The sequence below is a fragment of the Streptomyces sp. AK02-01A genome (genome assembly GCF_033795305.1).
GTDB lineage: Bacteria > Actinomycetota > Actinomycetes > Streptomycetales > Streptomycetaceae > Streptomyces.
Map to the genome: position 1 here is coordinate 229,967 of NZ_JARBAE010000001.1, position 230,686 is coordinate 460,652.

The 230,686-nt window shown below is 69.7% G+C and carries 177 protein-coding genes, 5 tRNA genes and 4 pseudogenes (2 of these 186 cut by a window edge); 121 read left to right on the top strand and 65 right to left on the bottom strand.

All coding sequences use genetic code 11. The annotated features are described in order from the left end of the window. Positions 1-1,222: the 5' portion of a biotin carboxylase N-terminal domain-containing protein gene (locus tag PV679_RS01015; protein WP_319678237.1), read on the bottom strand. Its footprint begins 806 nt before the window's first position; only the first 1,222 of its 2,028 coding nucleotides appear in the window; its start codon is at positions 1,220-1,222; its stop codon lies beyond the left edge, outside the window. A gap of 8 nt (positions 1,223-1,230) precedes the next feature. After that, positions 1,231-2,847 (bottom strand): carboxyl transferase domain-containing protein, encoded by a 1,617-nt coding sequence (locus PV679_RS01020; protein WP_319678238.1) that lies wholly within the window; start codon positions 2,845-2,847, stop codon positions 1,231-1,233. Positions 2,848-2,946: 99 nt separating this feature from the next. On the opposite strand from PV679_RS01020, the gene PV679_RS01025 reads away from it, so the two are divergent. Further along, positions 2,947-3,618, top strand: coding sequence for a TetR/AcrR family transcriptional regulator (locus PV679_RS01025; protein ID WP_319678239.1), 672 nt, complete (start codon positions 2,947-2,949; stop codon positions 3,616-3,618). 137 nt (positions 3,619-3,755) lie between these two features. Beyond that, entirely contained in the window at positions 3,756-4,535 is a 780-nt protein-coding gene (locus PV679_RS01030) for a phosphatase (protein ID WP_319678240.1), read from the top strand. Positions 4,536-4,605: 70 nt separating this feature from the next. Here the strand turns inward: PV679_RS01030 and PV679_RS01035 are convergent, their stop codons facing one another. After that, a complete protein-coding gene (locus tag PV679_RS01035) occupies positions 4,606-5,763 on the bottom strand; it encodes an acyl-CoA dehydrogenase family protein (RefSeq protein WP_319678241.1) in 1,158 nt (385 codons plus the stop codon). Between the two features lie 175 nt (positions 5,764-5,938). Further along, the gene (locus PV679_RS01040; protein WP_319678242.1) at positions 5,939-7,462 is read right to left on the bottom strand and encodes a PucR family transcriptional regulator; all 1,524 of its coding nucleotides are present in this window, start codon (positions 7,460-7,462) and stop codon (positions 5,939-5,941) included. A gap of 178 nt (positions 7,463-7,640) precedes the next feature. Here PV679_RS01040 and PV679_RS01045 point away from each other — a divergent pair, with 178 nt between their 5' ends. The 6 genes from PV679_RS01045 (at position 7,641) to PV679_RS01070 (ending at position 18,037) form a co-directional block, all read left to right on the top strand. Then, complete coding sequence (locus tag PV679_RS01045) at positions 7,641-9,101, top strand: sodium:solute symporter (protein ID WP_319678243.1); 1,461 nt, start codon at positions 7,641-7,643, stop codon at positions 9,099-9,101. Between the two features lie 177 nt (positions 9,102-9,278). Then, positions 9,279-10,328, top strand: a complete 1,050-nt coding sequence (gene speB / locus PV679_RS01050; protein ID WP_319678244.1) for an agmatinase — start codon at positions 9,279-9,281, stop codon at positions 10,326-10,328. Then, the gene (locus PV679_RS01055) at positions 10,325-11,998 is read left to right on the top strand and encodes a thiamine pyrophosphate-binding protein (protein WP_319678245.1); all 1,674 of its coding nucleotides are present in this window, start codon (positions 10,325-10,327) and stop codon (positions 11,996-11,998) included. Before speB ends, PV679_RS01055 begins: the two co-directional genes overlap by 4 nt. Positions 11,999-12,112: 114 nt before the next feature. Beyond that, positions 12,113-15,919, top strand: coding sequence for an ABC transporter ATP-binding protein (locus PV679_RS01060; RefSeq protein WP_319678246.1), 3,807 nt, complete (start codon positions 12,113-12,115; stop codon positions 15,917-15,919). A gap of 155 nt (positions 15,920-16,074) precedes the next feature. Continuing rightward, a complete protein-coding gene (locus PV679_RS01065; protein WP_319678505.1) occupies positions 16,075-16,482 on the top strand; it encodes a hypothetical protein in 408 nt (135 codons plus the stop codon). 124 nt (positions 16,483-16,606) lie between these two features. Next, a complete protein-coding gene (locus PV679_RS01070) occupies positions 16,607-18,037 on the top strand; it encodes a S28 family serine protease (RefSeq protein WP_319678247.1) in 1,431 nt (476 codons plus the stop codon). Between the two features lie 277 nt (positions 18,038-18,314). Here PV679_RS01070 and PV679_RS01075 read toward each other — a convergent pair whose 3' ends face one another. Together PV679_RS01075 and PV679_RS01080 are read right to left on the bottom strand one after the other, a co-directional pair. Further along, positions 18,315-20,132, bottom strand: a complete 1,818-nt coding sequence (locus PV679_RS01075) for a glycoside hydrolase family 3 protein (protein WP_319678248.1) — start codon at positions 20,130-20,132, stop codon at positions 18,315-18,317. A 107-nt stretch (positions 20,133-20,239) separates the two neighbouring features. Next, a pseudogene (locus PV679_RS01080) lies at positions 20,240-21,255 on the bottom strand (GlxA family transcriptional regulator). Between the two features lie 380 nt (positions 21,256-21,635). Here PV679_RS01080 and PV679_RS01085 point away from each other — a divergent pair. Beyond that, positions 21,636-22,103 carry a DUF2269 family protein gene (locus PV679_RS01085; protein WP_319678249.1) on the top strand — a complete coding sequence of 156 codons (468 nt, stop codon included), beginning with the start codon at positions 21,636-21,638 and terminating at the stop codon, positions 22,101-22,103. A gap of 57 nt (positions 22,104-22,160) precedes the next feature. Here PV679_RS01085 and PV679_RS01090 read toward each other — a convergent pair whose 3' ends face one another. Both PV679_RS01090 and PV679_RS01095 read right to left on the bottom strand, forming a co-directional pair. Then, positions 22,161-22,952 (bottom strand): sugar phosphate isomerase/epimerase family protein, encoded by a 792-nt coding sequence (locus tag PV679_RS01090; protein ID WP_319678250.1) that lies wholly within the window; start codon positions 22,950-22,952, stop codon positions 22,161-22,163. 162 nt (positions 22,953-23,114) lie between these two features. Next, positions 23,115-24,179, bottom strand: a complete 1,065-nt coding sequence (locus PV679_RS01095; protein ID WP_319678251.1) for a LacI family DNA-binding transcriptional regulator — start codon at positions 24,177-24,179, stop codon at positions 23,115-23,117. A gap of 141 nt (positions 24,180-24,320) precedes the next feature. Between PV679_RS01095 and PV679_RS01100 the strand changes: the two genes are divergently transcribed. The 5 genes from PV679_RS01100 (at position 24,321) to PV679_RS01120 (ending at position 31,456) form a co-directional block, all read left to right on the top strand. Beyond that, entirely contained in the window at positions 24,321-25,472 is a 1,152-nt protein-coding gene (locus PV679_RS01100; protein WP_319678252.1) for a Gfo/Idh/MocA family oxidoreductase, read from the top strand. Continuing rightward, a complete protein-coding gene (locus PV679_RS01105) occupies positions 25,469-26,629 on the top strand; it encodes a dihydrodipicolinate synthase family protein (protein ID WP_319678253.1) in 1,161 nt (386 codons plus the stop codon). The genes PV679_RS01100 and PV679_RS01105 overlap by 4 nt, the downstream gene beginning before the upstream one ends. Further along, positions 26,626-27,450: a sugar phosphate isomerase/epimerase family protein gene (locus PV679_RS01110; RefSeq protein ID WP_319678254.1), complete on the top strand. Its 825-nt coding sequence runs from the start codon at positions 26,626-26,628 to the stop codon at positions 27,448-27,450. Before PV679_RS01105 ends, PV679_RS01110 begins: the two co-directional genes overlap by 4 nt. 314 nt (positions 27,451-27,764) lie before the next feature. Further along, positions 27,765-29,972, top strand: coding sequence for an ATP-dependent RecD-like DNA helicase (locus tag PV679_RS01115; protein WP_319678255.1), 2,208 nt, complete (start codon positions 27,765-27,767; stop codon positions 29,970-29,972). A gap of 185 nt (positions 29,973-30,157) precedes the next feature. Continuing rightward, positions 30,158-31,456, top strand: coding sequence for a citrate synthase (locus tag PV679_RS01120; RefSeq protein ID WP_319678256.1), 1,299 nt, complete (start codon positions 30,158-30,160; stop codon positions 31,454-31,456). A gap of 481 nt (positions 31,457-31,937) precedes the next feature. Here the strand turns inward: PV679_RS01120 and PV679_RS01125 are convergent, their stop codons facing one another. Beyond that, a complete protein-coding gene (locus tag PV679_RS01125; RefSeq protein ID WP_319678257.1) occupies positions 31,938-32,189 on the bottom strand; it encodes a heavy metal-associated domain-containing protein in 252 nt (83 codons plus the stop codon). Between the two features lie 150 nt (positions 32,190-32,339). Continuing rightward, the gene (locus PV679_RS01130; RefSeq protein ID WP_319678258.1) at positions 32,340-33,191 is read right to left on the bottom strand and encodes a TetR/AcrR family transcriptional regulator; all 852 of its coding nucleotides are present in this window, start codon (positions 33,189-33,191) and stop codon (positions 32,340-32,342) included. Positions 33,192-33,333: 142 nt separating this feature from the next. Between PV679_RS01130 and PV679_RS01135 the strand changes: the two genes are divergently transcribed. Beyond that, a complete protein-coding gene (locus PV679_RS01135) occupies positions 33,334-35,709 on the top strand; it encodes an MMPL family transporter (RefSeq protein ID WP_319678259.1) in 2,376 nt (791 codons plus the stop codon). 161 nt (positions 35,710-35,870) lie between these two features. Here PV679_RS01135 and PV679_RS01140 read toward each other — a convergent pair whose 3' ends face one another. Then, positions 35,871-36,068: a helix-turn-helix transcriptional regulator gene (locus PV679_RS01140; RefSeq protein WP_319678260.1), complete on the bottom strand. Its 198-nt coding sequence runs from the start codon at positions 36,066-36,068 to the stop codon at positions 35,871-35,873. A gap of 405 nt (positions 36,069-36,473) precedes the next feature. Then, positions 36,474-37,385 carry a sugar phosphate isomerase/epimerase gene (locus PV679_RS01145; RefSeq protein ID WP_319678261.1) on the bottom strand — a complete coding sequence of 304 codons (912 nt, stop codon included), beginning with the start codon at positions 37,383-37,385 and terminating at the stop codon, positions 36,474-36,476. Between the two features lie 125 nt (positions 37,386-37,510). Between PV679_RS01145 and iolC the strand changes: the two genes are divergently transcribed. The 8 genes from iolC to PV679_RS01185 all read left to right on the top strand — a co-directional run bounded on the left by iolC (position 37,511) and on the right by PV679_RS01185 (position 49,676). Beyond that, positions 37,511-38,590: a 5-dehydro-2-deoxygluconokinase gene (gene iolC / locus PV679_RS01150; protein WP_319678262.1), complete on the top strand. Its 1,080-nt coding sequence runs from the start codon at positions 37,511-37,513 to the stop codon at positions 38,588-38,590. Continuing rightward, a complete protein-coding gene (locus PV679_RS01155) occupies positions 38,587-39,468 on the top strand; it encodes a deoxyribose-phosphate aldolase (RefSeq protein WP_319678263.1) in 882 nt (293 codons plus the stop codon). The genes iolC and PV679_RS01155 overlap by 4 nt, the downstream gene beginning before the upstream one ends. A 16-nt stretch (positions 39,469-39,484) precedes the next feature. After that, positions 39,485-40,390: a 5-deoxy-glucuronate isomerase gene (gene iolB, locus PV679_RS01160; RefSeq protein ID WP_319678264.1), complete on the top strand. Its 906-nt coding sequence runs from the start codon at positions 39,485-39,487 to the stop codon at positions 40,388-40,390. Beyond that, positions 40,387-42,273: a 3D-(3,5/4)-trihydroxycyclohexane-1,2-dione acylhydrolase (decyclizing) gene (iolD, locus tag PV679_RS01165; RefSeq protein WP_319678265.1), complete on the top strand. Its 1,887-nt coding sequence runs from the start codon at positions 40,387-40,389 to the stop codon at positions 42,271-42,273. The genes iolB and iolD overlap by 4 nt, the downstream gene beginning before the upstream one ends. A gap of 11 nt (positions 42,274-42,284) precedes the next feature. Further along, on the top strand, positions 42,285-43,784 hold the full coding sequence (gene mmsA / locus PV679_RS01170; protein WP_319678266.1) for a CoA-acylating methylmalonate-semialdehyde dehydrogenase: 1,500 nt from the start codon (positions 42,285-42,287) through the stop codon (positions 43,782-43,784). Positions 43,785-44,153: 369 nt separating this feature from the next. Next, on the top strand, positions 44,154-45,995 hold the full coding sequence (gene asnB / locus PV679_RS01175) for an asparagine synthase (glutamine-hydrolyzing) (RefSeq protein ID WP_319678267.1): 1,842 nt from the start codon (positions 44,154-44,156) through the stop codon (positions 45,993-45,995). A gap of 196 nt (positions 45,996-46,191) precedes the next feature. Then, positions 46,192-48,822, top strand: a complete 2,631-nt coding sequence (locus tag PV679_RS01180; RefSeq protein ID WP_319678268.1) for an alpha/beta fold hydrolase — start codon at positions 46,192-46,194, stop codon at positions 48,820-48,822. Beyond that, on the top strand, positions 48,819-49,676 hold the full coding sequence (locus tag PV679_RS01185; RefSeq protein ID WP_319678269.1) for an ABC transporter permease: 858 nt from the start codon (positions 48,819-48,821) through the stop codon (positions 49,674-49,676). Before PV679_RS01180 ends, PV679_RS01185 begins: the two co-directional genes overlap by 4 nt. A gap of 42 nt (positions 49,677-49,718) precedes the next feature. Here PV679_RS01185 and PV679_RS01190 read toward each other — a convergent pair whose 3' ends face one another. After that, positions 49,719-50,507: a DNA-binding response regulator gene (locus PV679_RS01190; RefSeq protein WP_319678270.1), complete on the bottom strand. Its 789-nt coding sequence runs from the start codon at positions 50,505-50,507 to the stop codon at positions 49,719-49,721. A 197-nt stretch (positions 50,508-50,704) separates the two neighbouring features. Here PV679_RS01190 and PV679_RS01195 point away from each other — a divergent pair, with 197 nt between their 5' ends. Both PV679_RS01195 and PV679_RS01200 read left to right on the top strand, forming a co-directional pair. Further along, a complete protein-coding gene (locus PV679_RS01195) occupies positions 50,705-51,037 on the top strand; it encodes a hypothetical protein (protein WP_319678271.1) in 333 nt (110 codons plus the stop codon). Between the two features lie 147 nt (positions 51,038-51,184). Beyond that, on the top strand, positions 51,185-51,646 hold the full coding sequence (locus tag PV679_RS01200; protein ID WP_319678272.1) for a DUF1772 domain-containing protein: 462 nt from the start codon (positions 51,185-51,187) through the stop codon (positions 51,644-51,646). 153 nt (positions 51,647-51,799) lie between these two features. Here PV679_RS01200 and PV679_RS01205 read toward each other — a convergent pair whose 3' ends face one another. The 3 genes from PV679_RS01205 to PV679_RS01215 form a co-directional block, all read right to left on the bottom strand. Continuing rightward, entirely contained in the window at positions 51,800-52,624 is an 825-nt protein-coding gene (locus PV679_RS01205; RefSeq protein WP_319678273.1) for a nucleotide triphosphate diphosphatase NUDT15, read from the bottom strand. Next, on the bottom strand, positions 52,621-53,505 hold the full coding sequence (locus PV679_RS01210; RefSeq protein ID WP_319678274.1) for an aminoglycoside phosphotransferase family protein: 885 nt from the start codon (positions 53,503-53,505) through the stop codon (positions 52,621-52,623). The genes PV679_RS01205 and PV679_RS01210 overlap by 4 nt, the downstream gene beginning before the upstream one ends. Positions 53,506-54,149: 644 nt before the next feature. Next, a complete protein-coding gene (locus PV679_RS01215) occupies positions 54,150-54,320 on the bottom strand; it encodes a hydrophobic protein (protein ID WP_319678275.1) in 171 nt (56 codons plus the stop codon). Positions 54,321-54,674: 354 nt separating this feature from the next. Here PV679_RS01215 and PV679_RS01220 point away from each other — a divergent pair, with 354 nt between their 5' ends. Further along, a complete protein-coding gene (locus tag PV679_RS01220) occupies positions 54,675-55,325 on the top strand; it encodes a TIGR00730 family Rossman fold protein (protein ID WP_319678276.1) in 651 nt (216 codons plus the stop codon). Between the two features lie 414 nt (positions 55,326-55,739). Here the strand turns inward: PV679_RS01220 and PV679_RS01225 are convergent, their stop codons facing one another. Then, positions 55,740-56,519: a hypothetical protein gene (locus PV679_RS01225; RefSeq protein WP_319678277.1), complete on the bottom strand. Its 780-nt coding sequence runs from the start codon at positions 56,517-56,519 to the stop codon at positions 55,740-55,742. Between the two features lie 346 nt (positions 56,520-56,865). On the opposite strand from PV679_RS01225, the gene PV679_RS01230 reads away from it, so the two are divergent. Next, a complete protein-coding gene (locus PV679_RS01230; protein WP_319678278.1) occupies positions 56,866-58,818 on the top strand; it encodes a tetratricopeptide repeat protein in 1,953 nt (650 codons plus the stop codon). Between the two features lies 1 nt (position 58,819). On the opposite strand, the gene PV679_RS01235 is transcribed toward PV679_RS01230, so the two are convergent. Beyond that, complete coding sequence (locus PV679_RS01235) at positions 58,820-59,047, bottom strand: hypothetical protein (protein WP_319678279.1); 228 nt, start codon at positions 59,045-59,047, stop codon at positions 58,820-58,822. Between the two features lie 389 nt (positions 59,048-59,436). On the opposite strand from PV679_RS01235, the gene PV679_RS01240 reads away from it, so the two are divergent. Both PV679_RS01240 and PV679_RS01245 read left to right on the top strand, forming a co-directional pair. Further along, positions 59,437-61,038: a penicillin-binding transpeptidase domain-containing protein gene (locus PV679_RS01240; protein ID WP_319678280.1), complete on the top strand. Its 1,602-nt coding sequence runs from the start codon at positions 59,437-59,439 to the stop codon at positions 61,036-61,038. Positions 61,039-61,459: 421 nt separating this feature from the next. Further along, positions 61,460-62,293, top strand: coding sequence for a methyltransferase domain-containing protein (locus PV679_RS01245; protein ID WP_319678281.1), 834 nt, complete (start codon positions 61,460-61,462; stop codon positions 62,291-62,293). A gap of 141 nt (positions 62,294-62,434) precedes the next feature. Here PV679_RS01245 and PV679_RS01250 read toward each other — a convergent pair whose 3' ends face one another. Then, on the bottom strand, positions 62,435-62,968 hold the full coding sequence (locus PV679_RS01250) for an EF-hand domain-containing protein (RefSeq protein WP_319678282.1): 534 nt from the start codon (positions 62,966-62,968) through the stop codon (positions 62,435-62,437). Between the two features lie 1,076 nt (positions 62,969-64,044). Beyond that, positions 64,045-64,117 (bottom strand) — tRNA-Arg (locus tag PV679_RS01255). Between the two features lie 315 nt (positions 64,118-64,432). Between PV679_RS01255 and PV679_RS01260 the strand changes: the two genes are divergently transcribed. From PV679_RS01260 to PV679_RS01290, 7 genes and pseudogenes are all read left to right on the top strand, one after another. After that, positions 64,433-66,040 carry a dynamin family protein gene (locus tag PV679_RS01260; RefSeq protein WP_319678283.1) on the top strand — a complete coding sequence of 536 codons (1,608 nt, stop codon included), beginning with the start codon at positions 64,433-64,435 and terminating at the stop codon, positions 66,038-66,040. 131 nt (positions 66,041-66,171) lie between these two features. After that, on the top strand, positions 66,172-67,950 hold the full coding sequence (locus PV679_RS01265) for a YfjP family GTPase (protein WP_319678506.1): 1,779 nt from the start codon (positions 66,172-66,174) through the stop codon (positions 67,948-67,950). A 140-nt stretch (positions 67,951-68,090) separates the two neighbouring features. Continuing rightward, positions 68,091-68,522: pseudogene (locus PV679_RS01270) on the top strand (single-stranded DNA-binding protein); the annotation flags it as partial. Between the two features lie 436 nt (positions 68,523-68,958). Continuing rightward, complete coding sequence (locus PV679_RS01275; RefSeq protein WP_319678285.1) at positions 68,959-70,371, top strand: LAETG motif-containing sortase-dependent surface protein; 1,413 nt, start codon at positions 68,959-68,961, stop codon at positions 70,369-70,371. Positions 70,372-70,580: 209 nt separating this feature from the next. Next, positions 70,581-72,245: an energy-dependent translational throttle protein EttA gene (gene ettA, locus PV679_RS01280; RefSeq protein WP_319678286.1), complete on the top strand. Its 1,665-nt coding sequence runs from the start codon at positions 70,581-70,583 to the stop codon at positions 72,243-72,245. A gap of 1 nt (position 72,246) precedes the next feature. Beyond that, positions 72,247-72,675, top strand: coding sequence for a thioesterase family protein (locus tag PV679_RS01285; RefSeq protein ID WP_319678287.1), 429 nt, complete (start codon positions 72,247-72,249; stop codon positions 72,673-72,675). Then, on the top strand, positions 72,672-73,367 hold the full coding sequence (locus PV679_RS01290; protein WP_319678288.1) for a hypothetical protein: 696 nt from the start codon (positions 72,672-72,674) through the stop codon (positions 73,365-73,367). Before PV679_RS01285 ends, PV679_RS01290 begins: the two co-directional genes overlap by 4 nt. A gap of 37 nt (positions 73,368-73,404) precedes the next feature. Here the strand turns inward: PV679_RS01290 and PV679_RS01295 are convergent, their stop codons facing one another. Beyond that, complete coding sequence (locus PV679_RS01295; protein WP_319678289.1) at positions 73,405-73,809, bottom strand: globin; 405 nt, start codon at positions 73,807-73,809, stop codon at positions 73,405-73,407. A 256-nt stretch (positions 73,810-74,065) separates the two neighbouring features. Here PV679_RS01295 and PV679_RS01300 point away from each other — a divergent pair, with 256 nt between their 5' ends. After that, complete coding sequence (locus tag PV679_RS01300; protein WP_319678290.1) at positions 74,066-75,073, top strand: methyltransferase domain-containing protein; 1,008 nt, start codon at positions 74,066-74,068, stop codon at positions 75,071-75,073. Here PV679_RS01300 and PV679_RS01305 read toward each other — a convergent pair. The 15 genes from PV679_RS01305 to PV679_RS01375 form a co-directional block, all read right to left on the bottom strand. Next, complete coding sequence (locus PV679_RS01305) at positions 75,054-76,223, bottom strand: FHA domain-containing protein (protein ID WP_319678291.1); 1,170 nt, start codon at positions 76,221-76,223, stop codon at positions 75,054-75,056. The two genes, PV679_RS01300 and PV679_RS01305, sit on opposite strands and share 20 nt — an antisense overlap. Before the next feature lie 58 nt (positions 76,224-76,281). Next, positions 76,282-77,640, bottom strand: a complete 1,359-nt coding sequence (locus tag PV679_RS01310) for a VWA domain-containing protein (protein ID WP_319678292.1) — start codon at positions 77,638-77,640, stop codon at positions 76,282-76,284. 92 nt (positions 77,641-77,732) lie between these two features. After that, complete coding sequence (locus PV679_RS01315; protein ID WP_319678293.1) at positions 77,733-79,127, bottom strand: PP2C family serine/threonine-protein phosphatase; 1,395 nt, start codon at positions 79,125-79,127, stop codon at positions 77,733-77,735. A gap of 3 nt (positions 79,128-79,130) precedes the next feature. Continuing rightward, complete coding sequence (locus PV679_RS01320) at positions 79,131-81,845, bottom strand: tetratricopeptide repeat protein (RefSeq protein WP_319678294.1); 2,715 nt, start codon at positions 81,843-81,845, stop codon at positions 79,131-79,133. Positions 81,846-81,912: 67 nt separating this feature from the next. Beyond that, entirely contained in the window at positions 81,913-83,244 is a 1,332-nt protein-coding gene (locus PV679_RS01325) for a hypothetical protein (protein WP_319678295.1), read from the bottom strand. 228 nt (positions 83,245-83,472) lie between these two features. Continuing rightward, positions 83,473-84,510, bottom strand: a complete 1,038-nt coding sequence (locus tag PV679_RS01330) for a glutamate ABC transporter substrate-binding protein (protein WP_319678296.1) — start codon at positions 84,508-84,510, stop codon at positions 83,473-83,475. Between the two features lie 20 nt (positions 84,511-84,530). Next, a complete protein-coding gene (locus tag PV679_RS01335; protein WP_319678297.1) occupies positions 84,531-85,931 on the bottom strand; it encodes a hypothetical protein in 1,401 nt (466 codons plus the stop codon). A 220-nt stretch (positions 85,932-86,151) separates the two neighbouring features. Next, positions 86,152-86,964, bottom strand: coding sequence for a phytanoyl-CoA dioxygenase family protein (locus tag PV679_RS01340; RefSeq protein WP_319678298.1), 813 nt, complete (start codon positions 86,962-86,964; stop codon positions 86,152-86,154). A 65-nt stretch (positions 86,965-87,029) separates the two neighbouring features. After that, complete coding sequence (locus PV679_RS01345) at positions 87,030-88,052, bottom strand: N-acetylglucosamine kinase (protein ID WP_319678299.1); 1,023 nt, start codon at positions 88,050-88,052, stop codon at positions 87,030-87,032. Then, on the bottom strand, positions 88,043-89,308 hold the full coding sequence (locus PV679_RS01350; protein WP_319678300.1) for a 6-phospho-beta-glucosidase: 1,266 nt from the start codon (positions 89,306-89,308) through the stop codon (positions 88,043-88,045). The genes PV679_RS01345 and PV679_RS01350 overlap by 10 nt, the downstream gene beginning before the upstream one ends. A gap of 5 nt (positions 89,309-89,313) precedes the next feature. Then, positions 89,314-90,219 carry a carbohydrate ABC transporter permease gene (locus PV679_RS01355; RefSeq protein WP_319678301.1) on the bottom strand — a complete coding sequence of 302 codons (906 nt, stop codon included), beginning with the start codon at positions 90,217-90,219 and terminating at the stop codon, positions 89,314-89,316. 1 nt (position 90,220) lies between these two features. Continuing rightward, positions 90,221-91,174: a sugar ABC transporter permease gene (locus PV679_RS01360; RefSeq protein ID WP_319678302.1), complete on the bottom strand. Its 954-nt coding sequence runs from the start codon at positions 91,172-91,174 to the stop codon at positions 90,221-90,223. 19 nt (positions 91,175-91,193) lie between these two features. Then, positions 91,194-92,528, bottom strand: a complete 1,335-nt coding sequence (locus tag PV679_RS01365; RefSeq protein WP_319678303.1) for an ABC transporter substrate-binding protein — start codon at positions 92,526-92,528, stop codon at positions 91,194-91,196. Between the two features lie 170 nt (positions 92,529-92,698). Beyond that, positions 92,699-93,922, bottom strand: a complete 1,224-nt coding sequence (locus PV679_RS01370) for an ROK family transcriptional regulator (protein WP_319678304.1) — start codon at positions 93,920-93,922, stop codon at positions 92,699-92,701. An 803-nt stretch (positions 93,923-94,725) separates the two neighbouring features. Beyond that, a complete protein-coding gene (locus tag PV679_RS01375) occupies positions 94,726-95,787 on the bottom strand; it encodes a mechanosensitive ion channel family protein (RefSeq protein WP_319678305.1) in 1,062 nt (353 codons plus the stop codon). Between the two features lie 277 nt (positions 95,788-96,064). On the opposite strand from PV679_RS01375, the gene PV679_RS01380 reads away from it, so the two are divergent. Then, positions 96,065-96,601: an HNH endonuclease gene (locus tag PV679_RS01380; RefSeq protein WP_319678306.1), complete on the top strand. Its 537-nt coding sequence runs from the start codon at positions 96,065-96,067 to the stop codon at positions 96,599-96,601. 91 nt (positions 96,602-96,692) lie between these two features. On the opposite strand, the gene PV679_RS01385 is transcribed toward PV679_RS01380, so the two are convergent. Next, complete coding sequence (locus PV679_RS01385; RefSeq protein ID WP_319678507.1) at positions 96,693-99,698, bottom strand: beta-N-acetylglucosaminidase domain-containing protein; 3,006 nt, start codon at positions 99,696-99,698, stop codon at positions 96,693-96,695. A gap of 274 nt (positions 99,699-99,972) precedes the next feature. Between PV679_RS01385 and PV679_RS01390 the strand changes: the two genes are divergently transcribed. The 3 genes from PV679_RS01390 to PV679_RS01400 are packed head-to-tail and all read left to right on the top strand — an operon-like array spanning position 99,973 to position 102,605. After that, positions 99,973-100,206, top strand: coding sequence for a hypothetical protein (locus PV679_RS01390; RefSeq protein WP_319678307.1), 234 nt, complete (start codon positions 99,973-99,975; stop codon positions 100,204-100,206). Further along, positions 100,207-102,354 (top strand): 4-alpha-glucanotransferase, encoded by a 2,148-nt coding sequence (gene malQ / locus PV679_RS01395; RefSeq protein WP_319678308.1) that lies wholly within the window; start codon positions 100,207-100,209, stop codon positions 102,352-102,354. A gap of 20 nt (positions 102,355-102,374) precedes the next feature. Beyond that, positions 102,375-102,605, top strand: a complete 231-nt coding sequence (locus PV679_RS01400; RefSeq protein ID WP_319678309.1) for a hypothetical protein — start codon at positions 102,375-102,377, stop codon at positions 102,603-102,605. A 136-nt stretch (positions 102,606-102,741) separates the two neighbouring features. Here PV679_RS01400 and pepN (PV679_RS01405) read toward each other — a convergent pair whose 3' ends face one another. Beyond that, positions 102,742-105,318 carry an aminopeptidase N gene (gene pepN, locus PV679_RS01405; RefSeq protein WP_319678310.1) on the bottom strand — a complete coding sequence of 859 codons (2,577 nt, stop codon included), beginning with the start codon at positions 105,316-105,318 and terminating at the stop codon, positions 102,742-102,744. Positions 105,319-105,436: 118 nt separating this feature from the next. Here pepN (PV679_RS01405) and PV679_RS01410 point away from each other — a divergent pair, with 118 nt between their 5' ends. Next, complete coding sequence (locus PV679_RS01410; RefSeq protein WP_319678311.1) at positions 105,437-105,664, top strand: ribbon-helix-helix domain-containing protein; 228 nt, start codon at positions 105,437-105,439, stop codon at positions 105,662-105,664. Then, positions 105,651-105,998, top strand: coding sequence for a type II toxin-antitoxin system PemK/MazF family toxin (locus PV679_RS01415; RefSeq protein ID WP_319678313.1), 348 nt, complete (start codon positions 105,651-105,653; stop codon positions 105,996-105,998). The genes PV679_RS01410 and PV679_RS01415 overlap by 14 nt, the downstream gene beginning before the upstream one ends. A gap of 81 nt (positions 105,999-106,079) precedes the next feature. Here the strand turns inward: PV679_RS01415 and PV679_RS01420 are convergent, their stop codons facing one another. From PV679_RS01420 to pepN (PV679_RS01435), 4 genes are all read right to left on the bottom strand, one after another. Continuing rightward, complete coding sequence (locus PV679_RS01420; RefSeq protein ID WP_319678315.1) at positions 106,080-107,108, bottom strand: aspartate-semialdehyde dehydrogenase; 1,029 nt, start codon at positions 107,106-107,108, stop codon at positions 106,080-106,082. Between the two features lie 286 nt (positions 107,109-107,394). Then, a complete protein-coding gene (locus PV679_RS01425; RefSeq protein ID WP_319678316.1) occupies positions 107,395-110,703 on the bottom strand; it encodes a S8 family serine peptidase in 3,309 nt (1,102 codons plus the stop codon). 308 nt (positions 110,704-111,011) lie between these two features. Beyond that, on the bottom strand, positions 111,012-112,070 hold the full coding sequence (locus tag PV679_RS01430; protein WP_319678317.1) for a hypothetical protein: 1,059 nt from the start codon (positions 112,068-112,070) through the stop codon (positions 111,012-111,014). A 131-nt stretch (positions 112,071-112,201) separates the two neighbouring features. Further along, the gene (gene pepN / locus PV679_RS01435) at positions 112,202-114,781 is read right to left on the bottom strand and encodes an aminopeptidase N (protein ID WP_319678318.1); all 2,580 of its coding nucleotides are present in this window, start codon (positions 114,779-114,781) and stop codon (positions 112,202-112,204) included. Between the two features lie 135 nt (positions 114,782-114,916). Between pepN (PV679_RS01435) and PV679_RS01440 the strand changes: the two genes are divergently transcribed. Beyond that, a complete protein-coding gene (locus PV679_RS01440) occupies positions 114,917-115,549 on the top strand; it encodes a DsbA family protein (RefSeq protein WP_319678319.1) in 633 nt (210 codons plus the stop codon). A gap of 135 nt (positions 115,550-115,684) precedes the next feature. Here the strand turns inward: PV679_RS01440 and PV679_RS01445 are convergent, their stop codons facing one another. Then, the gene (locus tag PV679_RS01445; protein ID WP_319678320.1) at positions 115,685-116,326 is read right to left on the bottom strand and encodes a superoxide dismutase; all 642 of its coding nucleotides are present in this window, start codon (positions 116,324-116,326) and stop codon (positions 115,685-115,687) included. A gap of 195 nt (positions 116,327-116,521) precedes the next feature. On the opposite strand from PV679_RS01445, the gene PV679_RS01450 reads away from it, so the two are divergent. Next, the gene (locus PV679_RS01450; RefSeq protein WP_319678321.1) at positions 116,522-117,106 is read left to right on the top strand and encodes a biotin transporter BioY; all 585 of its coding nucleotides are present in this window, start codon (positions 116,522-116,524) and stop codon (positions 117,104-117,106) included. A gap of 17 nt (positions 117,107-117,123) precedes the next feature. On the opposite strand, the gene PV679_RS01455 is transcribed toward PV679_RS01450, so the two are convergent. Further along, positions 117,124-117,777 (bottom strand): isochorismatase family cysteine hydrolase, encoded by a 654-nt coding sequence (locus PV679_RS01455; protein WP_319678322.1) that lies wholly within the window; start codon positions 117,775-117,777, stop codon positions 117,124-117,126. A gap of 97 nt (positions 117,778-117,874) precedes the next feature. Between PV679_RS01455 and PV679_RS01460 the strand changes: the two genes are divergently transcribed. Then, positions 117,875-118,330: a hypothetical protein gene (locus PV679_RS01460; RefSeq protein WP_319678323.1), complete on the top strand. Its 456-nt coding sequence runs from the start codon at positions 117,875-117,877 to the stop codon at positions 118,328-118,330. A 6-nt stretch (positions 118,331-118,336) separates the two neighbouring features. Further along, the gene (locus PV679_RS01465; protein ID WP_319678324.1) at positions 118,337-119,296 is read left to right on the top strand and encodes a hypothetical protein; all 960 of its coding nucleotides are present in this window, start codon (positions 118,337-118,339) and stop codon (positions 119,294-119,296) included. A gap of 3 nt (positions 119,297-119,299) precedes the next feature. On the opposite strand, the gene PV679_RS01470 is transcribed toward PV679_RS01465, so the two are convergent. Both PV679_RS01470 and PV679_RS01475 read right to left on the bottom strand, forming a co-directional pair. Beyond that, a complete protein-coding gene (locus tag PV679_RS01470; protein WP_319678325.1) occupies positions 119,300-120,307 on the bottom strand; it encodes a tetratricopeptide repeat protein in 1,008 nt (335 codons plus the stop codon). A 154-nt stretch (positions 120,308-120,461) separates the two neighbouring features. Beyond that, complete coding sequence (locus tag PV679_RS01475; protein ID WP_319678326.1) at positions 120,462-121,889, bottom strand: amino acid permease; 1,428 nt, start codon at positions 121,887-121,889, stop codon at positions 120,462-120,464. A 104-nt stretch (positions 121,890-121,993) separates the two neighbouring features. Between PV679_RS01475 and PV679_RS01480 the strand changes: the two genes are divergently transcribed. After that, positions 121,994-122,482 carry a ribose-5-phosphate isomerase gene (locus PV679_RS01480; RefSeq protein ID WP_319678327.1) on the top strand — a complete coding sequence of 163 codons (489 nt, stop codon included), beginning with the start codon at positions 121,994-121,996 and terminating at the stop codon, positions 122,480-122,482. A gap of 116 nt (positions 122,483-122,598) precedes the next feature. Next, on the top strand, positions 122,599-123,444 hold the full coding sequence (locus PV679_RS01485) for an Fpg/Nei family DNA glycosylase (protein ID WP_319678328.1): 846 nt from the start codon (positions 122,599-122,601) through the stop codon (positions 123,442-123,444). Here the strand turns inward: PV679_RS01485 and PV679_RS01490 are convergent. Continuing rightward, a complete protein-coding gene (locus tag PV679_RS01490) occupies positions 123,432-124,667 on the bottom strand; it encodes a GNAT family N-acetyltransferase (protein WP_319678329.1) in 1,236 nt (411 codons plus the stop codon). The genes PV679_RS01485 and PV679_RS01490 overlap by 13 nt on opposite strands. A gap of 106 nt (positions 124,668-124,773) precedes the next feature. On the opposite strand from PV679_RS01490, the gene PV679_RS01495 reads away from it, so the two are divergent. Next, positions 124,774-125,919 (top strand): PP2C family protein-serine/threonine phosphatase, encoded by a 1,146-nt coding sequence (locus PV679_RS01495; protein WP_319678330.1) that lies wholly within the window; start codon positions 124,774-124,776, stop codon positions 125,917-125,919. Between the two features lie 294 nt (positions 125,920-126,213). Here PV679_RS01495 and PV679_RS01500 read toward each other — a convergent pair whose 3' ends face one another. The 3 genes from PV679_RS01500 to PV679_RS01510 form a co-directional block, all read right to left on the bottom strand. Beyond that, positions 126,214-127,839: an IPT/TIG domain-containing protein gene (locus PV679_RS01500; RefSeq protein WP_319678331.1), complete on the bottom strand. Its 1,626-nt coding sequence runs from the start codon at positions 127,837-127,839 to the stop codon at positions 126,214-126,216. A 1,085-nt stretch (positions 127,840-128,924) separates the two neighbouring features. Continuing rightward, positions 128,925-129,215 (bottom strand): DUF397 domain-containing protein, encoded by a 291-nt coding sequence (locus tag PV679_RS01505; RefSeq protein ID WP_319678332.1) that lies wholly within the window; start codon positions 129,213-129,215, stop codon positions 128,925-128,927. Further along, the gene (locus PV679_RS01510; RefSeq protein WP_319678333.1) at positions 129,175-130,023 is read right to left on the bottom strand and encodes a helix-turn-helix transcriptional regulator; all 849 of its coding nucleotides are present in this window, start codon (positions 130,021-130,023) and stop codon (positions 129,175-129,177) included. Before PV679_RS01510 ends, PV679_RS01505 begins: the two co-directional genes overlap by 41 nt. Before the next feature lie 152 nt (positions 130,024-130,175). Here PV679_RS01510 and PV679_RS01515 point away from each other — a divergent pair, with 152 nt between their 5' ends. After that, positions 130,176-130,583 carry an ATP-binding protein gene (locus PV679_RS01515; RefSeq protein ID WP_319678508.1) on the top strand — a complete coding sequence of 136 codons (408 nt, stop codon included), beginning with the start codon at positions 130,176-130,178 and terminating at the stop codon, positions 130,581-130,583. Between the two features lie 22 nt (positions 130,584-130,605). On the opposite strand, the gene PV679_RS01520 is transcribed toward PV679_RS01515, so the two are convergent. Beyond that, a complete protein-coding gene (locus PV679_RS01520; RefSeq protein WP_319678334.1) occupies positions 130,606-131,811 on the bottom strand; it encodes a cation:proton antiporter in 1,206 nt (401 codons plus the stop codon). 225 nt (positions 131,812-132,036) lie between these two features. Here PV679_RS01520 and PV679_RS01525 point away from each other — a divergent pair, with 225 nt between their 5' ends. Together PV679_RS01525 and PV679_RS01530 are read left to right on the top strand one after the other, a co-directional pair. Next, entirely contained in the window at positions 132,037-132,486 is a 450-nt protein-coding gene (locus PV679_RS01525) for an HD domain-containing protein (protein ID WP_319678335.1), read from the top strand. A gap of 793 nt (positions 132,487-133,279) precedes the next feature. After that, complete coding sequence (locus PV679_RS01530) at positions 133,280-133,474, top strand: hypothetical protein (protein WP_319678336.1); 195 nt, start codon at positions 133,280-133,282, stop codon at positions 133,472-133,474. A gap of 131 nt (positions 133,475-133,605) precedes the next feature. Here PV679_RS01530 and PV679_RS01535 read toward each other — a convergent pair. Next, positions 133,606-133,679 (bottom strand) — tRNA-Gly (locus PV679_RS01535). A gap of 244 nt (positions 133,680-133,923) precedes the next feature. Here PV679_RS01535 and PV679_RS01540 point away from each other — a divergent pair. The 5 genes from PV679_RS01540 to clpX all read left to right on the top strand — a co-directional run bounded on the left by PV679_RS01540 (position 133,924) and on the right by clpX (position 138,731). Further along, a tRNA-Pro gene (locus PV679_RS01540) sits at positions 133,924-134,000 on the top strand. Between the two features lie 163 nt (positions 134,001-134,163). Next, complete coding sequence (gene tig / locus PV679_RS01545; RefSeq protein ID WP_319678337.1) at positions 134,164-135,642, top strand: trigger factor; 1,479 nt, start codon at positions 134,164-134,166, stop codon at positions 135,640-135,642. 318 nt (positions 135,643-135,960) lie between these two features. Beyond that, entirely contained in the window at positions 135,961-136,566 is a 606-nt protein-coding gene (locus tag PV679_RS01550) for an ATP-dependent Clp protease proteolytic subunit (RefSeq protein ID WP_319678509.1), read from the top strand. Between the two features lie 53 nt (positions 136,567-136,619). Further along, complete coding sequence (locus PV679_RS01555; protein ID WP_319678338.1) at positions 136,620-137,294, top strand: ATP-dependent Clp protease proteolytic subunit; 675 nt, start codon at positions 136,620-136,622, stop codon at positions 137,292-137,294. Between the two features lie 144 nt (positions 137,295-137,438). Continuing rightward, a complete protein-coding gene (clpX, locus tag PV679_RS01560; protein ID WP_319678339.1) occupies positions 137,439-138,731 on the top strand; it encodes an ATP-dependent Clp protease ATP-binding subunit ClpX in 1,293 nt (430 codons plus the stop codon). 88 nt (positions 138,732-138,819) lie between these two features. On the opposite strand, the gene PV679_RS01565 is transcribed toward clpX, so the two are convergent. Beyond that, entirely contained in the window at positions 138,820-139,911 is a 1,092-nt protein-coding gene (locus PV679_RS01565) for a hypothetical protein (protein WP_319678340.1), read from the bottom strand. 136 nt (positions 139,912-140,047) lie between these two features. Here PV679_RS01565 and PV679_RS01570 point away from each other — a divergent pair, with 136 nt between their 5' ends. The 12 genes and pseudogenes from PV679_RS01570 to PV679_RS36105 all read left to right on the top strand — a co-directional run. Next, a complete protein-coding gene (locus PV679_RS01570) occupies positions 140,048-142,669 on the top strand; it encodes a valine--tRNA ligase (RefSeq protein ID WP_319678341.1) in 2,622 nt (873 codons plus the stop codon). 225 nt (positions 142,670-142,894) lie between these two features. After that, positions 142,895-144,409, top strand: coding sequence for a bifunctional tetrahydrofolate synthase/dihydrofolate synthase (gene folC, locus PV679_RS01575; RefSeq protein ID WP_319678342.1), 1,515 nt, complete (start codon positions 142,895-142,897; stop codon positions 144,407-144,409). Between the two features lie 4 nt (positions 144,410-144,413). Then, positions 144,414-144,785, top strand: coding sequence for a DUF4233 domain-containing protein (locus PV679_RS01580; protein ID WP_319678343.1), 372 nt, complete (start codon positions 144,414-144,416; stop codon positions 144,783-144,785). A gap of 150 nt (positions 144,786-144,935) precedes the next feature. Next, positions 144,936-145,349 carry a nucleoside-diphosphate kinase gene (gene ndk, locus PV679_RS01585; protein ID WP_319678344.1) on the top strand — a complete coding sequence of 138 codons (414 nt, stop codon included), beginning with the start codon at positions 144,936-144,938 and terminating at the stop codon, positions 145,347-145,349. A 253-nt stretch (positions 145,350-145,602) separates the two neighbouring features. Continuing rightward, positions 145,603-146,622 carry a rod shape-determining protein gene (locus PV679_RS01590; RefSeq protein ID WP_319678510.1) on the top strand — a complete coding sequence of 340 codons (1,020 nt, stop codon included), beginning with the start codon at positions 145,603-145,605 and terminating at the stop codon, positions 146,620-146,622. 184 nt (positions 146,623-146,806) lie between these two features. Then, complete coding sequence (gene mreC / locus PV679_RS01595; protein WP_319678345.1) at positions 146,807-147,820, top strand: rod shape-determining protein MreC; 1,014 nt, start codon at positions 146,807-146,809, stop codon at positions 147,818-147,820. 11 nt (positions 147,821-147,831) lie between these two features. Continuing rightward, positions 147,832-148,500 carry a rod shape-determining protein MreD gene (gene mreD / locus PV679_RS01600; RefSeq protein ID WP_319678346.1) on the top strand — a complete coding sequence of 223 codons (669 nt, stop codon included), beginning with the start codon at positions 147,832-147,834 and terminating at the stop codon, positions 148,498-148,500. Positions 148,501-148,585: 85 nt separating this feature from the next. Continuing rightward, positions 148,586-150,745 (top strand): penicillin-binding protein 2, encoded by a 2,160-nt coding sequence (gene mrdA, locus PV679_RS01605; protein ID WP_319678347.1) that lies wholly within the window; start codon positions 148,586-148,588, stop codon positions 150,743-150,745. A gap of 3 nt (positions 150,746-150,748) precedes the next feature. Continuing rightward, positions 150,749-151,948: a rod shape-determining protein RodA gene (gene rodA / locus PV679_RS01610; RefSeq protein ID WP_319678348.1), complete on the top strand. Its 1,200-nt coding sequence runs from the start codon at positions 150,749-150,751 to the stop codon at positions 151,946-151,948. An 87-nt stretch (positions 151,949-152,035) separates the two neighbouring features. Next, on the top strand, positions 152,036-153,592 hold the full coding sequence (locus PV679_RS01615; protein WP_319678349.1) for a CYTH and CHAD domain-containing protein: 1,557 nt from the start codon (positions 152,036-152,038) through the stop codon (positions 153,590-153,592). A gap of 52 nt (positions 153,593-153,644) precedes the next feature. Further along, the gene (locus PV679_RS01620; RefSeq protein WP_319678350.1) at positions 153,645-155,573 is read left to right on the top strand and encodes a TIGR03960 family B12-binding radical SAM protein; all 1,929 of its coding nucleotides are present in this window, start codon (positions 153,645-153,647) and stop codon (positions 155,571-155,573) included. A gap of 407 nt (positions 155,574-155,980) precedes the next feature. Beyond that, positions 155,981-156,352: pseudogene (locus PV679_RS36105) on the top strand (helix-turn-helix domain-containing protein); the annotation flags it as partial. A gap of 11 nt (positions 156,353-156,363) precedes the next feature. Here PV679_RS36105 and PV679_RS01630 read toward each other — a convergent pair. After that, positions 156,364-157,938 (bottom strand): recombinase family protein, encoded by a 1,575-nt coding sequence (locus tag PV679_RS01630; protein WP_319678351.1) that lies wholly within the window; start codon positions 157,936-157,938, stop codon positions 156,364-156,366. 181 nt (positions 157,939-158,119) lie between these two features. On the opposite strand from PV679_RS01630, the gene PV679_RS01635 reads away from it, so the two are divergent. From PV679_RS01635 to PV679_RS01695, 13 genes are all read left to right on the top strand, one after another. After that, entirely contained in the window at positions 158,120-158,653 is a 534-nt protein-coding gene (locus PV679_RS01635; RefSeq protein ID WP_319678352.1) for a GNAT family N-acetyltransferase, read from the top strand. Between the two features lie 412 nt (positions 158,654-159,065). Continuing rightward, positions 159,066-159,890: a TIGR03936 family radical SAM-associated protein gene (locus PV679_RS01640; RefSeq protein WP_319678353.1), complete on the top strand. Its 825-nt coding sequence runs from the start codon at positions 159,066-159,068 to the stop codon at positions 159,888-159,890. A gap of 231 nt (positions 159,891-160,121) precedes the next feature. Further along, the gene (locus PV679_RS01645; RefSeq protein WP_319678354.1) at positions 160,122-164,084 is read left to right on the top strand and encodes an Rne/Rng family ribonuclease; all 3,963 of its coding nucleotides are present in this window, start codon (positions 160,122-160,124) and stop codon (positions 164,082-164,084) included. A gap of 269 nt (positions 164,085-164,353) precedes the next feature. Next, positions 164,354-164,674 (top strand): 50S ribosomal protein L21, encoded by a 321-nt coding sequence (rplU, locus tag PV679_RS01650; protein WP_030352366.1) that lies wholly within the window; start codon positions 164,354-164,356, stop codon positions 164,672-164,674. Positions 164,675-164,688: 14 nt separating this feature from the next. Next, entirely contained in the window at positions 164,689-164,943 is a 255-nt protein-coding gene (rpmA, locus tag PV679_RS01655; RefSeq protein ID WP_030352365.1) for a 50S ribosomal protein L27, read from the top strand. Between the two features lie 120 nt (positions 164,944-165,063). Further along, on the top strand, positions 165,064-166,500 hold the full coding sequence (gene obgE, locus PV679_RS01660) for a GTPase ObgE (RefSeq protein ID WP_319678355.1): 1,437 nt from the start codon (positions 165,064-165,066) through the stop codon (positions 166,498-166,500). Between the two features lie 397 nt (positions 166,501-166,897). After that, on the top strand, positions 166,898-168,403 hold the full coding sequence (locus PV679_RS01665) for a bifunctional cytidylyltransferase/SDR family oxidoreductase (RefSeq protein WP_319678357.1): 1,506 nt from the start codon (positions 166,898-166,900) through the stop codon (positions 168,401-168,403). A gap of 224 nt (positions 168,404-168,627) precedes the next feature. Next, positions 168,628-170,697, top strand: coding sequence for a hypothetical protein (locus PV679_RS01670; RefSeq protein ID WP_319678511.1), 2,070 nt, complete (start codon positions 168,628-168,630; stop codon positions 170,695-170,697). A gap of 193 nt (positions 170,698-170,890) precedes the next feature. Next, positions 170,891-172,105, top strand: coding sequence for a glycosyltransferase family 2 protein (locus PV679_RS01675; protein WP_319678358.1), 1,215 nt, complete (start codon positions 170,891-170,893; stop codon positions 172,103-172,105). Positions 172,106-172,448: 343 nt separating this feature from the next. Continuing rightward, positions 172,449-173,516: a glucose-1-phosphate thymidylyltransferase gene (locus tag PV679_RS01680; RefSeq protein WP_319678359.1), complete on the top strand. Its 1,068-nt coding sequence runs from the start codon at positions 172,449-172,451 to the stop codon at positions 173,514-173,516. Further along, entirely contained in the window at positions 173,513-174,523 is a 1,011-nt protein-coding gene (gene rfbB, locus PV679_RS01685; RefSeq protein WP_319678360.1) for a dTDP-glucose 4,6-dehydratase, read from the top strand. The genes PV679_RS01680 and rfbB overlap by 4 nt, the downstream gene beginning before the upstream one ends. Continuing rightward, a complete protein-coding gene (gene rfbD / locus PV679_RS01690; RefSeq protein ID WP_319678361.1) occupies positions 174,520-175,419 on the top strand; it encodes a dTDP-4-dehydrorhamnose reductase in 900 nt (299 codons plus the stop codon). The genes rfbB and rfbD overlap by 4 nt, the downstream gene beginning before the upstream one ends. 83 nt (positions 175,420-175,502) lie before the next feature. Continuing rightward, a complete protein-coding gene (locus PV679_RS01695; protein WP_319678362.1) occupies positions 175,503-176,297 on the top strand; it encodes a class I SAM-dependent methyltransferase in 795 nt (264 codons plus the stop codon). 74 nt (positions 176,298-176,371) lie between these two features. Here the strand turns inward: PV679_RS01695 and rfbC are convergent, their stop codons facing one another. Together rfbC and PV679_RS01705 are read right to left on the bottom strand one after the other, a co-directional pair. Then, entirely contained in the window at positions 176,372-176,971 is a 600-nt protein-coding gene (gene rfbC, locus PV679_RS01700) for a dTDP-4-dehydrorhamnose 3,5-epimerase (RefSeq protein ID WP_319678363.1), read from the bottom strand. Positions 176,972-177,083: 112 nt separating this feature from the next. Further along, on the bottom strand, positions 177,084-179,111 hold the full coding sequence (locus PV679_RS01705) for a glycosyltransferase family 2 protein (RefSeq protein ID WP_319678364.1): 2,028 nt from the start codon (positions 179,109-179,111) through the stop codon (positions 177,084-177,086). Between the two features lie 370 nt (positions 179,112-179,481). Between PV679_RS01705 and proB the strand changes: the two genes are divergently transcribed. The 5 genes from proB to PV679_RS01730 all read left to right on the top strand — a co-directional run bounded on the left by proB (position 179,482) and on the right by PV679_RS01730 (position 184,621). Further along, positions 179,482-180,594: a glutamate 5-kinase gene (gene proB / locus PV679_RS01710; protein ID WP_319678512.1), complete on the top strand. Its 1,113-nt coding sequence runs from the start codon at positions 179,482-179,484 to the stop codon at positions 180,592-180,594. A gap of 144 nt (positions 180,595-180,738) precedes the next feature. Next, positions 180,739-181,251, top strand: a complete 513-nt coding sequence (locus PV679_RS01715) for a hypothetical protein (protein WP_319678365.1) — start codon at positions 180,739-180,741, stop codon at positions 181,249-181,251. A gap of 171 nt (positions 181,252-181,422) precedes the next feature. Next, the gene (locus tag PV679_RS01720; protein ID WP_319678366.1) at positions 181,423-182,706 is read left to right on the top strand and encodes a glutamate-5-semialdehyde dehydrogenase; all 1,284 of its coding nucleotides are present in this window, start codon (positions 181,423-181,425) and stop codon (positions 182,704-182,706) included. A 111-nt stretch (positions 182,707-182,817) separates the two neighbouring features. Then, on the top strand, positions 182,818-183,405 hold the full coding sequence (locus PV679_RS01725) for a hypothetical protein (protein WP_319678367.1): 588 nt from the start codon (positions 182,818-182,820) through the stop codon (positions 183,403-183,405). Positions 183,406-183,514: 109 nt separating this feature from the next. Continuing rightward, on the top strand, positions 183,515-184,621 hold the full coding sequence (locus PV679_RS01730; RefSeq protein ID WP_319678368.1) for a hypothetical protein: 1,107 nt from the start codon (positions 183,515-183,517) through the stop codon (positions 184,619-184,621). A gap of 36 nt (positions 184,622-184,657) precedes the next feature. Here PV679_RS01730 and PV679_RS01735 read toward each other — a convergent pair whose 3' ends face one another. Beyond that, the gene (locus PV679_RS01735) at positions 184,658-185,749 is read right to left on the bottom strand and encodes a M48 family metallopeptidase (RefSeq protein WP_319678369.1); all 1,092 of its coding nucleotides are present in this window, start codon (positions 185,747-185,749) and stop codon (positions 184,658-184,660) included. Between the two features lie 150 nt (positions 185,750-185,899). On the opposite strand from PV679_RS01735, the gene PV679_RS01740 reads away from it, so the two are divergent. The 7 genes from PV679_RS01740 (at position 185,900) to PV679_RS01770 (ending at position 190,180) form a co-directional block, all read left to right on the top strand. Then, positions 185,900-186,052 carry a hypothetical protein gene (locus tag PV679_RS01740; protein ID WP_319678370.1) on the top strand — a complete coding sequence of 51 codons (153 nt, stop codon included), beginning with the start codon at positions 185,900-185,902 and terminating at the stop codon, positions 186,050-186,052. An 84-nt stretch (positions 186,053-186,136) separates the two neighbouring features. Continuing rightward, positions 186,137-186,295 (top strand): hypothetical protein, encoded by a 159-nt coding sequence (locus tag PV679_RS01745; RefSeq protein ID WP_319678371.1) that lies wholly within the window; start codon positions 186,137-186,139, stop codon positions 186,293-186,295. A gap of 36 nt (positions 186,296-186,331) precedes the next feature. Further along, on the top strand, positions 186,332-186,967 hold the full coding sequence (gene nadD, locus PV679_RS01750; RefSeq protein ID WP_319678372.1) for a nicotinate-nucleotide adenylyltransferase: 636 nt from the start codon (positions 186,332-186,334) through the stop codon (positions 186,965-186,967). Between the two features lie 19 nt (positions 186,968-186,986). Continuing rightward, a complete protein-coding gene (locus PV679_RS01755; RefSeq protein WP_319678373.1) occupies positions 186,987-188,807 on the top strand; it encodes an LCP family protein in 1,821 nt (606 codons plus the stop codon). A gap of 124 nt (positions 188,808-188,931) precedes the next feature. After that, positions 188,932-189,363, top strand: coding sequence for a ribosome silencing factor (gene rsfS / locus PV679_RS01760; RefSeq protein WP_319678374.1), 432 nt, complete (start codon positions 188,932-188,934; stop codon positions 189,361-189,363). After that, positions 189,360-190,013, top strand: coding sequence for a histidine phosphatase family protein (locus PV679_RS01765; RefSeq protein ID WP_319678513.1), 654 nt, complete (start codon positions 189,360-189,362; stop codon positions 190,011-190,013). The genes rsfS and PV679_RS01765 overlap by 4 nt, the downstream gene beginning before the upstream one ends. A 94-nt stretch (positions 190,014-190,107) precedes the next feature. Continuing rightward, positions 190,108-190,180 (top strand) — tRNA-Ala (locus PV679_RS01770). 176 nt (positions 190,181-190,356) lie between these two features. Here PV679_RS01770 and PV679_RS01775 read toward each other — a convergent pair. Next, the gene (locus PV679_RS01775; RefSeq protein WP_319678375.1) at positions 190,357-191,229 is read right to left on the bottom strand and encodes a helix-turn-helix transcriptional regulator; all 873 of its coding nucleotides are present in this window, start codon (positions 191,227-191,229) and stop codon (positions 190,357-190,359) included. A 94-nt stretch (positions 191,230-191,323) separates the two neighbouring features. Here PV679_RS01775 and PV679_RS01780 point away from each other — a divergent pair, with 94 nt between their 5' ends. Then, positions 191,324-192,787 carry an MFS transporter gene (locus PV679_RS01780; RefSeq protein WP_319678376.1) on the top strand — a complete coding sequence of 488 codons (1,464 nt, stop codon included), beginning with the start codon at positions 191,324-191,326 and terminating at the stop codon, positions 192,785-192,787. A gap of 277 nt (positions 192,788-193,064) precedes the next feature. After that, positions 193,065-193,298: a hypothetical protein gene (locus PV679_RS01785; RefSeq protein WP_319678377.1), complete on the top strand. Its 234-nt coding sequence runs from the start codon at positions 193,065-193,067 to the stop codon at positions 193,296-193,298. On the opposite strand, the gene PV679_RS01790 is transcribed toward PV679_RS01785, so the two are convergent. Next, the gene (locus tag PV679_RS01790; RefSeq protein WP_319678378.1) at positions 193,277-194,539 is read right to left on the bottom strand and encodes a glycosyltransferase 87 family protein; all 1,263 of its coding nucleotides are present in this window, start codon (positions 194,537-194,539) and stop codon (positions 193,277-193,279) included. The genes PV679_RS01785 and PV679_RS01790 overlap by 22 nt on opposite strands. 120 nt (positions 194,540-194,659) lie before the next feature. Here PV679_RS01790 and PV679_RS01795 point away from each other — a divergent pair. After that, positions 194,660-194,732 (top strand) — tRNA-Ala (locus tag PV679_RS01795). 120 nt (positions 194,733-194,852) lie between these two features. On the opposite strand, the gene PV679_RS01800 is transcribed toward PV679_RS01795, so the two are convergent. Further along, positions 194,853-196,439, bottom strand: a complete 1,587-nt coding sequence (locus PV679_RS01800) for a ferredoxin (RefSeq protein WP_319678379.1) — start codon at positions 196,437-196,439, stop codon at positions 194,853-194,855. Further along, positions 196,436-197,917: a hypothetical protein gene (locus tag PV679_RS01805; RefSeq protein WP_319678380.1), complete on the bottom strand. Its 1,482-nt coding sequence runs from the start codon at positions 197,915-197,917 to the stop codon at positions 196,436-196,438. Before PV679_RS01805 ends, PV679_RS01800 begins: the two co-directional genes overlap by 4 nt. Positions 197,918-198,383: 466 nt before the next feature. Here PV679_RS01805 and leuS point away from each other — a divergent pair, with 466 nt between their 5' ends. From leuS to holA, 9 genes and pseudogenes are all read left to right on the top strand, one after another. Further along, positions 198,384-201,254 carry a leucine--tRNA ligase gene (gene leuS, locus PV679_RS01810; protein WP_319678381.1) on the top strand — a complete coding sequence of 957 codons (2,871 nt, stop codon included), beginning with the start codon at positions 198,384-198,386 and terminating at the stop codon, positions 201,252-201,254. Positions 201,255-201,399: 145 nt separating this feature from the next. Next, positions 201,400-202,152 (top strand): hypothetical protein, encoded by a 753-nt coding sequence (locus tag PV679_RS01815; RefSeq protein ID WP_319678382.1) that lies wholly within the window; start codon positions 201,400-201,402, stop codon positions 202,150-202,152. Between the two features lie 226 nt (positions 202,153-202,378). Continuing rightward, a complete protein-coding gene (locus tag PV679_RS01820) occupies positions 202,379-203,224 on the top strand; it encodes a DegV family protein (protein WP_319678383.1) in 846 nt (281 codons plus the stop codon). A gap of 656 nt (positions 203,225-203,880) precedes the next feature. Next, entirely contained in the window at positions 203,881-204,558 is a 678-nt protein-coding gene (locus PV679_RS01825; RefSeq protein ID WP_319678384.1) for a ComEA family DNA-binding protein, read from the top strand. Next, positions 204,555-207,071: pseudogene (locus PV679_RS01830) on the top strand (ComEC/Rec2 family competence protein); the annotation flags it as partial. The gene PV679_RS01825 and the pseudogene PV679_RS01830, both read left to right, overlap by 4 nt. A gap of 143 nt (positions 207,072-207,214) precedes the next feature. Further along, positions 207,215-207,532, top strand: a complete 318-nt coding sequence (locus tag PV679_RS01835) for an arylamine N-acetyltransferase (RefSeq protein WP_319678514.1) — start codon at positions 207,215-207,217, stop codon at positions 207,530-207,532. A 145-nt stretch (positions 207,533-207,677) separates the two neighbouring features. Then, a complete protein-coding gene (locus PV679_RS01840) occupies positions 207,678-208,562 on the top strand; it encodes a YceI family protein (RefSeq protein ID WP_319678385.1) in 885 nt (294 codons plus the stop codon). Between the two features lie 133 nt (positions 208,563-208,695). Continuing rightward, positions 208,696-208,941 (top strand): hypothetical protein, encoded by a 246-nt coding sequence (locus PV679_RS01845; protein WP_319678386.1) that lies wholly within the window; start codon positions 208,696-208,698, stop codon positions 208,939-208,941. Between the two features lie 193 nt (positions 208,942-209,134). Next, the gene (holA, locus tag PV679_RS01850; RefSeq protein ID WP_319678387.1) at positions 209,135-210,121 is read left to right on the top strand and encodes a DNA polymerase III subunit delta; all 987 of its coding nucleotides are present in this window, start codon (positions 209,135-209,137) and stop codon (positions 210,119-210,121) included. Between the two features lie 348 nt (positions 210,122-210,469). Here the strand turns inward: holA and rpsT are convergent, their stop codons facing one another. After that, on the bottom strand, positions 210,470-210,736 hold the full coding sequence (gene rpsT / locus PV679_RS01855) for a 30S ribosomal protein S20 (RefSeq protein ID WP_319678388.1): 267 nt from the start codon (positions 210,734-210,736) through the stop codon (positions 210,470-210,472). A gap of 203 nt (positions 210,737-210,939) precedes the next feature. Here rpsT and lepA point away from each other — a divergent pair, with 203 nt between their 5' ends. Together lepA and PV679_RS01865 are read left to right on the top strand one after the other, a co-directional pair. Next, the gene (gene lepA, locus PV679_RS01860; protein WP_319678389.1) at positions 210,940-212,811 is read left to right on the top strand and encodes a translation elongation factor 4; all 1,872 of its coding nucleotides are present in this window, start codon (positions 210,940-210,942) and stop codon (positions 212,809-212,811) included. Between the two features lie 280 nt (positions 212,812-213,091). Next, a complete protein-coding gene (locus PV679_RS01865; protein WP_319678390.1) occupies positions 213,092-214,981 on the top strand; it encodes a long-chain fatty acid--CoA ligase in 1,890 nt (629 codons plus the stop codon). Positions 214,982-215,040: 59 nt separating this feature from the next. Here PV679_RS01865 and PV679_RS01870 read toward each other — a convergent pair whose 3' ends face one another. Continuing rightward, the gene (locus PV679_RS01870; RefSeq protein ID WP_319678391.1) at positions 215,041-215,625 is read right to left on the bottom strand and encodes a two-component system response regulator; all 585 of its coding nucleotides are present in this window, start codon (positions 215,623-215,625) and stop codon (positions 215,041-215,043) included. A gap of 340 nt (positions 215,626-215,965) precedes the next feature. Here PV679_RS01870 and PV679_RS01875 point away from each other — a divergent pair, with 340 nt between their 5' ends. After that, positions 215,966-217,912 (top strand): ATP-binding SpoIIE family protein phosphatase, encoded by a 1,947-nt coding sequence (locus tag PV679_RS01875; protein WP_319678392.1) that lies wholly within the window; start codon positions 215,966-215,968, stop codon positions 217,910-217,912. A 39-nt stretch (positions 217,913-217,951) separates the two neighbouring features. Then, the gene (hemW, locus tag PV679_RS01880; RefSeq protein ID WP_319678393.1) at positions 217,952-219,184 is read left to right on the top strand and encodes a radical SAM family heme chaperone HemW; all 1,233 of its coding nucleotides are present in this window, start codon (positions 217,952-217,954) and stop codon (positions 219,182-219,184) included. A gap of 43 nt (positions 219,185-219,227) precedes the next feature. Here the strand turns inward: hemW and PV679_RS01885 are convergent, their stop codons facing one another. Beyond that, complete coding sequence (locus PV679_RS01885; RefSeq protein WP_319678394.1) at positions 219,228-220,049, bottom strand: DUF3097 domain-containing protein; 822 nt, start codon at positions 220,047-220,049, stop codon at positions 219,228-219,230. A 71-nt stretch (positions 220,050-220,120) separates the two neighbouring features. Then, positions 220,121-220,849, bottom strand: coding sequence for an MBL fold metallo-hydrolase (locus tag PV679_RS01890; protein ID WP_319678395.1), 729 nt, complete (start codon positions 220,847-220,849; stop codon positions 220,121-220,123). A gap of 157 nt (positions 220,850-221,006) precedes the next feature. Here PV679_RS01890 and hrcA point away from each other — a divergent pair, with 157 nt between their 5' ends. The 10 genes from hrcA to PV679_RS01940 form a co-directional block, all read left to right on the top strand. Next, complete coding sequence (gene hrcA, locus PV679_RS01895; RefSeq protein WP_319678396.1) at positions 221,007-222,023, top strand: heat-inducible transcriptional repressor HrcA; 1,017 nt, start codon at positions 221,007-221,009, stop codon at positions 222,021-222,023. After that, positions 222,024-223,160 (top strand): molecular chaperone DnaJ, encoded by a 1,137-nt coding sequence (dnaJ, locus tag PV679_RS01900; protein WP_319678397.1) that lies wholly within the window; start codon positions 222,024-222,026, stop codon positions 223,158-223,160. 144 nt (positions 223,161-223,304) lie between these two features. Then, the gene (locus PV679_RS01905; RefSeq protein ID WP_319678398.1) at positions 223,305-224,378 is read left to right on the top strand and encodes a nitronate monooxygenase; all 1,074 of its coding nucleotides are present in this window, start codon (positions 223,305-223,307) and stop codon (positions 224,376-224,378) included. Further along, entirely contained in the window at positions 224,375-225,112 is a 738-nt protein-coding gene (locus tag PV679_RS01910; protein WP_319678399.1) for a 16S rRNA (uracil(1498)-N(3))-methyltransferase, read from the top strand. The genes PV679_RS01905 and PV679_RS01910 overlap by 4 nt, the downstream gene beginning before the upstream one ends. A gap of 162 nt (positions 225,113-225,274) precedes the next feature. After that, positions 225,275-225,634 carry a histidine triad nucleotide-binding protein gene (locus PV679_RS01915; protein ID WP_319678400.1) on the top strand — a complete coding sequence of 120 codons (360 nt, stop codon included), beginning with the start codon at positions 225,275-225,277 and terminating at the stop codon, positions 225,632-225,634. Positions 225,635-225,639: 5 nt separating this feature from the next. After that, positions 225,640-226,560: a ribonuclease Z gene (locus PV679_RS01920; protein WP_319678401.1), complete on the top strand. Its 921-nt coding sequence runs from the start codon at positions 225,640-225,642 to the stop codon at positions 226,558-226,560. Positions 226,561-226,866: 306 nt separating this feature from the next. Continuing rightward, positions 226,867-227,979 (top strand): carbohydrate kinase family protein, encoded by a 1,113-nt coding sequence (locus PV679_RS01925; RefSeq protein WP_319678402.1) that lies wholly within the window; start codon positions 226,867-226,869, stop codon positions 227,977-227,979. Between the two features lie 172 nt (positions 227,980-228,151). Continuing rightward, on the top strand, positions 228,152-229,177 hold the full coding sequence (locus PV679_RS01930; protein WP_319678403.1) for a PhoH family protein: 1,026 nt from the start codon (positions 228,152-228,154) through the stop codon (positions 229,175-229,177). 21 nt (positions 229,178-229,198) lie between these two features. Continuing rightward, entirely contained in the window at positions 229,199-229,696 is a 498-nt protein-coding gene (ybeY, locus tag PV679_RS01935) for an rRNA maturation RNase YbeY (RefSeq protein ID WP_319678404.1), read from the top strand. Further along, positions 229,693-230,686, top strand: the 5' portion of a protein-coding gene (locus PV679_RS01940) for a hemolysin family protein (protein WP_319678405.1). 296 nt of this gene lie beyond the right edge of the window; the window shows 994 of its 1,290 coding nt (coding positions 1-994); it begins with the start codon at positions 229,693-229,695; its stop codon lies off the right edge, out of view. The genes ybeY and PV679_RS01940 overlap by 4 nt, the downstream gene beginning before the upstream one ends.

Below are 230,686 nucleotides of genomic sequence, written 5' to 3' on the forward strand. Positions count from 1 at the left end.
CGGCGCGGAGCTTGCGCAGGGCCGTGGCGCGGTCCGGAGCGTAGGCGATGACCTTGGAGAGCATCGGGTCGTACGCGCTGCCGACCTCGGTGCCCTCACTGAGCCCCGAGTCCGTCCGTACGCCGTCGCCCTCCGGCTCGCGCAGCGCGAGGACCGTACCGCCCGAGGGAAGGAAGCCGCGCGCCGGGTCCTCGGCGCAGACCCGGGCCTCGACCGCGTGTCCGGTGAGCGTGATGTCGGCCTGGGCGAAGGGCAGCCGCTCGCCGGAGGCCACGCGGAGCTGCCACTCCACCAGATCCAGGCCGGTGATCAGCTCCGTCACCGGATGCTCGACCTGGAGGCGGGTGTTCATCTCCATGAAGAAGTACGACGAGGGGTCGCGGCCCGGGACGATGAACTCGACCGTCCCCGCGCCCGTGTAGCCGCAGGAGCGCGCCGCCCGCACCGCCGCCTCGCCCATCGCCGACCGGGTCGCCTCGTCCAGCAGGACGGAGGGAGCCTCCTCGATGATCTTCTGATGGCGGCGCTGGAGCGAGCACTCGCGCTCGCCGAGATGCACCACATCGCCGTGGCCGTCCGCGAGGACCTGGATCTCGATATGGCGCGGACGGTCCACCCAGCGCTCGACGAGCAGCGTGTCGTCGCCGAAGGAGGACCGCGCCTCCCGGCGGGCCGCCGCGATCTCCTCGGCGAGAAGGGCCTCGGCACGCACCAGCCGCATGCCCTTGCCACCGCCGCCCGCCGAGGGCTTCAGCAGCACCGGCATACCGATCTCCACCGCCGCGGCGGCCAGTTGGGCATCGCTCAGCCCGCTGCCGGAGGACCCGGGGACGACCGGGACTCCGGCCGTCCGCACCGTCTCCTTGGCGCGGATCTTGTCGCCCATCAGATCGATGGCGTCGGCGGGCGGCCCGATGAAGACCAGGCCCGCGTCCGCACAGGCCCGCGCGAAGGCGGCGTTCTCCGCGAGGAAGCCATAGCCCGGGTGCACCGCCTGCGCGCCGGTCCGGGCGGCCGCGGCCAGCAGCCGGTCGACGGAGAGATAGCTCTCCGCGGCCGCCGCCGGCCCGATCCGTACCGCTGTGTCGGCCTCCCGTACATGCCGGGCGTCCGCGTCCGCGTCGCTGAAGACCGCGACCGAGCGCACGCCCAGCGCCCGCAGGGTGCGGATGACGCGGACCGCGATCTCGCCGCGGTTGGCGATCAGAACCGTGTCGAACATTCCCACCCTCACATCCGGAAGACGCCGTAGCCGGGCTCACCCAGCGGGGCGTTGGCACACGCGGTCAGGGCCAGGCCCACCACCTGACGGGTCTCCAGCGGATCGATCACGCCGTCGTCCCACAGCCGCGCGGTCGCGTAGTAGGCGTTGCCCTGGGTCTCGTACTGGGCGCGGATCGGATCCTTGAAGGACTCCTCGTCCGCCGGCGCCCACTCGTCGCCGCGGCCCTCGATCTGGTCGCGCTTGACGGTCGCCAGCACGGAGGCGGCCTGTTCGCCGCCCATCACCGAGATCTTGGCGTTGGGCCACATCCAGAGGAAGCGCGGGGAGTAGGCGCGCCCGCACATGGAGTAGTTGCCCGCGCCGTACGAACCGCCGACCACCACGGTCAGCTTCGGCACACGCGCGCAGGCCACGGCCGTCACCATCTTCGCGCCGTGCTTGGCGATGCCGCCCGCCTCGTAGGCCCGTCCGACCATGAAGCCGGAGATGTTCTGGAGGAAGAGGAGCGGGATGCCGCGCTGGTCGCACAGCTCGATGAAGTGCGCGCCCTTCTGGGCGGATTCGGAGAACAGGATGCCGTTGTTGGCGACGATGCCGACCGGATGGCCGTGCACCCGGGCGAATCCGGTGACCAGCGTCGTACCGAACTCGGCCTTGAACTCCGCGAACCGCGAGCCGTCGACCAGCCGTGCGATGACCTCACGGACGTCGTAGGGAGTACGGGAGTCGACCGGCACCGCGCCGTACAGCCCGGCGGGATCGACCTTGGGCTCCTCGACCGGCTCCACGGACCAGGGCAGCGCGCCTCGCGCGGGCAGAGTGGAGACGATGGTCCTGACGATCCGCAGGGCGTGCGCGTCGTCCTCCGCGAGATGGTCGGTGACTCCGGACGTCCGGGAGTGGACCTCGCCGCCGCCCAGCTCCTCGGCCGTGACGACCTCGCCGGTCGCCGCCTTCACCAGCGGCGGGCCGCCGAGGAAGATCGTGCCCTGGCCGCGCACGATCACCGCCTCGTCGCTCATCGCCGGGACATAGGCCCCGCCCGCCGTGCAGGAACCGAGCACGGCGGCGATCTGCGGGATGCCGGCGCCGGACATCCGGGCCTGGTTGTAGAAGATCCGCCCGAAGTGGTCCCGGTCGGGGAAGACCTCGTCCTGCATCGGCAGGAAGGCGCCGCCCGAGTCCACGAGATACAGGCACGGGAGGCGGTTCTCCAGGGCCACCTCCTGGGCGCGGAGATGTTTCTTCACCGTCATCGGGTAGTACGTGCCGCCCTTGACCGTGGCGTCATTGGCGACGATCACCACCTCGCGGCCGCTGACCCGGCCGATCCCGGCGATCACTCCGGCGGCCGGCGCCGAGCCTCCGTACATCCCTTCGGCCGCCAGCGGTGCCAGCTCAAGGAAGGGCGAGCCGGGATCGAGGAGCGTGTCCACGCGGTCGCGCGGCAGCAGCTTCCCGCGCGCCGTGTGCCGGGCGCGGGCCTTCTCGCCGCCGCCGAGGCGCGCCGCGGCCAGCCGGGCCCGCAGACCGCCGGCCAGCTCCTCGTGCGCCGCCTCGTTGGCCCGCCAGGCCTCGGACGCCGGATCGGCGGCGCTCGCCAGCACTGGTGCCTGCCGCATAGCTCGTAGCTCCCTCGCCGGGCTCGCTGAGTTAGTGAGCGTTAACGTCATCGCTTCCAGGTTAACGACCGCTAACGGCCCTGTCTAGAATGATTTCTCATGAGCACCAGGACCGCGGCCCCGACCCGCCGCGAGCAGATCCTCAGCGAGGCCGCCCGCCTCTTCGCGGAGCGCGGGTTCCACGGGGTCGGCGTCGATGAGATAGGGGCGGCCGTCGGTATCAGCGGGCCGGGTCTCTACCGCCATTTCGCGGGCAAGGACGCGATGCTCGCGGAGCTGCTGGTCGGCATCAGCGGCCGGCTGCTGGACGGCGGAAGACTGCGGGTGCGCGGCGCGGGAGCGGCCGGCGATCCGGCCGCCGTGCTGGCCTCACTGATCGACGGACACATCGACTTCGCTCTGGACGACCGGCCGCTGATCACGCTGCACGACCGGGAGCTGGACCGGCTCAGGGACAGCGACCGCAAGCTGGTGCGGCAGCTCCAGCGGCAGTATGTGGAGCTCTGGGTCGCGGTGGTGCGGGAGCTGTATCCGGAGGTGCCGGAGTCGCAGGCGCGCGGCGCCGTGCACGCCGTCTTCGGCCTCCTGAACTCGACGCCGCACCTCGGCTCGTACGGCAGCGGTCTGCCGGGCCGCGCGGCGATGGAGTCCTTGCTGCGCCGGCTCGCGCACGGCGCCTTCGCGGCGCTCGGAGACGGAAGCGGCGGCCGTTCCACCCACGGGAGCGAAGGAAGCGACATGACCGGGAGCGACGCGGCCGGGCCCGTGTGACGCCGGATACACCGGTGACGGCGGGGACGGCTGCCCGGCGGGCTCGCCACGCGCCGGGAGGCCCGGGATCGCTCCGGGACCCGTCCGGCGACCGGGACGAGCGGCACGGCGCGTACACCTGACGGCACAATGGGCTCATGCCGATACCGACCAGAGCCGCGCTCGTCGACCATCTCGTCCGTAGCCGCATCGCCGGAGATGTCGCCACGCCCCGTGACAACAACCTCTCCCACTACCGCAAGCTCGCCAACGGCGACCGCCACTACTGGCTGGGCCTGGAGCTGGGAGACCGCTGGACCGACGAGCAGGATGTGCTCGCCGTGATGGCCGAGCGGTGCGGGGTCAGCGACGACCCGGACCACCGCGCCGGCCAGGACACCATTGATCCCGAGCTGACCGTCGCCGCACTGGAGCGGATGGCGGCCAGGCTGCGCAAGGCCGCGTCGGGCCGGCAGCGCGTGCTGTTCGCGACCGGTCACCCGGGTGGGCTGCTGGACGTCCACCGGCAGACCGCGGACGCCCTGCGGGCCGCGGGCTGCGAGATCGTACGGATCCCCGGCGGGCTCACGGCGGACGAGGGCATGGTCTTCCAGTTCGCCGATGTGGCGATGCTGGAGCGCGGTGCCACTCTCTGGCACACCCACTCGCCGGAGCCCATGCGGGCGATCCTGGACGGTCTGGAGCGCGAGGGCCGACCACAGCCGGATCTGGTGGTCGCGGACCACGGCTGGGCGGGCTGCGCCGGACAGCGCGGGCTGGACGCCGTGGGCTACGCGGACAGCAACGACCCCGCGCTCTTCCTCGCCGAGGCGGAAGGCACCCTGGAGGTCACGGTCCCGTTGGACGACCATGTCACGGACCCGCGCTTCTACGACCCGATGACGGCGTATCTGCTGGACCAGGCGGGCCTGAGCTGACGCGCGGCCGGCAGGCCCGGTCCGTGCCCGGCGCGGCCCGTCCCGGGACGTCCGGCCGGGCCGCCCGGTCCTACAGGCCCATCGACTTGGCGATGATCATCTTCATGACCTCGCTGGTGCCGCCGTAGATCCGGTTGACGCGGTTGTCCGCGTACAGCCGGGCGATCGGGTACTCGTTCATATAGCCGTAGCCGCCGTGGAGCTGAAGGCACTTGTCGATGACGCGGTGCGCGACCTCGGTGGTGAAGAGCTTCGCGGAGGCGGCCTCGGCGGCGGTCAGCTCGCCCAGGTCATGGGCCTCCAGCGCGCGGTCGACGACGGCCTCGGCCGCGTCCACCTCGGCCTTGCAGGCGGCCAGCTCGAACTTGGTGTTCTGGAAGGACGCGACGGTCTTGCCGAAGACGGTCCGCTCCCGCACGTAGTTCTGCGCGAACCGGACCGCGGCGGCGGCCTGCGCGTAGGCGCCGACGGCGATGCCCAGACGCTCCTGCGGCAGATTCTGGCCGAGGTAGGAGAAGCCCTTGTTCTCCTCGCCGAGCAGGTCCCCGACCGGGACCTTGACATCGGTGAAGGACAGCTCGGCGGTGTCGGAGGTCTTCAGGCCCAGCTTGTCGAGCTTGCGGCCGACCGCGTATCCCTCGGACGTGGTGTCCACGACCAGCAGGGAGATGCCGAAGCGGCGGTCCTCCGGCGTCGGAGCGGCGGTGCGGGCGCAGACGATGACACGGTCCGCGTGGACACCGCCGGTGATGAAGGTCTTGGCGCCGTTCAGGACGTAGTGCGTGCCGTCCTCGGAGAGCCTGGCGGTGGTCTTCATCCCGGCCAGATCGGAACCGGTGCCCGGCTCGGTCATGGCTATCGCGTACATGCTGCGGCCGCTGACGAAGTCGGGCAGCCAGCGCTTCTTCTGCTCGTCGGTGGCGTACGCCTTCAGATACGGCAGGCAGAGCGCGACATGGACGCCGGAGCCGCCGAAGGAGACACCGGCGCGGGCCGACTCCTCGGAGATGACCGCCTGGAACTTGAACGACTCCTCGCCCGCGCCGCCGTACTCCTCCGGCACCTCGATCCCGAAGATGCCCAGCTCGCCGAGCTTGTAGTAGAAGTCGCGCGGTGCCTGGCCCGCCGCGTACCACTCGTCGTAGACAGGGACGACCTCGGCCTCGATGAAGGCGCGGATGGTCTCCCGGAACGCCTCGTGGTCCTCGTTGTAAACGGTACGGCGCACGACGCGGGCTCCTTTGCGGCTGGACCGCCGCCGCTCCCACGGAGGTGGTCGCTCGCCATCGGGGTTGCTCGGATGATGGCTACGGCAGTGAATCTAAGCGCTTGCTCAGGAGTAAGTTACCCGGCGGTTCGCAAGAGTGTCCAGGGGCCCGGAGAGCGCGGAGCGGTCGCGCGCGTCACACCCGGCGCAGCGCGAACCACAGCTCCATCCGTACGTCGGCGTCGTCCAGATCGGCGTCCAGCAGGGCCGCGCAGCGGGCGATCCGCTGGCGGACGGTATTGCGGTGGACGGCCAGCGCCACCGCCGTACGGTCCCAGCCACCGTGCAGCGAGAGCCAGGCGCGGAGCGTCTCGACCAGCGCGGGTGAGCCGGCGAGTGGCGCCAGCCTGGCGCGGGCGTGGGACGCCGCCTCATCGGCGTCGAACAGGCCGTCGAGTCCGGTCCCGGCCGCCGTCTCGCGATGCCGTACGAGATCCGCGCGAGTGGCCTCGGCGCGGCGCAGCGCGCGTGCCGCGCGGGTGTCGGCGGCGGCCAGTTCCGCCGGCGCGGCCGGCCCGCTGACGCCGAGTGTCCAGCCGGGCTGCGGCGTGACCCCGCGGTCGGTGAGAACGCGGACCGAGCCGCCGTCCGTCTCGAAGAGCGAGCTGCCCAGGGCCGCCGCCAGCGCTCCCGCGGCGAAAGGTGTGCCGCCGCCACGCGCGTGGACCACCGTCCAGGGTCCCGGCCCGAGCAGTGGCGCGGTCTCCTCGGGCGAGGCTCCGAGGAGCAGCCGGACCAGCGCGGCCGAGCGGCCGGCCTCGGGCGCGCCCTGGTGCGGCGTGGTCAGCAGCGACAGCAGGACGACGGCGATGCCGGTGATGGTGTGGTCGCCGGCCTCCCGGCCTTCGGTGGCGACGCCGAGGACCAGTCCCTGGCCGCCGCCGAGCGCGAAGGCGGCGAGCCGGCCGCCGTCGGCCGTGTCGGTGGCGGAGGCGGGAGCGGTCGAGCCTCCGCCACCGACACGGCCGACGCCGGTGGCCCCGGACGGCGCGGCGCGCGGTGCCGGGGTCACCACTCCGGCCAGGCGTGCGAGCGCGGTACGGGCCGCCGGGGCCGGCGCGCGGCCCGTCGCGTGCAGTTCCGTGCCGTCCGGTGCGAACAGGACCACGTGTCCGCCGAGCCGCACCGCGAGCTGGCGCAGCACCGAGGGCACCGGATCCTGGCGTGCCGCGGCGGCGGCCAGGCCCTGCTGTGCCTGAGTCACCCGGCGCAGCTCGCGGTGGCGTGCCTCCGCCATCAGCCGCCACACACCGCGCGCGACCGCCGTGAACGGTGTGCGCGGCGGGACCTCCAGCAGCGGCAGGCCATGCCGGTCGCACGCCTCGACCAGGGCGGCCGGCACGGTGTCGTACACCGGGGTCACTCCGAAACCGAGCGCCGCCGCGCCCGCCTCGACCACCCGCGCCGCGTAGGTGTCCGCGTGCGCGTCGGTGAGCTGCACACCGGCGGTCAGCAGCAGCTCGCCGCCGAGCAGATACGGATACGGGTCCGCCATCTCCGAGGTGTGCACCCAGTGCACCGCCGTCGACCCGGCCGCCTCGGCTCCGTCGTCCGACGGCCCCGCGATCCGGCGCAGCCCGAGACGCGTGTCCGCGAGCAGCGCGGCCAGCGGGATCGGCGGAGTGGGCGGGGTCGGCTGGGAAGCCGTGGGGTCCGGCATGGACGGTCCATCCATCGTCGGTGCGGAGAATGGATGAAACGTACACTTCATGGTTGCTTTCCGGCCACCTACCGTCGACTCCCAACAAGAGCCCGTCGACGCGGCGCGGTTCATGGGACGGCGCGGACGGCGCGGTTCATGGGACGGCGCGGCACATCGGACGAAGCGGAGGAAGCCCATGGCTGTGGACTACGCGGTGATCGTCGTCTACCTGGCGGGGATGCTCGCCGTGGGCTGGTGGGGCATGCGCCGCGCCAGGTCCAAGAGCGAGTTCCTGGTCGCGGGACGCAGGCTCGGGCCCTGGATGTATTCCGGCACGATGGCCGCGATCGTCCTCGGCGGCGCCTCGACGATCGGCGGTGTCGGTCTCGGCTACACACACGGTCTGTCCGGCGCCTGGATGGTCTTCACCATCGGCCTCGGGCTGCTGGCGCTCTCGGTCTTCTTCTCCGCGCGGATCGCCCGGCTGAAGGTCTACACGGTCTCCGAGATGCTCGATCTGCGGTACGGCGGCCGGGCCGGTGTCATCTCGGGCATCGTGATGTGGGCGTACACGCTGATGCTCGCGGTCACGTCGACCATCGCGTACGCCACCATCTTCGACGTCCTCTTCGATCTGCACCGGACCGTCGCGATCGTCCTGGGCGGCGCGATCGTCGTCGCGTACTCGGCGCTCGGCGGCATGTGGTCCATCACGCTCACCGACATGGTGCAGTTCGTCGTCAAGACGATCGGTGTGCTGCTGCTTCTGCTGCCCATCGCGGTCGTGAAGGCGGGCGGCTTCGGCGAGATGAGGGCCCGGCTGCCCGACGACTATTTCGCGCCGCTCGGCATCGGCGGCGAGACGATCTTCACCTATGTGCTGATCTACACCTTCGGCATGCTGATCGGACAGGACATCTGGCAGCGGGTGTTCACCGCGCGCGGTGACAAGGTCGCGCGCTGGGGCGGCACCGTCGCCGGTACGTACTGTCTGGCCTACGCGCTCGCCGGCGCCGTCATCGGGACGGCGGCCAAGGTGCTGTATCCGGATCTCGCGAGCGCGGACGACGCTTTCGCGACGATCGTCAAGCAGGAACTGCCCATGGGCGTACGAGGACTGGTGCTGGCCGCCGCACTCGCGGCCGTGATGTCGACCTCGTCGGGTGCGCTGATCGCCTGCGCGACCGTCGCCAACAACGACATCTGGTCGCGGCTGTGCGGCGCCGGCCGCCGCGACGGCGAGGGCGACGAGGTCAGAGGCAACCGGCTCTTCATCCTGATCATGGGAGTGGGAGTGGTCGCTATAGCCATCGCGCTGAACAACGTCGTCGAGGCGCTGACCGTCGCCTACAACCTGCTGGTGGGCGGCCTGCTGGTGCCGATCATCGGCGGGCTGCTGTGGAAGCGCGGCACGGTGTACGGCGCGCTGGCCGCCGTGATCGTCGGAGGCGGGACCGTCATCGGACTGATGGCGGCGTACGGCATCCTCGCCAACGAGCCCATCTACTACGGACTGCTCGCCTCGCTGGCTGCGTATCTGGTCGTCAGCCTGGCCACCAGGCCCACGGACGAGGAGGTGCTGGCCGCCTGGCGCCGGCGCCTCGCCGGAGAGCCGGCGGAGGCGGCCACCGCCGAGGCCGGCGTTCCCGTGGCATAGATCCCCGGACCGGCCCGCTGTCAGTGGGCCGGTCCATTCTTGACAGAGCGACACAGAGCTTGGCAGAGCGGCACAGTGCTTCGCAGAGTGACACGGAGCGGCACAGAGCTTCGCAGAGCGACACAGAGCCGCATGAATAACACAGAGCCGCATGAGTAACACCGGAGAGGCCCGACGATGAGCAGCAACGGACACGAGACCCCGCCGACCGGCCCGGACGGCGGGCCGCGCGGACCCGTCGACTCGTCCCGTATCCCTCGGTACGCGGGACCGGCCACCTTCGCGCGGCTGCCCCGGCTCGACGAGGTCGGCACCACCGATGTCGCCGTGGTCGGAGTGCCCTTCGACGCGGGCGTCTCGTACCGGCCGGGAGCGCGCTTCGGCGGCAACGCGATCCGTGAGGCCTCGCGCCTGCTGCGGCCCTACAACCCGGCGCAGGACGCCTCGCCGTTCGCGCTCGCGCAGGTCGCGGACGCGGGAGACATCGCCGCCAATCCGTTCGACATCATCGAGGCCGTCGAGACGATCGAGGCCGCGGCCGACGGTCTGCTCGGGACCGGTGCCCGTCTGATGACTCTCGGCGGCGACCATACGATCGCGCTGCCGCTGCTGCGCTCCGTGGCGAAGAAGCACGGTCCGGTCGCACTGCTCCACTTCGACGCCCATCTGGACACCTGGGACACCTACTTCGGCGCGGCGTACACCCATGGCACGCCGTTCCGCCGCGCCGTCGAGGAAGGCATCCTGGACACGGAGGCGCTCTCGCATGTCGGCACACGCGGTCCGCTGTACGGCAAGAAGGACCTCGACGACGACGCGAAGATGGGCTTCGGCATCGTCACCTCCGCCGATGTCATGCGCCGCGGTGTGGACGAGGTGACCGACCAGCTACGGCAGCGCGTCGGAGACCGTCCGCTGTACATCTCCGTCGACATCGATGTGCTCGACCCGGCGCACGCGCCCGGCACGGGCACTCCGGAGGCCGGCGGGCTGACCTCGCGCGAACTCCTCGAAATCGTGCGCGGACTGGCTTCCTGCCGGCTGGTCTCGGCGGATGTCGTCGAGGTCGCTCCGGCGTACGACCACGCCGAGATCACCTCGGTCGCCGCGTCCCACACGGCGTACGAGCTGACGACGATCATGTCCCGCCAGATCGCGGAGGCGAGATCGGCGGCGGTGGAGGCGCGGGGTTCGCGGGCGCGCGGTTCGGAGGCCGGAGCCAAGTGACTCACGACCACGACCACGAGACTCCGCGGCTCACGCCGGAGCAGACGGCGGGTGCCCTCGCGCCGCCGGCGGGCCGGAGCGGCGGTGATCTTGTCGTCGAGACGCTGCGCGGCCTCGGCGCCACCACGGTCTTCGGGCTGCCCGGCCAGCACGCTCTCGGTATGTTCGACGCCCTGCGCCGGTCCGATCTGGCCTATGTCGGGCTGCGCGTCGAGAACAACGCGGGCTTCGCCGCCGACGCGTACGGCCGGGTCACCGGCGAGGTCGCCACACTGCTGCTCTCCACCGGCCCCGGCGCGCTCACCTCGCTGGCCGCGCTCCAGGAGGCCGCCGCCGCGTCCGCGCCGGTGCTGGCCATCTCCAGCCAGGTGCCGGCCGCGGGCCTCGGCGGCGGCCGGCACGGCTATCTGCACGAACTGCGCGACCAGCAGGCGTCCTTCCGCGACATCGTGAAGTCCGTCCACACCGTCCGTGCCGCCTCACAGATCCCGTCCGCCATCGCCGCCGCCTGGGAGTCCGCGCTCACCGCGCCGCACGGCCCGGTCTGGGTGGAGATTCCGCAGGACGTCCTGCTGGCGGAGACCACGCTGCCGGTCGTCATGGCGATGGACGCGAGTCCGCGCGAGCTGCCGCCGCGTCCCGAACTGATCGCCGTCGCGGCGCACGCGCTGTCGCATGCCACCCGACCGGTGATCATCGCGGGCGGCGGTGTCGTCCGCGCGGACGCCTCCGGCAAGCTGCGCGCGCTCGCCGAGAAGCTGGACGCGCCGGTCGTCACCACCTTCGGCGGCAAGGGCGCGTTCCCGTGGGAGCATCCGCTGGCCCTCCAGTCCTGGCTGGAGGACCGCCACACCACCGACTTCCTGGAGGACGCGGACGTCCTGCTGGTCGTCGGCTCGGGGCTCGGCGAGCTGTCGTCGAATTACCACACGTTCACACCGCGCGGCCGGGTGATCCAGATCGAGGCGGATCTCGGCAAGCTGGAATCCAACCATCCCGCCCTGGGCATCCACGCCGACGCCAGGATCGCGCTGTCCGCGCTGCTGGAGTCGGTGGCCGAGCGCCGCGATCCGGCGGTGGCCGAGACGGTCCGGACGCTGCTGGCGAAGGTACGGGAGCGTATCGACGCCCAGGGTCTCACTCTGGAGCGGCAGGTGCTGGCCGCCGTCCGCGAGGCGCTGCCCGCCGCGTCTCCGAGCTTCTGGGACATGACGATCCTCGCCTACTGGGCCTGGTCGGCCTGGCCGGGCCCGATGCATTCGGCGCAGGGCGCGGGCGGCCTCGGCTACGGCTTCCCGGCCGCGCTCGGAGCGGCCGCGGCCGATCGGACGAAGCCCGTCCTCGCCGTCTCGGGCGACGGCGGCGCGATGTACTCGATCGCGGAGCTGGCCACCGCCCGCCAGTACGACCTGCCGGTCACGTGGCTGATCGTCGACGACGGCGGCTACGGCATCCTGCGCGAGTACATGAACGACGCCTTCGGCGAGGCCACCGGCACGGAGCTGGCCCGGCCCGACTTCGTGGCCCTCGCCGAGTCCTTCGGCGTCCCCGCGGTCCGTACGACTCCGGAATCCCTGCGCGAGGACCTCGCCCGGTCCCTCGCCGGCCCGGGACCTTCGGTGGTGGTGCTGCCGGCGCTGCTCCGGATGTTCGCGCCGACCCATCTGTGACGGCCCGGGACGGCGGCCGGGCCCGCACCGGAGCCGGATTTGTTGCGGAGGGATGAAATCCGCGGTCGCCCGCGTTGGTGCCTTCCGGCAGATCAGGACGATCGGGAGGCATCAGTGGCGGCAGCGGAACACGGCTGGGCACGACGTCTGTCCGGGTACGCGTGGCGGTACCGGCGCAATGTGGTGCTCGCGCTCGGGTCCTCGCTCGCCGGTATGGCGGTGATGGCGCTCGTCCCACTGATCACCAAGGTGGTCATCGACGATGTCATCGACGGCGGTGACCGCTCCCTCTTCCTCTGGACCGGCCTGCTCGTACTCGCCGCGCTGGCGGTGTACGTCACGACGTTCGTCCGCCGCTACTACGGCGGGCGGCTCGCCCTCGACGTCCAGCACGACCTCCGTACCGAGATGTACGGCACGATCTCCCGCCTCGACGGACGGCGGCAGGACAAGCTGTCCACCGGACAGGTCATCGGGCGCGCCACCAGTGACCTCCAGCTCATCCAGGGCCTGCTCTTCATGCTGCCGATGACCATCGGCAACGTCCTGCTGTTCCTGATCTCGCTCGGGATCATGGCCTGGCTGTCGCCGCCGCTCACCCTGATAGCCCTGGCCGTCGCTCCCGCCGTCTGGTTCATCGCCCGCCGCAGCCGCACCAAGTTGCATCCGGCCACCTGGTACGCGCAGTCGCAGGCCGCCACGGTCGCCGGTGTCGTCGACGGCGCCGTCTCCGGCGTACGTGTCGTCAAGGGCTTCGGGCAGGAGGACCAGGAGACCGGAAAGCTCCGTGAGGCCGGCCGCAAGCTGTTCGCGGGGCGGCTGCGCACCATACGTCTCAATGCCCGCTATACGCCCGCGCTCCAGGCCGTACCGGCGCTCGGACAGGTCGCGATGCTCGCGCTCGGCGGCTGGCTGGCCACGCGAGGACAGATCACCCTCGGCACGTTCGTCGCCTTCTCCACCTATCTCGCCCAGCTCGTGGGACCGGTCAGGATGCTCGCGATGGTGCTGACCATCGGCCAGCAGGCGCGGGCCGGTGTGGAGCGCGTGCTGGAGCTGATCGACACCGAGCCGACCCTGCGCGACGGGACGAAGGAGCTGCCGGCGGACGCCGAGGCATCGGTCGAGTTCGACGACGTCTCCTTCTCCTACGACGACGGGCGGTCCGTCCTCGACGGCTTCTCCCTGGAGATACGGCCCGGCGAGACCGTCGCCGTCGTCGGATCGTCCGGCAGCGGCAAATCCACCGTCTCGCTGCTGCTGCCGCGCTTCTACGACGTGTCGCACGGCGCGGTCCTCGTCGGCGGCCACGACGTACGCGAGCTGACCCTCGGCTCGCTGCGGGCGGCCATCGGCCTCGTGCCGGAGGACAGCTTCCTCTTCTCCGACACCGTCCGCGCCAATGTCGCCTACGGAAAGCCGGACGCCACCGAGGAGGAGATCCTCCGGGCCACCCGCGCCGCGCAGGCCCACGGCTTCATCAGCGAGCTGCCGCTCGGCTACGACACCAAGGTGGGAGAGCAGGGCCTGACGCTCTCCGGCGGCCAGCGCCAGCGCATCGCGCTGGCCAGGGCGATTCTCACCGATCCCCGGCTGCTCCTTCTCGACGACGCCACCTCGGCCGTCGACGCGCGCGTGGAGCACGAGATCCATGAGGCGCTGCGCGGCGTGATGGCCGGTCGTACGACCCTGCTCATCGCGCACCGCCGCTCCACCCTCGGGCTGGCCGACCGGATCGCCGTACTGGACGGCGGACGGCTCGCCGACATCGGTACTCACGAGGAGCTCCAGCAGCGGTCGGCCCTCTACCGGCGGCTGCTGACCGATCCGGACGCGCTGGGCGCCGGCGTCTCGCCCGGCGCGGGCCCGGCCGCCGGAGCACCGGCCGAGGCCCTGGCCGAGACCCGGGGCACACCTCTGACCGAGTCCCTGGCGGAGTCGCTGGCCGAATCCCTGGAGGACGACCGCACTCTCCAGGAGGAGATCGACGCCGAGTTCGACGCCGAGCGCGGCATCACTCCCGCCCTGTGGGAACGCGACGAGGCGGCCACGGCCGAATCCGCCGCTCCCGGCGCGACACCCGAACTGCTCGCGCAGGTGGAGGCGCTCCCGCCGGCCACCGATGTCCCCGGGATCGACGAGGCGCGCGCCGTCGCCGCCGAGAAGTCGTACGGGCTGCGCCGGCTGCTGCGCGGCTTCGGCCTGCCGCTGCTCGTCAGCCTGCTGTTCGTCGCCGTCGACGCGGGCATGGGACTGCTGCTGCCGGTCCTCATCCGGCACGGTATCGACGAGGGTGTCGAACAGCTCGCGCTCGGCGCGGTGTGGGTGGCCGCCTCGCTGGGGCTGCTGGTGGTGCTCGTCCAGTGGCTGGCGCAGATCGGCGAGACCCGGAAGACGGGCCGCACCGGCGAACGTGTCCTCTACGCGCTGCGCCTGAAGATCTTCGCGCAGCTTCAGCGGCTCGGACTCGACTACTACGAGCGTGAGCTGACCGGCCGCATCATGACCCGGATGACCACGGACGTGGACGCGCTGTCCACCTTCCTCCAGACCGGTCTCGTCACCGCGTTCGTCTCCGTGGTCACGTTCTTCGGCATTCTGGCCGTGCTGCTGGTCATCGACATACAGCTCGCGCTGGTGGTCTTCGCGACCCTGCCGGTCCTCGTCGTCGGCACCTACTTCTTCCGCCGCAGGAGCGTGCGGGCGTACGAACTGGCCCGCGAGCGCATCAGCGTGGTCAACGCCGACCTTCAGGAGTCCGTGTCCGGGCTGCGGATCGTGCAGGCGTTCCGGCGCGAGAGGGACGGCGCCGAGCGCTTCGCCGCACGCAGCGACCACTACCGCTCGGCCCGGGTGCGCGGCCAGTGGCTGATCTCGGTCTACTTCCCCTTTGTCCAGCTTCTCTCGTCGGTCGCGGCGGCGGCCGTGCTGATCGTCGGCGCGGGACGGGTGGAGGCCGGGACGCTGACCACCGGCGCGCTGGTGGCGTATCTCCTCTACATCGATCTGTTCTTCGCTCCCGTGCAGCAGCTCTCGCAGGTCTTCGACGGCTATCAGCAGGCGACCGTCTCGCTCGGCCGGATCCAGGAGCTGCTGCGGGAGCCGACCTCGACGGCCGCTCCGGAGGAGCCGCTGGACGTGCTGTCCCTGCGCGGCGAGATCGCCTTCGAGGATGTGCGCTTCGCGTACGACGGAGAGGGCGAGGGCGCCGGAGAGGCCGCACTCACCGGCGTCGACCTGCGGATACCGGCGGGCCAGACCGTCGCCTTCGTCGGCGAGACCGGAGCCGGCAAGTCCACGCTGGTGAAGCTGGTCGCGCGGTTCTACGATCCGACCGGCGGCCGGGTCACCGCGGACGGCACCGATCTGCGCGAGCTGGACCTGACGGCCTATCGGCACCGGCTCGGAGTCGTGCCGCAGGAGGCGTATCTCTTCGCCGGTACCGTCCGGGACGCCATCGCGTACGGGCGGCCCGAGGCGAGCGACGCGGAGGTGGAGGCCGCGGCCCGCGCGGTCGGCGCGCACGAGATGATCGCCACGCTGGACGGCGGTTATCTGCACGAGGTCGCCGAGCGCGGCCGCAATCTCTCCGCGGGCCAGCGGCAGTTGATCGCGCTGGCGCGCGCCGAGCTGGTCGATCCGGACATCCTGCTGCTCGACGAGGCGACCGCCGCACTGGACCTGGCCAGCGAGGCCCTGGTCAACCAGGCCACCGACCGGCTGGCGGGACGCCGTACGACCCTGGTGGTCGCGCACCGGCTGACCACGGCGGCCCGCGCGGACCGGGTGGTCGTGATGGACCACGGCCGGGTCGTGGAGGACGGCACGCACGACGAACTGCTGGCGCTGGACGGCCGGTACACCCGGCTGTGGCGGAGTTTTATCGGCGAGGACAAGGAGGAGCGCGCCGCGGTGCTGTGACAGGTGTGGCGTGCGGGACGCGAGAGCGTGTCCGTACCGCAACCGTCCTGCCGTCCCACGCGTCGTACGCATGTACACCCGGGTGGACGTAGGGGGCGCGTGTGTTCGGAGAGGTTCGGGCCGGGGCTCAAGTCCGTACCGGCAGCGGCACGGGCATGAGCGCCGGGAGCGGCGCGAGCGGCGGAACCGGAAGACTGCTGTCGCACTGTCTGGCCGTGCTGATCGCCGCGGTCGCGCTGGTCCTGACCGGCCCCGGCGCTCCGGCGGCCGAGGCCGCGTCCGTCTGCTCCGGACGGCCTCGCGAGACGCTCAGCTTCGCCGCCGGTGAGCTGCGGATCTACAAGGCCCGCCACTATGTGTGCGCGCTGACCGTCGCCAAGGACCCCGGAGCGAGGCGTGCCATGTCCGTCCGTCTCCAGCCGCGCGGTGGCCATCCGGTCGGCGGCGGTGGAAGCTTCGCTCACCGGGCGGGTCCGGTCACGGTGCACGCCTTGAACCGTTGTGTACGGGCCACCGGTGCGATCTTGGGCGAACAGAGGTCGACCGGCTGGATCCTGTGCTGACGGTCCTGTGCCGGTGTGCCGGTGTTCCTGTGCTCACGGTCTGGTGCTGACAGGAGCCGGGGCTGGCGGTACGGGTGTTGCCCCGCTAGGTTCACGGCGTCTGTCATGAACACAGGGAGTGTGAATGCGCAAGGCGCTGAGATGGCTGTTGTCGCTCGTGCTGGTCATAGGCACGGTGGCCACGGCCGGTGCGGCCACCGCCGCCGACCGGAGTGCGGATCACCAGACCGCCACCGACATCAAGGACCGAATCCTCGCGATCCCGGGGATGAGCCTGATCCAGGAGAAGCCGTACGAGGGTTACCGCTACTTCGTCCTCAACTACACGCAGCCGGTCGACCACCGTCACCCCGCCAGGGGCACCTTCCAGCAGCGCGTCACGCTGCTGCACAAGGACACCAGCCGGCCGACGGTGTTCTTCACCGGCGGCTACAACGTCTCCACCAATCCGAGCCGCAGTGAGCCGACCCGGATCGTGGACGGCAACCAGGTCTCGATGGAATACCGCTTCTTCAATCCGTCCCGGCCGCAGCCCGCGGACTGGTCGAAGCTGGACATCTGGCAGGCGGCCAGCGACCAGCACCGGATCTTCGGCGCGCTGAAGAAGATCTACTCCAAGAAGTGGCTCTCGACGGGTGGTTCGAAGGGCGGCATGACCGCCACCTACTTCGAGCGTTTCTATCCGCGCGACATGGACGGTGTCGTCGCGTACGTGGCGCCCAACGACGTGGTGAACAAAGAGGACTCGGCGTACGACCGGTTCTTCGAGCGCGTCGGCACCAAGGAGTGCCGCGACAAGCTCAACGCGGTGCAGCGCGAGGCGCTGATCCGGCGCGAGCCGCTGGAGAAGACCTACCGGGAGTGGGCCGACGCCAATGGCGCGACCTTCGACACGGTCGGCACGCTGGACAAGGCGTACGAGGCCGTGGTCCTCGACTTCGTCTGGGCCTTCTGGCAGTACAGCCTGCTCGCGGACTGCGACAGCATCCCGGCGGCCACCGTCTCCGACCAGGAGATCTACGACACCATCGACGCGATCTCCGGCTTCTCCGCCTACACGGACCAGGGCCTGGAGACCTACACGCCGTACTACTACCAGGCGGGCACGGAGCTGGGCTCGCCCGACATCAAGCAGCCGCACCTGGGCAAGCTGAGCCGCTACGGCTACCAGCCGCCGCGCAACTTCGTACCGCGTGACATCCCCATGACGTTCGATCCGCGGGAGATGCCGGACGTCGACAACTGGGTCCAGCACCACGCGGAGCGGATGCTGTTCGTCTACGGGCAGAACGACCCGTGGGGTGCGGAGCCCTTCCGCCTCGGCCACGGCGCGCGCGACAGCTATGTGTATGTCGTACCGGGCGGCAACCACGGCTCCAATGTCGCGGGCCTCTCTCCGGAGCAGTCGGCGAAGGCCACGGCCCGGATCCTGGACTGGGCGGGCGTCGCTCCGGCGGCCGTACAGAAGGACGAGGCGAAGGCCAAGCCGCTGGCGGCGTTCGACGCCAGGCTCGACCAGCGGAAGCTGGAGCGGGAGCCGTCGCTGCGGCCGTAGCCTCCCGGCCACGGCCCGCCGGACAAGCTGTCCGGTAAGCCCTCGGGCCGGGTCCGCCTTCACTCATGGCGGACCCGGCCCGGGGGCTTTCGCGACGCGCCTGGGACGTGTCTGACACATAGCGCCGTCCGCCCGGAGGGCGGGGCCCGCGACGTCGGGTGCGTGCGATCCCAAGGCGGAGGATCATCCGTGTACTGGAGGTACTCGGATGACTCCGACAACGCGGTGAGCGTGCGTGCCAGGCGTCGCAGGCCAGGCGGGATGTGTCAGACAGGGCCTAATAGGTGAGGCCGTGGCCGATCGGGTACAGCACCTGAGCCGGATCGTCCGCGCGCTGCACCGGCACCGGCAGCCGGCCCCGCGGCCGGACCCGGCCCGCGATCACTCGTGCCGCCGCGCGCAGTTCGACATCCGTCCAGGAGTACGCGGCGAGGGACGCCCTGACACCGGGCAGCCGCGCGATGTCGTACGGATTGCGGATGGCGACCGTGACGACCGGCACTCCGCTCGCCAGCAGCGCGCCGACCAGCGTGAGCTGTGAGCTGGTGGCCGAGACGTTGTACGTGGCGACGACGACGGCGTCCTTGCCGCGCGCCGCCGCCACCGCCGCGTCGATCCCCGCCGCCGTCGGGGCCGTACCGGTGGACAGGGCCGTGGCGCTGAAGCCCAGCTCCGTCAGCGCGGTGGCGAGGACGCCGGTCGGCGGCCCGGTGGTCCCGGAGGGTGAGGCCGGATCGGCGCCGACGACCAGCAGATTCCGCTCCCGGCGATGGTTCAGTGGCAGCAGTCCGTCCTTGTTGACGAGCAGGGTCGTGGTCCGGTCGGCGATCCGGTCGGCGGCGGCGAGATGCGCCCGGGTGCCGACCGTACGGTCCACGTCCCGCCGGGTGACGTACGGATCGCGGAACAGGCCGAGGCGCTCCTTGAGCGCGAGGACGCGCAGGACGGACTGTTCGACGCGCCGCTCGCTGATCTCGCCGCTCCGCACCGCCGCCAGGACGGCGTTCCAGGCGACGCGGAGGTCCGGCGGATCGAGGAGCTGGTCCACGCCCGCCTTGAGCGCCAGCACGGGGACGCGGTCGTCGCCGTACTTCTGCCGTACACCCTCCATGGTGAGCGCGTCGGTGATCACGACGCCGTCGTAGCCGAGCCGCTCGCGCAGTACGCCGGTGACGATGGGATACGAGAGGGTCGCCGGGTCCTCACTCGGATCAAGGGCCGGGACGACGATATGGGCGGTCATGATCGAGGTGATACCGGCTTCGATCGCCGCCTTGAACGGAGGCGCGTCCAGCTCGGTCCACTGCTCGGTGGTGTGGTGGATGGTCGGCAGGGCGTAGTGGCTGTCGTCCTTGGTGTCGCCGTGGCCCGGGAAGTGTTTGGCGGCGGTGGCGATTCCGGCGCTCTGGTAGCCGCCGACCTGCGCGGCGACCAGGCCGGCGACGGCCACCGGATCGGCTCCGAAGGAGCGGACGCCGATGACGGGATTGGCGGGATTGACATTGACGTCGGCGTCGGGCGCGTAGTTCTGGTTGATGCCCATGGCGGCCAGTTCGGCGCCGGCGATCCGCGCGGCTTCGCGGACATCGGCGGGCGAGCGGGACGCGCCGAGCGCCATCGCGCCGGGCAGCAGCGTGGCGGGCTTGCCGACCCGGGCGACGATGCCGTGCTCCTGGTCGGTGGAGATCAGCAGCGGGACGGGAGTGTCCTGGGCCAGGCCCGCTCGCTGGATGCCGTTGGAAAGAGCGGCGATCTGGTGCGGGTCGCGGGTGTTGTGCGCCCAGGCGAAGTAGATGATGCCGCCGACATGGTAGGTGGCGATCAGCTCGGCGGCCGTGCGCACACCGATCTCGGCGAGGTTGGCGTCGATGTCGGCCTGGTCCGGCTCGGTGGCGGAGTGGCCGTACACCCGCATGACGAAGAGCTGGCCGACCTTCTCCTCCAGGCTCATACGGGAGATGAGCCGGCGGAGCCGGTCGCGGGGCGAGGAGGCGGCGGACGCGGGGACGGTGGCTGACGGGACGGCGGTGACAGCCGCCGCCGCTACGGCGGTTGCGGTGAGGAGAGCGCGCCTGGAGATGATCCGGTCGTGCACTGGTGCTCCTTCCGGCCGTGCGCTGTGGGGAGGTCGAAGGAAACGCGAGAGGTCAGAGAGACAGGTGGGCGAGGGGAGCGGAGCGGGTGAAGGAAACTTCCAAAGGCTCACGGATATCTGGAAAGTAACTGCCAGTCAAGAGGGTCTGCCGTGATGTCGGACCGCCGGAGCCCGGCCGCCGGCGTCCCGCGGAACGCGTGCCGGTAGGCGTGCGGGCTTGTCCCGACGAGGCGTTTGAAGCGGTCGCGGAAGGCGGTGGTGGAGCCGAATCCGACCCGCGCGGCGATCCGGTCGACCGGGTGCGCCGTCGTCTCCAGCAGATACTGCGCCTGGCGGATCCTGACCCGGTGCAGCCACTGGAGAGGCGTGGTGCCGGTCTGTTCGCGGAACCGGCGGTTGAGAGTACGGGTGCTCATGCCCGCCCGGTCGGCGATGTCATCGAGCGTCAGATCCCGCTCCGCGTTCTCCTCCAGCCAGCGCAGCAGCGGCTCCAGCAGCGAACCGCGTGGCGCGGGCGGCTGCTGGTGGACGATGACTGGGCCTGGCCGCCGTCCCGTTCGAGAGGCATCACGGACAGCCGGGCCGCGTCGGCGGCCACCGCCGAGCCATGGTCGCGCCGGATCATATGCAGACAGAGATCGAGTCCGGCGGCGGCGCCCGCGGACGTCAGAAACTGTCCGTTGTCCACATAGAGCACATCGGGATCCACCTCGACGGCCGGATACAGCTCGGCCAGTTGAGGAGCGGCGACCCAGTGTGTGGTGGCCCGCAGCCCGTCCAGCAGTCCCGTGGCGGCGAAGACGAAGGCACCGGCGCAGATCGAGGCGATACGGGCGCCGTCGGCGGCGGCCCGGCGCAGCGCGTCGAGGACCTCGTCCGGGACCGGAGCGGTGGGGTCCGCCAGGCCGGGCAGCACGATCGTGTCGGCCTCGGCGAGGGCCTCCAGGCCCCACGGCGCCCGCAGGACAAACGCTCCGGCGTCGACCTCCCCGTTCGCCGCGCAGATCCGGACCCGATAGGGCGTGCGGCCGTCGGGGAGCCGGGTGCGGGAGAAGACCTCGATCGGGGTGGCGAGATCGAAGGCGATGACTCCGTCGAGCGCGAGGACGGCGAGGGTGTGCATGGCGCCAAGCTAATGCCTCTTCCGGCACCGGCGAGCGGCGGTGTGCGTGGCGACAAGCCGGACGACCTCGGACCGCTGCCAAGGCGCCGGAGTGCGTGTCCGGCCGGCCGAAGACAGGTTGTCGCAGCTCAGAGGTGATGCACGACGGTTGGCGAGAATCCGTTGAGAGCTGGCAATCCAGCCACTACTGAGGACCCGGCGCGCTCGCTAGCGTCAGCCTCGGCGCTCCTTCCGGGCGTCCTCGACCCGTATGCAGGAGAAGGACTGGTGCCGCGTGCCCGCGCAGATCGTGTTGTCCGACGGCTTCGGCCCGACCGGAACCGGCCGGCCGCCGACGGCTCCGCTTCCGACGGCTCCGCTTCCGACGGGCGGCCGCTGAGATGACGAAGTTCCTCCTCGCCGTCCATGTCCTCGCGGCGGTCATCGCGATCGGTCCGGTGACGGTGGCGGCCAGCATGTTCCCGGCGGCGGTCCGCCGCGCCGGATCAGGCGCCGACGCCGCCGAGGCCCGGGCGAGCATCGGGACGCTGCACCGTATCTGCCAGGTCTACGCCGTGGTCGGCGTGGCCGTTCCCGTCTTCGGCCTCGCCACGGCGAACGAGATGGGGGTCCTGGGCGACACCTGGCTGATCGTCTCGATGGTGCTGACGGCAGGTGCCGCGGTGATCCTGGCGGCGCTGATCCTGCCGCGCCAGAGCGCGTTGCTGGAGGTCGCGGGTGCGGCGGCGGAGCCGGTGCCGGCCAAGGCGACGGCCCGGCTCGCCATGTACACGGGCCTCTTCAACATCCTGTGGGCCACGGTCACCGTCCTGATGATCGTAAGACCCGGTTCGACCACCGGCGCGTGACGACGGGCTCGCGACAGCGGCGCGACCGGTGAGGCAGGCGCCTGACGCGCGCGCTCCTCACCGGTTCCGCGCGGTCAGTCCCTCCAGATAGCCACGCCCGGCCTCCAGCAGTCCCGGCAGTTCGTCGGCCGCCGGATACCAGCGCTTCTCGTACTCCCAGCACACCCAGATGTCGTCGTCGAGCAGCGCCAGACACTCGCCCAGCGGCAGTACTCCCGCTCCCAGGGCCAGCGGCGTCGTGTCGTCCGCCGAGGCGATGTCCTTCACCTGGACATAGCCGAGGTGCGGAGCGAGTACCGCATGACTCGTGACCGGGTCCTCGCCGCCCAGCCAGGTGTGCATCACGTCCCACACCGCGCCCACCCGCGGATGGCCCACCGGCCCCAGCACCCGGGCCGCGTCCGTGCCCGTGCGGTGCGAGTCATGGGTCTCCAGCAGGATCCGCACGCCGAAGTCCGACGCGAGCTCCGCCGCGGCGCCCAGCCGCCGCGCCGCCGTCGCGTCGGCGTCCGCCCGCTCCTGGTCGCCGCCGCCGGGAAAGACGCGGATGTACGGCGCGCCCAGATCCCTGGCCAGCCAGAGGAGTCCGTCCAGTTCCTGGCGCAGCTCCTCCTCGTCGGCGTCCGCGTCCGCCACTCGCGCGTATCCGGCGACCGCCAGGATCTCGATACCGGCGCGCTTGAAGTCGTCGACCACCGAGGCCCGTTCGGCCACGCCGATACCGGGATGGACGGGTTCCTCCGGATGAGCGCGCAGCTCCACTCCCTGGAAGCCGGTCGCGGAGGCGAGCGTGACGACCTCGGAGACGGGCATGCCCGGCACTCCGAGGGTGGAGAAGGCGAACTTCACGTTGCTGTTCCTTCCTGAGGGAGAGCAGCCGGTCCTGGCCGGCCGGGCGCTCCGCCGAGAGTCCATGACACCAGTTCCCGCTACCCCGCCGCACACACGAAATCCGCGTCCGCGCCGAGCGGGCGCTCCGGCCGCGCGATCAGCCGGGATCTGCCGACCGGCTCAGGCGGCCCGCGGCGGCGCCGTCGAGGCCCGCGCCATCAGCTCCGCCGCGATCGTGGCGATGCCGCCCGGTGGCGGCGTCTCGGTGCCCATCGCCAGCCGGCCGGCCCGCGCGCCCGCCTCGTACAGCGGCAGCCGTACGGTCGTCAGCGCGGGCACCGCGTCCACCGAGAACGGCAGATCGTCGAAGCCGGCCACCGAGATGTCCTGCGGTATGCGCAGGCCATGGTCGCGCACCGCCGCGCACGCGCCGAGCGCCACCGTGTCATTGGCGGCGACGACGGCCGTCAGATCCGGAGCGCGGCGCAGCAGCTCCAGCGTCGCCTCGTAACCGGAGCGCCGGGTGTACGGACCGTGCACGGTCAGCCGTTCCTGTCCCTCGGCCGCCTCCGCCGCCTCCAGCGCGGCCCGGTGTCCCTCAAGCCGGTGCCGGGTCGTCGTCCGCTCCAGCGGACCCGCGACATAGCCGATCCTGCGGTGGCCGAGCGCGAGCAGATGCTCCGTCAGCCGCCGTCCGCCGCCGCGGTTGTCGAAGGCCAGCGCCGCCACGATCGCCTCGCTGCCCGGCAGCGGAGGACGTCCGCACAGCACCACGCGCGTCCCCGCGTCCGCGAGCTTCGCCAGCTTGCCGGCCATCGCGGCGATATGGTCCGGGTCTTCGAGCGCTCCGCCGGTCAGGACGACCGCCGCCGCCCGCTGGCGCTGGAGCAGAGTGAGATAGGTCAGTTCGCGCTCGGGCGAGCCGCCCGTGTTGCAGACGACGGCGAGCTTCTCGCCGCCCGCCCGGCCGGTGCCTTCCTGTCCGCCGATCTCGGTCTGCGCCGCTCCGGCCATGATCCCGAAGAACGGGTCCGCGATGTCGTTGACCAGGATGCCGACCAGGTCGGAGGTGGCGGCGGCGAGCGAGCTGGCCGTCCCGTTCAGTACGTAGTCCAGCTCGTCCACCGCCCGCAGCACCCGCTCCCTGGTGGCCGCGGCGACCGGATAGTTGCCGTTCAGCACACGGGAGACGGTGGCGGGCGACACCCGGGCGCGGGCCGCCACATCCGCCAGGGTGACTGTCATCGGTTTCCTCCGAGGAGTACGAGGTTTCTGCGCGGGCGGTCCGCGACGGAGGCCGGGGACCGGCTCTTGTCCGGGCCGCCGTCGCAGGCTAGCTTCATACCCCATAGAAAGCGCTTGCTAGGTCCGTATGGAGGGAACTTCGTGACACGCAGGACAGTGCGGATCGCCATGAACGGCGTCACGGGGCGGATGGGATACCGGCAGCATCTGCTGCGCTCCGTCCTCGCGATCCGCGAGCAGGGCGGGCTGGATCTCGGCGGCGGTGAGGTGCTCTGGCCCGAGCCCGTCCTCGTCGGCCGCCGCGAGCCCGCGCTCCGGGGGATCGCCGAGCGGCACGGCCTCACCGAGTGGTCCACCGACCTGGACGCCGTCCTGGCGGACGGCACCGTCGACATCTATTTCGACGCCCAGGTCACCTCCGCCCGCGTCGAAGCCGTCCGGAAGGCCATCGCCGCCGGGAAACACGTCTACACGGAGAAGCCGACCTCGACCGACCTCGCCGGCGCCCTCGATCTCGCGCGCCTCGCCGACAGCGCCGGGATCAGACACGGCGTCGTCCAGGACAAGATCTTCCTGCCGGGTCTGCTCAAGCTGAAGCGCCTCGTCGAAGGCGGCTTCTTCGGCGAGATCCTCTCCGTCCGGGGAGAGTTCGGATACTGGGTCTTCGAGGGCGACTGGCAGGAGCCGCAGCGCCCGTCCTGGAACTACCGCGCCGAGGACGGCGGCGGCATCACGGTCGACATGTTCCCGCACTGGGAGTACGTCCTGCACGAGCTGTTCGGGCGGGTCACCAGCGTCCAGGCGCACATCACCACGCATGTCCCGCGGCGCTGGGACGAGCACGGCAAGCCGTACGCGGCCACCGCGGACGACGCCGCGTACGGCATCTTCGAACTGGACGGCGGGGCCGTCGCCCAGATCAACTCCTCCTGGACGGTGCGGGTCAACCGCGACGAACTCGTCGAATTCCAGGTCGACGGCACCCATGGATCGGCCGTCGCCGGACTGCGCCGCTGCCGGGTCCAGCATCGCGGCGCCACTCCCAGGCCGGTCTGGAATCCGGACCTGCCGGTGACCGAGCCGTTCCGCGAGCAGTGGCAGGAGGTACCGGACAACGCCGAGTTCGACAATGGCTTCAAGGCGCAGTGGGAGCTGTTCCTGCGCCATGTCGCGCTCGGCGAGCCGTACCACTGGGATCTGCTCGCGGGCGCGCGCGGTGTGCAGCTCGCCGAACTGGGCCTGCGGGCCTCGGCGGAGGGCCGCCGCCTCGACGTACCGGAGCTGACGCTGTGACGCTCCGGCTTCCTTCCTCCGGCGGCGGAACACACCCGTACACGCCGCGCCCGGCGCCCGCCCGCCGCGACCCGGGCGGGCCGCCTCCGGCCTCCCGTACGGTGTTCGCCGCGGCCCATGTGGTGGCCGATCCGGCCGCCGACACCGGGCCGGACGGGCCCGCCGCCGTCGACTGGGACGCCACTCTCGCCTTCCGGCGCCACCTCTGGTCGCACGGCCTCGGTGTCGCCGAGGCCATGGACACCGCGCAGCGCGGCATGGGCCTGGACTGGACGGCCGCGGCCGAGCTGATCCGCCGCTCGGCCGCCGAGGCCAGGGCGGTCGGCGGCCGGATCGTCTGCGGCGCCGGCACCGACCAGCTTCCGCCGGGCGCACACTCCCTGGCCGAGGTCCGCGCGGCGTACGAGGAGCAGCTCGCGTTTGTCGAGGAGACCGGCTCGGGAGCGGTCCTGATGGCCTCCCGCGCTCTCGCCGCCGCCGCGACGACTCCTGACGACTATCTCGGCGTCTACTCCGAGCTGCTGCGACAGGCCGCCGAACCGGTCGTACTGCACTGGCTCGGCCCGATGTTCGATCCCGCGCTGGACGGCTACTGGGGCAGCACGGACCTCGACGCGGCCACCGAGACCTTTCTCCAGGTCCTCTCCGCGTATCCGGACAAGATCGACGGGATCAAGGTCTCGCTGCTGGACGCCCGGCGCGAGGTCGAGCTGCGCCGCCGGCTGCCGGACGGTGTGCGCTGCTACACGGGTGACGACTTCAACTATCCGGAGCTGATCGCCGGCGACGAACAGGGCTTCAGCCACGCGCTCCTCGGCGTCTTCGATCCGCTGGGGCCGCTGGCGGCGCGCGCCGTACGCGTCCTGGACACCGGTGATGTGAAGGGCTTCCGCGAGCTGCTCGACCCGACCGTCGAGCTGTCCCGCCATCTCTTCCGCGCGCCCACCCGCTTCTACAAGACGGGCGTGGTGTTCCTCGCCTGGCTGTCCGGCCACCAGGACCACTTCACGATGGTCGGCGGCCTTCAGTCGGCGCGCTCGCTGCCGCATCTCGCGCGGGCGTACGAACTGGCCGACGGACTCGGCCTGTTTCCCGACCCGGCGCTGGCCGAGGCCCGGATGGCGTCCCTGCTCACGGTCCACGGAGTCGGCCGATGACGGATCTGAGCCGCTTCAGCGTCAATCAGATGACGGTCCGTCAACTCACGCTGCCGGAACTGACCGAGGCGTGCGTACGGCTCGGAGTGCCCGGTGTGGGCCTGTGGCGCGAACCCGTCCAGGAGTACGGAGTCGAGGCGGCGGCCCGGCTCGTACGCGACGCCGGACTCGCGGTCACCACGCTCTGCCGCGGCGGCTTTCTCACCGCCACCGACCCGCACCGGCGGGCCGCCGCGCTGGCCGACAACCGTCTCGCGATCGACGAGGCGGTGGCACTGGGCACGGACACCCTGGTCCTGGTGTCCGGCGGACTGCCGACCGGCAGCCGGGATCTGGCCGCCGCTCGCGAACGCGTCGCGGACGCGCTGGCCGAACTCGCGCCGTACGCGGGCGAGCGCGGCGTCCGGCTGGCGATCGAGCCGCTGCATCCGATGTACGCGGCCGACCGCTGCGTCGTCTCCACTCTCGACCAGGCACTCGACCTGGCGGAGCGCTTTCCCGCCGAGCGGGTCGGCGTGGTCGTCGACACCTATCACGTCTGGTGGGACGACCGCGCGCCCGCCGCCGTCGCGCGAGCGGCCGGCCGGATCTTCGCCTTCCAGCTCGCCGACTGGACGACGCCGCTCCCGGCCGGTGTGCTCAACGGCCGCGGCCTGCCCGGCGACGGCGCGATCGACCTGCGTGCCTGGCGGGAGCGCGTGGACGCGGCGGGCTACGCGGGGCCGGTCGAGGTGGAGTTGTTCAATGACGAGCTGTGGACGAGGGACGGCGTTGAACTGCTCGCGGAGGTGGCGGAACGGTACGCGAGGCACGCGCTGTAGACACCGGCGAGCGGCCCGAGCGCGACCGGCCGGGACGCCGGAAACAACTCGGCGAAGCCGTGCAACCCTTCCGTGGTGACGCGAGTCGTATAGGTCATCAGGGCTTTCGGGTGGGGATCCGGGGGGATGGGAAGGTCCTGCCAGAGGGGGGAGCGCGTGGGGCCCGGTCCGAGGACCGGGCCCCTGGGCCGCTCTCGGCACGCGATGTCCGGCCCGTCCAGAAGCCCGCCGCACGGAGAGGTCCTCGACGGACCCGTGGCCGCATGCCGTCCACCGGCGGCGGCGATGTCGGAGCCCGGCGGTAGCGTCGGATCATGTCCAATCCCGCAGTGCTCGAAGGTGTCCTTGAGCGGATCACGTACGCCAATGAGGAGAACGGCTACACGGTCGCCCGGGTCGACACCGGCGGCGGCGGCGATCTCCTCACCGTGGTGGGCTCGCTGCTCGGCGCGCAGCCGGGCGAGTCGCTGCGCATGGAGGGACGCTGGGCCTCGCACCCGCAGTACGGCAAGCAGTTCACGGTGGAGAACTACACCACGGTCCTGCCGGCCACGATCCAGGGCATCCGCCGCTATCTCGGCTCCGGTCTGATCAAGGGCATCGGTCCCAGAATCGCGGACCGCATCGTCGAACACTTCGGCCTCGACACTCTCGACATCATCGAGCGGGAGCCCGCCAGACTCGTCGAGGTCCCGGGTCTCGGTCCCAAGCGCACCAAGCTGATCGCCGCCGCCTGGGAGGAGCAGAAGGCGATCAAGGAGGTCATGATCTTCCTCCAGGGCGTCGGTGTCTCCACCTCCATCGCCGTCCGTATCTACAAGAAGTACGGAGACGCCTCGATCTCGGTCGTCAAGAACGAGCCGTACCGGCTGGCCGCCGATGTCTGGGGCATCGGCTTTCTCACCGCCGACCGGATCGCCCAGGCCGTCGGCATCCCGCACGACAGTCCGGAGCGGGTCAAGGCCGGCCTCCAGTACGCCTTGTCGCAATCCACCGACCAGGGACATTGCTTCCTGCCGGAGGAGCAGCTCATCGCGGACGCCGTGAAGCTGCTCCAGGTCGACACGGGGCTGGTCATCGAGTGCCTCTCCGAACTGGCCACGGAGGACGAAGGAGTCGTACGGGAAAAGGTGCCGGGTCCGGACGGCGGCGAACTGGTCACCGCTGTCTATCTGGTTCCTTTCCATCGCGCCGAGCTGTCGCTCTCCGCCCAGGTGCTGCGGCTGCTGCGCACCGGCGAGGACCGGATGCCCGCCTTCCGGGACGTGGCCTGGGACAAGGCGCTGAGCTGGCTGGCCGGCCGTACGGGCGCCGAGCTGGCGCCGGAGCAGCAGCAGGCGGTACGGCTCGCGCTCACCGAGAAGGTGGCCGTGCTGACCGGCGGCCCCGGCTGTGGAAAGTCCTTCACGGTCCGCTCGATCGTCGAGCTGGCCCGGGCCAAGAAGGCCAAGGTGGTGCTGGCCGCTCCGACCGGCCGGGCGGCCAAGCGGCTCGCCGAGCTGACCGGCGCCGAGGCGTCCACCGTGCACCGGCTGCTGGAGCTCAGGCCGGGCGGTGACGCGGCATACGACCGGGACCGGCCGCTGGACGCGGATCTGGTGGTGGTCGACGAGGCGTCGATGCTGGATCTGCTGCTGGCGAACAAGCTGGTCAAGGCGGTCGCGCCGGGCGCCCATCTGCTGCTGGTCGGAGATGTGGACCAGCTTCCCTCGGTCGGCGCGGGAGAGGTGCTGCGTGATCTTCTCGCCGAGGGCGGTCCGGTGCCGCGCGTGCGGCTCACGCGTATTTTCCGGCAGGCCCAGCAGTCGGGCGTGGTCACCAACGCGCACCGCATCAACTCCGGAGTGCAGCCCATCACCCAGGGCCTCAGCGACTTCTTCCTCTTCGTCGAGGAGGAGACGGAGGACGCCGGACGGCTCACGGTCGATGTCGCGGCCCGTCGGATTCCCGCCAGATTCGGTCTCGATCCTCGCCGGGACGTACAGGTCCTCGCGCCCATGCATCGCGGCCCGGCCGGCGCGGGCGCGCTGAACAGCCTGCTCCAGCAGGCCATCACACCGGCCAGGCCGGAGCTTCCGGAGAAACGCCTCGGCGGCAGGGTCTTCCGCGTCGGGGACAAGGTCACCCAGATCCGCAACAACTACGAGAAGGGAGAGAACGGCGTCTTCAACGGCACGGTCGGAGTGGTGACCTCGCTCAACCTGGAGGACCAGCGGCTGACGGTGCTGACGGACGAGGACGAGGAGGTGCCGTACGACTTCGACGAACTGGACGAGCTGGCGCACGCGTACGCCGTGACGATCCACCGCTCCCAGGGCAGCGAGTATCCGGCCGTGGTCATTCCGGTCACCACCGGCGCCTGGATGATGCTCCAGCGGAATCTGCTGTACACGGCGGTCACGCGCGCCAAGAAACTGGTGGTGCTGGTCGGCTCCCGAAGGGCCATAGGACAGGCGGTGCGCACTGTTTCCGCGGGCCGGAGATTCACCGCGGTGGACCACCGGCTGGCGGGTGGAGGCTGAGTGTGAATCGTCACCGGGGACTTTCGGAACCGGGGCGAAGGGGGCAGGATGAGCAGGTTGGCGGCACTGAGTGCCGCCGATAGGTCTAATGGCCGACCCCGAGTGCACTCTCCTGAGCCAAATGGGGGATGGTAGAGACAGTCAGGGCACCTCGAAGAAGAGGCACTACGTCGGTGAGGGATGACGTGAGCGAGAAACGCGACAACGCGGTAGTACTGCGGTACGGCGACGGCGAGTACACCTACCCGGTGATCGACAGCACCGTCGGCGATATGGGCTTCGACATCGGGAAGCTCCGTTCCCAGACCGGTCTGGTAACCCTGGACAGCGGCTACGGCAATACCGCCGCGTACAAGTCCGCGATCACCTACCTCGACGGCGAGCAGGGCATCCTGCGCTACCGCGGCTATCCGATCGAGCAGCTTGCCGAGCGGTCCAGCTTTGTCGAGGTGGCGTACCTGCTGATCAACGGCGAGCTGCCGACGGTCGACGAGCTCGCCTCGTTCAAGAACGAGATCACTCAGCACACGCTGCTGCACGAGGACGTCAAGCGGTTCTACGACGGCTTCCCGCGCGACGCCCACCCGATGGCGATGCTGTCCTCCGTGGTCAGCGCGCTGTCGACGTTCTACCAGGACAGCCACAACCCGTTCGACGAGCAGCAGCGTCACCTCTCCACGATCCGGCTGCTCGCCAAGCTGCCGACGATCGCGGCGTACGCCTACAAGAAGTCGATCGGCCACCCCTTCGTCTACCCGCGCAACGACCTCGGGTACGTCGAGAACTTCCTGCGGATGACCTTCTCGGTCCCGGCGCAGGAGTACGAGCCGGACCCGGTCGTGGTCTCCGCGCTCGACAAGCTGCTGATCCTGCACGCGGACCACGAGCAGAACTGCTCGACCTCCACCGTGCGGCTGGTCGGTTCCTCGCAGGCCAACATGTTCGCCTCGATCTCCGCCGGCATCAGCGCGCTGTGGGGCCCGCTGCACGGCGGCGCCAACCAGTCGGTGCTGGAGATGCTGGAAGGCATCCAGGCCTCCGGCGGCGATGTCGACACCTTCATCCGCAAGGTGAAGAACAAGGAAGACGGCGTGAAGCTCATGGGCTTCGGGCACCGCGTCTACAAGAACTTCGACCCGCGGGCGAAGATCATCAAGGCGGCGGCGCACGACGTCCTCTCGGCGCTCGGCAAGTCCGACGAGCTGCTCGACATCGCGCTGAAGCTCGAAGAGCACGCGCTGGCCGACGACTACTTCGTCGAGCGCAAGCTCTACCCGAACGTGGACTTCTACACCGGTCTGATCTACCGGGCCATGGGCTTCCCGACGGAGATGTTCACCGTGCTGTTCGCGCTCGGCCGGCTTCCCGGCTGGATCGCCCAGTGGCACGAGATGATCAAGGAGCCCGGCTCCCGCATCGGCCGTCCGCGCCAGATCTACACCGGCGAGGTCCTGCGCGACTTCGTCCCGGTCGAGTCCCGCTGACTCTCGCGCACTCCGCCGTACAGAGCGAAAAGCGCCCCGCCGCCGATCCCCCCACGGGTCGACGAACGGGGCGCTTTCCGTATCCCCGGAGCGGATTCCCCCCACGGGATCCGGCCGGGCGCCTGGGCGGGCATCTGCCGTAACCAGCAGAAGCTTCTCGCGTGCGGTCTGACCGGGGTACGTACGGGAGGGCCGCTCAAAGCTCCCCGGTGCACGCGCCCCGGCCAATCGCTTGCCTGGGATGTCCCCCAAGACATCCCATGAACGTCCCCCAAGACGTTCTCTGGCATCGTCCTCTTAGACACGCGAGCTGCCCGGATGGTTACCCCTAAATCTATGTGATCTAGATCTCTTTGTGAAGGTCCTGTGGCTCATGTGAAGGAGCACTGACGCAAAGAATTGGTAACCATGGCGACGGGCCGGTTCTCCGGTCCCGAAGGGCCAGGTCGCAGGGGCTCTTTCGAGCCTCTGTCCGACTCTTTCAGGCCTGTCCGGTCAGCTCGTAACCGGCCTCGTCGACGGCGGCGCGTACGGCCTCCTCGTCCAGCGGCGCCTGGGACATGACGGTCACCTGTCCTGTGGCGGCGACGGCCTGTACGGAGGTGACGCCCGCGATCCCGGAGATCTCACCGGCCACGGCGCCCTCGCAGTGTCCGCATGTCATGCCGGTGACCTGGTAGACGGCGGTGACCTCGGTGGACTCGGTCGACTGGGCCTGGGTCTGGGTGGTCATGGCGTTCTCCTCTTCGAGTGCTTCGGCGTGGGAATCCACGGTGTGCCAGGGGGTCGCGGAGATGGCGCGGCTCCCACCACCTGGAAACTGTACCCCTAGGGGGTATGGCGTGATGCCATGGGTCTCGCCTCAGTGGCCATGGGTCTCGCCTCAGTGCGGCGGGCTCCCGGTGGCGGCGGTCCCGGCGTCGCACACGGCGTCTCCGGCGAACGGGGCGAGATACCGGAAGAGGACGGCCTTCAGCTCGGCGATGTACGCGGCCTGCTCGGCGCCCTCCCGGGCGAGGATCAGCGTCAGGCCCGCCTTGTACACGGCGAAGGCCGTGCTCGCGATCCTGGTGAGATCGGCCTCCGAGGCGGCGGGGAGGTAGCTGCCGAGGATTCCCTCGACCCGGGTGAGCATGGAGGAGTGCAGCGCCTCGTGCTCCTGGGCGACCTGGCCGGGGACCTCGGGGCCGTGCATCAGGACGGCGAAGGCCGGATTCTCGCAGTTGAACCGGATCAGCGGATCGAGGACGGCGTCCAGCAGCCGGTCCAGCGGCAGATCGAGATGGGCGGGCAGGAACGCCTGGCCGTAGGTCTCGCGCCAGCGCCGCAGGAGCTGGTCGCCCAGCTCGACGGCGATGGCCTCCTTGTTCGGGAAGAACTGATACAGCGTGCCGGGGGAGACGCCGGCCTCCCGGGCGATGGAGTTGGTGCTCGCCGCGGTGTAGCCGGTGGTGCAGAAGACGCGGGCCGCGGCGTCGAGAAGCTGACTGATGCGGCGCTCGCCGCGGGCCTGACGGCGGCGCGGCTTTCCTTTTCCGGCGGCCGTCTCCGGAGCGGCGTCGTCCGGGGGCGCGGGCGGAGCTGTGGCCGTCTGGGCTGTGACTGTCCGGGTCGTGGCCGTCTGGGCTGTGACTGTCCGGGCTGTGACTGTCCGGGCCGTGACCGTCTCAGGGGCCGCGTCGTCCGGGACGCCGCCCGTCGCGACCTCATCGCTGTCGCTCTTCGCCTCCGGCATGTCAATCCCCGGCTTTCTGGCTCGGTTGACAAACGCGAGTGGTCGCTCGCATTCTTGGCTAATGCGAGTGATGACTCGTGTTTGCCAGTCTATGGCAATGGCTGACCCGTGCCACGGGTCACGGTGAAGGGGACACCGCACCATGTCCGAAGTCAACACTGACCGGCGCCAGGGAGGCTGGACGCGGTTCGTCACCGCGCGTCCGAGGCTCTCGCTGCTGGTGGCGCTGGTGATCACGGCGCTGGCGGTGGTCGCCGGGAGCGGGGTCGGGGACCGTATGGGCAGCGGCGGCTGGCAGGACCCGGACGCCGAGTCGACGTATGCGACCAAGGCGCTGGAGCGGGAGTTCCCGGCCTCCCAGCCGAATCTGCTGCTGCTCGTCGACAGCGGGCGGCGGAGCGTGGACGATCCCGCCGTGGCCGCCGAGGCCAAGCGCCTCACCGGCCGGCTCGCGGCCGAGCGGGGGATCACCGGGGTCGGGTCCTACTGGCAGACGGGATCGGCCGCGCTGCGCGCCGAGGACGGCCATCAGGCGCTGATCGCCGCGAGGATCGAGGGAGACGAGAAGACCGCCGCGGCGGTCCTGGACCGGATAGCGCCCGAATTCCGGGGAGCGCGCGGGCCGTTGCGGGTCTCGGTCGGCGGACCTGTCGCCGTGCAGCACGAGATGCAGAGCATCATCCAGGAGGATCTGGTGCGAGCCGAGCTGATCGCGCTGCCGGTGACGCTGGTGCTGCTGGTGATGGTGTTCGGAAGCGCGGTCGCCGCGCTGTTGCCGCTGGGTCTCGGGATCGTGGCGATCCTCGGGACCGACGCGGTGCTGCGCGGGATCACCGAGCTCACCGATGTCTCGGTCTTCGCACAGAACCTCACCACGGCGCTCGGGCTCGGACTCGCCGTGGACTACGCCCTGTTCATCGTGCGCAGATTCCGCGAGGAGCTGGCTGGAGGGGCCGAGGTGCGGGAGGCGGTCGGGATCACGCTGCGGACCGCCGGCCGGACGGTGCTGTTCTCCGCGCTGACCGTGGCGGTGTCGCTGGCCGCCATGCTTGTCTTCCCGCAGTATTTCCTGCGCTCCTTCGCCTACGCGGGCATCGCGGTGGTGCTGCTGGCCGCGGCTGCCGCGCTGATCCTGCTGCCGGCCGCGCTGATGCTGCTGGGCCACCGGGTCAATGCCCTGGATCTCAGGCGGCTGTGGCGGTCCTCGCGGCGGGCCCGGCGGAAGGCCGGAGCGACCGAGGGAGCGGTGGCCGGCGCCGCCGGAGAGTCCTCGGCGGAGGGCGCCGGCTGGGGCCGGGCGGCGGCGCTGGTGATGCGCCGGGCCCCGGTCTTCGCGTTCGCCACGACGGCGGGGCTGGTGCTGCTCGGACTTCCGTTCCTGGGAGTCAAGTTCGGCACGGCGGACTATCACCAGCTCCCGTCGAGCGCCGAATCCCGGGTGGTGCAGCAGGAGATACGGGACGGCTTCCCAGGAGGCCCCAGCGGCGGTCTTCAGGTGTTCACGGAAGGCACCGTCTCAGCGGCGGAGTACGCCGACTACCGCGGCCGGATCGCCGATCTCCCGGGGGTGATGAGGGTCGACGGTCCTGTCAGCTCCGGCACCTCCGGCGAGGACGCGTACTTCACCGTGCTGCCTCGGGGCGAGGCGGTGGGGGAGGACGCGCAGCGGCTGGTCCGGGAGATTCGCGAAGTCCGCGCGGAATCCGCCGAGTTCAGTGCCTCGGTGACCGGGCCCGCCGCCGTGCTGGTCGACTCCAAGGACGCGATAGCCGACCGGCTGCCCTGGGCGGCGGGCATCATCGTGGTGGTGACACTGCTGCTGGTGTTTCTGCTCACCGGCAGCGTGCTGATACCGATCCAGGCGGTCGTGCTCAACGCCCTGAGTCTCACCGCGATGTTCGGAGCGGTGGTCTGGGTCTTCCAGGACGGCAATCTCTCCGGACTGCTCGGCTTCACTTCCACGGGCGACATCGAGACGACCCTGCCGGTCCTGATGTTCTGCGTGGCCTTCGGGCTCTCCATGGACTACGGCGTCTTTCTGCTCTCCCGGATCAAGGAGGAGTACGACCGCGGTGGTGACCATGAGCGGGCGGTGGCCTTCGGGTTGCGGCGTACCGGAGGTCTGATCACCGCGGCCGCGGTGATCCTCGCCGTGGTCATGGTGGGCATCGGCACCTCGCGGGTGACCAACACCAAGATGCTGGGCCTCGGTATCGCGCTCGCCGTTCTGATGGACGCGATGGTGGTGCGCGGTCTGCTGGTTCCCGCGGTGATGAAGCTGACGGGAAGGGCGACATGGTGGGCGCCGGGTCCGCTGCGACGCTTCCATGACCGGTTCGGTCTGAGCGAAGGCGAGCCGGAGCCGGTCACCGATGCCACCGGTGCCACCGGGAACGGCGCGGCACCGGCCGCGCGGGAGCGGTCCGGCGTCTCCGGCTTCTCCGGCGTCAAGGAGACCGAGACGACCGAGACGGCCGAGGCCGGAGAGGTCGCGGGAGGGGACAGGGCGGGCGTCTGAGCGCGCCCGGAGCGGATGGTCCGGCATGCCGTGCCGGCCGCCGGCCGCCACGCGGAGGAGCCGGGCAGAGGAGCAGGGTGGAGGCCCCGTACATGATCGGCTCGATCGGTACGGGGCCTCGCGCCCGGTCCCACGGTCAACTCCCGGTCATCGCCGGGGGGTCAGCCTCGGCTGCCTCTGTTGCCGGGGCGCTTGGCGACCCAGGCGCGGACGGTGTCCGCGTACCAGTAGGGCTTGCCGTTCTCCACATGGTCGGGCGGTGGGAGCAGCCCGTGCTTGCGATACGAGCGGACGGTGTCCGGCTGCACGCGGATGTGCGCTGCGATCTCCTTGTAGGACCAGAGCTTTTTGTCCGTCATGAATTGCACCTCCCCGCACCCGCCGCAGGGGCGGCCTGTGGGCCGTCGAGGGAGCTGTGGCGAAGCGCTGGTGATCACCAGCCTGTGCCCCTTGGGCGACGGAGAGTGATGGGGAGATCAACCTTGTCGCCTCCCCGTGACGGAAGACCCGCGTAATGGAGATATGCGTGACGGTAGAGGGACTCTTGTGACACATGCGAGACACTTCACCTATTGACCAATGGGTACGCCGATAGCCCGGATGTTCGACGTTGAGCGGGCCAGGATCATCCTGATCCAGGAAAACCGCCGGCCCGCTCGACGCACGAGCCGACGCGCGAGCCGACATCAGAGCCGACGTCCGGCCCGATGTCCTCCGGCCCGATGTCCTCCGGCCCGATGTCCTCCGGCCCCATGTCCTCCGGGTCAGGCGCCACAGCTCCGCAGAAAGCGGCGGGTGCGGGCGGCGATCGGGTACGGCTTGTCGGGCGGACAGGGATACATGTCCTGCTCGACGATGGCGAAGAGATCGACGTCCAGCCGCTGCGCCGCCGCGAGCACCGGCTCCAGCGCGGGGATGCCCGCCGGCGGCTCGCACATCACTCCGCGACCGACGGCCGGCCCGAACGGCACCTCGTCCGCGACGACCTCGGCGAGGATCTCCGGATCCACCTGCTTGAGATGGAGATAGCCGATCCGTTCGCCATAGGTCTCGATCAGCTTGACGCTGTCGCCGCCGCAGTACGCGTAATGCCCGGTGTCCAGACAGAGCGAGACCAGCGAGGGATCGGTGGCGTCGAGGAAGCGGCTGACGTTCTCCTCGCTGTCGATATGGGTGTCGGCATGCGGATGGACGACGATCCGCAGCCCGTAGCGGTCCCGGACCTCCCGCGCCAGCCGCTCGGTCTGGACGGTCAGATCGCGCCACTGCTCCGGGGTGAGGCTCCGGTCCTCCAGGACCTCGCCGGTCTTGTCGTCGCGCCAGAAGGAGGGGATGACCACCAGATGGTCGGCGCCCGTCGCCCGGGTGAGCGCGGCGATGTCCGCGACATGCGCCCAGGTCTTCTCCCAGACGGCGGGCCCGTGATGGAGCCCGGTGAAGACGGTGCCGGCCGAGACCTTGAGCCCGCGCCGCGCGGTCTCCTCGCCCAGCCGGCCGGGATCGGTCGGGAGATAGCCGTAAGGACCGAGCTCGATCCACTCGTAGCCGGCCTCGGCGACCTCGTCGAGGAAGCGCTGCCACGGGACCTGCAGAGGGTCGTCGGGAAACCACACGCCCCAGGAATCAGGGGCCGATCCGACCCGGATGCGGTGGAGTGCGGGCACAGAGGAGGTCATGTTCGTCAGCTTTCCGGCCGCTCGGAAAGAGTGTCAAGACTTGGTCCGAATGTCAGGACAAAACGTTGACAGGGTTACTGCGGCGGGGCTAGACCTGGGATGGCCACCGAACCGAAGGGACACGTATGCCCGAGCCGTACGACGTGATCACCATGGGCCGGATCGGGGTGGATCTCTATCCGCTGAAGAGCGGGGTTCCGCTGGCGCAGGTGGACACCTTCGGGAAGTTCCTCGGCGGCTCCGCGACGAATGTCGCGGTCGCGACGGCCCGGCTGGGCCGCCGCGCCGCGGTCATCACCCGCACCGGCCGGGACGCCTTCGGCGACTATCTCCATCAGGCGCTGCGGGAGTTCGAGGTCGACGACCGCTGGGTGACGGCGGTCGACGACTGTCCGACACCGGTCACCTTCTGCGAGATCTTTCCTCCGGACGACTTCCCGCTCTACTTCTACCGGCAGCCCAAGGCCCCGGATCTGGAGATCCACACGGACGAGCTCGATCTGGACGCGATCCGGTCGGCGCGGATCTTCTGGATGACCGGTACGGGCCTGTGCGCGGAGCCCAGCCGCTCGGCGACACTGGCGGCGCTGGAGGCGCGCGGCCGCTCCGGAATCACCGTCTTCGATCTCGACTGGCGTCCGATGTTCTGGCCGGCCTCCGCCTCCGCTCCCGTGGACGGGGCCCGCGTACCTCCGGCCGGCGGCGCCGGTCCGCAAGAGTGGTACGCGCGGGCACTGCGCCAGGCCACCGTCGCCGTCGGCAATCTCGACGAGTGCGAGGTGGCCGTCGGGGAGCGTGAGCCGCACGCGGCCGCGCGGGCGCTGCTCGCCGCGGGAGTCGAGCTGGCCGTCGTCAAACAGGGTCCCAAGGGCGTGCTCGCCGTCCATCGCGACGGCAGCCGGGCCGAAGTGCCACCCGTGCCGGTCGACGTCGTCAACGGCCTCGGCGCGGGAGACGCGTTCGGCGGCTCCCTCTGCCACGGGCTGCTCGCCGGCTGGGAGCTGGGACGGATCATGCGGTACGCCAACGCCGCCGGCGCCATCGTGGCCGGCCGGCTGGCCTGTTCCTCCGCGATGCCGTACGACAGCGAGGTCGTCCAGGTCCTGACCGGCGGCCCGGTTCCGGCGCGGGATCCCAGCGTTCCGTCCGGTCCGGCTCAGGGACCGCCGCGGGCTTCCCTGACCGCTCCCGGGGCCGCCTCATGACCCGCGTCGATGTGTCCGAGCTGGTCCGGCTGCGTACGCGCCATCCCGAGGCCATCGCCGAGGCCGCCGCGCGCCGGGCCCGCAGGCCCTTGTTGCGCTCCGGCGGACGGCTGATGATCATAGCCGCCGATCATCCGGCCCGCGGCTCCCTCGCCGTGGGCGACCGCCGGCTCGCCATGGCCAACCGTCTCGATCTGCTGGAGCGGCTCTGTCTGGCCCTGTCGCGCCCGGGTGTGGACGGGGTGCTGGCCACCGCCGACATCATCGACGACCTGCTGCTTCTCGGCGCTCTGGAGGACCGTGTCGTCGTCGGCTCGATGAACCGCGGTGGTCTCGCCGGCGCCGCCTTCGAGCTCGACGACCGCTTCACCGGCCACCGCCCGGAGGATCTGACCCGGCTCGGCTTCGACGCGGGCAAGCTGCTGCTCCGTATCGACTACGACGACCCGGGCTCCGTGGACACGCTGCACTCCGCCGCCCGCGCCATCGACGCCATGGCCGAGCGCCGCCTCCCGGTCTTCGTGGAACCGTTCATCTGCCATCGCGACGAGGGCCGGCTCCGTACCGACCTCGGTGCGGAAGCCGTGACGCGCTCGATCGCCATCGCCTCGGGACTCGCCGGTACCTCCGCGTACACCTGGCTGAAGCTTCCCGTTACCCAGAACCCCGACGATATGGCCCGGGTGCTGGAGACCTCGACGCTCCCGGCCGTCCTGCTGGGCGGCGAGATCGGAGGCGATCAGGAGGGCGCGTACGAGAAGTGGCGCACGGCGCTGCGACTGCCCACCGTCCAGGGGCTGGTGGTGGGCCGCTCGCTGCTCTATCCGGTCGGCGGGGACGTGGCGGAAGCCGTCGATACCGCCGTGGGTCTGCTGTAGGGGGTACGGACACATCATGACGACTGACGACGAGCAGCGTGAGCGGACCGAGCCGTACGAGGGCCATGTGCCCGCGGGCAGCGCCGCGGCGGGACCGTACGCCCTCGACATCGATCCCCGGCGGGCCGGCTGGTCCCACAGCCGTCTGCGCGTCCTGGACCTCCCGCCCGGCGGCACGCACTCGCTGGCCACCGGCGACAGCGAGTGGATCGTGCTTCCGCTCACCGGCGGTTGTACGGTGCACACGCACGGCGATTTCTTCGAACTGCTGGGCAGGGAAAGCGTGTTCAGCGGAGTCACGGACTTCGCGTATCTACCGCGCGACGCCCATGCGCAGATCGCCTCCGGTGCGGGAGGCCGCTTCGCCCTGGCAGGAGCGAAGTGCGAGCGACGACTCCCCGCTCGCTACGGCCCCGCGCCGGAGGTTCCGGTCGAGCTGCGCGGCGCGGGCGGCTGCTCGCGCCAGGTCAACAACTTCGCCGCCGCCGGTGTCTTCGACTGCGACCGGCTCATCGCGGTCGAAGTGCTCACGCCCGGCGGGAACTGGTCGTCCTATCCTCCGCACAAACACGACGAGCACCGTCCCGGCGTCGAGTCCGAGCTGGAGGAGATCTACTACTTCGAGATCGCCGGCGGCGGCCTCGGCTACCACCGGGTCTCGCCGTCGCGCCCCGGCGGTACGGATGTCCTCGCCGAGGTCCGTACCGGCGACACCGTCCTCATCCCGGACGGCTGGCACGGCCCGTCCATCGCCGCGCCCGGCCGGGACATGTACTACCTCAATGTGATGGCGGGACCCGGCGAGTCCCGGGAGTGGCTGATCCGCGACCACCCCGACCACGGCTGGATCCGCGACACTTGGCCAGGACAGGCCGTCGACCCGCGACTGCCGCTGTACGGAGCCGAGGAGGGCCCCCGATGAGCACGCGCCGCCTCACCGTCGCCCAGGCGCTGATCAGTTTCCTGTCCCGGCAGTACACCGAGCGGGACGGCCGCAGACAGCGGCTGATCAACGCCACCTGGGGCATCTTCGGCCATGGCAATGTGGCGGGCATCGGCCAGGCCCTTGTCGAATCCCGCGCGGACATGGCGTACTTGCAGGGACGGAACGAACAAGCGATGGTGCACGCCGCCGTCGGCTACGCCCGCCAGAGCAACCGCCTCTCCGCTCATGCCGTGACCACCTCCATCGGCCCCGGCGCCACCAATCTCGTCACCGGCGCCGCCCTCGCCACCATCAACCGCCTCCCGGTGCTGCTCCTCCCCGGCGACACCTTCGCGACCCGTCCCGCCGAGCCGGTCCTCCAGCAGCTCGAAGTTCCCTCCGCGGGCGATGTCTCCGTCAATGACGCACTGCGGCCCGTCTCGAAGTACTTCGACCGTGTCACCCGTCCCGAGGCGCTGATCCCGGCCGCTCTCGCCGCGATGCGGGTGCTGACCGACCCGGCCGAGACCGGGGCCGTGACGCTCGCGCTGCCTCAGGATGTGCAGACCGAGGCATACGACTGGCCGGAGGAGTTCTTCGCCGAGCGGATCTGGCGCGTCCGCCGTCAGCCGCCCGATCCGTACGAGCTCGCCGAGGCCGTCCGGCTGGTGCGCACCGCGCGCCGACCTCTGCTTGTCGCGGGCGGCGGTGTCCACCACAGCGCGGCCGAGGAGACGCTGGCCGCGCTGGCCGGGGCGACCGGTATCCCTGTCGCCTCCACCCAGGCGGGAAAGGGATCGCTGCCGTACGACCATCCCTGTGATGTCGGCGGTATCGGACACACCGGCACCGCCACCGCCGACGAACTGGCCAGGACGGCGGATCTGGTGATCGGCGTCGGCACCCGCTGGTCGGATTTCTCGACCGCGTCCGCCACGCTCTTCTCCCATCCCGCCGTCCGCTTCCTCAATCTCAACGTCACCGGCTTCGACGCCCACAAGCTCGCGGCCCGGCCGCTGGTGGCGGACGCCCGTACGGCCTTGGAAGGACTGGCCGCCGGTCTCGCCGGACACCAGGTCGCACCGGAGTACGTGGCCGAGTACACCGGAGACAAGGAGCGCTGGGAGTACCGCGTCGAAGCCGCGTTCACGGCCGACGAGGTCGACGACGAGGATCTCGTACGTCCCACGCAGGCGCAGTTCCTCGGAGCGCTCGACGCGCTCGTCACCGACGAGGACATCGTCATCAACGCCGCCGGATCGCTTCCCGGCGATCTCCACAAGCTGTGGCGGACCCGCGCCCGGGACCAGTACCACGTCGAGTACGGCTACTCCTGCATGGGCTACGAGATCCCCGCCGCCATCGGAGTCCAGCTCGCGGCCCCCGGACGGCCCGTCTGGGCGCTCGTCGGAGACGGTACGTATCTGATGAATCCCACCGAGATCGTCACGGCCGTCCAGGAGCGGCTGCCTCTCAAGGTCGTGATTCTCCAGAATCACGGCTACGCGTCCATCGGCGGGCTCTCCGAGTCGGTCGGCGCGGAACGCTTCGGCACCGCCTACCGCTTCCGGGCCGCCGACGGTTCGTACACCGGGGCCCCGCTGCCCATCGACCTGGCCGCCAACGCGGCTTCTCTCGGCATGCGGGTGATCCGCGCCAAGACCATTCGTGACCTGCGTGAAGCCCTTGCCGAAGCGCGCGCGGCGGACGCTCCCACATGTGTCTACGTGGAGACCGAAACAGCAGACACTGTGTCCGGCGTTCCTCCGGCCCAGGCGTGGTGGGATGTTCCCGTGGCCGAGGCCGCCGGCCGCGCGTCCGCGGTCAAGGCCCGCGAGGAGTACGACCGGCACGTAACTGCCCGGCGTCGCCATCTGTGAAGGAGCACGCAATGAAGACCGTCAACCACTGGATCGGTGGCAAGACCGTCGAGGGCGCGTCGGGCAACTGGGGACCGGTCACCGACCCTGCGACGGGCGCCGTCACCACGCGGGTCGCGCTGGCCTCCGCGGAGGAGGTCGACGCGGCCGTCGGCGCCGCGAAGGCCGCCTACGCCACCTGGGGCACCTCGTCCCTCGCCCAGCGCACCGGCATCCTCTTCCGCTATCGCGCGCTGCTCGACGCGCACCGCGACGAGATCGCCGCGCTGATCACCGCCGAGCACGGCAAGGTGCACTCGGACGCGCTCGGTGAGGTCGCGCGCGGTCTGGAGATCGTCGAGCTGGCCTGCGGGATCACCACACAGCTCAAGGGAGAGCTGTCCACGCAGGTCTCCAACCGTGTGGACGTGTCCGCGATCCGGCAGTCGCTCGGAGTCGTCGCCGGTATCACGCCGTTCAATTTCCCGGCGATGGTCCCGATGTGGATGTTCCCGCTGGCGATCGCCTGCGGAAACACCTTTGTGCTCAAGCCCAGCGAGAAGGATCCTTCGGCCGCGAACCTGCTGGCGGAGCTGGCCGCCGAGGCGGGCCTGCCCGACGGCGTACTGAATGTCGTGCACGGCGACAAGATCGCGGTGGACTCGCTGCTCGCGCATCCCGATGTGGCGGCGGTCTCCTTCGTCGGCTCCACACCGATCGCCCGCCACATCCACACGACGGCGTCCGCCAACGGCAAGAGGGTCCAGGCACTCGGCGGCGCCAAGAACCACATGCTGGTGCTGCCGGACGCCGACCTGGACGCCGCCGCGGACGCGGCCGTCTCGGCGGCGTACGGCTCCGCCGGTGAGCGCTGCATGGCGATCTCGGCGGTCGTGGCCGTCGGCGCGATCGGCGACGAATTGGTCGCCAGGATCCGCGAGCGCGCCGAGAAGATCAAGATCGGTCCCGGCAACGACCCGGCCTCGGAGATGGGCCCGCTGATCACCAAGGCCCACCGCGACAAGGTCGCCACCTATGTCACGGGCGCGGCGGCCCAGGGCGCCGAGGTCGTCCTGGACGGTACGGGCCACACGGTCGACGGCTTCGAGGACGGTCACTGGATCGGCCTGTCGCTCCTCGACAAGGTCTCCACCGACTCCGACGCGTACCGTGACGAGATCTTCGGCCCCGTGCTGTGCGTGCTGCGCGCGGAGACCTACGAAGAGGGCGTCGCGCTGATCAACGCCTCGCCGTTCGGCAACGGCACGGCCATCTTCACCCGCGACGGCGGCGCCGCCCGCCGCTTCCAGTTGGAGATCCAGGCCGGCATGGTCGGAGTGAATGTGCCGATTCCGGTTCCTGTCGGCTACCACTCCTTCGGCGGCTGGAAGGACTCGCTCTTCGGCGATCACCACATCTACGGCAACGACGGCGTGCACTTCTACACCCGCGGCAAGGTGATCACCACCCGCTGGCCGGACCCGTCGGAGGCCCCGACCGGCGTGGACCTGGGCTTCCCGCGCAACCACTGAACCTCCCGCTCCCTCGCGGGGCATGTCGCGGCCCGTACGGCTTTTCGCATCCGTACGGGCCGTAGTCGTACGGTGGTATGCGGCCATTCGTCCGGATTCGAGGCAAGCGCGGACCGGCGGCCGAGCTCGGCGGTGGCGCGGACGGTCCACGGGTGGCGCGGCTGATGGAGTCCCATCACCTGGACGCTCGGTCGGCGGCGTTACGGCGGTGTTGGCCGAGATGAGTCATGTGACTCACGCTCGTAATATAGACATATAGATGCTAGATACAACTGATCCGCCCCGGTGTGACGTCCTGGCTTGGACGCACTGCCCGTCCATGGCCTCTGACCTGCACCTCGGCCTCCGATCGGAAGCAGGAGGACACATATGTGTGGCATTACTGGCTGGATCTCCTTCGACCGTGATTTGCGCGCCGCGTCCGAAACACTGAATGCGATGACGGAGACGATGGCCTGCCGAGGACCCGACGCCCGCGGCACCTGGATCGACGGTTCCGCGGCCCTCGGACACCGGCGACTGGCGATCATCGACCTGCCGGGCGGCCGGCAGCCGATGACCGTCGAGACGCCACGGGGCACCATCGCGCTGGTCTACTCGGGCGAGGCGTACAACTTCACCGAGCTGCGCCGTGAGCTGACCGGCCGCGGCCACCGGTTTCTCACCGACTCCGACACGGAGGTCGTCCTGCACGGCTATCTGGAGTGGGGCGAGGCCGTGGCCGAACATCTCAACGGGATGTTCGCCTTCGCCGTCTGGGACGGCAGGGATCAGAAGCTGGTGATGATCCGCGACCGGATGGGCATCAAGCCCCTCTACTACTACCCGACCTCCGACGGAGTGCTCTTCGGCTCCGAGCCCAAGGCGATCCTCGCCAATCCGCTCGCTCGCGCCCGCGTCGGCCTGGACGGGCTGCGCGAGGTGTTCGCCTTCGTCAAGACGCCCGGCAACGCGGTGTGGGACGGCATGTACGAGGTGGAGCCCGGCACGGTGGTGACCGTGGACCGCGGCGGTCCCCGCCGGCACGTCTACTGGTCTCTGGAGACCCGGCCGCACCCGGACGACCAGGCGGCCTCGGTGGCGCACGTGCGCACGCTCCTGGAAGACATCGTGCACCGCCAGCTCGTCTCCGACGTGCCGCGCTGCATGCTTCTCTCCGGTGGCCTCGACTCCTCCGCCATGACGGCACTGGCGGCTCGGCAACTGGCCGGGGCCGGAGAAACCGTCCGCAGTTTCGCCGTCGACTTCGTCGGCCAGACGGAGCACTTCGTCGCCGACGATCTGCGCGCCACTCCGGACACTCCCTTCGTCCATGATGTGGCGCGCGCCTCTGGCACCGAGCACCGGGACATCGTGCTCGACTCCAACGCGCTGGCCGACCCGGAGATCCGGGCCCGGATGATCAGGGCCCGGGACCTTCCCACGGGTCTCGGCGACATGGACGCCTCGCTCTATCTGCTCTTCAGGGCCATCCGGGAGCACTCGACGGTCGCGCTCTCCGGCGAGTCGGCCGACGAAGTCTTCGGCGGATATCTCCAGTTCTTCGACGAGGAGGCCAGACGGGCCGACATGTTCCCGTGGCTGGTGCACTCCGGCCAGTACTTCGGAGACGAGTCCGATGTGCTGCGGCCAGAGGTGAATATGGCCATGGACCTGCCGGGATTCATCAACGACAGCTACAAGACGGCCGTCGCGGACATCGAACGCCTCAGTGGCGAGAGCGACTTCGAGTACCGGATGCGCAGGATCTGCTATCTGCACCTGACTCGTTTCGTCCGGGTGCTGCTCGATCGCAAGGACCGCGCGAGCATGGCGGTCGGCCTTGAGGTCCGGGTGCCCTACTGCGACCACCGGCTCGTCGAGTACGCGTACAACGCGCCGTGGTCCCTGAAGTCCTTCGACGGCAGGGAGAAGAGCCTGCTGCGGGAGGCGACCGCCGACCTCCTGCCGAAGTCGGTCTACGACCGGGTGAAGAGCCCTTATCCCTCCACTCAGGACCCGAAGTATGCGGTCGCACTTCAGGAACACGCCAAGGACCTGCTGGCCGATCCCTCTCATCCGGTCTTCGGACTGGTCGACCAGGGCCGGCTCCGGCGGGTGGCGGAACGACACATTCCGCAGATCACCACGGCATCGCGGCACGGCCTGGAACGCACCTTGGACCTCGCGGTCTGGCTGGACCTCTACCGTCCGGAGATCTCGCTCTCCTGACCGGCTCGGCGATGGCCCTCCTCCGGCGGATCTCCGTGCTCCGGCTTCTCGCCGGGCCGGTGTACCGCGTCTGGTGTACGGCGGCCGGTGTACCGCGTCTGGTGTACGGCGACGCCAACCTGTACTACCCGAGGAGGCCCCTGAGTTCCGACTGGTGTCAGCGTTGCCGGGCCCGCCACCCGTTTAGGGTTCAAGCATGGAGATCCGAACCCCACGGCGGTCCCGGCTGAGAACACGATGGCTCGCGGGCGCCGCCGCCGTCCTGGTGCTCGCCGGAGCCGGCACCTGGACCGCCGTCGCCTCGGACGGCGCACCCGCGGTCCACCGGAAGGACCAGGTGCTGGAGATGCCGGGCGCCCGGATCGACACCTCGTACTTCACCGCGGGCAGCGGGCGCAGGCCCGCCGTGCTGATCGGGCACGGCTTCGGCGGCAGCAAGGCCGATGTACGGGCCCAGGCCGAGAAGCTCGCGCGCGACGGATACGCGGTGCTGACCTGGTCCGCGCGGGGCTTCGGGAAGTCCACCGGTGAGATCGGGCTCAACGACCCCGACCACGAGGTCAAGGACGTCTCCCGGATGATCGACTGGCTGGCCGGCCGCCCCGAGGTGCGGCTCGACGGCAAGGGCGATCCCCGGGTGGGCGTGACGGGCGCCTCGTACGGCGGCGCCATTTCCCTGCTCGCCGCCGGATACGACAAACGGGTCGACGCGATCGCCCCGCAGATCACCTACTGGAACCTCGCCGACGCGCTCTTCCCCAACGGCGTCTTCAAGAAGCTCTGGGCCGGGATCTTCTTCTCCACCGGTGGCGGCTGCACGACATTCGAGAAGCGGCTGTGCGCCATGTACCAGCGGGTCGCCGTCTCCGGGAAACCGGACGTGGCCGCCCGTGAGCTGCTGGAACAGCGCAGCCCGGCCGCCGTCGGCAACCGTATCGATGTGCCCGCGCTGATCGTCCAGGGCCAGTCCGACTCACTGTTCCCGCTCGGCCAGGCCGACGCCATGGCGAAGACGATCAGCGGCAACGGCGCGCCTGTCGGCGTCGACTGGGCGGCCGGTGGCCACGACGGCGGAGACCAGGAGGCGGACCGTGTCCAGAGCCGGATCTCGTCGTGGTTCGACCGCTACCTCAAGGACGACAAGGCCGCGGACACCGGGCCCGCGTTCCGCGTGAGCAGGACTGGAGGAGTTGACTCCACCGACGGCCGCACCCAGCTCCGCGGCGCGAGCAGCGACCGCTATCCCGGCCTGGCGAGCGGCACCACCAGCATCCCGCTCAGCGGCGGCACAGCGACCTTCGCCAACCCGGCCGGTGCGGCTCCGCCCGCCATCTCCGCCGTACCGGGTGTCGGCGGCGGACTCTCCCAGCTCTCGTCGCTCGGCGTCGGACTCTCCGTCGATTTCCCGGGCCAGAACGCACACTTCGACTCCCGTCCGCTCGGCGAACCGCTGCGGATCACCGGCTCGCCGACCGTCCGGGTGACCGTCACCTCCAGCAGCGGCGACGCGGTGCTCTTCGGCAAGGTGTACGACGTCGGTCCCGACGGCCGCCGACAGGTGCTGCCCTCGCAGCTCGTCACACCCGTAAGGGTCGAGGACGCGCGACAGGGCAAGGCCGTGGACCTGACGATGCCCGCCGTGGACCATCTGGTGGAGGCCGGACACCGGCTTCGGGTCGTCCTCGCCGCCACCGACCTCGGCTATGCCTCTCCGGTCGCTCCGGCCACCTATCACGTCGCCGTGGACGGCGCCCTGACCGTACCGACGGTGCCCGCTCTCACCACCGGGTCCACCGCGCTGCCCTGGTGGACCTGGGGGCTTCCGGCCGTGGGCGTACTGGTCGCGGCCGCGCTGCTGCTCACCACCCGGCGCCGCACCGTCGCACCCGCGCCCGATCCCGCACTCGCCGATGTACCGCTCCAGATCACGGATCTGACCAAGCGCTACTCCAGGTCCGCCGACCGCTACGCGGTCCGTGATCTCTCCTTCCGGGTCGAGAAGGGACAGGTGCTCGGTCTGCTCGGTCCGAACGGCGCCGGCAAGACCACCACTCTGCGCATGCTGATGGGGCTGATCAGCCCCGACGCGGGTGAGATCCGGGTCTTCGGACACGCCATCCGGCCGGGTGCTCCGGTGCTTTCCCGGGTCGGTTCGTTCGTCGAGGGAGCGGGCTTCCTGCCGCATCTGTCGGGTCGGGCCAATCTGGAGCTGTACTGGCAGGCGACCGGCCGGCCCGCCGAGGACTCCCATATCGAGGAGGCCCTGGAGATCGCCGGACTTGGTGACGCGCTCGCACGGGCCGTACGCACCTACTCCCAGGGCATGCGGCAGCGGCTGGCCATCGCACAGGCCATGCTCGGTATGCCGGATCTGCTGATTCTCGATGAACCGACCAATGGTCTCGACCCGCCGCAGATCCGCGAGATGCGGGACGTGATGATCCGGTACGCGGCCGGCGGCAGGACCGTCATCGTCTCCAGCCACCTCCTTTCCGAGGTCGAACAGTCCTGTACACATCTCGTCGTCATGCACCGGGGCCAACTCGTCCAGGCCGGTCCGGTCGCCCAGATCACCGGCTCCGGCGACACCTTGCTCATCACCACCGCCGAGCCGGTGCCGGAGCCTGTCGTCGAGAAGATCGGCGCGCTGGCGGGTATCGGCTCCGCCGTCCGCACGGACGACGGCCTGCTGGTCCAGCTCGACGGGGTCAGCACTAGCGCGCTGATCACCGAACTGGTCCGGCTGGACGTGCCGCTGACGGGTGTCGGACCGCACCGCCGCCTGGAGGACGCGTTCCTCACCCTGATCTCAGGAGGCTCCGCATGAGCACGCTGATCGAATCGGCCCCGGGCTACCGGGCGCGGCACACTCTGCCGCTGCGGGTCGAGGCGCTGCGGCAGCTGAGGCGCAGGCGGACGCTGGCCATGGGCGCGGTGCTGGCTGTCCTGCCTTTTGTGCTGATCGTGGCCTTCGCGATCGGCGGTACTCCTGGAGGCGAGGGAGACGACCGGCTGAGCCTGATGGACACCGCGACCGCCTCGGGCGCCAACTTCGCCGCCACCTGTCTCTTTGTCTCGGCGGGCTTTCTGCTGGTGGTGCCCGTGGCGCTGTTCTGCGGAGACACGGTCGCCTCCGAGGCGAGCTGGTCCTCACTGCGCTATCTCCTCGCGGCGCCCGTGCCGCGGACCCGGCTGCTCTGGAGCAAACTGGCGGTGGCGCTCGCGATGAGCGCGGCGGCGATGGTGCTGCTGCCGCTGGTCGCGCTGGCGGCGGGCACGGCGGCCTACGGCTGGGGGCCGCTCGAACTGCCGACTGGTGGCTCTCTGGCCACCGCCGACACCGTGCCGCGGCTCGCGCTGATCGTCGCGTTCATCTTTGTCTCCCAACTGGTCACCGCTGCTCTCGCTTTCTGGCTGTCGACCAAGACCGACGCGCCGCTGGGCGCGGTCGGCGGCGCGGTCGGTCTGACGATCATCGGCAATGTGCTGGACGCCGTGACGGCGCTCGGCTCCTGGCGGGAGTTCCTTCCCGCGCACTGGCAGTTCGCGTGGGCGGACGCGCTCCAGCCGCAGATGGAGTGGGGCGGCATGGTGAAGGGCACAGCCGTCTCGGTGACCTGTGCCGTGGTGCTCTTCGCGCTGGCCTTCCGGGGTTTCTCTCGTAAGGACATCGTGTCGTAACGGCGACGCATGGCAACGGCCCCTGTCCACCCCGCGCATACCCTAGATCCAGCCCCGACGAGCCGCTTCCGCGCCTGCCCGGAAGCGGCTCGTCGTGCCGAGAGCGGTGAGCAGGTCGCCGACCCGGCGGCTGTAGGTCCGGCTGGACATGCCCAGCCTTGTCGCGGCCGCCTCGTCGGTGAGACCGGCCAGCAGAGCCTCCAGCACGGGCCGTAGCTGTCCCGGCATGACTCCGGGCGAAGGGACCATAGCCGTGGGAAGCTCCTCACCCGTCTCCCACCATGTCTGGTGGGTGCGGACCAAGGCCTGGACGACTGCCTGATCGCGGATCAGCAGCACGCCGTGATAGTGGAGTTGGAGATCGAGCGGCACCGCGGCGACCGAGCGGTCCACCAGGATCATCTTGAACGGAATGGAGTCCGTCTGTCTGACCCGGCCGGGGAACTGCCGAGGCAGCGGATACGGAAGCCCAGCCAACCCGTGCCGGGGCACGATCCTGCGGACGCTGATCGCGGAAGGACGCCCCCGCGCTCTGCTGCCGGTGCCACCACCGCCCTGGCTCTGGCCGGACCGCTCGCCCGCCGCGCGCACACAGGCACCCGCGAATTCAAGGAACTGCTCCGGGATGCCCTGACCCAGACAACTGCCCGGGTCGTCGAAGACGAGTATTTCCCGGCGGGTGGAGCGGATCAGGGCCGTGAGCGTCGCCATCACCTGCCGCACTCCCCGGATCGGCCGGCCCGGCGGATGGAGCGTGTCCACCACGTCCTCCCGCACCACGCCCACCGACAGCGTCGACCTGTTGAGCACAGAACCTGAGACTTCTGCCACGGCTGACCACCCCCGCCATCCCCTCGGAGCCGTACGCCACTCCATGTACGCACACGACTGCACACCGTGACAAGTGCCAGTTCAGAGTGTGGCGACTCCATGCCAGACGCTCAGCAAATAGGTCTTTTCTCCCGCACTCTGGTGTTCGCCCCGCACGAGACGGGAGCAAAACGACGCGAGACGATGGGGAGATCACGATGAGCAAGCGACTGACCGGCAAGTTTCTGGCCGCCGCGGCGGCGCTTTCCCTGGTGGTGCTGTCGCCGGCCGCGGGAAGCGTCCAGGCGGCGGACCGGGTCGGCCCGGCCGGACTCCTCAACTGTTCGACCACCACGGACGGCTGGACCGGCAGGGCGGACTGCACCAACTACAGCGGGCAGGTGGTCGCCTTCCGGGCGGTTGTGGTCTGCGGATGGTGGCCGGACGCGTACGGCGCCTGGCAGACCCTGCGTCCCGGCTGGTCCGGCTGGTCGTCGGCGACCTGCGGCGGCGGCTCCGGCGTCGGCAGCGTGAGCTGGCAGGAGGGCTGACCGGGGACTCCCGGCGGGGCCTGAGGAGTCCGGGCGCCGCGGTGAACCAGACCCGTCCCGGGCCCTGTGCCAGTGATCGTCCGACCTGATCGAAAACCGCTCAAGAACTGCTCCACGATGGGCAATTGGTGCGCCATGATGTTCGCCATGGCCACTTTGCTGCTCGCTCTCGCCGCGATCTCCACGGGTCTGTACGCGGGGTACTTCCTTATCTTCCAGGTCGGCATAATGCCCGCCCTGGGCCGGCTGACGGACGCGCAGTTCGTACCGGCCATGCGCAGGGTCAATGAGTATGTGCCCCGCCCGGTCTTCCTTCTGACCTTCTTCGCCATCGTGGCGTTCCCGGTCGCGGCCCTCGCCGTGCCCGTCGACGGACGCTCGGAGAATCAGCGCTGGCTCCTTGTGGCGGGACTGGTCTGCGTGGTCATCAACCACCTGGTCACCATCGGCGGCAATGTCCCGCTCAACAACGCCTTGGCCGCGTCCACTTCTTCACCGGACAGCGTCGCGCGCGCGGCCTTCGAGTCCCGCTGGAACGCCTGCCACCGGGTCCGCACGCTGTTTTCGGTGGCCGCTTTCGTCCTGGTCGTCAGCGCCACGCTGTCCTGACCCGTACGTCCTCGCGAGAGAGCACCGGGACCGTCAAAGGCGCGCCGCGTTCTTCGACGGTCCGGACCTCGGCGGACCCGGCCTCGCCGTGCCGCCACGAGTGGCGCCCGGACGGCGAACCGATCGAGGGCGCCACCGACGCGGCTGTCTTCGCTACGCGGATGCCGCTCCCAGGCCAGGAGCGTCGGCGATGCCCAGGCGATGGGCCGGCGGGCGGTCGATGTCGAGATCGGGCCGCCAGGCGGTCAGGATCTGCGCGGAGGGCACAAAGAGCGGGCTCGGCAGCTCGTCGGTGCCGGTCCAACGCCATTCGCCGACCAGTTCCGGCTCGGCCGCCACGGGCACGCCTTCGTACACCGTGAGCACAGCGGCCATGGTCACGCGGGTAAGGCCGGCGACCGTGTCGTGCAGCATCGCGAACACGGTCACGTCCTGCTCACGGGCCCGCAGGCCGGTTTCCTCAAGCAGTTCGCGTACGGCCGCGGCGCCGACGGACTCGCCCGGTTCCAGCTTGCCACCGGGCAGCTCCCAGGTTCCGCCGTGGTGCAGGCCGAGCAGGATGCGGCCGGCGCCGTCCCGCACGATCACTCCGACGCCGATCGTGGCATGAGCGGCGGGCGGCCGGGTGCCGCGCGGCCGGCTGGTCACGCGAGGGCGCGGTGATGACTCGCGCCGTCGAGCCCGGATGAGCCGGCCGTCAAGGGGCCTTCCCGGTGCCTCGCCGTCGAGGGGAAGGATCTCGTCGACGGTGAAGCCGGCCTCGACGAGCAGGTCCTCCCACAGCTCCGGCGTGAGATCACCGGTCCGCACGGCGAGTTCGAGCCGTCCGCCCGGCCGGACCTGGTCCGTGAGAGTGGCCGGCAGCCGGTGCGGATCGGCGTGGGCGGCGCAGCGCCCGGCCCCGCCTCTGAGATCAAGCACAAGGCGTCCGTCGGCGTCGCCGCGCTCTTCGACGACGCAGGTGCAGTGGTCGCTCATCCGAAGGTCCCTCGCTCCAGTCGGGCCAGCGTGCGCAGGCCGCGTTCGGTGACCTCGTCGTCGCCGTGGGCCGGTCCGTACGCCAGACAGCTCACGGCGTCGAGCGCCGCCAGGGAGGGCAGCACCTGACGCTCCGCGTCGGTCAGCGAGCGGCCGTAGCCCTGGAAGAACGCGGCGCGCAGATCGGCGCGGTCCTGCCACGGCCCGCAGGCCAGCCGTACGAAGTCCTGTACGGCCGGTGCGTACTGGGACCGCTCGAAGTCGATGACCGCCGCCTGCCCGGACCACAGGAGGTTGCGTTCCTGGGCGTCGCCGTGGATATGGCCGGGTGTGAGCCGGTCGGTGAGTGCGCGTACATGGCCGGCCGCGCGGCGCGCGAGCGCGCGACGCTCGCCGGTCAGGAGGTCTCCGGCGCGCGCGAGGTGTTTCTCCACATCGGCGGCCGTGCGCTCGGCCGCCGCCGAGGCTTTCCGGGCACCGTCGGCGGGCATCCTGTCCGTCCCGTGCAGTCGGCGGAGCAACGCTCCGAACTGCCGGTGCGCCGTCCGGCGTTGCGCAGCGCTGAGGGCGAGCCGGGAGACGGGCGTGCCGGGGAGCGCGGTCAGGAGCAGCGCCAGATGCCGGGCATCGGTGTCCACGAGCCGTGGGGCGCGGCCGAATCCCAGGGCGGGCACGGCGGACTGGTATCCGAAGGTCTCGCGTTCGTAGAACTTCGCGGTCGGCGCCTGCTTGATGAAGAAGCGCCGGTCATGGGCTCCGGTGATGCCCCATACCCGAGAGTTCGCCCGCGCGTGCGACGCGTCGTGCACGGCGTGGAGCGGTCCGACCAGACGCTCCGCCCACGCCCGGAGCGGTGCCGGAAGGGTTTTGGCGTGACTCATGCACTCCACCTCGGTGACGGTCGTGATGACATGCCGACGCGGCGGCCGAGGGCGTCAACCAGGCGTGCGCCCGTCGGGACGGTCACGCCGTCGCTCTCGAACACGGGATGTCCGGCAACGACGCCAGTGGGAGCGGGGACAGGACGCATGATTCCTCCGAAGTGCTAGGTGGTCTGGTGGGGCGCCCGGACAACGGACCTGATCAAGGGCCTGTAACGGGGCACGCGGAGGGAATCATAGAACAAACGTTCGAGCTTGGACCGAGGGCCGTGCGGGGCGGGGCCCGAGGGTCGTGATAAAGCGTTCGAACCACCCGTGGGGTGGGTGGTCACTCGATCGGGGGATTGCACGAGAGCGGTGAGGCGAGGGTACGGGACCATGCGGGCGGCGCGGGCCAGGTCGGCGAAACAGGCACGGCGAAAGGCGGCCGGTAGGCCTGTCCGGCCGATGGAGCGAGCCGGCCGGATGGCATCCGTCGCAACCGCGAACTCCTCGGTCCATCATCCGGAGAATCCCGGGAAAACCGCACCTGGAAGCATTTCCGCATGGAAATGGACGAGCATCGGGCCGACAGTCGAAGTGGGCGGGGCCCGGACGGCATCGTCCGGGCCCCGCCCACTTCGCCGCTGGTCAGCGCGGTCGGTCTACCAGCGGTACCACCGGCCGCGCTTGCCGCCTCCCGATGTGGGACGCACCAGGAAACCGACCAGCCAGACAACCAGCACGATGATCGCGATCCACCACAGTGCCTTCAGTGCGAAACCGGCACCGAAGAGAATCAGGGCGAGCAGAAGAACCAGTATCAGGGGAACCATAGTTATCAACCTCCGAGCAGCCGTGTGCCCTCGGTAATTCCGGCCATGCGCGGAAAGCGAACGTATTTTATTTGTTTTCCCTGTCAATTCCGGGGCATGGCCCGCGCTGCTCCGCGCCGGTCCCTCGGTCGTGGCTTCCCCGCTGCTCCGAGACGGGCTTGCCGTCCTCCAGCCTTGCCGCCTTCCGCCGCCAGGCCTCGTCGGCCGGGCTCTTCGAACAGCGGGATGCGTCGAACAGCGGGATGCGTCGAACGGCCTGGACGGAAGAGCTGTTCTTCACGTGGAGTAGTCAGTCGGATACTTTGTGTGGTGATCAAGTGAGATGTCGGCGAGAGGGGACCCACGGTGGGTCATATGACGGACGTTCCGACCGGTGAAGAGACAGCGACGTATCGGCCCATGCCGGCGGCGCGGGTGGAGCACGTCGGTGTGTTCTGCGGCGCCCGCCCCGGCGCCCGGCCTCAGCACCTGCGCCTGGCGGCCGAGTTCGGCGGCGCGCTCGCACAGCGCGGGACAGGACTGGTCTACGGCGCCGGAGGAGTCGGCATCATGGGCGCGGTCGCGGATGCCGCTCTGGACGCGGGAGCCCCTGTCACCGGGGTCATTCCACGACATCTGTACGAACGCGAGCAGCCGGACGAGTCGCGCAGCGAGGTGATCGTCGTGGAGACGATGCACGAACGCAAGGCGCTGATGTACCGGCTCGCGACGGGATTCGCGGTGCTCCCGGGCGGCTTCGGCACTCTGGACGAGCTGCTGGAGGTGGCGACCTGGAATCAGTTGGGCATCCATCACAAGCCGCTGGTGCTGGTCAACCAGGGAGGGTTCTTCGACCCGCTGCTGACGCTTCTGGACAATATGGTCTCCGACGGCTTCATCAGTCCGGAGGAGCGCGTTGTCATCCAGGTCGCGTCCGGCGTGGACGAGGCCCTGGACCGTCTGGTCAGCCCGGCGCTCGCGCAGGCCGCGTCCCTGATGCCGGCGGCCTCCACCGCCGCGATGTAGGCCCGGTCCGGCACAGGGCGCCGTCCGCCCGCAGGCGTGTGGCATGGCCCTCCACCGGTGGAGGGCCATGCCACAGGACGGAAGGGCTCAGCCGCCGAAGGCCCTCTTCGGCGCGGTCAGGCCATCGGTGTAGACGCCCGTGTTCGGCACAGCGGAATGCCAAGGACTCCGCTCGTCCGGATGAGCCGACCGCCGGACAGGTGCGCCATCGCGAGGGCCGTGTCGCCGTGCCGGACCCGGTATCCCGCCCGGCGGCGGAGACAGCGGCCGTCCTGGTCCGCCTCGCGGTCCGTTCGGTTCCCGGGCGCCGCACTCGCCACAGGGTCATCACATCGGCCACGAGTGCCTGAGTCCTGTGTGGCATCGGCCGACGGCGCGCGAAGGTTGTTTGCCTCAACAGGCAGAGAGCGTTCCTCAAAGGGAATGAAAATGCCTGTGCGAACGGATCGTTCCTGCCGTCTGGTTGACTGTATGGGACTTTCTGAAATCGGGCATGAGTTGTTCGGCCGCGCCAAGTGTATGGCCGCACGTTTGTAAAGGTTCCCAGTGTCCAGACCTATTCTGTGCTTTATCACTGCTGTCGCCCTGGCCGGGGTCATCCTTGGGATTGTTGTCGGTGCCGGCGGCGCCGAGGATGAGCCCGTACATTCCGCCCGGTTCCAAGCCCTGCGTGTGGGGCAGGTGTGCACGGTGAATTTTGATTTCGGTACAGAGATCTCCTGTGACAATGCGGGTCTTGGAGACGTCCGTTTCAACTGCTCTGCTGTCACACGCGGACGATGCCCCGAGGTCGAAGCCGTGACTCTGCTGAATGTGGGCACCGAAACTGTCACCATCGAGTCCGTCAGCGGCACGGGACCGGGCGAACAAAATGTCACCTTGAGTCCTGGACTGCGGCCGGGCTCTCGCACCGTGGTGTCGCCGGCCAGTGGTGACCGCTATTTGCTCGACATCGTCATGCACTCGATCGGGGGCGGTACCGCGGCGGTACGCGTGGTGGACATCTCGTAGGAGGCATTCGAAGTGCCGAGGGATGTCCTGCGGGCTTCGGTCACCGTATTTCTCGACGAGGTCCACCAGCGAGTCGCGGTTCCGGGCGGTCGCGATCACCTGGTCTCCACGCTCAAGAGCGGCAATGGCCCACTGGCGACCGAAGCCGCGGGAGGTGCCTGTGATGAACCATACTTTGGACACGGAATGTCTTTCTTGTGTGCCACCGCCCAGGAAAATGGGCCGGTGCTGTCTGGCCTTGCTTCGGTGACGGGTGTCGACCCCGCATGACTCGTGGATGTTGATTGCGGGATTACGGCCACTCCGACGACGGTAATTACAACAGTCGAACGCCGGAGATCGGTGAACTCCTGAGGCGAATTGCCTGTTCATGCTCGGATGTTGCCCACGCAGGCATCGCGACGGGACGGGCGGATCGGCGCGATCAATGGCGCCGGAATTCCTCACGCTGAGTGCTGGTTCATTCGCCTCGTAGTGGACGGACAGCGAATGTGCGGCAGAGCGCTCAGTGGTCCTGGAAATATCGAACGTGACCGATGGGTCCCGTGGAGGGAAGAGGAGACATCCCACCTCGGCCGGGATCGGTAAGACGACTCTGGCAGTGCATCTGGCGCACCTGATGGCCGACCGCTTTCCGGACGGACAGTTGTACATCGACCTCCGAGGCTACGATCCGTCCCGACCGCCGCTCAGTCCTCAGGAGGTCCTGCACTTCTTTCTGCATGCGATAGGAGTCGCTCCCCAGCGCATACCGAACGATACGGAGAGTCAGTCCGCGCTCTATCGCACCATGCTCGCCGGGCGAAGATTTCTGGTGGTGCTGGACAATGCCGCCGACGCCCATCAGGTGCGGCCACTGCTTCCCGGTACGCCCGATTGTCTGGTGTTGGTCACCAGCCGTAATCAACTGCTCGGCCTGGTGGCTCAGGAAGGTGCCTGTCCGCTGGCGCTGGATGTGCTCACTCCGGAGGACGCCCAGGACTTTATGATGCGCCGCCTCGGTGCCGGACGTGTGGCCGCGGAGCCCGAGGCGGTGCTGGAAATCATCGCTCTCTGCGCGAAGTTGCCGCTGGCCCTGGCGATCGTGGCGGCGCGTGCGGCGGCCCATCCTGGCTTCACCTTGGCCTCTGTCGCCGAGCATTTGCGGCAGACCGACGGTACGCTCGACGGATTCGCGGGACCGGACGGCGCTGTCGATGTGCGCAAGGTGTTCTCCTGGTCCTACAGCGAACTCTCATCACGGGCCGCCAGGCTGTTCCGATTTCTCGCGCTTCGCCCGGGAGCGGACTTCACACTCGCGGCAGCGGCCGCACTCGCGGACCTGCCGGTCTCCGGCGCGCGAATCGCTCTGCGCGAACTGACCGGTTCCCGACTGGTCACCGAACATCTGCCTGGCCGGTACACCTACCACGATCTTCTGCACGCCTACGCCTCCGAGTTGTCGCGCGTCCATGAGACCGAGGCCGAGCGGCGAGCGGCGATCCGGCGGGTACTGAACTACTACGTTCCGCACGCGAAGGCCGCTGCCGCGCTCATCGACCCGGAAAGTGCCTTCAGCCAGGATCCGCCGCCGGCCGCCTTCCCGGCCGAAGCGGCCGCGATGAGCTGGCTCGTCGCCGAGCGAAACGTCCTGCCGGGAGCCGTACACCTGGCGTCCGAGGCGGAGTTGCCGGGCCACGCATGGCAACTGGCCCACTCTCTGGACCGCTTCCAGGAATTGCGCGGTGACTGGCACGAATGGGCAGCCATGCAGAATGAAGCCCTGGAAGCGGCAAGCACGTCGGAAGACCTCAATGGCCGCGCCTACTCACATCGTGGGCTGGGCCGCGCGTATTCACTGCTGCGCCGATACGACCTGGCACTGCACCATCTTGAGCAGGCGCTCCGCCTGTTCACTCAGTTGGACTCCGCGCACGGACAGGCGCACACGCATCGGGCACTGAGCTGGGTGATGACCCGCAAGGACGGACAGGAAGCCGCGCTTCGGCACGCGGAGGCCGCGCTGGACCTGTACCGGTCCGTCGGACATCTCGGCGGACAGGCCGACTCGATGAATTCCATGAGCTGGTTTCTCACCTTGTCGGGGCAGGGCGAGTGCGCCGTCACCCGCGCCCACCAGGCGCTTGTTCTGCATCGCAAGCTGGACGACGGTCTCGGCCAGGCCCGTGTCCTGGACACCTTGGGATTCGCCCATGGCCATCTGGGCAACCATGAGATGGCCATCAGGTATTACCAGCAGGCCGTCGTCCTCTTCGAAGAGCACGAGGACAATTACAACCGGGCCGGAAGTCATAGCCGTCTCGGTGACACCTATGAGCGTGCCGGTGACGACGAGACCGCCCGGCGGCACTGGGAGGTCGCGCTGTCCATCCTTGGCGAACTCGACCCTTCCTGGGCAGCGGAAATCAGTGTCAAGATGCCTGGGCCGGGAGGCTGTTCGGCGGCGCGAAGGTCATATCTTCCCGCACACAACGGCGCCTGACTCACGCGCGGTGCCGCGCCGACGCCTCGGCGCCGGAGCCGGCGAAAGTGTCCGCCGGCGTATGACGCTCCGCGCCTGGCCGGCCGGACTTCACGCCTACGGTGATCTCAGCGCCGCCGGACAGGGCGTCGGGCCTGTCCTCACCGCTCGCGCCGCCTATCTGGCACCCTGCCGCCGCCATGGAGAGCAGTAGCGCCGTCGCCGTTACGCGTACCTTGTCGAATCTCATGGATAAAACTTTCCTTTCCGGTCTTTCGGTCCGACGGACTCTACCGGCGTCATCGGGCCCGTCGGACTTCACGGCGGGATTCTGCCCGGCACTCGCTCGGAAATGCCGTTGTGGAGTGCCCTTAAGGGCAGTGTCCAGGGAAACAATCGGGCAGACAATGACCTGCGCGCTCCTGGCCGGTCGTCCCACGTGTGAGGATGACTTCCCTGGATGCTGGAGCGGGCGATACGCCGGACCATGGGCCGGCGTCGGGCCGGGCGTATGTCCTGGTACGCCGACACCTTCCCGTGGACGCTGTGCCGTCCTGCGGTCATCACCGCATCGCGCGGCGCGAATCGCCCTATCTCCTGGAAATGTTCAGCAGAAACCCCGGGAAGGGAAATTCTTGCATGCGTAGTGGAGCACGATCCGTCATTGTCGGTGGTGTGCTGGTTGTCGTCACCGGCGGAATTGGGTACGGCGGGTACAGCGTATGGGAAAGGGTCACCCACACCATCCCGAGTGGACCGCTGAGTGGTCCGGAGATCGAAAAGGCATCGACGGAATTTCTGAACCGGTGGGCGGCGGGAGACAAGCCCGCCGATATCGCCGAGCTGACCGACAACGCGGCCGAGGCGGCGCCCGTCATCGCCGCGTTCCGCGAACAGGCTCATGCCAGTCATGTGGTGATCGCTCAGGGCAGGGCGACCGGCGCCACGGTGCCGTTCACCGTCAAGGCCACCGTGTCGTTTGACGGAAAGAGCGAGCCCTGGTCGTATCGCTCCGAACTGACGGTCGTACGGGGACCGCTCACCGGCCGGCCGGTGGTCGACTGGCAGCCGTCCGTGATCCATCCCAAGCTGACACAGGACACGCACCTCGTCACGGGCCGGGCCAAGATCCCGTCGATCCGGGCCGTCGACCGCGACGGCACGGAACTCACCCGTGCGAAGTACCCGTCCCTCGCGCCGATCCTGGATCAACTGCGACAGCGGTACGGCGTCAAGGCGGGCGGCACTCCAGGCATCGAGATGTCATTGCGGCACGACAGTCCCGATGTGCCCGACCGGCCATTGCTGACACTCTCCCAGGGCACACCGGGCACGGTGCCCACGACGCTGGACGCCGGAGTACAGGCGGCCGCCGAGCAGGCGGTGCACAGATTCGAGGAGTCCTCGGTCGTCGCCGTCAAGCCCAGCACGGGCGAGATCCTGGCGGTCGCCAACAACCGTAAGGACGGTTTCAACGCCGCGATGCTCGGCAAGCAGGCACCCGGGTCCACGATGAAGATCGTGACCGCGGCGATGCTGATGGAGAAGGGACTGGCGGCTCCCGAGCTGCCGGCCGAGTGTCCCGAGACCGTGGTCTACCAGGGCCGGAAGTTCCACAATGACGGCGGGTTCGCCATTCCCAGCGGCAGTCTCGCGGAGGCTTTCGCCCGCTCCTGCAACACCGCTTTCATCAAACTCATCGACGACACCAAGGACGACGGAGCGCTGAAGACCGAGGCGGAGCAGGTCTTCGGCGTGGGCCGGGACAACTGGAAGACCGGCGTCGTGTCGGCCGACGGCAGTGTGCCGGCCGCGGTGGGCGGTGAGGCGGCGGCGCAGTACATCGGACAGGGGACGGTGCAGATGAACGCGCTCAATATGGCGTCCATCTCCGCCACCGTCAAAAGTGGCGTGTTCCGCCAGCCGGTGATCGTCCCTCAGTCGTTGGACAACCGTCCGCTGGCAGAGGCCGGGCGTCCGCTGGCGCGTTCCGTGGCCGAGTCGCTGCGCTATCTGATGCGACTCACCGCGACCGGTGGCACGGCGGCGAAGGCGATGGCCGAACTCGGCGGCGACAAGGGCGCGAAGACCGGCTCGGCGGAGGTCGACGGCCAGACCATCTCCAACAGTTGGTTCACGGGTTACGAGGACGATCTCGCGGCGGCCGCGGTGGTCCAGGCGGGCGGCCACGGGGCCGATGAGGCGGGGCCGGTGGTCGCGGCCGTTCTGGAAGCGGGCTGACGCGGCCGGCTCCTGTCGCTGGATCAGCACACGCGGTCCGGCCGGCCCGGCGGCGGAGGTCCGGTTTCGCAAGACGGCGTCCAGGGCCATGGAATCGCCATATTCAGCCAATTGATGATGAAACGCGCGTGTTCCTCGCCCGAGACTGCCACCGTGACACCGCTCTCACCTCCGGTTGTCGTGGTCGGTCCAGCGTGGCCGCGGCATACCGGTGTTCCCATCTGGACAGACCACCTAAGGCTGTCCCGCAATCCCCGGCGGGCGCGTGACGACAGCTACGGCGCCTCGCCGCGTTGTCGGAACGCCCGAATGCATCCCGTATGCGAGCGCCTCTCCGCCGTGCGACGCACCGCGTCCGACGCCGCGCGCCGATCCACCAGGGATGACGGGACAGCCCTTGGCCGGACGCTGAGGAGACCGCATGGACGCACACGTAACTCCGGTGGAGCGGACGCCGGGAGAGCGATGGGAGTGGACACAGGAGCGCTACCGGGACGGGATGTTCAGCCACGCGATCAGCAGCGAGCGGCAGCGTCTCGGCCTGCTGCAGTCCGTCCTGGACGGGCATACCCGCTCGCGTTTCACGTCGCTCGGGCTGAAGCCGGAGGACGAGGTCCTGGAGGTCGGCGGCGGCGGAGGGTCGGTGGCCCGGTGGCTGGCCGAGCAGAATGCCAGGGTGACCGTGACCGACCTGGACACCACATTCCTTGAGGAACTGGCCGGACACGGTGTACGAGTGCTGCGACACGACATGTACACCGAGGACTTCCCGCCCGGATCGTTCGACTTCATCCATGCCCGGTATGTGGTGATCCATCTGCCCGACCCGGACAAGGCGGTCGCCCGGCTCGTCGAATGGCTCAAGCCGGGCGGAGTGCTGCTGCTGGAGGAGCCCGCGTCCTTCCCGCTCCTGGACTCTCCGCACCCGGCCTATCGCACCATCATGCGGGCCTTCCGTACGCACCTTGAGCAGTCGGTCGGTACGGACACGCGCTGGGCCCGCACGCTCCCGGTGCCGCTGGAGAAGGCCGGGCTCGTCGACATCGGGCACGACGCCCGCATTCAGCTCGTCAACGGTGGCGACGACGAGGCGGAGTGGTGGCGGCTGAATCTGGAGCAGTCACGGCCGGCCGTCGTGGCCGCCGGACTCGCGAACGACAACGACTTCGAGGCCGCGTACCAGGAGCTGGCCTCGCCTCATTTTCACGATCTCTCCCTCGCCGTACTCACGGCATGGGGTCGCAGGGCGGGGTGACGGCGGCCGCCGGGCGGTCGGGATCCGGCGGCGGCGCGGCGCGGTGACGGAGTGTCCGCCGGTGTCGCTGTCATCGGCTCGTCGACGACAGCGACACCGGCGGGACCACGGGTTTCCGTCAGAGGCGCTCCCGGTCGGTGTTCAGACCGCCAGGTCTCCGACCAGATGGTCACCCGGTACGCCCGCCTTGTCGGGGCGGTAGTACTCCTTGATGCCGAAGGCCCAGGTCTCCACCGTGATCCGATCCGAATCCGTGGGTTCGAAAGCGTCGAAGAGCGCGTGGATGTTGGCGAGTTCGAAGCCGATGGCCGTCATGAGCGCGACGAAGAGGGGCCGCTCGATGAGTCCGTCGCCATCCGGATCACCCAGGGCGGCGAGTGACTCGGCGAAGTCGCCGACCGTCTCGTCGAAGCGCTCCGGAGTGAGGACGCAGGCCGTGTACTCCTCGAAGCTGATCCGGCCGTCGTGATTGGCGTCCAGCTCGGCGGCCAAGGTCGTCCAGTACTTCCGGAAGGCGGCCAGCATCGCGTTTTTCTCCGCCTCGTCGGCATCGGGTGCCGCCTGGATGACACGCTTCGCCATGAGCTCGAAATCCTCGGGCTCAAGGTATTGGTTGCCGTCGGCGTCGAGCAGAGAGAACACCAGCTTGACTCGGTTGAGGGCTTCCGTCCGCATTGGTGTATCACCTTTCGTCAGACCCTGGCCGGCGCGGTTAAACGCCTTCTGTTGGCATGCTTATTCTGTTGTCGTACCGGAGAATTGACGCCAACGCGACGCCAGGAGAAAACGGTGGAGGGATACAAAAGGAATCGCGGTCGCGATCTCCTTGATTCCACCGGAAACCGGTAGACGTTTTCACTATGCGAGACGGCGGTCAGCATGTCCGCAAAATGATTAGCATTCATCAGAAAGGGTGAAGACACCGGTCGGGAGTGCGAGTGGGCCTTGCCCAGCCGGTCGCTTGGCTGGTCAGAGTGGTGCGCCCGGGTGCCTCTGTCCTGCTTGTACGGCCGAGGTGGCGGGCGGCGGCTCCGGCGCGCGCTTTACCGGCTTCCGGATCCCTTTCGCGGTATCGGGACCGTAATCACCATGTCGTCCATCGTCGATGACCGGTCGTAATAATGAGCCGAAAAGGTGCCTTGCATGTGTTTGTTCGTTGGTCGCAGAGGGCATCGGGTCCACGGAAAAGAGGCAAATGATCGCACCATACGGTTTTCTCTGGGCACGGTTTCCTCTGGGCGTTCACAGAAATTCCGCGATGTGGAAGGCGCCGGTGGTGCGCCGTCGCGGATGGACCGGAGCCCAGGGCTGTCCCGTAATCCCCGGCGGGCGCGCGACGACAGCTACGGCACCTCGCCGCGTTGTCGGAATGCCCGGATACATCCAGTATGTGAGCGCCTCTCCGCCTTGCGATGCACCGCATCCGATGCCGCGCGCTGATCCACCAGGGATCTACGGGACGGTCCTTGGGGCGCCCGGCGGAAATTCCTCACATGTGCCGGACGGCGTGGCGCGACTGCGGCGTCTCGCCGTTTCCGGGCGCCGCGTGGGCCGGAGGCGGTCTGTCCGCACTCCGCGTCCTCGCGAGGCCCGTCCGCCGGAGGTCGTACAAAGCCGGCCGCGACCGGACCGGTCCCGTCGACGGTGGTCGGGCCCGGGTGTCCGCGCCTCTGCCCCGTGGCGCCGCCGAACCGCTCTGACCTGCGACGAAGCCCTCCGAGAAGGAGAGCTTCGCATCGCGCGTAGAAGTGTGCCCCCGGCAGGACTCGAACCTGCGGCCAAGTGCTTAGAAGGCACCTGCTCTATCCACTGAGCTACGGGGGCCGGATGGTGGCCTCGGTGACCTGGAGCCCCGGGTGGGTGGTTCCACGACCTTGCCGGGACAAGGATAGGGCTCCGATCGCCTTGACCCGGTTGCTTCACGTGCGTGGCACGATGTGGAGGTTCGGTGAAGCGAACCGATAATCGCAGGCAGGTGCGATTCCTGCATCGCTTTTAGCCTCCAGCGCCCCGGGTGTTGTGCACTCGTTATGCCTGTGCCCCACTCGTCCCGTCTGTCCTGTGACTTAATCGGCGCGCAGAGATGTCCATACGCTTCAAAAAGACTCCAAAATTGGGCATTCTTCGCATGTGGTGACCATGGACGTACGGCCCCAGCTGATCGACGCACTTTCCGCACTGCGCGACTGTGTCGCTGCCGTGCGGCTTCCACTGCCTCTTCCGGGGGCACCGCGTGCTCGGCAGACGAGGGCTGAGCTGCTCGCGCAGCTCGACGACTATCTGCTGCCCCGGCTCCGGGATCCCGAAGCGCCGCTGCTCGCGGTCATCGGCGGATCCACCGGGGCCGGGAAGTCCACGCTGGTCAATTCGCTTGTCGGGCGGCGGGTCAGCGAGGCGGGGGTGCTGCGGCCGACCACGCGCACTCCCGTGCTGGTGTGCCATCCCGAGGACCACCACTGGTTCGCCGGAGTACGGGTGCTGCCGCATCTCACCCGGGTGTGGCTGCCACAGCAGGAGGAGGAGCGGGGCGCCGGTGTCCATGGCGCGCAGGCCGTCGAGGAGAACGCGCTGCGCATCGACACCGCCGCGACGCTGCCTCGCGGGCTCGCGCTGATCGACGCTCCCGACATCGACTCGCTCGTGGTGGTGAACCGTCTGCTGGCCGCCCAGTTGATCTGCGCCGCCGATGTGTGGGTCATGGTGACCACCGCCTCCCGGTACGCGGACGCGGTGCCGTGGCGTCTGCTGCGTACGGCCAAGGAGTACGACGTCTCGCTGGTGACCGTGCTCGACCGGGTGCCGCATCAGATGATCGACGAGGTGTCGCGGCGGTACGGGGCACTGATGACCAGAGCGGGCCTGGGACATGTGCCGCGGTTCACCATCCCCGAACTGCCCGAGTCGGCCGGCCGCGGCAGCGGGCTGCTGCCCGCCACCGCCGTCGCGCCGCTGCTGGCCTGGCTGACCCACCGGGTGGAGGACCCGGCGGCCCGTCAACAGGCCGTGGTGCGCACCGCGGCCGGAGTCATCGACTCGCTGAATGTACGGATGCCGGAGCTGGCCGGGGCGGTGGCGGCGCAGTACTCCGCCTCGGTGCGGCTGACGAGCGCCGTGGAGGAGTGCTACGCGGCCGAGGCGGAACGGCTGCGCCGGCAGCTTCAGCGTGGCGCGGTGCTCGCCGGGGACGCGCGGGCCCGGTGGCGCGGTTATCCGCGCGACAGTTCGGCGCGGGAACTGCTCGATTCGCTGGTGGAGAGCCTGGGCGCGCTGCTCCAGTGCGCGGTGGCCGCCGCCGACGAACGGGTGGACGAGACATGGCGGCGCGAACCGGCGGCCGGGGCCCTCAACAGGTCGGCTTCGGACAGGGAAGTGACCGAGCGGGTCGGGATGGCCGTACGCAGGCTGCGCCGGGTCCTTGAGGAGATGGCCGAGGAAGAGGTGCGGCAACTGGAGCGGAGCACCGCGCCGGACGCCGAGGCGGTGGCGGCCCTGCTCGCGGCGGCCCTGCTCGGCGGGCGGCGGGCGCGAGCCGCGGGAGAGCGGCTCGCCGAGCGGATCGGAGCGCAGGGCGCGCTCCGGCTGCGTGAGCGGGGCGGCAAGCTGATGACCACGTACATCGATCGCGTACTGCATGCGGAGCGCGACCGGCGGCTGGCGCCCCTTGACGCCCTTGATGTGAACCCGGCACCGCAGGCCGAATTGATCGCCGCGCTGTCCGTACTGCAGAGGGAGAGGCGACCGAGGTGACCGCTGTGACGGATGAAACCGGTGCGACCGACGATGCCGGAAAGGCTGGAGGGCGCAGAGGTGCGAAGAAGGCCATAGGGGCTTCCGCGTCGAAGGGGACAGCGGCGCCCGACGGAGGCCGGCAGGCGGGCATGTCCGGCGCGGCCGAGGGATCCGCCGGAGGCTGGGACGACGGACTGATCGCCCGGCGGGCCGGTGAGAAGGACGCCATGGAGGACTTGGAGGGGCTGGACGGTCTGGACGGCCTCCAGGGCGTGAAGGGCCTGACCGGCGCGCTGGACGGCGGCGGGAGCGTCCTGGCGGGAGCGGAGCCGCGCACGGCCGACGGCGGCGCCTACAGCGGCCCGCTGCGGGCACGTCTCGACGCGCTGCGCGAGCTGATCGGACTGTCGCGGGCTCGTCTGGAAGGGTCGATCCTCGACGAGGCGGGACGAGTGCTGGAGGAGGCGTCCGCCCGTCAGCGGCTGTCCTCGCGGCACACCGTCGTCGCCATCGCGGGCGCGTCGGGCAGCGGCAAGTCGACGCTGTTCAACGCCCTCGCCGGAGTGCCGATCTCGGAGACCGGACTGCGCAGGCCCACCACCTCCGCGCCGATCGCCTGCACCTGGTCGGACGGCGCGGCGGGCCTGCTCGACCGGCTCGCCGTCCCGGGGCGGCTGCGGCGCAAGCCGCTGGCGGGCGGGGACGGGGACGAGGAGTTGCACGGTCTTGTCCTGGTCGATCTTCCCGACCACGATTCGGCCCTCGTCCACCACCGTGAAGAGGTCGACCGCGTACTCGCGCTGGTGGACGCCGTCATCTGGGTCGTGGATCCGGAGAAGTACGCGGACGCCGCGCTGCACGAGCGCTATCTGCGCCCTCTGGCAGGGCACGCCGAGATCACCTTCGTGGTGCTCAACCAGATCGACCGGCTGCCGGGTGAGGCCGCCGACCAGGTGCTCGACGATCTGCGCCGGCTGCTCGACGAGGACGGCATGGCCCTCGGTGAACACGGCGAGCCCGGGGCCACGGTGCTCGCGCTCTCCGCGCTCGGCGGGCAGGGCGTGGGAGAGCTGCGTGAGCTGCTCGGACGGTTCGTACAGGAGCGGAACGCCCCGGCGCGGCGGATCTCGGCCGATGTGGACGCGGCGGCCGGGCGGCTGCGGCCGGCCTATGTCGCGATGGGGCATCCAGGGCTCGGCGAGCGCTCCCGCGAGCAGTTCGCGGACCGGCTGGCCTGGGCGGTCGGCGCGGTGGCGGCGGGTGAGACGGCGGAGCGCGCGTGGCTCAGAAACGCGGGACGTGCGTGCGGGACACCGTGGCTGCGGCTGTGGCGCTGGTACGAGAGCACGCGGATGCCGGGCATCGGGAAGCCGCGTGCTCCGGTGGCCCCGGAGGAGGAGCTGACGGCCCGGCAGCGGGTCGAGCAGGCTGTACGTACGGTGGTGGAGGAGGCGACCGCCGGACTGCCGGCTCCCTGGGCGCACGCCGTACGCGAGGCGGCGCTACGGGGCGCCGAGGGACTGCCCGAGGCGCTGGACGAGCTGGCGGTGGCGGCGGGCACGCCGGGCCGGCCGCCGCGGCCGGCCTGGTGGCCCGCGGCCGTGGTGGCCCAGGCGTGCATGACGCTGCTTCAGATCTTCGGCGCGCTCTGGCTGGTGGGCCAGATCGTCGGCGTACTGGAACCAGGACTCCTCCCGCCCGTGCTGGTGATGCTCGCCGGGATCATCGGCGGGCCGCTCGTGGAGTGGGCCTGTGCGGCGGCGGCCCGGGGACCGGCGCGGCGGTACGGACAGGACGCCGAGCGGCGGCTGCGAGAGGCCGCCGCGGGCTGTGGACGGGCGCGAGTGCTGGATCCCGTCTCGGCCGAGCTCATGCGGTACCGGGAGGTGCGGGAGCAGTACGTGACCGTCTCCAGGCTGCGGATGTGACGGCGCTTTGGCGCGGTCGCGCCACGGTGTGAGGGTGACGGGCTTTTCCACAACTCGCGGGTATTCCACAGGCGGCTGCGCATTCTTTCCGTCCGGTCCAGCATGAGTTCAGTCAATGCAGCCGGACGGGAGAGGCCGTTATGAACGACACCGTGGTGACCGTGGTGGGGAATGTCGCAACAGGTGTGGAATTCAGGGAGTCGGCGTCAGGTGGGGTGGCGCGGTTCAGATTCGCGGTGACCGCGCGCCGCTGGGACCGTGAGAAGGGAGAGTGGGCGGACGGCCCGACGAGCTTCTACACGGTGTGGGCATGGCGGACGCTGGGAGCGAATCTGGCCGCCTCGGTCTCCGTCGGAGAGCCACTCGTGGTGCACGGGAGGCTGCGGGTGCGCGAGGAGGAGCGGGGCGGTCAGCGCAGGACGTCGGTGGACATCGACGCGGTGGCGATCGGACACGATCTGACCCGTGGGACCTCCGCGTTCAGACGTGTGGCCAGGGCGACTCCGCATCTGACGGAGCGTCATCACCGCACGACACAGGGCCAGGGACCGGTCGGCGGGCCGGTGCGGGAGGTGGCCCGGGTGCCGACGCGGGCGACGACTTCGGGGCGGGAGCGTCCTGTCCAGGGGCGGCTTCCCGTCCCGGCCGGCGCTCCCGGCGGCGGATCGGACGGTGCCGAGGCCGCGGTTTCGCCCGCTGTTCCGGACTCGATGCCACGCGCACGTCAGGACCTGGAGCCCGCCGGCGCGCCGGCGCGGGTGGCGTCGACCGCGCTTCCCTGACCCGCGGTTGTGGAGATTTGTCGATATTGCCAGTCGTATTCCGGATGTGCGGCCGGGTGTCGATAACGATTCCGATTCGGAACGGTTATCTGATCGTATGAGAGGGCACTGGGGCTTCCCGCCGTCCATAGGATTCCCGAGTACTCACGGGGCACTTGAGTCTGCCGGCGAGGCATACCCCCCACGCGTCCGCACGCGAAAGAACCCTCGCCCGAAGGGGAATTCTGTGTTTTCTTCGATATCTGCGTCATCCGTACGGAGACGAGGCATCTCCCGTCTCGCCGCCGCGGTCCTCGTCCCGGGCCTGGTCGCGATGGGTTCGCTGGGCGTCACCGGTGCGGCCGCGGCCGACGAGGCTCCCCAGCACCAGGGCGGCGCGGCCGCCACCCTCGACGGGCTGAAGACCTATGACGGCGCCGTCCTCCACGCGAACGGCAAGGACCAGCAACTGGCCGCCGGGCTCTTCGAGATGACCGTCGACGGCGGCGGCAAGCTGAAGACGTACTGCATCGACATCCACAACCCGACGCAGGAGCAGGCGAAGTACCTGGAGACCCCCTGGGACCAGACCTCGCTCGGCGCCAACAAGAACGCCGGCAGGATCCGCTGGATCCTTGAGCACTCCTACCCGCAGATCGACGACCTCTCGGCGCTGGCCAGTGCTGCCGGTACCGGTCCGCTCACCGAGAAGACGGCGGCCGCGGGTACGCAGGTCGCGATCTGGCGCTACTCGGACAACGCCGACGTCGACGCGAGCGACGCCCAGGCCGAGAAGCTCGCCGCGTGGCTGGAGAAGAGCGCGAAGGACACCTCGGAGCCCAAGGCCTCGCTCACGCTGGAGCCCGGCGCGGTCTCCGGCAAGGCCGGCGAGAAGCTCGGTCCGGTCACGGTCCGCACCGACGCCGACAGCGTCACGGTGACACCGCCGGCCGACAGTGCCGCCAGCGGTGTCAAGATCACCGACAAGGACGGCAAGCCGGTCACCGCCGCCGTCAACGGCACGGAGCTGTACTTCGACGTTCCGAGCGGTGCCTCCGACGGTGTGGCCTCGCTCGGTGTGCAGGCCACCACCTCCGTCCCGGTCGGCCGCGCCTTCGCCGGTGTGACCAAGAGCCAGACGCAGATCCTGGCCGGCTCCAGCGACTCCACGGTCTCCGCGACGGCGACCGCCAACTGGGCCAAGCGAGGACCGATCCCGGCGCTCACCGCGGAGAAGAACTGCGCCAAGGGCGGCGTCGACATCACCGCCAGCAACAAGGGCGACGAGGAGTTCACCTTCGAGCTCGCGGGCACCGAGCACTCGATCGCGCCAGGCGGCTCCGAGACCATCACGGTCCCGGTCGGCGAGGACGCGGCGTACGACTTCACGATCACCGGGCCCGGCGGGTTCTCGCAGAACTTCAAGGGTGTCCTGGACTGCAAGACCGCAGGCAGCACGACTCCGGCGACCGAGCAGCCCTCCTCGGCGCCCAGCCCGGCCTCGGCCGGCGGCTCCTCCGCGGGCAGCACGGGTGACCTGGCCGAGACCGGTTCCTCCAGCGCCACGCCGATCATCGCGGGCATCGCGATCGCGCTCGTGGTCCTCGGCGGCGCCGCGGTCTTCTTCCTCCGCAGGAAGAACACCGCGTCCGGAGAGTGAGTGATCCACGGCGCTGAGTGACATGGCGCCGCCATGGCCCCCGGGACGCGGAAGCGTGCCGGGGGCCATCGCTGTCGGCGGTGGCCGGGAGTGGTCCGGTGAGCGGTACTGGTTTCCATCGAGGGGTGGACGTCAGGCAAGATGGGGTGTATCTGCCCTCACGCGGCGGAGCCGCACATTGGCCCTTCTCGATTGCCGGACGGTTTCTCTTGGCTGAGTACATCTACACGATGCGCAAGACGCGTAAGGCGCACGGCGACAAGGTCATCCTCGATGATGTGACGCTGAGCTTCCTGCCGGGCGCGAAGATCGGTGTGGTGGGTCCGAACGGCGCCGGTAAGTCCACCGTGCTGAAGATCATGGCGGGCCTCGAACAGCCGTCCAACGGCGACGCGTTCCTCTCGCCGGGCTACACCGTCGGCATGCTTCTCCAGGAGCCGCCGCTGGACGAGTCCAAGACCGTCCTGCAGAACGTGCAGGACGGCGCGGCCGAGATCATGGGCAAGCTCAACCGCTTCAACGAAGTGGCCGAGCTGATGGCGACGGACTACTCCGACGCGCTGATGGACGAGATGGGCAAGCTCCAGGAGGACCTCGACCACGCCAACGCGTGGGACCTGGACACCCAGCTCGAACAGGCCATGGACGCCCTGGGCTGCCCGCCCGGCGACTGGCCCGTCACCAACCTCTCCGGTGGCGAGCGCCGCCGCGTCGCGCTCTGCAAGCTGCTGCTCGAAGCTCCCGACCTGCTGCTGCTCGACGAGCCCACCAACCACCTGGACGCCGAGTCCGTGCAGTGGCTGGAGCAGCACCTCGCCAAGTATCCCGGCACCGTCGTCGCCGTCACCCACGACCGGTACTTCCTGGACAACGTCGCCGGCTGGATCCTGGAGCTCGACCGCGGCCGCGCCATCGGCTACGAGGGCAACTACTCCACGTACCTGGAGGCCAAGCAGTCCCGGCTGAAGGTCGAGGGCCAGAAGGACGCCAAGCGCGCCAAGCGGCTCAAGGAAGAGCTCGAATGGGTCCGCTCCAACGCGAAGGGGCGGCAGGCCAAGTCCAAGGCCAGGCTGGCGCGTTACGAGGAGATGGCCGCAGAGGCCGACAAGATGCGGAAGCTGGACTTCGAGGAGATCCAGATCCCGCCGGGCCCGCGGCTGGGCGGCGTCGTTGTCGAGGTCGAGCACCTCTCCAAGGCGTTCGGCGACAAGGTGCTGATCGACGACCTGTCGTTCTCGCTCCCGCGCAACGGCATCGTCGGTGTCATCGGCCCGAACGGCGCCGGCAAGACCACACTCTTCAAGATGATCCAGGGCTTCGAGGAGCCGGACTCCGGGACCATCAAGGTCGGCGACACGGTCAAGATCAGCTACGTCGACCAGACCCGCGGGAACATCGACCCGAAGAAGACGCTGTGGGCCGTCGTCTCCGACGAGCTGGACTACATCAACGTCGGCCAGGTCGAGGTGCCCTCGCGTGCCTATGTCTCCGCGTTCGGTTTCAAGGGCCCGGACCAGCAGAAGCCGGCCGGAGTGCTCTCCGGTGGTGAGCGCAACCGCCTCAACCTGGCGCTGACGCTCAAGCAGGGCGGCAATCTGCTGCTCCTCGACGAGCCGACCAACGACCTCGACGTCGAGACCCTGTCTTCGCTGGAGAACGCGCTGCTGGAGTTCCCGGGCGCGGCCGTGGTCGTCTCCCACGACCGGTGGTTCCTCGACCGCGTCGCCACCCACATCCTGGCGTACGAGGGCGACTCCAAGTGGTTCTGGTTCGAGGGCAACTTCGAGTCGTACGAGAAGAACAAGGTCGAGCGGCTCGGTGCGGACGCCGCCCGTCCGCACCGCGCCACCTACAAGAAGCTCACCCGGGGCTGACATGGCCCGGCACATCTACAGCTGTCCGCTGCGCTGGTCGGACATGGACGCCTTCGGGCATGTCAACAATGTGGTCTTCCTCCGCTATCTGGAGGAGGCCCGCATCGACTTCATGTTCCGGCTGGCGCCCGGCGACGGCTCGCCGTCCTTCTCCGGCGGGTCGGTGGTGGCCCGCCACGAGATCGACTACAAGCGGCCGCTGGTCCACCGGCACGAGCCGGTGACCATCGAGTCGTGGGTGACGAAGATCAGCGCCGCGTCGCTGACCATCGCGTACGAGATCAAGGACGCCGACCTGGTGTATGTGCGGGCGTCGACGGTCGTCGTGCCGTACGACCTGGGAGCGGCGCGGCCGCGGCGGATCACCCAGGAGGAGAGGTCCTACCTCCAGAAGTACCTGGATGACGACAAGGACGCTCTCGCGGCATGACAGCACCGGTGCAGACACTGGAGTTCGCCGACGCGCGGGAGGCGGCCGATCTCGGCGCCTTCCTCGCGCGGCTGATCCACTACGACCGGGCCGCCGCCGTCCGGCTTCAGGCCGGAGGCGGCGCGCTCGCCGTGTTCGGCCGGCCGGCGTCCTTCGAGGTGCTGGCCATCCGTACGGCCCGGCTCGCCGTGCCGTACGCCCTGGATGTCACCGTCTCAGCCGGTGAACTCCTCGAATCCGTCGACGAACCCGCCGGCAGCGCGGCCGTCCCGGCCGCCGTCACCGGTCCGCCGTGGGCCGGAGTGCTGCCGCCGCGCGGTGGCTGGCGGCAGGTGCCGGGACTGCCGTCCGAGGACGCCGTCCGAGGCGCACTGGCCGCGGCGGTCGCCGAATTCCGTGCCCGCGACGAGCGGTTGACGCCGGCCGACCGGACCAGGGCGGAGCGCGACCGTATCGGCCGGGAGATCTGGTCCAGGACCCTCGGCGACACCGGGCTGCCGCTGCGGGCCGTCCACGCGGCCCAGTCGCTGGGCTTCCTGCGGCCCGTACGGGTGATGGTGCCGGCCTCGGCGACGCCCCAGGAGCCGCTGGCGCTGCTGGAGTCCGGGGCCTGGCTCCGGCTCCGTACGCCGTACGGCTCGATCGCCGTACGCCGCGCCGGACTCAGCGGCCTCACGGTCACCCCGGCCTGAGCGAAGGCGTGGCGGCGCGTGCCCGCGTCCGCGCGGATCAGCCCGCGGTGTTCACCATCGAGGCGGCGGCATAGGTGAGGTAGTCCCAGAGCTGCCGCTCGTGTTCCTCCGACAGCCCCAGCTCGTCGACCGCCACTCGCATGTGCCGCAGCCAGGCGTCGTGCGCGGCGCTGTCGACCGCGAACGGCGCGTGGCGCATCCGCAGCCTGGGATGGCCCCGGTTCTCGCTGTAGGTGCGCGGCCCGCCCCAGTACTGCATCAGGAAGAGCGTGAAGCGCTCCTCGGCGGGGCCCAGGTCCTCCTCCGGATACATCGGCCGCAGCAGCGGATCCTCCGCGACCCCCTGGTAGAACCGGTGGACCAGGCGCCGGAAGGTGTTCTCGCCGCCGACCTGCTCGTAGAAGGTCTGCTCCTGAAGCGCGCCGTGCGGAATCTCTTTCACCCGTCCATCGTCTCAGACGCGTCGGCCGAGGACTTTCGGCTTAGGTCTTTGTCCGCCGGAGCAGCCCGTCCGCCGGAGCAGCCCGTCCGCCGGAGCAGCCCGTCCGCCGGATCAGGCCGCGGGGCCCGGAGCGGTGGATCGTGGAAACCTCCTGGCCAGGTCCCGCTCGGCCGGACTCGTCTCCGCGGTCCGCGCGGATGACCCGGCACGGTGTGACCGGCTCGCTTCCTGGCTGCTCTGCCAGGACAGTGGAGACATGGGCGCACACCGGGACGACGCGCAGGGGCCGGACGAAGCGGCCGCCGCGGAGGCGCGCGCCGCGCTGGTACGGGAGATCGCGGCGAGCGGTGCGCTGGACGATCCGGCCTGGCTGGCCGCGTTCGAAGAGGTGCCGCGCCATATTTTCGTGCCCTACTACTTCGTCAGCCGTCCCGGCGGCTACGACCGGCTGTGGAGCGGAGATCCCGATCCCGTGCGGCGCAGGCGCTGGCTACGCGGAGCGTATGCGGACGGGCCGCTCGCCACCCGGGTGCGCGACGGTGAGCTGATCTCCTCCAGCAGCCAGCCCTCTCTGATGGCCCGCATGCTGGTTGAGCTGGACGTACGGGACGGTGACCGGGTCCTGGAGATCGGCGCGGGCAGTGGCTACAACGCCGCGCTGCTCTCCCACCGGCTGGGCGAGGAGCGGGTCACCACCATCGATCTGGACCCGGAGATCACGGAATCGGCCCGGGTCCATCTCGCGGCGGCCGGCTACCGGCCCGCCGTGGTGACGGGCGACGGAGCGCGCGGCTGCCCGGAGCGCGCGCCGTTCGACCGGATCATCGCGACCTGCACTCTGCCGTCGGTGCCACGGGGCTGGCTGGCGCAGTGCACACCCGGAGCCCGGATCCTCGCGCCGCTCGCCACCGGTCTGATCGCTCTACGGGTCGGAGACAGCGTCGACCGCGACTGCGCCGAGGGACGCTTTCTGCACACTGCCGCGTACTTCGTGCCGCTGCGCGGGGTGCCCGGTGGCGGGCCCCTGACACGGCGGCCCGTCGGCGGACTGCCCAGGCGCGCGGCAGAGAACGATCTCTTCCGCTTTCTGCTCGCGCTGACCGAGGGCAGCCTGGACCCGCACGAGGCGCTCTCTCTCTGGGAGCGCGAGCGGCGCCCGAGGAGGGAGCGTTACGGCGTCACCGTGGCCGGTGACCGGCAGTGGGCCTGGCTGGACGATCCCTCGGGGCCGTATGTCTGGCCGCTCAGCCCCGGCGGACCGTGATCGTCGTCCAGGCGCCCACATGCACCCGGTCGCCGTCCTTCAGCGGGACGGGAACATAGGGCTGTATCGGGTCCTCGGCGCCGTTGAGCGTGGTGCCGTTGGTGGAGTTCTGGTCGACCACGGCCCAGCTTCCGTCCGGCTGGTGGACCAGGACGGCGTGCTGGTGCGAGACACCCGGGTCCTCCGGCGGGACGGAGAGATCGATGTCGGGAGACTCACCGGTGGAGTGCCGGCGGCGGCCGATGGTGACCTGGTTCCCGGACAGCTCAAGCCGCTGCTCCGGCGAGTACGCCGGCAGATTCAGCCCGGTGGCCTCGGGCCCGCTGCGCTGCATCATCGCCATGAAGTACTCACGGTCGGGACCGATGACCGCCGTCCAGGCCGCCGGAGCCTGGTACTGCCGCAGCGGGTCCTGCTGCTGCGGCGGTACCTGACGCCGAGGCGCCTGCTGCTGGGGCGGGTCCTGCCGCTGAGGGGCCTGACCGCGCGGTGCCTGCGCGTGGGACGGCGGCGGCAGCATCCAGTCGTCGTCGCCGGTCCTCGCCGGTCCTGGCGGCGCCTGCGGAGCCGGAGTCCCCTGGAGGTAGGCGCGCGGAGGCAGCGGCCCGTGCTGCTGCGGACCCTGCTGAGGACCTTGGTCCGGTCCCTGCGACCGCGGGCTCTGCCGTGAGGGCGCCGAGGGCCCCTCCGGCGCCAGCGGTTCGGCGGGCCGGTTCAACTGCGACGGCCGCGAGCCCTGGTACTCGTACGGGTCCGGCGGCCGTGGCGGCTGGCGCTGGGCCTGGAAGCCCGGTGGCAGATTGAGGCCGGGAACGGGACCACCGGCGGCCGGTCCGGAATTGCCCGGCAGCGGATGCTGCGGAGCGAGCGGCGTGTACGACGTCGCCGTGTTCGTGAGGAAGTTCCAGCGGCACTCCTCGCAGAACGGCGCCATCGGCTCGCGCGGCGTGCGGCACTGCGGGCACAGCTCGGCCTGGGCGGTGGCATCGGAGCCGGGGCGCGGGCCCGGCGGATAGCCGTAGCCGGGCGGCGGTGGCGGGGGAGGCGGCGGTACGGCACCGGTGGGAGCACCGGGAGCCGCCATGCGATGGCCGCAGACCTCGCACCAGTCGTCGGAACCCGACTGGTGTCCGTTCGGGCAGGTCGGCATGTCGGCGCTTCCTCCTCTCGTCGTCCGGCCCGCAGGCCGCTGCTCAGCGCTGATTCTGTTACTTCTTGACGCGAACGGTCTTGGTGGAGCGTGTTTCGAGGGTCATCTCGTCCGCATCCGCCACCTTCGCCTTCAGTCGCACAGTACCTGTCGCCGCGTCGACCACGTCCACCACCTTCGAAAGCAATTTCGCCGTATCCGCGTTGCCGGAGGAGGCCGCGAGCTGCACGGCGCGCCCCAGTTTCGCGGTCGCTCCGTCGAAATCGCCCGACTTGCGAGCTTCCAGGCCCTGTTGGATGACGTGCGCCAGTTCGGCCTGGCCGGTGTAGTGGGCCACCTGAGGGTTGATCGAGGTGGAGGCCGCCATGTCGTCCGTCCACACGGCCCGGACCAGTCCCTGGGACAGCACCTGCGGAGAGCCGCCCCGCTGCGCCGGAAGTATCAGCGAGACTCGCGCGGCGAGCATCTCGCGCCCGATACCGGCCTCCGGGACCTTGACACATACGTGGTAGTCGCGGGACTCGTCGCCCCAGGAACCGGTCGGATAGTCTCCGGCCCGCGGTCCCGCCTCCGTACGCCGGCCGGTCAGCTCCTCGACCGTCGGCGCCACCTGCTTCACAAAGCCGATCTCGGCCCCGACGGGTGTCCAGAGCCGCAGCGCCACATCCGCGACCTCCTTGCCCATCGTCTTCTCCATCATCCGCGTGAAGTCCGCCGCCAGACCGGCCGGATCGGCGACGATGTCGGCGGTCCCGAGCAGCGCGGAGGCGATGCCGGTGACCTCCTTCACCTCCCAGTCCGTACCAACGCCCCGGGCGTCACAGGTGAAGCGGCCCACGCAGGCTTCGAGCGTGGCCTTCAGGTCCTCCGCGGATTCGTGCTCATTACGGCCGTCGGTGAGCAGGATGCCGTGCCGGATAGGGACATCGGCCGAGGCCAGCAGCCGGTCGGCCATCCGCAGCCAGGTGCCGATCGCCGTGCCGCCGCCCGCGCTGAGCCGGCGCAGGGCCTCCTTGGCCTGGGCTCTGGTGCCCGCGTCGGCCACCGCGAGTCTGCCGTTGCCCGGGTAGACCTCCTTCGCCAGATGCGTCCCGCCGACGATCGCGAAGGCGACGCCGTCGCGCAGGGTGTCGACGGCCGCGGCGGTGGCGTCGCGCGCGTTGCGCATCTTCGTCGGTGGGTAGTCCATCGAACCGGAACAGTCGACCATGATCACCACGGCGGCGTTGGAGCCCTGGCCGGGCAGCGCCGAAGGGGAGGACGACGCTCCGACGAGCGGCACACCGCCGGTGGTGCCGCCTCCGGTGGAGGTGACCGTGACGATCGCGTTGACTTCACGCCCGCCCTCGGGCAGGTATTCGTTCTGGTACACGTCGACGGAGAACCGCGGCACGTTCGACTTGGAGAAGTTCGCCATCTGTATCGGCTCCTTGACGCTCCACACAGCAGAGACAGTGAAAAGGGCTCCCCGAAACGGGCATTGACGGTCGAGGACGATCAGAGTGGGACTCAAGCCGCGCTGTAGGCGGATCCTGCCCCTTGTGGTGGTACGGCGAACGGCAGTACGGCCACTGTTACGTTGTCGTGGCCGCCGCCGTCCAGCGCGTGGCCCACCAGCACCCGCGCCGCGTGCAGCGGACGTCCGGCGGCGTCGGCCGGCAGGGCCCTGGCCATCTCCTCGGAGCCCTCCGCGTAATTCCACAGGCCGTCCGTGCACACCACCACCACGCCCGGACGGTCGGGTTTGAAGGACGCCGTGTGCGGCTCCAGTTCGTACGCGTCGGCGCCGAGCCAGCCCGTGATGGCGTGGGCGCGCTCGTCGGCGTAGGCCTCCGCCTCGTTCATCAGCCCGGCCGCGACCATCTGCGCGGCCCATGAGTCGTCCTCGGTGAGCCGGGCGGGCGCGGCGGAACGGTCGTCCGGCACCCAGTACGCCCTGCTGTCGCCGATCCAGCCGACGACCAGCAGCCCGCCGGCCACCACCGCGCCGACGATCGTGCACGCGGGAGCGTTCCGATGGCGCTGCGGCTCGGTGTCCGCCGTGCTGCTCGCGACCGGAGCGAGGCGGTTGACGGCCTCGGCGGCGACGACGATCGCCTCATGCATCGCCTGTTGCGGATGCGTACCTCGCGGCAGGGCTTCCAGCAGGGACTCGTTGGCCGACGCGGCGGCGGCGGCCGAGGCATCGTCGGGCCGGGTCGCCGACGACACGCCGTCGCAGACGATCGCGACAACGGCGGGCGAACCGTCCGGCAGAGCGGCGGAGGAGACGGCGAACGCGTCCTCGTTGCGGTGATGCCGCAGTCCGCGGTCGCTGACCGCGGCCACCGCGCCGAGCTCCTGCTCCACATGGTCGCGCTCGCGCGGCTGGGCGTGGCCGCAGTTCTCGCAGTAGCCGTCCATGTCGACACGGCCGGCGCGACAGGCCACACAGAGCTTGGCGCCGGGCGCCGGGTCGGGAACCGTCGTGCGCGGATCGGCGGAGGCGCCGGCCGGGGCCGGGCCGGCGGAGTCCACGACCGGCGCGTCCGGGACCTGTCCGGCCGGAGCGTCCGGGACGCGTCCCGGTGCGGGCGTCGCCGGTGCGGGCAGTTCGAAGTCGCCGTCGGACCCGGGCAGTTCCGTGCCCGACGAGTCCACGCCCGGCAGCTCGCCGGGCAGGTGGACGGGCGCGGCGGGCTCCGAGCCGTCCGCGCCGGCAGCCACGGGCCACTCCACGCCGGCGGCCGGAGCGCCGGGCTCCGTGCGTCCGCTGTTCATGACCACGGTGGGCTGGTCCTCGGGGCGCGGTGGTACGACCGACAGGTCATAGCCGCACGCACCGCAGAACAGGTCGCCGGACTCCAGCGGCTCCGCACAACTGGGGCAGGTCGGCAGAGCGGCCGACTGGTGCATCTGGGACATCAATCACACCCACGTCCGGGGGCGGAAGCGGTTTGCGCGCTCCACCAGTTCGATCCTCTCCTCGCCGCGCTGAGCGAGCCGGGCGAGCACCCGGTACGAGCGTTCCAGTCCGAAGCGCAGGCCGCGCTCGTCCAGTTCGCTGCCCAGCAGCGCGGTCCCTACGGGTGGGGACCCGGGACTACCGGAGAGTACCCAGTCCAGGGCCGTGCCCAGTACCTCCGCCGACAACTGTTCACGTCGTACCGCGTCCAGACCGAACTGCTGGAGCGCCGACACCTGGTGTGCCGCCGCCGTCAGATCGTCGATCAGCGGTGGCTCCGCGCCGCGTGCGGACGCGTGCGGGCCACGCTCCCGCAGCCGGGCCCGCACGGCCGCGACCCGCGCCGCCGTGTAATGGATCGACGCCTCGGGCACGGACTCCAGCGTGCTGACGGCACCGGTCCGGTCGCCGGCCGCCAGCCGCACCCGGGCCAGTCCGAACGCGGCGCTGACATAGCTCGGATCGGTCGTCCATACGAGGTGGTAGTACTCGGCGGCGTTGTCGAGCTGGCCGAGCACCTCGGCACAGAGACCCAGCGCCAGCTTCGGGGCCGGCTCGCCGGGGAACGCGTCATAGATCGCGTCGAAGGAGAGCGCCGCGGTCTCGTGATCACCGGTCGCGAGGGAGGCGACGCCGCGGTACCAGACGACCCGCCAGTCGTCCGGCCGGTGGACCTCCAGAGCGGTCAGCGCCTCGACGGCGATGACGAGTTCACCCATCTCAAGACGAGCGCGCAGTTCGCGCAGTCTTCGCTCCACCGAGTCGGCGGGAGCCGAAGCCAGTGCGGAAACCAGTTCGGCGGGGGCGGAGGCCATCAGGCCGGCCAGGAATCCCGCGTTCGGGTCATTCGGATCGACCCTCGGTACGGGCAGTGCCAGCGCGGTGGCTCCGACGTCCAGCGCCGCGAGCCGAAGGCCGCCGCCGGCGGACGCGGCCGGGACGGCGACGACGGAGCCACCGGTGCGGGCGGCCGGGACGGGAGCCCGCTGGAGCGGGTACGGCGCGGACACCGGGGCCGGGAGCGCCGGGTCCAGGCCTCCGGCTCCCGGGACGCCGGGGCGTGCGCCGGGCGTGGAGAGGGCGCCGGTACCGGGCACCGGCGAGGCACCGGAGCCCGCACCCGGGTGGGTCACCGCCTTGCCGCGGCGGCCGAACAGACCGCCGCCTCCCGCCGGCTCCGCGCGGGCTCCCAGCCGCGACACGTCCTCCGTCAACTCCGCGAACAGCTCCGTGTCCGTGACGCGCGGCTCAGGACCGAACAGTGTGGAGAGCGAGGGCCGCGGGCGCCCCGTCTGGAGCGCGACGACCTCCCGCAACACACCCATGAGCTGCTCCGCCATCTCCTGCGCCGAGGAGAAGCGACGCGCCGGATCCGGGTCCGTCGCCCGCACCAGCAGCCGGTAGAAGGATTCGTACCTCCGGAAGACATCGATGTTGTCCGGGTCCGGAAGCGAATCCGCGAAGACGTTCGTATAGCCCTGGAAGTCGAAGGTCAGCACCGCCAGGGTGCGGGCCACCGTGTACAGATCGGAGGCGACCGACGGGCCGGTCTCCGCGACCTCCGGCGCCTGGTATCCGACGGTGCCGTAGATCGCCGACTCGTTGTCGTCCATCCTGCGGACGGCGCCCATGTCGATCAGCTTGAGCTGGTCCTCGGTCTGTATCGCGTTGTCGACCTTGAAGTCGCAGTACAGCAGGTTCCGGCTGTGCAGATGGCCGAGCGCCTCCAGTGCCTCGATGCCGTACGCACACGCCTGCTCGACGGGCAGCGGATCGCGCTTGCCGGCGCCGGTCCGCCGGTCGTTGGCGATGTCCTTGAGGGACTTGCCGCCGACGTACTCCATGACGATGTAGCCGTCCATGGAACCGGTGCGCTGGTCCAGGTGTTCGACGAAGTTGTAGATACGCACGATGTTCGCGTGCTCGATCTCGGCGAGGAAGCGGCGCTCGGAGATCGCCGCCTCCATGGCGTCCTGGTCGCCGGTGTCGAGCAGGCCCTTGAGCACCACCCAGCGGTCCGAGACGGCACGGTCGACCGCGAGATAGACCCAGCCCAGGCCGCCGTGCGCGAGACAGCCGACGACCTCGTACTGCCCGTGCACGATGTCGCCCTCGTACAGCTTCGGTACGAACGAGTACGGGTGTCCGCACTTGGTGCAGAACCCTTCCGTACGGCCCGGCCGGTCACCGCGGGCGCGGCCCACCGGTGCCCCGCAGTCGGACCGCGAGCAGTACCGCTTGCGCTCCGGCACCTCGGGGCGCTCCATCACCGCGGACCGCGGCTCCGGTCGCGGCACATCCGGTACGGAGACCAGTCCGGCGCCCAGCCGGTTGCGTCCCGACGCGGCCGTGGTCGAACCGGAACTGCGCACCGACACCAGCCGGGAGGACAGCCGCCCGGACACCGCGCGGGACAGCCGGCCGGAGACCGAACGGCGCGATGTCGAGGAACGCGACGAGCGCGACGAGCCGGCCGAAGCCCGCGCCGAGTCGCTCCGCTCCGAGCCGCTGCCGGCGCCTCTGCCGCCGCCCGCGACACCGGTGGGCGGCGAGGACAGCACGCCATGGGGTGAGACGTCCGGCGCCAGACCGCAGGTGTCGCAGTACAGCTCTCCGCCGCCCATGTCCTCGTACGTTCCCTCGCAGCCGGGGCGCCGGCATGCGTTCTTCCCGCTCATCTGTCCCCCCGTTCGCCTTCTGTTCCTCTGGCCGCGCGTCCCGTCGCCGCGCGTGGTGCTGCCGCTCTCACGCGTCTCCTCCGCGGTCGGCGGGGCCAGGTCCGCGCGGCACCAGCACATCCGCCGCGGCCTGCTGATAGCGCAGGACGGCCTGTTCGGCCACGCGCAGATCGCAGGGCGCGCTCCACAGCATCCGGCGGGCCGCGTCGTACCGCTCGATCAGCAGCGGGTCCTCGGCCATTCCGTGCCGGGCGACCTTGGCCTTGTACGCGTCCAGCCGGCCGCGCAGCTCCGCGCGGACCGCCAGCGGCGCCGTGACCGCCGTCAGCGACTCACGGGCGCGCAGCAGTTCGTCCTCGGCGTCGCGCTCCAGCGATTCCAGGAGCGGTGAGAGCCGGTTCCACTGGGCGTGCCTGCGGTACTCGGCGGCTGTCGACAGCCGCTCCTGGAGCGCGGTCGGCGGGCCGCTGACCGCGGGCACCTCCGACGCGGCGATCTTCGCCAGCACCTCACCGCGCGCCACCCGTGCCTCGGCGAGAGTGCGGTCCGCACGCGACAGCACATCGCGCAGCCGCATCAGCCGCTCCTCCGAGTCCTGGCGGACGGCGAGGACCGCCTCGATCTCCCGCCGTACGTCCTCCAGGGCCCGCGCCGCACGGTCGTAGCGCTCGGTGTCGGGACGGCCGCCGCCGGGCGCCGAACTGCCGGGCGCCGGACGCCAGAAGGCCAGCGGGTCGGAGATCACCTGGTCGCGCAGGCTGCTCAGCTCGTGCGTGATCGACTCCAGGTCGTCGCCTGCCGGATGCTCTCCGGGCCGCACGCCGACGGAGTGCGCCAGCGACCGGGTGCGCCGCAGCTCGGCGGAGAGCAGATCGATCCTGGCGGGCAGCGCCGACCAGACCGCGTCCGCGGTCACGACCATGTCCAGCGAGCCCGCGTACAGCTCGTTCATCCTGGTCACCAGCTCCGCGAGCGTGAACTGCTCGGAGAGTTTCGCGGGGCCGGTGAGGGACGGCGCCTGGTGCCCCGCGGCGCCCGCGACGGTCACGCCCCGGCCGCGCAGTGTCTCGGTCAGCTCCATCAGATCGTCGCGGTTCGGCCAGCGGCGCCTGGCACGCGCCTCCCGTGCCCCGGTCAGCGCCGCGGTGTAGCTGTCGAAGTACGTCCACAGCAGGGTGATCGACTGCTCGGCGGCGGCCCAGCGGTCCTTGGTGACCCCGGTCAGCTCGGCTCCTTCGAGAAGTCTGCGGCCGGCGTGGTCCTGAAGAGCGAGCAGCGAGGTCTCGATCGCCTCGTGCTCCGCTTCCAGGCGTGCCAGGGCCCGGTCCACCTCGTCCCGGTCCATGGCCGGTCCCGATGGCCTCCTCGTCGAGTCGGGGAAGGAGCCCGCGGCGCCCATCGATCACCTCTCCGCTCTTGTCCGTGAGACTGCTTGAAGGACTGGGGCCCGGCGGGCCGGCGCCCTTCCCGGCAAGGCTGCCCTGTCGCGACGCTCCGCACGCGCGATCACCGACTTGGTCAAAAGCCCTGGTGACTCCGGTGCGAGGCACTCCGGCCGCCTCGCGATCCACGGCACCAGCCCCCGCTCCCTGATCCAGCCCGATCCGCCTGATCCAAACGAAAGGCCCTAACTCTCCTTGTACTTGGGCGCCGGCGGCGCCGTTATCCCGGGCAGTCCCGCCCGCAGCCACTTCTTGTACGCCGTCATCCACGGGCTGTCGGCCCCGCCCGCGCGGTATCCCTCCAGCACGTGATTGACCCGGCGCACCAGGTCGTCGTTGCCGAGTTTGACGGCGACGCCGTAGTACTCGGTCGTGAACGGCTTGCCCCGCAGTTCGACGGCCGGGTCCTGCGCCGCCTGGCTGGCCGCGAGTGCGTTGTCCGTCACCACCGCGTCGACCTCGCCCAACTGGAGCCGGACCAGGCAGTCGAGCTGGTTCGGCACCGTCAACTGGTCCTCGTCGCCCGGCTGCTTGTCGTGCTCGTCCTTGAACTTCGCGCCGAAGGAGTTCACCAGCAGCGCCTCGTACGCCGTGGAGCCCTCGGCGGAGCACACTCTCTTCCCGGCGAGCGACGAGTCGTACCCCGTGATCGACGAGTCCCTGGGCGCGAGCACCTGCTGGCCCGCCTGGAAATAGGCGGTGGAGAAGGCGACTTGCTTGATCCGGTCGCAGTTGATCGTCATCGTCCTGACGACGATGTCCACCGTGTCGTTCTCCAGCGCCCCGACCCGCTGGTTGGTAGGGATCGCACGGAAGCTGATGGCGTCCCGATCGCCGAATATGTTCGCGGCGACGGCCCGCGCGAGATCGATGTCGAAACCCTCGATGGCACCGGTGGCCGGGTTGCGGTAGCCCCAGCGGTAGCTGTTCTGGTCGACACCGACGATCAGATGGCCGCGGCTCTTGATCTTCTCGATGGTCGGGCCGTCGCTCTCGGAGGGCCGGAGGCTGGCCTCCGGATCCTGGCACTCGTCGGCCTTGGCGGGCACTGCAGTGGCTGTCCGCTGCGTGCCCTGGCTCTGTCCGGTGCCGGCGGTGTGGGACAGCGGCAGCAGGGTGAGCGCCGCCGTCAGCACACAGGCACCGGCCATGGCCGACACGCCGCCCCAGCCACGGAGCCTGCCGGACGGGCGAGGCCCGCGGAACCGGCGGGGCCTGTCCATGAATGTCATCCCTGCCCCTCTCACCGGTATTCCGAAAGCCTGCGGCCGATGCCGAGGATCGCGCCCACCGCGCCCACCAGCGCCAGCGCTCCGGCGCCGACCGCCAGTCCGGTCAGCGCGCCGCGGCCGTCCGAGGCCGACCTGGTGAACTCCCGCTGCTCCTGCGCGAGTGCCCGCTCCAGCGAGGAGTCCACCTGGTCGAACGACTGGCCGGTGGAATCCTCGCTGCCGATGACCTTCTTCAGCGCGCCGTTGTAGTCACCGGCCTTGTCGGTGCTGCTGGCCGACGCGTGTCGCTCGCGCCACTGAGCGACCGAGGCGATGGCGTCGTCCACCGGTTTCCCGCCGGCGCTGTCGTCGGCGAGCCGCTTCGCCTCGCCGAGCGCCGTGCTGAGCCTGTCCATGCCCGTGTTGTAGTCCGTCTCGTACTTGTCGTGCTTGCCGTCCGGCGTGAGGACGGCGCCTCGCGCCACCAGGGTGAGATTCTCGTTGGCGCGGGCCTTGAGCGAGTTGATCCGGGCGTCGTTGAGGACCTTGAGTGACTTCTGCCCGTGTATCTGCGCGCCATTCAGCTCGGCCCGCGCGACCGTCTGTCCGACGGCCAGCCAGAGCAGCAGGACCGTGGACGCGGCGGTCGCGGCCAGCAGGCCGTGGTTGAGCACGCGGTTCGTCCGGAGGTAGGTGCGCCGCTGGGCCCAGAACAGGCCGCCGAAGGCCAGCACGCCCATCACCAGCGAGACGAACGGCCACAGCCGCGCGTCGTCGTTGTCGCGGGCGAGCCGGTCCGTCTCCGCCTGGTACAGCCTCTCGGCCGCGGGCAGCAGTTCGGTGGACATCCGCTGGTTCGCGTAGCGCAGATAGGCGCCGCCCAGAGGCAGCCCCTGCCGGTTGTTGGCGCGAGCACGCTCGATCAGACCGGTGTAGCGCGGAAGTTGTTCGTTGAGCGTGGCGATCTGTCTGCCGGAATCGCTTGAACTGTCCGTATTCGTCGCCGCCTTGATCAGCAGCCTGGACGCCGTGGCGATGTCCCTCTGATACCGGTCCTGCACATCCCGGGGCTCCTGCGCACCTGCCAGGAAGCCGCTCGCCGCCGCCGTGTCCGCGTCGGCCAGCGAGCGGTAGATGTCCGCGGCGTCCGCGCTCAGCGGCTGACTGCGGCTCACCACGCCGTCCGCGGCGGAGAACCGGTCGGCGGCCTCCCACGCCGTCACCGCTCCGAACGCCACGACCAGCAGCGCCAGCGCCGCGCCGATGATTCTCAGCCGTCCCGGCTCGGTCGTCGCCGCCGCGCGAAGCCGCTCCCTGGTCTCCGTCCACGCGCCGTCCCGCGCGGGCGGCGGAACCGGCGGCGCGGACGGCCGCACCGGAGCGTGTGCCGGAGCCGGTGGCGGCGTGGCTCGCGTACTCGGCGGGTATGTCATGTGACCTCCCCCTGGTCATCTGACGACGGCGGCCCGCCCCCGGCGGGCCGGGGGACGACTCCTGGCCAGCAGTATGGCCGCGAGGCCCGACAACTACACCATGCTTGGCCGATCGTGCACCGGCTCGCACCGGCGCCGGCCGTCCGGACTCCCCATCATGAATACGCCGGGAACCGGTGATCGGTTCCCATTCACGGGTGTTCGCACTCCTTCGTATGACTCATCCGGTGGCGGAAAGCGGTGCTCCGGCGGCGGGAAACAGCGCCGGCTGCGCCATGAGCCGAGGCCGGCTGCCGTGATGCGGCTGCGCCGCGTGCACCAGGAAGGGATGACAGAGATAGACGTCGCCCGGGCGTCCGGTGGCGTACACGACCGGCCGGTGCGCCGACGCCGCGTCGATCGCCGGGCCGATCCTCATGATCGAGGCGCCCTTCTCACCGTACGGCCCCAGCAGGGCCGGCATGTCGTGGTGCGAGCCCACCCGGATCCGGGTCGGCGCGTCCTCCTCGGCCACCTCGCTGAAGAGGAAGAGCATCAGCAGCGCGCGGTCCCGGGAGCGGTGGTTGGCGTGGTAGGTGCGCGCCCCCTCGGGCAGATAGCTGCCCTCGATGTGCCAGCCGGTGTCGTCCGGCTCCTCCTCGTGCGGGAAGCGCAGCGGGAACGAACCGAGCGAGTGCCGGGGCAACCAGCGTCCTGGTCCGAGCAGCCGATCGAACGCGTCATGCAGCACCGGCGTGTTGACGGCCCGGTCGAACGGCTCCTGCGCCATGTCCCAGACCCAGCGCACCGGCCGCGTCCAGGTGCCGGGATCCGCCGGATCGCAGCCGGTCTCGGCCCACAGCAGCCGGGCGCACTCCCGCGCGACCTCCGGCGGAACGGCGCCTTCGAGTTTCACGAACCCGTCCGTCCCGAAGCGTTCGGCCAGCGGATCCGGCACGCTCCGCGAGCCCGGCGGACCCGGCGCCTCCCACGGGTCCGGCGGATCCAGCGTCAGTGCGTCCCGTCGGTCCGGTACATCCGGTGCGTCAGCCATGGCCCGATCGTGCCGCCGCCGACCCCCTTCCGCATCCGCTTTTCGGAGGAGCCGGCGGCGGTGCGTCACGCGTAGTACGCGCTCAGCCGGAGGTGCGCCGCCGTGTCCGCGCCCACCTGATCAAGGCCCAGCAGAGCCGCGCCCAGCACCGGCGGCGCCGTCACCACCGCGAGGACCGCCTTGGGCGCTCTGGCCGCCAGCAGTTCGGCGATCCGGTCGTCGAGCTGCGGATGACGGGCCGCCAGCACGCTGCCGCCCAGCAGCACCGGCGCCTCCTCGTCGAGCAGCCCGAGCTTGCCGAGCGCGACCGTCGACAGCGCGACGACCTCCTCGGCCAGCCGGTCCACCACCGAGCGCGCCACCGCGTCGCCGGCCGCGCTCGTCGCGAACAGCACCGGTGTCAGCTCATGCCTGCGGGCGTACGGGAGGTGGCCGAGGTGCAGCGCCTCGATCAGCTCGTACATCGAGCCCAGACCGAAGTGGCCCGGCAGCGTCCGCACCAGCTCCGTCGGCTCACCACGGCCGTCCTCGGCCCGCGCCGCGAACCACAGCGCCTCCTCCGCCAGGCCCGAACCGCCGCCCCAGTCACCGGAGATCCGGCCGATCGCCGGGAAGCGGGCGGTACGGCCGTCCGGCAGCATGCCCACACAGTTGATGCCCGCGCCGCAGACGACGGCCACACCCCGGGGCTCCGCGCCGCTCGGCAGCCCGGCCCGGAGTATCGCGAAGGTGTCGTTGCGTACGTCGGTGGTACGGCCCCAGCCCCGCGCCTGGACGGCCGCCGCCAGCTCCCTCTCCTCGACCGGCAGATCGGCGTTGGCGAGACAGGCCGACACATGGCCGACGAAGTCCCGCGCCGGCAGACCCGCCGCCCGGGCGGCCTCGGCGACCGCCACCGCCAGTGAGTCGACAGCCGCCTCGATCCCGACGACCGGCGGCTGGAAGCCGCCGCCGCGGGCCGTGCCCAGCACCGAACCGTCGGCGCCGATCACGGCCACATCGGTCTTGCTGTTGCCGGCGTCGACGGCGAGGACGCTCGCGCGCCCCGCCGCCGGGCCGGCCGTGCCCGTACCCACGCTCACACCCACGCGAGATGCTCCCGGTTGTGCGCGATCAGCCGGTCGGTGAGCGCCTCGGCGTACTCGTACTGGCCGATCAGCGGATGCGACAGCAGCGCCTTGTAGACCCGGTCGCGACCGCCGTGCAGCGCGGCCTCCAGCGCCAGGTCCTCGTATGCCGTGACATTCGCGATCAGACCGGCGAACAGCGGCTCGACCGCGGGCACCGCCAGCGGCACCGCGCCCGACCTGTCCACCCGCGCCTGGACCTCGATCACGGCGTTGTCCGGCAGGAACGGCAGCGTGCCGTTGTTGTACGTGTTGACCACCTGGATCTCGCTGCCGCCGCCGCGCAGCAGCGAGGCCGCCAGATCCACCGCCGCCTCCGAGTAGAAGGCGCCGCCGCGCTTGGACAGCAGCTCCGGCTTCTCGTCCAGCGCCGGGTCGCCGTACATCGTCAGGAGCCGCTTCTCCATCTCGGCCACCTCGGCGGCCCTGGACGGCTTGGTCCTCAGCTCCCGCACGACCTCGTCATGCGCGTAGAAGTAGCGCAGATAGTACGAGGGCACGACACCGAGGAGGTCCAGCACAGGACGCGGCAGGTGCAGATCGTCCGCGATGGTGCCGCCGTGCTCGGCCAGCAGCTTGGGCAGCATGTCGGCGCCGTCCGGGCCGCCGAGGCGTACGCCGCGCTCCCAGGTGAGGTGGTTCAGTCCCACATGCTCCAGATACACCTCGGAGGGAGCGACCTCCAGCAGCTTCGCGAACCTGCGCTGGAAGCCGATCGCCACATTGCACAGACCGACGGCCTTGTGGCCGGCCTGGAGCAGCGCCCGGGTCACGATTCCCACCGGGTTGGTGAAGTCGATGATCCAGGCGTCGGGATTGGCACGCCGTACCCGCTCGGCGATGTCGAGGACGACCGGTACCGTGCGCAGCGCCTTGGCGAGACCGCCGGCGCCCGTCGTCTCCTGTCCGACGCAGCCGCACTCCAGCGGCCAGGTCTCGTCCTGCTGACGGGCGGCCTGTCCGCCGACGCGAAGCTGGAGCAGCACCGCGTCGGCGTCCGCGACACCGGCGTCCACGTCCGAGGTGGTGGTGATACGGCCCGGATGGGCCTGCTTGGCGAAGATCCGCCGGGCCAGCCCTCCGACCAGGTCGAGACGGTCGGCGGCGGGGTCGACCAGAACGAGTTCCTCGATCGGCAGGATGTCCCGCAACCGGGCGAACCCGTCGATGAGTTCGGGTGTGTAGGTGGATCCACCGCCCACTACGGCGAGCTTCATTCTTCTCAGCCCTTCACTCCGGTCAGTGTGACTCCCTCGACGAACGCCTTCTGGGCGAAGAAGAACACGAGGATCACGGGGGCCATGACCAGTACGGTCGCGGCCATGGTCAGGTTCCAGTCGGTGTGGTGCGCGCCCTTGAAGGACTCCAGGCCGTAACTGAGCGTCCAGGCGGCCGGGTTCTCCGAGGCATAGATCTGTGGTCCGAAGTAGTCGTTCCAGGCGTAGAAGAACTGGAACAGCGCCACCGCCGCGATCCCCGGCTTCGCCATGGGCAGGACGACCCGGATCAGCGTACGGAACTCGCCGCAGCCGTCCACCTTCGCGGCGTCCAGGTATTCGTCCGGGATGGTCAGCAGGAATTGCCGCAGCAGGAAGATGGAGAACGCGTCGCCGAACGCCATCGGGATGATGAGCGGCCAGAGCGTGCCGGACAGATCGAGCTGCTTCGCCCAGAACAGATACATCGGGATGATGATCACCTGCGGCGGCAGCATCATCATCGAGATGACGAGCATCAGCGACAGCCGCCGGCCGCGGAAGCGGAACTTGGCGAGTGCGTACGCCACCGGGATCGAGGACACCACCGACAGGACGGTGCCGAGGCCCGCGTACAGCAGGGTGTTCTTCCACCAGGTCAGGAAGCCCGGAGTGTCGAAGACCTTGGCGTAGTTGCCCCACTCCCAGCTGTTGGGAGTCAGATCGCGGGTGAGCGCCTGCTGGTCGCTCATCACGGAGGTCAGGAAGAGGAAGACGAACGGCAGGACGAAGAAGAGCGCCGCCGCCACACCGAGCGCGTGCACGCCGATCCAGTGCAATCCGGCTCTGCGGCGCGCCGCGCGGGCGGCGGGCGTACGGCCGGACGGCTGTGCGGGCGCGGCCGTCCCGGCCCGGTCGAGAAGCTGCGTCATATCAGTCACCCGCTCCGATCAGGCCGCCGCGCCGCCGCATCAGCAGCGCGGTGAAGGCCATGGCCAGCACGAACAGCACCAGGGCGACGACGCAGGCGGAGCCGTAGTCGAAGCGCTGGAAGCCGAGGTTGTAGACGAGCTGCGGCAGGGTGAGCGTGGACTTGTCCGGATAGCCGGGCTCGAACTGCTGGCCGGAGCCGCCGATGATTCCGGAGGCGACCTTGCCGGCGACCAGCGGCTGCGCGTAGTACTGCATCGCCGAGATCACGCCGGTGACCACCGCGAACATCACGATCGGCGAGATGTTCGGCAGCGTCACGAAGCGGAAGCGCTGCCAGGCCGACGCGCCGTCCAGCTCCGCCGCCTCGTACTGCTCCTTCGGTACGTCGAGCAGCGCGGCCATGAAGATCACCATCAGGTCGCCGATGCCCCAGACGGCCAGCACGGTGAGGGCCGGCTTGGACCAGGACGGGTCGTTGAACCAGCCGGGTGCCGGCAGTCCCAGCTCTCCGAGGATCGTGTTGACCGGTCCCGTACCGGGATTGAGCAGGAAGACGAAGGCGAGCGTCGCGGCGACCGGCGGCGCCAGATACGGCAGATAGAAGAGAGTGCGGAAGATCCCGGTACCGGTCTTGATCTTGGTGATCAGCAGGCCGATGCCCAGGCCGAACAGCACCCGGCAGGCCACCATGATGACGACGAGCCAGAGGGTGTTGCGCAGCGAGGGCCAGAACATCGGATAGTCGCTGAAGACATACGACCAGTTCCCGAGGCCGTTCCAGACCGGGGTGTTGAAGCCGTCGTACTTCATGAACGAGAAGTAGACGGTCGAGAGCAGCGGATAAGCGAAGAAGACGCTGAAGCCGATCAACCAGGGCGACATGAACGCCGCCGTGCGCAGCGCCGACCTGCGGCGCTTCGCGCGGAGCGCGTTTCCTTCCGGATACGTGGACATCGGGTGGTGTCCCGGCCCGCTACTTGGCCTGCTCGATGTCACGGTCGATCTGCTGGGCGGTCTTCTCCAGACCGGCCTGGAGATCCTTCACGGCGCCCTTCTCGTACTGGTAGCCGAAGTCCTGGAGCGTGAGCTGGTACGCCGAGCCGTTGACGGCGGCGGGCGGCGTGTTCGACTTCGGGTTCTGCGCGATGTCCAGGAACGTCTTGAAGCGCGGGTCGAACTTCAGGTCCGGCGACTTCAGCGCGTCGAAGGTGGACGGCACATTGCGGATGCCGTTGGCGAACTGGACGACCGCCTCGGTGTCGGTGGTCATGTACTTCACCAGCTCCCACGCCGCGTTCTGCTTGGTGCTCTGCGGCGCGATTCCCATGATCGTGCCGGAGAGGAAGCCCTTGCCGTAGCTGTCGGCTTCGTCGTCGGCGACGGGCATCGGCGCGACTCCGATCTCGAACGGCACCTTGGCGTCCTCGGCCATCCCGAGCCGCCACTCACCGTCGAGCTGCATCGCGACCTGACCGGTCTGGAACGGATGCTTGGCACCCCACTCGTCACCGAAGGTGGAGCGGAACCTCTCCAGCTTCTCGTATCCGCCGAGGTCGTCGACCAGCTTCTTCTGGAAGGTGAACATCTTGGCGAAGGCCGGGTCCTTGGCGACGTTGGACTTGCCGTCCTGGTCGAAGTACGTGTGGTCCCAGCTCGACATGTAGTGGTCGACGACCGTCTCGTAACCGTGGTAGGTCGGCATGAAGCCGACCTGCTCATAGCTGTCGCCCTTGGTCTTCGTCAGCTTCTTGGCGTCCTCGGCCAGCTCCGACATGGTCTTCGGCGGCGCCGTGATGCCGGCCTTCTTGAAGGCGTCCTTGTTGTAGTACAGCCCGTACGCGTCGCTGAGCAGCGGCAGCGCGCAGCGCTTGCCTTCGAACTGCGTGTACTCCAGCAGCACCTTCGGGAAGGTCTTCTCCAGGTCCAGCTTCGACTTCTCGATGAACGGCTTCAGATCGGCGAAGGCGCCGGACGAGCAGAACTTGCCCACGCTGGACGTGGTGAAGGAGGAGACGACGTCCGGACCCTTCGAACCGCCCGCGCGCAGCGCCTGGTTGAGCTTGTCGTCGTTGATGTTGGAGACGACGTTCACCTTGATGTTCGGGTGGCTCTTCTCGAACCGGTCGATGTTGTCCTGGATCGCCTTCACCTCGGCCGGGGCGCTCCAGCCGTGCCAGAACGTGATGGTGGTCTTCGCGTTCGGGTCGTCGGACGCGGCGCTGCCGGACTGGCCGGTACACGAGGTGGCGAGGACGGATATCGCGGCGACCGCTACGGCGGAGGCGGTCAGACGGCGGTTTCTGAGCATGCGATTCTCCCGGGGCTTGGGTCGGTGTGGGTTCGGGAAGGCGGGCGCGGCGGGTCTGGTGCGTCTGTGTGCCGGTGTGTCTGTTGTGTTGGTGTACGGGTACGGCGGTGCTGGGCCTATGGCGGATGGCGGTACGAGGCGGTCTGATCCGAGGTGACGGGCGGGGCGGGTCAGCGGGAGGTGTCGAAGACCTCGTCGCGGGTGGTGGCGAGTGCGCTCTCCAGAGCGCCTCGCAGGACGGCATGCCGTCGCACCTCGCCGATGAGGAGTCGGGGACTGGCCGCGGCGAGCTCGGCGAGCTCCGCCTGGACGAGCGCGCGGAGCGGCTCGCCGCCGGCGGTGGTCACTCCGCCCGCGAGGACGATCAGTTCGGGGTCGAGTACGGCGGTCACCGAGGCGAGACCGGTGGCGACGCGCTGGGCGAACAGCCGCAGCAGCTCGGCCAGCCGGTCGTCCTCCGCGTGCCCGGCGGCGGCCCGGGCCAGCAGCTCGGCCGCCACCTCGGCGTACGGCTGCTCGGCGGTCTCGATGCCCAGCGATCTGGCGAGCCGGGGCACGGACTGCGCGCCCGCCAGCTCCTGGAAGCCGCCGCTGTTGGCCTTCACCACCTGGCGTACCAGCGGAGTCCCGGGGACCGGCAGAAAGCCGACCTCGCCGGCGCCGCCGGTGAAGCCCCGGTGCAGCCGCCCGCCGATGAAGAGCGCGGCGCCGAGACCTTCCTGGTTCCACAGGAGGACGAAGTCCTCGTGCCCTCGGGCCGCTCCGAGCCGCTGCTCGGCGACCGCCGCCAGATTCACGTCGTTCTCGTACTCGACGGGCATCGGCAGCGCGGCGGCCAGTTCGTCGAGCAGGGTGGGGGAGTGCCAGCCGGGGAGATGCGAGGCGTACCGCAGGCGGCCGGTGGACGGCGTGAACGCGCCGGGCGTACCGATCACCAGCCGGCGCACATCGGGGCGCGTCAGCCCGGCGGCCTTCACAGCCCCGTCCAGGGCGTCCGAAACCTGTTGTACGACACTCTTGGCGCGCCGGCCCGGCGTGCGCAGCTCGAACTCTCCGACGGTGGCCCCGGTGACATCGGCCACGGCGGCGAGGATCCGCTGCGGGTTCACATCGAGCCCGGCGGCGTAGGCGGCGTGTGCGTTGACCGCGTAGAGCTGCGCGTTGGGCCCCGGCCGGCCCTTGGTGGTGCCGGTGGCGACGACCAGTCCGGCCGCCTCCAGCCGGGCCAGCAGTTGCGAGGCGGTCGGCTTCGAGAGGCCCGTCAGCTTCCCTATCCGCGTCCGGGACAGCGGTCCGTGGGCCAGCAGCAGATCGAGTGCGGCCCGGTCGTTCATGGCCCGCAGCACGCGCGGTGTCCCCGGTGACGGAGTGCTGGAACCGTTCGCTCCGGTCATGACGTGGCCACCTGCCTCTCGGCTGCTCGCTCTCCCGACACACTGTTAGGAAAGTTTCCTATTCGGGTGCGAGGAAAGTAGGCCGGGCGTCAGGAGGCCGTCAATACCTTCGGACGCGCCACACCTCGCGGCAACCAAAGCGTTACCTGCGGGGGTGCGGTGGGTGTACTCCGGAAACGAGGACGTCACGCGGGACCGTTCGAACACCGTCACCGAGCGGTAGTGCCTCACCTGTGACGCGCGCGCGGCTCACCCAGGCGTGGACCACGCAGGACACGGCGTGTGCCACCGTCGGCGGACGGGCGTCACGCTGGGTGGCGGGTCGTCAGGGTCGGTGCCATCGCGGAGGGCGTTGTCCATGGCATCGATGGCTTGGTGTTGAAGGCGGCGTCGGACGTTGACATCAGCCCCCTCGCAGCAGCCCTGAACACCGGCGACCGCGCCGGCACACCGAGTGCGCCTCGCTACTGATGTCGCTCACCGGTCGCCGCCTGCTGCCCAGTCCGGTCATGATCGAGGTCTGCTGGTTGCTGGAGCGCCGGCCCAAGGCCGAGGCGGCGTTCCTGGCTCAGGGAGTAGGAGAACCGGGCGAGCGAGGCAATGGATTGAACGCGGCGAACCACTCCGGGCCGCATCAGGGCGCTGGCGTAGTCAGTTGACGTCCGGTTGCTGACATGTGGTCGGGTTTCCACTTCGCCGGCCACGCCGGCCACGTCACCTTGTCGGGCCACGCAGGCCACGCCACCCCGTCAGGCCGCGCCTCGTCCCATCACCTCGTCACGTCGAGGCGTCACGTCGAGCCCTCACTTCGAGGTGTTCTGCGGGCCCAGCGGCGACGCCGTCTGCGACTGCGGGGACGTCGGGTTCGCCAGCGCCGACGGGGCCGACACTCCGGCCGTCGGATCGGCGGCGGGCTGTTCGTCCGGCACCGGCGGGATGCCGCCGACGATCCGGATGCCCGCCTCGTCGAAGGCGCGCTTGATCCGCCAGCGCAGCTCGCGCTCCACGCCCAGCGCCTGGCCCGGCATTGTCTTCGCCGAGACCCGTACGGTCATCGAGTCCAGCAGCACGGCGTCCAGGCCGAGCACCTCGACCGGGCCCCACAGACGCTCGTTCCAGGGGTCGTCCTTGGCCAGTTTCTCGGCGACCTGTGTGATCACCGTACGGATCCTTTCCAGGTCCTCCGTCGGCCGCACCATCACATCGACACCCGCCGTGGCCCAGCCCTGGCTGAGGTTGCCGATCCGCTTCACCTCGCCATTGCGTACGTACCAGATCTCGCCGTTGTCGCCGCGCAGCTTCGTCACCCGCAGGCCGACCTCTATCACCTCGCCGGAGGCCACGCCCGCGTCGATGCTGTCACCGACGCCGTACTGGTCCTCCAGGATCATGAAGACGCCGGACAGGAAGTCGGTGACGAGATTGCGCGCGCCGAAGCCCAGTGCCACACCCGCGACGCCCGCCGAGGCCAGCAGTGGCGCCAGATTGATGTTCAGCGCGCCGAGGATCATCAGCGCCGCCGTGCCGAGGATCAGGAAAGAAGTAACCGAACGGAGTACGGAGCCGATGGCCTCCGACCGCTGCCGGCGCCGCTCGGCGTTGACCAGCAGACCGCCGAGCGCGGTGCCCTCCACCGCCTGGACACTGCGGTTCATCCGCTCTATGAGCTTGGTCAGAGCGCGGCGGAGCACATGGCGCAGGACGAGCGCGATCACCAGGATCAGCACCATGCGCAGGCCGACGCTGAGCCAGGTGGACCAGTTCTCCTCCACCCAGCTCGCGGCGTCGTTCGCCCGGCTCGCCGCTTCGTCGAGCGTGACGGGGCCGGACGGCGGGGCTGCGGCCGGCGGGTCGGACCAGGACACGGCGGAGACCTCCAGGCATCGGGAGCGGACCAACCACACTAACGGGGCAGTGCGCGCGTTCCGGTGCTCCGTTCCGGCGAGAGACACTCCTCACGTGTTCCCCGGGCGGCCGTACGGGCCCCGGAAACCGGCCTGAAACCAGGGAAGCGCGCTGTGTGGTCGAAAACACTCCGAGCCCGTTACCTGGACGTGGTGGCGTTTCGACCAGGCATGAGGAGAGACTGGAGCAGATCGTCCCGGCGCGAGCCACGCGCCGCCGGCGTAATAGGAGGCATCCGTGCCGCATGTCCTGGTCCTCAACGCGTCGTACGAGCCGCTCGGCGTCGTACCGCTCCGCCGCGCGCTCGTCCTCGTCCTGGAGAACAAGGCCACCAGCCTCGAGGAATCCGGCGCCTTCATGCACAGCGCCACCCGTGTCATTCCAGCACCCAGCGTCGTACGGCTGAAGCGCTTCGTGCGGGTCCCTTACCGGGGGCCCGTTCCGCTGACCCGCCGCGCGCTCTTCGCCCGCGACGGTGGTCGCTGTATGTACTGCGGTGGCGTCGCGACCAGCGTCGACCACGTCATTCCGCGCAGCCGTGGCGGGCAGCACGCGTGGGAGAACGTGGTGGCGGCCTGTCGCCGCTGCAACCACGTCAAGGCCGACCGGCATCTCCGGGAGCTGGGATGGCGGCTGAACCACCAGCCGGCCCCGCCCTCCGGGCTGGCCTGGCGGATCATCGGGACCGGACACCGGGACCCGCGCTGGCTGCCGTATCTCCAACCGTACGGCGCGGAGGACGCGATGGCTCGGATCGACGGCATTTCCGCCTGAGGATCCGGGCCTTTGTCGTCCTCCGGGGTCCCGGCCGGGCAGGCCGGGGCCGGAGGGTGCGCCGTCGTGCCCGCACCCTCCGTCCGGCGTCTCACTCCGCGACGGCGTAGACCTCGACCGAGAACAGCGAATAACCGTACCGCGTGGCGCGCGCATCGCCCTGGACCCGGATGAAACGGGCGTCCTTCGCGTCCATCCCGATCGTCTCGCGCCCGCCCCTGCCCTCGTCGACCGTGGCGGCCGTCCGCCAGGTGCGGCCGTCGGCCGAGACCTGGATGCGGTAGCGGCTCGCGTACGCCTCCTGCCAGTTCAGCACCACCTGGCCGATCCGCGCGGGCCGCGCCAGCTCAAGCTGCCACCAGGCGCCGTCCTCGACGGGCGAGGACCAGCGGCTGGCCGGATCGCCGTCGGTCGCCGCCGCCGCCGGGAAGTCCGGGGTCTCGTCGCCGGAGGAGGCCGCGACGCCCGTACGGGCCAGATCGGGACCGCCGGTGCGCGGCGACGCCCGTACGGTCAGCGTGCGTTCCTCGCCGCCGAAGGCGAGCGGCACCTCGTATGTCCCGGCCGGTGTACCGGCGGGAACACTGACCTCGACGGGAACATCCGTGCGAGCGCCGCGCGGCAGCGTGGTCTGCCTGGGCACCGTCACCCGGATGCCGGACGGCGCCTTCGCGGTCAGCGTGCCGCGCACCTCGCCGGGACGCTGCGCGGCCAGCCGTGCCTGGACCCGCTGCGGCTCTCCGCCGATCTGGGCGTTCGCCTCGTCGCGCAGCAGATCGAGGCGGGCCTTCGGCTCGTCGGCGAACCACGGCACGACATGGCGTACGGACGGCGCGGCGCCGCCCGGTCCCACCACACCGGCCCCGTGTCCCGTCTCCGGCCAGACGACCCGTACCGCGTCGAGGAGCAGGCCCTTCGCGTCCGACTCGGTCCAGCCGCTCATCGAGAGCGGGCCCAGCGTGCGCCAGCCCTCGCCGGGAACATGGGCCTCGACCACCGAGCCGGCGCCGGTGCCGGGCTCGGTCATCGTGTTCACGGCCTCGACGGGACGGGCCCGGGCCAGGTTCACGGTGTACGTCCGCGCGCCCTTGGTGACGGCCTCGCCGTTGACGCGGTCCGTGCCGTTCCAGGCCGCGCTCTCCCTGACGGCCCGGTCGATGAAGGGAGCCAGCGTTCCCTCGCCGACCGTGACCCGGCTCGCGCCGGTGGCCTCGCGCAGCGGCTCCAGATCCAGCGAGGCCTGCCACGCCGCCGCTCCGTCGCCGCGCTCCTGGGCCCGCAGCATGTCGACCGCCAGCTCGCCCGCCTCGCCGTAGCGCGCGAGCTGGTCGAGCCACGGCCGCACCTCGTCGTCGAGACGGCCGCCGGCGGTCCCGGCGAGCCGCCGCGGCGCCTCCCGCATCACCGTGAAGGCGGCCCTGAGCCTGCTCGCCGCCGCGCTTCGGGCCCGCGCGTCCGTGGTCGAACGGGACCGCCAGAAGTCCTCGAACAGCGGCTTCAGATACGCGGACTCCGACGCGTCGAGGATGGACGACGCGTCATTGCCGGCGAGCGCGCGCAGCGCCTCGCGGGCCCCGGTGTCCTTGCCCGCGAGATCGTCGATGGCCGCCTGCCAGGACTCCCGCGGCCGGTAGCCACGCGGATTCCAGGCGTAGTCGGCCGCCGTGAACAGCGGGATACGGGACGCGGACGGCTGCTCCATCGCATTGGCGAGCAGTGCCACGGAACCGGCGGCGACCGCCGGTTCCCGGCCGGTGTACGGGCCGAGGAAGATCCGGCTCTGCTCGTAGTCGTTGACCGGATAGTTGTCCATGGTGACCAGCGGGTGGCCGAAGGCGGCGCGCGCGCCGGCCAGCTCCCGGCCCGTGATCGTGCGCGGTACGACGCCGACGCCCGTCCACGCCACCTGTACACGCTGGTCGAGCGCGTCGGCGAGGGCCTCGCGGTAGTCCGTCACACCGTCCTGGTAGTACTCGGTGGGCATCACCGTCAGCGGTTCGGCGCCGGCGTGCCGGTCCGCGAGATGGGCCGCCACCGCGTTCGCCACCCGGGCCTGTGCCTTCGCGGCCGCTTCGGGACCGGAACCGAAGGTCTCCTCGTCGAGCCGGCAGTGCCACTCGCTGTAGCTGACGTCCTGGAACTGGAGCTGGACGGCGCGCACACCCAGCGCCCACATCGCGTCGATCTTGCGCGTGAGGTCCCTGAGGTCCTTGTCCGAGGCCATGCACATGGCCTGCGCGGGAGCCACGGCCCAGGCGAGCGTCACATGATTGCGGCGCGCGCGCTCGGCCAGCTCGCGGAAGCCGGCCCGCTGCGCGGCGGGATACGGATCGCGCCAGCGTGCCTGCCGGAACGGGTCGTCGCCGGGCGCGTACAGATAGCGGTTCTGCTTGGTGCGTCCCATGAAGTCGAGCTGCGAGAGCCGGTCCTGCTGGTCCCAGGGCCGGCCGTAGAAGCCCTCCGTCGTGCCGCGCACGGCCGTGCCCGGCCAGTCGCGTACGAGCACTCCGGGCACGGCGGGCCGGTCCGCCGTGCGGTCCCGGAGTACGACGAGCTGGCGCAGTGTCTGCGCGGCGTGGAAGAGGCCGTCGTCGCCGACGCCGTCCAGTGCGACGGTGTCCCGGCCGGCCACGGTGCCGACCGCGATCCGGTAGCCGCCGACCGGAAGATCGGCGCGTTGAGGTGCGCCGAGGGCGCGCAGCGCGTCCTGCGCGCCGGTGCCACCGGCCAGCACGACGGGTCCGGTGCCGGAAGGCGCGGTCCCGGCGAGAGCGGCGGACGACACCTCGCGCACCGTACGCACACCGGCCTCGCGCAGCAGCGCGGTGAGCTCCCGCACCGCGTACGCGTCGGCGCTCGCGCCCGTGACGACGGTCACCTCGTCCCCGAGCGGCACCGCGCCGCCGGTCGCGCGGATCGTCTGCGGCCTCGGCCAGACCGCGGGCACCGCCGTCTCGTCCTCCCGGTCGGGCGTGCTGGCCGCCGGAGTCCCGGAGTCGCCGGGCGCGGCCGACGCGCCGGGAGCGGTGCCCAGAAGTCCGCCGATCACGGCGACCATGACGGCGGTCGCGGTCCCTTTTCTGCGCCCGAGCTGCACGCCTTGCTCCCCTCGTGCTTCCTGGTCCCGCCGGAGTCCCGCGAGCGTCCTCAACGAGCGCTCACCGAGCGGCATGAGCCCACCACTCCGTGGTGAACGTGTCAACGTGCGTGGCCGTTGTGTCGCATTTGACCGTTGTGATAGGTAGTAACCTCAACTCCCTTACGGGAAATGGATCGTGACTCGACACACGTTTACTGGAAGTACGCGTCTGCGGCCGTGCCCGCTGGGTAGGGCTGCTGTGTCCTGTTTCCCGTCCATTGGAGGCGCCGCCATGGCCGCATCGGCACAGCTTCTCTTCTCCGCACTCTCCAAACAGACGGAGCCCGCCCCGCTGACCAGCGAGCCGCCGCTCGCCGAGGCCGGTGGCGGGCCCTTGACCAGTGAGCCGCCGCTCGCCGACGCCGCCCCTCTCACCAGCGAGCCACCGCTCGCCGACACCGCCCCGCTGACCAGTGAGCCGACCGCGCCCGGCACGGCCGGCGGCACGGAGTCCCCTGGAGTCTGAATGAGCCTGGCCAGGCTCGCCGAGTCGCACGGTGTCGCCACCTCGTACTCGCCCTCGCCGGACGTCACCGTCCTCGTTCCCGACGACACGGTCGTCTCGGTGCTCGCCGCGCTGGGCGTCGACGCGTCCACCGCCGCATCGGTGGACGAGGCGCTGAGCCGCGCCGAGTCCGCCGCGGCGAGCCGCCTGCTGCCTCCGACGCTGGTGCTGTGGAGCGCCCGGCACGACGAGGCCGCCGAGCTGCCGTCCGCACTGGCCGCGCTCCCGACCGGTACGACGCTCCGGCTGGCGACGGAACAGGGCGAGTCGCTGGACCTGCCGGCCGCCGGATCCGCCGCGGCGGCGGTGGCCGCCGGGCGCTCGGACCGGCCGGCCTCCGCCGTCTCCACCTGGACACTGCTGCCGCTGGGCGTGCACCGTCTGGAGGCCCGCGCTCCCGACGGCCGTACCGTCCTCAGCACGCTCGTCGTCGCGCCCGGCCGGCTGCCCGCTCCGCCCGCCCGCACCCACGGCTTTCTGGTGCAGCTCTACTCGCTGCTCTCCAGCCGCTCCTGGGGCATGGGCGACCTCGGAGACCTCGCCGAGCTGGCCACCTGGTCGGGCCGGGCCCTCGGCGCCGGCTTCGTCCAGATCAACCCGCTGCACGCCGCGGTGCCCGGCACTCCGACCGACCCCTCGCCGTACCGGCCCTCCTCGCGCCGCTTCCCGGACCCGGTCCATCTCAGGATCGAGGCCGTGCCCGAGTACGCGTATGTCCTCGGCCCCGACCGCGCACGGCTCGACGCGCTCGTGGAACAGGCCGCCGCTCTGCGGGAGTCCGTCCTCGACAAGGGCGCGCTGATCGACCGCGACGCCGTGTGGGAGCTCAAGCGCGCCGCGCTCGACATCCTGGCCGGAGTCCCGCTCGGGCCCGGCCGCCGGGTCGAGTACTGCGACTTCCTGGCCGCGCAGGGCCAGGCCCTGGAGGACCACGCCACCTGGTACGCGCTCGCCGAGGTGCACGGCCCGCGCTGGCGCGACTGGCCGGACGGGCTGCGCGATCCGCGTTCCGACGAGACGGCCGCGGCTCGCCGTGAACTGCTCGACCGGATCGACTTCCACTGCCGGCTCGCCTGGCTGACGGACGGACAACTGGCCGCCGCCTCGCGGGCGGCCGAGGACAGCGGGATGGCCGTCGGGATCGTCCATGACCTCGCCGTCGGAGTCCATCCCGACGGCGCGGACGCCTGGGCGCAGCAGGACACCTTCGCCGCCGGCATGTCGGTCGGCGCCCCGCCGGACGCCTTCAACGCGCTCGGCCAGGACTGGGGCCTGCCGCCGTGGCGTCCCGATGTGCTGGCCGCGTCAGGTTTCGCTCCGTACCGCGGCCTGCTCAAGGGGTTGCTGCGCAACGCGGGAGCACTGCGGATCGATCATGTGATGGGGCTGTTCCGGCTCTGGTGGGTGCCCGAGGGACAGGAACCCACCCGTGGCACGTATGTCCGATACGACGCCGAGGCGATGCTCGCCGTACTGGCCCTGGAGGCGCACCGCGCGGGCGCGGTCGTCATAGGAGAGGACCTGGGCACCGTCGAGCCCGGTGTGCGCGAGGCGCTGGAACGGCGCGGAGTGCTCGGCACGTCCGTGCTCTGGTTCGAGCGCGACTGGGCCGGTACGGGCCGGCCGCTGCCTCCGGAGAGCTGGCGCGAGGGCTGTGTGGCCACCGCCACCACCCACGATCTGCCGTCCACCGCCGCCAGACTCACCGGTGAGCATGTGGAACTGCGCCACCGGCTCGGCCTGCTCACTCATCCGCTGGAGCGGGAACAGGCCGAGGAGCAGCGGGAGGTCGCCGAATGGCTCGACTGTCTCGCCCGTCTGGGCCTGCTGCCCGGCGGCGGCGAGGAGGAGGAGATCCGCGCGGTCTACCGCTTTCTGCTGCGTACTCCGGCGCGCATGGTCGGTGTCTGGCTGCCCGACGCGGTCGGTGACCGCAGACCGCAGAACCTGCCGGGCACCTGGGACCAGTATCCCAACTGGCGGCTGCCGGTCGCGGACGCCGAGGGCCGGCCGATGAGCCTGGAGCAACTGGCCGCTTCGCCCAGGCTGCACGCGCTGATGGATGTGCTGAGACCGCCGACGGCACCCCCGCGCGCGCGGCCCGCCTAGGCGTTCGCTACGTTTGTACCGTGGACAAGAAGAACGCTCTGCGCGCCGGCGCCCTGGCGGCCGGTACGACGCTGATGATGCTGCTCATGACGTCTCCGGCGCTCGCGCTCACCCGTGACGACGGCGACGACCCGGGTCCGGGCCTGAGTGTGGCCGAGACCCTCGGTCTGTATGTGGCGGCGCCGCTGGTGCTCTTCGGGATCATCGCCGGTCTGGTGATCGCGCTCGACAAGTCCCGCAAGCAGGTCTGACTTCGCCTTCCGGAGGCGCCGCACGGCACATGCGATGCCGCGCGGCGCTTCTGTGCGTCCGGCTCCGGCCCGCCCGGCAAGCGGCAGGGCTGACGGAAGGAGCGGGCCCGTGACCCGCTCCTTCCCGGCGCCGCGGCTATACGCTCGCTGACGCCGCGTCCGCCGCCTGCGCCTTCAGCGCCCGCTCAACACCGGAGCGCGCCTCGGAGATCAGCCGCCGCAGCGCCGCGTTCGGTCCTGCCGAGGCCAGCCACGCGTCCGTCGCCTCCAGCGTCTCCGGCGAGACCTGGAGCGACGGATAGAGCCCGACCACGATCTGCTGGGCCATCTCGTGCGAGCGCGACTCCCAGACGTCGCCCACCGCCGCGAAGTACTTCTCCGTGTACGGAGCGAGCAGCTCACGCTGGTCGGTCTGGACGAAGCCGTCGATCACCGCCTTCTGCAGGGCGTTCGGCAGCTTGTCGCTCTCCACCACGGACGCCCATGCCTCCGTCTTGGCCTCCGCCGAGGGACGCGCCGCGCGGGCCGAGGCCGCGTGGCGCTCGCCCGCCGCCGTCTTGTCCCGCTCGTACTCCGCCGCGATCTCCTCCTCGTCGTGCAGACCGATCGCGGCGAGCCGGTGGACGAAGGCCCAGCGCAGCTCGGTGTCGACGGCCAGGCCCTCGACCGACTCCGTGCCGTCCAGCAGTCCCTGCAACAGGTCGAGCTGCTGCGGCGTGCGCGCCGTCGTGGCGAACGCCCGCGCCCACGCGAGCTGGTGATCTCCGGCCGGCTCGGCCGCCCGGAGATGCGCCAGCGTGGCGTCCGTCCACCGGGTCAGTCCGGTCTCGCGCCACTCCGGCGCCGCGTACAGATCGAGCGCCAGCTTCACCTGGCGGTGCAGCGACTGCACGACGCCGATGTCCGACTCCTTGGCGATGCCGGACAGCACCAGCTCCAGATAGTCACGGGTCGCCAGCTCGCCGTCCCGCACCATGTCCCAGGCCGACGCCCAGCACAGCGCGCGCGGCAGCGACTCCGTGAAGTCTCCGAGATGCTCGGTGACGACCCGCAGCGACTCCTCGTCCAGACGGACCTTCGCGTACGACAGGTCGTCGTCGTTGAGCAGGACGACCGCGGGACGCGGAGTGTTCTCCGGGAACGGCACCTCGGTGAGCTGCCCGTCCACGTCCAGCTCGATCCGGCTCGTACGGACCAGCTTGCCGTTCTCGTCGAGGTCGTAGCAGCCGATCGCGATCCGGTGCGGACGGAGCACCGGCGTGCCCTTCGCACCGGCGGGCAGCGCCGGAGCCTCCTGCCGCACGGCGAACGACGTCACATGGCCCGACTCGTCCAGCTCGATCTCCGGGCGCAGGATATTGATGCCCGCCGTCTCCAGCCACGCCTTCGACCAGGTCTTCAGATCGCGTCCGGAGGTCTCCTCCAGCGCGCCCAGCAGATCGGACAGCCGGGTGTTGCCGAACGCGTGCGCCTTGAAATACGCCTGCACGCCGCGGAAGAACTCGTCCTTTCCGACATAGGCGACAAGCTGCTTCAGTACGGACGCGCCCTTGGCGTAGGTGATGCCGTCGAAGTTGACCAGTACGTCGTCGAGGTCACGGATATCGGCCATGATCGGGTGCGTCGACGGAAGCTGGTCCTGCCGGTACGCCCAGGTCTTCATGGAGTTGGCGAACGTCGTCCAGGAGTGCGGCCACCGCGAGCCCGCCGCGTCGGCCAGGCAGGCGATCGAGGTGTACGTGGCGAACGACTCGTTCAGCCAGAGGTCGTTCCACCACTCCATGGTGACCAGGTCGCCGAACCACATGTGGGCCAGCTCGTGCAGGATCGTCTCGGCCCGCGTCTCGTACGCCGCGTCCGTCACCTTGGAGCGGAAGACGTACTGGTCGCGAAGGGTCACCGCGCCGGCGTTCTCCATCGCGCCCGCGTTGAACTCCGGCACGAAGAGCTGGTCGTACTTGGCGAACGGATAGGCGTAGTCGAACTTCTCCTGGAACCAGTCGAAGCCCAGCCGGGTGACCTCGAAGATCGCGTCCGAGTCCAGATACTCGGCGAGCGAGGGACGGCAGTAGATGCCCAGCGGCACGGACTGCCCGTCCTTCTCGTAGGAGCTGTGCACCGAGTGGTACGGACCGGCGATCAGCGCGGTGATGTACGACGAGATGCGCGGCGTCGGCTCGAAGCTCCAGACATTGTCCTTCGGCTCCGGTGTCGGCGAGTTGGAGATGACGGTCCAGCCGTCGGGAGCCTTCACGGTGAACTGGAAGGTCGCCTTCAGGTCCGGCTGCTCGAAGGACGCGAAGACGCGCCGCGCGTCCGGCACCTCGAACTGGGTGTACAGATAAGCCTGTTCGTCGACCGGATCGACGAAGCGGTGCAGACCCTCACCGGTGTTGGTGTACGCGCACTCGGCGACGACCGTCAGCTCGTTCGGGCCCTGGTGCAGCCCGGCCAGCGCGATCCGCGAGTCCTGGAAGACGGCGGCGGCGTCCAGCGGCGAGCCGTTCAGCACGACCTCGTGGACGGCGGGAGCCACCAGATCGATGAAGGTCTCCGCCCCGGCCTCCGCGCTCTCGAAGCGCACCGTGGTCGCGGACCGGTAGGTACCGCCCTCCTGCGCGCCGCTGAGATCGAGGTCGATCTCGTACGAGTCCACGGTGAGAAGGCGTGCACGCCGCTGCGCCTCTTCGCGGGTCAGATTTGTGCCAGGCACCCGGGTCATCTCCTCGGTATGTGACGTTTCTGGTCATCCTTCCACGTCGGTCTCCCACAGGAGGACGCAATATCGCACCGGGTAGCACTCCGATTCCTACCCGGGTAGCATTGTGGGTATGAAGATCAGTGTGAGTCTGCCGCAGGAGGATGTCGCCTTCGTCGATCAGTACGCGGCCGCCTCCGAAGCGGAATCCCGGTCCGCGGTGATACACGCCGCGATCGAGCTGCTGCGTGCCTCGCAACTGGAGACGGACTACGCGGCGGCGTTCGAGGAGTGGCACACGAGCGAGGACGCGGCGCTCTGGGAGCGGGCCGCGGGAGACGGACTCGATGCGCAGAGGTGACATCTATCTGATCGACTTCGAGCCGGTGCGCGGGAGCGAGGCGAACAAGGCGCGGCCCGCCGTGATCGTCTCCAACGACGCGGCCAACCGCACGGTCGAGCGGAGCGGCAGAGGCGTGCTGACCGTCGTCCCTGTCACCTCGAACACATCCCGGGTCTTTCCCTTCCAGGTCGCGCTGCCGGCGGACGAGTGCCGGCTCGCCAAGGACTCCAAGGCGCAGTGCGAGCAGGTCCGCGCGGTGTCGCCGGACCGGGTGCTGCAACGCATCGGAGTGGTGCCACGGCAGCGGATGACCGAACTCGACGTGGCCCTGCGGCGGCATCTGGCGCTGTGAGCAGGTGAACAGGAAAAGAGGACGGGCGCTCCGGACGTGTGGTCCGGAGCGCCCGTCCTCTGCTGCCGCTGACCGGAGGGCTCAGCCCGTCAGCTCGGCCGCCACCAGCTCCGCGATCTGGATGGCGTTGAGCGCGGCGCCCTTGCGGAGGTTGTCATTGGAGAGGAACAGCGCCAGGCCGTGCTCCACCGTCTCGTCGGCCCTGATCCGGCCGACATACGAGGCGTCCCGGCCGGCGGCCTGGAGCGGCGTCGGGATCTCGGAGAGCTCCACGCCCGGCGCGTCCTTCAGCAGCTCATAGGCGCGCTCCACGCTGATGGGCCGCGTAAAGCGGGCATTGACCTGGAGCGAGTGTCCGGAGAAGACCGGCACCCGGACACAGGTCCCGGAGACCTTGAGCTCCGGGATCTCCAGGATCTTGCGGGACTCGTTGCGGAGCTTCTGCTCCTCGTCGGTCTCGAACGAGCCGTCGTCGACGAGGCTGCCCGCGAGAGGCACCACATTGAAGGCGATCGGACGCCGGTAGACAGCGGGCTCCGGGAAATCGACGGCCGCGCCGTCATGGGTCAGCTTGTCGGCGTCGGCGACGACCTTCTGGGCCTGGCCGTGCAGCTCGGCGACGCCCGCGAGGCCCGAGCCGGAGACGGCCTGGTAGGTGGTGGCGACCAGCGCGGTCAGCCCCGCCTCCTCGTGCAGCGGACGCAGTACGGGCATGGCGGCCATCGTGGTGCAGTTCGGGTTGGCGATGATGCCCTTGGGACGGTCCTTGACCGCGTGCGCGTTGACCTCGGAGACGACCAGCGGGACATCGGGGTCACGGCGCCAGGCGGAGGAGTTGTCGATCACGACGGCGCCCTGTGCGGCGACCTTCTCGGCGAGGGCCTTCGAGGTGGCGCCACCGGCGGAGAAGAGCACGATGTCGAGCCCGGAGTAGTCGGCCGTGGACGCGTCCTCGACCGTGACCGGAGTGGACCGCCATTCGATGACGGAGCCGGCGGAGCGGGCGGAGGCGAAGAGCCGGAGCTCGGTGACGGGAAAGCTCCGTTCGGCCAGGATCCTGCGCATGACTGTGCCGACCTGACCGGTGGCTCCGACGATTCCGACCTTCACGGGGACTCCTCCGTCTGTACGTGCGCGGGTATCAGGGTGAGCGTGCGACCGCCCGGCTGCGAAGCGGTCGCCGCTCCATGATGCGTGTCACCAGGACCGCTTTGTCCAATCCATTGTCCGGAGAACGGGACAGGGACGGGACGAGAACGCCGCGGGACAGCACGGACGGCGGCACGGACGGCGCCATGGCCGCCGCGTCGTACGGCGAAGAGGCGGGCGCCCGTACGGACACCCGCCTCTCGCGTTTCGCGTTACTCGTGAACCGCTGCCCGTCGCTCCGGGACGGTTACGGCGTGACGCTCTGGATGATGACGCTGCCGGTGCCCGCGGCCGTGCCGCGCGCGTTCAGCAACCGCACCTCGCCGAAGAACTGCCGGCCGGCCGGAGCCGCGGCGGCCACCAGCACCTCGGCCGAGATCTGCGCCGAGGCACCGCTGGCGAGCTTCACCGTCTGCGACGGGTCGGTCTTGATGGAACCGAGCGAGGCCGAGTAGTACACATCGCGGTAGTCGTAGGCGGTGGTCCCGGCCGGGACCGAGTAGCCGTCCACGATGATGGTGTACGTGCCGGCGGGCGGGTTGGTCAGGCTGACGGCCTCCTCGGCGGAGGCACTCGCCGACTGGCCGACGACCACGCCGTTCCACGCGACCAGCAGATCCAGGTCGGCGCCCGTGTCCGCGCTGCCGCCGATGGCGACGTCCAGCCGCTCGACACCCGCGCCGATGGTGAGCGTGGTCTGCTGCTGCTCACCGTCACCGATCGTCGGACGCTCGACCTTCGCCGAGCCCAGGGAACCGCCGCCGACCGTGCCGTCGATCGCGCCGAAGTCGTTGGTGACCTTCCACGAGACCGGAGCCGGAGTGCCGATCTTCGCCGCGGGGATCGTGGTGACCGCCGGGTCGAAGGTGGTGCCGAGCAGCGTCACGTCCAGCTTGTACGGGTTGTCGAGCAGCGGCGACGTACGGCGCGCCTCGACCTCGATCTCCCAGACGCCCGGCTGCGGCGCGGTGTACGAGCGCAGATCCGGACGGCACGTGTTGCTCGGGTTCTCGTAGTTCGGGTAGCAGAAGGGCGTCGAGCTGTCCTCCATCTGCACGCCGTACGGGTGGATGGAGATGAACCGGGTCTGGCTGTTCTTGGCCAGCCCGCCGAGCGCCACCTCCAGCGTCTTCGAGCCCTGCGGCACCGTGACGAAGTACGACGTCGTGCTGTTGCGCTGCACCGAACCCGACGCGGAGGTCGAGAACGCGGGCTTGGCCAGCTCCTTCGAGACGACCACGGTGGCGAGGATCTGCTTGTCCACGCCCTCGGTACGGCGGTCGTCCGCCTCCAGGATGGCGCTGTGGACACCGGCGGAACCGGGCCTGGCCTGCACGGTGACGGTGACCGGCTGGTTCAGCGGCAGCTTGATCCTGTCGCTGCCGAGCAGCCGGAAGGTGCCGTCGTTGTACTTCCAACCCAGCCGGTGCTCCACCGCGCCCTTGGCGCCGGTGGTCCGGGTGATGGTGACGTCGTACGTCCTGCTCTTGCCGGCCTGGAGGCCGCCCTCACGGTCGTACAGCCCGGTGCCGAAGCCCGGGGTCTTCAGGAACTCGTCGATCGCGGTGTCGACCGGCGCCTTGACCGTGTACTCGTGGGCCGTCGCGCCGTGCTCGATGGACTTCCACGCGGCCACGACGTCGATCAGACCCGCGCCCTGCTCGTGCGCCTGGGCACCGGGGATCCGCTCGGCGGTGCTGGTGAGCGCCGTCCGCAGGTCGGCCGGAGTGAGGTCGATCCGCTTCTGCTTCGCGGCCGAGATCAGCAGCGCGCTCGCGCCCGCGGCCTGCGGAGAGGCCATCGAGGTGCCCTGGAGCATGGAGTAGCCGGGCGGAAGCTGGTAGCCCGCCTCGGCGACCGGAGTGCCGGGGATCCAGGTCTGCGTGCTGTTGATGGCCGCGCCGGGCGCGGTGATGGTCGGCGCGAAGCCGCCGTCCTCGCGGGGACCGCGCGCGGAGAACGGCATCATCGCGTACTTCGTCTTCACACCGGAGCCGTAGTTGGCGGCCCAGGTGTCCTTCGAGATCGAAGCGCCGACCGAGATGACCTTGTCGGCCAGGGCCGGGTCACTGATGGTGTTGGTGCCGGGGCCGTCGTTGCCGGCCGAGATCACGAGCTGGACGCCGTAGGTGTCGATGAGCCGCGTGTACAGCTCGGCGCGGGCGTTGTTGCCGTCGTTGAGCGGCGGCAGTCCGCCGATGGACATGTTGACGATGTCCACGCCGCGGTTGGCGACGAGATCGATCATGCCCTCGGTGAGCGCGATATTGGTGCAGCCGCCGCTCCAGCTACAGGCGCGGGAGGACACCAGCTTGGCGCCGGGCGCGGCGCCGTTCATCTTGCCGCCGAAGAGGCCGTTGGCGGCGGTGATGCCGGCGACATGCGTGCCGTGCTCGCCCTGGATGACGCCGATGTTGACGAAGTCGGACGTGGCGCCGGCCGCGTTGTAGACGACGTCCTTGCGGATCTCGACGACGAACGGGATGCGCTCGACCACCGGAGTGGCCGGGTTGTCCTTGCCGAAGTAGCCGATCTGGAAGTTGTCCTTGTACGGCTTCATCGCGGTCTCGTCGCCGAAGTCGCCGTCGTTGTCCAGGTCGACGCGGACGGTGCCCTTGGCCGGGTCGTAGAGCAGGCCCCAGACGTCGGTGGTGTCACCGTCACGGTTGAGGTCGCCCGCCATGTCGCCGCCGAGAGTGGCGGATTCGGCGAACGCGCGGTACTTGTACGAGCCCGCCGGCGCCGTCCAGGTGCGGCCGTCCGCCGTGAAGGACGGGCCGGACACCGCGACATCCATCCGCCGCCAGGTGCCGTCGGCGTCGGACACCGGGTCGGTGGCCGTCACCCAGTCGACGATCTTGCGCTCGCCGCCGGTGGTCTTCTGGAGCGCCGGATGGCCCAGGTCGACGCCGGAGTCCAGGATGCCGATGGTGACACCGCGGCCGTCGGCCTTGGGATGCTTCTTGACGAAGTCGACCGCACCGGTCTCGAAGGACGGGTTGTACGGGTTCTTCGCCGGGGTCTTCTTGCTCGGCGCCGGGAACTTCTCGGCGGCGGAGCCCTTGGAGCCCTTGCCGTGCTGGACGGTGTCCGCCGCGGGCGTCGGGTCGTCCAGCTTGATCTCCTGCTTGAGATCGATGCCGTGGACCGCGGAGAGCTTCTGGGCCGCCTTGATGGCGGCGTCCGCCTTGGCGGTGGGAAGCGTGGCCCGCACATAGCCGAGCTTGTCGTATGTCTTGCCGACCGTGGCGCCCTCGACGGCGTCGAGCTGGCCGGCGACCTGCTCGGTCGCCCCGGGAGCGGTGGCGACCATCATGGTGATGCTTTTCTCGCCCTTGGCCTTGGCCTTGGCGAGCGCGTCCGCGTCGGCCGCGCCGAGCTTGTCGGTCGACGTCTTGACGGCGGCTGGAGCGGCCGGGTCGTCAGCGCCCGTGGCGGCGAAGGCGGGCACCGCGCCGGAGGCGATCAGCGCGGCCACCAGGCCGGCCGCCGCGGCGACCCTGGCCACGCGTCTCGGCCCGGATATGGAGCTATCGGATTCGGGGGTCATCAGCATCCCTGTTTTGTGAAAGGAACAGTCCGGATGTCGATACCGGATGACCGCTCAGCTTTACCTAAGTGACAGGGTTTTGTGGAGTGTTGCCCGAGGCGTGATCCAGTCATGGCGGACATCCGCCAGTGCTCGACTTGCGCCACAGGGGATCAAACGGTCGATATCCGCGAAAGGCGCCGCCGGCCGCGGTATCGGCGGCGGCCCGCCTCCGCACCGGCTCCGCTCACTCACCGGCTCCGCTCACTCACCGGCTCCGCTCACTCACCGGCTCCGCTCGCACCGCCGCTGACGGCACCTCACCTCCGCCGTCGTCATCTCGGCAGGACCACCACATACGCCGCCGGATCCCGGTCACCCGCCGCCAGCAGCGCTGTACGGACCACGGTCGCCTGCTGCTCCAGCGACTCGCGGAGCTTCCGCGGAGTGAGATGGACGACGGTGATGCCCAGCCGCTCCAGCCGCTCGCGCTTGCGTACGCACTCCGACCACACCGCGTCGTCGCCGGCCGGTCCGACGGCGCCCTCCCGTGGCGCCCTGGTGTCCAGTTCGACGGCGACCGCCTGCTCCGGCCAGTAGGCGTCCACACCGCCGAGATGCGGTCCGTCCGCCAGCCGCAGATCGACGTTCCAGACCGGCTCCGCCAGCCCGTACGTCCTGACCATCTCGTACAGCCGTCCTTCGGACAGCGCCCGGCCCTCGGTGAGCAGCGAGTTCACCGCGTCCACCACGTTCGGCCGCGCCAGCAGCCTGGCCTGGGTCAACTCCCGCACCAGATCGGCCGGCTCGCAGTGTCCGCCGCTCACCGCCTCGGCCAGCAGCGCCCGTACGAGATCCGGGTCCGACACCTCCGCGAGCGCGTCGGCCACCGCGCGCGGCGCGGGCGCGACCGGGACGCCGGTGATCTGCTCCGGCCGGGGCAGCGCGTGAGCGCGGATCAGCCGGGCGCAGCCGGTGGACCGCAGCCGCCTGGTGCGCGGTACGAGCACATCGATCTGGTCCAGGGAGCGGAGCGTGGGAGCAGACGCGAATCCGTACAGCGCCAGCGCCGCCAGACCGGTGATCATCACACCGCCGTACGAGGACGGCCCGGGGCCGGGCTGCTCCGGCACCTCTCCGCCGCTCTCCGTGCCGGGACGGGCCGCGTACAGCAGCGCCGCGTGCAGCCGCTCCTCGCTGGTCGGCGACCCTTGATGCAACAGATAGACCCCCGGCAGCAACTGCTGCCAGGGGCCGTCGGCACCGCACTGTGCGGCGGCGCGGGACGCCGACACGCCGTGCTCGCGCAGTTGTGCGAGCGAAAGCACACGGCGCTGAGCGTTGTTGGAGAGGTGGCTGAGGGGACGAGGAGTGACGGGAGTGTTGTTGTTCATGTCCCGGGGTCTCCCCGTCCTTTGTCCCTTCTCTAACCCGCTGTTACACATCTGTCGATAAATGTGGACATGTTCGTCCTAAAGTACGGGCGTTCGACTGCCGATCAGGGACCTTCCCTCCGGACGGTCCGTCAGCCGGCCGCCAACGCGTCGCACTCCTGCGCGCGCAGAGCGCGCGCCAGATTGTCGCCGGCCTCCAGCACCAGCCTGCGCAGCGCGGGCGGCGCTTCCGCGTGCGCGGCAAGCCATGCTTCGGTCGCGTCCAGCGTCGGACGGCCGTCCTGGAGTTCCGGGAACAGTCCTCGCACCACGACCATGCCGATCTGGATCGAGCGCTCCGCCCACACGCGCTCGATCGCCTGGAAGTACGCGGCGGCGTACGGAGCGAGCAGCTCCCGCTGGCCGGGCTGGGCAAAGCCGGAGATCGTCGCCTCGACCAGCGCGTTCGACAGCGCGTCCGACTCGACGACCTGCGCCCAGGCCTGTGCCTTGACCGCGGCCGACGGCCGGGCCGCCAGACAGCGCACCTGGTGGCGCTTGCCCGACGCGGTGTCGTCACGGGCCAGTTCGGCCTCGATGACGGACTCGTCCGCGACGCCGTGCGCGGCCAGCGGCTCCAGGAAGGCCCAGCGCAGCTCCTGGTCGACCTCCAGGCCGTCGATCTTCGCCGTACCGCCGAGCAGGCCCTCCAGAAGCTGGAGGTCCGCCTCGGCCGACGCGACCGTCGCGAAGAAGCGGGCCCAGGTGAGCTGGTGCTGGCTGCCCGGCTCGGAGTTCCGCAGCTCGCGCAGCGCTCCTTCGGCCAGCAGCCGTCCGCCCTCCTCGCGCCACACCGGCGTCGCGTAGTGCGTGAGCGCCGACCGTGCCCAGGTGTGCAGCATCTGGAGCACGCCGATGTCCGTCTCGCGGCCCGCGTGGGTGAGCACCAGACCGATGAAGTCCCGGGCCGGCATCAGCGCGTCCCGCGTCAGGTTCCACAGCGCCGACCAGCACAGCGCGCGGGCGAGCGGATCGGCCAGATCGCCGAGACGCGCGCGCAGGGTGTCCAGCGAGCCCGCGTCGAAGCGGATCTTGCAGTACGTCAGGTCGTCGTCGTTGACCAGGACCAGCTCCGGCCGTTCCGCTCCGGCCAGCTCGGTCACGACCGTGCGCGGTCCGTTCACATCCGTCTCGGCCCGTGCGTACCGCACGAGGTCGCCACCGGCCTCGCGCCGGTACAGCCCGATGGCCACCCGGTGCGGTCGCAGCTCCGGATACGACTCGGGCGCGTCCTGTACGACGGCCAGCTCGGTGATCCGGTCCTGAGCGTCGTAAAGGACCTGCGGAGTCAGAGAGTTGACTCCGGCGGTCTGGAGCCAGGAGCGCGACCAGCCCGCCATGTCGCGGCCGGAGGTCTCCTCCAGCACGGAGAGCAGATCGCCGAGGCTCGTGTTGCCGTACGCGTGGCGCTTGAAGTAGCGCCGGGCGCCTTCCAGGAACGCCTCCCGGCCGGCATACGCGACAAGCTGCTTGAGCACCGACGCGCCCTTGGCGTAGGTGATGCCGTCGAAGTTCAGCTTGGCGTCCTCCAGATCGCGGATGTCCGCCGTGATCGGATGAGTGGACGGCAACTGGTCCGCGCGGTAGGCCCAGGACTTGCGGTTGTTGGCGAAGGTGATCCAGCCGTTGGTGAAGCGAGTGGCCTCCGCCATCGAGAAGGTGCCCATGAAGTCGGCGAAGGACTCCTTCAGCCACAGGTCGTCCCACCAGCCCATGGTGACGAGGTCGCCGAACCACATGTGCGCCATCTCGTGCAGGATGACATTCGCGCGCCGCTCGTACGACGCCTGTGTCACCTTGCCGCGGAAGATGTACTCCTCGCGGAAGGTCACCAGGCCCGGGTTCTCCATCGCGCCGAGGTTGTACTCCGGCACGAACGCCTGGTCGTACTTCCCGAACGGATACGGGTAGTCGAAGTGGTCGTGGAAGAAGTCCAGGCCCTGCTTGGTGATCAGGAAGACGTCGTCCGCGTCGAAGTGCCGGGCCAGACCCTTGCGGCACATCGCGCCGAGCGGGATCTCCAGCACCGTGCCGTCGTCGAACGTACGGCGGTAGGAGTCGGTGACGTAGTGGTACGGACCGGCGGCGACGGCCGTGATGTACGTCGAGATCGGCTTTGTCTCCGCGAACCGCCAGGCGCCGTCGTCGGCCAGTGTTCCCTCGCCATTGCTCCAGACCCGCCAGCCCTCCGGCGCGGTCACCTCGAAGCGGTACGGCGCCTTCAGATCCGGCTGCTCGAAGTTGGCGAAGACCCGGCGCGCGTCGGCCGGCTCGTACTGCGTGTACAGATAGACCTCGCCGTCCTCCGGGTCGACAAAGCGGTGCATGCCCTCGCCGGTGCGGCTGTACGCGCACTGTGCGTCCACGACCAGCACGTTCTCCGCCTGGAGGTCGTCCAGCGCGATACGCGCGCCGTCGAACACCGCCGCCGGGTCCAGCTTCCGGCCGTTCAGCGTCACGGCGGTCACGCTCGGCGCGATCAGATCGGCGAAGGTGGCCGCTCCGGGCCGGCCGGCGCGGAACCGGATCGTGGTCACCGAGCGGAAGGTCCGCGGCCCGTCCGGCGCCTCACCGACCGCCGAGCGCAGGTCGAGCGCGATCTCGTACCCGTCTACGGACAGCAGGCCGGCCCGCTCACGGGCCTCGTCGCGGGACAGATTCTTACCGGGCACGGTCACTCCTTCGTGGCTCGTTCGAAACAGGAACGATCCTCCCATGTGCCATCGGCGTACAGCAGCCGGGAATGCCTGCGGCGGCCGGTGCGTTTTCGTTCTGAGGTGCGTTCGCTGTCCGTCATGAGGAGAGACATGTCCGAGAAGACCCCCGTCGACTTCTGGTTCGACCCGCTGTGCCCCTGGGCGTGGATGACCTCCCGCTGGGTCCTCGAAGTGGAGACGCTCCGTGACATCGAGGTGCGCTGGCATGTCATGAGCCTGGCCGTCCTCAATGAGAACCGGATCGACGAGCTTCCCGAGGAATACCGCGACATGCTCGCGAACAAGGCCTGGGCTCCGGTCCGTGTGGTGGTCGCCGCTCAGCAGAAGTACGGCGACGAGGTCGTCGGCAAGCTCTACACCGCGCTCGGCACCCGCTTCCACAACGGCGGCGAGGGCCCGACCCGCGAGGCGATCTCCGCCGCTCTGGACGAGGTCGGACTGCCCGCGGACCTGATCGATTACGCCGACTCGGACACCTATGACACCGAGCTGCGCGCCTCCCACCAGGAAGGCATCGACAAGGTCGGCCAGGAGGTCGGCACTCCCGTTATCGCCGTGCCCGGCGCCGACGGCGAGCAGGTCGCCTTCTTCGGTCCGGTCGTCACTCCGGCGCCGAAGGGCGAAGCGGCGGCGAAGCTCTGGGACGGCACGCTGCTGGTCGCGTCCGTCCCGGGCTTCTACGAGATCAAGCGCACCAGGACCCAGGGCCCCATCTTCGACTGACCCGCGCTTTCTGATGTGACCTGATCGTCAAGAGAAGGGCCCCCGCGAGTCATGTCCTCGCGGGGGCCCCTCGTTTTTCCGTCCGCACGTGAAGGCGAGAAGACGATCACGAGCCGGACGTCTGTGGGACAGCGCTCAAGGAGCGAGCAGAAGATTGTTCGCCCGCTCCTTGGCGGCTGTGTAACGCCTGGCCACGTCCTGCCAGTTGACGACGCGCCACATCGCCTCGACGAAGTCGACCTTCTGGTTCTTGTACTGGAGATAGAAGGCGTGCTCCCAGGCGTCGAAGACCAGGATCGGGACCGATCCCTGGCCGGCATTGCCCTGGTGGTCATAGATCTGCTCGACGATCAGCCGAGCGCTGACCGGTTCGTACGCGAGCACGCCCCAGCCGGAGCCCTGCGTGGTCGCGGCGGCCTTGGTGAGCTGGGCCCTGAATCCGGCGAAGGAGCCGAAGGAGGCGGCGATGGCGTCCGCCAGCTCGCCGACACCGTCCGCGGCGAGCGGCTCGCCGCCGCCGTCACCGGTCATGTTGTGCCAGTAGATCGAGTGCAGGATGTGGCCGGAGAGATGGAACGCGAGGCTCTTCTCCAGGCCGTTGATCGCGCCCCAGGACTCGTTGTCCCGTGCCTCCGCGAGCTGTTCGAGCGTGTCGTTCGCACCCTTCACATAGGCCGCGTGGTGCTTGTCGTGATGCAGCTCGATGATCTGCGGATTGATGACCGGTTCGAGCGCCGCGTAGTCGTACGGAAGTTCAGGAAGCGTGTAGATGGCCATGTGTCCGAGCCCTCCGACCTCTTGTTGCACATCTTATGCAAGTGCACGCTAACAGCAACAGGAGCCGGTTATTTTTGTGGACACCTCCGACAACGCTCTGACCTCCGCTTTGTGGGCGACTGACGGTGATCCGGCCGGGACGGGTGGGTTAACGTCGGGCTGTCCCGAACTGCCCTCACGACCGCGGAGACCTCCATGAGCACTGCTGCCGCAGCACCCCGTACCGGAGCGGTCCTCGCCGATCTGCTTCCCGCCACCCGCACCCGGGACATAGCCCTGGTCCTCGGCGGCGCCGTCCTCACCGGCATCGCGGCGCAGATCTCCGTACCGGTTCCCGGCTCGCCGGTCCCGGTCACCGGCCAGACCTTCGCGGCGCTGCTCGTCGGCACCGCGCTCGGTGCCCGCCGGGGCTTCCTCTCGCTCGCGGTCTACACCGTGGTCGGCATGGCCGGGGTGCCGTGGTTCTCCGCGGGCTCCTCAGGACCCGGCGGCGCGTCCTTCGGCTATGTCCTCGGCATGCTGCTCGCCGCCACCGTGGTCGGCGCGCTGGCCCGGCGCGGCGGCGACCGCTCCGTACCGCGCACAGCGGCCACGATGGTGCTGGGCTCCGCTCTCGTCTACGCGATCGGCGTCCCGTATCTGGCGCTGTCCGCCGGTCTCTCCACCGGCGCCGCGATCAGCGCGGGCCTGGTGCCCTTCCTGCTCGGCGACGCCTTGAAGGCCGCACTGGCGATGGGCGCGCTGCCCGCCGCCTGGAAGCTCGTCGGCCGCCGCGGCTGACACCGGCGGGCCCGGCATCAGCCGGCCGGCGCGGCCGTCGCACCGGCCGCCGCCGGGAGCTCCGCGAGGAATTCGCCGGTGGAGAGAATCGCGTGCGCGTAGGCGGGAGCGTTCACCTCGAAGGTCGCGTGGAGCTCGTCCCAGCTGAAGGAGGCGATGGCGTCCCTGATCAAGGTCACGTGATAGCCGAGCTCCTGCCCGTACCGGGCCGTGGTGTCCACGCACGTGTTCGCTCTCATTCCCATGATGGCGATTCTTGAGATGCCGTGCTGTGTGAGCAGCAGATCGAGATCGGTGTTGGCGAAGCCGCTCGATCCCCAGTGTTCCCGGGCCACCAGCTCACCTTCGACCGGCGTGAAATCCGGATGGAACTCACCGCCCCAGCTACCACGCGCGAAGGTCTGGCTCCTGACCACATTGCGCTGGGTCGGCGACAGGTGCTGCCAGGTGGTGTAGTCGTGCGGTTCCGTGCGGTGGTGCGGTACGACGATCGTGCGGATGCCGCGCCGACGGGTCGCGCCCAGCACCTGCCGCATATGGTCGAGCAGTCCCACACCCTCCGCCGTCTCCTTGACGACCGGCCACAATTTGCCGCCCTCGGACAGGAAATCGTTGTACGGGTCGATGAGAAGCAGAGCCGTACTCTCGCTGCTGTATCCGCCGTTGCTCACGCTCACCAGCCTGGCTGGCGATGCCCGGCATCGCATCTCGGGGCCATCGCGCCGACGGTATGATCCGACGGACCGTACGAGGGAAGTGGGCGGCCGAATGAGAACGGATCCAGGCTCCACCTCGGAGCGTGACGCGGGTCCTTCCGGTGCGAGCGGGCCCGGAGTACCGGCCGGCTCCGCGCACGCTCTCGGCGAGATCATCGCCACCGCCGTGGTGACCTCGGCCCTGGTCCCGTTCGCGCAGACGCTGGCGCAGAAGGCCGCCGAGGACACCTATACAGCGGTCCGCGGCTGGCTTCGCGAGGTGTTCCGGAGCGCCGAGGCCAAGCGTGTCCCGCCGGGAGAGCGCCACCGCGAGCTGCTCATCGTCCAGGACCTCGACCCGAAGCTCCAGGCGTCGCTCTATCTGCCGACGGACGCCTCGGACGAGGCGCTGCGCGCTCTGGAGCGGCTCGACATCGGCGAGGAGATCGCCACCGCCCGGCGCGGAGAACCGGCGAAGATCCGCGTGTACTGGGACGAGCGCACCGGCACCTGGCGCGCGGGCACCTAGGACCTCATGGCCCAGGAGTCGCTTCGCGCGCAGTACGAGGCCCTGCTGCGCGCGGAGGGCCGGACGGTCCGGCGCGCTCTCGCCGAAGGAGAAGCACGCGCGTACGGAGCGGCGAGCCTCTACGAGCGGATCTCGTCGGATTTCCGGCGGACCCTGGCCGAGGCGGACATCGCGCTGCCGGAGCCCGTCCTCGTCGCGAAGTATCCGCACGAGTCGTTCAATGCCCAGGCCCGCGCGGTGCGCGGCGGCACGCTGATCCTCGTCAACGCCGGATTCTCACTGCTGGTGCTGGAGATGAGCAAGGCGTTCGCGGCCTCGCTGGGATTCTTCTCCCGGGACGAGGACGGCGGGATCACCGTCGAGGCCGCGACACCGGCCGTGCGCGAGCGCAGGCGGATCGCCGAGCGCGGGATGGCGCGCTCGGTACTCGCGTATCTCTTCCAGGGCGACGCGGCCCATGGCGGCCGTCAGCCGCTGGACGCCGACTCCGCCGCGATGGCCCGGCTGCTGACCGAGGCCACCGAGCGGTTCGTGGTCGCGCACGAGTTCGCTCATCTGCTCGAAGGCCATCTGGCGACGCCGGCCCAGCGGGGGGCCGGTGAGTGGCTGCACCGCACCCGTGAGCAGGAGTTCCAGGCCGACGAGACCGGCATGCTGCTTCTGCTGCGAGCCCTGGAGGACGGCCCCGAGGAGCAGCTCGCGAGCTATCTCGCCGTGGCCGGGCCGTTGTTCTTCTTCGCGATCGACCATCTCATCACTCGCGTGCGCAACGAGATCGACGACATCCCGCAGGGCATGCGGCTGTCCGACCATCCCGGTTCGGACGAGCGCGGCGCGGCGCTGCGCGCGCTGCTCACGGACATCCACGGCCCCTTGGTGCTGCACATGGCCGACGCCTGCGTGCAGTGGCTGTCCTGGCACGAGGACGGCATCGTCACCGCCGCACGCGGCCAGTTGGCCGGCTGACTCTCAGCTCCCGTCCGCCAGATATTCTCTGGCCCGGCGCGCCGCCTCCGGCTCGGGAGAGTCCACGGCGATGAGGTAGTACGTCCGCGCCTTCCGGATCCTGCCCTCCCGCTCCCAGGTCCGGGCCAGATTGAACGCGGCGACCGTTCTCTCCAGCGTTCCGCCGTGCGCGAAGGCGTACTTCCACCTCCGCTTGGCCTCCCGCTGGTTTCCTTCGTCCTCCTCGATCACTCCGAGATTCACGGCCGCGAGCGGCGCGTATTCCTTGTGGCCGGTCCTCACCGCCATGTCGTAGACCGCACGGGCCGCCAACGGATCCGTGAGCCGCAGCAGATTGCCCAGCCGGTAGGCCGCCTGGGCCAGCGAGGAACTCTCACCGCAGTCCACACAGCGGCGAAAGGCGTCCTTCGCTCCTTCCGTGTCGCCGAGGTGATCCAGCATCGCGCCGAGACAGCGATAGGCGGTGGGCTTCATCACTCCGTCGGCGGTCTCGACGGCTCTCCGGAAGAGACGCAGCGCCTCGTCGAGATTGCCGTCGGACTGTTCGAGCATGCCCAGTTGAAGCGCCGCTCCGGCGGCCGCGTCGGAATCGCCGTACCACGTGATGGCCCGCAGCGCGTTCCTGGTCCGCTCCGGAGCCTCCGTCCCGTCCGGGTCACCCAGATAGGTGGCCGCCATCGCCAGCAGGGCCCGGGTGCCGGCTTCGCAGCGCTCCCGTCGCCGCGCCGTCGCGGAGTCCGACACCTGGCCCCGCAGCTTCTTCGCCACGGCACTGGAGGAACGCGCGGGCCGGGCCTCGTCCTTGGTGAAGCCTTCATAGCCTCGCACCGTCCGGTCCGGTGTGTTCCAGATGCTCCTTTTGTCCTTGATGAGCTCAAGGTGTTCGCTGTCCATCGCCACATCGACCTCGCCGCGCCGAATGGTGACCTCGCACAGCGGACACGGCGTGCCGACGAGTTTCGCCGCGCGATCGGCCACTTGCTTCGCGCCGGTGAACTCAGCGACGTCCACACAGTGGAAACAGAAGTTCGAAAATAACGCTACCTGCACGGTCTTCCCCCAGCGGGCTTGTCCGGCTCACCTGTCCACGGCCCGAGTCCGAGCCGTAGAAACTACTCCGTGAGCCGGGCCCGGCGGTCCCGTTCCGCCAATGTCTCCGGCTTCTTCACGCGGTCCGTCGCCGCCGCGAGTCCCGCACCAGTGCGACCGCCACCACGAGCGCCGCCACCAGCAGTGACAGCAGCACCTGGTCCCGTCCGGCGTCATCGGTGAGCATGTACACCAGGACGAACGAGATCATCGCGATCGTCGCCCAGGTCAGATACGGGAAGAGCCACATCCGCACGACCAGCTTCTCCGGCGCCTCGCGCAGGATGATCCCGCGCATCCGGAGCTGTGTGCAGCAGATGACCAGCCAGACGAACAGCGCCACGGCGCCGGACGAGTTCAGCAGGAAGGCGAACACCGTGTCGGGCCACTCGTAGTTGAAGAAGACGGCGACAAAGCCGAAGAGGACGGACGACAGGATCGCGGCCCGCGGCACACCACGCGCGTTCGTCCGGGCGAAGGCGCGTGGCGCGTCACCGCGCCGGCCGAGCGAGAAGGCCATCCGGGACGCGGTGTACAGGCCGGAGTTCAGACAGGACAGGACGGCGGTCAGCACGATCACATTCATGACCTGACCGGCGTGCGGGATACCGATCGAGTTCAGCGCCGCGGCGTACGAGCCGTCCTTGACGATCGACGGATCGTCCCAGGGAAGCAGCGTCAGCACGACGAAGACCGAGCCCAGATAGAAGACCGCGATCCGCCAGATCACACTGTTGGTCGCCTTGGAGACGGCCCGCCGCGGATCACTCGACTCACCGGCGGCGAGCGTGACGATCTCACTGCCCATGAACGAGAAGACGACCATCAGCACACCGGTCAGGATCGCGCCGGGTCCCTTCGGCAGAAAACCGCCGGAGTCCGTGAGATGCGCGAAGCCCGCGCCCGGATTGTCCGAGCCGGGCAGCACTCCGAACACGGCCAGCAGACCGATGACGACAAACGCTCCGATCGCCACCACCTTGATCCCGGCGAACCAGAACTCGAACTCGCCGTACGACGCGACGGACACCAGATTCGTGGCCGTCAGCACGACCATCACGGTCAGCGCCCACGCCCACTGCGGTACCGCCGGGACCCAGCCCTCCAGGATCACCGCGCCCGCCGTCGCCTCGACCGCCAGCACCACCACCCAGAAGAACCAGTACAGCCAGCCGATCGAGAATCCGGCCCAACGGCCCAGCGCGCGGTCCGCGTAGGCGGAGAAGGATCCGGAGGCCGGCTGCGCCGCGGCCATCTCGCCCAGCATCCGCATCACCAGCACGACCATCAGGCCGACCAGCGCGTACGACAGCAGAATGGCCGGACCGGCGGCGGCGATACCGGACCCGGAGCCGACGAACAGACCGGCGCCGATCACACCGCCGATGGCGATCATGGAGAGATGACGGTTCTTCAGCCCGGCCTGAAGTCCCTCAGCCGATGGTGGATTGCCAGGCTCGCTGGGCTTGTCGTCTTCCTTTATGGGGGTAGGAAGGGAGGTCATGGAGGAATCCTTACGTCCGCGGTCCGCTCGGGTGACGAGCCTCCGCGTCCGGCCGCCCGACCCCGCTGACCGCTACCCAGCGACACGCGTGCCACACTCGGAACATGCGCGTGTATCTCGGTTCCGACCATGCAGGCTTCGAACTCAAGAACCACCTGGTCGAGTGGCTCACCGCTCATGGCCACGAGCCCGTCGACTGCGGTCCTCACATCTATGACGCCGACGACGACTATCCGCCGTTCTGCCTGCGCGCCGCCGAGCGCACGGCGGCGGACCAGGACAGCCTCGGCATCGTGATCGGCGGCTCCGGCAACGGCGAGCAGATCGCCGCGAACAAGGTCAAGGGCGTGCGGGCGATTCTCGCCTGGAACGCGGACACCGCGGCTCTCGGCCGCGAGCACAACAACGCGAACGTCATCTCCGTCGGCAGCCGGATGCACTCACGCGACGAGGCGGTCTCCTTCATCGAGGTCTTCCTCAAGACGCCGTACTCCGGCGCCGAGCGCCACGCGCGCCGGATCGGCATGCTCACGGCCTACGAAGCGACGCGAGAGCTGCCGCCCGTCCCGGCCCACCACCCACAGCAGGGCTGAGGCCGCCGGTCACCTCCTGCCGCCGGGCCCGGCCCGGCGGCAGGGCCATGTCCCGTCCGGCGTCGCCGGTCCGGACAGCCGCGACACCCGCCGCTTCCTGTCATCGAGGAGACCTCGTGCCCGAGGGGCATACGATCCACCGCCTCGCCGAGGACCATCTCGACCGCTTCGGGGGCCGTCCGGTACGGGTCAGCAGCCCGCAGGGCAAGTTCTCCGACAGCGCGGCCCTGCTCGACGGACAGGTGCTCGCGACCGCCGACGCTCATGGCAAGCATCTCTTCCTCGGCTTCGCGGACACCGGCTGGATCCATGTCCATCTCGGCCTCTTCGGCAAGGTCGGCTTCGGTGACGCGCCCGCACCACCGCCGACGGACACGGTCCGGCTGCGGCTCGCCGGAGACACGGCGTACATGGATCTGCGCGGCCCGACCACCTGCGCGCTGATCACCGAGCCGGAGAAGCAGGCGATACACGACCGCCTGGGCCCGGATCCGCTCCGGCCGGAGGACGACGGCGAGAAGGCCTGGGCCCGGATATCCCGCTCCCGTACGACCGTCGCCGCACTGCTCATGGACCAGAAGGTCATCGCCGGAGTCGGCAATGTCTACCGCGCCGAGGTCCTCTTCCGGCACGGCATCGATCCGTACCGCGCGGGCAAGGACCTCACGCGCGGCGAGTGGGACGCGATCTGGCCGGACCTGGTGGCGCTGATGCGCGAAGGCGTACGGAACAACCGCATCGACACCGTCCGTCCCGAGCACACTCCTGAGGCGATGGGCCGCGCGCCGCGCGTCGACGACCACGGCGGTGAGGTCTATGTCTACCGCCGGGCGCTGCTGCCGTGTCTGCTGTGCGGCGCCGAGATCCGCACCGCACCGCTCGCCGCACGCAATCTGTTCTGGTGTCCCGGCTGCCAGCCGCGTCAGCCGGAGCGCGAAGAGGTCCGGCCTCAGAAGCCGTGAGGCAGCCAGGGCGCGATGTCCGACGCGAAGGCGGTGGACGCCTCCGCCAGCGCTCCGGGCCGCAGCTCCTTCACCCGGCCGGCCCGCGCCAGCGCCGCCAGAGTCACTCCGCCCAGATACGCGGCGCCCAACTCCCGGACGGAGAGCGCCAGATCGGCCGTGTCCCGCGTGCGCTCGCAGGACGCGCCCTTGGCGTCGCCGATCAGCCGCCAACGGCCTTCGTTCCAGCGGCAGAAGCGGTCCTCGACCTCGAACACCACATCCACGGGAGTCCGGTATGTACGGGCCTCCAGCGCGGCTCCCACCTCCACCGGCCGCAGATGCAGTGAGTCGCGCTGCCGCACATTGCACCGCCGGATGTCGGTGACGAGATGCAGGAACGGATCGTCCGCCGGCCGGCTGCGCGCCTGGATCGTCGTCGTCAGATCGATGCCGAAGAGGAAGCGCCAGAGCGCCGCGTACGCCACCGGGTCCGGCGCGTACACGTCCCGCAGCTCGATCGTGCCTCTCGGACCTGACCTGCTCCACTCCGGCTTGTTGCGGAAGTGCGTGTATCCGACGGTCTCGCCGTCCCGCTCCGCCAGCACACACTGGAGCGGCGACATGCCGCCCTTCTCCAGACCGCTGTCGACGACGGGCAGCTTGTCCCAGCCGGGAGAGCGCGCGAGCATGCCGGGACGCGTCGCGACCTCCGCGGCGTAGATCGCCTCGCACGCCTCTCGTACGGCCGGATCGTCCGGATCGACGCGCCGGAGACGTATCTCGTCCACGCCGTCCGGCAGCGCGATCCGCGCCGACGCCGTCTCGATCTCGGCGGAGAGCTGCTGGGACGCGATGCCGTATCCGAACCGTCCATAGATCGCCGGCTCGGACGCGGTCAGCACGGCCAGCGGCTCGCCGAGCTCCCGGACGTCGTCGAGCTGGCGCCGCATCATCGAGGTGAGGATGCCGCGCCGCCGGTGCGTGGCCGCCACGCTCACCATGGTCACACCGGCCGCCGGTACCAGCGCTCCGCCGGGCACCGAGAGCCGGAAGCTGAACGCACCGGCCGTGCCGACGCAGTCGTCACCGTCCCAGACACCGATCGACCGCTCGTGTTCGGTCAGCGACCGCCACAGCGCGCGCACGCCGTCCGAGTCGGCGACACCGCCGAACGCGAGCTCCAGAGCCCCGTACCAGCGGTCCCATTCGGATGCGCGCAGCACGCGCTGCTCAGTCGTCATGCGCCATCAGTACCAGGGCCGACGTCGATCGGGCGACCCGATTTCGAACGCAATGTCATGGGGGTCCCCTGCACGACGGGCCGGTGGATCGATAGGGTCCACAACAATGGCCGGTGTCGCGCGAGCGGAGTCCTCCTCGGCCCGGATGCGCAGGACGCTGCACCGGGTCCGCAACGCCGTGCGCAAATCCGGCGTCGACTACTTCCGAGGTGACGGCTCCGACTGGATCGCGTTCGTCGGTCTGCTGCTCACGATCCCGGCCATCGCCTTCACCACCATCGCCATCCCGGTCTGGTGCGCGCCGTCCGCTCTCGTCCTTCCGATCGTGGCCGGTGGCCTGCTGCTGCGGCCCGCGAGCCTGCTCGGCCTGTACGCGGCCGGAGCCGCCGCGCTGATCGTCGAGTCGATAGTCCTCGGTCCGTATACGGACGGCTCCGGCCGGGTCACTCCAGGCACCGTGCTGGTCGTGGCGGCCTGCGGCCTCTTCGGACTGCTGATCGCGCAGTTCCGGGCCAGGGTCGGAGTGCCGTGGCGGCGCGGCGGGACGATGCTCTTCGACCTGCGCGAACGCATCCGCGTGCAGAGCGCGCTGCCTCGGCTGCCCAAGGGCTGGCACCACGAGATGGCGCTGCGTCCTGCCGGTGGCCAGTCCTTCTCCGGCGACTTCGTCGTCGCGGCCCGTACGAACGGCGGCCGCACGCTCGAAGTCGTCCTCACCGATGTCTCCGGCAAGGGCATGGACGCGGGCTCACGCGCCTTGCTGCTGTCCGGTGCCTTCGGCGGCCTCCTCGGCTCGCTTCCGTCCCACGGCTTCCTTCCGGCGGCCAACGGCTATCTGCTCCGCCAGGACTGGGATGAGGGCTTCGCCACCTCCATCCATCTTGTCCTCGATCTCGACTCGGGCGACTACGAGCTGCTCTCGGCGGGCCATCTGCCCGCTCTCCAGCTTCACGCGGGCAGCGGTCGCTGGGAGGAGAAATCCGGCGAAGGACCTCTTCTCGGTGTCTACGACGGCGCTCAGTTCGATCCGGTCAAGGGCGCGCTGCGGGCCGGTGATGTCCTGATGCTCTTCACGGACGGCCTGGTCGAGGCGCCGGGCCGGGACATCGCGGAAGGTATCGACCGCCTCACCGGCGAAGCGGACCGCTATGTCGCTCCTGGCTTCGAAGGCGCCGCCTGGCATCTGATCGAAGCGGTCGCCAAGGACGTGAACGACGACCGGGCGCTGCTGCTGATCTGCCGCGAGGGCTGAGCCGGGCCGCCGAGCACAACTGGCCCTGCCATCAGCGGCTTTGAGGCCGAATTGAGACGGCCACGGGCCTGTGCCCTCGTCAGTCGAGCGAGCCGTACCGCGGTCGGCCGGGTGTTCTCCGGCGCTGTTTTCAGCGGGGCTTTCTCGTGGCGAGGGCGAGGCCGGCGATGCGGCGGTGCGTACCGATCGCGCGGTGTGACGCGTGGTGGGACGGTTGACGGCGGTTTGGCCTCGGGCCGGGGCCTGCTGCCTGTCGATGCCGGTAGATGCCTGTCGGCAGCGCCGTCAGCGCCGTTAGAGGGCCGCTACACCACGGGGATTGGTTTCGATGGTGATGGTGCCGGTGACGGTGTTGGTGGCCGTGCTGATCACCGAGACGGTACTGGGAGCCAGGTTCGAGACGTAGACGTTGGCTCCGTCAGGGCTGACCGCCACGCCACGTGGATTGGTGTTGACGGTGATGGTGGCGGTGACGGCGTTGGTGACTGTGTCGATCACCGAGATGGTGTTCGCGCCTTGGTTGGCGACGTAGGCGTGAGTTCCGTCCGGGCTGACGGCCACGCTGAACGGAAGAGCGTCGACGGCGATGGTGGCGGTGACGGTGTCGGTGGCCGTGTTGATCACCGAGACCGTGTTGGTGCCTTGGTTGGCGACGTAGGCGCGGTTTCCGTCCGGACTGACGGCCACGCTGAACGGAAGAGCGCCGACGGTGATGGTGGCGGTGACGGCGTTGGTGGCCGTGTTGATCACCGAGACGATGCCCGCGGTCAGGTTGGTGACATAGACGCGCGCGGTGTCGGGAGAGACCGCGATCCCGGAGGGCTGAGGGTCGACGGCGATGGTGGCGGTGACGGCGTCGGTGGCTGTGTCGATCACCGAGACGGTGCCTGAGGTCAGATTGGTCACGTAGGCGCGCGTGCCGTCGGGTGACACCGCTACGCCGGTGGGGTTGCTGCCGACGGTGATGGTGGCGGCGACGGTGTTGGTGGCCGTGTCGATCACCGAGATGGTGTCCGCGCCCTGGTTGGCGACGTAGGCGCGGTCGCCGTGCGGAGAGACCGCTACGCCGGTGGGATTCTTCTCCACGGGCACGGTGGCGGTGACGGTGTTACTGGTCCTGTTGATCACCGAGACGGTGCCTGAGGTCAGGTTGGCCACGAAGAGCGCAGGGAGGATAGGGACGAAGTAGGTGAATCCGCCCAGGACTGTCGTACTGCCGCCGCCGGTGGTGATCATGACGAGAGCGTTTCCGGCCGCGCCTGCGGGCGCCACACCGGTCAGCGAGGTGCCGGCGGCGTTCACCGCGATCACCGTTGCCGCGATGCCATTGATGGTGACACCGGCGCCGGTCAGGTTCGTTCCGGTGATCGTGAAGACGGTGCCGCCGGCAGCCGGGCCGGACGTGGGAGAGATGGTGGTGGCCGTGGGCACGCCGAGATACGTGTAGGCCATGCCGTTGCTCGTGCCGCCGGCCGCCGTGACCCGTACGACGACCTGACCGGCTGCGTCTCCGGCCGGCACGATCACCGTGAGCTGGCTGTCGGAGAGGACCGTCGGGACGGCGGGCTGGCCACCGAAGCTCACACTGCTGGCCGTGGCCAGTGCTGTGCCGTTGATGGTGACGGTGTTGCCGCCGGCCAGCGGACCGGAGGTGCTGCTCAGGTGCGTGACTAACGGTGCGCTCACATAGAAGAACGGGACCGGTGCGCTGGTGCCGCCGCCGGTGGTGACCGTCACGCCGACCGTTCCGGTTCCGGAAGGCGACGTCACGGTGAGCTGAGTCGGCGACACCTGGATGATGTTGGTGGCCGGCTTGGCGCCGAACATCACCGCGGTGGTTCCGCCGAGGCCCGGGCCGGTGATGGTGACCACGGTGCCACCGCCGGTGGATCCCTGGTTCGGTGAAAGGGTAAGAGCCATGATCGTGCCTTTCGCTGGACGGGCGCTTCGCTGTCCGTAGTCGGGCAGGAGGCGGGAAGGACATGTGCCGCGGTGGGCACCGGGGCAGGGTGGATCTGTCGGTTGCTGTGGCTGAGTCGCCGCTGGTACGAGGTGCGGCGGCGTGGCGGAGTGCCGCAGGCGTCCGGAGCGGTGTCGTTGGTCCTGAGGAGGGCACAGCGGTGCCGCCGCACATCACGGAAGTTGCCTGGATCGCGCCGGTGCCGGTGAGGGCATTGGTGTTGCGCCACCCACTGAACGGGCCGCAGAGGGAGAGGCATCGGCTGTCGGTTCGGCGCTCAACGTGAGGTACGAGGTACGGCGCGTTGGCGCTGCCGACTCCTGTGATGACGGGCACTGGGATTGCGCGGGAAGGGCGCCGAAATCCCGGTATTAGGCACGTTCATGTCAAGGAGAAGGCCGAGGTCAGCGCCGAGCTCCGCCCAGGGCCGTGGCATACCTCGCTCCGAAAGTCACCGATGTGACGGTGCTTCGGTTTGCTCCACGGATGGCCGGTGCGGTGCCGAACTTTTTTGCTCCTGCCTTGGCTCAGTGAAGCGTCTGAGGTCCAAGTTTCGAAAGAGCGCAGTTGCAACATCTAGGAGTGAATATGTAAATATGAGTAGGATTCTGTAAAAATGCGGATGCGCCGGAGTGCGCTGTTCCGCTTCTGCCTTCGGGGTCCGCACGCCGTGGCGGGCAAGGACGCGTGGTTTCTCCGCTGAACGCGTGGGCTTGACGGCGCCTGCGAAGACGAGCGGATCGTGCTGGTGACCACCGGACGATCCTGCGAAGAACGACAGGCGGCTTCCGCTCTCCTCCGCCGCCAGGAGCGGCGGTGTGCTCGACGGGATGTGTGCGGCGACCTCCTTCATCGCGGAGGCCGGGAACGGGTCGGCTTCACCGCCGACGCCCAGGTGGTCCACCGTGACGGCGCGGTGACTGCGCGAGAACTCCTCGATCCGGTGGCACCACAGCTTCGCGGTGGACGCGGGCGGCGACCGCACATGCGTCGGAGCCCATCTTCCGGCCTGATGGCCGGAAGATGGGCTGTGCCACGAACAGCTCTAAGCCGGAGTCGGAGTCAGCTCGCCGGACGCGGCGGCTGTGATGAAGGTGGTGAAGGTGTCCGGAGCGACGGCGAAGACCGGCCCCTCGGGATTCTTCGAGTCGCGCACGGCGACGGCGGCGGTGCAGGCGGCGACCTCGATGCACTCACCGTTGGTGTCGCCGCTGTAGCTCGACTTGTGCCAAGCGAGGGCTCCGATGGGGGTGCACTCGACGCACTGCCCGCCGGTATCGCTGCTGTGGGTTGACTTACGCCATTGTGTGGCCGTCAGTCGCAGATGGCTCTGCATAGAGTTCCTCCATTACGCGGGCGATCAACTCCGCTGATTTCTCCACAGATAGGGCAGCGGCCTGCAGGTGATCGTAACGGAGAGCGCGGTCCTTGACTGCCTTTGGATCGGCCGTGAAATAGCCGGCCTCGTAGCCCTCTGTGTAGGTGATGTCCGGGTCGTCGTCGAAGCGGAATACCGTGAAGGAGCCCATCAGGCCTGCATGAACGCCCATAGAGAATGGCAGTACTTGGATCTGAACCCACTCGGCGTCCTGGTAGGACAACAGGTGCGCGAGTTGATTTCGCATCACCCTTCGCCCGCCGATCCCTTGGTGCAGCACTGCTTCACACAGCACTACCCAGACCAGCGGTGGGTTCTCCCGTTTGAGGATGCGCTGTCGCTCCATCCGGGCCGCCACGCGCTCGTCCAGTCTGTCCTTGACCAGGGCGCTGAGTACTGCCCTCGCGTACTCCTCGGTCTGGAGGAGGCCAAGTACCAGTTGCGTCTGGAACATGTTGATGTAGGACGCTCGCGCCTCCATCTCCGCGTACTGCTGAAACCAAGGCGGCAGTTGGCTACGGAGTACCAGTGGCAACAACCGACTCAGCGAGCCTTCCGTGCCCAGCGCCGCGTCCACGCGCTCCGAGAACTCTCTGGTCGGGAGTTTGCGAGCCGTCTCGATCTGGCCGATCAGTGAGCCGGTGCAGTAGAGGATCGCGCCTAACTGCTTTTGGTTGAGATTGGCTGCTTCTCGTAGGCGTCGTAGTTCCGCGCCGTAGTAGGCGAGCGGTGACGCGCTCGGGTCAAGGTCTCGGATATTCGTCACGACGGCCTCCAACGCTACGGAGAGTTGCCTGTAGTCCGTAGCCGAGCGTAGTCATGTCGTTGCAGTCTTGGTGGGTGAATACGACAACCCGTCCCGATCACGCAGGAGTCGACGTGCTGAACAGCGGAGAGTGCCCGCCCACCTGTTACGGCATGAGCTTCACCGTAGGTGAGCACTCGGCCCGGCATCTGCGCCGCATCGTGCGGACTTATCTCTGCGTCTGGAAGCTGGAAGAGCTCTGTGACGCGGCCGAGCTGGCACTGACCGAACTGCTCGCCAACGTCGTGCGCCATGTGCCGGGCCGTGGCTGTTCCGTACTGATCCTGCGGCAGCCGGGCTCTCTGCGTGTCGAGGTGACGGACAGAGAGCCGCGGCTGCCGCAGCTCACGATGGGGCAGGACCCGGACGAGCTGGCCGAGGACGGCCGGGGCCTGCTGCTGGTCGACGCGGTGACCGACCGATGGGGCGTGCGACCGCGGCCGGACGGTGGCAAGACGGTGTGGTTCGAGTGCGAGGCGAAGGAGCCGTCCCGGTCTCGGAGCCTGTCGGACGACCTCTGACCGAAGGCCGCCCGACAGGCTCTCAGCCGGTGGCCGAGGCCGGCTCGCGTACGGCTTCCGCCTCGTCCGGAGGTGGACCGTCACCGTCGCGCCTGCCGCCGGGCAGCACTCGCGCCAGCCAGTGCGACCGTCCGGCGGCCAGCGGTCCGAGGACCGCGAGCACCAGTACATAACCGGCGATGAAAGGAGCGAGTCTCTGGTCCAGGGCCGCTCCTGCCGCCATCGTGGCGAGGATCAGAGCGAACTCGCCGCGTGCCAGCAGTGTGGTCGAGATGTTCGCCGCAGGACCGGCGCCGAAGCCGAAGATACGCGCGGCGGAGACACCGGCGACGACGTTCATCAGCAGTGTCACGGCGACGGCGGCGAGCACCGGCCACAGCACGGTCGGCAGATCACCAGGGTTGATCGACACTCCGAAGGCGAAGAAGAAGATCGCGCCGAAGGCGTCCCGCAGTGGATGGACCAGCTTGCGGATGCGGTCGCCGGACGACGTACTGCCGAGCATCAGACCGACCATGAACGCGCCGATGGCGTCCGCGACTCCGAACCACTCCGACACACCGGCCACAAAGACCGCCACGCCGAGGAAGGAGATGACCAACAGCTCGTCGTCCTTGGTGGACATGAGCCGGCCGACCAGCTTTGTGCCGAAGCGCGCGGCGAGCGCGAGCAGCAGCAGGAAGCCGAAGGCCTTTCCGCCGTCCGCCAGAGCCGCCGAGAGGCTGTCCGCGCCCGACAGGATCGGCTGGAGCGCGGCGAGATAGAGCGCCAGGAAGATGTCCTCGACCACGATGATGCCGAGAATCGGCTTGGTCTCCGGATTGCCGATACGGCCCAGGTCCACCAGGACCTTGGTGACGATCGCGGACGAGGAGATACCGAGCACCCCGGCGAGCACCAGCGCCTCGGACGTGCCCCAGCCGAGTGCGAAGCCGAAGCCGAGGCCCGCGCCGACATTCAGCGCCAGATACGTGCCGCCGGCGAGGGCCATCTTCCGGCCGCCCGCCTTGAGATCGTCCAGATGGAATTCAAGGCCGAGATAGAAGAGCAGCAATACCAGCCCGAGGGCCGAGAGCATCTCCAGGTCGTGCGGGTCGGAGACCAGCACGAAGCCAGGTGTGTGCGGGCCGAGAAGGATCCCGGCCAGGATGAACAAGGGAATGGTGGGCAGCTCGATTCGGCTGCCCAGCCGGGCGAGAACGGCGGCGGCGAGGAAGGCGCCGCCCATGGCTATGAGGGTCTCTGCGTGTCCGATGGGCTCGTTCCTCCGTCTGGATCGATGCGTCATGAGCGCCTGGCTGTCAGCGCGTGAGTCAAGGAAGAGTCAAGGAAGCGTCAGTACTTAGTTTACCAAACAGTTTACTGAGCAACTGTCGGCCTGGGAGCAGGCCGAAAATGAGGCCATGGCGGAACCACGGGAAACGGCGGCCGTCCGGCCCGTACAGTCGGCCGTATGCCGTATCTGACGCTGGCCGAGGTCGAGGCCGTCGCTCGCGAGGCCCACGCGGCCCAGACCGACAAGGCCGGACGTCCCTATGCGGAGCACCTGGCGGCGGTCGCCGAAGGAGTGCGAGCGCGCGGCGGCACCGACGAGCAGATCGCCGCGGCCTGGCTGCACGACGCGGTGGAGGACGACGCGCTGTCTCTGGAGTGGCTCGAAGCCGCCGCGCTGCCGAGGTCGGTCAAGGGCATGGTCCTCGCGGTCACCAAGGTGAGCGGTGAGGACGTCCAGGCGTACACCAGCCGGATTCTGGCCACACCGGGCGCGCTGCTGGTCAAGGAGTCCGATCTGGCGCACAACGCCGATCCGGCGCGCCTCGCCGTGCTCGACGCGCCGACCCGGGACCGGCTTACCGAGAAGTACGCGAAGGTGCGCGGACTCCTCGGCCTCGGTCAGGCGTGAGGCGGCCGACCGCAGACGAGTGCGGAGACGTGATCGAGGGAGCCGTCGCCTGCTGAGCGCGGTCGCGCCGGACCGCCCGCGCCGGAGGCGTGCGCGGCGCGGTCACCGCGAGGACCGCCGACCGTACTTCGCGTTGTCGGAGAACGCGTCTCGCTGGGTGGACGCCGGAGGCCGATCCGCACCGGTCCCGGCCGACCGCTCGCCGGCCGTGCGCGGCGTGTCGGCCACTGGTGGAGGTGAGGTTCCTGGACGGGATTCGGCCTTCCTGGCCGGCGGGAGCGGTGACCTCTCATATCCATATGGCGCCGAGAACATCTGCGGCACCTTGGCGGCGGGTCATGCGATGCGTAAAACCTTCTGAACAGGTGGCGCATTCGAATCTGGAACCACCAACAACCGTGCGTTATGCCCTGATTAATCAGTGTTAAATAGGGCATTTGGTCAGTCAATGGGCCCTCGGCGGCGCCGCGTTTACGTCGCCATGTGTTCGCTCGTTCATTTTTCGGAAGGCGTTGTGCGTCATCCGCATATGCGTGCGCGTAAATGGTGCGAACATCGGAGCGGTCGAATGGAATTCGCGCTCGAATTCACTCCGCCACGCCGAGCGCCGGAGTCGCGTGTGCCCCGGCGCGCGGGGCGCGTGATTGGCGAGATCCAGACGGCGATGATTCGTCAGCGGCCCACACCTGCGCGGAGGTTGATGGCACGATGGTTCGAGCGTGGTGAGCGGCGGTGTCGTCTCCGCGTGGCAGGGCAAGAGAGCAAGGCGGACCGACCGAGGGTGTGATCAGTTGTGGCCATTTCACTATCTGTGGTTGTGCTGTTGGCGGTCATCCTCGTGGTGCTGATCCGCGGCGGCTCGCTCAAGGCCGGGCCCGCGGTCGTCGCGGTGCTCTTCGGCTTCTTCCTGGCCTCCACCAACATCGCTCCGTCGGTGAATCGATTCCTCAACTCCATAGCCGACACCGTCAGTCAGATCACCTTCTGACAGATCACCTTCTGACAGATCACCTTCTGAACGTCCGACCGGCTCGCCGGACGGCCGAAGCGCGAAACGCCGACGGCCCGGCGAGTGGATCGCGTATTTCTACGCGGTCCACTCGGCCGGGCCGAGGACTGTGGAGCGGGCGACGGGAATCGAACCCGCGTAGCTAGTTTGGAAGACTAGGGCTCTACCATTGAGCTACGCCCGCACAGCATGCGCCGCAGGTCACGCGACCGCGGCACGAACAGCATCGTAGCGGGTCCCGGCCGCCTGCCGCACATCCGTTGTGCACGGCGCCCGGCGGCGCGCGGCATTCATCGCGACATCCATAAGGTGCGACCGTCCGGAGGCCGGACACCCATAAGGACTGTTTTTAAGGGAAACAGTCCGGCGTACGCCTGCCGGGAGACGGACGCGAGGCCCGTGGGCATGTACCCTACGTGTCGCACCGACGGGGTGTGGCGCAGCTTGGTAGCGCGTCCGCTTTGGGAGCGGAAGGTCGTCGGTTCGAATCCGGCCACCCCGACCACCACGCTTGATCACATTGTGGGGCTCTTCCTGCTTGCGGTTACTATGCAGACTGCGTGCCTGTGTGTCTGAAGAGTCTCTGAAGAACCGGGCCGATCCGCTGGGCCGCCGCAGTGCGGTGGACGCAGCAGAACCCCAGAATCAGCCACCAAGGAGACCGAACCGTGAAGAGCGCCGTGGAGACCCTGAACCCGACTCGGGTTCGGCTCACTGTCGAGGTGCCCTTCGAGGAGCTCAAGGACAGCCTCGACGCGGCGTACAAGAAGATCAACCAGCAGGTCACGGTGAAGGGCTTCCGTAAGGGCAAGATCCCGGCCCGGGTCATCGACCAGCGGTTCGGGCGTGGTGCTGTGCTGGAGGAGGCCGTCAACGACGCTCTCCCGAAGTTCTACACCGACGCGGTCAACGAGGGTGAGCTGAATGTCCTCGGCCAGCCCGACGTCGACATCACCGAGCTGAAGGACGGCGAACTGCTGGCCTTCACCGCCGAGGTGGACATCCGCCCGGCGATCGAGATTCCGGACTACTCCGGCATCGAGGTCGTCGTCGACTCCGTCGAGGTCACCGACGAGGACGTCGAGAAGTCGGTCGAGCAGCTCCGCGACCGCTTCGCCTCCACCAACCAGGTCGAGCGCGCCGCCGCCGAAGGCGATGTCGTGACGATCGACCTGGAGGCCAAGGTCGACGGAGAGGTGCTGCCGGACGGCGTCGCCAGCGAGGTGGAGTACACCATCGGCTCCGGCGAGCTGCTCGACGGCATCGACGAGGCCGTCACCGGCCTGGAGGCCGGCGGCGAGGCCACCTTCACCTCCGAGCTGAAGGGCGGCACGGCCGAGGGCAAGGCCGCCGAGGTCACCGTCAAGGTCATCCGGGTCGCCGCTCGCGAGCTTCCCGAGCTGGACGACGAGTTCGCGCAGATGGCGAGCGAGTTCGACACGCTCGACGAGCTGAAGGCCGACAGCCGCAAGCGCCTTGAGAGCATGAAGCAGTACGACCAGGCCACCCAGGCCCAGGAGCGCGTCCTCGACGAGCTGCTGAAGCTGGCCGAGGTGCCGATCCCGGAGAAGCTCCTCGCGGACGAGATCAACACCCGCAAGCACAACCTTGAGCACCACCAGCTCGGCCAGATGGGCCTCGACCTCGCGAAGTACCTGGAGATCCAGGGCCAGACCGAGGAAGAGTTCGAGGCCGAGACCGAGGAACAGGCGATCAAGGGCATCAAGACCCAGTTCATCCTCGACGAGCTGGTGAACAAGGAGAAGCTGAACGTGAACCAGGAGGAGCTCACCGAGCACCTCATGCGGCGCGCGCAGTCCTCCGGCATGTCTCCGGACCAGTTCGCCCAGGCCGTCGTCGAAGGCGGCCAGGTGCCGATGCTCGTCGGCGAGGTCGCGCGCGGCAAGGCGCTCGCGGTGGTCGTCGAGTCCGCGAAGGTCACGGACACCAACGGCCAGCCGGTGGTGCTGGACGACGATGACGACGCCGACACCGACGACACTGACGACGCCGCCGCTGAGACTGCCGACGCCGCCGACACTGCCGCCGCCGACGAGACCAACGCCACCGCCGCCGCTGACACCGCCGCCGAGACGGTCGAGGCAGCGGCCGACGGCACGGACAAGGACGGCAAGGCCGACGCCTGAGCGGCCTCGCTCTGATCGCCAGGACGGGCCCCGGACGCGAAACGCGCCCGGGGCCCGCCTCGTCCGCCCCGCAGAGCCCGCCGGAAGACCTCGGTGGCATCCCGGGCCGGAGCTGGGCCCGGAGGCCCGCAGCGGCCCGTACGGAGCCTCAACTACCTTGCGCTCCCAGCGAACAGCCAGGGAAGCGGGATGGCACCCGCCGACCAGCGCGTTAGGGTCCATGAATACGAGGGACGAGCAGTTTCCCGTCTCTCGGAACGAAGACGCTGAGACGGCCGCAGCCGTCAGAGACGAGCAGGTGGATACGTGACGAATCTGATGCCTTACGCCGCCGGTGAGCCGTCCCTCGGTGGTGGCCTCGGCGACCAGGTCTACAGCCGACTGCTCGGAGAGCGGATCATCTTCCTGGGCCAGCAGGTCGACGACGACATCGCCAACAAGATCACGGCGCAGCTCCTCCTTCTCGCGGCCGAGCCCGAGAAGGACATCTACCTCTACATCAACAGCCCCGGTGGTTCGGTGACGGCGGGCATGGCCGTGTACGACACCATGCAGTACATCCCGAACGACGTCGTGACCATCGGCATGGGCATGGCGGCCTCGATGGGCCAGTTCCTGCTGACCGGTGGCACGGCGGGCAAGCGCTTCGCGCTGCCCAACACCGACATCCTCATGCACCAGGGTTCCGCGGGTCTCGGCGGCACCGCCTCGGACATCAAGATCCAGGCCGAGCAGCTCCTGCGTACGAAGAAGCGCATGGCCGAGATCACCGCGCGTCACACGGGCCAGACCGAGGAGACGATCATCCGCGACGGTGACCGCGACCGCTGGTTCACCGCCGAGGAGGCCGTGGCCTACGGCATCATCGACGAGATCATCTCCGCTGCTTCGGGTGTTCCCGGCGGCGGCGGCACCGGGGCCTGAGACACGTCCCGGATCAGCCGGCCCAGCCAGCCCCGCCCAGCGAACGCCACAGGATGGTGAACACCCACATGAACAACTACTCCGCGAGCGGCCTCTACACCGGCCCGCAGGTGGACAACCGCTATGTCGTTCCGCGCTTCGTGGAGCGCACCTCGCAGGGCGTGCGTGAGTACGACCCGTACGCGAAGCTCTTCGAGGAGCGCGTGATCTTCCTCGGCGTGCAGATCGACGACGCCTCCGCCAACGACGTCATGGCGCAGCTCCTCTGCCTGGAGTCGATGGACCCGGACCGGGACATCTCGATCTACATCAACAGCCCCGGCGGCTCGATGACGGCGCTCACCGCCATCTACGACACGATGCAGTTCGTGAAGCCGGACATCCAGACCGTGTGCATGGGACAGGCCGCCTCCGCCGCCGCCGTGCTGCTCGCCGCCGGCACGCCCGGCAAGCGACTGGCCCTGCCGAACGCGCGCGTGCTGATCCACCAGCCGTCCAGCCAGACCGGCCGGGAGCAGCTCTCCGACCTGGAGATCGCGGCCAACGAGATCCTCCGGATGCGTGCCCAGCTTGAGGACATGCTGGCCAGGCACTCCACGACGCCGATCGAGAAGGTCCGCGACGACATCGAGCGCGACAAGATCCTCACGGCGGAGGACGCGCTCGCGTACGGACTGGTCGACCAGATCGTGTCGACCCGTAAGACCACGGCCGCAGCGGCCGCCTGACGTACCCGGCGCCCTTGGCGCGGTCCCACGAGCATGTGAACCGCGCCAAGGGGGGCCCGAACGGGGCCCCGGGCAAGGTACCGTCGGATATGAGGCACAGGAGCCGCTGAACCAGGCTGCTCCCAGGCGAAGGGGAAGCACCTCGTGGCACGCATCGGTGATGGCGGCGACCTGCTCAAGTGCTCGTTCTGCGGGAAGAGCCAGAAGCAGGTGAAGAAGCTCATCGCAGGTCCCGGTGTGTACATCTGCGACGAGTGCATCGACCTCTGCAACGAGATCATCGAGGAGGAGCTCGCGGAGACCTCCGAGGTGCGGTGGGAGGAACTGCCCAAGCCGCGCGAGATCTACGAGTTCCTTGAGGGATACGTCGTCGGGCAGGAGCCCGCGAAGAAGGCCCTCTCGGTGGCGGTCTACAACCACTACAAGCGCGTCCAGGCCGGTGAGAACGGCGGCGGCGCGGGCCGGGACGACGCGATCGAGCTCGCGAAGTCCAACATCCTGCTGCTCGGGCCGACCGGCTCCGGCAAGACGCTCCTCGCGCAGACGCTGGCGCGCATGCTGAACGTCCCGTTCGCCATCGCGGACGCGACGGCGCTGACGGAGGCCGGCTATGTCGGCGAGGACGTCGAGAACATCCTGCTCAAGCTGATCCAGGCGGCCGACTACGACGTCAAGAAGGCCGAGACCGGGATCATCTACATCGACGAGATCGACAAGGTCGCGCGCAAGAGCGAGAACCCGTCGATCACCCGCGATGTCTCGGGCGAAGGCGTGCAGCAGGCGCTGCTGAAGATCCTGGAAGGCACCACGGCCTCGGTGCCGCCGCAAGGCGGACGGAAGCACCCGCACCAGGAGTTCATCCAGATCGACACGACGAACGTGCTCTTCATCGTCGGCGGCGCCTTCGCCGGCCTGGAGAAGATCATCGAGTCGCGTGCGGGCGCGAAGGGCATCGGCTTCGGTGCGACGATCCGCTCCAAGCGCGAGATCGAGGCGAGCGACCAGTTCCAGGAGGTCATGCCGGAGGACCTGGTGAAGTTCGGGATGATCCCGGAGTTCATCGGCCGCCTCCCGGTCCTCACCTCGGTGCACAACCTCGACCGCGAGGCGCTGCTCCAGATCCTGGTCGAGCCGCGCAACGCGCTGGTGAAGCAGTATCAGCGGCTCTTCGAACTCGACGGTGTGGAGCTGGACTTCGACCGTCCGGCGCTGGAGGCCATCGCCGACCAGGCGATCCTGCGCGGCACCGGCGCGCGTGGTCTGCGGGCCATCATGGAAGAGGTCCTGATGTCGGTGATGTACGAGGTCCCGTCGCGCAAGGACGTGGCCCGCGTGGTCATCACGGAGGACGTCGTCCACTCGCATGTGAACCCGACACTGGTCCCGCGCGAGCCGCGGATCGTGAAGAACGACGGCCGCCACGAGAAGTCGGCCTGAAGCACAGACAGGTACAGCGCGGGCGCCCGGCCGGTCCAACCGGCCGGGCGCCCGCGTGTGTTGAGCCGGTGGTGCCTGGACCTGCCGCTCAGAGCTTGACGCGGACATCTCCGCGGAGCTTGGCCGCCGTGGCGGCGGCCTCTTCGAGCGGTGTGCTCTTCCCGGTCACCGCGCTCGCGATGTCGACCGCCGTGGTGAAGGCAAGCGTGCTGTGGTCGCCCCAGATGCACATCGGGACACGGAATTCCTTCGGACCCGCCTCCGTCGAGGACGGGTCGGTGTTCTTGAACTTGAGGTCCTGGCACTTCATGACCGCGTTGTCGAGGCCGGCCGGCTCGTACGCCTTCGGGCTGCCCACCAGCTCGATGGTCTCCTGCGTGTCCTTGTCCTCCTGCGACTGCTTGAGCATGTAGGCGAACATCGCGTCGACGACCTTCTCCGGGTCGTCGATCTCGCCGTAGACACCGCCGAAGCTCAGCGCCTTGCCCTCCAGCGGATTGTCCTTGCTGCCCGACTCGTAGTCGGCGCCGACGTCCTTGGCGTTCTTCACACCCCAGCTCTCGGCGTCCTTGAGGTCGCTCTCGGTCAGACCGCCGCTGCCGCTGCCGCCCTCACTCTTCTTGTACTGGCCGCCCAGCACCGTCGCGGGCGCCGTCAGCTTGTGCGGGCCGTCGTCGGCTATGGAGCCGCTGCCGCCGCCACCGGAGGTCAGGAAGTACGCGCCGGCCGCGATCACCGCGAGCGCCACCACGGCCACGCCGATGATCAGGCCCGTCTTCTTCTTGGGAGCCGGGCCCGGAGGAGGAGCGAACTGCCCGGCACCGTAAGGAGGTTGCTGCGGCGGCTGGCCGTATGGACCTGGCTGGCCCGGCTGGCCGTACGGTCCGGGCTGGGCCGGCTGGCCGTACGGTCCTGGCTGGCCCGGCTGGCCGTACGGTCCTGGCTGGCCCGGCTGGCCGTAGGGTCCTGGCTGGCCGTACGGTCCAGGCGGGCCGGGCTGCTGCGGAGCGCCGTATCCCGGCGGTGGCGGCGGGCCCTGCGGCGGGCCGCCCGCCGGCGGCTGCTGAGGGCCGTAGCCGGGGCCCGGCTGTCCGCCGTAGGGATTGGGCTGGGGCTGGCCGTAGGGTCCAGGCTGCTGAGGCGGCTGACCGTCATACGGTCCCGGCTGGTTGTGGCTCATGTGCTCTGTCCCCTCCAGATGCTTACGCGTTCCGAACATCCTGGCGGAAAGGCCGCTGCGGCGGAGCGGCCGGGGTCGCACCGTTACCCATCTATCCCATTTCAGTGCGGGGCCGTGACACCTCTAAACTGGCCCGGTGACCGAGAACCCTCAGCAGCAGCCAGCCAGCACCCCCGAACTGCCGACCCAGTACGCGCCGGCCGAGGTGGAGGGGAAGCTGTATGAGCGCTGGGTAGAACGCGGTTACTTCGAGGCGGACGAGAAGAGCGGCAAACCGCCGTACACCATCGTCATCCCGCCGCCGAACGTCACCGGAAGCCTGCACCTCGGGCATGCCTTCGAGCACACGATCATCGACGCGCTGACCCGCCGCAAGCGTATGCAGGGCCACGAGACGCTGTGGCAGCCCGGTATGGACCACGCCGGTATCGCTACGCAGAACGTCGTCGAGCGCGAGCTCGCCAAGGAAGGCAAGTCCCGCCAGGACCTCGGGCGCGAGGCGTTCGTCGAGCGGGTCTGGCAGTGGAAGGAAGAGTCCGGCGGCCAGATCTCCGGGCAGATGAGACGGCTCGGCGACGGCGTCGCGTGGTCGCGTGAGCGCTTCACCATGGACGAGGGCCTGTCCAAGGCCGTCCAGACGATCTTCAAGAGGCTGTTCGACGACGAGCTGATCTACCGCGCCGAGCGCATCATCAACTGGTGCCCGCGCTGTCTGACGGCCATCTCGGACATCGAGGTCGAGTACCAGGACGACGAAGGCGAGCTGGTCTCGCTGAAGTACGGCGACGGCGAGGACACCGTCGTCGTCGCGACCACCCGCGCCGAGACGATGCTCGGTGACACGGCCGTCGCCGTCCATCCGGACGACGAGCGGTACACGCATCTCGTCGGCAAGCAGATCAGGCTGCCGCTCACCAACCGCACCATCCCGGTCGTCGCGGACACGCATGTCGACCCGGAGTTCGGCACTGGCGCAGTCAAGGTGACACCGGCCCACGACCCGAACGACTTCGAGATCGGCCGGCGGCACAACCTGCCGAACATCGCGGTGATGAACGAACGCGCCGTGATCACCGTCCCGGGTCCTTTCGAGGGCCTCGACCGGATGGAGGCGCGCAGCGCCATCGTCGGCGCGCTGCGGGCCGACGGCCGTATCGTCGCCGAGAAGCGGCCGTACACGCACTCCGTCGGACACTGCTCGCGCTGCAAGACGACCATCGAGCCACGGCTGTCGATGCAGTGGTGGGTCAAGGTCGGACCGCTCGCGAAGGCCGCCGGTGACGCCGTCCGCGACGGACAGGTCACGATCCATCCGAAGGAGATGGAGTCCCGCTACTTCGGCTGGGTCGACAACCTCCACGACTGGTGCATCTCACGGCAGTTGTGGTGGGGCCACCGCATTCCCGTCTGGTACGGGCCGAACGGCGAGACCGTCTGTGTCGGACCCGACGACGAGGCTCCGACCGGCGAGGGCTGGACCCAGGACATGGACGTCCTGGACACCTGGTTCTCGTCGGCCCTCTGGCCGTTCTCCACGCTGGGCTGGCCCGAACAGACGCCGAGCGTCGAGAAGTTCTATCCCAACTCGGTCCTGGTCACGGGCTACGACATCCTCTTCTTCTGGGTCGCCAGGATGATGATGTTCGGCCTGTACGCGATGGACGGCACTCCGCCGTTCCACACCATCGCGCTGCACGGCATGGTCCGGGACCAGTTCGGCAAGAAGATGTCGAAGTCCTTCGGCAACGCGGTCAACCCGCTGGACTGGATGGACAAGTACGGCTCGGACGCGGTCCGCTTCACACTCGCGCGCGGCGCCAACCCGGGCGTCGACGTGCCGATCGGCGAGGACTGGGTGCAGGGCTCCCGGAACTTCGCCAACAAGATCTGGAACGCCACGCGCTTCGCGATGATGAACGGCGCGACCGTCGAGGGCGAGCTGCCCGACGCGGCCGAGCTGTCCGCCACGGACCGGTGGATCCTGTCCCGGCTCAACGCCGTGGTCTCCGAGGTCGACGCGTACTACGACGACTACCAGTTCGCGAAGTTGTCCGACTCGCTCTTCCACTTCGCGTGGGACGAGGTCTTCGACTGGTACGTCGAGCTGTCCAAGACGACGTTCTTCGAAGGCGGCGAGCCCGCGAAGATCTCCGGACGGGTCCTCGGCGAGGTCCTCGACGTCACACTGCGGCTGCTGCACCCGGTGGTCCCGTTTGTCACCGAGACGCTGTGGACCACGCTCACCGGCAAGGAGTCGGTGGTCATCGCCGACTGGCCGGCCGACAGCGGCTTCCGCGACACGGCCGCCGAGCAGGAGATCGAGCATCTCCAGCAGGTGATCACCGAGGTCCGCCGGTTCCGGTCCGACCAGGGTCTCCAGCCCGGCCAGAAGGTCCCGGCCCGGCTGGACCTGTCCGGTACGCCGCTCGCCGCGCACGAGGCGGCCATCCGCCAGCTTCTGCGTCTTCAGCCGGAAGGCGACGGCTTCCACGCGACCGCGACCCTGCCGGTCGCCGGTGCCACGGTGGCGCTGGACCTGTCCGGGACCATCGATGTCGACGCGGAGCGCAAGCGGCTGACCAAGGATCTCGGCGCCGCCGAGAAGGAGAAGTCCCAGGCGATCGCGAAGCTCGGCAACGAGGCGTTCCTCGCGAAGGCACCGGACAACGTGGTCGAGAAGATCCGTACCCGGCTCGCCAAGGCCGAGGCGGACATCGAGCGCATCACCGCCCAGCTCGCGGGGCTCCCGCTCGGCTGAACCCGACCGATACCGGCTGCCACCGGCTGCCACCGGCTGCCACCGACTGACACCGACAGGTGCGAGACAGCGACACCGAGGCCCTCTGACCACGCCGGTCAGAGGGCCTCACCGCTGGTGGTCACGGCCAGAATCGTCCGTACGAGTGAACGGACCGGCGTACCGGACGAGCGTGGGGAAGGACGGCGCGGCAAGGGTGTCGGCGCCGCTCCGTAGACTGGCCACGTGAGCGAGCACCGTCCTTCCGACCAGCCCGGCGAGTACGACGATTTCGATGAGATCGTCGGCGCCGAGACCGACCGTGATCCCGACCTGGCGGTGATCGAGGCCGGCAGCCGTACTCTGCGCGCCCAGGCCGGACCGTCGGCGGCCGACGACGTTCCGGGCCGTCCGGAGGATCCGGAGGTGGACAGAGCGCTGCGCGCCGTGGAGCAGGACCTCGCGGGACGGTGGGGCGAGACAAAGCTCGACCCGTCCATCGAGCGGATCCAGGCGCTGATGGATGTGCTCGGTGATCCGCAGCGCGCCTATCCCTCGATCCACATCACCGGCACCAACGGCAAGACGTCCACGGCGCGCATGATCGAGACACTGCTCGGCGCGTTCGAGCTGCGCACCGGCCGCTACACCAGCCCGCATGTCCAGTCGGTCACCGAGCGGATCAGTCTGGACGGCGCTCCGATCTCCGCCGAGCGGTTCATCGAGACGTACGACGACATCAAGGCGTATGTCGAGATGGTCGACGGCGCGCAGGAGCACCGGCTCTCCTTCTTCGAGGTGCTGACCGGCATGGCGTACGCGGCCTTCGCGGACGCGCCGGTGGACGCGGCCGTCGTCGAGGTCGGCATGGGCGGTAGCTGGGACGCGACCAATGTCATCGACGGGTCCGTCGCGGTCATCACACCGATCGCGCTGGACCATGTGGACCGGCTGGGCTCCACGCCCGGTGAGATCGCCGTGGAGAAGGCCGGGATCATAAAGCCGGGATCGACGGTGATCCTGGCGCAGCAGCCGGTGGACGCCGCTCAGGCGATGCTCAAGAAGGCCGTCGAGGTGGACGCGACGGTCGCCCGCGAAGGCATGGAGTTCGGTGTCGTCGACCGGGAGATCGCGGTCGGCGGCCAGCTACTGACCCTGCGCGGCCTCGGCGGACAGTACGAGCAGGTCTTCCTTCCGCTGTACGGCGCGCACCAGGCGCACAACGCGGCGGTGGCGCTCGCCGCCGTGGAGGCGTTCTTCGGTATCGGCGCCCAGCACGCCCGTCCGCTGGACATGGACACGGTCCGCAAGGCGTTCGCCACGGTCTCCTCGCCGGGCCGGCTGGAGGTCGTACGGCGGTCGCCGACCGTGGTGCTGGACGCGGCGCACAACCCGGCCGGGGCCCGCGCGGCGGCCGACGGCATCACCGAGTCGTTCGGCTTCAGCCGGCTGATCGGAGTGGTCGGCGCCAGCGACGACAAGGACGTCCGTGGCGTCCTGGAGGCGCTGGAGCCGATCTGCGCGGAGCTGGTCGTCACACAGAACTCCAGCCATCGCGCGATGGACGCGGACGAGCTGGCCACGATCGCCGTCGAGGTCTTCGGCGACGACCGGGTCCAGGTCGAGCCGCGTCTCGACGACGCGCTGGAGGCGGCGATCACGCTCGCCGAGGAGGAGGCCGAGTTCGCGGGCGCAGGTGTGCTGGTGACCGGCTCGGTGATCACGGTCGGCGAGGCCCGGCTGCTGCTGAGGAGGTCCTGAACCGATGCGTACGCTCTGTGCTTCCACTCTTCTCGGCGAGTTCTTCGTCATCGGGTTCGCCGGACTGGTCGCGATGAAGTCGGACGACCTGTCGATGGGCACGGTCTGGACGGTCTGCGGTGTGGCCATGCTGCTGTCCGTCCTGCTCTGCGGGATGATCACGCGCCCCGGTGGCGTACAGCTCGGCTGGGCGCTCCAGATCGCGCTGATCGCGAGCGGCTTCGTGGTGCCGGTGATGTTCTTCCTCGGCGCGGCCTTCGCGGGACTGTGGTGGGCCTCGGTGCACTACGGCCGCAAGGTCGACGAGGCGAAGGCACGCTGGGCCGCGCAGGCGCAGGCGCAGGCGCAGGCCGAGGCCCAGGCCCAGGCGCAGTAGAAGGGGCCCGGTACGGGCGGCGGCTCCGGTGCCCGTCCGGCGGTGCCCGGCGCCGCTCGCCGGTGAGCCGTGGTCCGGGTGCCGAGGGCCCGGCGGCTCCCGGTAGCCTCACACCACCGCACCGTTTTTGCCTGCAAGGAGCCGCACACCATGACCCAGCGCACTCTCGTCCTCCTGAAGCCGGATTCCGTCCGGCGCGGACTCGTGGGCGAGATCATCGGCCGTATCGAGCGCAAGGCGGGCTGGACGATCAGCGCGCTGGAGCTGCGCACGCTCGACCAGGAGACGCTGGAGCAGCACTACGGCGAGCACAAGGGCAAGCCCTTCTACGAGCCGCTGGTCGAGTTCATGGCCTCGGGCCCGGTCGTCGCGCTCGTCGTCGAGGGCGAGCGGGTCATCGAAGGTGTCCGCGTGCTCGCCGGTCCGACTGACCCGATCGCCGCAGCGCCCGGGTCCATCCGGGGGGACTTCGGCACCATCGTCCGGGAGAACCTCATCCACGCTTCGGACTCGGAAGAGTCCGCCATTCGGGAACTCAAGCTTTTCTTTCCGGGTCTTTCCTGACCGAGAGTCAGCCGAACGGCGCTGTCCGCCTGAGGCGACCGAAGTAATTCGGTCGCCTTTGGGCATATGCGGGCCAATTCCGGGAACGCATCGGTCCAACGCATCGTCACCCTTACTGAGGCGGGCCACCGCGCCGCCGCCGTGCAGGCGGCACTACGATGGAAGCCTCCAAGCCAAAGCACCCACTTCGCCATCCTGAAAAGCCGTCAACGCTCGATTTGGGAAGGCCAGACGCATCCTCATGGGGAACAACATGTCGTTCATCGGCCGTGACATGGCTGTCGACCTCGGGACCGCCAACACGCTGGTGTACGTCAGGGGCCGGGGGATCGTACTCAACGAGCCGTCCGTGGTCGCCATCAACACCAACACTGGCGGCATTCTCGCGGTCGGCGCCGAAGCGAAGAAGATGATCGGCCGGACACCGGGCAACATCGTTGCCGTCCGGCCACTGAAGGACGGCGTGATCGCCGACTTCGAAATCACCGAGCGCATGCTGCGTTACTTCATCCTGAAGATCCACAAGCGCCGCTATCTGGCCCGTCCGCGGGTCGTCATCTGTGTGCCGTCGGGCATCACCGGTGTCGAGCGCCGCGCCGTCATCGAGGCGTCCACCCAGGCCGGCGCACGCCAGGTGCACATCATCGAAGAGCCCATGGCCGCGGCGATCGGCGCCGGGCTTCCCGTCCACGAGGCCACCGGCAACATGGTGGTGGACATCGGCGGCGGTACCACCGAGGTCGCCGTGATCTCGCTCGGAGGAATCGTCACGGCACAGTCCATCCGCGTCGCCGGTGACGAGCTGGACAACGCGATCATCCAGCACATCAAGAAGGAGTACTCGCTCCTTCTCGGTGAGCGGACCGCCGAGAGCATCAAGATCACCATCGGCTCGGCGTACGACCTCGACAATGACGAGCACACCGAGATCCGCGGCCGTGACCTGGTCTCCGGCCTGCCGAAGACCGTGGTCATCTCCGCGGCCGAGGTCCGCAAGGCCATCGAGGAACCGGTCAACGCGATCGTCGACGCCGTGAAGACCACGCTCGACAAGTGCCCGCCGGAGCTCTCCGGCGATGTGATGGACCGTGGGATCGTGCTCACCGGCGGTGGCGCACTGCTCCGCGGTCTCGATGAGCGGCTGCGCCGGGAGACCGGTATGCCCATCCATATCGCCGAGGACCCGCTGGACTCCGTCGCGCTCGGATCCGGTAAGTGTGTCGAGGAGTTCGAGGCGCTTCAGCAGGTGCTGGACGCGCAGCCCCGGCGGTGACGCGATGGCACCGGTCCGCTGTCCTTTTGAGTGTGGTCCCGAAGTAGGGCCGGGCGGGACCTCTGCCACACTTCCGGAGTCTCCGGCCTGGCGGGATCCCGGGTATGGGGCCATGCATCCCCGTACGGCGGAGCGTTGATAGACAAGCAGAATCATTCCTACGAGGAAGGCACGGCCGCCGCACGTGAGGGACACACGAGAGAGCCGTTTGCTCCTGGTGCTGCTGATCGCCATCGCGTTCGCACTGATCACGGTGGATATCCGCGGTGGTGATGAATCCCCGGTCGAAGGCGCGCGGCGGGCCGCCGCGACGTTTTTCGGTCCGGTGGAGGACGGCGTCGCGTCCGCGGTCAACCCGGTCGGCAATGTCATCGGAGCCATAAGGGATTCCGGTGCGCGGCACGACCGCATCAGCGTGCTGCAACAGGAGAACGCCGCGCTCAAACAGCGGCTCGGCAGCGACGACCGCAACCGCAACCGGGTGCGCGAACTCGACGCCATGCTCGCGAAAGCGGGCGCCGGTCAGTACGGGATCAAGGGCGCCGAGGTCATCGCCATAGGAGCGGCCCAGGGCTTCTCCTGGACGATCACCATCGACATCGGCGCCAACGACGGCATCAAGCGCGACATGACCGTCCTCAACGGTGAGGGCCTGGTCGGCCGGGTCACCACCGTCGGCCCGCACACCGCGACCGTACTGCTGGCCAACGACCCGGACTTCACCGTCGGCACCCGAATGGAGAAGACCGACGAACTGGGCTTCGCCACGGGCCAGGGCGACCGTCCGCTCTCCGTCCAGCTTCTCAACGGCAAGTCCAGGGTGAAGAAGGGCGACCGGCTGGTCACCTTCGGTTCCAGCAGGGACAAGCCCTTCGTGCCCGGCGTCCCGGTCGGCGAGGTCGTCCGGGTCGACCCGTCCGGCGGCGACCTCACCAGGACCATCTACGTACGCCCGTTTGTCGGCTTCACCAAGCTCGACCTCGTCGGTGTCGTCGTCGTCGCGCCTCGCGAGGACCCGCGCGACACGGTCCTGCCGCCCAAGTCCAAGCCCGTTCCCACGCCCACCGTCACCGTCACGGTCAGTCCGTCGCCGGACACCGGCGCCGATGCCAACGCCGATGCCAACGCCGATGCCAACGCCGATGCCGGCGCCAACGACGCCGCCACCGGCACTGACCAAGACGACGATCTGGAGTAGAGCTGATCCCCATGCGCTTCAACCGGATGCTGCTCTCGACCACGCTGGTCGTGGTGGCCCTGGTCATCCAGGTGTCTGTTCTCTCCCGCCTTCAGCTCCCCGGCGCCGTGCCCGATCTGATGCTGCTCGTCGTCCTCGCGCTGGCCTTTGTGTACGGGCCCGTGAGCGGCGCGCTCATCGGTTTCGGGGCCGGCCTGCTGGCCGATCTGGCCCCGCCCGCCGACCACGCCGCCGGGCGGTACGCCCTGGTGCTCTCTGTGATCGGCTATCTGGCGGGCCTCTCCCGTCCCGAGAAGGGCCAGCTCAAATCGGCGTTCCGCCCGATGGTCCTGGTCGTTGTCGCGGCGGTCGGCACGACGCTGCTGTACGCGCTGGTCGGCGCACTCGTCGGAGACACCGCCGCCCGCCATGTCGGCCTCTTCAGCCTGCTGTTCACGGCCGCGCTCTACGATCTGCTGCTCGCGCCGTTCACCGTGCCGGTGGTCATGTGGCTGGCGAGACGAGCCGAGAACGATCCTTTCGCCGAACCGAAGAGCAGCAACGGTTCCGACATCGCGGGCGGCTGGCTCGCCAGCGGCACGGGTCTGCGGATCGGCGGCCAGCGCGGCGCGCTGCGGATCCGTGCCGCCCGTAACCGCGCGGCGCGGGCCGGACGTATCAAGGGGGTCAAGCGACTGTGAGTCCGCAGTACCCGGCGGCCGGCGCGGAGACGCCTCCGCGTACGGCCCGCCCATTTTCCGGCCGTACCACTCGTGGGGGCGCGCAGTGAGCAACATCCCGGAGACCGGGCGGACCTCCCGGGTCCAGATCCGTCTCGTCGTCATCCAGGTCCTCGTCTTCTCCCTGCTGTTCACCCTGGGCGGCCGGCTCTGGTACCTCCAGATCCGCAACGGCCAGGAGTACACGGACGAGGCCAAGAACAACCATGTCCAGCAGGTCGTCCAGCCGGCCGTGCGCGGCTCGATCCTCGACTCGCGCGGTGTCCCGATGGCCGACAACGAGACCCGGCTCGTGGTCTCCGCCAGCCGCACCGAGCTGATGAAGATGGAGGACGACGGCAAGGCCGTCATGGCCCGGCTGGCCGATGTCCTCGACATGAAGCCCAAAGACGTGATGGACAAGGTCCGGCTCTGCGACGCGAAGACGCCACAGCCCTGCTGGAACGGTTCGCCTTTCCAGCCGATCCCGGTCACCGACGAGGCCACCACACAGCAGGCCCTCCAGATCCGCGAGCGCGCCGAGGACTTCCCGGGCATCACGGCCGAGCCCACCGCCGTACGCCGCTATCCCGCGCCCGGTCTGGCCAACACCTCCCAGGTCCTCGGCTATCTCTCGCCCGTCACCGACGAGGAGATCACCAAGGCCCAGGACACCGACTCGCCGTTTCTGCGCTCCGACCAGGTCGGCCGGTCGGGCCTTGAGCGCACCTACGACAAGCAGCTTCGCGGAGACGCCGGAGTCACCCGCTACGAGGTCGACAACCTCGGCCGGGTCATCGGCCGGGCGCGCAGCGACGACGCCCAGCCCGGCGCCAATGTCGTCACCTCGATAGACGCACGTGTCCAGGCCGTCGCCGAGTACGAGCTCAACGGGGCGATGAAGGCCGCACGCAAGGAGATGGACCGCAACACCGGCACGCACTACAAGGCGGACTCCGGCGCCGTCGTCGTCATGGAGGCGAAGACCGGCCGCGTCGTCGCGATGGCCTCGCAGCCGACATACGACCCGAACGCCTGGGTCGGCGGCATCTCCGCCAAGGACTACGCCCGGCTCACCGGCAAGAAGTCCAACTTCCCGCTGCTCAACCGGGCCATCCAGGGCCAGGCCGCTCCCGGCTCCATCTTCAAGGTCGTCTCGTCGACCGCCGCGGTCAACGCCGGATACGACTTCAACGGCAACTACCCGTGCCCCAGTTCGTACTCCGTCGGCGGCCAGGTCTTCCAGAACTTCGAGTCCCGCGGCTACGGCAGCATCTCCATCGGCAAGGCCCTCGAAGTCTCCTGCGACACCGTCTACTACGGCATCGCGCACAAGGAGTGGATGAAGGACGGTGGTATGAAGCCCAAGCACCCGAAGGACTGGTTCTACCGCACCGCCCACCAGTTCGGCCTCGGCAAGGAGACCGGTATCGACCTCCCCAACGAGGTCACCGGACGCATCCCGGACCGTCAGTGGAAGAAGAGCTTCTGGGCAGCCAACAAGGACTCCTGGTGCAGGCAGGGCAAGAAGGGCGGCACCTACGTCCAGCGGCTCGCCTACGAAGGCTGCCTCGAAGGCGACCGGATGCGCGCCGGTGACTCCGTGAACTACTCGATCGGCCAGGGCGACACGCTCGTCACTCCGATCCAGATGGCCACGATCTACTCCGCGATCTCCAACGGCGGCACCCTCTACAACCCGGTCGTCGGCAAGGCGATCATCAGCGCCGACGGCAAGCAGGTGGAAGAGATCGCGCCCAAGTCGCACGGCAAGCTGCCGATGAACGCGAAGACGCGCGACCAGATCGACGAGGCCCTCGCGGCCGTGGCGACCCGTGGCTCCGCCGCCTGGCGGTTCGGCGGCTGGCCGCAGGACAAGATCCCGATGCACGCCAAGACGGGTACCGCCGAGGTCTACGGCAAGCAGACGACCTCGTGGTTCGCCTCGTACACCAGGGACTACACGATCGTCATGACGATCTCCCAGGGTGGTACGGGATCCGGAGCGTCGGGTCCCGCCGTCCGCAATATCTACGAAGCGATGTACGGCCTGGACAAGAAGGGCAACCAGGACCTGAAGAAGGCCCTGATGCCCGAGCCGCGCACGACACTGCCCAAGATCGAGCCCGACGGCCAGATCGAGGCGCCGGAGATCAAGCCGTACGAGCCTCCGAAGAACCCGGAAGACCCCCAGGTGCTCGCGGGCCCGCCCGCGCGGAGGGACTGAACCATGGCCGGCACAGGTGGCTTCACCATCTCCGGATACGGCCCGCGACGCGGTACGTGGGCGCGGCTCGCGGCCCGCGACTCACTGGCGCGCAGACTCGACTGGCCGCTGCTCTTCTCGGCACTGGCGCTCTCCCTCCTCGGCTCCTTGCTGGTCTGGTCCGCGACCCGTAACCGCACCCAGCTCAACCAGGGCGACCCGTACTACTTCCTGCTCCGCCATCTCCTCAACACCGGCATCGGCTTCGCCCTGATGGTCGGCGCGATCTGGCTCGGACACCGCACGCTGCGCGGCGCGGTGCCGGTGCTGTACGGACTCTCCGTACTGCTGGTCGTGCTGGTCCTCACACCGCTCGGCGCCACCATCAACGGCGCCCACGCCTGGATCGTCATCGGCGGCGGCTTCTCGCTCCAGCCCTCCGAGTTCGTGAAGGTCACGATCATCCTGGGCATGGCGATGATCCTGGCCGCCCGGGTGGACGCCGGTGACCAGGCCCATCCGGACCACCGGACCGTCGCCAAGTCCCTGGTCGTGGCGGTCATTCCGATGGTGATCGTCATGCTGATGCCGGACCTCGGCTCGGTGATGGTCATGGTCGTCATCGTGCTCGGCGTGCTGCTCGCCTCCGGCGCCTCCAACCGCTGGGTCTTCGGCCTGGTCCTCGCCGGCGCGATCGGAGCCGTCACGGTCGCGGCGCTCGGAGTGCTCGACGAGTACCAGATCAACCGCTTCGCGGCCTTCGCCAATCCGGAGCTCGACCCGGCCGGTGTCGGCTACAACACCAACCAGGCGCGTATCGCGATCGGCTCCGGCGGCCTCACCGGCACCGGGCTCTTCCACGGCTCGCAGACCACCGGACAGTTCGTGCCCGAGCAGCAGACCGACTTCGTCTTCACGGTCGCGGGCGAGGAACTGGGATTTGTCGGCGCCGGTCTGATCCTGGTGCTGCTCGGTGTCGTCATGTGGCGCGCCTGCCGGATCGCCCGGGAGACGACCGAGCTGTACGGCACGATCGTCGCGGCCGGAATCATCGCCTGGTTCGCGTTCCAGTCGTTCGAGAACGTCGGCATGACCCTCGGCATCATGCCGGTGGCGGGTCTGCCGCTGCCCTTCGTGTCGTACGGCGGCACATCGATGTTCGCCGTCTGGATCGCCGTGGGACTACTCCAGTCCATCAAGGTGCAGCGGCCGCTGTCGGCCTGATGAATCCCACCGTCGCCGGACCGCCACATGGCGGTCCGGCGATGCGTTGCGGTGATTAGACCTCGTCCTTCCGGTTAGGTTCGTTATATGGCGGACACCAAGCGAGAGATCGAGCGGAAGTACGAACTCCCCGAGCGTCCCAAGGGCGGCGACCAGCCCGGACTGCCGGACCTCAACGGCGTCAAGGGAGTCTCGGCCGTCGCCGGCCGCGGCGTGGTGGAGCTCGACGCCGTCTACTACGACACCACCGATCTGCGGCTCTCCGCCGGCTCCCTCGCGCTGCGCCGCAGAGAGGGCGGCGCCGACGAGGGCTGGCATCTCAAGTTCCCGGTGTCCACCGGCATCCGCGACGAGATCCAGGCGCCGCTCGCCGACACCGTCCCGGACGAGCTGTCCGGACTGCTGCGCTCCCATATCCGCGACGCCGAACTGGTCCCTGTCGTGCGTCTGCTGTCCTCCCGTGACATCAGCGAGCTGCTCGACGCGAAAGGCGCGCTGCTCGCCGAGGTGAGCGTCGACACCGTCCGCGCGGAGCGCCTCACCGCGGACCCCGCCACCACCTCCTGGACCGAAGTGGAGGTGGAGCTGGCCGACGACGCCGACCCCGCGCTCCTGGACGAGGTGGAGAAGAGGCTCCGCGAGGCGGGACTGCGACCGGCGTCCTGGAGCTCGAAGCTGGGCAGGGCACTGGGCGCGCGGCCGTCCGATCGGTCCGACGGCGCGAAGACGGCCGGGAAGAAGACGAAGCGTGCCGAGCCGGCCACCGCCGGGGACCATGTGCTGGCCTATCTGCGGGCCCAGGCCGACGCGATCGTCACACAGGATCCCGCCGTCCGCCGCGATCTGCCGGATTCCGTGCACCAGATGCGGGTCGCCTGCCGCCGGATGCGCTCGGCCTTCCGTACGTACCGCAAGGTCCTCGACCGCTCCGCCACCGCGCCGATCGCCGAAGAGCTGACCTGGCTCGCGGCGGAACTGGGCGTCAGCCGGGACCACGAGGTCCTCAACCGGCGGCTGCGACAGGAGCTCGACGCGATCCCCGAGACGCTGCTTCTCGGCCCCGTGCGCGCCCGGCTCCAGATCTGGGACGCCGCTCTGCGGACCGAAGCACGGAACAGGACCCTCGCCGTCCTCGACAGCGAGCGGTATCTCGCGCTGCTGAACACGCTGGACGCGCTGCTCGCCGACCCGCCGCTGCGGCCGGCCGCCGGCGGGCCGCCGACGGAGGTGCTGCCCAAGGCGATCCTGAAGGACTACGACCGGCTGGCGGCCAGGGTCGAGCGCGCGCTGAGCCTTCCGCCGGGCCAGGACCGGGACATCGCTCTGCACAACGCCCGCAAGGCCGCCAAGCGCGTCCGGTACGCCGCCGAGGCGGCCAGGCCCGCTCTGGGCAAGCCCGCCAAGCGGTTCGCCAAGCGGACCAAGGCCGTGCAGAACGTCCTCGGCGACCACCAGGACAGCGTGGTGGCCCGGGAGACGCTGCGGACAATCGCCGTCAAGGCCCACGCGGCCGGCGAGTCCGCGTTCACCTGGGGACTGCTCCACGGCCGCGAGGAGGCGCGCGGCGCCGGCCGCGAACGGGAGCTGCCGGAGGTGTGGGCGCGGACGTCCGCGCGGAAATGGCGGGCGGCGCTGACCGGCTGAACACCGGGGTAGGCTGGATGGTCACCCCTGTCAGCCACGAAAGATCGCCGTGATGCCTGCCGATTCGGTCTTCCCGCAGCTCGAAGCCCTGCTCCCGCATGTGCAGAAGCCGATCCAGTACGTCGGCGGTGAGCTCAACTCCACCGTCAAGCCGTGGGAGAGCTGCGACGTCCGCTGGGCGCTCATGTATCCCGACGCGTACGAGGTCGGTCTGCCCAACCAGGGCGTCATGATCCTCTACGAGGTGCTGAACGAGCGCGAGGGCGTGCTCGCCGAGCGCACCTACAGCGTCTGGCCGGACCTCGAAGAGCTGATGCGCGAGCACAAGGTGCCGCAGTTCACCGTCGACTCGCACCGGCCGGTCGGTGCCTTCGACGTGTTCGGTCTGAGCTTCTCGACCGAGCTCGGCTACACCAATATGCTCACGGCGCTCGATCTGGCGGGCATCCCGCTGGAGTCGCGCGACCGGACGGTCGACCATCCGATCGTGGTCGCGGGCGGACACGCGGCCTTCAATCCGGAGCCCGTCGCGGACTTCATCGACTGCGCGGTCATCGGCGACGGCGAACAGGCCGTCCTGGAGATCACCGAGATCATCCGCGCCTGGAAGGCCGAGGGCCGTCCCGGCGGGCGCGAGGAGGTCCTCTTCCGCCTCGCCAGGACCGGTGGCGTATACGTGCCGGGCTTCTACGACGTGGAGTACCTCCCGGACGGCCGCATCGGCCGCGTCGTACCGAACCGCTCCGGAGTGCCGTGGCGGGTGTCCAAGCACACCGTCATGGACCTCGACGAGTGGCCGTATCCGAAGCAGCCTCTCGTCCCGCTCGCCGAGACCGTCCATGAGCGGATGTCCGTGGAGATCTTCCGCGGCTGCACGCGCGGCTGCCGCTTCTGCCAGGCCGGCATGATCACCCGTCCGGTGCGCGAGCGCAGCATCACCGGCATCGGCGAGATGGTCGAGAAGGGCCTGAAGGCCACCGGCTTCGAGGAGGTCGGCCTGCTCTCGCTGTCCTCGGCCGACCACAGCGAGATCGGCGACATCGCCAAGGGGCTCGCCGACCGGTACGAGGCGGACAAGATCGGCCTGTCTCTGCCGTCCACCCGGGTCGACGCCTTCAATGTCGATCTCGCCAACGAGCTGACCAGGAACGGCCGCCGCTCCGGTCTGACCTTCGCACCCGAAGGCGGCTCCGAGCGCCTGCGCAAGGTCATCAACAAGATGGTCTCGGAGGAGGACCTGATCCGTACGGTCTCCACGGCCTACGGCAACGGCTGGCGGCAGGTGAAGCTGTACTTCATGTGCGGTCTGCCCACCGAGACCGACGAGGACGTCCTCCAGATCGGTGACATGGCCGTCAAGGTCATCGCCGAGGGCCGCAAGGTGTCCGGACAGAACGACATCCGCTGCACGGTGTCCATCGGCGGGTTCGTGCCCAAGCCGCACACGCCGTTCCAGTGGGCGCCGCAGCTCAGCGCCGAGGAGACCGACGCCCGGCTGGAAAAGCTGCGCGACAAGATCCGCGGCGACAAGAAGTACGGCCGCTCGATCGGCTTCCGCTACCACGACGGCAAGCCCGGCATCGTCGAGGGACTGCTGTCCCGCGGCGACCGGCGCGTCGGCGCGGTCATCCGCGCGGTCTACGAGGACGGCGGCCGCTTCGACGGCTGGCGTGAACACTTCTCGTACGACCGGTGGATGGCCTGCGCCGAGAAGACGCTGCCGGACTTCGGTGTGGACGTCGCCTGGTACACGACGCGTGAGCGCACCTACGAAGAGGTGCTGCCCTGGGACCACCTGGACTCCGGCCTCGACAAGGACTGGCTCTGGGACGACTGGCAGGACTCGCTCGACGAGACCGAGGTCGAGGACTGCCGCTGGACGCCGTGCTTCGACTGTGGTGTCTGTCCGCAGTTCGACACATGGCCACAACTGAGCGAGAGCGGTAAGAAGATGCTCCCGCTGACGGTCAAGAAGCCGTAGTGACCAGCGCGGATGCCGTCCGGCGGATCGCTGAGACACTTGCCTCCATGACCGAGGCGGAGCGTGCAGAGATGCTTCGAGGGCTCGGAGCGAAGGAGCGTGAGCAGGCTCCTCGCCCATCGCGGCGTACGCCGCTCCCTGACCCTCGGCGAGACGCGAGCATCGTCTCTGCCGTGGAGTGGGTGTAGGCATGAGAGGCGTCCGGGCCGTACAGGTCCGGGCGCCTTTTTCATGGCATCGACGAACGGCACCGGCTTCCGCTTGGACCAGGGTGAACACGCCCTCTTGACCCCCAGATTCCGACAGAGTGAAGGTCGTGCAACCAGGCGCAACGCGCTCGACGGGGAGGGACGCCATGGCCTTACGGTTCGTCGGTAAAGATCCAGAGTCCGGAGATCGGTCAGCTCATGCCTTCCTCTCCACTCTCCAGCTCCCAAGCGGCGCGAGCCGCTGTGGCTGCCCGCTTGCAGGGCCTCATGCAAGACGCTGGCCTGACAGGGCATGAGCTGGCCGCTCGGTGTGGCTGGCACAAGTCGAAGTCATCCCGGATCGCGCGGGGCAAGACGCCACCCTCGGACGCAGACATCCGCGCCTGGTGCGCTGCATGCGGGGCCGACGATCACGCAGCCGACCTGATCGCCGCGTCTCGAAACGCAGAGTCGATGTACGTGGAGTGGCGGCAGATCCATCGCGACGGGATGCGGCGGGTCCATAAGCAGACTGTCCCGCTGTACCAGCGGACCCGCTCCTTTCGCGTGTACGCCTCGAACGTCATGCCATGTCCTTGCTGTCAGAGTTTGGCTGCGAAGTCGTCGCTCTTGATGACGAGCCGTTCGCGTACGTCACGGGGAATTTTCAGACGCAGATGCACAGAGGGTGCACGCACGCCCTTGACCTTGGTCCGCGTGACCTCGCATGTAATGCCGACGCGGCGGAGGTCCTCGGCCATGACCTCCATGCCTCCGGACTCCCATGCTTCACGGAACGTCTTGCCGTTGTGGATCAGGGTCCATCTGTCCTGCGTGGTCTCGGGATCGATCGCGCTCAGTTCCTCCGAGAGCTTGTCGAACGTCTTCTCTGCCTGCTCCTGAGTGAACCGCGTCTTCGTGTAGCGGCCTCCCGGCTCAAGTCCCTTCATGTAGTAGGCGATGGCCTCTTCGAGCCGCTTCACTTCGGCGCGAGCCTCAGCCCCCTGCGCGTACTCGCGTACTTGCACGGGGAAGTCGCCGAGCACCCGCAGTACGTCGCCCACCAGCACGTCGTACACACCCTGTGGGTCCGGTGCGCCGAGCCCCCCGCTCCTGCACTTCTGGCACCGGAGGTACCGGTACTGGCCGAACTTGTTGGTCGTCACATGAACCACCATGTTTGACGTGCAGTCGGCGCAGACCAGGACGCCGAGGAACTGCGTCGCGCCGTGTGTCTGACGCTGAGGCTGGTTCTTGCCGCGCCGGTCGATGGCCTCCTGGAGTGCGTTGTACTCGTCCTCGGTGAAGATCGCCTGAGCCACCCTGATCGGTTTGCCGTCGTGTCCGAGGATCAGCTTCGAGCGGCGTACGCCGCCGTTCTTGTTCTCCTCGACCCGGTATCCCATGAGCGCCGGGTTGCGAAGACGTCGAAGGAGAGTTGCCGTGGTGAGCCCCTTGGACATGAGCCCAGAGCGGATGAGGCACAGAGACATGCGCCGGGCGGAGACTCCCCGAAGCGCCATGCGGTGAGCCCAGTGCAGCGCCTTGTACGCGTCGGCCTCGATAGCGAGGGCCGATCTTCCGTTCGCCTTCGTCGTCACGTAGCCATAGGCAGGCTTGCCGACGAACCATGCGTCCTGAGTCCGCGTGTAGTCCCAGAGCGAAGCGACGCGGGTCGATGTGTTCGCCGCTTCGATCTCGGCGATGCCCCCGATGAGCGTGACCATCATTCGGCCGACAGTGGATTCAAGGTCGATCGAGTCGTTCTTCGAGGCCAGGTTCTTTCCGTACCGCTGGCACCACTCGATCATGGTGGAGAGATCCGACATGCGGCGGATGAACCTGTCGAGCTTCCAGAAGAGCAGAGCATCGAACTCGGGGGATCGGTTGTTCAGCCACTCGCCGAGTTCCTTCCGCTTCCACGGTGGAACCTTTGTTGCCGAGACGTTGAGATCGGAAGCGACGCCGACGACGCGGTACCCCTTGTCTCGGGCCAGTAGGCGAAGGTCGAGTTCCTGCCGCACCGGCGAGGTGGTGTCCTCCGTGAGTACGGACAGGCGGATGGAGAGCAGAGCGCGCGGCGCATCCTCAGGAAGCAGAGCCTCCGTCCTCTCCAGCTCAGCCAGTAGAGCCAGGTCCGAGGGAGTCCACTCGGCTTCGATGTCGTACGTCTTCATGGCTCGGAGAGTAGCTATGGATTTAGCCATGTATCCATCTGTCTGCAGCTCGACACCTCCATCCAAATCGGACCCACCGGCAAGAAGCTTCTGCCGCTCACCGTGAAGTGACATCGCCGCCGGGCCCGGTCAAGGACGAAATCCATGGCCGGGCCCGGTCGCGCGGAGGCACAATGGCGTGATGCCGCAGTTCATCGCTCCCGATGTCCGGGTCCACGCCTCCTTCCTCGACGCGATGAAGGAGTTCATCGAAGAGGGCGCCGGCGAGCGGGCACTGCTTGTGCACGAGATGGAGGAGTACGCCTCCATATGGCACCGGCCCGAGGTCTTCGCCGGCTATGTGGACCGGCTGAACGCCGAGCCTCTTGAGGAGACCCCACGCATCGAGGGCTGGGTCCCCAACACCACGCTCTGGTACGTCGAGGACGACACCTTCCTCGGCCGCCTCGCCATCCGCCACCGGCTCAACCCGTTCCTGTACGAACTGGGCGGCCACATCGGCTACGCCGTGCGCCCCACCGCCCGCAGACAGGGCCATGCGACGGCCATGCTCGCCAAGGCGCTGCCCGTCGCCCGCGGACTCGGTATCGACGCGGTCCTGGTGACCTGTGACACCACCAACACGCCCTCGCGCAAGGTGATCGAGGCGGTCGGCGGCGTCCTGGAGGACGAGCGCGGCGGAAAGCTGCGCTTCTGGATAAGAACGGGCCGCTGAGCGTTCCGTCGCCGGTCCGGCCGCCCGGAATGCGCCGCACCGTCCCGCGCGTTGACGAGTCAAACGCACAGCGGCGTGTGTACGCCGGTCCGGCACGGCCCGGGTTTCGGCGCCGCCGGCGTGGGAATCGGTTGGACAGGCCCACCGGCGGATGCCTGCCGGCGGCCGACGGACTCACCCAGCGTGCCCGACCTGTGGAACCAATGGTGCGCCGGGCGCGTACTCTGGGTAGTACAACGATCGTCCCCGGTGCGGAGCCCGCACCCGAGATCTCCTTGCAGAAGCGGGGCTGAGCCCGGGAACCGGGGTCGCCCGCACGTCCGAGGGCGGCGCGTCAGCGCGTACCGCCCCGCACCGAGGAGAAGAACCACTGGGCAAGCGACAGCCCGAAGGCCCGCCGCCCGCACCGGCGGTGCAGCGCATCCGACTGCGCTACACCAAGCGCGGCCGCCTCCGGTTTACCAGCCACCGTGATTTTCAGCGCGCCTTCGAGCGGGCGCTGCGCCGCGCCGAGGTGCCGATGGCGTACTCGGCGGGGTTCACCCCGCATCCCAAGGTGTCGTACGCCAATGCCGCACCCACCGGCACGGGCAGTGAGGCCGAATTTCTGGAGATCGCCCTGGCGGAGGCGCGCGACCCCGGCACACTGCGCGAGCTGCTCGACGAGTCACTGCCGGACGGCCTCGACATCATCGACGCCGTCGAGGCCCGCACATCCGGTCTCGCCGACCGGCTGACCGCTTCCGTCTGGGAGCTGCGGCTGGACGGCGTCGATCAGGAAGAGGCCGCACGCGCCGTGGCCGCGTTCCTCGCCGCCGAGACGGTCGAGGTCGAACGCCGTACGAAGAACGGTCTGCGGACCTTCGACGCACGGAGTGCGGTGGCCGGTCTGCGGACCGTCGATCCGCGGTCCGCGGAAGGCGCCGACTCCTCTGGAGCAGGGCCCTCCGCCGCCATCAATAGGCCCGGGGACGGGCCCTGTGCGATACTGCGGCTGGTTGTTCGGCACGTGACACCTGCCGTCCGGCCCGACGACGTCCTGTCCGGTCTCCGAGCTGTGGCCGACCTGGCGCCGCCGGTCCCCGCTGCGGTGACCAGGCTGGCGCAGGGGCTCTTCGACGAGGAGTCCGGCACGGTGACCGACCCGCTCGCGCCCGACCGCGAGGCAGTCATGGCCGCCCTCAAGGGTGCCGGACCCGCCGCCGCGAAGGCGCCGGAAGGTGCGGGTACCGCGTAGGGCGGTCGTTGTAGCGCAGCCCTGGCACTCGGGAGCCACCTGGGTCGGGCAGCGCACTGACAGAAGACTTTCGCCAGGCCGTACGTACATCGCGTAGGGAACCGGCGAGCCAGACATAACAGCTCCCGTGCGGCGCCCGCGCCCCGGACGGCGGCATTCGCGCACTGCGCGGGCCGCGGCCGGACCGGAATCAGGCGCGGCGCCCGGGAGCGTGACGGGAGAACCGCCCGCATGCTTGAGCCCACCGAACCCGGTACACCCGGGACCACCGACGAAGACAACAACACACCCAGCGACACGCTGCCGCCGCGCCGCAGGCGCCGCGCCGCGTCTCGTCCGGCGGGCCCGCCCGCCGGGACCACGGACGGCGCGAAGGCCGGCGACGCCACGGCTGCCGAGCCCGCCGAAGCGGCGGTGGCCGAAGAGGTACCGGCGCCGCGCGCACGCCGTCGTGCGACACGCAAGGCCGCGGCTCCCGAGGTGACCGCCGAGCAGCCGGCGGCCGTCGAGACCACCGCCGAGGAGAGTCCGGCCGAGGAGGCCGTGCCCGCTCCTCGTACCCGCCGTCGCGCCACCCGCAAGGCCACCGCACCGGTGACCGAGGCGAGCGGCGAGAGCGCCGCCGAGTCATCGGTGACGGCCGAGACGCCTGTGACGGAAGAGCCCGCCGCGCCGCGTGCGCGCCGTCGTGCCACCCGTAAGGTCGCCGCTCCCGAGGTCACCGCCGAGCCGGCCGAGGCCGTGGAGGCCCCGGCCGCCGTCGAGGCCCCGGCCGCGACCGCACAGAGCCAGGCCGAGGAGGCCACGGCCTCGACGGCCTCCGCAGGCCGTACTCGCCGCCGCGCCACCCGCAGGGCCACCGCGCCCGCCGGTGCGCCGGAGACCGACGAGAACGCGTCCGCCGCGGGCGAGAAGCTCCCGCAGGACTCCGTCGCGCAGATCACCGCCGACGAGACGGAGGTCCAGGCCGCCGAGAAGGCCGCCACTCGTGGCCGTACGCGCCGCAGGGCCACCACCACCGACCAGAGCGCCGAGCCCGCGACCCGGTCGGTGCCGGAGCAGGCCAGGGAGAAGGAGGCCGAGGCACCGGAGCGTTCGCGCCGCCGTGCGACCCGGCCCGCTCTGGCCGTCTTCCAGGCGCCGGTCTTCACCGAGCCGATGTTCCAGACGCCCGAGACGGCCGCCGCCGCGGCTGCCGCCGTCTCCGTCCGGGACACCGACACGGACGAGGACGCGGAGGACGAGACCGAGATCACGGCAGCGGCCGAGCCCGTCGCCGTGCCGGAGCCCGCCGGCCGCCGCCGGCGCCGCCGCCGTGGCGAGGCCGAGCCCGTCGAGGCCGCGCCGGCCGCCGAAGAGGCGCCGCGACAGGACCGGCAGGACCACGCCGAGTCCGACACCGACATCGACGCCGAGGCTGAGCAGTCCGGCGACGCCGACGAGTCCGCCGAGTCGGACGAGGCCGCCGAGTACGAGGACCGCCCGTCGCGGCGCCGCCGCCGTGGTGGCCGACGCCGTCGCCGTGGCGAGTCCGCGGACGCGGAGGACACCACGGACGAGCAGCATGAGGAGTCCACCGGCCGCGCCGACGAGGACGAAGCGGACGCGGACGACGCGGACGACGAGGACCACGACGACATCGAGGCTTCCTCGGGCGCCGGTTCCTCCAGCAGCCGTCGCCGCCGTCGCCGTCGCCGTCGCAGTGGTGACGGCGGTTCCGAGGCCGAGACCGGCACGGACGACCCGGAGCGCACGGTCGTCAAGGTGCGCGAGCCTCGGGAGCGGCGTGCCAAGGAGACCAGGGACGGCCGGGACACCGAGCCGGGCACCGGCGTCGACGAGGTCCAGTCGATCAAGGGCTCGACCCGGCTGGAGGCCAAGAAGCAGCGCCGCCGCGAGGGACGCGAGCAGGGCCGCCGCAGGGTGCCGATCATCACCGAGGCGGAGTTCCTCGCCCGCCGTGAGGCCGTCGAGCGTGTGATGGTCGTCCGCCAGCACGGCGAGCGCACCCAGATCGGCGTGCTCGAAGACAATGTGCTCGTCGAGCACTACGTCAACAAGGAGCAGGCCACCAGCTACGTCGGCAATGTCTACCTGGGCAAGGTGCAGAACGTACTGCCGTCCATGGAGGCCGCCTTCGTCGACATCGGCAAGGGACGCAACGCCGTCCTGTACGCCGGTGAGGTGAACTTCGAGGCGCTGGGCATGGCCAATGGCCCGCGCCGGATCGAGACCGCGCTCAAGTCCGGCCAGTCGGTGCTCGTCCAGGTGACGAAGGACCCGATCGGCCACAAGGGCGCGCGTCTGACCAGCCAGGTGTCGCTGCCGGGCCGCTATCTGGTCTATGTGCCCGAGGGCTCGATGACCGGCATCAGCCGCAAGCTGCCCGACACCGAGCGGGCCCGGCTGAAGACCATCCTCAAGAAGATCGTTCCCGAGGACGCGGGCGTCATCGTCCGTACGGCCGCGGAGGGCGCCAGCGAGGACGAGCTGCGCCGGGATGTCGAGCGGCTCCAGTCGCAGTGGGAGGACATCAAGAAGAAGGCGAAGACGGGCAACGCGCCGACCCTTCTCTACGGTGAGCCCGACATGACCGTCCGGGTCGTCCGCGACATCTTCAACGAGGACTTCTCCAAGGTCATCGTGAGCGGCGACGAGGCGTGGGGCACCATCCACGGCTATGTGGCGCATGTCGCACCGGATCTGTCGGACCGGCTCCAGCGGTGGACGAGCGAGGTCGATGTCTTCGCGACCTACCGCATCGATGAGCAGCTCATGAAGGCGCTGGACCGCAAGGTCTGGCTGCCGAGCGGTGGTTCGCTGGTGATCGACAAGACCGAGGCCATGATCGTGGTCGACGTCAACACCGGGAAGTTCACCGGCCAGGGCGGAAACCTGGAGGAGACCGTCACCAGGAACAACCTGGAGGCGGCCGAGGAGATCGTGCGCCAGCTCCGGCTGCGCGACCTGGGCGGCATCGTCGTCATCGACTTCATCGACATGGTGCTGGAATCCAACCGGGATCTGGTGCTGCGGCGACTGCTGGAGTGCCTGGGCCGGGACCGTACGAAGCACCAGGTCGCCGAGGTCACCTCGCTGGGCCTGGTCCAGATGACCCGTAAGCGGGTCGGCCAGGGTCTGCTGGAGTCGTTCTCCGAGACCTGTGTGCACTGCAACGGCCGCGGTGTGATCGTCCACATGGAACAGCCCACGGCGGCCGGTGGCGGTGGCAACGGCAAGCGCGCCAAGAAGCGCGGCCGTGGCGGCTCCGCCGGTACGGACCACGGGCACGAGGCCGACGGCGGTCAGGACCTCGGCACCGAGCACGATCACGACCACGAGTACATCTCGATCGCGGCGGAGTCCGAGGCCGAGGTCGCGGCCGAGGCGGCGGCTCCGCTGGCGCTGCCCGAGCCGGAGTTCGCGCCGGACGAGGAGCTGTTCAGCAGCGTGGCGGAGGCCGAGGCGGCTGTCCGTGGCCGCTCGCGCCGCCGGGCTTCGCGCAAGGCGTCGGCCCCGGCCGGCGCGCCGAGGACCGCCGAGCCCGAGAGCAGGACGGAGGCTGCCGTCGCCGAGAAGCCCTTCGAGGCACCGGTCGCGGCTCCGGCCGCCGAGCCGGAGCCGGAGGCGCCTGTGGCGGACGAGGCGGCTCCCAGGGGCCGTACGCGTCGCCGTGCCACGCGCAAGGCGACGGCTCCGGCCGGTTCGCCGAAGGCGGTCGAGGCATCGGACGCCGAGGTGGTCCTGCCCGTACAGCCCGAGGCCGTGCCGGAGCCGGTCGCGCCGGAGCCGGCCGTGGCCGAGGTGCCCGTCGCCGAGGAGGCGCCGGCCGTGGCTCCGCCGCGGGCCCGTCGCCGGGTCACCCGCAAGGTCACCGCGCCGGCCGGAGCGCCCGTGGGCGCCGAGGAGGCGGCGGTCGTCGTGGTGGCGTCGGCGAAGCCCGACGAGTCCGCCGAGGCGGCCGTACAGGACGAGCCGTCCGACGGCGCCGAGGCGTCCGCGCCGGCCAAGAAGACGGTCCGCAAGACCGCCAAGAAGGCCACGGCGAAGAAGACGGTCGCCAAGAAGACGACGGCCAAGAAGACCGCGGCGAAGAAGACGACCGCCAAGAAGACGACCAAGTCGGCGGCGAAGAAGACCGCGGCGGCCGAGCAGCAGACGCCGTCCGGCGTCACGGCCTCCACGGAGGACTGAGCACCTTCGGCGGCGGCCCGCCGTCCGGACCCGGGATTCCGGGTCCGGACGGCGGGCCCGGTCCGTTCGCCGTCAGGGACCTGGTTTGACCCCCTGGACAGCGGCCCCGTACTCTAAACCTTCGGCGTGTTCCAATGCGCGCCCACTCCTGAGCACCCACCTCCCGGATTTCCGGGGGAGGCCGCTCGTCCTGTCAGGATCGCCATGGGCCCCGGCCCGTGCGAGCGGCTGGCATCAGGAGTTCCGTTCCGAGCGAGAGTGAGATCCGCGTGTACGCCATCGTGCGCAGCGGTGGTCGCCAGCACAAGGTTGCTGTCGGCGACATCGTTGAGGTTGACAAGATTCCCACCGCCAAGGTTGGCGACACGGTCGAGCTCTCGACCCTGCTCGTGGTCGACGGCGAAGCCGTCACCAGCGACCCGTGGGTGCTGGACGGCATCAAGGTCACGGCTGAGATCGTGGACCATCACAAGGGCGCGAAGATCGACATCCTTCGCTACAAGAACAAGACGGGCTACCGCCGTCGCCAGGGTCACCGCCAGCAGTACACGGCGATCAAGGTCACCGGTATCCCCGCGGCTGCGAAGTAAGGGACTGAGAAGACATGGCACACAAGAAGGGCGCATCGTCCACTCGGAACGGGCGCGATTCCAATGCTCAGCGGCTCGGCGTGAAGCGCTTCGGCGGTCAGGTCGTCAACGCCGGTGAGATCCTGGTCCGCCAGCGCGGCACCCACTTCCACCCGGGCTCCGGCGTCGGCCGTGGCGGCGACGACACGCTGTTCGCGCTGAACGCCGGCGCGGTGGAGTTCGGCACCAGCCGTGGCCGCAAGGTCGTGAACATCGTTCCGGTCGCCTGATCAGGCAGCCGTAGAACGTTTTCTTCGCGAGGGCGGACCTCACTTCCCGGTGACGGGAAGCGGGTCCGCCTTTCGCGTGTTGCAGGTAAGACATTTCCGTATGTACTGGAGGCAATCCCCATGACCACCTTCGTGGACCGCGTCGAGCTGCATGTCGCCGCGGGTAGCGGAGGCCACGGCTGCGCCTCCGTACACCGGGAGAAGTTCAAGCCGCTCGGCGGACCCGACGGCGGCAACGGCGGCCGTGGCGGCGATGTGATCCTGGTCGTCGAGCAGTCGGTGACCACGCTGCTCGACTATCACCACTCGCCGCACCGCAAGGCCACCAACGGCAAGCCGGGCGAGGGCGGCAACCGCTCCGGCAAGGACGGCCAGGACCTGGTCCTGCCGGTACCGGACGGCACGGTCGTCCTCGACAAGCGGGGCAATGTCCTCGCCGACCTGGTCGGCCAGGGCACCACCTATGTCGCCGCGGAAGGCGGCCGTGGCGGACTGGGCAATGCCGCGCTGGCGTCGGCCCGCCGCAAGGCGCCCGGCTTCGCGCTGCTCGGTGAGCCCGGCGACGGCGGTGATGTCGTCCTGGAGCTCAAGACGGTCGCCGATGTGGCGCTGGTGGGCTATCCGAGCGCCGGGAAGTCCTCGCTGATCTCCGTGCTCTCCGCCGCCAAGCCGAAGATCGCGGACTATCCCTTCACCACGCTGGTCCCGAACCTGGGCGTGGTCACCGCCGGTTCCACCGTCTACACCATCGCGGACGTCCCGGGCCTGATCCCGGGCGCCAGCCAGGGCCGCGGCCTCGGTCTGGAGTTCCTGCGCCATGTCGAGCGCTGCTCCGTCCTCGTACATGTCCTGGACACGGCCACGCTGGAGTCGGACCGCGACCCGGTCTCCGACCTCGATGTGATCGAGGAGGAGCTCACGCTGTACGGCGGTCTCGACGACCGTCCGCGCGTTGTCGTCCTCAACAAGGTCGACATCCCGGACGGCCAGGATCTCGCCGAGATGATCCGGCCCGAGCTGGAGGCGCGCGGCTATCGCGTCTTCGAGGTCTCGGCCGTGGCCCATCTCGGGCTCAGGGAGCTGTCCTTCGCGCTCGCGGAGATCATCGCGAAGTCCCGCGCGGAGAAGCCGCTGGAGGAGGCGACCCGGATCGTCATCCGTCCGAAGGCCGTCGACGACGCGGGCTTCACCGTCACTCTGGAGGAGGACGGGATCTACCGGGTGCGCGGCGAGAAGCCGGAGCGCTGGGTCCGGCAGACCGACTTCAGCAACGACGAGGCCGTCGGCTATCTCGCGGACCGGCTCAACCGGCTCGGTGTCGAGGCCCAGTTGATGAAGGCCGGCGCCAGGTCCGGTGACGGCGTGGCCATCGGTCCCGAGGAGGAGGCGGTCGTCTTCGACTGGGAGCCGACGATGACGGCGGGCGCGGAGATGCTCGGACGCCGTGGCGAGGACCACCGCCTGGAGGCGCCGCGCCCGGCGGCACAGCGCCGCAGGGACCGGGACGCCGAACACGACGAGGCGCAGCGGGAGTACGACGAGTTCAGGGCGTTCTAGGCTGCGCCGGACCTCCCTTGGGCTGCGCCGGACCGCCCTTGGGCTGTGCCGGACCGCCCTTGGCCAGAGGCCGGCGCTTGGCCGGGGTCTGGCGGACATCGCATCGCCGACGGGCGGTCATGGCCTTGTGCCGTGGCCGCCCGTCGCCGTTGTGGCGTCCGGTGACTGACGTGTGACATTGCGTACCCTCTCATCTGGGACCCCCGGTGCTCCGACGTGAATCTTGTGTGGTGTCCTTCACGTACGACTCCCGGCCCCGCACCATCGGTGCACTGGTCTTCGCAGGTGAATCAGGGGTTGCGCGCTGGTGTCGCCCGGTTGTGGTCCACCTTGCGAGAGGATTGCCACGGGTGGGACCATCGCTACATCCTCTGAGCCCGCAAGGTAGGTCAGTTCTGTGTCTGCAACTCCCGCGTCGCCCGTGAAGCCCCGCACCACCGCTGTCGTCCTGGCGGGCGGTACCGGTCAGCGGGTGGGGCTGTCGATCCCGAAGCAGCTGCTGAAGATCGCGGGGAAGGCGGTCATCGAGCACACGCTGTCGATCTTCGAGCAGGCCGGCTCGATCGACGATGTGATCGTGCTGATGGCCCCGGGCTATGTGCCCGACGTGGAGAAGATCATCACCAAGGCCGGACTGGCCAAGGTCAGCAAGGTCATCGAGGGCGGTTCGACACGGAACGAGACCACCGAGCGCGCCATCGCCGCGCTGGGTGAGGGACTGGCCGAGGGCGAGGACCGGAACGTACTGTTCCATGACGCCGTGCGCCCGCTGCTCTCGCAGCGTGTGATCAAGGACTGTGTGGACGCGCTGGACCGCTACCAGGCCGTGGACGTGGCCATTCCGTCCGCTGACACGATCATCGTGACCCGTACGCACGGCGGCGACGGCGAGTTCATCACGGATGTGCCGGACCGGTCCCGGCTGCGGCGCGGCCAGACTCCGCAGGCGTTCAAGCTCTCCACCATCCGCAGGGCCTACGAGGTGGCCGCGGGCGATCCCAACTTCCAGGCCACCGACGACTGTTCGGTCGTGCTGAAGTATCTGCCGGACGTCCCGATCCATGTGGTCGCCGGCGACGAGTACAACATGAAGGTGACTCAGCCGGTCGATGTCTTCATCGCCGACAAGCTCTTCCAGCTCGCCTCCGCCGCCGCTCCGCAGCAGTCCTCCGAGGACGCCTACCGTGAGCTGCTGACGGGCAAGACCCTGGTCGTCTTCGGTGGTTCGTACGGCATCGGCGCGGACATCGCCCAGCTCGCCGAGTCCTTCGGTGCCAAGGTCTACGCGCTGGGCCGCTCCACCACCGGCACGCATGTGGAGAACCCCGAGCATGTCGACGACGCGCTGTCCCGCGCCTACGGCGAGACCGGCCGGATCGACTACGTCATCAACACCGCGGGCGTGCTGCGCATCGGCAAGCTGGCCGAGACGGACAACACCACCATCCAGGAGGCGTTGAACGTCAACTATCTGGCGCCGGTGCAGATCGCGCGCGCCTCTTACAAGTACCTGGTCGAGACGAAGGGCCAGCTCCTGCTCTACACCTCCAGCAGCTACACGCGCGGGCGCGCCGAGTACAGCCTCTACTCGTCGACGAAGGCGGCCATGGTGAACCTCACCCAGGCTCTCTCCGACGAATGGGCCGGCGAGGGCATCCGGGTGAACTGTGTGAATCCCGAGCGCACCGCCACTCCTATGCGCACCAAGGCGTTCGGCCAGGAGCCGGAGGGATCGCTGCTTTCCTCCGAGGCGGTCGCCAGGACCTCGCTCGATGTGCTGCTCTCCGAGCTGACCGGGCATGTCATCGACGTACGGCAGCAGGACCCGACACGCGGTGCCTCCGAGGCGTCCGATTTCGAGCAGGCACTCGCCGCCGTACTGGATCGTCAGGAAGATGTGTAATAATTCTCGCTAATTATTGATCCGGGCCTCTGTCGTCGCCGAAGTGCGAACTACGGAGGCCCGAGTTCGTGAAGTTCCGTCTTCACACTTTCCTTGCAAGGTCAACAACAGGCACTGTCTGGAGCAGGTTTTTCGTGATTTCGACAGCCATTCGCCTGGCCCGTGTGGGCAGCGGATCAGAGCTGGCAGCCGCACTTCTTCTGGGGCTGAGTTTCCCGTGCGTCATGCTCGCCGCGATAATTCCCAATCTTTGGCTCTTCGCGGCGGCCGCAGCCGTGACTTATCTTGCGGATACGTTTCTGCATCAGCGCGGCAGCTATTTGGTGAACCGGCTCGCGAAAGTGCGGGCCGGTCTGTCGATCCGATTCCTGATCCGGCAGATGCTGCTGGTGCTGCTCGTCGCGCGGCTCGGGCTCGGTGAGGAGCGGATCTTCTATGTGACCGTGGTCGTGGTGCTGGTGTTCTACGCGCTCCAGGCACCGCACGGCGCGATCGTCACCCTGCTCCGGCTGCGCCGCAAACTGCCCGTGGTCACCCGCAATGTCGACCTCGGCGCCATCCGGATCCCGGACGCGCCGCCGCAGTGGCTGCTCAACCGCTCCGCCGAGAAGATGCTCCACCTGGACCTCTTCGCCATGGTCGGGGTGCTGATCACGCTGCAGACCCGCGACAACATCTACGGATACGCGGGTCTGGCCCTCAGCCTGGTCCTCGCCGTCGGCTATGTCCTCGCGCTGCTGCCGTATCTGCGGCCCAGCCGCCTCGTGCCCTCCGCCGACAAGGTGCTCAAGGCGCTGGACGGCTGGCTGGCCGAGTACAAGCCGACCGTGATGCTGTACTTCTCCGGCTCCAAGGAGTCCGCGTACCAGGTCAACATGTGGCTGGAGACGATGGACCAGCTCGAAGGCCGGCCGCTGATCATCCTGCGCGAGCGGGTGATCGCGCAGCAGCTCGGCCCGACGGCCGTACCGGTGGTGTGCATCCCCGGCGGTGTGCATCTGATGAACCTGGACCTGTCGACGGTACGGGTCGCGCTGTACGCGGCCAATGTCGGCAAGAACATCCATATGCTGCGGGTCCCGACCATGAAGCACGTCTTCATCGGCCACGGCGACAGCGACAAGATCGCCAGCGTCAACCCGTACAGCAAGGCGTACGACGAGGTGTGGACCGCGGGCCGGGCCGGCCGCGACCGCTACGCGCTGGCCGATGTCGGCGTGCGTGACGAGGACATCGTCGAGGTGGGCCGTCCGCAGCTCGCTCCGATCGAGCCGGCGGCCGGCGCGCCGAAGCACTCCGTGCCCACCGTGCTGTACGCGCCCACCTGGGAGGGCTGGGACGACGCGCCCGGCAACACCTCGCTGCTGCTGGCCGGCGAGAACATCGTCAAGCGGCTGCTGAAGGCCGAGCGGCCGGTCCGCGTCCTCTACAAGCCGCATCCCTTCACCGGCACGCGCAGCGCCAAGGCGAAGGCCGTGCACGAGCGCATCACCGCGCTGGTGGAGAAGGCCGCCGCCGAGCGCGCCAACGACCCGCGCTGGGCGAAGGAGGCCGCCGGGCTCCGCCGGGAGCAGACCGCGGCGCGGGCCGAACTGACCCGTATCGAGACACGGCTGTCCGGGCTGTCCGGAGTGGCGGACGCGAGCCGCGACGAGGCCGAGGAGTCGCGCGACTCCACGGCGGACCCGGCCAGGCAGGCGGAGCTGACACGGCTCAGGGACGAGTGGAACAGCGCGTACTGGCGTTCCTTCGGCTGGTGGGAGCACCGGGTCATCGCGGGCGCGGAGCCGCGCCTGTACGACTGCTTCAACGAGTCGGACGCCATGGTCTCCGACATCTCCAGCGTGGTCTCCGACTTCATCGCGAGCGGTAAGCCGTACGCGGTCACCGACTCCGCCGGGCTGGGCGCCGAGGAGTTCAAGCGGCAGAACACCGCCGTACGGGCCGCCGTGATCCTCACCAACAGCGCGAAGGAGCTGGACCAGCTTCTCGCGGCGGTCGCCGATCCGTCGGCCGACCGGCTGGCGAGCGAGCGCCATGAGCTCAAGCGGTATCTGCTGGGACCCGACGAGCCGTCGTCGATAGAGCAGTTCAACGCGGCGACGCGGGCGCTGGCCGCGAAGTCCGAGGCGCGCAATGTGAGCGTCGAGCAGCGGCTCTCGGAGCCCGAGGAGATGGCGGCGCCGGACGACTCGGCACCGGTCGACCCGAGGGCCGAGGAGGGCCTGGAGACGGCCGCCGACGCGCGGACGGAGCCCGAGAACAACGACCTGGACTCACCCGTACGCGGCTGAGACCAGGCGGGTCCGAGGCCCGGCGGAGCGCTTTTCGCGCTCCGCCGGGCCTTTTCGTATCGCCGGGCCGCTTTCGTATGACCGCTCCGTATGACCACGGCCAGGGCCGAACGTGACGGGCATCACAAATACTCTTGATCGTGACGAGACAACCAACACCAGGTATCGCTTGTCTTGCATTCTGATGAACGATATGTCTGTTCCTGATGTGAGTGTGATCGTCGGGGCATATGAAGCGATGCCCTACCTGGTCCGCTGCCTGGAATCGGTGGAAGCCCAGACCTGGGCCCACCGCATCGAGATCGTCGCGATCGACGACGGTTCGACCGACGGCACGGGGGAGTATCTGGAGGAGTTCGCCGCCTCGACGTCCATCCCGACCAGGGTGGTACGCCAGGCCAACTCGGGCGGCCCCAGCGGGCCGCGCAATGTGGGGCTGGGCCTGGCCCGGGGGCGCTATGTCTTCTTCCTGGACGCCGATGACTATTTCGCCGAGGAAGCGCTGGAACGCATGGTCGCCATGGCCGACCGTGCCGGTACGGATGTGGTGCTCGGCAGAGTGGAAGGGGTCAACAGAGGCGCTCCCAAGTCGATGTGGAGCCGTACGGCTGAACGCGTGGACATCTACAGCTCGCAGGTGATCTTCACCTTGAGCGCGCAGAAGCTCTTCCGCCGCGACTTACTCGACCGGCTGGGGCTGCGGTTCGACGAGGGACTGAAGACCGGCGAGGACGCGCTCTTCACGATGGAGGCGTACATACGCGGCAACGGTGTCTCGGTGATCTCCGACTACACCTGCTACTACCTGGTCGGCCGGGACGACGGCAAGCATGTGACCAAGAGCGGCAGCTACACGCTGCGGTTCGAGTCGGCTGGGGCTCTGATGAAGCTCATCACCGAGCTGGTGCCGGCGGGCCCGAAGCGCGACCGGCTGATGGTCAGACCCTTCACGGTCGGCGTGATCCAGCAGTTCGCGCCCGGACTGATGAAGCAGCCGGAGGGGGTGCAGCGCCACAAGATGGAGCTGGCGGCGCCGCTGATGGCGCGCTACTGGACGCCGGGCGTGGCCAGACGCATCAAGGTCTCCGAGCGGCTGCGGCTGGAGTGCATAGCGCTCGGCAGGCTCGATCTGCTGCGGGACATCCTGGACTTCGTCAAGGCGGGGACCAGGCCGGAGGTGGTGCACCGGGGCCGCGCGCGCACGCCGTATCTCGTCTTTCCGCACTTCGGCGAGAAGGGCACCGGCCTCAAGGACGCGTCGTACGAGGTGACCGTGCCGGACTGGGTGGGAAAGCCGGGCCTGGAGCGCATCGAGGCTCCGAGGGCGGTCCGCCGGCGCAAGTCGCTGGCGCGCAGGCTGGCACGGCGGCTGCGGACGCGAGTGCGGGGTCTGGCCGCACCGGTGTGAGGCGTGTCCGGCGGACGGTCCTTAGCCCTACTGGCGTAGTCGCGACGGTGTCGGCGTGTCCGGTGTGCGAGGCGGTTTCCGCCGCCGCGGCCTGCCGCGCCGGGCCGGCTTTCGCGGCGGTGACATGAGGCGAAGGCGCGGTATGTCCCAACGGGTGCGGCGCCGGTGGTACGGAGAGGCGCCGGCCCGCGCGCGGCTCCGGGACACGCTCCCACGCACACCCGAAAGCGCTCGACCACCCGTCCCGGGTGACCGGTAGCGGGCCACACCGGAAATCGTAGGTAAAATCAGGCTGTCGGGCGAGGCCCGGACAGCATCGGAATCTCAGCATGGGATAGGCACTGTGAAGGCTCTCGTACTGTCCGGCGGGGCGGGTACCCGACTACGCCCCATCACTCACACCTCCGCGAAACAGCTCGTGCCCGTGGCGAACAAGCCCGTGCTCTTCTACGGTCTTGAGGCCATCGCCGAGGCGGGCATCACCGATGTCGGTGTGATCGTCGGCGACACCGCCGAGGAGATCCGCGAGGCGGTCGGGGACGGCTCCCGGTTCGGCATAAAGGTCACCTATCTCCAGCAGGACGCGCCGCTCGGTCTGGCGCACGCCGTGCTCATCGCCCGTGACTTCCTGGGCGAGGACGACTTCGTGATGTACCTCGGTGACAACTTCATCGTCGGTGGCATCGCCGGTCTGGTGGACGGCTTCCGCACGGAGCGGCCCGACGCGCAGATCCTGCTGACCAAGGTCCCCAACCCGACCTCCTTCGGTGTGGCCGAACTCGACGCCACCGGCCGGGTGGTGGCGCTGGAGGAGAAGCCGAAGGAGCCGAAGAGCGATCTCGCGCTCGTCGGCGTCTATCTCTTCACTCCGGCCGTCCACGAGGCCGTACGGGCCATCGAGCCGTCCTGGCGCGGTGAGCTGGAGATCACGCATGCCATCCAGTGGCTGATCGACCAGAAGCGCGACGTCCGCTCCACGACCATCTCCGGGTACTGGAAGGACACCGGCAATGTCACCGACATGCTGGAGGTCAACCGCTCGGTGCTGGAGACCGTCGAGCCGTGCCGCGAGGGCACGGTCGACGAGGCCACGGAGATCATAGGGCGGGTCAGGATCGAGAAGGGCGCACGGGTGACCGGCAGCCGTATCGTCGGTCCCGTGATCATCGGCGCGGGCACGGTGGTCAGCGACGCCTATATCGGTCCCTTCACCTCGGTCTCCGAGGGATGCCGGATCGAGGACAGCGAGATCGAGTACTCCATCGTCCTGCGGGGCTCCTCTCTCACCGGCGTGCGCCGGGTGGAGGCGTCGCTGATCGGCCGTGACGTGGAGATCACACCCGCGCCCCGTAATCCCTCCGCCCACCGACTCGTCCTCGGCGACCACAGCAAGGTGCAGATTTCCTCATGACGATTTCCGCCGTTCCCAGCCGCACCACCAGAATCCTGGTCACCGGTGGCGCCGGCTTCATCGGCTCGCACTATGTCCGTACCGTGCTGGGCCCTCAAGGCCCTGGCGATGTCGCGGTGACGGTGCTCGACAAGCTGACCTACGCGGGCAACCCGGCCAACCTCGACGAGGTGCGCGGCCACCCGGGATTCGCCTTCGTCGAGGGCGACATCTGCGATCCCGAGCTGGTCGCCAAGCTGATGGCCGAGCACGACCAGGTGGTGCACTTCGCCGCCGAGTCGCATGTGGACCGCTCCATCGACGGCGGCGCGGAGTTCGTCCGTACGAATGTCGTCGGCACCCACACGCTGATCGACGCCGCGCACCGCGCCGGTGTCAAGACCTTCGTGCACATCTCCACCGACGAGGTCTACGGCTCGATCGACGAGGGCTCCTGGCCCGAGACCCATCCGCTGGAGCCCAACTCGCCGTATTCCTCGGCGAAGGCGTCCAGCGATCTGATCGCGCTCTCGTACCACCGCACCCATGGCCTCGATGTGCGCGTGACCCGCTGCTCCAACAACTACGGTCACCACCACTTCCCGGAGAAGGTCATCCCGCTGTTCATCACGAACCTGCTGGACGGCAAGAAGGTCCCGCTGTACGGCGACGGCGGCAATATCCGTGACTGGCTGCACATCGACGACCATGTGCAGGGCATCGAGCTGGTCCGTACGAAGGGCCGGGCCGGCGAGGTCTACAACATCGGCGGCGGCACGGAACTGTCCAACAAGGAGCTGACGGGCCTGCTGCTCAAGGCCTGCGGAGCGGACTGGGACACCAGCGTCGAGTACGTCACCGACCGCAAGGGCCACGACCGCCGTTACTCCGTCGACTGCACCAAGATCCGCACGGAGCTGGGATACGAGCCCCGCAAGGACTTCGCCACGGGCCTCGCGGAGACCGTGCGGTGGTACCGCGACAACCGCGCGTGGTGGGAGCCGCTGAAGGGACGTGCGGCGCTGTGAGCACCTGGCTTGTCACCGGGGCCGGCGGCATGCTCGGCCAGGACCTGCTGGCCCGGCTCGCGGCCGACGGGGAGAGCGCGGCCGGTCTGGACCGTACCGCGCTGGACATCACGGACTCCGGCGCGGTGCGCGCCGCGCTGGCGGCCCACGCGCCGGCCGTGGTGGTCAACTGCGCGGCCTGGACGGCCGTTGACGACGCGGAGGCCAAGGAGGCCGAGGCGCTCGCGGTCAACGGCACAGGACCCCGGGTCCTCGCCGAGGCGTGCGAGGAGTCGGGCGCGGTCCTGCTCCAGGTCTCCACGGACTACGTCTTCGCCGGAGACGCGGACACGCCGTACGCGGAGGACGCTCCCACGGCGCCGCGCAGCGCCTACGGGCGTACCAAGCTGGCCGGCGAGCGCGCGGTGCTGGAGACCCTGCCCGACACCGGCTTCGTGGTCCGCACGGCCTGGCTGTACGGCGCTGGCGGCGGCAATTTCGTCCGCACGATGATCAAGCTGGAAGCCGTCAAGGACACGCTGGACGTGGTGGACGACCAGCGTGGCCAGCCCACCTGGACCGGCGACCTCGCGGACCGGCTGGTCCTGCTGGGCCGGGCGGCGCTGGCGGGAACCGCCCGGAGCGGGATCTACCACGGCACCAGCGGCGGTGAGACGACGTGGTTCGGATTCACCCGGGAGATCTTCCGGCTGCTCGGCGCGGACCCGGAGCGGGTCCGTCCGACGACGAGCGAGGCATTCGTGCGTCCCGCGCCCCGGCCCGCGTACAGCGTGCTGGGACACGAGCGGTGGAAGCCGGCCGGGATCGAGCCGATCCGTGACTGGCGTTCCGCGCTTGGCGAAGCCTTTTCGGTATTGGTCGAGACTGAGCGCCAAACGGGCGTTACTGGCCAGTAGATGTTTACGTGTGGCCCGCGTACCTACTAAGTTCACTGAGAATCAATTCCCTCGTTGTTGATTCTCAGTGAAGGGCCACTTACGTGGATCGCCACGGCTTCCTGCGCCAACTGCACCGTGTGTACAAGCCCCGCACCTATCTGGAGATCGGGGTCAATGACGGGCGCAGCCTGGCACTGTCCCGGGTTCCGTCGGTAGCCGTCGACCCGGCTTTCCGGGTGGTTACGGACATCAGTTGTGATGTCCACCTGGTCAAGGCCACCAGCGACGACTTCTTCGCCCGCAAGGACCCTCTGATCCATCTGCGCAACGGCCGTAACCCGTTCCGCGCGCTGGCCCGCCGGGACCCGGTCAACCTCTTCGGCGGAGACCCGAAGCTGGAGCTGTCGTTCATCGACGGCATGCACCTGTTCGAGTTCGCGCTGCGCGACTTCATGAATGTCGAGAAGCACGCCCGCTGGTCCAGCGTGATCGTCCTGGACGACATGCTGCCGCGGGACGTCGACGAGGCGGCGCGCGACCGGCACACCAAGTTCTGGGCCGGAGACGTCTACAAGGTGGCCACCGTGCTGCGGCGGTTCCGTCCCGACCTGCTGGTCGTCGATGTCGACACCGAGCCGACCGGAGTGGTGGCCATCTTCGGCGCCAACCCGGAGAGCACGGTGCTGAAGGACGCGTACGACAAGATCATCGAAGAGTACGTCGTACCGGATCCGCAGGCGGTGCCGGACGAGGTGCTGGTCCGTAAGAACGCGGTCCGGCCCGAGGCGCTGCTCGGGGCCGGCTTCTGGCCGGGCCTGATCCGCGCCCGTAATCTGCGCCGCTCCCGGTCGGCGTTCGCGCCGCTGCGCAAGCAGATCGAGACGGTCCTGGGCTGACGGCCCGGCATACCGACGGAGGGGCCCGGACGATCCAGGATCGTCCGGGCCCTTCCGGCTGTCCGTGCGCCGGGTCAGTCCCGGGCGGCCAGTCGCGCGTAGTACGCCCGGCAGTCCTCGTACGACGGAAGCAGGCCCTGGGCCTCGGCCTCCGCGAGGGACGGAGCGGTCGCGTCCTTGTCGGACAGCAGCGGTGTGATGCCCTCGGGCCACTCGATACCGAGCGCCGGGTCCAGCGGGTTGATGCCGTGCTCGCGGCCGGGAGCGTAGCCCTCGGAGCAGAGATAGACCACCGTCGCGTCGTCGGTCAGTGCCATGAAGGCATGGCCGAGTCCCTCCGCGAGATACACGGAGTGGTGGTCCACGTCGTCGAGGCGTACCGCGTCCCACTGCCGGTACGTCGGCGAGCCGACCCGGATGTCGACGATGACGTCGAGCACCGCGCCGCGCACACACTTCACGTACTTGGCCTGGCCGGGCGGCACATCGGCGAAGTGGACACCGCGCAGCGTGCCCCGGCTGGACACGGAGCAGTTGGCCTGCGCGAGGTTCAGCGGGTGGCCGGCGGACTCGATGAAGTCGGAGGCCTTGAACCACTCGTGGAAGCTGCCACGGCTGTCCGGAAAGACCTTCGGTTCATGCACCCAGGCGCCTTCGACGGAAAGCTGTCGCATGTGATCACGTCCTTGTTCTGATGCGCTGTGTTCTGTCGTTCCGGAAGGCTGTGCCGTCTCGGGAGGCGGTGTCGCTCCGGAAGGCTCTGTCGTTCCGGAAGGCGGCGAGAGGTCAGAGGCGGGCCGCGAGGCGGCGTACCCGCTTCCGCGCCGACGACGGCAGACGGCGCACGATCGGGCCGCCCGCCGAGCGGAGCACCCGGCGCACCACCGCTCTGCGGCGTCGCACCGTCACCAGCCGGACGAGCAGCGGGTCGACCGCGGCGAGACCGCTGCGGTCCAGCCGGATCCGGCCGCCGCTGTTCACGGTCACCTCGCAGAGCGGGAGTCCGGGGCTCTTCGCTCCGTCCAGCAGTACCGACAGCCGCGCCGTGCCGGCGGGCAGGTCCGGTACGCGCGCGGGCAGCGCGAGATGGGCCCGCGCGTGATCGGGACGCAGCGTGCCCGGCACCGTCCGGGTGGTGCCGTCGGGAGAGGTCAGTACCACCTCGACGGCGCGGGAGCCGGACTTGGTACCGGTGAAGATGTCGAGGCGCAGTTCGAGCCGGCCGCCGGGCATCCGGAGCACCGGGCGGTCCGTGAGGTAGACGGCCATCTTCTTGCCGCGGCCCGCGACATCGAAGGTGAGGTTGGAGTGCGGGTCCGTGAAGTACGGGATGACCGGGCGGGCGGGTGAACCGAGCAGCGCGGGACGGCACTTGGCGTCCACCTGCGGAGCGCGGTCGGCGCCGAGCCGTGCCTTGCGTACGAGTCCGAGGCCGCGCAGCGGCACCCAGACGTCCCAGAAACCGCGGGAGACCCGGCCGCGTCCCTTGACCGCTTCGGTGGATACCTGGCCGGTGCCGTGCAGCACGACCTCGTAGGTGTCGCCGTCCAGCTTCTCGATCTTGGTGGTGAATTCGGCGGGACAGGGCCACTCGACGGCGGTCTCGCGGTTGCGCAGCGAGAGCTCGCCCTTGAAGCCGTCCAGGTCGTCGGTGACATCGAGGAGCTCACCGTCGGGCAGCAGTCCCTCGGTGATGTCCGGGTGCAGGAAGTACCGGCCGTCGCGGCGGACGAGGCGCAGCGGCCGCTGGTCGTCGCCGTGGACCAGTCGTCCGGTCACGGAGAGCGAGGTCTTGCCGTCCTGCTGCCAGTCGAAGTCCTCCAGCCGGGCCGCTCCCTTCACCGACGCGGCGAAGCGCGCGAGCTTCACGAGTCCCTGGCGGTCGTCGGCGCGCAGCAGGGTGGAGCGCAGCCGGGTCAGCGAGCCGAGTCCGTCGTGCACGCCGTCGTGCATGAAGTCGTCGGCGAGCGGACGGATCGCCTCGCACATCTCGTCGAGATACGCGGGATCGAACTTGAGTACGCCGGGTTCACTCAGCCGGCCGAGCATCTCGACCCGGTAGAAACGGCGCAGCAGCCGGTCCCGGAACTCGCCCGGTTCGGTGTTGTCGACGACGACCTGGAGGACTTCGCGGAGGTTGCCGTAGTAGCCGGACGGAACGATCTTCGCCGAGCCGGCGTTCTGTCCGTCGTCCCGCTTCGAGTAGTAGTAGCAGGTGTAGTTCCCGAGGATCGAGACGACCTTGGCCGGGAAGTACGTCTGCATCATGTAGAGCTGGTCCTCAAGGCGTCGCTTGCCCTCGGGATACGCGATGTTGTTCTCGCGGAGGAACTCCGTGCGGAACATCTTGTGCGGAGTGAGGCTGTCGTACAGCGGAGCGTTGCTCAGATCACACTTCTCGCGGTTCACCTTGAAGACGCCGTGCGGGACGCCGCGGAAATTGGAGGCGACCTTGCCGATGACGATGTCGGAGCCGTTGCGGTGGCCCATCTCGTACAGCCGCCGCAGGGCGTCGGAGGCGAGGTGGTCGTCCTGGTCGACGAATTGGACGTACTCTCCCTTCGCCTCGGACACGCCGATGTTCCTGGGCTTGCCCGGCCAGCCCGAATTCGGGATGTGAATCACCCGGAAATGCGGATGCTCGGCCGCCAGCTTGTCCAGTCGGCCGGGGCTCTCGTCCGTCGAACCGTCGTCGACGAAAAGCACCTCGAATTCCGCTGCCGGCAGCGTCTGGGCCAGCAGTGAATCGATGCAGGGATCGATGTACTTGCCCGGGTTGTACACCGGAATGACGACGCTCACTTTTACTGGCATTACGGAAGGCTCATCTCGTGTGTGGTTGCCCAGGGTTCTGCGCGCAGGGAAGGAGTCGCGGCCGTCGGTGAAGCGCGAGAGGCGCCGCAAGCGGCCAGCCTATCTCTGCTCCGGGCGGCGATGTTTCCCGTACGTTGTTGTGCTTGTGTTACACCTGACAGACTGTCGTCACCTCCATCCGGTTGTGCGGATGGCGCAGATTTGATCGACAAGACGGGTGTCCGCTTCCCCGTCCCGGGTGGTGGACCTCCGTCCCACCCACTGAAAGGCCCGCCGTCACCGGCCGCCGCTCGCGTACGCTGACCGGCCGGGAGGCGGCCCGACAGTGAGAGCAGAGGCAGAGCACGTGGCAGCGGCGCGGCAGGACGTAGTGGCGAAGGCCCGCAGGATCGTCGTGAAGGTCGGTTCCTCCTCGCTCACCACCGCCGCCGGGGGCCTGGACGCCGATCGCGTCGACGCCCTGGTCGACGTACTGGCGGGCGTCCGCCGTGCCGCCGGCGGTGAGAAGGAGATCGTGCTCGTGTCCAGCGGTGCCATCGCCGCCGGTCTCGCGCCGCTCGGTCTGGTCCGCCGTCCCAAGGACCTGGCCCGCCAGCAGGCCGCGGCCAGCGTCGGACAGGGCCTGCTGGTCGCCCGCTACACCGCGTCCTTCGCGCGCTACGGCGTACGCGTCGGTCAGGTGCTCCTCACCACGGACGACACCAGCCGCCGGGCCAGCTACCGCAACGCCTACCGCACCCTCGACCAGCTACTCGGCATGGGCGCCGTCCCGGTCGTCAACGAGAACGACACCGTCGCCACCGACGAGATCCGCTTCGGCGACAACGACCGGCTGGCCGCCCTGGTCGCGCATCTCGTACGGGCCGATCTGCTGGTCCTGCTCTCCGACGTCGACGGGCTCTACGACGGCGACCCGAGCAGGCCGGGCGCCAGCCGGATCGCCGAGGTGCGCGGACCCGCCGATCTGCTGGGCGTCTCCATCGGCAGCGCGGGCAAGGCGGGACTCGGCACCGGCGGGATGGTCACCAAGGTCGAGGCCGCCAGGATCGCCGCCGCGGCCGGTGTCCCGGTGGTGCTGACCTCGGCGGGACGGATCGCCGACGGTCTCGCGGGCCGTGACACCGGCACGTACTTCCACAGCACGGGACGGCGCTCCGCCGACCGGCTGCTGTGGCTCGCGCACGCCTCCACGCCGCAGGGCGCTCTCACCCTGGACGACGGCGCGGTACGGGCCGTGGTCGAGCGGCGCACCTCGCTGCTGCCGGCCGGAATCGCCGCCGTGGAAGGCGAGTTCAGCGCCGGTGACCCGGTCGAGCTGCGGGACACGGCGGGCCGCGCCGTCGCCCGGGGTCTGGTCAACTTCGACGCGAAAGAGATTCCGCAGCTCCTCGGCCGCTCGACCCGGGAACTGGCCCGTGAGCTGGGACCGGCCTATGAGCGCGAGGTCGTACACCGAGACGATCTGGTCATTCTGCACACGTGACCGCGAACCCGAAACGGCTGAAACCCCGGCCTTTGAACAGGGACCTTCAGTAAAACCGCCCCATGCCCTGCCCGGGACTGGTCAACTTTGTCCCAGGGATACAGGCGGGGTACAGCACGACCAACGCACAACAGGAGGCCGCTGGTGAGACGAGCGCGCCCGGGGGCGGTGTCCCGGACCGGGAGCACCGGCCACGGCCGGCGGGCAATGGCGGAAAAACGGGCCCTGACCAGCGTCGAAGCGGGAGAGGACTTCGGCGAGGAGCAGCAGCCGGAGCCCGTGTCGAGGACGGACGCGCGCGGGGAGGGGCGCCTGGTGTCGAAGCTCTGGCACATCACGCTCAGCGTCTCGGGCGCCGAGGCTCCGCTGACGGAGGTCCGGCGCGGTCTGGAACAGCTCGCTCATGACCATCCCTTCCTGCTGACCAGCCGGTACGCCAACGATCACGCGGAGATCCGCTACTGGGAGGAGGCCCGGGATCTGCACGACGCCGCCGCGGTGGCGCTGCGGCTCTGGGGCGAGCACCGGTCGACCGCGAAACTGCCGCCGTGGGAGATCGTGGGACTGGAGGTCATCGACCGGGAGACATACCACCAGCGCATCGCGGAGGGCTATGGCCCGCCGCCGGCCGCACCGGTCGGCGTCCATCCCTTCTGACCCTTCTGACGCGGCGCCGCTCCGCCGGAGCGGGCCTCGCCGTGCGGCAGGCATCGCGGCGTCTCAGCGGCGTCCCAGTGGCGTCCTCAAGGGACCGGCGCCGTCCCGCGAAGTGTCTCGGAGTACGGAATACGTGCGGAATGCTCCCAGCACGCGCACTACCCTGCGGGCATGACCTCGCTCTCGCCGTACGACAACCTCTCCCCGGTGACCAGGGCCGCCTACCGGTCCCGCGCCGCGGCTGCCGACATCGCGCCACTGCCGCGCGCGGCCAAGGACGACGCACTGCTGGCGATCGCGGACGCGCTGGAGGTCCGTACGCACGAGATCGTCACCGCCAACGCCGAGGACGTCGCGCGCGCCCGGGCGGCGGGCACCGGCGAGGCGATCATCGACCGGCTGACGCTGACGCCGGAGCGGGTGCGGGCCATCGCCGCCGACGTACGGGACGTGGCGGCGCTGCCCGACCCGGTCGGTGAGGTCGTCCGCGGCTCGACGCTGCCGAACGGCATCGACCTGCGCCAGGTGCGGGTGCCGCTCGGCGTGGTCGGGATCATCTACGAGGCCCGTCCCAATGTGACCGTGGACGCCGCCGCGCTCTGTCTGAAGTCGGGCAACGCGGTGCTGCTGCGCGGGTCCTCCTCCGCGATCTCCTCCAACACCGCGCTCGTGCGGGTGCTGCGCGACGCGGTCGGCGGCGCCGGACTGCCCGCCGACGCCGTGCAGCTCGTGCCCGGCGAGGGCCGGGAGTCCGTGCGGGAGCTGATGCGGGCCCGCGGGCTCGTCGACGTGCTCATCCCGCGCGGCGGCGCCTCCCTGATCCGTACGGTCGTCGAGGAGTCCACCGTGCCCGTCATCGAGACCGGCACCGGCAACTGCCATGTGTATGTGGACGCCGAGACCGATCTCGCGATGGCCGTCGACATCCTGATCAACTCCAAGGCGCAGCGGCCCAGCGTCTGCAACGCGGCCGAGACGCTCCTCGTCCACCAGGACATCGCGGCCGAGTTCCTGCCGCTCGCGCTGGACGCGCTCGCCGGCGCCGGAGTCACGGTCCACGCCGACGAGCGCGTACTGGTCCACGCCGAGGGCACGAAGGCGACGGTCGTGGCGGCCACTCCCGACGACTGGGAGACCGAATACCTCTCGTACGACATCGCCGCCGCGGTCGTCGACTCGCTGGACGCGGCCGTCGCGCACATCCGGCTCTGGTCGTCGGGCCACACGGAGGCGATCGTCACCACCTCGCAGGCCGCCGCCCGCCGTTTCACCCAGTTGGTGGATTCCACGACGGTCGCTGTCAACGCGTCCACGCGGTTCACGGACGGTGGCCAGTTCGGCTTCGGCGCCGAGATCGGAATCTCCACGCAGAAGCTGCACGCGCGAGGGCCGATGGGACTGCCGGAGCTGACCTCGACGAAGTACATCGTGACCGGCGACGGTCACACCCGGTAGGCGCCGGTGCGGTGGCGAGTGCGGTGGCGGCTGCCGGGGCCGCGTCGGAGGGACCGGGGAGAGTTCGGACTCCGCCTGCCCAAAACGACATCCCCGGTTTACCCTGAGGATGTGCCGGACGACGTGGGGGGCAGGCCGTTCCCGGACGGCTGGGAGCCCGACGACGACCGCGGAGGCGCGGACGAGGACTTCGCCTCCGTGGTGTTCGACGAGGACTTCATCAGATCCGCCACCATCCGTGAACCCTCAGCCGTGGAGCGCCTGTTGGCGGCCGCCCAGGCGCGGGCCGAGGCCGAGGCCGCCCGCGCGCGCTCCGGCGGCGGACCGCCGGAGGACGAGCTCCCCGACGAGCTGTACGGCCCCGACGCGTACGGCCGGGACGGCGCCTACGACGGTGAGTACGACCCCGACGACCCGTACTCGGCGACGGGACCGTACGGACGCCATGGCGGCGCTCTGCGCCCGTACCGCGGCACCGCCCGCTGGCACCGCCCGGTTGCCTGGCTGCTCGCGCTGCTGATGGGAATCGGGATGGTCGCGCTCGCCTTCACGGCCGTCTACCGCGGTGCCTCGGACAGCCGCGACGACCGGGTGCCGCATCCGGCCAGGACCGGCATCGACACCCCGGGTCCGGTGGGCCCGTCGGCCACCGTGGACTACACCGCGCCATCCATTCCCGCCGTGCCCCGCACGCCCTGAACTCGTCCCGGATTCCCGGGTCACACCCCGAACGGCGCAGCGCCGGCCCACCGGAAGCCGACTGGTCGCTCAGCGTTTACGTTCCGCTTCGCCGACCTACTCTGAAGGTATGGCAGGGCGCGGAGACCCACCCGAAGGGGAACCTGAGGGGCTCCCCGGCGGAGGCGACGACGAGTACCGTTCCGTCGTCTTCGACGAATCGTTCATCCGCGCTGCCCGCCTCCAGGAACTCTCGGCGCGGGAGCGGATGGCGGACCACGCCCATGCCGTACGGCGCGTGCCGCCGGCCGCGTCGAGGAGACGGCGCGCGGCACGCATCAGACACGGCTCACGCCGGCTTCTGCTGCTCTTCCTGGTGGTGGTGCTGGCCTTCGGCACGGCGATCTATCTCGGCGTCCGCAGTCCCTACCGGCCGCAGCTCGGACGGGCCGTGGACCAGCTACGGATGACCGTGATCCCGCTGGTGCCCACGGGACGGGTGCCGGGCGGCGCTCCCGACGATCTCATCCAGCGCAGCCCGGCCGCGCAGTTCCGGGTGGGCGCCTCCGGGATCACACTGCCGGCGGTCCGCAGCACCGAGAACTTCTCGCAGGGCCAGGTGCTGGCCGCGCTGACCACCGCCAAGGAGTATCTCGTCGCGTCCTCGCTGGACCCGGACGTCCTCGCCGGCCGTTCCGTACGGCCGGTACGGCTGCTCCTCGCCCAGCAGCAACTCGCGCAGTTCGACCGGAGCTTCGCCGCGCCGGCCGACGACGGCAGGCACGCCCCGGTGGGCTGGCTGGTGCGCTTCGACGCCGGCAAGGTGGCGCAGGCCGGCAGCGGTGTGCGCGTCCAGGGCACACTGCGCTACGAGGAGACCACGGCCGGCACGCTGGAGGTGTTCTCGGACCATGTGTTCGTCTACGCGCTGCGGCCGGCCGCAGCCACGGCGCTGCCGGTCAGGGACGCCTCGCTGTTCACCGTCCGGCGCGGGCTGCGTCTGCGCTTCGACCGGGACGCTCTCCAGACGCACCGTGTGGAGCTGCTGCTCAGCGAGGTCCAGGCGGGCCCTCAGGCCTGCTCCGCGCAGCCGCCGAGGACGCTGCGTCCGCTGCTGGCCGGAGAGCAGGCCAAGCCCGGCGACCCGGCCGGCACCGATCCCTATCGGACGGGCCAGGCCGGCATCGCTCTCTGTGGCGCGCTGTCCCGGAAGGCCCAGCCGAGCCCGGCCGTCTGAGCGGAGCGGCCGGACCTGCCGGGACACCCGATGCGATCAGCCCCGGTCCTCGCCGTCCCGGGGAGCGCCGCCGTTCCCACCGGCCGTACCGCCACCGCCGGTGAACCTGTCGCGGAGTCTGCCGCCCAGGTCGCCCGCGCCTCCGGCGATGTCACCGACCAGCTTCATCAGCGGGTCCTTGCTGCCGCGGACCGTGTCCGCGTAGTGCGCCGCGGAGTCACGGAAGGAGTCCGACACCGAGGTGTCCTTGTCCTCCTCGCGGCGCGGGTAGTGGCCGTCCATGATCCGCTGGTAGTCGCGGCTCTCGGCCCACTTCTTCAGCTCGGCGGCACGCACCGTGGTGAAGGGATGCGTGCGCGGCAGCACATTGAGGATCTTGAGCACGGAGTCGCGCAGATCGCCGCCCGCCTCGTACTCGGCGGCCTGCTCCAGGAACGCGTCGACGTTCATCTCATGCAGGTGGTTGCCACCGGCGATCTTCATCAGCCCGCGCATCGACGCCTGCGGATCCTGTCCGACCAGCAGCCCCGCCCGGTCCGCCGACAGCTCCGACTTACGGAACCACTCCCGCAGCGCCGTCACGATCGCCATGATCGCGACATTGCCCAGCGGGATCCACGCGACCTTGACCGCGAGACCGGTGAGAAAGAGCAGGATCGTGCGGTAGACGGAGTGACCGGAGAGAGCGTGGCCCACCTCATGGCCCACGACCGCCCGCATCTCCTCCTCGTCGAGCAGCTCGACCAGCCCGGTGGTGACCACGATGATCGGCTCGTCCAGGCCGATGCACATCGCGTTGGGCCGAGGATCCTGCGTCACGTACATCAGCGGGACCTTCTCCAGGTCCAGGACCTGGCAGGCGTCCAGCAGCATGGCGTGCAGATGGGCGAACTGGGCGTCGCCGACCCGTACGGAGTCGGAGAGGAAGAGCAGCCGCAGGCTCCGCTCCGGCAGCAGCGCGCTCAGCGCCTTGAACACCGTGTCGAAGCCGCTGAGCCTGCGCAGGGCCACCAGCGCCGAACGGTCCGCGGGATGTTCGTACGCCCGCGAGGAAATGCCCGGGAAGCTCCTGCGCCGTCTGCTCGGCGTGTTCTCGTGAGCCGCTGCCTCGTGACTGTCTTCGGTCATGGATGTCCCCTGTTTCTACGAGTCCAAGGCTCGTCCCCCTGCCGAATCCCAGCCTAGGCGCTGGGGCTACGGTGTGGAGGGGGCCTGTGGCCGTGTTCCCGGGAGAGGACCCCGGGCGCCGGCCGGAAAAGACCGAGGAGCACACCCGATATGCCGGAAGCCGCCACACTGCTCGCCGTGGCATCGGATCAGCAGGGACCGGGCGATACGCTGCGGATCGTGCTGCTCGTCTCGCTGGTCGGAGCCGCCCTGCTCGCGTGGTTCCTGCTGCGCGGATACCGCGACAACGACCACAAGGACTGAGTCGGCGTGAGCGCGCCCAGGACACCCGCATACGATGTGCGCGAAGTCTCCGCTCCGACTCCCGATCGATAGGGCCTGCTGAAGATGAGCCTCACCGGCACCGCCGCCAACCTGGTCACGCTCGCCGAGGGCGGCGAAGGCGGCAACCACGAAAGCCTCAGCCCGTACCTCACCGGCGGCGGGGCGCTGTTCGCGCTGCTCCTGCTGCTGTGGATCACCACTCGCTTCAACCGCGACCGCTGAGGCGGGGCCTTCACCTCGTGCCAGTAGGCTCCACGCATGGGAGAGCAGCAATCGCCCACCGGTCCCCGTCCCGGAACCGGTCGCGGCAAACGCCGAATCGGCGTGATGGGCGGGACATTCGATCCGATCCATCATGGACACCTGGTGGCGGCCAGTGAAGTGGCCGCCCATTTCCACCTCGACGAGGTGGTGTTCATGCCGACCGGGCAGCCGTGGCAGAAGAGTCAGCAGCATGTCTCTCCCGCCGAGGACCGCTATCTGATGACGGTCATCGCCACGGCGTCCAATCCGCAGTTCTCGGTCAGCCGCAGCGACATCGACCGCGGCGGCCCGACCTACACGATCGATACGCTGCGGGATCTGAGGGCCGTTCACGCCGACGCCGATCTCTTCTTCATCACCGGAGCCGACGCGCTCTCACAGATTCTGACCTGGCGGGACCACGAAGAGCTGTTCTCGCTCGCCCATTTCATCGGAGTGACCCGGCCGGGACACGATCTGACGGACGACGGCCTGCCGAAGGGCGGCGTCTCCCTGGTGGAGGTGCCCGCGCTGGCGATCTCTTCGACCGACTGCCGGGAGAGGGTCGCGAAGGGCGATCCGGTCTGGTACCTGGTGCCGGACGGTGTCGTGCGCTACATCGACAAGCGGCAGTTGTACCGCGGCCAGTGAGCCAGGGAGAGGGGCACCGGTGAACGACCAGCAGCAGCCGTACGATCCGTACGACCCGTATTACACGCAGCCGCGGATCGTCGGCTACGACGAGTACGGGCAGCCGGTGTACCAGCAGCCTCAGTCACAGCAGCCTCAGTCACAGCAGCCTCAGCCACAGCAGCCTCAGTCACAGCAGCAGTACGACGCCTACGGACAGCCGCGACAGCCGCAGGGCCAGCAGCAGGGTTACGGATACGACCCGTACGCCGAGCCCCAGCAGCCCGGACACCCGCAGCAGCCTCAGCAGCCGTACGACCCCTACGCGCAGCAGCCGGGATCCCAGCAGCAGGGTTACGGATACGACGGATACGGCTACGACACCGGCGAGCAGGCCGCGTACGACACCGGCCGGCAGCAGCCCGTCGCCGTCGACACCACCCAGCAGTGGAACATCCCGCAGCAACAGCAACAGCAACAGCAACAGCAACAGCAACAGCAACAGCCGTCGGCGCGGCAGCAGCAGCACGCGCCGGACACGGCCGAGGAGCCGGCGGCCGAGCAGGCCGCCGTACCCGGGCAGCGGCGTCCCGCCGGTGAGGACGACCGCGACGGCACCGAGCAGTTCGCCTTCACCGAGGAGCCCGACGAGGACTCCGAAGACGTCATCGACTGGCTCAAGTTCACCGAGAGCCGCTCCGAGCGGCGCGAGGAGGCCAGGCGCCGCGGCCGTAGCCGCGTCGTGGCCCTTGTCGTCGTGCTGGCCCTGGTGATCGCGGGAGGTGTCGGTTACCTCTGGTACGCCGGCAAGCTGCCGGGCACGTCCGCCACGAGCGAGAAGAAGGCCGTCGCCGCGGGACCGCAGAAGCGCGATGTGATCGTGGTCCATCTGCACAACACCAAGGCGAAGGGCACCTCCACGGCGCTGCTGGTCAACAACTCCACGACCGGCCAGGGCACCACCGTCCTGCTGCCCAACTCCCTCTCCGTCGCCGATGACGACGGCGTCTCCACCACTCTCGGCGAGTCCGTCGACGACGACGGCTCGGACGGCACCCGCGACGCCATCGGCACTCTCCTCGGCACCAAGATCTCCGGCACCTGGCGGCTCGACACTCCTTATCTGGACAATCTCGTCGAAATGGTCGGCGCCATCGACCTGACCACCGACATCGAGGTGCCGGCCGCCAAGAAGGGCGAGCAGCCGGTCGTCAGGAAGGGCGAGAACCAGACGCTCAGCGGGCGGATGGCGGTCGCGTACGCCACCTACCGCGGGCCCGGCGAGCCCGAGTCCAAGCAGCTCCAGCGCTTCGGCCAGGTCCTCCAGGGCGTTCTGCGCAAGCTCTCGGACGACTCCAGGGCCACGACCGTGACCGTCCAGACGTTGGCGCAGATCCTCGACCCGTCCCTGACCGAGGCCGACCTCGGCGCCGCGCTGGCCAAGCTCGCCGGGCACGCCAAGGTGGGCGACTACAAGACGACCGTCCTGCCCGTCGGGCCGGACGGCACACTCAGCGAGCAGGACGCCGAGGTTGTGGTCAAGGACATCCTGGGCGGCTCGGTCAGCGCGCCCGAGCCCGGCGCGATTGCGCGGGTCGGTGTGAAGAACGCCAGCGGCGACCAGGACGCGGCGGAGTCCGCCCGGGTGTCACTGGTCAACGGCGGCTATGGCTTCGTGGACGCGGGTACGGGCAGCGCGGTGGCGTCCTCGCAGGTCACCTATGGTGACGCGGCGAAGAAGGAGGACGCGGAAGAGGTCGCCAAGACGCTCGGTCTGCCGGCGAGCGCCGTAAAGAAGGACAAGGCCGCTCCGAACGCCGATGTCTCCGTCGTCCTGGGCCAGGACTACGAGGTCAAATAGGCCGTGCCGCGCCGGGAACCGCCGTGGACCGCCGTGCGGCCGGCCCCGTGCCGGTCGGCTGTGCTCGCTGTCGGCGGTCCGTGAGATCCTTGGTATCTCTACGACCGCCGACGAAAGCCTGCTTGTGACCGCTACTGATCGTTCCATCGAGCTCGTCAACGCCGCCGCCCAGGCGGCCGCGGACCGGCTCGCGCACGACATCATCGCGTACGACGTCAGCGATGTGCTGTCGATCACCGATGCCTTCCTGCTCGCCTCCGCGCCCAACGACCGCCAGGTCAAGTCGATCGTCGACGAGATCGAGGAGCGGCTCCAGAAGGAGCTCGGCGTCAAGCCGGTCCGCCGTGAGGGCGACCGCGACGCCCGCTGGATCCTCCTCGACTATGTCGACATCGTCGTGCATGTACAGCACAGCGAGGAGCGTGTCTTCTACGCTCTGGAGCGGCTGTGGAAGGACTGCCCCGAGCTCTCGCTGCCCGAGGACGCCGTCAAGACCCGTGGTAAGGCCGAGGAGCACGCGGGGATCGTCGGTGACGCGGACGGTGAGCTGAGCTGAACGGCAGCGGAGGCGGCAGAGGCCGCCGCATTGTCCTGTGGCGGCACGGCCAGACGGCCTGGAATCTGGAGCGCCGCTTCCAGGGCACCACGGACATCGAGCTGACCACCGAAGGCGTCGCACAGGCCCGCCGGGCCGCCCGGCTGCTGGCCCCGCTGAGGCCGGACGCGATCGTCGCCTCCGATCTGCGGCGGGCCATGGCCACGGCCGGTGAGCTGGCCGCGATCACCGGGCTCGACATCTCGTACGACTCCGGACTCCGCGAGACCTTCGCGGGCGCCTGGCAGGGACTGACCCATGAAGAGATCGTGGGGCAGTACGGCGAGCAGTACGCGGCGTGGAAGCGTGGCGAGCCGGTGCGGCGCGGCGGCGGTGAGCTGGAGACCGAGGTCGCCGACCGGGCCGCGCCCGTCGTGCTCCACCACGCCGAGAAGCTGCCCGACAACGGCACGCTCGTGGTGGTCAGCCACGGCGGCACGATCCGCACCACGATCGGCCGTCTGCTGGGCCTGGAAGCGCATCACTGGGAAGGGCTCGGCGGGCTCTCCAACTGCTCCTGGTCGGTCCTCGGCGAGGGCGCGCGCGGCTGGCGGCTGCTGGAGCACAACGCGGGGACGCTGCCGGAACCAGTCCTCGGCGACGACGACTGAGCGGCCTGGTCCGGCGACCGGCCCGGATTTCACTTTCCGGCAGGTCGCAGGCTAAAGTTCTTCTTGTTCGCGGCGCGGTGCGCGGAGAACACGAGGGGCTATAGCTCAGTTGGTAGAGCGCCTGCATGGCATGCAGGAGGTCAGGAGTTCAATTCTCCTTAGCTCCACAATCAGCTTCACCATCCGGATCCCGTCCCCAGCAAGGGACGGGATTTCTGTTTTCCGGCTCCGATCCGCCGGTCCGATTCCGCCGAGTCTGATTCCGCTGGTCTGATTCCGGCTGTCCGGATCCGATCCGTGCGGCCTTGACTTCCTCGGCCGCCGGTGCCTGGAGCGCGGGCGCTCAGACCGGGCGCCGTCCGGCCCGCAGCGCGTCCGTCCGCAGCCGGCTCTCCTCGTCGGCCGGTGTGTAGACCACGATCCGGCACTCCGGCATGCCGTTGATCGACAGCGAGACCGAGGTCATACGTATCTCACCGACCTCGGCCTGCTGGAAGGTCTTCACCCGAGGACCAGACGGCGCCACATCCCCGCCGCGCCACAGCTCGGCGAAGCGCGGGCTGGCCGCCGAGAGCCGGTGCACGAACGACTCCCACACGGGCTCGCCGACATGCCGTCCGTACGCGGCGCGGACCGTCGCCACCATCACCGGCAGCTCTCGGTCCGGATAGACCAGCGGACAGTTCGCCTCCGCCACGGTGAACAGGATCCACAGCACATTGGGCACGGCGGACTCCGGCGTCACCCGGAGGTCGAAGAGATCGCCGTAGGCGTTGTTGGCCGCCAGGACGTCGTACCGCGCGTTGTACACCACCGCCGGATGCGGATCGAGCGCGTCGATGATGCCCTGGATCTCGGGGCCGACGCCGTCCGCGTCCGCCTGCGAATCCGCTTCGTGCGGCACCTCCGCGAGATGGTAGAGATGCTCCCGCTCGGTCCCGTCGAGCCGCAGAGTGCGCGCCACCGCGTCGAGCACCTGCGCCGACGCGTTGATCGGACGGCCCTGCTCCAGCCAGGTGTACCAGGTCACACCGACACCGGAGAGCTGGGCGACCTCCTCGCGGCGCAGTCCCGGCGTGCGTCGGCGCAGCCCCGGCGGCATACCGACATCGGCGGGCGTCACTCTCGCCCGGCGGCTGCGCAGAAAGGCCGCCAGCTCGGGTCTGCGGCGCCGGCTCGCCGTCCGCTGCGAGGTCATCGTGGTCACGCCCCTCATCGTGCGCTCGTGGGCCGGTGCTTGCCAGGTGCTGCCAGTACCAGCATCAGCGGGCTCTCGTTACCCGTACCGGGACGCCCTCAGGCTCGGTGCCATGACGACGACCTCATCGGAAACTCCGCTACTCAGTAAAGACGACGGCACTGACAGAGGACCCGGTCTGCTGCTCGCGGTGGTGCTCGCGGCCCAGTTCATGGCGCTGCTCGACGTCTTCATCGTCAATGTGGCGGCCCCTACGATCCGCGCGGAGCTCCATGCCTCCGGCGCCGGACTCCAGATGGTGATCGCCGGTTACACCATCTCGTACGCCGTGCTCCTGATCACCGGCGCCAGGCTCGGCGATCTGCTGGGCCACCGCCGGGCGTATCTCGGCGGTCTCGCGGTCTTCACCGCCGCCTCGCTCGCCTGCGGACTGGCCTCGGGCACCGGGCAGTTGACCGCCTTCCGGCTGGTCCAGGGCGCGGGCGCGGCGCTGATGATCCCGCAGGTACTCAGCCTGATCCAGCGGAACTTCACCGGCGAGGGACGCGGACGCGCGCTCGGCGCCTACGCGGCCGTGCTCGCCACCGGGGCCGCGGCCGGGCAGGTCGCCGGCGGGCTGCTGGTCAGCGCCGATCTCTTCGGGACGAGCTGGCGGCCGGTCTTCCTGGTCAATGTGCCGATCGGTCTTGTCCTGCTGGTCCTGGGCGCCCGCGTGCTGCCGAAGGACCGGGGCGGCGAGCCGGAGCGGACCCGCGGCCTCGATCTGCCCGGACTGGTGCTGCTGGCCGCGGCGGTCTCGCTCCTCACCGTCCCGCTGGTCCTCGGCCAGGAGGAGGACTGGCCGGTCTGGACCTGGGTCTCGCTGGCCGCCGCCGGTGTGTTCTTCGGCTGCTTCCTCGTCTTCGAGTCCCGGCTCGCCCGGCGCGGCGGCGCGCCGCTGATCGCGCCGCGTGTGCTGCGCATCCCCGGGATGGGTCTGGCGGCCCTGCGGATCCTGCTGGTGATGGCGGTGAACGCGGGCTTCCTCTTCACCCTCACCCTCTACGTCCAGGGCGGACTCGGCTACAGCCCGCTGCGCGCGGGACTGACCTTCGCGCCGACCGCCGTGCTCTTCGGACTGGTCGGACTGACCTGGCGGCGCTGGCCCGGACGGCTCCAAAGGGCCCTGATCCCGGGCGGGTTCGCGCTGACGGCGGTCTCCAGTGTCGCGGTGGGCTGGGTGCTGCGCGACATCGGTGACGGCGGAATCGCGATGTATCTCGCTCTGATCGGTTTCGGCGCGGGAATGTCTCTCGGGTTCAGTCCCACGCTGACGGGCGCGCTGGCGACCGTACGGCCGGAGGACGCCGCGGACGCCAGTGGGCTGCTGGCGACCGTCACCCAGCTCGGACAGCTCATCGGTATCGCGACATTCGGGACACTCTTCCTGAACCGGCTGGAGGCATGGGGACCCGGCGCGTCGGCCGACACGATGTGGGTCTGCGCTCTGGCGCTCGCCGGCACGGCGGTCCTCGGCGCGGTGGCCGGGACGGCCGGCGCCGTGCGGCGTCCGTCCCGGCTCCGGCGTCCGGTATGAGCCTTCGTCTGCCTTCGTCGGCGGGTACTTTCGGGCTGACCCTCTTGCGCGGGCGTGGCAGAATCGGACGGCCGGAGGGACGAAGGACCGGGCCGGGAGGGAGAGCGTGTTGTCCGCCAGCAGCATCGAGGAGTCCGATGGCCTGCTTGTCCCGGCGGAGGTGCTCACCTGCCTAAACTGTCCCTCGTGCGGTTCGTCCCAGGTGGCCCAGGTGCTCGGTGACAATGGCGGGATTTCCTACGTGTGCACGGCCTGCGGCCATAGCTGGAGCTGATTGATGGGTGCACACAGGCGTAAATGCGACTGGTGTGGCAGTGGTACGCCGATCGTCCGGGACATGGACCCGCTCAATCCCGATTTCCAGTACTGGTGCGAGGAGTGCGCGCGGGCACTGATCATCAAGGGCGATCCCATCGAGACCTACCGGGAGTTGGAGGGAGAGCCGATCTACGGCCGCCTCCTCGACGAGCACTGCACTCTCAAGCGGTTCTACTCGTTCGCCACCGCCTGACCGCTCCGGCGCCGCCCGGGCACGTAGACCTGGACGGCCACCTGTCCGAGCACGGCCAGGGCCGTCAGTGGATACAGCGCGGAAAGCGTCATCTCGGCGCCGGACTGCGTCAGTTCGGGCCCGCCGGGGCCGTGCGGCACCCACCACAGGGCGTACGAGCAGAAGACCAGCCCGGCCGCCGCCGCCCACCGGGCCCGCGCGCTACCGGCCACGAACAACACCATCGGGACACACCACACCCAGTGGTGCGACCAGGAGACCGGACTGATCAGCAGCGCCGTGGCCGCACACGCCGCCATCGCTCCGGCGCGCTCCCCGCGCAGCGCCGCGCCGACCGCGACCGTGAGGCCGGCCGCCGCCACCACGGCCGCCGTTCCGGCCCACCAGAGCGCGGGATCGCCGGTGCTCAGCAGCCGGGCCAGCACTCCGCGCAGTGACTGGTTGGCGGTGCTTTCGGCCCGGCCCACCCGGTCCGCTTCGAAGAGCGCCGAGGTCCAGAAGCGGAGTGAGTCGCGCGGCAGGACGACGGCGGCCGTGAGCGTCGCGGCGCCGAAGACCGCGGCCGCCGTCGCGGCCTGCCGCAGCCACGGATTCCAGCGCCGGCCCGCACGCCGGGCCTGTAGCAACCCAACAAGAAGCGGCAGCACGGCGAAGAGCGCGGGAGTGAGCTTGACGGCGGCCGCCAGGCCGATGCCCACTCCGGCCCAGCGGTGGCCGTCCCGCCGCGAGAGATCCCACAGCACGGCCGTCGCGAGCAGCAGATTGATCTGTCCGTAGCGCAGCGTCGTCCAGACCGGCTCGCACCAGACGGCCGCTGAGGCCACCCATAACGCGGTGATCCAGAGGGTGGTCCCGGCCGGACACCGGCCGGTGCGCCGGAGCGTCAGCCGCAGCGAGAACCGTACGAACACAACAAGAAGCAGCAGATTCCCGGCGGTGGCGAGCGTACGCAGCCCGGGAACGCCGGGCAGGGTGAGCGCGGTGAACAGCAGTGCGGCGAACGGCGGATAGGTCGTCGGGAGTCGCGCGGCGGTCGCCCGCATCGCGTAGAGATCCTGGCCGTCGAGCACCGCCCGGCCCTCGGCGCGGTAGACCATCAGGTCGATTATCGATACTCCGGCGGCGCGCTGCGCCGTCCAGAACGCCGCGAAGGACATCAGACAGACTGACGCCGCGAGCAGGAGGGAACGCCGCGCGGGCGCGCCTCGGGTGGTGCTCTGAGTGAGTGCGGGGACGGTCACGAAGGGCGACAGTACCGGGCGTATCGGTGCAGACCGGAAACGATTTGGTAGTGGGCCGGAGGGACCGTGTAATGTTGGCGATGCCGCCGAGGGGAGAGCCCGGGAGTCGGCACATCGCACGGGGCTATAGCTCAGTTGGTAGAGCGCCTGCATGGCATGCAGGAGGTCAGGAGTTCAATTCTCCTTAGCTCCACAGCGGAATCCCGGACAGGGATTCGGAGATGTACGAGAAGCGGGCCATCCGATCCGGATGGCCCGCTTCTTTCATGTGTGCCCGCTTCGTGTCATCGGTGGAGGTGGTGTCCCGGCCGGCTCAACCGCGCCCGGGGCCCAGGGCCTTGCGGCCGCCGGCGGGCGGCAGTGCGGCGGGAGCGGGCCGCGCGGCGGCGGGCTGCTCGATCCGGAGCGCGAGCGCGGGACACCGGCGCACGGCGCGCTGGGCGCGTCCGCGCAGATGCATCGGAACGGACGCGTCCGCCAGCGCCGGATAGCCGTCGGGGCCGAGCCTGATCAGCTCGGGCACGATGTCCGCGCAGAGGCCGTGGCCCTGGCAGAGCGTCCAGTCCACCGCGAGCTTCTCACCGCTCGGAATGGACTCCTCCGCGTCCTGGTAGCCGGGCGCGGGCAGCGGCAGCACACCGGTCGTCTCACGCCCGCAGCCGCCGTCCAGCACATGCGCGGCGAGATCGTCCGTGAACGCCGACAGTGTGGAGGCGAAGAAGCGCGCGGAGCCGTCAGGGTGCTTGCAGGCGCCTCGGCCCTTGACCGCCTGGGTCACGGTACGCAGCGCTTCCAGCGCGGCCGGGCCGCCGCCGTTCATGACGTCCGACAGACCGCCCGCCGCCGCCGGCAGGCCGAGCTTGCAGGGACCGCACTGGCCGGCCGTCTCGGCCGCGAGCCAGTTGGCGACCCGTAGCGCCTCGCCCAGCGGGCAGGTCTCGGGACCGATCGGCAGGATCGCGCCCGCGCCCAGCGAACCGCCCACGGCCGCGAGGGACTCGCGCGAGATGACGGCCTCGTGGGCGGCCACCGCGTCGATCCAGTTGCCGTGGTAGCCGCCGGTCAGCACTCCTTGCGGCAGCGGCGGTGCGCCCGCCATCTGGAGGACGTACCGCATCGGCACACCCGTGGGCACCTCGATGACCATCGGACGGGCGACCGCGCCGGAGACGGTGAGCAGGACCGTGCCGGGCTCGGAGTCGAGGCCGGTGTGGCCGTAGCGGCGGGCGCCGAGCCGGGCGCCGACGGCGAGGTGCGCGTAGGTCTCGGCGTTGGACAGCAGCGTCGGAGCGCCGCCGACGCCGGACTCGGCGGCGCGCTCACGGCGGCCGGGAGGCAGCGCGGGACCGCCGCCCGCGGCGCGGATCACGGCGGATGCCTCGCCGGAGACCATGCGCTCGGGAGTACGGACGACCCGTGCTCGCAGCCGCTGGCCGCGGCGGTCGGACAGACCGCGCTCGGCGAGAGCGGCCCGGATCGAGAGCTCGGTGGAGTTCCTGGTGACGGCGACGATCAGGGTGCGGGCGCCGAGCGCCTCGGCGGCGAGCAGCGCACCGTCGAGGATGAGATGCGGCGCGCGGTTGAGCAGCACGGTGTCCTTGCGGCAGGCGGGCTCGCCCTCGCTGCCGTTGATCACGACGACGGGCCGCGTTCCGCGGCGGATCGAGGCCGTGGCGACCGCCCGCAGCTTCTTGCCGAAAGGAAATCCCGCGCCGCCTCGGCCGCGCAGGGACATGTTCTCGGTGAGCTGGGCCAGCCGTTCTCCCGACATCGGCTCCAGCGGGCCGTGCACCTTGAGGTGCATGGCGAGGTCAAGACGCTCGACCAGGTCGAACCCCTGCGTGAGCTGGGGCAGGCCGACGACGCGGACTTCGGGGACGTCGGGGAGAGGGACGTTCACGGTCGGTCTCCTGCGGGTGCGTGCCAGGGTTCCCCGGCCGGGGGCGGATAGAGCGGGCCGGAGGGGGACGGAGGGGCTGAGGCCGGCGTCCGGCCGTCCTGGACGGGGACGGCGCCGGTGTCGTACGGGGACGGGGCGTCGGGGCCGTAGGCGGGGACGGCGCCGGTGTCGTACGGAGAGGTGGTGGCGTGCCGCGGCGGGAGGGCGCCGGTGTCGTACGCGGGCGTCGCGCCGCTGTCGTACGGGGGAACGGCGCCGCTGTCGTACAGCGGTGGCGCGGGCGGAGCGAATGCCTGCGCGGGCACCGGAGGCGAGGGCGCCGGCCAGGAACCGGGCCTGCCCGTGGGCTCGTTGGAGACGACCGGGAGCTCCTCGGTCATGGGGATACGTTCGGCGAGCGGTATCTCTCCGGTCGGCGGAGGTGTCACCGGAATCCGCGCGGTCCGATCGTTTCCCGGATCGCCGGCCAGCGAGACCGCGCGATACCCGGCCGCGATACCCGGCCCAGGGACCGGATCCGCGCCCGCGCCCGGGAAGGGACCGGTGTCCGGATCGTCCGGCCGGCCGGTGCCGGTGCCGGTGCCGGTGAAGGTGCCTGGGAAGGTGTCGGCGGCGGGACGCGCGGCCTCGTACAGCGGCGGGGCCGGAGCGGCGAGCCGCGGCGGCGTCCGCGGCCCGCCGAGGCGCCGCGCCGTCGTCCGCGCCGACATGGCCGGTTCGCGCTGGAGCCACTGGTCGTACTCGGTCTCCGGCGCGGGGCCCGTCGCGCCGGGAAGCGGATCGGCCGAGGGATCGCGCCGGGTCCGCTCGGCCGCCGGTGTCTCACGGACGGCGCCGGTCAGGACGGCGATCCGGTCGGCGACGCGGCGCTGGAGCGGACGCGGAAGAAGCCGTAGCGACACGGCCGAGGCGACTCCGACGAGGGACAGGCAGTACATCGTGGTCACCCAGGTCGCCGGGGCGCGGCCCGCGTAGAGGCCGTGCATCAGGGCGAAGCACCACGCCGGATAGGCCAGCATGTGCGTCGCACGCCAGCGGCCGGCGATCCGGCCGGGCACGGCGAAGGCGCTGCGCAGCGCGCCGGTCGTGGCGGCGACGATCATCAGCAGCCCGGCGAGCGAACCGAGGCCGATGAGGCCGTCCGTACCGGAGACACCGAGGCCGAACGGCACCAGGGCACCGATCAGCGCGACATGCCCGAGTGTGACCTTGACGGTGACGTGCAGCACCAGAAAGCCGAGCGAGGCGACCGCCGTCGCCCGGTGGACGCCCTGCGCGAGCAGCCGGTGGCGCGGAGAGAGCAGCAGCCGGTCGGTGGCTATCAGGCCCCAGGCGACGGCCGCGGTCAGGGAAAGCAGCGACAGCACTCCGGTGGTGAAATCGAGCGCGGCGCGGAAGGCGTCACCGGCGGCGACGGCGAGCAGCGGTACCAGCACCAGCGCGGCGACGGTGAGTCCGCCTTTTATCTGCCGGCTCATGCGGTCGTTCAGGTTGCGCGACGAGCGGAAAGTGCGAGGAGGGTTCATGGGGGGCGACTCCGAATGGCTCGGGAAAGCGGTCCCGTTGCCGCATGCTAAGTCGAGCCAATCCAAGCCAGTACCCGGTTTGCAGGTTTACCCGGAGGAACGTGAGACAGGCGACTCTGGGCTTGCCCCGGATAGGGTCGATACGCGGAGTAAGGCGGTGCCCCGGGACCATGGGCGGACCACGCGAGCCGCTCGGCCGCCGCCGTGGACGCTCCGTGCGGGTCGTCCGGACGCTGCGGTACCCTGACGCCATGCGTGCCGTACGCCTTCTGCTTGGCGGGCCGCGCTGACAGTCCCGACGGATGAGAGATCCGGTCGGCACCGGCGCGGCGTCCCCTCCTGTGTGAGGGGCTTTTTCATTCGCTGAACGGCACAGCCGAATCCGCCGGCAGAGACGATCGATGGAGCCTTAGAGGATATGAGCGAGACGAATTCCGCTGCCGCCGAGCCGGCCGCGCCGCACCGCTACACGGCCGCCATGGCCGCTGACATCGAGGCACGCTGGCAGGACTTCTGGGACGCCGAGGGCACGTACGAGGCGCCGAATCCCACCGGCGACCTGGCCGGTGACCCGGTCCTGGCCGCGAAGCCCAAGAAGTTCATCATGGACATGTTCCCGTATCCCTCCGGGACCGGTCTGCATGTCGGGCATCCGCTGGGCTATATCGCCACCGATGTGTTCGCCCGCCATCAGCGCATGACCGGCCACAACGTCCTGCACACGCTGGGCTTCGACGCCTTCGGCCTGCCCGCCGAGCAGTACGCCGTGCAGACCGGCACGCATCCTCGGAGCTCCACCGAGGCCAATATGGAGAACATGAAGGTCCAGCTCCGCCGGCTGGGTCTGGGCCACGACAAGCGCCGCTCCTTCGCGACGATCGACCCGGACTACTACAAGTGGACGCAGTGGATCTTCGTACAGATCTTCAACTCCTGGTACGACAAGGACGCCGACCGGGCCCGCCCGATCAGCGAGCTGGTGGCGCAGTTCGAGAGCGGCGAGCGCGCGACGCCGGACGGGCGCCCCTGGAGCGCGCTGGACGCGGCCGAGCGCGCCGACATCCTGGGCGAGTACCGGCTGGCGTACGCCTCGGACGCGCCCGTCAACTGGTCTCCGGGCCTGGGCACCGTCCTGGCCAATGAGGAAGTCACCGCGGACGGGCGCTCCGAGCGCGGTAACTTCCCGGTGTTCAAGGCCAAGCTGCGCCAGTGGAACATGCGCATCACCGCCTATGCCGACCGGCTGCTGGACGATCTGGACGCGCTGGACTGGCCGGAGGCGATCAAGCTCCAGCAGCGCAACTGGATCGGACGGAGCGAAGGCGCGCGGGTCGACTTCCCGGTCGGTGACGCGGGCGCCATCACCGTGTTCACCACTCGTCAGGACACCTTGTTCGGTGCCACGTACATGGTGCTGGCGCCGGAGCACGAGCTGGTCGAGAAGATCGTCCCGAGCGCCTGGCCCGAGTCCACGCACGACGTATGGACGGGCGGTCACGCGACTCCCGCCGAGGCTGTCGGCGCGTACCGCAAGCAGGCCGCGTCGAAGTCCGACGTCGAGCGGCAGGCCGAGGCCAAGGACAAGACCGGTGTGTTCACCGGCGCTTATGCCACCAATCCGGTCAGCGGCGAGCGGGTGCCCGTCTTCATCGCCGACTATGTGCTGATGGGATACGGCACCGGCGCGATCATGGCCGTCCCGGCACACGACAGCCGTGACTTCGCGTTCGCCCGCGCCTTCGAGCTGCCGATGCGCTGTGTCGTCGAGCCGACGGACGGCCGGTCCACCGATCCCGCCGAGTGGGACGACGCGTTCGGCTCGTACGACGCGCGCATCGTCAACTCCACCGGGACGGACATCTCGCTGGACGGCCTGGGTGTCGTCGACGCCAAGGCGAGGATCACCGAGTGGCTGGCGGCGCGCGGTATCGGCGAGGGCACGGTCAACTTCCGGCTGCGCGACTGGCTGTTCAGCCGCCAGCGCTACTGGGGCGAGCCCTTCCCGATCGTGTACGACGAGGACGGCATCGCGCACGCGCTGCCCGAGTCGATGCTGCCGCTGGAACTGCCGGAGGTGGAGGACTACTCGCCGCGTACGTTCGACCCGGACGACGCGGACACGCAGCCCGAGACCCCGCTGTCGCGGAACGCGGACTGGGTCAATGTCGAGCTGGACCTGGGCGACGGCGTCAAGCGCTACCGCCGGGAGACCAACACCATGCCGAACTGGGCCGGTTCGTGCTGGTACGAGCTGCGCTATCTGGACCCGCACAACAGCGAGAAGCTGGTCGATCCGGCCATCGAGCAGTACTGGATGGGCCCGCGCGAGGGTCAGCCGCACGGCGGTGTCGATCTGTACGTGGGCGGCGCCGAGCACGCGGTACTGCACCTGCTGTACGCGCGCTTCTGGTCCAAGGTGCTGTTCGACCTGGGGCACATCTCGTCGGTCGAGCCGTTCCACAAGCTGTACAACCAGGGCATGATCCAGGCGTTCGTCTACCGCGACAGCCGTGGGATCGCCGTGCCGGCCACCGAGGTGGAAGAGCGCGACGGCGGATACTGGTACCAGGGCGAGAAGGTCAGCCGGGTCCTGGGCAAGATGGGCAAGTCCCTGAAGAACGCCGTCACTCCCGACGAGATCTGCGCCGAGTACGGCGCGGACACGCTGCGGCTGTACGAGATGGCGATGGGCCCGCTGGATGTCTCGCGGCCGTGGGACACGCGTGCGGTGGTGGGACAGTACCGGCTGCTCCAGCGGCTGTGGCGCAATGTCGTCGACGAGACGACCGGCGAGGTCACCGTCGTGGACACCGAGCCCGGCGAGGACACGCTGCGCGCGCTGCACAAGGCGATCGACGGAGTCACGCAGGACATGGCGGCGATGCGCTTCAACACCGCCATCGCCAAGGTCACCGAGCTGAACAACCATCTGACCAAGACGGGCGGGCCGGTCTCGCGGGCGGTGGCCGAGCCGCTCGTACTGCTGATCGCGCCGCTGGCTCCGCACATCGCCGAGGAGCTGTGGCGCAGGCTGGGCCACTCCGGCTCGGTCGTGCACCAGGACTTCCCGGTCGCGGACCCGGCGTATGTCGTCGACGAGGCCGTGACCTGCGTGGTGCAGATCAAGGGCAAGGTCAAGGCGCGGCTGGAGGTCTCTCCGTCGATTTCGGACGAGGAGCTGGAGGCGCTGGCGCTGGGTGACGCGGCGGTGGTGGCGGCGCTCGACGGCGCGGGCATCCGGAAGGTGATCGTGCGGGCACCCAAGCTGGTGAACATCGTTCCCGCGTAGATCCTCACGCGGCTCCTGAGCGCCGGGCGCCGGTTCGCGGGCATCCGGGCTCTTTCCGGCGGGCAGGTTGAAGGTTCTACGGAACCCTTCGCCTGCCCGCTCCGTTTACGGTGGAAGAAGCACAGTCGACGACGAAGGGGCGCTTATGGAAGCCGCGATCCTGATCCTGGCGCTGCTCTTCGTCGTATTCGTGGGGCTCGGGGTGTACGCGGGCGTCAAGGCGATCGGTGCCGCGAAGCGTGGCGTGGACCGTACGATCTCGCAGGCGCGCCGTACGGTCGAGGACACGACGCTGCGGGCGAGAAGCCTCGGGCAGGTCGGTGTCGCGGGCGAGCTGGCGCAGCTCCGGCTGAAGCTGCGGACCTCGATGCGCTCCACGCAGGAGGCGCTCCAGGCCGGTTCGGCCGAGGACGCGTCGCTGGCGGAGTCGGTCAGTCTCTTCCAGCGGCTGAGCGCGCACGGCCGTGAGCTGGACGACGAGCTGAGACAGCTTGAGCGGGAGCCGGACCGGGCCAGGGTCGCCGAGCGCCTTCAGGAACTGCGGGAGCGCACGGAGCGGATCACGCGTTCGGCGGACTCACTGCGCTGGGCGGCGCGCGACCGGGCGCGCAAATTCGCGGAGGACGATCTGTCGTCGCTGAGCGCGCAGATCGATGTGGAGTCCGGCGCGCTGCGCCACTGGTCGACGGCGGAACCGGAGCCCGAGCGGGAGGCGCCGTGGCCGGAGCCCGAGGCGGACCGGGCGGAGAAGCCGGGGCCGACGGTCACCGACCAGGTATGGCCCGAGCCGCCGCCGGCCGCCGGGCCGCAGGCGATCGAGCCGTCCGATCCGCAGCGGCGGACGGCGTATCCCTGGCAGAAGCCGCCCAGACAGGCGAGGCCGGAGACCACGAACTGACGACCGCGCGGCGCGAAGGCCGGCAGGCGCTGTAGGACTTCGCCGCGCGCGGCACCACATCCCGGCCCGCGATGTCACACGGCGTGTGTGCTGGTGAGGCGACGCGTCGGCGAACAGGCAGAGAACGGGCGGAACGGATCAGTATCCGACGCGGGTCGGGACTGAATCGATCATTGGGGCGGGGCCGGGCTGCCGACCGGGGGCAACGACAGGTAACCTCCCGGTCATGTCCCGCCATGTCGCGATCGTCACCGATTCCACGGCCTACCTGCCGCCGCCGACGATGCGGCGGCATGCCATCACCGCCGTGCCGCTGACCGTTGTGCTCGGCGACCGCGCGCTGGAGGAGGGCACCGAGATCTCGGCCCGTTCGCTGGCCGTGGCACTCCAGAAGCGACGCTCCGTGACCACGTCACGCCCGGCTCCCGAGGTCTTCGCGGCCGCGTACCGGGCGGCGGCCGAAGGCGGTGCGACCGGAATCATCTCACTGCATCTGTCGGCCGAGTTCTCCGGGACGTACGACGCCGCGGTGCTCGCGGCGAAGGACGCGCCGGTACCGGTACGGGTGGTGGACACCGGCATGGTGGCGATGGCGCTGGGTTTCTGCGCTCTGGCCGCCGCCGAGGTGGCGGAGGCGGACGGCACGCTGGACGAGGCGGTGGCCGCCGCGGAGAAGCGGGCCGCGGACACCTCGGCGTACTTCTACGTCGACACGCTGGACTATCTGCGCCGGGGCGGCCGGATCGGCGCGACACAGGCGCTGCTGGGCTCGGCGCTCGCGGTGAAGCCGCTGCTGCAACTGGACGGCGGGCGTATCGAGCTGCTGGAGAAGGTACGTACGGCGTCGAAGGCGATCGCGCGGCTGGAGGAGATCGTCGCCGAACGTGCGGGCACTCGGCGGGTGGACATCGCCGTGCACCATCTCGCGGCGCCGGAGCGGGCCGCGACGCTCGCCGAGCGGCTGCGCGAGCGGGTGCCGGGCCTGGCGGATCTGCATGTCAGCGAGGTCGGCGCGGTGATCGGGGCGCACACGGGGCCGGGGCTGCTGGGAGCGGTGATCTCGCCGCGCTGACGGTCCTGAGGGATGGTGACGGTCCTGAGGGATGGTGACGGTCCGGAGGGATGGTGACGGTCCGGAGTCGCGGTGACGGTCGGGTCCGCGGGTGCTGACTCTCACGGGCGCTGGCTGTCTGGCGTTGGCTGTCTGACATTGGCTCTCTGGCATTGGTTCTCTGGTGTTGGCTCTCGTTCGGGTGACGAAGTTGTCCACAACCAGCGGGTTATCCACGGAAAATGGGCCTGTTCGGCGAGGTCGGGCGGATGTGCCTACCGTTTCGTGGCATGGCTCTTCGAACACGCTCAGCAACCAGTGGCCCGGGCCGTGCTCCGGGATCCGACGGCCGCGGCCGTCATGGCCGCGCTCGCCGGGGCACTGTCCGGACCGGCCGGGGTCCGGCGCTGTCGTACGCCGTGGGCCGCGCCGGCGGTACGACAGGCGCGACGACCGCTGCTCCGGCGACCGTGACTCCAGTGCCCGCTGCTCCGGCGACCGCTGCTCCGACAAACGCTGCTCCGACAACCGCGCGAAGCCGCGCGGAGGCTCTTTTCTCCGGTGCTCCGGCGGCGGGCCGTCCCGCCGACGCGCCGGCCGACGTGGACACGGTCTCTCTCGGCGCAGGAGACGCGGCCGGCGGGACGGGCCGACGGCGGGAGCGGCTGGGTCCGGCGGTGCGTGAGCGTCTGCCGATGTGGGTCATGCTGAGATGCGGCCTGGAGCCCAGGACGCTCGCCGCGCTCGCCGTCGTCCTGGTGGTGGCCGCGGTCCTGGCGGCCCAGCATTTCTGGACCGCGCGTCCGCAAGCCGTCAGCGCACCGGAGCCGGTCCGCGCGGCGAGCGTTGTCCCGGAATCCTCGCCGTCGGCGGAGCTGAAGCGTGTCGTGGTGGATGTGGGCGGGAAGGTGCGGCGGCCTGGCGTGCTGCGGCTGCCGGCCGGATCACGGGTCGCCGACGCGCTGCGCGCGGCCGGAGGGGTCAAGCCTGGTGCGGACCTCACCGGACTCAACAGGGCGCGGGTGCTGATGGACGGCGAACAGGTGGTGGTCGGAGGTCCGGCGCCACCGGGGTCGGGCGCGGGCGGCAGTGCCAGTGGTGGCGGCAGCGTCAGCGGTGTCAGCGGAGGCAGTGGTGTCGGTGGTGGTGGCGCGCAGGGTGCCGGGCCGGTGAGCCTTAACTCCGGCACGGTGGAACAGTTCGACACGCTTCCTGGGGTCGGTCCGGTGCTTGCCCGCCGCATCATCGACTACCGCACCCAGCGGGGAGGCTTTCGGTCCATCGGTGAGCTCCGCGAGGTCAACGGCATCGGCGAGCGCAGGTTCGCGGACCTTGAGCCTCTCGTACGCCCATGACGCGCGCCGAGGTCCACGCGGCTTCGGCCCACCGCCTGGGGGCCGCCCATCCGCGTCAGGAGGCTCCCGCGGATCTGCGCCTGGTCCCGCCCGCGCTGGCGGCATGGGCCGCGGCGGCTCTGGCGCTGGGCGCTCCGGGACGCTGGATCCTGGCCGCCGTGGCGGCCTGCCTTCTGGCGGCCGGGCTGCTCCTGGCACGCGGTGCGCGCCTCAGGAGACGGCGGCGCGAAGACATCTCCGCGGACCGCCGGGCCGCCGACCGGGCCGTCCGGAGGCGGCTCAACGGCACCGCGGTCGCCACGGCGCTGCTGTGCGCCGCCGCCGGAGCGGCGTCCGCCGGGTGGCACGGGGCCGATACACGCCGGGGACCGGTGCCGGAGCTCGCGGAGCGGTACGCGCGGGTCACCGTGGAGCTGACGGTCACCTCCGATCCGCGTCCCGTCCGTCCCAGGGTCCACGGGAACAGGATGACCGGCGGCGGCTTTGTCCTCGACGCCGACATCACCCGGGTGACGGCGCCCGACGGCGAGGTCACCACGGTCCGGACGCCGGTCCTCCTGCTCGCCGCGCCCGGCAAGCACTCCGGCCGGTGGCAGCGACTGCTGCCCTCCACCAGGCTGCGGGCGACCGGCAGACTTTCGCCGCCGTCGTACGAGGACGACCGCTACGCCGCGGCATTACGGATGGAGGGCGTCGGGCCGCCGTGCGTCACCGGGCCGCCGACCCGGGTGCAGCGGACGGCCGGAGCACTCCGCGCCGGACTGCGCGAGGCGACCGACAGACTCGAACCGGATGCCCGCGCGCTTCTTCCCGGCCTGGTCGTCGGTGACACCTCGCGAGTGCCGCCCGAGCTGCACGACGCGTTCAAGGCGACCGACCTCACTCATCTGCTGGCCGTGTCCGGCAGCAACCTGACCGTGGTGCTCGCTCTGCTGATCGGGCCGCCGGGGCTGGCCATCAGAGCCGAGCGGCGCGGGCTCGCGCCGCGGCTGGGGATCTCGCTGCGGTCGACCGCGCTGCTCGGCGGGGCGCTCACGCTCGTGTTCGTGATCGTCTGCCGGCCGGAGCCCAGTGTGCTGCGGGCCGCGGCCTGCGGGCTGATCACTCTCCTCGCCATCGGCACGGGCCGTCGCAGGTCACTGCTGCCCGCGCTGGCCGCCGCTGTACTGCTGCTGGTGCTCTACGACCCGTGGCTGAGCCGCGGTTACGGCTTTCTGCTCTCCGTACTGGCCACCGGCGCCCTCCTCACCGTCGGACCGAGATGGAGCGCCGCGCTGCGGCGGCGCGGAGTGCCACCGCGGCTCGCTGAGGTCCTGGCCGCGGCGGGAGCGGCGCAAGCCGTCTGCGCCCCTGTGGTGGCCGTGTTCGCGTCCAGGGTCAGCCTGGTGGCCGTCCCGTGCAATCTCTTCGCCGAGGTGGCGGTGGCGCCCGCCACGGTCCTCGGTTTCGCCGCACTCGCCACGGCGCCGGCGACGCTGCCCGTGGCTGAGGTGCTGGCCAGATGCGCGGGCTGGCCGGCGGGCTGGATCGCGTCCGTCGCCCGCCGTGGCGCGGCACTGCCGGGTGCGGAGATCTCCTGGCCCGGCGGCTGGTGGGGTGGGCTGCTGCTCGGGGTCCTGACGGTTCTTGTCCTGCTCGCCGGCCGATGGCTGCCGCGCCATCCCTGGACGGCCGCCGCGTGTGCGGTACTTCTGCTGCTCGCGGTCCTTCGGCCTCCTTCGATCGCCCGGATCGTCACCGGATGGCCGCCGCCGGGATGGTCGCTGGCGATGTGTGACGTCGGCCAGGGCGACGCCGTCGTGCTGTCGGCCGGTGAGGGTACGGCGGTGGTCGTGGACGCCGGTCCCGATCCTGAACCGGCCGATCGCTGTCTGCGCGATCTCGGCGTCACCCGTGTCCCGCTACTGCTGCTCACCCACTTCCACGCCGACCATGTCGCCGGGCTGCCCGGTGTGCTGCGCGGCAGGTCGGTCGGCGCGATCCAGACGACGACCTTGGAAGAGCCGCCGGAGCAGCGCGCGTTCGTACGAAGGACCGCCGCCGCGGCGCGGATCCCTGTCATCCGCGCGAGGCCGGGAGAGCAGCGGCGGATCGGGCCGCTCACCTGGCGGGTCCTGTGGCCGGGAGCAGAGCCGGGAGCGGTCACCGGAGAGGTGAACAACTCCAGCGTCACCCTGTTCGTACGTATCGCCCGAGGTCCCACGTTGCTGCTGCTGGGCGATCTCGAACCCATTGCTCAGCAGGGGCTGTTGCGCGACTGGCCGGCACTGCCGCCGGTCGATGTGCTCAAAGTCGCTCATCACGGTTCCTCCTTCCAGGATCCGGGACTGCTCCGTGGCGCCCGCGCTCGGCTCGCGCTGATCTCGGTGGGCAGCGACAACTCGTACGGCCACCCCTCGTCCCGGACCGTCGACGCGCTTCGCGCCGGAGGAGCGGTGGTGCTGCGTACGGACACGGACGGCGCGATCGCGGTGACGGGAGCCGGGCGCGGGCTGGCGGCGGTGCCGCGTGGTCGGGTGCGGTCCCGGGGCGGTCAACGAAGATCGAGCAGGCCGAGCAGATCGAGCAGATCGAGCAGGCCGACGCGACCGAGCAGACCGCGGAGACAGGGCCATGGCCCGGCGCCGGACATATCGTCGCGGCACCCGGCGGCGATCTGGACGTCCGCCGGGACGGCGAGGCGCGGTACCGTCTCGAAACGCGGACCCGGGTTCTGGCCGACTTCGAGGCGGGAGCCTGGTACCACCGCACGTCGCCGCGCTCGCACTTCACTGTCTCGCTCGTCTGCTCGCTGCTCACCGACGACGGCCGCGTCACTCTCAGCGGAGACAGACTTGTCACCACGGTGCACAACGGCCGCCGGGAGTGGCTGCTGGTCGGTGAGGAGGAGATGCCGGCCGTCTGTCGAGAGCGTCTCGGGTTGTGGCTCGGCCGAGTGCCTGTGCTTCGAACGCCTTTCAGTAACGGCGTGTAGTAGCCGAGTTCGCTACCTGTCGGTACGTTTGCCACGAACACGGCAAGGGTGATCGAATGCCTATTCGTCATGGGCCGCCGCCCCGACGAAGATGTCCTGCCGTGCGCGGCCCCGCAAAGCCCGATCGCACAGGGGTACGTAGCGCATGATCAGCCGCCTGCTCGGCCGACGGACGGCCGCTCACGAGGGTAGTTATCAACTGGTCGGGCTGTCCGTGCCGCCTGGCGCGGGTCTGCTGAGCTGCCGTGTCCTCGACCCGGTCGGCGAGCCTGTCGGACAGGCCGAGTTCACGGTGAGCGACAGCAACGGTCGCAAGATCGTGAGCGGTGAGACCGATCCCTTCGGCATGATCGTGGCGATGGTCCCGGTCGGGGAGTACCGGCTGGCCATCTCGGCCGACAGCTTCAGTCCGCACCGCGGCAACGCGTCGGTCACCGAGGGCGGGCAGCACTCCGACCTCGGGAACATCACGCTCCAGATCGCGCCCTCGCTTCCGCTGCCGGTCCCCGGTGAGTGGGAGATCGAACCGGCCCACTCCCGGATCGGCTTCATAGCGCGTCACATCGGACTCGCGCGTGTGCACGGCCGGTTCGACAACTTCGCCGGCGCGATCCGGATCGGCGAGACGATGGAGCAGACGGCGATGCATGTCGTCATCGGTGCCGCGTCGATCGACACCAGCGTGCAGATGCGCGACGACCATCTGCGGTCCGCCGACTTCCTCGATGTGGCCAACTATCCGACGCTGGAGTTCTACAGCGACCGTTTCGCGCACCGGGGCGGCAACAACTGGGCGATCACCGGAGCGCTCACTCTCCACGGTGTCACCCGCACGATCACTCTCGACGCCCAGTACCTCGGCATCGGCAACGGTATGGAGGGCGAGACCCGCGCGGCCGTCCGTGCCACCACCGAACTGCACCGCGAGGACTACACCGTCAACTGGCAGTCGATGCTGGCGCGGGGCATCGCGGTCGTCGGCTCCAGCATCAAGATCGAGATGGATATCCAGATCGTCCCCAAGAGCTGACACCGGCCACTTCCCGAAGCCGAGCGCCGGAAGCCGAGCGCCGGAAGCCGAGCGCCGGAAGCCGAGGCCGGAAGCCGAGCGCCTGAAGCCGAGCGCGCGAAGCCGGACTCCGGGCGCCTGGAAGAATGCCGCCGTGAGCGATGTGAGACATGTGCTGGTGCTGCCCGACCGCGATGCCGCGGAAGAGGTGGCAGCGGCCCTCGGCGAGGAGTTCGCGGTGGCCGAGGAGCCGCTGCTGATACGCGACGCTCTCGCCGGCGAGGACGACGCCGAGGACGCCCAGTGGCTGGTCGTCCTGGAGGATCCGGAGGCGCGGATCGACGGCGCGGCTCTGGACGCGTTCGTCGCGGGCTGGGAAGGCTGGCGGGAAGCGCCCTGAGCGCCGCGGCGGCGCCGTCGGACATCTCGGTGTCCTGTCACCCGGCGGCGTCCTGTCACCCGGCGGCGCGCGCGGTGCCGTCGACCGCGGCTTCGTGCTCCGTTCGCCTCCAGGTGCTGGTGCCGCTGTCGACGGCCGAACCCCTGCCGACGCCGACCTCGGCTGTCGGTGGCCCGTGCGATGCTGGACCGCGATGGCCACCAGAAAGACTTCCTCCGACGATCTCCTCGCTCCGCTGACGCTCGCCGTGGGCCAGGAGGATCTGCTGCTCGACCGCGCCGTGCGGCAGGTGGTGGCGGCCGCCCGCGCCGCCGACGCCGACACGGACGTGCGCGACCTGACCTCCGACCAGCTTCAGCCCGGCACCCTCGCCGAGCTGACCAGCCCCTCGCTCTTCGCGGAGCGCAAGGTCGTCGTCGTACGGAACGCGCACGACCTCTCGGCCGACACGATCAAGGACGTCAAGGCGTATCTCGACGCTCCCGCCGAGGAGATCACGCTCGTCCTGCTGCATGCCGGCGGAGCCAAGGGCAAGGGCCTGCTGGACGCCGCGCGCAAGGCGGGCGCCCGGGAGGTCGCCTGTCCGAAGACGACCAAGCCCGCCGAGCGGCTCACCTTCGTACGTTCCGAATTCCGCGCGCTCGGCCGCTCGGCCACGCCGGAGGCATGCCAGGCCCTGGTCGACTCGATCGGCAGCGATCTCCGGGAGCTGGCGAGCGCCGTGTCGCAGCTCGTCGCGGACATCGAGGGCACGATCGACGAGGCCGTCGTCGCCCGCTACTACACGGGCCGCGCCGAGGCATCCAGCTTCACCGTCGCCGACCGGGCCGTGGAGGGCCGGGCGGCCGACGCCCTCGAAGCGCTGCGCTGGTCGCTGTCGACCGGAGTGGCCCCGGTGCTGATCACCAGCGCGCTGGCCCAGGGAGTACGCGCCATCGGGAAGCTCTCGTCCGCCCGTGGCGGCCGGCCCGCCGATCTCGCCCGGGAGCTGGGGATGCCGCCATGGAAGATTGACCGGGTGCGCCAGCAGATGCGCGGCTGGACTCCGGACGGTGTGGCGGCGGCGCTGCGGGCCGTCGCCGAGGCCGACGCGGGTGTCAAGGGCGGCGGCGACGACCCGGAGTACGCACTGGAGAAGGCGGTCGTCGCCATCGTGCGCGCGGCCCGCTCCGGCCACTGAGCGGCGCCGTCCCGTCATCCCGGGCCCGCGCTCGCACCGCGTCCCGCTCGCACCGCGTCCCGCTCGCACCGCGTCCCGCTCGCACCGCGTCCCGCTCGCACCGCGTCCCGCTCGCACCGCGTCCCGCTCGCACCGCGTCCCGCTCACACCGCGTCCCGCGCACGCCGTACCCGGGAAAGCCGAAGGCCCCGGCGCGTCCTGGGAAAGGACGGCACCGGGGCCTTGGCGTAACCCGGGTGAACTCGCACCCGCGTGGCGAACGCAGTCGCGTGCGAGTTCGGAGATGCCGGTCAGGAGCGGTAGAGAGGGCCCGCTGAGTCCCGTCCGGCGATCAAATCAAGAGAGCGCTCAGCCCTGGAGGGTGGCAACCTTGGCGGCCAGCGCCGACTTCTTGTTGGCGGCGGCGTTCTTGTGGATGACACCCTTCGAGGCAGCCTTGTCGAGCTTGCGGGACGCCTCACGAGCGGCCACGGTGGCCTTCTCGACGTCACCGGCGGCAGCGGCCTCACGGGCCTTGCGGATCGCGGTCTTGAGCGACGACTTGACAGCCTTGTTGCGCAGGCGTGCCTTCTCGTTCGTCTTGTTCCGCTTGATCTGGGACTTGATGTTCGCCACGAAAGAGCCTTTTCAGGTTCGATGATCTCTGACTGAGCCGTCCCGTACCGAGACGGCACGAGACACAGCTGTTCAGGCTACCAGTGACCTTCCGACCGTCCCAAACCGGGCGCAGTCCCGCACCCGTGGGACGATGGAGCCTACGTATCGATCCGAGTCGACCCGAGACGAGACGCCGCGCGTCTCAAGAATCAGGACCCTGCGTGCCCGCGACCCCTATCCACGTGCCCGAGCCGAGCCGTACGGACCCGGCGCTGCTCCGCAACTTCTGCATCATCGCGCACATCGACCACGGCAAGTCGACGCTCGCCGACCGGATGCTCCAGCTCACCGGAGTCGTCGATTCGCGGCAGATGCGCGCTCAGTACCTCGACCGGATGGACATCGAGCGCGAGCGTGGCATCACGATCAAGTCCCAGGCGGTCCGGCTGCCCTGGGCGCCCAACACGGGTGAGGGCCAGGGCAAGACCCATATCCTCAATATGATCGACACGCCGGGCCACGTGGACTTCACCTATGAGGTGTCCCGTTCGCTGGCGGCCTGTGAGGGCACCGTCCTGCTGGTCGACGCCGCCCAGGGCATCGAGGCGCAGACCCTCGCCAATCTCTATCTGGCGATGGAGAACGACCTCACCATCGTCCCGGTCCTCAACAAGATCGACCTGCCGGCCGCCCAGCCGGAGAAGTTCTCCGAGGAACTGGCCAACCTCATCGGCTGCCAGCCGGAGGACGTCCTCAAGGTCTCGGCGAAGACCGGCGTCGGTGTGGACGTACTGCTCGACCGGGTGGTCGCGGACGTTCCGTCGCCGGTGGGCGTCGAGGACGCTCCCGCCCGCGCGATGATCTTCGACTCCGTCTATGACTCCTACCGTGGTGTCGTCACGTATGTACGAGTCATCGACGGTCAGCTCAACAAGCGTGAGCGCATCCGGATGATGTCCACCGGCGCCACGCACGAGCTGCTGGAGATCGGCACGAACTCTCCGGAGATGCTCCCGGCGGACGGTCTGGGCGTCGGCGAGGTCGGCTATCTGATCACGGGTGTGAAGGACGTCCGCCAGTCCAAGGTCGGTGACACGATCACCACGCTCACCAAGGGCGCGACCGAGGCGCTCGGCGGCTACAAGGATCCCAAGCCGATGGTGTTCTCCGGCCTCTATCCGCTGGACGGCTCGGACTATCCCGAGCTGCGTGACGCTCTCGACAAGCTCCAGCTCAATGACGCGGCCCTGGTCTACGAACCGGAGACCTCCGCGGCCCTCGGCTTCGGTTTCCGCGTCGGCTTCCTCGGCCTGCTGCACCTGGACGTGATCCGGGAGCGGCTGGAGCGCGAGTTCGGCCTCGACCTGATCGCGACCGCGCCCAATGTGGTCTACCGCGTGATCATGGAGGACGGCAAAGAGCACACCGTCACCAACCCGAGCGAATTTCCCGAAGGCAAGATCGACGCGGTGTACGAGCCGGTCGTACGGGCCACGATCCTCGCGCCGAGCGAGTTCATCGGCTCGATCATGGAGCTGTGCCAGACCCGGCGCGGCACGCTGCTCGGCATGGACTACCTCTCCGAGGACCGGGTCGAGATCCGCTACACGCTGCCGCTCGCCGAGATCGTCTTCGACTTCTTCGACCAGCTCAAGTCCAAGACCCGTGGATACGCCTCGCTCGACTACGAGCCCACGGGTGAGCAGACCGCCCAGCTCGTCAAGGTCGACATCCTGCTGCACGGCGACAAGGTCGACGCCTTCTCCGCCATCACGCACCGGGACCAGGCGTACGCGTACGGCGTGCGGCTCGTCGCCAAGCTGCGCGAGCTGATTCCGCGCCAGGCCTTCGAGGTGCCCATCCAGGCCGCCATCGGCTCCCGGGTCATCGCCCGCGAGACGATCCGCGCCATCCGCAAGGACGTTCTCGCCAAGTGCTACGGCGGTGACATCTCCCGGAAGCGGAAGCTGCTGGAGAAGCAGAAGGAGGGCAAGAAGCGGATGAAGATGGTCGGCAGCGTCGAGGTCCCTCAGGAGGCATTCATCGCGGTGCTCTCCAGCGACGAATCCGGCGGCGGCAAGACAAAGAAGTAGCACGGGACGCACAAGAAGCAGCGCGGGACGAAGAGGCGGGAAGCAGACGGAAAAGGGCGACGAAGCGGGTCGCCGCACCGGACGGGCCCCACGCTGTGGCGTGGAGGCCCGTCCGTGGTTGATGGGGCGAATTCGTTTTGAAGCGGCGCGTCGCTGCCTCTTACGCGCCGGCCGGGTGGCCTCTAGTCTGATCACTGCTCGGTAGTTACTCGCCAGTTAGTTACTCGCCAGTCACACAACCAGTCAGTCACGCAGCGCTGCCGCGGGCCCGGAGGATGTCGTGAGCGACACACAGAACTTGATCGAGAACCGGCCGCCGTCCGTCGCGGCCCTCTTCATTGAGCGCGTGGCGGCCACGCCGGACGCGGAGGCCTACCGCTATCCCGTACCGCCGGCCTCGGGCCAGGGCCCGGACGAGTGGCGCTCACTGAGCTGGGGACAGGCCGCCGAGCGAGTGTTCGCCGTGGCCGGCGGGCTGATCGAGCTGGGTGTACGGCCCGAGGAGCGGGTCGCGCTCGCCTGCGCCACCCGCGTCGAATGGATCCTCGCCGACCTCGGTGTGATGTGCGCCGGCGCCGCGACCACCACGGTCTATCCGTCGACCAATACGGAGGAGTCCGCGTACATCCTCGCCGACTCCGAGAGCCGGGTGCTGTTCGCGGAGGACGCCGCCCAGCTCGCCAAGGCGCGTGAGTGCCGGGCCGAACTGCCGAACCTCGCTCATGTCGTGGTGATCGACGCCGACGACGCGCGGCCCGCCGAGGGCGATCCGGACGGCTGGGTGCTCTCGCTCGCCGATCTGGAGGCGCGCGGGACGGCCTATCTGGCGGAGAATCCCGAGGCGGTCAAGGAGCGGGTCGGAGCCATCACCGCCGACCAGCTCGCCACTCTGATCTACACCTCCGGGACCACCGGCCGGCCCAAGGGAGTACGGCTGCCGCACGACAGTTGGTCGTACATGGCCAAGGCCATCGCCGCGACCGGGCTGGTCACCGGCGAGGATGTGCAGTACCTGTGGCTGCCGCTCGCCCATGTCTTCGGCAAGGTGCTGACCTCCGGACAGATCGAGGTCGGACATGTCACCGCGGTCGACGGCCGTGTGGACAAGATCATCGAGAATCTTCCGGTGGTCCGGCCGACCTATATGGCCGCCGTGCCGCGGATCTTCGAGAAGGTCTACAACGGCGTCGCCGCCAAGGCGCGGGCCGGCGGCCCGGCCAAGTACAAGATCTTCCAGTGGGCGGCCGAGGTCGCCCGCGAATACGCCAAGGTCTCGCAGGACAACTTCCGCCGTACGGGCAACGCGTCCGTGCCGTTCGCACTCGGAGCCCGGCACAAGGCCGCCGATGTGCTGGTCTTCGCCAAGCTGCGGGAGGCCTTCGGCGGCCGGCTGCGCGCCGCGGTCTCCGGGTCCGCCGCGCTCGCGCCCGACATCGGCTACTTCTTCTCCGGCGCCGGGATCCATGTCCTGGAGGGCTACGGCCTGACGGAGTCCAGCGCCGCGAGCTTCGTCAACCCCGGTGAGGCGTACCGCACGGGCACGGTCGGCAAGCCGCTGCCCGGTACCGAGGTGCGCATCGCCGACGACGGCGAGATCCTGCTGCGCAGCCCCGGGATCATGTCGGGCTACCACGGACTGCCCGAGAAGACCGCGGAAGTCCTGGAGCCCGACGGCTGGTTCCACACCGGAGACATCGGCGAGCTGTCCGTCGACGGTTATCTGCGGATCACCGACCGCAAGAAGGACCTGATCAAGACGTCCGGCGGCAAGTACATCGCGCCGGCCGAGGTCGAGGGACAGTTCAAGGCGGTGTGCCCGTTCGTCTCCAACATCCTGGTGCACGGCGCGGACCGGAATTTCTGTACGGCGCTGATCGCGCTCGACGAGCCGACGATCCTCGGCTGGGCGGCGGAGAACGGCATGGCGGGCAAGCCGTACGCCGACGTGGTCGCCTCCGCGGCGGCCGAGCAGCTCATCGACGGCTATGTGAAGCGCCTCAACGCGGGCCTCCAGCGCTGGCAGACCATCAAGAGGTTCCGGCTGCTGCCGCGCGATCTGGACATCGAGCACGGTGAGCTGACGCCGAGCCTCAAGCTCAAGAGGCCGGTCGTGGAGCGTGAGTACAAGTATCTGATCGAGGAGATGTACCAGGGCTCCCGGGAGTCCTGAGCCGGACGGCGGCGCGGACGACCGCGCGCGGCCGGGGCGCCGTCCCGTACCGGCTCGGCCTATTTGTCCCGGCCCCGGAGCAGTTCGTCCAGCGCGTCCTCGATCCGCGCCAACTGGCCGCCGAGTACGGCGAGTTCGTTCGGGCCGCCGCGCCGTAACTCCTCCTCGATCGAGGAGAGCCGGTCGGCGATCTGTCCCAGACACTCCTGCTCCCGCGCCAGCATCCGCTCCAACTGGCGGTTCTTCCGGTGCAGATCGAGGAAGACGCTGACCTTGGCGCGCAGGACCCAGGGATCGAACGGCTTGGTCAGAAAGTCCGCCGCGCCCGTCGCGTATCCGCGGAAGGCGTAACCGCTGTCGGAGTCGGGGCCGTTCAGGAAGATGATGGGTGTGTCCTTGGCCCGGTCGAGGCGTTTGATCCGGGAAGCCGTCTCGAAACCGTCCATGCCGGGCATACGGACATCCAGCAGGACCACCGCGAACGGCTGCCGCAGCAGGGCCCGCATCGCCTCCTCGCCGGAACGCGCCCTCACCAGCGGCTCGTCGAGAGACGCCAGGACCGATTCGAGCGCGACGAGATTGTCCTCCATGTCATCGACGAGAAGGATGCTCGCGTGATCCATGGTGGCTGTCTTCCCGCTCATTCCGGTCTCTCCTTGTCCGGCCCCTGATTCGGCCAGGGGGCAAGAATCCTCTGTTCGGAGCCATTTCGCACGCCGTTCCGGCGGTTTGGCCCCGTGTCTCGCGGGCTGGTCACCGTGCTCGGCGGCGGCCTCGGTCCGCGACGGACATACGTCACTTCTTCCGGACACCGCGCGCCCCGCATTCCGGGCGGACGGCGCTCCTTTCCAAACACGCCCGGCGAGCGCCCGCCGTCTGTCACTCTGTCGGGATCGTAAGCGGCACATCGCCACAACTGGATCAGGAGCCGCAGTGGGGCCCATTCCGATCCCGCGTGAATCCCGTCACCGTCCGGCATCGCAGGTGCCGTTACGGAGGGAAACGCGGTCCACGTCACGTACCAGCCTGCCCGGCAATCCGCTCGCCCCGTCCGCCGCGCGCCGCTTCGCGCGCGCGGCGCTGGCGGACTGGACCAGTCTCGGGCTCCTCGCCACCTGCACCTTCTGCCGTGGCGACGGTGGCTGTCCACCGGGCAGGCACAGCACCGATCTGCTCGCGGAGGACGCGGTGGTGATCGTCAGCGAACTCGTCACCAACGCGGTCGTACACGCCGGTACCACCGTCGAGCTGCTCTGCCGCCTGGAGGACCCGGAGGAAGGCCCGGCGGAGGAGGACCACGAGCCGGCCGCGCTCGTCCTGGAGGTGTCCGACCACCATCCGGGGCGGGCCATCCAGAGCGACGCGCGGGGACAGGCGCCGTCCGGCACTCCCGAGTACGGCCGCGGTCTCGAACTCGTCGCCGCGCTCGCCGAACGCTGGGGCATCACCTATCGCTCCGGGCTCAAGACCGTCTGGGCGCGGCTGCCGCTCGAAGGACGGGACGCGGGCGCGGGCCAGGGCGCGGAGCCGGCGCTGCGCCGAGGACTGCGCGCCGCCGAGATACTCGCTCCCGCCACCCGGCGCACCGTGCGCGACGATCCGGAATGGGCCGGCCGGGGCGCGCTGTCCTTCCTCGCCGAGGCGTCCGAACTGCTCTCCGGGCAGCTCGACGAGGACCTGGTCGCCGCACTCGCGGGCCAGCTCCTGGTGCCACGGCTCGCCGAGTGGTGCGCGGTCTGGCTGGACGGCGAGAACGCGCAGACCGGCGCCGCACCTCGGCTCGCGCGTGTCTGGCACGCCGACGAGTCGCGGATCGAGTCGCTGCGCGCGGTCCTGGAGCAGGAGCCGCCGCGGCTGCCGGACCCGCCGCGCGGCGGGCCGGTCCGCGTGCCCTGGCCCGGCGTCCGCGACCCGGGTGACCCGGCTCCGGGCGGCGGTGCCGGCGGAGTGGCTCTCGCCTGCCGGCTGCTCGCCAACGGACGCAGCCTCGGCACGCTGATGCTGGGCCGGCCGGGACAGACCGGTGTGCCCGACGAAGTGACCGCACTCATCGAGGACTTCGCCCGCCGGGTGGCGCTGGCCGTGGGCGCCGCCCGCCGCTACGCCCGCCAGGCCACCATCAGCCGGGTCCTCCAGCGCGGACTGCTGCCCAGCCAGGTCGCCCGGATACCGCGTGTCGCCAGCTCCCTGGTGTACGAGCCGAGCGATCACGGTCTCGCGGGCGGCGACTTCTACGACGTCTTTCCGTGCCCGCCCGGCGACCGCTGGTGCTTCATGCTCGGCGATGTCCAGGGCAGCGGTCCCGAAGCCGCCGTCGTCACCGGCCTCGCCCGTCCCTGGCTGCGGCTGCTCGCCCGCGAGGGCTACCGCGTCGGCGCCGTACTCGACCGTCTCAACCGGCTGCTTCTCGACGACGCGACGGAGGCGGCCGAATCGGCGTCGCCGCTGGTCGCGCCGGCCGTCGGCCAGGCACTGCCGGGCGTCGCGACCGCGCCGTCCGAGGGCGGCCAGTCCCGCTTCCTGTCGCTGCTGTACGGCGAGCTGATGCCGCTGCCCGGCACCGAAGGCCGGATACGGTGCACCCTCGCGAGCGCCGGTCATCCGCTGCCGCTGCTGCTGCGGCCCGACGGGACCGTACGGACCGCCGCGGACCCGCAGCTCCTGCTCGGAGTCGTCGAGAAGGTGGCGTACGAGAGCAGCACCTTCGACCTGGAGCCCGGCGACACGCTGCTCTGTGTCACCGACGGAGTCACCGAGCGGCGCTCCGGCGCCCGGATGCTGGACGACGGCGACGGGCTCGCACGAGCCCTGGCGGGATGTGTGGGACTGACGGCGCAGGGTGTCGCGGAGCGGATACGGCGGGCCGTGCACGAGTTCGCCGAGACACCGCCGGAGGACGATGTGGCGCTGCTGGTGTTCCAGGCCGAGTGACGCGGACGGCTCACCTGCCGCGTACGGGACAATGGGGGCATGCCTTCCGCACTGCCCGACGGTGACCCCATGCCCGAGACCGGAGAGCTGCCCCGGCACGCCCTGGAGGGCGCGACGGACCGGCCACTCGGCTTCTATCTGCACGTTCCGTACTGCGCGACCCGCTGCGGTTACTGCGACTTCAACACGTACACGGCGACCGAGCTGCGCGGCTCCGGCGGCGTGCTGGCCTCCCGCGACAACTACGCCGAGACGCTCGCCGACGAGGTCCGGCTGGCCAGGAAGGTGCTGGGCGACGACCCGAGGCCGGTCCGTACGGTGTTCGTCGGCGGCGGTACGCCGACGCTGCTGGCCGCCGGGGATCTGGTACGGATGCTGGGCACGATCCGTGCGGAGTTCGGGCTCGCGGACGACGCGGAGATCACCACGGAGGCCAATCCGGAATCGGTGGATCCGGCGTATCTGGAGGCACTGCGGGAGGGCGGCTTCAACCGCATCTCCTTCGGGATGCAGAGCGCGAAGCAGCATGTGCTGAAGGTGCTGGACCGTACGCACACTCCGGGCCGGCCCGAAGCGTGTGTCGCGGAGGCCCGCGCGGCCGGCTTCGAGCATGTGAACCTCGATCTGATCTACGGCACGCCGGGAGAGAGCGACGACGACTGGCGGGAGTCACTCGCCGCCGCGATCGGGGCGGGGCCGGACCATGTCTCGGCATACGCGCTGATCGTGGAGGAGGGCACCCAGCTCGCCCGCCGCATCCGGCGCGGCGAGGTGCCGATGACGGACGACGACGAGCACGCGGACCGTTATCTGATCGCGGACTCCGTGCTCGCGCGGGCGGGCTACTCCTGGTACGAGGTGTCCAACTGGGCCACCTCGGAGGCGGCCCGCTGTCTGCACAACGAGCTGTACTGGCGCGGCGCGGACTGGTGGGGCGCGGGTCCCGGAGCCCACAGCCATGTCGGCGGTGTGCGCTGGTGGAACGTCAAACATCCCGGCGCGTACGCGGCGGCGCTGGCCCAGGGCCGCTCACCGGGCGCGGGCCGGGAGATCCTCACCGCGGAGGACCGCCGGGTGGAACGCGTCCTGCTGGAGCTGCGGCTGTCGGACGGCTGCGAACTGTCGCTGCTGGCGCCGGCGGGGCTGGCGGCGGCGGGCCGGGCCGTGACGGACGGACTGCTGGAGCCGGAGCCCTTCGCGGCGGGACGCGCGGTGCTGACGCTGCGCGGCCGGCTGCTGGCGGACGCGGTGGTCAGGGACCTGGTGGACTGAGGCACTTCCGGCGCGGACGCGGTGCGGTCGCGCCGGACAGGCCCTACGCCACGGGCTCCGTGACAAAGTCGATCAGCCGTTCCACCGATCCCAGCAGCGCGGGCTCCAGGTCCCTGTACGAGTGGACGCGGGACAGGATGTGCTGCCAGGCCGCGCCGGTGTTCTCCGGCCAGCCCAGCGCCCGGCAGACGCCCGTCTTCCAGTCCTCACCGCGCGGTACGGACGGCCAGGCCGGGATCGCCACGGCGGACGGCTTCACCGCCTCCCAGACATCGATGTACGGATGGCCCACCACCAGCACGTCCGGACCCGTCACCTGAGCGGCGATCCCGGACTCCTTGGACCCGGGCACCAAGTGGTCGACCAGCACGCCGAGCCGGGCACCGGGCGCCGGGCCGAACTCCGCGACGACGGAGCGGAGGTCGTCCACGCCTTCCAGATACTCCACGACCACGCCCTCGACGCGCAGATCGTCGCCCCACACCTTCTCGACCAGCTCCGCGTCGTGCCGGCCCTCGACATAGATGCGTCCCGCCCTGGCCACGCGCGCGCGGGCGCCGGGCACGGCGACCGAGCCGGAAGCCGTCCGGGCCGGCCGCGCCGGTCCGGACGCCGACGGCCGGACCAGGGTCACCACGCGGCCCTCCAGCAGGAATCCGCGCTCCACCAGCGGGAAGACCCGGTGTTTGCCGAAGCGGTCCTCCAGTGTGACCGTCGGTCCCTCGGCGGTCTTCTCACAGCGGATCACCGCGCCGCAGAAGCCCGTCGACACCTCCTCGACCACCAGATCGGGTTCCGCCGGGACCTCGGGCGCGGGCGTGGAGCGTTTCCACGGCGGCGTCAGATCGGGGTTGTAGCTGCGCATTCGACAGACGATAGGCGCACCGGCGGCCAAGAGCTGTCCCCTTGCGTCCGCCGGGGATCACGGGACAGCTCTTACCGGGGAGACGCGCCGAAACGTACGGCGAGGGCGTCACGCTGCGCCCGTACGAACGCCGCGTCGACCACGGCCCCGTGGCCCGGCACATAGACGGCGTCCGCTCCGCCCAGCGCCAGCAGCCGGTCCAGGGCGGCCGGCCAGCGGGCGGTGATCGCGTCGGGACCGGCCTGCGGTTCGCCCGACTCCTCCACCAGATCGCCGCAGAAGACCACATCCGGCGAGCCGGGCACGAGCATGGCGAGGTCATGAGCCGTGTGCCCGGGGCCGACGTTCGCCAGCAGCACCCGGCGACCGCCCAGATCCAGCGCCACCTCGCCGGACACCGCGTGCCGCGGCAGTACCAGCAGCTCCACCGCCTCCGCGGCCTCCGGCGCCGCCACTCCTTCACGTACGGCGTCCTCGTACAGCCCCGGGCCCTGCCGCGCCAGCAGCTCGGCCGCGCCGACGGCGCCGTACACCTCCGCGCCGGCGAACGCCGCGGTGCCCAGCACATGGTCGAAGTGCGGATGGCTCAGTGCGATATGCGTCACTCGCCGGCCGCCGAGCAGCGCGCTCGTCTGGTCGCGGAGTTCACCGCCCTCGCGCACGGTGGATCCCGTGTCGTACAACAGGACCGCGTGGTCACCGGCCACCAGGCCGACCGTCGCGTCCCAGCCGGGCAGCCGGCGTCTGCCGACCGCCGCCGCCAGCCCTTCCCAGCCGCGCTCTTCCCAAGCCACGTTCATACGAGGACGCTAGCGGCAGCGGACGACGTGAGCGCGAGATGGCGTGGCCGCCCTTGCTAGGGGTGTACCCAACGGCCGTACACTGAGGCGGGGGAACTGGCACTCCCGTGGACCGAGTGCCAAGCCCCATCCGACGGACGAGCTGGAGGTGTGCGCGATGCTCAGCGAACGCAGACTCGAAGTCCTGCGCGCCATCGTCCAGGACTATGTCGGCACGGAGGAGCCCGTCGGCTCCAAGGCACTGACCGAGCGGCACAAGCTCGGTGTCTCGCCGGCCACCGTCCGCAACGACATGGCGGTGCTGGAGGACGAGGGTTTCATCGCCCAGCCGCACACCAGCGCCGGGCGCATCCCGACCGACAAGGGTTACCGGCTCTTCGTGGACCGGCTGGCGGGGGTCAAGCCCATGTCCTCGCCCGAGCGCCGTGCCATCCAGAACTTCCTCGACAAGGCCGTCGACCTCGACGATGTCGTGGGCCGTACGGTACGGCTGCTGGCGCAGCTCACCCGGCAGGTCGCCGTCGTCCAGTATCCGTCGCTGACCCGCTCGACGGTGCGCCATGTGGAGTTGCTGTCGCTCGCTCCGGCCCGGCTGATGCTGGTGCTGATCACGGACACCGGCCGGGTCGAGCAGCGCATGATCGACTGTCCCGCGCCCTTCGGTGAGACCTCGCTCGCGGATCTCCGGGCCCGGCTCAACAGCCGGATCGTCGGACGGCGCTTCGCGGACGTCCCTCAGCTTGTGCAGGATCTTCCCGAGTCGTTCGAGCAGGAGGACCGCGGGACGGTGTCCACGGTCCTCGCGACGCTGCTCGAAACCCTGGTCGAGGAGACCGAGGAGCGGCTGGTGATCGGCGGCACCGCCAATCTCACCCGCTTCGGACACGATTTTCCGCTGTCCATCCGGCCGGTGCTGGAAGCGCTGGAGGAGCATGTGGTGCTTCTCAAGCTGCTGGGCGAGGCGGAGCACCCGGGCATGACCGTACGAATCGGGCACGAGAACGCCCATGAGGGCCTCAACTCCACGTCCGTCGTCGCGGTCGGCTACGGTTCGGGCGACGAGGCAGTCGCCAAACTCGGCGTGGTCGGACCGACCCGCATGGACTACCCCGGAACGATGGGAGCGGTACGCGCAGTGGCACGTTACGTCGGACAGATCCTGGCGGAGTCGTAAGTGGCCACGGACTACTACGCCGTACTCGGCGTGCGCCGCGACGCATCTCAGGACGAGATCAAGAAGGCATTCCGGCGGCTCGCCCGTGAGCTGCACCCGGATGTCAATCCCGATCCCAAGACGCAGGAGCGCTTCAAGGAGATCAACGCCGCCTACGAGGTGTTGTCGGACCCGCAGAAGAAGCAGGTCTACGACCTCGGCGGGGATCCGCTCTCGGCGAGCGGCGGCGGTGGCGCGGGCGGTTTCGGAGCCGGTGGCTTCGGCAACTTCTCGGACATCATGGACGCGTTCTTCGGTACGGCGTCGCAGCGCGGCCCGCGGTCGCGGACGCGGCGCGGGCAGGACGCCATGATCCGGCTGGAGATCGACCTCAACGAGTCGGCCTTCGGCACGACCAAGGACATCCAGGTCGACACGGCCGTCGTCTGTACGACGTGTTCGGGCGAGGGCGCGGCCCCGGGCACCTCGGCGCAGACCTGTGACATGTGCCGCGGCCGCGGTGAGGTGTCGCAGGTCACCAGGTCCTTCCTGGGCCAGGTCATGACCTCCCGGCCGTGCCCGCAGTGCCAGGGCTTCGGCACCGTGGTGCCGACGCCGTGCCCGGAGTGCGCGGGCGACGGGCGCATCCGGTCCCGCCGTACGCTCACGGTCAAGATCCCGGCCGGTGTCGACAACGGCACGCGCATCCAGCTCGCCGGCGAGGGCGAGGTCGGGCCCGGCGGCGGTCCCGCCGGTGATCTCTATGTCGAGATCCACGAGCTGCCGCACGCGGTGTTCCAGCGGCGCGGCGACGATCTGCACTGCACGGTGACCATTCCCATGACGGCGGCGTCGCTGGGCACGAAGTGTCCGCTGGAGACGCTGGACGGCGTCGAGGAGATCGACGTACGGCCGGGCACGCAGTCCGGCCAGTCGATCCCGCTGCACGGACGCGGCATCACGCATCTGCGCGGCGGCGGCCGTGGCGACCTGATCGTGCATGTCGAGGTGACGACCCCGTCGAAGCTGGACCCGGAGCAGGAGCGGCTGCTGCGGGAGCTGGCGAAGCTGCGCGGCGAGGAACGGCCCACCGGCCAGTTCCAGCCGGGACAGCAGGGGCTGTTCTCGCGGTTGAAGGACGCCTTCAACGGACGGTAGGCACAGGCGCGACGGAGGCCCGGGGACTGACCCCGGGCCTTCGGCGTGTTCCGCCGGTTGGCTTGTTCTCGCGCCGCTCCTGTGGCGCGGGCCGGGCCCTGAGCCGATTCGTGGCCGCCGCGAGGGGCATGGCACGATGCCTCCATGTCCTCCGCACTGACCGATCTCTGCCGGTATCCGATCGTGCAGGCCCCCATGGCGGGCGGCGCTTCCTGCCCACAGCTCGCCGCGGCCGTCTCCGAGGCCGGCGGTCTCGGCTTCCTCGCCGCCGGATACAAAACCGCGGACGGCATGTACGAAGAGGTCAAACAGCTTCGCGGTCTCACCGGCCAGCCCTTCGGCATCAATCTCTTCATGCCGCAGAGCCAGTACGCGGACCAGGCGGCCGTGGAGGTCTACCGGAACCAGCTCGCCGGCGAGACGACCTGGTACGAGACTCCGCTCGGCGACCCTCAGGCCGGCTCGGACGACGGCTACGAGGCCAAGCTGGCGATCCTGCTCGACGACCCCGTGCCCGTCGTCTCGTTCACCTTCGGCTGCCCGACCCGCGAGATCCTCGACGCCTTCGCACGGGCCGGGACCTTCACCGTGGTCACGGTGACGACTCCCGAAGAGGCGCAGACCGCGCAGTGGTCGGGCGCCGACGCCGTCTCCGTCCAGGGCATCGAGGCCGGCGGCCATCAAGGGACCCACCGCGACGATCCGGCCACCGACGGCGCGGGCATAGGACTGCTCTCGCTGGTGTCCCAGGTGCGGGAGACCGTACAGCTCCCGGTCATCGCGGCCGGCGGCCTGATGCGCGGCGGCCAGATCGCCGCGGTCCTCGCGGCGGGCGCGGACGCGGCGCAGCTCGGGACGGCGTTCCTGGTGTGCCCGGAGTCCGGTGCCAACGTGGTCCACAAGCAGGCCATGACCAATCCGCTGTTCGTCAGGACCGAGCTGACCCGGGCCTTCTCCGGACGGCCCGCGCGCGGGCTCGTCAACCGCTTCATGCGCGAACACGGTCCGTACGCTCCGTCCGCCTATCCCGAGGTCCATCACCTCACCGCCGGGCTGCGCAAGGCCGCGGCGAAGGTGGGCGACGCCCAGGGCATGGCGCTGTGGGCGGGACAGGGCCACCGCATGGCCCGTGAGCTGCCGGCCGGCCAGCTCGTCGAGCTGCTCGCCGCCGAGCTCGAAGCCACCAGGTCGTCGCTGATCCAGGGCAACGACTCGTGACCGCTCCTGTCTTCGTCGTCGAAGGCGGCACGCTCCGGCCGGGCTCGGTCACGCTGGACGGTCCGGAGGGCCGGCACGCCGTCTCCGTACGGCGGCTGCGCGTCGGCGAGGAGATCGTGCTGACGGACGGCGCGGGCACCGGCGCGTACGGCACGGTCGCCGCGGTCGAGGGCAAGGACCGGCTGTACATCGACGTCACCGATGTACGGACGGAGGCGGAGCCGTCGCCGCGGATCACCGTCGTCCAGGCTCTTCCCAAGGGCGACCGCGGTGAGTTGGCCGTCGAGACGATGACCGAGACCGGTGTCGACGCCATCGCGCCCTGGCAGGCCGCGCGCTGTGTCACGCAGTGGAGAGGCGAGCGCGGCGCCAAGTCCCTCGCCAAATGGCGGTCCACGGCCCGGGAGGCGGGCAAGCAGTCCCGCAGGCTCCGCTTCCCAGAGGTCATGGACGCGCTGTCGTCCAGGCAGGTGGCCGCGCTGCTCGCGGACGCGGACTTCGCGGCCGTACTGCACGAGGAGGGCAGCGAGCCGCTGGCCACCGCGCCGCTGCCCGCCGAGGGCCGGATCGTGCTGGTCGTCGGACCCGAAGGAGGCGTGTCCCCGGAGGAGTTGGCGGCTTTCGCGGAGGCCGGCGCGAAGCCGTACCGGCTGGGCCGCAGCGTCCTGCGGACCTCCACCGCGGGCACGGCGGCCACGGCTCTCCTGCTCGGCCGCACGGGCCGCTGGTCCTGATCGCCCGGCCGCGCCACGGCCGATAGCATGCGCTGTACCGATCGGCGGCGTCGTCAGCGAATCAGCCGGCCGGTCAGCCAGTCAGTCAGTGAATGAGTCACTCAGTCAGCATCGTCAGCAGCGACCGGCGGCATGTCCGCCGGATTCGAGGAGGCCCGGACCATGGCGGGAGAACCACAGGCCGACTGCCTGTTCTGCAAGATCGTCGCGGGGGACGTGCCGGCCACCGTCGTCCGGGAGTCGGCGACCACCGTCGCCTTCCGGGACATAAACCCACAGGCTCCGACCCATGTTCTGGTCATTCCGCGCGTGCACTATCCGGACGCCGGGACCCTCGCCGTCGCCGAGCCGGCGATCGCCGCCGATGTGCTGACCGAGGCGGCCGCGGTCGCCGCCCAGGACAAGACCGACGCCAGCGGCTACCGGATCGTGTTCAACACAGGTGCCGGCGCCGGACAGACGGTCTTTCACGCGCACGCCCATGTGCTCGGCGGCCGCGGCCTCAACTGGCCTCCCGGATAACGGCGTTGTCCGTACGCGAACTGGTGGTGCTCGGCACGGCCAGCCAGGTGCCCACCCGTCACCGCAACCACAACGGCTATCTGCTGCGATGGGACGGCGAGGGTTTTCTCTTCGACCCGGGCGAGGGCACTCAGCGGCAGATGCTGCGCGCGGGAGTGGCCGCGCACGACATCAACCGCATCTGTGTCACGCACTTCCACGGTGACCACTCGCTCGGTCTGGCCGGAGTGATCCAGCGCGTCAACCTCGACCAGGTGCCGCACCGGATCACCGCCCACTATCCGGCGAGCGGCCGGCACTTCTTCGAGCGGCTGCGGTACGCGACCGCCTACCGCGAGACCGTCGAGCTGGCCGAGGAGCCGGTCACGCGAGACGGGATCCTCGCCAGGACTCCCGCGTACATCCTGGACACACATCTGCTCTCGCATCCCGTCGAGGCGTACGGCTACCGCCTCACCGAGCCCGACGGACGCCGGATGATCCCGGCACGGCTGGCCGCGCACGGCATCAAGGGTCCGGACGTCGGACGGCTCCAGCGCGAGGGAACACTCAACGGCGTCACTCTCGACGACGTCAGTGAGGAGCGCCGGGGCCAGCGCTTCGCGTTCGTCATGGACACCAGGCTCTGCGACGGCGTGTACGCGCTGGCCGAGGGCTGCGACATGCTGGTCATCGAGTCGACCTTCCTCGACGAGGACATCCGGCTGGCGACCGACCACGGCCATCTCACCGCGGGCCAGGCGGCGCGGGTGGCACGGGAGGCGGGCGTACGGCATCTCGTACTGACCCACTTCTCGCAGCGGTACGGCGATCCCGGCGAGTTCGAGCGGCAGGCCCGAGCGGCGGGCTTCGAGGGCGAACTGACCGTCGCCGCCGATCTGACGCGCGTGTCCCTGCCCAAGCGGGACAGCCCTCAGGCCCCTTAGGCCCTGTCTGACACATCCCGCCTGGCCTGCGACGCCTGGCACGCACGCTCACCGCGTTGTCGGAGTCATCCGAGTACGTCCAGTACACGGATGATCCTCCGCCTTGGGACCGCACGCACCAGACGTCGCGGGCCCCGCCCTCCGGGCGGACGGCGCTATGTGTCAGACCCGGCCTAGGCCGCGGCCCAGGGCCTGGATCCGGCGCGGCGGCCGCTGACACGGAAGCGTCGGAGACCGCCTTCGTCCGGCCCCGGCGCGGCGGATCGGGCACACTGTCCGGATCCGCACGCGACCGGGGAGCCCGCCGTGATCACATCCAACGGAGACCCGCAGGAACACACCGCCCATGTCGATCCGCTCGGCGCACTGCGCGTCCCGGACGACCCGGAGTGTGATGTCTATCTCACGGGCACGGTCTTCCTCGACATCATCTTCACCGGCCTGGACACCGCGCCCGTGCGCGGCACGGAGTCCTGGGCCCGGGGAATGGGCTCCAGCCCCGGCGGCATCGCCAATATGGCGAGCGCGCTGGCCCGTCTCGGACTGCACACCTCGCTCGCCGCGGCCTTCGGCGACGACCATTACGGCGAGTACTGCTGGGACGCGCTGGAACAGGGCGAGGGCATCGACCTCTCCCGCTCACGTACCGTCCCCGGCTGGCACTCGCCGGTCACCGTCTCCATGGCCTACGAAGGCGAGCGGACCATGGTCTCGCACGGCCATGAGGCCCCGCCTCCCGAAGGCGCCGTGCCCGAGTGCCCGCCTCGGGCGCGCGCCGCCGTCGCCGCGCTGACGCCCGGCCGCCGCGAGGAGTGGATCGCCGGCGCCGCCCGCGCCGGAGCGCGGATCTTCGCGGATGTCGGCTGGGACGAGACCGGCCGCTGGGACCTGGCGGGACTGGCCGATCTGGAGTACTGCGAGGCATTCCTGCCCAACGCCGAGGAGGCGATGCGCTACACCCGCACCGACTGCCCGCGGACCGCCGCACGCGTCCTCGCGGAGCGGGTGCCGGTCGCCGTCGTCACGCTGGGCGCGGAGGGCGCGTACGCCGTGGACGGTGCCAACGGCGCCACCGCCGAGGTCCCGGCCATCGCCGTGGAGGCCCTGGATCCGACCGGCGCGGGCGATGTCTTCGTCGCCGGATTCGTCACCGGTACGCTCGCCGGCTGGCCGCTCGCGGACCGGCTGGCCTTCGCCGGGCTGACCGCCGCGCTCTCGGTGCAGGAATTCGGCGGTTCGCTCTCCGCGCCCGGCTGGGCGGAGGTCGCGGCCTGGTGGCAGTACGTCCAGGGATCACCGGAACAGGACCCGGCGGCGCTGCGGCGCTACGCCTTCCTGGAGAAGCTGCTGCCCGCGCCGACCAGACCGTGGCCGCTGCGCAGGGCCGTACCGACGATCGGCTTCGGCCGCTCGGCCTGACCGGTGCTCTCCGGCACCGTCACCGGGCCGTCCGGCCACGGAGAGTTCCCAGGAATGGCACCGGAAAAGCCCTAGGGCCTGCCGAGCGCGGAGTCGTACGCTGGTACCTCAGAGGTTGTCGAGCAGCGAGAACCCTGCAACGGGAGGTATGTGCAGGCCACAGAGCCGGCCCATGACTCAGACACCTACAGCCCAGAGCCCCGCGCAGGGGCAGGCACGTGCCCGGTTCACCGTCCCCGCCAATCACCCGATGGTGACAGTCCTGGGCTCCGGGGATTCCCTGCTGCGTGTGATCGAGAAGGCGTTCCCGGCCGCTGACATCCATGTCCGGGGAAACGAGATCAGTGCGAGTGGCAGCGCGGCGGATGTCGCGCTCGTCCAGCGCCTGTTCGACGAGATGATGCTGGTGCTCCGCACCGGTCAGCCGATGACGGAGGACGCAGTGGAACGTTCGATCGCCATGCTCAGGGCGAGCGAGAACGGCGGCGCGGACGGTCCCGAGACGCCCGCCGAAGTGCTCACCCAGAACATCCTGTCCAGCCGCGGCCGGACGATCCGACCCAAGACCCTCAACCAGAAGCGCTATGTCGACGCGATCGACAAGCACACGATCGTCTTCGGTATCGGTCCCGCCGGTACCGGCAAGACCTATCTCGCGATGGCGAAGGCGGTCCAGGCCCTGCTGTCCAAGCAGGTCAACCGGATCATCCTGACCAGACCGGCCGTCGAGGCGGGTGAGCGGCTCGGCTTCCTGCCCGGCACGCTCTACGAGAAGATCGACCCGTATCTGCGGCCGCTCTACGACGCGCTGCACGACATGCTCGACCCCGACTCGATCCCTCGCCTGATGGCGGCGGGCACGATAGAGGTCGCGCCGCTGGCGTACATGCGTGGCCGGACGCTCAACGACGCTTTCATCATTCTCGACGAGGCACAGAACACCAGCCCTGAGCAGATGAAGATGTTCCTGACGAGGCTCGGCTTCGAATCGAAGATCGTCATCACCGGAGACATCACCCAGGTCGACCTTCCCGGCGGCACGAAGAGCGGTCTGCGTCAGGTCCAGGACATCCTGGAGGGCCTCGACGATGTGCACTTCTCCCGGCTCACGTCCCAGGATGTCGTACGGCACAAGCTCGTCGGCCGTATTGTCGACGCGTACGAAAAGTACGACAGCCGCAACGGGCTGGGACATTAACCGAAAGAGCCACAGCGCACCATGTCGATCGACGTCAACAACGAGTCAGGCACCGAGGTCGACGAGCAGGCGATCCTCGGTGTCGCCCGCTACGCGCTCGCCCGGATGCGCATCCACCCGCTCTCCGAGCTCTCGGTGATCGTCGTGGACGCCGCCGCCATGGAACAGCTCCACATGCAGTGGATGGACCTGCCGGGTCCGACGGATGTCATGTCCTTCCCGATGGACGAGCTGCGCCCGCCGGTCAAGGACGACGAGGAGCCGCCGCAGGGGCTCCTCGGTGACATCGTGCTCTGTCCCGAGGTCGCGCTGAAGCAGGGCGAGGAAGCCCCGACGCGGCACACCATGGACGAGGAGCTCCAGCTCCTCACCGTCCACGGTGTGCTGCACCTGCTCGGCTACGACCACGAGGTGCCGGACGAGAAGGCCGAGATGTTCGGCCTCCAGGCGGCGATCATCGACGGCTGGCGGGCCGAGCAGGGGCTCACGGGCCCGTCTCCCGCGCCGACAGTCTCGTGACCGCGCAACTGATCGTCGGAGCCGTCGCGCTGGTCGTCGTGGCGTGGCTGGCGGCCTCCGCCGAGGCGGGCCTCGCCCGGGTCTCCAGCTTCCGGGCGGCCGAGGCCGTCCGCTCGGGCCGCCGGGGCGCGGCCAAGCTGGCGCAGATCGCCTCGGACCCGACGCGCTATCTGAATGTGGCCCTGCTGGTGCGGGTCGCCTGCGAGATGGCGGCCGGCGTGCTGGTCACCTATGTCTGTCTGAACGAGTTCGCGGAGACCTGGGCGGCGCTGGTCGTCGCGATCGGTGTGATGGTCCTGGTCTCCTATGTCGCGGTGGGTGTGTCACCGCGCACCATCGGCCGCCAGCACCCGCTGAACACGGCGACGGCCTCGGCGTATGTCCTGCTGCCGCTCGCCCGCGTCATGGGCCCGATCCCGCAGCTCCTGATCCTCCTCGGCAATGCCCTCACGCCGGGCAAGGGCTTCCGCAAGGGACCGTTCGCCAGCGAGGCCGAACTGCGCGCGATGGTCGACCTCGCCGAGCAGGAGTCCCTCATCGAGGACGACGAGCGCCGGATGGTGCACTCCGTCTTCGAGCTGGGCGACACGCTCGTACGTGAGGTCATGGTCCCGCGCACCGACCTGGTCTGCATCGAGCGCTACAAGACGATCCGCCAGGCGCTGACCCTGGCGCTGCGCTCCGGCTTCTCCCGTATCCCGGTCACCGGTGAGAACGAGGACGACATGGTCGGCATCGTCTATCTCAAGGACCTGGTCAGGAAGACGCACATCAACCGAGACTCGGAGGCCGATCCGGTCTCCACGGCGATGCGTCCCGCCGCCTTTGTGCCCGACACGAAGAACGCCGGTGACCTGCTGCGCGAGATGCAGCAGGACCGCAACCATGTCGCGGTCGTCATCGACGAGTACGGCGGCACCGCCGGCATCGTCACGATCGAGGACATCCTGGAGGAGATCGTCGGCGAGATCACCGACGAGTACGACAGTG

What these genes read in the sequence shown, in the direction of transcription:
- PV679_RS01020 (WP_319678238.1), bottom strand. Translation starts at nt 2,847, where the DNA reads ATGCGGCAGGCACCAGTGCTGGCGAGCGCCGCCGATCCGGCGTCCGAG.
- PV679_RS01025 (WP_319678239.1), top strand. Translation starts at nt 2,947, where the DNA reads ATGAGCACCAGGACCGCGGCCCCGACCCGCCGCGAGCAGATCCTCAGC.
- PV679_RS01030 (WP_319678240.1), top strand. Translation starts at nt 3,756, where the DNA reads ATGCCGATACCGACCAGAGCCGCGCTCGTCGACCATCTCGTCCGTAGC.
- PV679_RS01040 (WP_319678242.1), bottom strand. Translation starts at nt 7,462, where the DNA reads ATGCCGGACCCCACGGCTTCCCAGCCGACCCCGCCCACTCCGCCGATC.
- PV679_RS01045 (WP_319678243.1), top strand. Translation starts at nt 7,641, where the DNA reads ATGGCTGTGGACTACGCGGTGATCGTCGTCTACCTGGCGGGGATGCTC.
- speB (WP_319678244.1), top strand. Translation starts at nt 9,279, where the DNA reads ATGAGCAGCAACGGACACGAGACCCCGCCGACCGGCCCGGACGGCGGG.
- PV679_RS01065 (WP_319678505.1), top strand. Translation starts at nt 16,075, where the DNA reads ATGAGCGCCGGGAGCGGCGCGAGCGGCGGAACCGGAAGACTGCTGTCG.
- PV679_RS01070 (WP_319678247.1), top strand. Translation starts at nt 16,607, where the DNA reads ATGCGCAAGGCGCTGAGATGGCTGTTGTCGCTCGTGCTGGTCATAGGC.
- PV679_RS01085 (WP_319678249.1), top strand. Translation starts at nt 21,636, where the DNA reads ATGACGAAGTTCCTCCTCGCCGTCCATGTCCTCGCGGCGGTCATCGCG.
- PV679_RS01095 (WP_319678251.1), bottom strand. Translation starts at nt 24,179, where the DNA reads ATGACAGTCACCCTGGCGGATGTGGCGGCCCGCGCCCGGGTGTCGCCC.
- PV679_RS01110 (WP_319678254.1), top strand. Translation starts at nt 26,626, where the DNA reads ATGACGGATCTGAGCCGCTTCAGCGTCAATCAGATGACGGTCCGTCAA.
- PV679_RS01115 (WP_319678255.1), top strand. Translation starts at nt 27,765, where the DNA reads ATGTCCAATCCCGCAGTGCTCGAAGGTGTCCTTGAGCGGATCACGTAC.
- PV679_RS01125 (WP_319678257.1), bottom strand. Translation starts at nt 32,189, where the DNA reads ATGACCACCCAGACCCAGGCCCAGTCGACCGAGTCCACCGAGGTCACC.
- PV679_RS01130 (WP_319678258.1), bottom strand. Translation starts at nt 33,191, where the DNA reads ATGCCGGAGGCGAAGAGCGACAGCGATGAGGTCGCGACGGGCGGCGTC.
- PV679_RS01135 (WP_319678259.1), top strand. Translation starts at nt 33,334, where the DNA reads ATGTCCGAAGTCAACACTGACCGGCGCCAGGGAGGCTGGACGCGGTTC.
- PV679_RS01140 (WP_319678260.1), bottom strand. Translation starts at nt 36,068, where the DNA reads ATGACGGACAAAAAGCTCTGGTCCTACAAGGAGATCGCAGCGCACATC.
- PV679_RS01145 (WP_319678261.1), bottom strand. Translation starts at nt 37,385, where the DNA reads ATGACCTCCTCTGTGCCCGCACTCCACCGCATCCGGGTCGGATCGGCC.
- iolC (WP_319678262.1), top strand. Translation starts at nt 37,511, where the DNA reads ATGCCCGAGCCGTACGACGTGATCACCATGGGCCGGATCGGGGTGGAT.
- PV679_RS01155 (WP_319678263.1), top strand. Translation starts at nt 38,587, where the DNA reads ATGACCCGCGTCGATGTGTCCGAGCTGGTCCGGCTGCGTACGCGCCAT.
- iolB (WP_319678264.1), top strand. Translation starts at nt 39,485, where the DNA reads ATGACGACTGACGACGAGCAGCGTGAGCGGACCGAGCCGTACGAGGGC.
- iolD (WP_319678265.1), top strand. Translation starts at nt 40,387, where the DNA reads ATGAGCACGCGCCGCCTCACCGTCGCCCAGGCGCTGATCAGTTTCCTG.
- mmsA (WP_319678266.1), top strand. Translation starts at nt 42,285, where the DNA reads ATGAAGACCGTCAACCACTGGATCGGTGGCAAGACCGTCGAGGGCGCG.
- asnB (WP_319678267.1), top strand. Translation starts at nt 44,154, where the DNA reads ATGTGTGGCATTACTGGCTGGATCTCCTTCGACCGTGATTTGCGCGCC.
- PV679_RS01180 (WP_319678268.1), top strand. Translation starts at nt 46,192, where the DNA reads ATGGAGATCCGAACCCCACGGCGGTCCCGGCTGAGAACACGATGGCTC.
- PV679_RS01185 (WP_319678269.1), top strand. Translation starts at nt 48,819, where the DNA reads ATGAGCACGCTGATCGAATCGGCCCCGGGCTACCGGGCGCGGCACACT.
- PV679_RS01195 (WP_319678271.1), top strand. Translation starts at nt 50,705, where the DNA reads ATGAGCAAGCGACTGACCGGCAAGTTTCTGGCCGCCGCGGCGGCGCTT.
- PV679_RS01200 (WP_319678272.1), top strand. Translation starts at nt 51,185, where the DNA reads ATGGCCACTTTGCTGCTCGCTCTCGCCGCGATCTCCACGGGTCTGTAC.
- PV679_RS01205 (WP_319678273.1), bottom strand. Translation starts at nt 52,624, where the DNA reads ATGAGCGACCACTGCACCTGCGTCGTCGAAGAGCGCGGCGACGCCGAC.
- PV679_RS01210 (WP_319678274.1), bottom strand. Translation starts at nt 53,505, where the DNA reads ATGAGTCACGCCAAAACCCTTCCGGCACCGCTCCGGGCGTGGGCGGAG.
- PV679_RS01215 (WP_319678275.1), bottom strand. Translation starts at nt 54,320, where the DNA reads ATGGTTCCCCTGATACTGGTTCTTCTGCTCGCCCTGATTCTCTTCGGT.
- PV679_RS01220 (WP_319678276.1), top strand. Translation starts at nt 54,675, where the DNA reads ATGACGGACGTTCCGACCGGTGAAGAGACAGCGACGTATCGGCCCATG.
- PV679_RS01235 (WP_319678279.1), bottom strand. Translation starts at nt 59,047, where the DNA reads ATGAGATTCGACAAGGTACGCGTAACGGCGACGGCGCTACTGCTCTCC.
- PV679_RS01240 (WP_319678280.1), top strand. Translation starts at nt 59,437, where the DNA reads ATGCGTAGTGGAGCACGATCCGTCATTGTCGGTGGTGTGCTGGTTGTC.
- PV679_RS01245 (WP_319678281.1), top strand. Translation starts at nt 61,460, where the DNA reads ATGGACGCACACGTAACTCCGGTGGAGCGGACGCCGGGAGAGCGATGG.
- PV679_RS01250 (WP_319678282.1), bottom strand. Translation starts at nt 62,968, where the DNA reads ATGCGGACGGAAGCCCTCAACCGAGTCAAGCTGGTGTTCTCTCTGCTC.
- PV679_RS01260 (WP_319678283.1), top strand. Translation starts at nt 64,433, where the DNA reads ATGGACGTACGGCCCCAGCTGATCGACGCACTTTCCGCACTGCGCGAC.
- PV679_RS01265 (WP_319678506.1), top strand. Translation starts at nt 66,172, where the DNA reads ATGTCCGGCGCGGCCGAGGGATCCGCCGGAGGCTGGGACGACGGACTG.
- PV679_RS01285 (WP_319678287.1), top strand. Translation starts at nt 72,247, where the DNA reads ATGGCCCGGCACATCTACAGCTGTCCGCTGCGCTGGTCGGACATGGAC.
- PV679_RS01290 (WP_319678288.1), top strand. Translation starts at nt 72,672, where the DNA reads ATGACAGCACCGGTGCAGACACTGGAGTTCGCCGACGCGCGGGAGGCG.
- PV679_RS01300 (WP_319678290.1), top strand. Translation starts at nt 74,066, where the DNA reads ATGGGCGCACACCGGGACGACGCGCAGGGGCCGGACGAAGCGGCCGCC.
- PV679_RS01305 (WP_319678291.1), bottom strand. Translation starts at nt 76,223, where the DNA reads ATGCCGACCTGCCCGAACGGACACCAGTCGGGTTCCGACGACTGGTGC.
- PV679_RS01310 (WP_319678292.1), bottom strand. Translation starts at nt 77,640, where the DNA reads ATGGCGAACTTCTCCAAGTCGAACGTGCCGCGGTTCTCCGTCGACGTG.
- PV679_RS01315 (WP_319678293.1), bottom strand. Translation starts at nt 79,127, where the DNA reads ATGTCCCAGATGCACCAGTCGGCCGCTCTGCCGACCTGCCCCAGTTGT.
- PV679_RS01320 (WP_319678294.1), bottom strand. Translation starts at nt 81,845, where the DNA reads ATGAGCGGGAAGAACGCATGCCGGCGCCCCGGCTGCGAGGGAACGTAC.
- PV679_RS01325 (WP_319678295.1), bottom strand. Translation starts at nt 83,244, where the DNA reads ATGGGCGCCGCGGGCTCCTTCCCCGACTCGACGAGGAGGCCATCGGGA.
- PV679_RS01330 (WP_319678296.1), bottom strand. Translation starts at nt 84,510, where the DNA reads ATGGACAGGCCCCGCCGGTTCCGCGGGCCTCGCCCGTCCGGCAGGCTC.
- PV679_RS01335 (WP_319678297.1), bottom strand. Translation starts at nt 85,931, where the DNA reads ATGACATACCCGCCGAGTACGCGAGCCACGCCGCCACCGGCTCCGGCA.
- PV679_RS01340 (WP_319678298.1), bottom strand. Translation starts at nt 86,964, where the DNA reads ATGGCTGACGCACCGGATGTACCGGACCGACGGGACGCACTGACGCTG.
- PV679_RS01350 (WP_319678300.1), bottom strand. Translation starts at nt 89,308, where the DNA reads ATGAAGCTCGCCGTAGTGGGCGGTGGATCCACCTACACACCCGAACTC.
- PV679_RS01355 (WP_319678301.1), bottom strand. Translation starts at nt 90,219, where the DNA reads ATGACGCAGCTTCTCGACCGGGCCGGGACGGCCGCGCCCGCACAGCCG.
- PV679_RS01360 (WP_319678302.1), bottom strand. Translation starts at nt 91,174, where the DNA reads ATGTCCACGTATCCGGAAGGAAACGCGCTCCGCGCGAAGCGCCGCAGG.
- PV679_RS01365 (WP_319678303.1), bottom strand. Translation starts at nt 92,528, where the DNA reads ATGCTCAGAAACCGCCGTCTGACCGCCTCCGCCGTAGCGGTCGCCGCG.
- PV679_RS01370 (WP_319678304.1), bottom strand. Translation starts at nt 93,922, where the DNA reads ATGACCGGAGCGAACGGTTCCAGCACTCCGTCACCGGGGACACCGCGC.
- PV679_RS01390 (WP_319678307.1), top strand. Translation starts at nt 99,973, where the DNA reads ATGGCCGCATCGGCACAGCTTCTCTTCTCCGCACTCTCCAAACAGACG.
- malQ (WP_319678308.1), top strand. Translation starts at nt 100,207, where the DNA reads ATGAGCCTGGCCAGGCTCGCCGAGTCGCACGGTGTCGCCACCTCGTAC.
- PV679_RS01410 (WP_319678311.1), top strand. Translation starts at nt 105,437, where the DNA reads ATGAAGATCAGTGTGAGTCTGCCGCAGGAGGATGTCGCCTTCGTCGAT.
- PV679_RS01415 (WP_319678313.1), top strand. Translation starts at nt 105,651, where the DNA reads ATGCGCAGAGGTGACATCTATCTGATCGACTTCGAGCCGGTGCGCGGG.
- PV679_RS01425 (WP_319678316.1), bottom strand. Translation starts at nt 110,703, where the DNA reads ATGCTGATGACCCCCGAATCCGATAGCTCCATATCCGGGCCGAGACGC.
- PV679_RS01430 (WP_319678317.1), bottom strand. Translation starts at nt 112,070, where the DNA reads ATGAACAACAACACTCCCGTCACTCCTCGTCCCCTCAGCCACCTCTCC.
- PV679_RS01440 (WP_319678319.1), top strand. Translation starts at nt 114,917, where the DNA reads ATGTCCGAGAAGACCCCCGTCGACTTCTGGTTCGACCCGCTGTGCCCC.
- PV679_RS01445 (WP_319678320.1), bottom strand. Translation starts at nt 116,326, where the DNA reads ATGGCCATCTACACGCTTCCTGAACTTCCGTACGACTACGCGGCGCTC.
- PV679_RS01450 (WP_319678321.1), top strand. Translation starts at nt 116,522, where the DNA reads ATGAGCACTGCTGCCGCAGCACCCCGTACCGGAGCGGTCCTCGCCGAT.
- PV679_RS01460 (WP_319678323.1), top strand. Translation starts at nt 117,875, where the DNA reads ATGAGAACGGATCCAGGCTCCACCTCGGAGCGTGACGCGGGTCCTTCC.
- PV679_RS01465 (WP_319678324.1), top strand. Translation starts at nt 118,337, where the DNA reads ATGGCCCAGGAGTCGCTTCGCGCGCAGTACGAGGCCCTGCTGCGCGCG.
- PV679_RS01475 (WP_319678326.1), bottom strand. Translation starts at nt 121,889, where the DNA reads ATGACCTCCCTTCCTACCCCCATAAAGGAAGACGACAAGCCCAGCGAG.
- PV679_RS01480 (WP_319678327.1), top strand. Translation starts at nt 121,994, where the DNA reads ATGCGCGTGTATCTCGGTTCCGACCATGCAGGCTTCGAACTCAAGAAC.
- PV679_RS01490 (WP_319678329.1), bottom strand. Translation starts at nt 124,667, where the DNA reads ATGACGACTGAGCAGCGCGTGCTGCGCGCATCCGAATGGGACCGCTGG.
- PV679_RS01495 (WP_319678330.1), top strand. Translation starts at nt 124,774, where the DNA reads ATGGCCGGTGTCGCGCGAGCGGAGTCCTCCTCGGCCCGGATGCGCAGG.
- PV679_RS01500 (WP_319678331.1), bottom strand. Translation starts at nt 127,839, where the DNA reads ATGGCTCTTACCCTTTCACCGAACCAGGGATCCACCGGCGGTGGCACC.
- PV679_RS01505 (WP_319678332.1), bottom strand. Translation starts at nt 129,215, where the DNA reads ATGCAGAGCCATCTGCGACTGACGGCCACACAATGGCGTAAGTCAACC.
- PV679_RS01515 (WP_319678508.1), top strand. Translation starts at nt 130,176, where the DNA reads ATGAGCTTCACCGTAGGTGAGCACTCGGCCCGGCATCTGCGCCGCATC.
- PV679_RS01520 (WP_319678334.1), bottom strand. Translation starts at nt 131,811, where the DNA reads ATGGGCGGCGCCTTCCTCGCCGCCGCCGTTCTCGCCCGGCTGGGCAGC.
- PV679_RS01525 (WP_319678335.1), top strand. Translation starts at nt 132,037, where the DNA reads ATGCCGTATCTGACGCTGGCCGAGGTCGAGGCCGTCGCTCGCGAGGCC.
- PV679_RS01550 (WP_319678509.1), top strand. Translation starts at nt 135,961, where the DNA reads ATGCCTTACGCCGCCGGTGAGCCGTCCCTCGGTGGTGGCCTCGGCGAC.
- PV679_RS01555 (WP_319678338.1), top strand. Translation starts at nt 136,620, where the DNA reads ATGGTGAACACCCACATGAACAACTACTCCGCGAGCGGCCTCTACACC.
- PV679_RS01565 (WP_319678340.1), bottom strand. Translation starts at nt 139,911, where the DNA reads ATGAGCCACAACCAGCCGGGACCGTATGACGGTCAGCCGCCTCAGCAG.
- PV679_RS01580 (WP_319678343.1), top strand. Translation starts at nt 144,414, where the DNA reads ATGCGTACGCTCTGTGCTTCCACTCTTCTCGGCGAGTTCTTCGTCATC.
- ndk (WP_319678344.1), top strand. Translation starts at nt 144,936, where the DNA reads ATGACCCAGCGCACTCTCGTCCTCCTGAAGCCGGATTCCGTCCGGCGC.
- PV679_RS01590 (WP_319678510.1), top strand. Translation starts at nt 145,603, where the DNA reads ATGTCGTTCATCGGCCGTGACATGGCTGTCGACCTCGGGACCGCCAAC.
- mreD (WP_319678346.1), top strand. Translation starts at nt 147,832, where the DNA reads ATGCGCTTCAACCGGATGCTGCTCTCGACCACGCTGGTCGTGGTGGCC.
- rodA (WP_319678348.1), top strand. Translation starts at nt 150,749, where the DNA reads ATGGCCGGCACAGGTGGCTTCACCATCTCCGGATACGGCCCGCGACGC.
- PV679_RS01615 (WP_319678349.1), top strand. Translation starts at nt 152,036, where the DNA reads ATGGCGGACACCAAGCGAGAGATCGAGCGGAAGTACGAACTCCCCGAG.
- PV679_RS01620 (WP_319678350.1), top strand. Translation starts at nt 153,645, where the DNA reads ATGCCTGCCGATTCGGTCTTCCCGCAGCTCGAAGCCCTGCTCCCGCAT.
- PV679_RS01630 (WP_319678351.1), bottom strand. Translation starts at nt 157,938, where the DNA reads ATGAAGACGTACGACATCGAAGCCGAGTGGACTCCCTCGGACCTGGCT.
- PV679_RS01635 (WP_319678352.1), top strand. Translation starts at nt 158,120, where the DNA reads ATGCCGCAGTTCATCGCTCCCGATGTCCGGGTCCACGCCTCCTTCCTC.
- PV679_RS01645 (WP_319678354.1), top strand. Translation starts at nt 160,122, where the DNA reads ATGCTTGAGCCCACCGAACCCGGTACACCCGGGACCACCGACGAAGAC.
- rpmA (WP_030352365.1), top strand. Translation starts at nt 164,689, where the DNA reads ATGGCACACAAGAAGGGCGCATCGTCCACTCGGAACGGGCGCGATTCC.
- obgE (WP_319678355.1), top strand. Translation starts at nt 165,064, where the DNA reads ATGACCACCTTCGTGGACCGCGTCGAGCTGCATGTCGCCGCGGGTAGC.
- PV679_RS01670 (WP_319678511.1), top strand. Translation starts at nt 168,628, where the DNA reads ATGCTCGCCGCGATAATTCCCAATCTTTGGCTCTTCGCGGCGGCCGCA.
- PV679_RS01675 (WP_319678358.1), top strand. Translation starts at nt 170,891, where the DNA reads ATGTCTGTTCCTGATGTGAGTGTGATCGTCGGGGCATATGAAGCGATG.
- rfbB (WP_319678360.1), top strand. Translation starts at nt 173,513, where the DNA reads ATGACGATTTCCGCCGTTCCCAGCCGCACCACCAGAATCCTGGTCACC.
- rfbC (WP_319678363.1), bottom strand. Translation starts at nt 176,971, where the DNA reads ATGCGACAGCTTTCCGTCGAAGGCGCCTGGGTGCATGAACCGAAGGTC.
- PV679_RS01705 (WP_319678364.1), bottom strand. Translation starts at nt 179,111, where the DNA reads ATGCCAGTAAAAGTGAGCGTCGTCATTCCGGTGTACAACCCGGGCAAG.
- PV679_RS01720 (WP_319678366.1), top strand. Translation starts at nt 181,423, where the DNA reads ATGACCTCGCTCTCGCCGTACGACAACCTCTCCCCGGTGACCAGGGCC.
- PV679_RS01730 (WP_319678368.1), top strand. Translation starts at nt 183,515, where the DNA reads ATGGCAGGGCGCGGAGACCCACCCGAAGGGGAACCTGAGGGGCTCCCC.
- PV679_RS01735 (WP_319678369.1), bottom strand. Translation starts at nt 185,749, where the DNA reads ATGACCGAAGACAGTCACGAGGCAGCGGCTCACGAGAACACGCCGAGC.
- PV679_RS01740 (WP_319678370.1), top strand. Translation starts at nt 185,900, where the DNA reads ATGCCGGAAGCCGCCACACTGCTCGCCGTGGCATCGGATCAGCAGGGA.
- PV679_RS01745 (WP_319678371.1), top strand. Translation starts at nt 186,137, where the DNA reads ATGAGCCTCACCGGCACCGCCGCCAACCTGGTCACGCTCGCCGAGGGC.
- nadD (WP_319678372.1), top strand. Translation starts at nt 186,332, where the DNA reads ATGGGAGAGCAGCAATCGCCCACCGGTCCCCGTCCCGGAACCGGTCGC.
- PV679_RS01775 (WP_319678375.1), bottom strand. Translation starts at nt 191,229, where the DNA reads ATGAGGGGCGTGACCACGATGACCTCGCAGCGGACGGCGAGCCGGCGC.
- PV679_RS01780 (WP_319678376.1), top strand. Translation starts at nt 191,324, where the DNA reads ATGACGACGACCTCATCGGAAACTCCGCTACTCAGTAAAGACGACGGC.
- PV679_RS01785 (WP_319678377.1), top strand. Translation starts at nt 193,065, where the DNA reads ATGGGTGCACACAGGCGTAAATGCGACTGGTGTGGCAGTGGTACGCCG.
- PV679_RS01805 (WP_319678380.1), bottom strand. Translation starts at nt 197,917, where the DNA reads ATGAGCCGGCAGATAAAAGGCGGACTCACCGTCGCCGCGCTGGTGCTG.
- leuS (WP_319678381.1), top strand. Translation starts at nt 198,384, where the DNA reads ATGAGCGAGACGAATTCCGCTGCCGCCGAGCCGGCCGCGCCGCACCGC.
- PV679_RS01815 (WP_319678382.1), top strand. Translation starts at nt 201,400, where the DNA reads ATGGAAGCCGCGATCCTGATCCTGGCGCTGCTCTTCGTCGTATTCGTG.
- PV679_RS01820 (WP_319678383.1), top strand. Translation starts at nt 202,379, where the DNA reads ATGTCCCGCCATGTCGCGATCGTCACCGATTCCACGGCCTACCTGCCG.
- PV679_RS01840 (WP_319678385.1), top strand. Translation starts at nt 207,678, where the DNA reads ATGATCAGCCGCCTGCTCGGCCGACGGACGGCCGCTCACGAGGGTAGT.
- holA (WP_319678387.1), top strand. Translation starts at nt 209,135, where the DNA reads ATGGCCACCAGAAAGACTTCCTCCGACGATCTCCTCGCTCCGCTGACG.
- PV679_RS01870 (WP_319678391.1), bottom strand. Translation starts at nt 215,625, where the DNA reads ATGAGCGGGAAGACAGCCACCATGGATCACGCGAGCATCCTTCTCGTC.
- hemW (WP_319678393.1), top strand. Translation starts at nt 217,952, where the DNA reads ATGCCTTCCGCACTGCCCGACGGTGACCCCATGCCCGAGACCGGAGAG.
- PV679_RS01885 (WP_319678394.1), bottom strand. Translation starts at nt 220,049, where the DNA reads ATGCGCAGCTACAACCCCGATCTGACGCCGCCGTGGAAACGCTCCACG.
- PV679_RS01890 (WP_319678395.1), bottom strand. Translation starts at nt 220,849, where the DNA reads ATGAACGTGGCTTGGGAAGAGCGCGGCTGGGAAGGGCTGGCGGCGGCG.
- hrcA (WP_319678396.1), top strand. Translation starts at nt 221,007, where the DNA reads ATGCTCAGCGAACGCAGACTCGAAGTCCTGCGCGCCATCGTCCAGGAC.
- PV679_RS01905 (WP_319678398.1), top strand. Translation starts at nt 223,305, where the DNA reads ATGTCCTCCGCACTGACCGATCTCTGCCGGTATCCGATCGTGCAGGCC.
- PV679_RS01915 (WP_319678400.1), top strand. Translation starts at nt 225,275, where the DNA reads ATGGCGGGAGAACCACAGGCCGACTGCCTGTTCTGCAAGATCGTCGCG.
- PV679_RS01930 (WP_319678403.1), top strand. Translation starts at nt 228,152, where the DNA reads ATGACTCAGACACCTACAGCCCAGAGCCCCGCGCAGGGGCAGGCACGT.
- ybeY (WP_319678404.1), top strand. Translation starts at nt 229,199, where the DNA reads ATGTCGATCGACGTCAACAACGAGTCAGGCACCGAGGTCGACGAGCAG.